197 protein-coding genes, 2 tRNA genes and 2 pseudogenes are annotated in these 230,686 nt (G+C 51.2%); 83 read left to right on the top strand and 118 right to left on the bottom strand.

Going from position 1 to position 230,686, the window contains the following annotated elements; genetic code table 11:
* Positions 1–343: 343 nt before the first annotated feature.
* Together JJD41_RS17525 and JJD41_RS17520 are read left to right on the top strand one after the other, a co-directional pair.
* A complete protein-coding gene (locus JJD41_RS17525) occupies positions 344–1,813 on the top strand; it encodes a DUF3370 domain-containing protein (protein WP_200668801.1) in 1,470 nt (489 codons plus the stop codon).
* A gap of 102 nt (positions 1,814–1,915) precedes the next feature.
* Complete coding sequence (locus JJD41_RS17520) at positions 1,916–2,440, top strand: DUF1499 domain-containing protein (RefSeq protein WP_200668800.1); 525 nt, start codon at positions 1,916–1,918, stop codon at positions 2,438–2,440.
* 468 nt (positions 2,441–2,908) lie between these two features.
* Here the strand turns inward: JJD41_RS17520 and JJD41_RS17515 are convergent, their stop codons facing one another.
* The gene (locus JJD41_RS17515; RefSeq protein ID WP_200668799.1) at positions 2,909–4,045 is read right to left on the bottom strand and encodes a radical SAM protein; all 1,137 of its coding nucleotides are present in this window, start codon (positions 4,043–4,045) and stop codon (positions 2,909–2,911) included.
* A 524-nt stretch (positions 4,046–4,569) separates the two neighbouring features.
* Between JJD41_RS17515 and JJD41_RS17510 the strand changes: the two genes are divergently transcribed.
* Entirely contained in the window at positions 4,570–5,937 is a 1,368-nt protein-coding gene (locus JJD41_RS17510) for an NB-ARC domain-containing protein (RefSeq protein ID WP_200668798.1), read from the top strand.
* A gap of 301 nt (positions 5,938–6,238) precedes the next feature.
* Here the strand turns inward: JJD41_RS17510 and psbA are convergent, their stop codons facing one another.
* Positions 6,239–7,321 carry a photosystem II q(b) protein gene (psbA, locus tag JJD41_RS17505; RefSeq protein ID WP_168568072.1) on the bottom strand — a complete coding sequence of 361 codons (1,083 nt, stop codon included), beginning with the start codon at positions 7,319–7,321 and terminating at the stop codon, positions 6,239–6,241.
* A 232-nt stretch (positions 7,322–7,553) separates the two neighbouring features.
* Here psbA and JJD41_RS17500 point away from each other — a divergent pair, with 232 nt between their 5' ends.
* Positions 7,554–9,287, top strand: a complete 1,734-nt coding sequence (locus tag JJD41_RS17500; protein ID WP_200668797.1) for a cation:proton antiporter — start codon at positions 7,554–7,556, stop codon at positions 9,285–9,287.
* 109 nt (positions 9,288–9,396) lie between these two features.
* Complete coding sequence (locus JJD41_RS17495) at positions 9,397–10,083, top strand: response regulator transcription factor (protein ID WP_200668796.1); 687 nt, start codon at positions 9,397–9,399, stop codon at positions 10,081–10,083.
* A gap of 183 nt (positions 10,084–10,266) precedes the next feature.
* Here JJD41_RS17495 and JJD41_RS17490 read toward each other — a convergent pair whose 3' ends face one another.
* The 12 genes from JJD41_RS17490 to rpmI form a co-directional block, all read right to left on the bottom strand.
* Positions 10,267–11,055, bottom strand: coding sequence for a peptidylprolyl isomerase (locus JJD41_RS17490; RefSeq protein WP_370583872.1), 789 nt, complete (start codon positions 11,053–11,055; stop codon positions 10,267–10,269).
* A gap of 148 nt (positions 11,056–11,203) precedes the next feature.
* Positions 11,204–12,691, bottom strand: coding sequence for a hypothetical protein (locus JJD41_RS17485; protein WP_200668795.1), 1,488 nt, complete (start codon positions 12,689–12,691; stop codon positions 11,204–11,206).
* Between the two features lie 328 nt (positions 12,692–13,019).
* Entirely contained in the window at positions 13,020–13,259 is a 240-nt protein-coding gene (locus JJD41_RS17480) for a hypothetical protein (protein WP_200668794.1), read from the bottom strand.
* Between the two features lie 214 nt (positions 13,260–13,473).
* Positions 13,474–13,731 carry a hypothetical protein gene (locus tag JJD41_RS17475; protein WP_200668793.1) on the bottom strand — a complete coding sequence of 86 codons (258 nt, stop codon included), beginning with the start codon at positions 13,729–13,731 and terminating at the stop codon, positions 13,474–13,476.
* Between the two features lie 170 nt (positions 13,732–13,901).
* Positions 13,902–14,159, bottom strand: a complete 258-nt coding sequence (locus tag JJD41_RS17470; RefSeq protein WP_200668792.1) for a hypothetical protein — start codon at positions 14,157–14,159, stop codon at positions 13,902–13,904.
* A 452-nt stretch (positions 14,160–14,611) separates the two neighbouring features.
* The gene (locus tag JJD41_RS17465; protein ID WP_200668791.1) at positions 14,612–15,028 is read right to left on the bottom strand and encodes a HetP family heterocyst commitment protein; all 417 of its coding nucleotides are present in this window, start codon (positions 15,026–15,028) and stop codon (positions 14,612–14,614) included.
* Positions 15,029–15,076: 48 nt separating this feature from the next.
* The gene (locus tag JJD41_RS17460) at positions 15,077–16,900 is read right to left on the bottom strand and encodes an HlyD family efflux transporter periplasmic adaptor subunit (RefSeq protein WP_234488889.1); all 1,824 of its coding nucleotides are present in this window, start codon (positions 16,898–16,900) and stop codon (positions 15,077–15,079) included.
* 346 nt (positions 16,901–17,246) lie between these two features.
* The gene (locus tag JJD41_RS17455) at positions 17,247–20,270 is read right to left on the bottom strand and encodes an ABC transporter transmembrane domain-containing protein (RefSeq protein WP_200668789.1); all 3,024 of its coding nucleotides are present in this window, start codon (positions 20,268–20,270) and stop codon (positions 17,247–17,249) included.
* Between the two features lie 685 nt (positions 20,271–20,955).
* Positions 20,956–21,492, bottom strand: coding sequence for a tetratricopeptide repeat protein (locus JJD41_RS17450; protein WP_168570811.1), 537 nt, complete (start codon positions 21,490–21,492; stop codon positions 20,956–20,958).
* A gap of 92 nt (positions 21,493–21,584) precedes the next feature.
* Complete coding sequence (locus JJD41_RS17445) at positions 21,585–22,514, bottom strand: transporter substrate-binding domain-containing protein (protein WP_200668788.1); 930 nt, start codon at positions 22,512–22,514, stop codon at positions 21,585–21,587.
* Between the two features lie 14 nt (positions 22,515–22,528).
* Complete coding sequence (gene rplT / locus JJD41_RS17440; RefSeq protein ID WP_168570813.1) at positions 22,529–22,879, bottom strand: 50S ribosomal protein L20; 351 nt, start codon at positions 22,877–22,879, stop codon at positions 22,529–22,531.
* Between the two features lie 129 nt (positions 22,880–23,008).
* Entirely contained in the window at positions 23,009–23,206 is a 198-nt protein-coding gene (rpmI, locus tag JJD41_RS17435; RefSeq protein ID WP_200668787.1) for a 50S ribosomal protein L35, read from the bottom strand.
* Positions 23,207–23,565: 359 nt separating this feature from the next.
* Between rpmI and JJD41_RS17430 the strand changes: the two genes are divergently transcribed.
* Entirely contained in the window at positions 23,566–24,684 is a 1,119-nt protein-coding gene (locus tag JJD41_RS17430) for a tetratricopeptide repeat protein (RefSeq protein WP_200668786.1), read from the top strand.
* Between the two features lie 212 nt (positions 24,685–24,896).
* Here the strand turns inward: JJD41_RS17430 and JJD41_RS17425 are convergent, their stop codons facing one another.
* The 6 genes from JJD41_RS17425 to pgl all read right to left on the bottom strand — a co-directional run bounded on the left by JJD41_RS17425 (position 24,897) and on the right by pgl (position 30,416).
* Positions 24,897–25,565, bottom strand: a complete 669-nt coding sequence (locus JJD41_RS17425) for an MAE_28990/MAE_18760 family HEPN-like nuclease (RefSeq protein WP_200668785.1) — start codon at positions 25,563–25,565, stop codon at positions 24,897–24,899.
* Positions 25,565–26,665, bottom strand: a complete 1,101-nt coding sequence (locus JJD41_RS17420; protein ID WP_200668784.1) for a DUF262 domain-containing protein — start codon at positions 26,663–26,665, stop codon at positions 25,565–25,567. Before JJD41_RS17420 ends, JJD41_RS17425 begins: the two co-directional genes overlap by 1 nt.
* A 261-nt stretch (positions 26,666–26,926) precedes the next feature.
* Positions 26,927–27,835 carry a PRC-barrel domain-containing protein gene (locus tag JJD41_RS17415; RefSeq protein WP_200668783.1) on the bottom strand — a complete coding sequence of 303 codons (909 nt, stop codon included), beginning with the start codon at positions 27,833–27,835 and terminating at the stop codon, positions 26,927–26,929.
* Between the two features lie 206 nt (positions 27,836–28,041).
* Positions 28,042–28,503 carry an FHA domain-containing protein gene (locus JJD41_RS17410; protein WP_200668782.1) on the bottom strand — a complete coding sequence of 154 codons (462 nt, stop codon included), beginning with the start codon at positions 28,501–28,503 and terminating at the stop codon, positions 28,042–28,044.
* A 259-nt stretch (positions 28,504–28,762) separates the two neighbouring features.
* Complete coding sequence (locus JJD41_RS17405; RefSeq protein WP_200668781.1) at positions 28,763–29,518, bottom strand: FHA domain-containing protein; 756 nt, start codon at positions 29,516–29,518, stop codon at positions 28,763–28,765.
* 166 nt (positions 29,519–29,684) lie between these two features.
* Positions 29,685–30,416, bottom strand: coding sequence for a 6-phosphogluconolactonase (pgl, locus tag JJD41_RS17400; RefSeq protein ID WP_200668780.1), 732 nt, complete (start codon positions 30,414–30,416; stop codon positions 29,685–29,687).
* 104 nt (positions 30,417–30,520) lie between these two features.
* On the opposite strand from pgl, the gene JJD41_RS25765 reads away from it, so the two are divergent.
* The 6 genes from JJD41_RS25765 (at position 30,521) to ftsY (ending at position 37,629) form a co-directional block, all read left to right on the top strand.
* On the top strand, positions 30,521–31,861 hold the full coding sequence (locus tag JJD41_RS25765) for a TIGR04283 family arsenosugar biosynthesis glycosyltransferase (RefSeq protein WP_200668779.1): 1,341 nt from the start codon (positions 30,521–30,523) through the stop codon (positions 31,859–31,861).
* Positions 31,862–32,026: 165 nt separating this feature from the next.
* Positions 32,027–32,848: a hormogonium polysaccharide biosynthesis protein HpsJ gene (gene hpsJ-B / locus JJD41_RS17390; protein WP_200668778.1), complete on the top strand. Its 822-nt coding sequence runs from the start codon at positions 32,027–32,029 to the stop codon at positions 32,846–32,848.
* A gap of 110 nt (positions 32,849–32,958) precedes the next feature.
* Positions 32,959–33,828 (top strand): glycosyltransferase family 2 protein, encoded by an 870-nt coding sequence (locus JJD41_RS17385; RefSeq protein ID WP_200668777.1) that lies wholly within the window; start codon positions 32,959–32,961, stop codon positions 33,826–33,828.
* Between the two features lie 382 nt (positions 33,829–34,210).
* On the top strand, positions 34,211–34,993 hold the full coding sequence (locus JJD41_RS17380) for a DUF502 domain-containing protein (RefSeq protein ID WP_200668776.1): 783 nt from the start codon (positions 34,211–34,213) through the stop codon (positions 34,991–34,993).
* A 27-nt stretch (positions 34,994–35,020) separates the two neighbouring features.
* Entirely contained in the window at positions 35,021–35,650 is a 630-nt protein-coding gene (gene nusB / locus JJD41_RS17375; RefSeq protein WP_200668775.1) for a transcription antitermination factor NusB, read from the top strand.
* Between the two features lie 392 nt (positions 35,651–36,042).
* Entirely contained in the window at positions 36,043–37,629 is a 1,587-nt protein-coding gene (gene ftsY, locus JJD41_RS17370) for a signal recognition particle-docking protein FtsY (protein ID WP_200668774.1), read from the top strand.
* Positions 37,630–37,860: 231 nt separating this feature from the next.
* Here the strand turns inward: ftsY and JJD41_RS17365 are convergent, their stop codons facing one another.
* The gene (locus JJD41_RS17365; protein WP_200668773.1) at positions 37,861–39,126 is read right to left on the bottom strand and encodes an RNA-guided endonuclease InsQ/TnpB family protein; all 1,266 of its coding nucleotides are present in this window, start codon (positions 39,124–39,126) and stop codon (positions 37,861–37,863) included.
* Positions 39,127–39,621: 495 nt separating this feature from the next.
* On the opposite strand from JJD41_RS17365, the gene JJD41_RS17360 reads away from it, so the two are divergent.
* From JJD41_RS17360 to argH, 3 genes are all read left to right on the top strand, one after another.
* Positions 39,622–41,109: a GAF domain-containing SpoIIE family protein phosphatase gene (locus JJD41_RS17360; protein WP_200668772.1), complete on the top strand. Its 1,488-nt coding sequence runs from the start codon at positions 39,622–39,624 to the stop codon at positions 41,107–41,109.
* A 72-nt stretch (positions 41,110–41,181) separates the two neighbouring features.
* Positions 41,182–41,427 (top strand): hypothetical protein, encoded by a 246-nt coding sequence (locus JJD41_RS17355; protein ID WP_200668771.1) that lies wholly within the window; start codon positions 41,182–41,184, stop codon positions 41,425–41,427.
* 167 nt (positions 41,428–41,594) lie between these two features.
* Positions 41,595–42,992, top strand: a complete 1,398-nt coding sequence (gene argH, locus JJD41_RS17350; RefSeq protein WP_200668770.1) for an argininosuccinate lyase — start codon at positions 41,595–41,597, stop codon at positions 42,990–42,992.
* Positions 42,993–43,411: 419 nt separating this feature from the next.
* Here the strand turns inward: argH and JJD41_RS17345 are convergent, their stop codons facing one another.
* The 3 genes from JJD41_RS17345 to JJD41_RS17335 all read right to left on the bottom strand — a co-directional run bounded on the left by JJD41_RS17345 (position 43,412) and on the right by JJD41_RS17335 (position 47,819).
* The gene (locus JJD41_RS17345) at positions 43,412–43,966 is read right to left on the bottom strand and encodes a hypothetical protein (protein WP_200668769.1); all 555 of its coding nucleotides are present in this window, start codon (positions 43,964–43,966) and stop codon (positions 43,412–43,414) included.
* A gap of 144 nt (positions 43,967–44,110) precedes the next feature.
* Complete coding sequence (locus tag JJD41_RS17340; protein WP_200668768.1) at positions 44,111–45,241, bottom strand: HEAT repeat domain-containing protein; 1,131 nt, start codon at positions 45,239–45,241, stop codon at positions 44,111–44,113.
* A gap of 283 nt (positions 45,242–45,524) precedes the next feature.
* Positions 45,525–47,819, bottom strand: a complete 2,295-nt coding sequence (locus JJD41_RS17335) for an O-linked N-acetylglucosamine transferase, SPINDLY family protein (RefSeq protein WP_200668767.1) — start codon at positions 47,817–47,819, stop codon at positions 45,525–45,527.
* A 243-nt stretch (positions 47,820–48,062) separates the two neighbouring features.
* Here JJD41_RS17335 and JJD41_RS17330 point away from each other — a divergent pair, with 243 nt between their 5' ends.
* The 3 genes from JJD41_RS17330 to JJD41_RS17320 all read left to right on the top strand — a co-directional run bounded on the left by JJD41_RS17330 (position 48,063) and on the right by JJD41_RS17320 (position 52,026).
* The gene (locus JJD41_RS17330; protein ID WP_200668766.1) at positions 48,063–48,773 is read left to right on the top strand and encodes a glycosyltransferase; all 711 of its coding nucleotides are present in this window, start codon (positions 48,063–48,065) and stop codon (positions 48,771–48,773) included.
* Between the two features lie 338 nt (positions 48,774–49,111).
* Positions 49,112–49,720 (top strand): thylakoid membrane photosystem I accumulation factor, encoded by a 609-nt coding sequence (locus tag JJD41_RS17325; protein WP_200668765.1) that lies wholly within the window; start codon positions 49,112–49,114, stop codon positions 49,718–49,720.
* An 881-nt stretch (positions 49,721–50,601) separates the two neighbouring features.
* Positions 50,602–52,026 (top strand): sugar transferase, encoded by a 1,425-nt coding sequence (locus JJD41_RS17320; protein ID WP_200668764.1) that lies wholly within the window; start codon positions 50,602–50,604, stop codon positions 52,024–52,026.
* A 125-nt stretch (positions 52,027–52,151) separates the two neighbouring features.
* Here the strand turns inward: JJD41_RS17320 and JJD41_RS17315 are convergent, their stop codons facing one another.
* Positions 52,152–53,153 carry a glycosyltransferase family 9 protein gene (locus JJD41_RS17315; protein WP_200668763.1) on the bottom strand — a complete coding sequence of 334 codons (1,002 nt, stop codon included), beginning with the start codon at positions 53,151–53,153 and terminating at the stop codon, positions 52,152–52,154.
* A gap of 172 nt (positions 53,154–53,325) precedes the next feature.
* Between JJD41_RS17315 and ispD the strand changes: the two genes are divergently transcribed.
* The 6 genes from ispD (at position 53,326) to JJD41_RS17285 (ending at position 57,475) form a co-directional block, all read left to right on the top strand.
* Entirely contained in the window at positions 53,326–54,015 is a 690-nt protein-coding gene (gene ispD / locus JJD41_RS17310) for a 2-C-methyl-D-erythritol 4-phosphate cytidylyltransferase (RefSeq protein ID WP_200668762.1), read from the top strand.
* Between the two features lie 425 nt (positions 54,016–54,440).
* Positions 54,441–54,617 (top strand): hypothetical protein, encoded by a 177-nt coding sequence (locus JJD41_RS17305; RefSeq protein ID WP_200668761.1) that lies wholly within the window; start codon positions 54,441–54,443, stop codon positions 54,615–54,617.
* Positions 54,618–54,625: 8 nt separating this feature from the next.
* Positions 54,626–55,303, top strand: a complete 678-nt coding sequence (locus tag JJD41_RS17300; protein ID WP_200668760.1) for a response regulator transcription factor — start codon at positions 54,626–54,628, stop codon at positions 55,301–55,303.
* Between the two features lie 263 nt (positions 55,304–55,566).
* Positions 55,567–56,418, top strand: coding sequence for a hypothetical protein (locus JJD41_RS17295; RefSeq protein ID WP_200668759.1), 852 nt, complete (start codon positions 55,567–55,569; stop codon positions 56,416–56,418).
* A 215-nt stretch (positions 56,419–56,633) separates the two neighbouring features.
* A complete protein-coding gene (locus tag JJD41_RS17290; RefSeq protein ID WP_200668758.1) occupies positions 56,634–56,888 on the top strand; it encodes a hypothetical protein in 255 nt (84 codons plus the stop codon).
* 14 nt (positions 56,889–56,902) lie between these two features.
* Entirely contained in the window at positions 56,903–57,475 is a 573-nt protein-coding gene (locus JJD41_RS17285; protein WP_200668757.1) for a PepSY domain-containing protein, read from the top strand.
* Between the two features lie 101 nt (positions 57,476–57,576).
* Here JJD41_RS17285 and JJD41_RS17280 read toward each other — a convergent pair whose 3' ends face one another.
* On the bottom strand, positions 57,577–57,963 hold the full coding sequence (locus JJD41_RS17280) for a DoxX family protein (protein WP_200668756.1): 387 nt from the start codon (positions 57,961–57,963) through the stop codon (positions 57,577–57,579).
* Between the two features lie 71 nt (positions 57,964–58,034).
* On the opposite strand from JJD41_RS17280, the gene JJD41_RS17275 reads away from it, so the two are divergent.
* Entirely contained in the window at positions 58,035–58,934 is a 900-nt protein-coding gene (locus tag JJD41_RS17275) for a LysM peptidoglycan-binding domain-containing M23 family metallopeptidase (protein WP_200668755.1), read from the top strand.
* A gap of 83 nt (positions 58,935–59,017) precedes the next feature.
* On the opposite strand, the gene glgA is transcribed toward JJD41_RS17275, so the two are convergent.
* From glgA to hemC, 3 genes are all read right to left on the bottom strand, one after another.
* Positions 59,018–60,421, bottom strand: a complete 1,404-nt coding sequence (gene glgA, locus JJD41_RS17270) for a glycogen synthase GlgA (RefSeq protein ID WP_200668754.1) — start codon at positions 60,419–60,421, stop codon at positions 59,018–59,020.
* Positions 60,422–60,559: 138 nt separating this feature from the next.
* On the bottom strand, positions 60,560–61,195 hold the full coding sequence (locus tag JJD41_RS17265) for a glycoside hydrolase family 108 protein (RefSeq protein ID WP_168570843.1): 636 nt from the start codon (positions 61,193–61,195) through the stop codon (positions 60,560–60,562).
* A gap of 162 nt (positions 61,196–61,357) precedes the next feature.
* Complete coding sequence (hemC, locus tag JJD41_RS17260) at positions 61,358–62,326, bottom strand: hydroxymethylbilane synthase (protein ID WP_200668753.1); 969 nt, start codon at positions 62,324–62,326, stop codon at positions 61,358–61,360.
* 207 nt (positions 62,327–62,533) lie between these two features.
* On the opposite strand from hemC, the gene JJD41_RS17255 reads away from it, so the two are divergent.
* A complete protein-coding gene (locus JJD41_RS17255; protein ID WP_200668752.1) occupies positions 62,534–63,715 on the top strand; it encodes a homocysteine biosynthesis protein in 1,182 nt (393 codons plus the stop codon).
* Positions 63,716–63,857: 142 nt separating this feature from the next.
* Here the strand turns inward: JJD41_RS17255 and JJD41_RS17250 are convergent, their stop codons facing one another.
* Entirely contained in the window at positions 63,858–65,024 is a 1,167-nt protein-coding gene (locus JJD41_RS17250; protein WP_200668751.1) for a hypothetical protein, read from the bottom strand.
* 406 nt (positions 65,025–65,430) lie between these two features.
* Positions 65,431–65,604 (bottom strand): hypothetical protein, encoded by a 174-nt coding sequence (locus tag JJD41_RS17245; RefSeq protein ID WP_200668750.1) that lies wholly within the window; start codon positions 65,602–65,604, stop codon positions 65,431–65,433.
* A 141-nt stretch (positions 65,605–65,745) separates the two neighbouring features.
* On the opposite strand from JJD41_RS17245, the gene JJD41_RS17240 reads away from it, so the two are divergent.
* On the top strand, positions 65,746–66,639 hold the full coding sequence (locus JJD41_RS17240; RefSeq protein ID WP_370583869.1) for a tetratricopeptide repeat protein: 894 nt from the start codon (positions 65,746–65,748) through the stop codon (positions 66,637–66,639).
* Positions 66,640–66,645: 6 nt separating this feature from the next.
* Here JJD41_RS17240 and JJD41_RS17235 read toward each other — a convergent pair whose 3' ends face one another.
* The 3 genes from JJD41_RS17235 to JJD41_RS17225 form a co-directional block, all read right to left on the bottom strand.
* Positions 66,646–67,266, bottom strand: coding sequence for a TMEM165/GDT1 family protein (locus JJD41_RS17235; RefSeq protein WP_168570849.1), 621 nt, complete (start codon positions 67,264–67,266; stop codon positions 66,646–66,648).
* Positions 67,267–67,699: 433 nt separating this feature from the next.
* Positions 67,700–69,445 carry a succinate dehydrogenase/fumarate reductase flavoprotein subunit gene (locus tag JJD41_RS17230; protein ID WP_200668749.1) on the bottom strand — a complete coding sequence of 582 codons (1,746 nt, stop codon included), beginning with the start codon at positions 69,443–69,445 and terminating at the stop codon, positions 67,700–67,702.
* A gap of 94 nt (positions 69,446–69,539) precedes the next feature.
* Positions 69,540–69,857, bottom strand: a complete 318-nt coding sequence (locus JJD41_RS17225) for a hypothetical protein (protein ID WP_200668748.1) — start codon at positions 69,855–69,857, stop codon at positions 69,540–69,542.
* A gap of 244 nt (positions 69,858–70,101) precedes the next feature.
* On the opposite strand from JJD41_RS17225, the gene JJD41_RS17220 reads away from it, so the two are divergent.
* A complete protein-coding gene (locus JJD41_RS17220; RefSeq protein ID WP_200668747.1) occupies positions 70,102–70,335 on the top strand; it encodes a hypothetical protein in 234 nt (77 codons plus the stop codon).
* Positions 70,336–70,623: 288 nt separating this feature from the next.
* The gene (locus tag JJD41_RS17215) at positions 70,624–71,346 is read left to right on the top strand and encodes a tetratricopeptide repeat protein (RefSeq protein WP_200668746.1); all 723 of its coding nucleotides are present in this window, start codon (positions 70,624–70,626) and stop codon (positions 71,344–71,346) included.
* A 152-nt stretch (positions 71,347–71,498) separates the two neighbouring features.
* Here the strand turns inward: JJD41_RS17215 and JJD41_RS17210 are convergent, their stop codons facing one another.
* Positions 71,499–71,699, bottom strand: a complete 201-nt coding sequence (locus tag JJD41_RS17210) for a hypothetical protein (RefSeq protein WP_200668745.1) — start codon at positions 71,697–71,699, stop codon at positions 71,499–71,501.
* Positions 71,700–71,777: 78 nt separating this feature from the next.
* Here JJD41_RS17210 and JJD41_RS17205 point away from each other — a divergent pair, with 78 nt between their 5' ends.
* Complete coding sequence (locus JJD41_RS17205; RefSeq protein ID WP_200668744.1) at positions 71,778–74,528, top strand: beta strand repeat-containing protein; 2,751 nt, start codon at positions 71,778–71,780, stop codon at positions 74,526–74,528.
* 88 nt (positions 74,529–74,616) lie between these two features.
* Here JJD41_RS17205 and JJD41_RS17200 read toward each other — a convergent pair whose 3' ends face one another.
* From JJD41_RS17200 to JJD41_RS17165, 8 genes are all read right to left on the bottom strand, one after another.
* Positions 74,617–75,789, bottom strand: a complete 1,173-nt coding sequence (locus tag JJD41_RS17200; RefSeq protein ID WP_200668743.1) for an RNA-guided endonuclease InsQ/TnpB family protein — start codon at positions 75,787–75,789, stop codon at positions 74,617–74,619.
* Positions 75,790–75,903: 114 nt separating this feature from the next.
* Positions 75,904–77,046 carry an AI-2E family transporter gene (locus JJD41_RS17195; RefSeq protein ID WP_200668742.1) on the bottom strand — a complete coding sequence of 381 codons (1,143 nt, stop codon included), beginning with the start codon at positions 77,044–77,046 and terminating at the stop codon, positions 75,904–75,906.
* Between the two features lie 151 nt (positions 77,047–77,197).
* Positions 77,198–77,389 (bottom strand): hypothetical protein, encoded by a 192-nt coding sequence (locus JJD41_RS17190; RefSeq protein ID WP_200668741.1) that lies wholly within the window; start codon positions 77,387–77,389, stop codon positions 77,198–77,200.
* A gap of 118 nt (positions 77,390–77,507) precedes the next feature.
* Positions 77,508–77,651 (bottom strand): DUF6760 family protein, encoded by a 144-nt coding sequence (locus JJD41_RS17185; RefSeq protein WP_200668740.1) that lies wholly within the window; start codon positions 77,649–77,651, stop codon positions 77,508–77,510.
* Complete coding sequence (locus JJD41_RS17180) at positions 77,645–78,013, bottom strand: hypothetical protein (protein WP_234488888.1); 369 nt, start codon at positions 78,011–78,013, stop codon at positions 77,645–77,647. Before JJD41_RS17180 ends, JJD41_RS17185 begins: the two co-directional genes overlap by 7 nt.
* Positions 78,014–78,128: 115 nt before the next feature.
* On the bottom strand, positions 78,129–79,220 hold the full coding sequence (gene ychF, locus JJD41_RS17175) for a redox-regulated ATPase YchF (RefSeq protein ID WP_200668738.1): 1,092 nt from the start codon (positions 79,218–79,220) through the stop codon (positions 78,129–78,131).
* 358 nt (positions 79,221–79,578) lie between these two features.
* Positions 79,579–80,940: a pentapeptide repeat-containing protein gene (locus JJD41_RS17170; RefSeq protein WP_200668737.1), complete on the bottom strand. Its 1,362-nt coding sequence runs from the start codon at positions 80,938–80,940 to the stop codon at positions 79,579–79,581.
* Positions 80,941–81,267: 327 nt separating this feature from the next.
* Complete coding sequence (locus JJD41_RS17165; protein ID WP_200668736.1) at positions 81,268–84,135, bottom strand: CBS domain-containing protein; 2,868 nt, start codon at positions 84,133–84,135, stop codon at positions 81,268–81,270.
* Positions 84,136–84,555: 420 nt separating this feature from the next.
* Between JJD41_RS17165 and psbZ the strand changes: the two genes are divergently transcribed.
* Positions 84,556–84,744 carry a photosystem II reaction center protein PsbZ gene (gene psbZ, locus JJD41_RS17160; RefSeq protein ID WP_200668735.1) on the top strand — a complete coding sequence of 63 codons (189 nt, stop codon included), beginning with the start codon at positions 84,556–84,558 and terminating at the stop codon, positions 84,742–84,744.
* On the opposite strand, the gene JJD41_RS17155 is transcribed toward psbZ, so the two are convergent.
* The gene (locus tag JJD41_RS17155; protein ID WP_200668734.1) at positions 84,712–84,969 is read right to left on the bottom strand and encodes a hypothetical protein; all 258 of its coding nucleotides are present in this window, start codon (positions 84,967–84,969) and stop codon (positions 84,712–84,714) included. The genes psbZ and JJD41_RS17155 overlap by 33 nt on opposite strands.
* A gap of 94 nt (positions 84,970–85,063) precedes the next feature.
* Between JJD41_RS17155 and ribH the strand changes: the two genes are divergently transcribed.
* Both ribH and JJD41_RS17145 read left to right on the top strand, forming a co-directional pair.
* The gene (gene ribH, locus JJD41_RS17150; RefSeq protein WP_200668733.1) at positions 85,064–85,675 is read left to right on the top strand and encodes a 6,7-dimethyl-8-ribityllumazine synthase; all 612 of its coding nucleotides are present in this window, start codon (positions 85,064–85,066) and stop codon (positions 85,673–85,675) included.
* A 128-nt stretch (positions 85,676–85,803) separates the two neighbouring features.
* Positions 85,804–85,875, top strand: a tRNA-Gly gene (locus tag JJD41_RS17145).
* Positions 85,876–86,094: 219 nt separating this feature from the next.
* On the opposite strand, the gene JJD41_RS17140 is transcribed toward JJD41_RS17145, so the two are convergent.
* Positions 86,095–86,925 carry a universal stress protein gene (locus JJD41_RS17140; protein WP_200668732.1) on the bottom strand — a complete coding sequence of 277 codons (831 nt, stop codon included), beginning with the start codon at positions 86,923–86,925 and terminating at the stop codon, positions 86,095–86,097.
* Positions 86,926–87,118: 193 nt separating this feature from the next.
* On the opposite strand from JJD41_RS17140, the gene JJD41_RS17135 reads away from it, so the two are divergent.
* The 4 genes and pseudogenes from JJD41_RS17135 (at position 87,119) to JJD41_RS17115 (ending at position 90,984) form a co-directional block, all read left to right on the top strand.
* Positions 87,119–87,610 (top strand): acyl-CoA thioesterase, encoded by a 492-nt coding sequence (locus JJD41_RS17135; protein ID WP_200668731.1) that lies wholly within the window; start codon positions 87,119–87,121, stop codon positions 87,608–87,610.
* 187 nt (positions 87,611–87,797) lie between these two features.
* Positions 87,798–88,178, top strand: a pseudogene (locus JJD41_RS17125) (response regulator); the annotation flags it as partial.
* Between the two features lie 353 nt (positions 88,179–88,531).
* On the top strand, positions 88,532–90,226 hold the full coding sequence (locus JJD41_RS17120; RefSeq protein WP_200668729.1) for an ABC-F family ATP-binding cassette domain-containing protein: 1,695 nt from the start codon (positions 88,532–88,534) through the stop codon (positions 90,224–90,226).
* Between the two features lie 302 nt (positions 90,227–90,528).
* Entirely contained in the window at positions 90,529–90,984 is a 456-nt protein-coding gene (locus tag JJD41_RS17115) for a pentapeptide repeat-containing protein (protein WP_168570869.1), read from the top strand.
* 55 nt (positions 90,985–91,039) lie between these two features.
* Here JJD41_RS17115 and JJD41_RS17110 read toward each other — a convergent pair whose 3' ends face one another.
* The gene (locus JJD41_RS17110; RefSeq protein WP_200668728.1) at positions 91,040–91,282 is read right to left on the bottom strand and encodes a hypothetical protein; all 243 of its coding nucleotides are present in this window, start codon (positions 91,280–91,282) and stop codon (positions 91,040–91,042) included.
* A 375-nt stretch (positions 91,283–91,657) separates the two neighbouring features.
* Entirely contained in the window at positions 91,658–92,431 is a 774-nt protein-coding gene (locus JJD41_RS17105) for an RNA polymerase sigma factor SigF (protein ID WP_168570871.1), read from the bottom strand.
* A gap of 631 nt (positions 92,432–93,062) precedes the next feature.
* Between JJD41_RS17105 and JJD41_RS17100 the strand changes: the two genes are divergently transcribed.
* The gene (locus JJD41_RS17100) at positions 93,063–93,620 is read left to right on the top strand and encodes an Npun_F5560 family protein (RefSeq protein WP_200668727.1); all 558 of its coding nucleotides are present in this window, start codon (positions 93,063–93,065) and stop codon (positions 93,618–93,620) included.
* 315 nt (positions 93,621–93,935) lie between these two features.
* On the opposite strand, the gene JJD41_RS17095 is transcribed toward JJD41_RS17100, so the two are convergent.
* Positions 93,936–94,310, bottom strand: a complete 375-nt coding sequence (locus JJD41_RS17095; RefSeq protein WP_200668726.1) for an STAS domain-containing protein — start codon at positions 94,308–94,310, stop codon at positions 93,936–93,938.
* 303 nt (positions 94,311–94,613) lie between these two features.
* On the opposite strand from JJD41_RS17095, the gene JJD41_RS17090 reads away from it, so the two are divergent.
* On the top strand, positions 94,614–95,243 hold the full coding sequence (locus tag JJD41_RS17090; protein ID WP_200668725.1) for a DedA family protein: 630 nt from the start codon (positions 94,614–94,616) through the stop codon (positions 95,241–95,243).
* A 145-nt stretch (positions 95,244–95,388) separates the two neighbouring features.
* Here the strand turns inward: JJD41_RS17090 and JJD41_RS17085 are convergent, their stop codons facing one another.
* Positions 95,389–96,591, bottom strand: coding sequence for an argininosuccinate synthase (locus tag JJD41_RS17085; RefSeq protein WP_200668724.1), 1,203 nt, complete (start codon positions 96,589–96,591; stop codon positions 95,389–95,391).
* A gap of 248 nt (positions 96,592–96,839) precedes the next feature.
* On the opposite strand from JJD41_RS17085, the gene JJD41_RS17080 reads away from it, so the two are divergent.
* From JJD41_RS17080 to msrA, 7 genes are all read left to right on the top strand, one after another.
* The gene (locus tag JJD41_RS17080; RefSeq protein ID WP_200668723.1) at positions 96,840–97,802 is read left to right on the top strand and encodes a glycosyltransferase family 2 protein; all 963 of its coding nucleotides are present in this window, start codon (positions 96,840–96,842) and stop codon (positions 97,800–97,802) included.
* Between the two features lie 238 nt (positions 97,803–98,040).
* Entirely contained in the window at positions 98,041–98,856 is an 816-nt protein-coding gene (gene rpsB / locus JJD41_RS17075) for a 30S ribosomal protein S2 (protein ID WP_200668722.1), read from the top strand.
* Positions 98,857–99,236: 380 nt separating this feature from the next.
* Positions 99,237–99,899 (top strand): translation elongation factor Ts, encoded by a 663-nt coding sequence (gene tsf / locus JJD41_RS17070; RefSeq protein WP_200668721.1) that lies wholly within the window; start codon positions 99,237–99,239, stop codon positions 99,897–99,899.
* A 180-nt stretch (positions 99,900–100,079) separates the two neighbouring features.
* A complete protein-coding gene (locus JJD41_RS17065; protein ID WP_200668720.1) occupies positions 100,080–101,078 on the top strand; it encodes a hypothetical protein in 999 nt (332 codons plus the stop codon).
* A 12-nt stretch (positions 101,079–101,090) separates the two neighbouring features.
* Positions 101,091–103,583: an ATP-dependent DNA helicase RecG gene (gene recG / locus JJD41_RS17060; RefSeq protein WP_200668719.1), complete on the top strand. Its 2,493-nt coding sequence runs from the start codon at positions 101,091–101,093 to the stop codon at positions 103,581–103,583.
* Between the two features lie 381 nt (positions 103,584–103,964).
* A complete protein-coding gene (gene mrdA, locus JJD41_RS17055; protein ID WP_200668718.1) occupies positions 103,965–105,743 on the top strand; it encodes a penicillin-binding protein 2 in 1,779 nt (592 codons plus the stop codon).
* 131 nt (positions 105,744–105,874) lie between these two features.
* Positions 105,875–106,531, top strand: a complete 657-nt coding sequence (gene msrA / locus JJD41_RS17050; protein ID WP_200669248.1) for a peptide-methionine (S)-S-oxide reductase MsrA — start codon at positions 105,875–105,877, stop codon at positions 106,529–106,531.
* 116 nt (positions 106,532–106,647) lie between these two features.
* On the opposite strand, the gene JJD41_RS17045 is transcribed toward msrA, so the two are convergent.
* Positions 106,648–106,875, bottom strand: a complete 228-nt coding sequence (locus JJD41_RS17045) for a hypothetical protein (protein WP_200668717.1) — start codon at positions 106,873–106,875, stop codon at positions 106,648–106,650.
* 251 nt (positions 106,876–107,126) lie between these two features.
* Complete coding sequence (locus JJD41_RS17040; protein WP_234488886.1) at positions 107,127–109,301, bottom strand: CHASE2 domain-containing protein; 2,175 nt, start codon at positions 109,299–109,301, stop codon at positions 107,127–107,129.
* Between the two features lie 265 nt (positions 109,302–109,566).
* Between JJD41_RS17040 and JJD41_RS17035 the strand changes: the two genes are divergently transcribed.
* Together JJD41_RS17035 and JJD41_RS17030 are read left to right on the top strand one after the other, a co-directional pair.
* Positions 109,567–111,237 carry a glycosyltransferase family 39 protein gene (locus JJD41_RS17035; protein ID WP_200668715.1) on the top strand — a complete coding sequence of 557 codons (1,671 nt, stop codon included), beginning with the start codon at positions 109,567–109,569 and terminating at the stop codon, positions 111,235–111,237.
* Positions 111,238–111,317: 80 nt separating this feature from the next.
* Entirely contained in the window at positions 111,318–112,529 is a 1,212-nt protein-coding gene (locus JJD41_RS17030; RefSeq protein ID WP_200668714.1) for a glycosyltransferase, read from the top strand.
* Here JJD41_RS17030 and JJD41_RS24930 read toward each other — a convergent pair.
* Both JJD41_RS24930 and JJD41_RS24925 read right to left on the bottom strand, forming a co-directional pair.
* Entirely contained in the window at positions 112,507–112,758 is a 252-nt protein-coding gene (locus tag JJD41_RS24930; protein ID WP_234488885.1) for a transposase, read from the bottom strand. The genes JJD41_RS17030 and JJD41_RS24930 overlap by 23 nt on opposite strands.
* A 44-nt stretch (positions 112,759–112,802) precedes the next feature.
* The gene (locus JJD41_RS24925) at positions 112,803–113,075 is read right to left on the bottom strand and encodes a transposase (RefSeq protein WP_234488884.1); all 273 of its coding nucleotides are present in this window, start codon (positions 113,073–113,075) and stop codon (positions 112,803–112,805) included.
* A gap of 364 nt (positions 113,076–113,439) precedes the next feature.
* On the opposite strand from JJD41_RS24925, the gene JJD41_RS17020 reads away from it, so the two are divergent.
* A complete protein-coding gene (locus JJD41_RS17020) occupies positions 113,440–113,847 on the top strand; it encodes a hypothetical protein (RefSeq protein WP_200668713.1) in 408 nt (135 codons plus the stop codon).
* A gap of 150 nt (positions 113,848–113,997) precedes the next feature.
* Here JJD41_RS17020 and JJD41_RS17015 read toward each other — a convergent pair whose 3' ends face one another.
* The 4 genes from JJD41_RS17015 to JJD41_RS17005 form a co-directional block, all read right to left on the bottom strand.
* Positions 113,998–114,822 carry a hypothetical protein gene (locus JJD41_RS17015; protein ID WP_200668712.1) on the bottom strand — a complete coding sequence of 275 codons (825 nt, stop codon included), beginning with the start codon at positions 114,820–114,822 and terminating at the stop codon, positions 113,998–114,000.
* Between the two features lie 18 nt (positions 114,823–114,840).
* Positions 114,841–117,513 carry a hypothetical protein gene (locus JJD41_RS17010; RefSeq protein ID WP_200668711.1) on the bottom strand — a complete coding sequence of 891 codons (2,673 nt, stop codon included), beginning with the start codon at positions 117,511–117,513 and terminating at the stop codon, positions 114,841–114,843.
* A gap of 74 nt (positions 117,514–117,587) precedes the next feature.
* Positions 117,588–117,761, bottom strand: a complete 174-nt coding sequence (locus tag JJD41_RS24920; RefSeq protein ID WP_234488883.1) for a hypothetical protein — start codon at positions 117,759–117,761, stop codon at positions 117,588–117,590.
* A gap of 91 nt (positions 117,762–117,852) precedes the next feature.
* Positions 117,853–118,302 (bottom strand): hypothetical protein, encoded by a 450-nt coding sequence (locus JJD41_RS17005; RefSeq protein WP_200668710.1) that lies wholly within the window; start codon positions 118,300–118,302, stop codon positions 117,853–117,855.
* Between the two features lie 211 nt (positions 118,303–118,513).
* Between JJD41_RS17005 and JJD41_RS17000 the strand changes: the two genes are divergently transcribed.
* A protein-coding gene (locus tag JJD41_RS17000) for an IS5 family transposase (protein ID WP_200664346.1) occupies positions 118,514–119,274 on the top strand; the annotation gives its coding sequence in 2 pieces (ribosomal slippage) (positions 118,514–118,940 and positions 118,940–119,274; 762 coding nt in all).
* Between the two features lie 368 nt (positions 119,275–119,642).
* Here the strand turns inward: JJD41_RS17000 and JJD41_RS16995 are convergent.
* The 3 genes from JJD41_RS16995 to JJD41_RS16985 form a co-directional block, all read right to left on the bottom strand.
* Positions 119,643–120,038: a hypothetical protein gene (locus JJD41_RS16995; RefSeq protein ID WP_200668709.1), complete on the bottom strand. Its 396-nt coding sequence runs from the start codon at positions 120,036–120,038 to the stop codon at positions 119,643–119,645.
* Complete coding sequence (locus tag JJD41_RS16990; RefSeq protein ID WP_200668708.1) at positions 120,031–120,324, bottom strand: ParA family protein; 294 nt, start codon at positions 120,322–120,324, stop codon at positions 120,031–120,033. The genes JJD41_RS16995 and JJD41_RS16990 overlap by 8 nt, the downstream gene beginning before the upstream one ends.
* Before the next feature lie 272 nt (positions 120,325–120,596).
* Positions 120,597–121,205 (bottom strand): DUF3318 domain-containing protein, encoded by a 609-nt coding sequence (locus tag JJD41_RS16985; RefSeq protein WP_200669247.1) that lies wholly within the window; start codon positions 121,203–121,205, stop codon positions 120,597–120,599.
* Positions 121,206–121,430: 225 nt separating this feature from the next.
* Between JJD41_RS16985 and JJD41_RS16980 the strand changes: the two genes are divergently transcribed.
* Positions 121,431–121,697, top strand: a complete 267-nt coding sequence (locus tag JJD41_RS16980; protein ID WP_200668707.1) for a hypothetical protein — start codon at positions 121,431–121,433, stop codon at positions 121,695–121,697.
* A gap of 64 nt (positions 121,698–121,761) precedes the next feature.
* On the opposite strand, the gene JJD41_RS16975 is transcribed toward JJD41_RS16980, so the two are convergent.
* Positions 121,762–125,415 carry an EAL domain-containing protein gene (locus JJD41_RS16975; protein WP_200668706.1) on the bottom strand — a complete coding sequence of 1,218 codons (3,654 nt, stop codon included), beginning with the start codon at positions 125,413–125,415 and terminating at the stop codon, positions 121,762–121,764.
* Between the two features lie 628 nt (positions 125,416–126,043).
* A complete protein-coding gene (locus JJD41_RS16970) occupies positions 126,044–127,240 on the bottom strand; it encodes a sensor histidine kinase (RefSeq protein WP_200668705.1) in 1,197 nt (398 codons plus the stop codon).
* A gap of 160 nt (positions 127,241–127,400) precedes the next feature.
* Here JJD41_RS16970 and JJD41_RS25415 point away from each other — a divergent pair, with 160 nt between their 5' ends.
* The gene (locus JJD41_RS25415) at positions 127,401–127,535 is read left to right on the top strand and encodes a hypothetical protein (protein WP_255547347.1); all 135 of its coding nucleotides are present in this window, start codon (positions 127,401–127,403) and stop codon (positions 127,533–127,535) included.
* A gap of 126 nt (positions 127,536–127,661) precedes the next feature.
* Positions 127,662–128,423 (top strand): DUF1350 family protein, encoded by a 762-nt coding sequence (locus JJD41_RS16965; RefSeq protein ID WP_200669246.1) that lies wholly within the window; start codon positions 127,662–127,664, stop codon positions 128,421–128,423.
* A gap of 50 nt (positions 128,424–128,473) precedes the next feature.
* On the opposite strand, the gene JJD41_RS16960 is transcribed toward JJD41_RS16965, so the two are convergent.
* The 4 genes from JJD41_RS16960 to JJD41_RS16945 form a co-directional block, all read right to left on the bottom strand.
* Positions 128,474–129,145: a helix-turn-helix domain-containing protein gene (locus JJD41_RS16960; protein ID WP_200668704.1), complete on the bottom strand. Its 672-nt coding sequence runs from the start codon at positions 129,143–129,145 to the stop codon at positions 128,474–128,476.
* Between the two features lie 60 nt (positions 129,146–129,205).
* Positions 129,206–129,874 carry a nitroreductase family protein gene (locus JJD41_RS16955; RefSeq protein WP_200668703.1) on the bottom strand — a complete coding sequence of 223 codons (669 nt, stop codon included), beginning with the start codon at positions 129,872–129,874 and terminating at the stop codon, positions 129,206–129,208.
* A gap of 141 nt (positions 129,875–130,015) precedes the next feature.
* The gene (locus JJD41_RS16950) at positions 130,016–130,528 is read right to left on the bottom strand and encodes a Dps family protein (protein WP_200668702.1); all 513 of its coding nucleotides are present in this window, start codon (positions 130,526–130,528) and stop codon (positions 130,016–130,018) included.
* Positions 130,529–130,698: 170 nt separating this feature from the next.
* On the bottom strand, positions 130,699–130,959 hold the full coding sequence (locus tag JJD41_RS16945; protein WP_168570894.1) for a ParB N-terminal domain-containing protein: 261 nt from the start codon (positions 130,957–130,959) through the stop codon (positions 130,699–130,701).
* Between the two features lie 263 nt (positions 130,960–131,222).
* On the opposite strand from JJD41_RS16945, the gene JJD41_RS16940 reads away from it, so the two are divergent.
* The 4 genes from JJD41_RS16940 to JJD41_RS25555 all read left to right on the top strand — a co-directional run bounded on the left by JJD41_RS16940 (position 131,223) and on the right by JJD41_RS25555 (position 137,306).
* Positions 131,223–132,662 (top strand): phosphoglucomutase/phosphomannomutase family protein, encoded by a 1,440-nt coding sequence (locus JJD41_RS16940; protein ID WP_200668701.1) that lies wholly within the window; start codon positions 131,223–131,225, stop codon positions 132,660–132,662.
* Between the two features lie 56 nt (positions 132,663–132,718).
* Positions 132,719–132,949, top strand: a complete 231-nt coding sequence (locus tag JJD41_RS16935) for a LapA family protein (protein WP_200668700.1) — start codon at positions 132,719–132,721, stop codon at positions 132,947–132,949.
* 260 nt (positions 132,950–133,209) lie between these two features.
* A complete protein-coding gene (locus tag JJD41_RS16930) occupies positions 133,210–134,772 on the top strand; it encodes an AMIN domain-containing protein (RefSeq protein ID WP_200668699.1) in 1,563 nt (520 codons plus the stop codon).
* A 317-nt stretch (positions 134,773–135,089) separates the two neighbouring features.
* Entirely contained in the window at positions 135,090–137,306 is a 2,217-nt protein-coding gene (locus JJD41_RS25555) for a putative bifunctional diguanylate cyclase/phosphodiesterase (protein WP_200668698.1), read from the top strand.
* Positions 137,307–137,373: 67 nt separating this feature from the next.
* Here JJD41_RS25555 and JJD41_RS16920 read toward each other — a convergent pair whose 3' ends face one another.
* Complete coding sequence (locus JJD41_RS16920; RefSeq protein WP_200668697.1) at positions 137,374–138,186, bottom strand: carbon-nitrogen hydrolase family protein; 813 nt, start codon at positions 138,184–138,186, stop codon at positions 137,374–137,376.
* 209 nt (positions 138,187–138,395) lie between these two features.
* On the opposite strand from JJD41_RS16920, the gene JJD41_RS16915 reads away from it, so the two are divergent.
* From JJD41_RS16915 to JJD41_RS16895, 5 genes are all read left to right on the top strand, one after another.
* Positions 138,396–138,469, top strand: a tRNA-Pro gene (locus JJD41_RS16915).
* 381 nt (positions 138,470–138,850) lie between these two features.
* Positions 138,851–139,627, top strand: a complete 777-nt coding sequence (locus tag JJD41_RS16910) for a Tic22 family protein (RefSeq protein ID WP_200668696.1) — start codon at positions 138,851–138,853, stop codon at positions 139,625–139,627.
* Between the two features lie 93 nt (positions 139,628–139,720).
* Complete coding sequence (gene prmC, locus JJD41_RS16905; RefSeq protein WP_200668695.1) at positions 139,721–140,620, top strand: peptide chain release factor N(5)-glutamine methyltransferase; 900 nt, start codon at positions 139,721–139,723, stop codon at positions 140,618–140,620.
* Positions 140,621–140,693: 73 nt separating this feature from the next.
* Complete coding sequence (locus JJD41_RS16900; RefSeq protein ID WP_200668694.1) at positions 140,694–141,290, top strand: L-threonylcarbamoyladenylate synthase; 597 nt, start codon at positions 140,694–140,696, stop codon at positions 141,288–141,290.
* Between the two features lie 29 nt (positions 141,291–141,319).
* Positions 141,320–142,297, top strand: coding sequence for a sensor histidine kinase (locus tag JJD41_RS16895; protein ID WP_200668693.1), 978 nt, complete (start codon positions 141,320–141,322; stop codon positions 142,295–142,297).
* On the opposite strand, the gene JJD41_RS16890 is transcribed toward JJD41_RS16895, so the two are convergent.
* From JJD41_RS16890 to rpsF, 5 genes are all read right to left on the bottom strand, one after another.
* The gene (locus JJD41_RS16890) at positions 142,239–142,724 is read right to left on the bottom strand and encodes a GNAT family N-acetyltransferase (protein ID WP_370583867.1); all 486 of its coding nucleotides are present in this window, start codon (positions 142,722–142,724) and stop codon (positions 142,239–142,241) included. The genes JJD41_RS16895 and JJD41_RS16890 overlap by 59 nt on opposite strands.
* A 563-nt stretch (positions 142,725–143,287) precedes the next feature.
* Positions 143,288–144,271: a porphobilinogen synthase gene (gene hemB, locus JJD41_RS16885; RefSeq protein ID WP_200668692.1), complete on the bottom strand. Its 984-nt coding sequence runs from the start codon at positions 144,269–144,271 to the stop codon at positions 143,288–143,290.
* Between the two features lie 219 nt (positions 144,272–144,490).
* Positions 144,491–144,751, bottom strand: coding sequence for a 50S ribosomal protein L27 (gene rpmA, locus JJD41_RS16880; protein ID WP_168570905.1), 261 nt, complete (start codon positions 144,749–144,751; stop codon positions 144,491–144,493).
* A gap of 157 nt (positions 144,752–144,908) precedes the next feature.
* Positions 144,909–145,289 (bottom strand): 50S ribosomal protein L21, encoded by a 381-nt coding sequence (gene rplU, locus JJD41_RS16875; RefSeq protein WP_200668691.1) that lies wholly within the window; start codon positions 145,287–145,289, stop codon positions 144,909–144,911.
* Positions 145,290–145,442: 153 nt separating this feature from the next.
* The gene (gene rpsF / locus JJD41_RS16870) at positions 145,443–145,778 is read right to left on the bottom strand and encodes a 30S ribosomal protein S6 (protein ID WP_200668690.1); all 336 of its coding nucleotides are present in this window, start codon (positions 145,776–145,778) and stop codon (positions 145,443–145,445) included.
* Positions 145,779–146,162: 384 nt separating this feature from the next.
* Between rpsF and JJD41_RS16865 the strand changes: the two genes are divergently transcribed.
* Entirely contained in the window at positions 146,163–146,942 is a 780-nt protein-coding gene (locus tag JJD41_RS16865; RefSeq protein WP_200668687.1) for a fumarylacetoacetate hydrolase family protein, read from the top strand.
* 16 nt (positions 146,943–146,958) lie between these two features.
* On the opposite strand, the gene JJD41_RS16860 is transcribed toward JJD41_RS16865, so the two are convergent.
* Together JJD41_RS16860 and JJD41_RS16855 are read right to left on the bottom strand one after the other, a co-directional pair.
* Positions 146,959–147,435, bottom strand: coding sequence for a Tic20 family protein (locus JJD41_RS16860; RefSeq protein ID WP_200668685.1), 477 nt, complete (start codon positions 147,433–147,435; stop codon positions 146,959–146,961).
* Positions 147,436–147,544: 109 nt separating this feature from the next.
* Positions 147,545–147,742: a hypothetical protein gene (locus JJD41_RS16855; RefSeq protein ID WP_200668683.1), complete on the bottom strand. Its 198-nt coding sequence runs from the start codon at positions 147,740–147,742 to the stop codon at positions 147,545–147,547.
* A gap of 363 nt (positions 147,743–148,105) precedes the next feature.
* Between JJD41_RS16855 and glyA the strand changes: the two genes are divergently transcribed.
* From glyA to aroQ, 5 genes are all read left to right on the top strand, one after another.
* Complete coding sequence (gene glyA, locus JJD41_RS16850) at positions 148,106–149,389, top strand: serine hydroxymethyltransferase (RefSeq protein ID WP_370583865.1); 1,284 nt, start codon at positions 148,106–148,108, stop codon at positions 149,387–149,389.
* Positions 149,332–149,520: a hypothetical protein gene (locus JJD41_RS16845; RefSeq protein ID WP_200668679.1), complete on the top strand. Its 189-nt coding sequence runs from the start codon at positions 149,332–149,334 to the stop codon at positions 149,518–149,520. Before glyA ends, JJD41_RS16845 begins: the two co-directional genes overlap by 58 nt.
* Positions 149,521–149,615: 95 nt before the next feature.
* On the top strand, positions 149,616–150,677 hold the full coding sequence (locus tag JJD41_RS16840; protein WP_200668677.1) for an MraY family glycosyltransferase: 1,062 nt from the start codon (positions 149,616–149,618) through the stop codon (positions 150,675–150,677).
* Between the two features lie 82 nt (positions 150,678–150,759).
* Entirely contained in the window at positions 150,760–152,010 is a 1,251-nt protein-coding gene (locus tag JJD41_RS16835) for a competence/damage-inducible protein A (protein WP_200668649.1), read from the top strand.
* Between the two features lie 429 nt (positions 152,011–152,439).
* Positions 152,440–152,883 carry a type II 3-dehydroquinate dehydratase gene (gene aroQ / locus JJD41_RS16825; protein WP_200668647.1) on the top strand — a complete coding sequence of 148 codons (444 nt, stop codon included), beginning with the start codon at positions 152,440–152,442 and terminating at the stop codon, positions 152,881–152,883.
* 124 nt (positions 152,884–153,007) lie between these two features.
* Here the strand turns inward: aroQ and JJD41_RS16820 are convergent, their stop codons facing one another.
* From JJD41_RS16820 to JJD41_RS16800, 5 genes are all read right to left on the bottom strand, one after another.
* Complete coding sequence (locus JJD41_RS16820) at positions 153,008–153,784, bottom strand: Rho termination factor N-terminal domain-containing protein (RefSeq protein WP_200668645.1); 777 nt, start codon at positions 153,782–153,784, stop codon at positions 153,008–153,010.
* Positions 153,781–155,220, bottom strand: a complete 1,440-nt coding sequence (locus tag JJD41_RS16815) for an AAA family ATPase (RefSeq protein ID WP_200668643.1) — start codon at positions 155,218–155,220, stop codon at positions 153,781–153,783. The genes JJD41_RS16820 and JJD41_RS16815 overlap by 4 nt, the downstream gene beginning before the upstream one ends.
* A gap of 270 nt (positions 155,221–155,490) precedes the next feature.
* Entirely contained in the window at positions 155,491–156,264 is a 774-nt protein-coding gene (locus JJD41_RS16810) for a cobalt-precorrin-6A reductase (RefSeq protein WP_200668640.1), read from the bottom strand.
* The gene (locus tag JJD41_RS16805; protein ID WP_200668638.1) at positions 156,261–156,986 is read right to left on the bottom strand and encodes a class I SAM-dependent methyltransferase; all 726 of its coding nucleotides are present in this window, start codon (positions 156,984–156,986) and stop codon (positions 156,261–156,263) included. The genes JJD41_RS16810 and JJD41_RS16805 overlap by 4 nt, the downstream gene beginning before the upstream one ends.
* A gap of 89 nt (positions 156,987–157,075) precedes the next feature.
* A complete protein-coding gene (locus JJD41_RS16800; protein WP_168570921.1) occupies positions 157,076–157,258 on the bottom strand; it encodes a hypothetical protein in 183 nt (60 codons plus the stop codon).
* Positions 157,259–157,795: 537 nt separating this feature from the next.
* Here JJD41_RS16800 and JJD41_RS16795 point away from each other — a divergent pair.
* Both JJD41_RS16795 and JJD41_RS16790 read left to right on the top strand, forming a co-directional pair.
* The gene (locus JJD41_RS16795; protein ID WP_200668636.1) at positions 157,796–160,330 is read left to right on the top strand and encodes a mannose-1-phosphate guanyltransferase; all 2,535 of its coding nucleotides are present in this window, start codon (positions 157,796–157,798) and stop codon (positions 160,328–160,330) included.
* A 129-nt stretch (positions 160,331–160,459) separates the two neighbouring features.
* On the top strand, positions 160,460–161,431 hold the full coding sequence (locus JJD41_RS16790; RefSeq protein ID WP_200668634.1) for an alpha/beta fold hydrolase: 972 nt from the start codon (positions 160,460–160,462) through the stop codon (positions 161,429–161,431).
* Here JJD41_RS16790 and JJD41_RS16785 read toward each other — a convergent pair.
* Positions 161,428–163,239, bottom strand: coding sequence for a sensor histidine kinase (locus JJD41_RS16785; RefSeq protein ID WP_200668632.1), 1,812 nt, complete (start codon positions 163,237–163,239; stop codon positions 161,428–161,430). The two genes, JJD41_RS16790 and JJD41_RS16785, sit on opposite strands and share 4 nt — an antisense overlap.
* Before the next feature lie 171 nt (positions 163,240–163,410).
* Complete coding sequence (locus JJD41_RS16780; protein WP_200668630.1) at positions 163,411–164,301, bottom strand: PhnD/SsuA/transferrin family substrate-binding protein; 891 nt, start codon at positions 164,299–164,301, stop codon at positions 163,411–163,413.
* A gap of 964 nt (positions 164,302–165,265) precedes the next feature.
* Between JJD41_RS16780 and JJD41_RS16775 the strand changes: the two genes are divergently transcribed.
* Entirely contained in the window at positions 165,266–167,089 is a 1,824-nt protein-coding gene (locus tag JJD41_RS16775; RefSeq protein WP_200668627.1) for a mechanosensitive ion channel family protein, read from the top strand.
* Here JJD41_RS16775 and JJD41_RS16770 read toward each other — a convergent pair.
* A complete protein-coding gene (locus tag JJD41_RS16770) occupies positions 167,083–171,354 on the bottom strand; it encodes a PAS domain-containing protein (protein WP_200668625.1) in 4,272 nt (1,423 codons plus the stop codon). The two genes, JJD41_RS16775 and JJD41_RS16770, sit on opposite strands and share 7 nt — an antisense overlap.
* A gap of 732 nt (positions 171,355–172,086) precedes the next feature.
* Between JJD41_RS16770 and JJD41_RS16765 the strand changes: the two genes are divergently transcribed.
* Both JJD41_RS16765 and JJD41_RS16760 read left to right on the top strand, forming a co-directional pair.
* Complete coding sequence (locus JJD41_RS16765) at positions 172,087–173,445, top strand: AAA-like domain-containing protein (RefSeq protein WP_200668616.1); 1,359 nt, start codon at positions 172,087–172,089, stop codon at positions 173,443–173,445.
* A 470-nt stretch (positions 173,446–173,915) separates the two neighbouring features.
* Positions 173,916–177,473, top strand: a complete 3,558-nt coding sequence (locus JJD41_RS16760) for an AAA-like domain-containing protein (protein WP_200668614.1) — start codon at positions 173,916–173,918, stop codon at positions 177,471–177,473.
* 336 nt (positions 177,474–177,809) lie between these two features.
* Here JJD41_RS16760 and JJD41_RS16755 read toward each other — a convergent pair whose 3' ends face one another.
* Together JJD41_RS16755 and JJD41_RS16750 are read right to left on the bottom strand one after the other, a co-directional pair.
* The gene (locus tag JJD41_RS16755; protein ID WP_200668612.1) at positions 177,810–180,053 is read right to left on the bottom strand and encodes a serine/threonine-protein kinase; all 2,244 of its coding nucleotides are present in this window, start codon (positions 180,051–180,053) and stop codon (positions 177,810–177,812) included.
* A gap of 240 nt (positions 180,054–180,293) precedes the next feature.
* Positions 180,294–180,929 (bottom strand): DUF2062 domain-containing protein, encoded by a 636-nt coding sequence (locus JJD41_RS16750; RefSeq protein WP_200668610.1) that lies wholly within the window; start codon positions 180,927–180,929, stop codon positions 180,294–180,296.
* Between the two features lie 172 nt (positions 180,930–181,101).
* On the opposite strand from JJD41_RS16750, the gene mnmE reads away from it, so the two are divergent.
* A complete protein-coding gene (mnmE, locus tag JJD41_RS16745; protein ID WP_200669244.1) occupies positions 181,102–182,487 on the top strand; it encodes a tRNA uridine-5-carboxymethylaminomethyl(34) synthesis GTPase MnmE in 1,386 nt (461 codons plus the stop codon).
* A gap of 256 nt (positions 182,488–182,743) precedes the next feature.
* Here mnmE and JJD41_RS16740 read toward each other — a convergent pair whose 3' ends face one another.
* On the bottom strand, positions 182,744–184,279 hold the full coding sequence (locus tag JJD41_RS16740) for a SagB/ThcOx family dehydrogenase (RefSeq protein ID WP_200668608.1): 1,536 nt from the start codon (positions 184,277–184,279) through the stop codon (positions 182,744–182,746).
* Between the two features lie 348 nt (positions 184,280–184,627).
* Here JJD41_RS16740 and JJD41_RS16735 point away from each other — a divergent pair, with 348 nt between their 5' ends.
* The 3 genes from JJD41_RS16735 (at position 184,628) to JJD41_RS16725 (ending at position 186,545) form a co-directional block, all read left to right on the top strand.
* Positions 184,628–185,167, top strand: a complete 540-nt coding sequence (locus JJD41_RS16735; RefSeq protein WP_200668606.1) for a pentapeptide repeat-containing protein — start codon at positions 184,628–184,630, stop codon at positions 185,165–185,167.
* 81 nt (positions 185,168–185,248) lie between these two features.
* Positions 185,249–185,674: a DUF2358 domain-containing protein gene (locus JJD41_RS16730; RefSeq protein WP_200668604.1), complete on the top strand. Its 426-nt coding sequence runs from the start codon at positions 185,249–185,251 to the stop codon at positions 185,672–185,674.
* Between the two features lie 334 nt (positions 185,675–186,008).
* A complete protein-coding gene (locus tag JJD41_RS16725) occupies positions 186,009–186,545 on the top strand; it encodes a Cif family virulence factor (RefSeq protein ID WP_200668601.1) in 537 nt (178 codons plus the stop codon).
* 20 nt (positions 186,546–186,565) lie between these two features.
* Here the strand turns inward: JJD41_RS16725 and JJD41_RS16720 are convergent, their stop codons facing one another.
* From JJD41_RS16720 to JJD41_RS24895, 15 genes are all read right to left on the bottom strand, one after another.
* Complete coding sequence (locus JJD41_RS16720; protein ID WP_200668599.1) at positions 186,566–187,555, bottom strand: phosphotransferase enzyme family protein; 990 nt, start codon at positions 187,553–187,555, stop codon at positions 186,566–186,568.
* Positions 187,556–187,767: 212 nt separating this feature from the next.
* On the bottom strand, positions 187,768–190,284 hold the full coding sequence (locus JJD41_RS16715; RefSeq protein ID WP_200668597.1) for an ATP-binding protein: 2,517 nt from the start codon (positions 190,282–190,284) through the stop codon (positions 187,768–187,770).
* 475 nt (positions 190,285–190,759) lie between these two features.
* Positions 190,760–193,750, bottom strand: coding sequence for an excinuclease ABC subunit UvrA (gene uvrA, locus JJD41_RS16710; RefSeq protein ID WP_200668586.1), 2,991 nt, complete (start codon positions 193,748–193,750; stop codon positions 190,760–190,762).
* 221 nt (positions 193,751–193,971) lie between these two features.
* On the bottom strand, positions 193,972–194,838 hold the full coding sequence (locus tag JJD41_RS16705) for a hypothetical protein (protein ID WP_200668576.1): 867 nt from the start codon (positions 194,836–194,838) through the stop codon (positions 193,972–193,974).
* 78 nt (positions 194,839–194,916) lie between these two features.
* Positions 194,917–195,819 carry a F0F1 ATP synthase subunit gamma gene (locus tag JJD41_RS16700; RefSeq protein ID WP_200668574.1) on the bottom strand — a complete coding sequence of 301 codons (903 nt, stop codon included), beginning with the start codon at positions 195,817–195,819 and terminating at the stop codon, positions 194,917–194,919.
* A 1-nt stretch (position 195,820) separates the two neighbouring features.
* Positions 195,821–197,380, bottom strand: coding sequence for an alternate F1F0 ATPase, F1 subunit alpha (locus JJD41_RS16695; protein ID WP_200668572.1), 1,560 nt, complete (start codon positions 197,378–197,380; stop codon positions 195,821–195,823).
* A gap of 58 nt (positions 197,381–197,438) precedes the next feature.
* Positions 197,439–198,674 (bottom strand): F0F1 ATP synthase subunit B family protein, encoded by a 1,236-nt coding sequence (locus JJD41_RS16690; protein WP_200668570.1) that lies wholly within the window; start codon positions 198,672–198,674, stop codon positions 197,439–197,441.
* Positions 198,675–198,677: 3 nt separating this feature from the next.
* On the bottom strand, positions 198,678–198,956 hold the full coding sequence (locus tag JJD41_RS16685; RefSeq protein WP_168570953.1) for a F0F1 ATP synthase subunit C: 279 nt from the start codon (positions 198,954–198,956) through the stop codon (positions 198,678–198,680).
* A 98-nt stretch (positions 198,957–199,054) separates the two neighbouring features.
* Positions 199,055–199,729: a F0F1 ATP synthase subunit A gene (locus tag JJD41_RS16680; protein WP_200668568.1), complete on the bottom strand. Its 675-nt coding sequence runs from the start codon at positions 199,727–199,729 to the stop codon at positions 199,055–199,057.
* Between the two features lie 215 nt (positions 199,730–199,944).
* The gene (locus JJD41_RS16675) at positions 199,945–200,268 is read right to left on the bottom strand and encodes an ATP synthase subunit I (protein WP_200668566.1); all 324 of its coding nucleotides are present in this window, start codon (positions 200,266–200,268) and stop codon (positions 199,945–199,947) included.
* A 111-nt stretch (positions 200,269–200,379) separates the two neighbouring features.
* Positions 200,380–200,700, bottom strand: a complete 321-nt coding sequence (locus JJD41_RS16670) for an AtpZ/AtpI family protein (protein WP_168570950.1) — start codon at positions 200,698–200,700, stop codon at positions 200,380–200,382.
* Complete coding sequence (locus JJD41_RS16665; RefSeq protein ID WP_200668564.1) at positions 200,684–201,094, bottom strand: F0F1 ATP synthase subunit epsilon; 411 nt, start codon at positions 201,092–201,094, stop codon at positions 200,684–200,686. The genes JJD41_RS16670 and JJD41_RS16665 overlap by 17 nt, the downstream gene beginning before the upstream one ends.
* Positions 201,095–201,167: 73 nt before the next feature.
* On the bottom strand, positions 201,168–202,586 hold the full coding sequence (atpD, locus tag JJD41_RS16660; RefSeq protein WP_200669243.1) for a F0F1 ATP synthase subunit beta: 1,419 nt from the start codon (positions 202,584–202,586) through the stop codon (positions 201,168–201,170).
* A gap of 183 nt (positions 202,587–202,769) precedes the next feature.
* Positions 202,770–203,243 carry a TrkA C-terminal domain-containing protein gene (locus JJD41_RS24900; RefSeq protein ID WP_234488880.1) on the bottom strand — a complete coding sequence of 158 codons (474 nt, stop codon included), beginning with the start codon at positions 203,241–203,243 and terminating at the stop codon, positions 202,770–202,772.
* A complete protein-coding gene (locus tag JJD41_RS24895) occupies positions 203,237–203,539 on the bottom strand; it encodes a hypothetical protein (RefSeq protein ID WP_234488879.1) in 303 nt (100 codons plus the stop codon). The genes JJD41_RS24900 and JJD41_RS24895 overlap by 7 nt, the downstream gene beginning before the upstream one ends.
* 227 nt (positions 203,540–203,766) lie before the next feature.
* Between JJD41_RS24895 and JJD41_RS16650 the strand changes: the two genes are divergently transcribed.
* Together JJD41_RS16650 and JJD41_RS16645 are read left to right on the top strand one after the other, a co-directional pair.
* Positions 203,767–204,297: a pentapeptide repeat-containing protein gene (locus JJD41_RS16650; RefSeq protein WP_200668560.1), complete on the top strand. Its 531-nt coding sequence runs from the start codon at positions 203,767–203,769 to the stop codon at positions 204,295–204,297.
* A 247-nt stretch (positions 204,298–204,544) separates the two neighbouring features.
* Positions 204,545–205,030, top strand: a complete 486-nt coding sequence (locus JJD41_RS16645) for a BON domain-containing protein (protein WP_200668558.1) — start codon at positions 204,545–204,547, stop codon at positions 205,028–205,030.
* 160 nt (positions 205,031–205,190) lie between these two features.
* Here the strand turns inward: JJD41_RS16645 and msrB are convergent, their stop codons facing one another.
* The 8 genes from msrB to JJD41_RS16605 form a co-directional block, all read right to left on the bottom strand.
* Positions 205,191–205,592 carry a peptide-methionine (R)-S-oxide reductase MsrB gene (msrB, locus tag JJD41_RS16640; protein ID WP_200668556.1) on the bottom strand — a complete coding sequence of 134 codons (402 nt, stop codon included), beginning with the start codon at positions 205,590–205,592 and terminating at the stop codon, positions 205,191–205,193.
* A gap of 122 nt (positions 205,593–205,714) precedes the next feature.
* Positions 205,715–206,404, bottom strand: coding sequence for a DUF928 domain-containing protein (locus JJD41_RS16635; protein ID WP_200668554.1), 690 nt, complete (start codon positions 206,402–206,404; stop codon positions 205,715–205,717).
* An 81-nt stretch (positions 206,405–206,485) separates the two neighbouring features.
* Positions 206,486–208,531 carry a WD40 repeat domain-containing protein gene (locus tag JJD41_RS16630; protein ID WP_200668552.1) on the bottom strand — a complete coding sequence of 682 codons (2,046 nt, stop codon included), beginning with the start codon at positions 208,529–208,531 and terminating at the stop codon, positions 206,486–206,488.
* Positions 208,532–208,686: 155 nt separating this feature from the next.
* Positions 208,687–210,471, bottom strand: a complete 1,785-nt coding sequence (locus tag JJD41_RS16625; protein WP_200668550.1) for a tetratricopeptide repeat protein — start codon at positions 210,469–210,471, stop codon at positions 208,687–208,689.
* A gap of 184 nt (positions 210,472–210,655) precedes the next feature.
* On the bottom strand, positions 210,656–211,153 hold the full coding sequence (locus JJD41_RS16620) for an orange carotenoid protein N-terminal domain-containing protein (protein WP_168570942.1): 498 nt from the start codon (positions 211,151–211,153) through the stop codon (positions 210,656–210,658).
* A 62-nt stretch (positions 211,154–211,215) separates the two neighbouring features.
* Positions 211,216–211,422 (bottom strand): chlorophyll a/b-binding protein, encoded by a 207-nt coding sequence (locus JJD41_RS16615; protein ID WP_200668548.1) that lies wholly within the window; start codon positions 211,420–211,422, stop codon positions 211,216–211,218.
* A gap of 335 nt (positions 211,423–211,757) precedes the next feature.
* Complete coding sequence (locus tag JJD41_RS16610) at positions 211,758–213,485, bottom strand: ATP-binding protein (protein ID WP_234488877.1); 1,728 nt, start codon at positions 213,483–213,485, stop codon at positions 211,758–211,760.
* Complete coding sequence (locus tag JJD41_RS16605) at positions 213,482–214,555, bottom strand: ABC transporter substrate-binding protein (RefSeq protein WP_200668546.1); 1,074 nt, start codon at positions 214,553–214,555, stop codon at positions 213,482–213,484. The genes JJD41_RS16610 and JJD41_RS16605 overlap by 4 nt, the downstream gene beginning before the upstream one ends.
* Positions 214,556–214,832: 277 nt before the next feature.
* Here JJD41_RS16605 and JJD41_RS16600 point away from each other — a divergent pair, with 277 nt between their 5' ends.
* Together JJD41_RS16600 and JJD41_RS16595 are read left to right on the top strand one after the other, a co-directional pair.
* Positions 214,833–215,681 carry a fatty acid desaturase family protein gene (locus JJD41_RS16600; protein WP_200668535.1) on the top strand — a complete coding sequence of 283 codons (849 nt, stop codon included), beginning with the start codon at positions 214,833–214,835 and terminating at the stop codon, positions 215,679–215,681.
* Positions 215,682–215,763: 82 nt separating this feature from the next.
* Positions 215,764–216,039: a DUF7219 family protein gene (locus JJD41_RS16595; RefSeq protein WP_200668533.1), complete on the top strand. Its 276-nt coding sequence runs from the start codon at positions 215,764–215,766 to the stop codon at positions 216,037–216,039.
* On the opposite strand, the gene JJD41_RS16590 is transcribed toward JJD41_RS16595, so the two are convergent.
* On the bottom strand, positions 216,036–216,995 hold the full coding sequence (locus tag JJD41_RS16590) for a fatty acid desaturase family protein (RefSeq protein WP_200668531.1): 960 nt from the start codon (positions 216,993–216,995) through the stop codon (positions 216,036–216,038). The two genes, JJD41_RS16595 and JJD41_RS16590, sit on opposite strands and share 4 nt — an antisense overlap.
* Positions 216,996–217,122: 127 nt before the next feature.
* Between JJD41_RS16590 and JJD41_RS16585 the strand changes: the two genes are divergently transcribed.
* A complete protein-coding gene (locus JJD41_RS16585) occupies positions 217,123–218,298 on the top strand; it encodes a glycosyltransferase (RefSeq protein WP_200668529.1) in 1,176 nt (391 codons plus the stop codon).
* Here JJD41_RS16585 and JJD41_RS16580 read toward each other — a convergent pair.
* The 8 genes and pseudogenes from JJD41_RS16580 to JJD41_RS16545 form a co-directional block, all read right to left on the bottom strand.
* Entirely contained in the window at positions 218,259–221,087 is a 2,829-nt protein-coding gene (locus JJD41_RS16580) for a GAF domain-containing sensor histidine kinase (RefSeq protein ID WP_200668517.1), read from the bottom strand. The two genes, JJD41_RS16585 and JJD41_RS16580, sit on opposite strands and share 40 nt — an antisense overlap.
* A 1,039-nt stretch (positions 221,088–222,126) precedes the next feature.
* Positions 222,127–223,143 (bottom strand): annotated as a pseudogene (locus tag JJD41_RS25760) (RNA-guided endonuclease InsQ/TnpB family protein).
* A 37-nt stretch (positions 223,144–223,180) separates the two neighbouring features.
* Positions 223,181–223,783, bottom strand: a complete 603-nt coding sequence (locus JJD41_RS16570) for an IS607 family transposase (protein ID WP_200668506.1) — start codon at positions 223,781–223,783, stop codon at positions 223,181–223,183.
* 73 nt (positions 223,784–223,856) lie between these two features.
* Positions 223,857–224,333, bottom strand: a complete 477-nt coding sequence (locus tag JJD41_RS16565; protein WP_200668504.1) for an NADAR family protein — start codon at positions 224,331–224,333, stop codon at positions 223,857–223,859.
* Positions 224,334–224,634: 301 nt separating this feature from the next.
* Entirely contained in the window at positions 224,635–225,765 is a 1,131-nt protein-coding gene (locus tag JJD41_RS16560; protein ID WP_200668502.1) for a geranylgeranyl reductase family protein, read from the bottom strand.
* A gap of 296 nt (positions 225,766–226,061) precedes the next feature.
* The gene (frr, locus tag JJD41_RS16555) at positions 226,062–226,610 is read right to left on the bottom strand and encodes a ribosome recycling factor (protein WP_200668500.1); all 549 of its coding nucleotides are present in this window, start codon (positions 226,608–226,610) and stop codon (positions 226,062–226,064) included.
* The gene (gene pyrH / locus JJD41_RS16550; protein ID WP_168570932.1) at positions 226,597–227,325 is read right to left on the bottom strand and encodes a UMP kinase; all 729 of its coding nucleotides are present in this window, start codon (positions 227,323–227,325) and stop codon (positions 226,597–226,599) included. Before pyrH ends, frr begins: the two co-directional genes overlap by 14 nt.
* A gap of 155 nt (positions 227,326–227,480) precedes the next feature.
* Positions 227,481–228,035 (bottom strand): thioredoxin family protein, encoded by a 555-nt coding sequence (locus tag JJD41_RS16545; RefSeq protein WP_200668498.1) that lies wholly within the window; start codon positions 228,033–228,035, stop codon positions 227,481–227,483.
* Positions 228,036–228,588: 553 nt separating this feature from the next.
* Here JJD41_RS16545 and JJD41_RS16540 point away from each other — a divergent pair.
* Positions 228,589–229,095 carry a single-stranded DNA-binding protein gene (locus tag JJD41_RS16540; RefSeq protein WP_168570930.1) on the top strand — a complete coding sequence of 169 codons (507 nt, stop codon included), beginning with the start codon at positions 228,589–228,591 and terminating at the stop codon, positions 229,093–229,095.
* A gap of 213 nt (positions 229,096–229,308) precedes the next feature.
* Here JJD41_RS16540 and JJD41_RS16535 read toward each other — a convergent pair.
* A partial coding sequence (locus tag JJD41_RS16535; RefSeq protein ID WP_200668496.1) for a tetratricopeptide repeat protein occupies positions 229,309–230,686 on the bottom strand: 1,378 nt, incomplete at its 5' end.

Genomic DNA, 230,686 nt, shown 5'->3' with positions numbered 1-230,686 from the left:
CCTTTCACCCTAATTTATAGCATTTTTCAGGAGAGCATTCCTCAAGTTCCTAAGATCCAAACTCTATCGGTCGTTCTTGTGGAAACACCGAATCGACCCACGGACTTCGGAAGTCAGCGACGATCGCATCGGGGTTAACGTCTATTCTCTGATTGTTCTCTCTTATTGTTTAAACCGATCGATCGCTCCTACAGACGATCGCCTGTCTTGAAAAGAAGATAAAACATTTCAAACTCTATTGAGGCAAGAAAAGCGTTGAAACGGCAATCGCTCCACCGTTCCAATTGTGAAACTTATGTCAGAATAAAACTAAATTCTTCCGATCCTATAACGAGTTACCTTTATGGCCGTTCCGAACCAGAAAGTTATCCCGATCTTTTGCCTATCTTTTCTCGCCGTCGCTACGTTCGGCACGGTCGGGATTTGGGTCGTCCAAAATCCATCGAGAGGTTTAAATCCTTTTTCAACGTCCAGCCAGCCTCCAGGCAGTCGCGATTCGGGTCAACTCCTTGCCCAGAAAGAACCAGAGGTCATCGTCAGACCGCATCCGGTGCGATCGCTCCCCGGTCAACTCGACAAGATCCCGATGTTTAATAGTAACAGTCCGGAATGGGTTAAAAAAGAGGGGATTTTACTCTCGACCTTTCCGCCGACTGGGAAGCAAGTAAAAGAGGCCCATCTTAATTTTCCATTTGAGGGAAAATTCGAGTTTTTTGCCCACCATTTTACTCACACTCCGCCGAACTTACAGACGCTTTATCTCGGGGCGATCGTTCACAATCCCGGAAGCGAACCCGTCACCTTAGAAATCGATCGCGCCGCAAGTTATTTGATGGAACCGGAAGCACCTTTTCAGCAAAAACCGCCGATGAGTGAAAATCCCGACGCCCAAGTTTATTCCGGTCCGGGAATTCGGGCGGTCGATAATGTTTTGCGTGGGGTCAGACAGCCCGATTTTCCCGCCCAACTGGTCGTTCCTCCCCGCGAAAGTCGGCTGTTAATGAATCATCCGATTCCGGTCAAAGGGTTAGAAAAACCGATTAACGGTCGTTCGACGTTTATGGAGTTAAAGAGTAACGGTAAAGTATATTTGGCAACTTTGGCGATGTATGCTAAACAAGGTGCCGACGGGGGCGATCGGTCGCCGACCTTAGCGGAATGGCAACAACTCCTCGATACGGGCGGCGTCGCCCAACCCCGCGACAAAACCCCCAGTCCGCCGGATCAAGTGGGCGGTCAGTTAATTTACAGTCGCGTCGCCGGGGTGCAGCAAGGATCGAAATGGCAGGGGCGATTAGTGGATGAAGGCAGCGAATTTCTCACGTTATCTCAATCGGAAGAGGGGGTTTCTTACGTTTTGAGTACGGTTCGGGCCGGAACCTTGGGAACCGGACAAGTGCAAGCGGCGAAATTATTGGTTCGCTATCCCGATACCGCCTACGAATCCCACGGGAATTACGGGGTGCATTATGATTTGACCGTCCCGATTCGCAATGGGAGCGATCGCGGGCAAACCGTAGCGATCGCCTTAGAAACACCGCAAAAAGAGGAAAGATTATCGCAAAATGGTTTAATTTTCCGCCAGCCTCCCTGGGATTTCCCCTTTTTCCGAGGAACCGTCCGCCTGCGATCCGCCGACGGCGAGGGTCGGGAAATAACGCGCTACGTGCATTTGTGGCACCGACGCGGGCAACTCCTCGATCCCTTGGTTACCCTAGATCTGAAGCCGAACGAAGTGCGATCGCTCCGTCTCGACTTCCGCTATCCTCCCGACGCCACCCCACCCCAAGTGCTCACGGTGAGGATGTTGTAATCCCGTTGGCGATGAGGCGATCGAAAAACAACTCGCTCCCAATTGAGCCACGGGGATAGCTTTCCCGGTAGAATAACTGGTGTATTCTCAACCGATGTGGCCATGCGGCAACCTTCCTCATTGAAGGCGATCGCGATCGCGCTTTCTCTGGTACTATCTTCTCTCATTTTTTTGACCCCCACCCCCCCAGTTCTTGCTGATACCGCTTTTCAACCCATGTTTATCGCCAGCATCTTCTCATTTTCCGGCAAACGCCCCACCAACTTAGGGGTAAAAGACGGCAAACTCGGAACCTGTCCGAGTTCTCCCAACTGCGTTTCTAGCAATAGCAGCGACGAACAGCATAAAATCGAACCCTTAACCTATCAAGGGGATGGCAAAGCAGCGTTTGAAAAACTCAAAAGCATCATCGCTTCTATCGAAAGTGCCAAAATGATTCAAGCAGAAACCCATTATCTCTATGCAGAATTCACCAGCAAACTCATGGGTTTTGTCGATGATGTCGAATTCTACTTAGACGAAAACGCCGGAATTATCCAGGTGCGATCGGCCTCCCGTTTAGGTCAATCCGACCTCGGCGTCAATCGCAAACGTATCGAAGACATCCGCACCAAATTCAACGCTTAACCCTCAATCTTTCCTGGAAAATTGGTTAGCAATTGCCATGCTACCCAATTTCAGTCCCCAAAAACAAAGCACTTTCAAAACATTTCCACCGTAGGGACACGGCAGTGCCGTGTCCTTTTTTATGCTATAGCCATCCTATTTGAGTTGTAAAATTTATTGATAACCAATATCCCCTATAAATCTTAGAGCCTCAATCCACCGATCTAACTTGTCATTCCCGTGAAAATGGCAATCCACCCACCGAAATCAGATTTAACCTCATTGAGAATTAGGTTGAAATTCTATCCCCTTATTGTTTCCAACTAATCTAGGATTGCTATATACCCTCAATGATTGAGTTTCTGGGGGAATTCATAAATACAATACTTTAAAATTTGCATCATTCATTTATTCATGTACTCCTAATTAACGATCGTTAAATCAATAACAAAAAAAGCTGCTTATTGCTTTCTTTAATTGATTTTCAATTTAGGAACTTACAGAAAGAAATTGAGCAAGTGCAATTGTTCGTTCACAATAAGCTGGATTAACTCGATAATTTCCTTGTTCATCACGGAGAGCTACTGCGGGACACATCTTACATATTGACCTTGCAGAACAATTCGGATTACATCCATTGATTACTAAATTCTCCTGTGATTGGATATTGCCAACTAACTGTTGCCAAGCATCAGCGAAGGAAAGTTGCATGAGATTAAAACGCCGATCCCGAATTGCTGCACATGGAGAAAGAGTAGCATCGTAGTTAATGTAAGCACCTACTTTACCAGCTCCACAGCTAAAAACTAGGGACGTATCTCTAGATTTTATATCTTTTAAATTCGTAGAGGAAACTAGGTCTTTAACTAACTGAAGTCTAAACTTTTCTGCTGAGTAATATTCTGCTCCTTGTAGGGAAAAGTGCGATAAATCATCACCGTCAAGACCATTGTCAATACTTGCAGATGCAAAATATTCCAGGTTATGAGTTTTACACCAGTTATATATCCATTCAATAGAATTCTGGGTCAGAGTAGTTATTGGAGTTTTACAAAGAAGATTAAAGCCATAGTCCCGAAGAATCTCTATATTGTGGAGTACCTGGTTAAAAGATCGCCGTCCAGTGACTCTTTCGTAACTCTCTTCATCGTGACCGTAAATGCTAACTTCAATCACATAAGGTGGATAACGCTTAAATATTTCGATCTGCTCGGCTGTTAGCTTTTCTAAATTAGAATAAACAGATACAATAATACCTGCCAAGCGGAGTTTTTCATAAATGGCTGTAAAACTTGGATGGATCAGGCACTCTCCGCCTGTTAATATGACTTGAACAACCCCCGCATCCGCAAATTCATCAATAAGTTCAAAAGCTCGCTCTGATGAGAATATCGTAGGTTCGGTATGTCCTACCATATAACAAAAGCGACATTTAAAGTTGCAGACTGAAAGCAACTCCCATTGAAGAGTAGCAGGGATTCTCGATCCAGCTAAAGCCCAATCAATAAAATCATTAACATTTATAAATTTTAAGTTATTAGTTTCAAATTTTTTTAAGCAAATCCCAACAGGTTGCGATGAATCGACCGCGAAATCTACCTTACCAACGTGCCGATGAACTAACATATATCTTCCCTCCATTGAGGACGCGATAGTATGTCGCGTCCTTTATTTTTGCAATTTTTAGCAATTTACTTTTAGGTTGCAATCTCCTTATTATAGTGTTTTGCTATGACACAACGTATTAGTGTTGCCGCAAGCCATAAAATTTGCTCGTTCTGTTCCTACCTCAATGGGATACCATTCAGTGTGGTTATTCGATCGCGTATCGATAAAGCTAGACTGAGAGATTGCAGCATTACTTTGCTGCTCATTGACTGGTGTTTCTTTGATGTTGCTTTGTAACATAGTAGTCATTCTACCTTATGGGAGATTGAAAGAAAGTACAAGTAAACCAGAAAGTCTGTTCCTTGTATTTCTACCGATTTTAATATAAAAAATGATATCTGCATAGCAATAAAAGTGCTATAAAGTGGTATTTTACGATTTTTTATATGATTGTTTTTGTAGGAAAAAGTGGGATTTTCGAGTTCAAGTGGGAACAAGTGTGATAAAGTGGGAATCATCGTTGAATTGCCCCTCTTTGAGCTATGGACATTCAGGAAGTTTTAAGTTGGACGGATGAGCAAGTCTTCGCTAAAACAGGAAAACATCTTGAATCTCTACAAAAATCTATACTAGAAGGAGTTTGGCGACATCAAGATTATCAAGAAATTGCGGATGAAAATCAGCGAAGTTACGATCATGTCAAAAAAGAGGCATGGAAGTTATGGAAAATTCTATCTGATGTGATTGGAGAAGATGTTAAAAAGTCGAATGTGTGTTCTTTGCTAGAACAAGCGGAAATATCTAATATTTCAAATTACGGTGATTGCTTACAAATAGGATTCGGTAATGGTAATATCAATATTTGTGGGGAACAACCCCGATTTCCCTCTTCTCTTAACTCTGGCACAAGCCAAAATCAGTCACCTATCATTAACTTAGCAGACGCACCGGAATTAACTAATTTTTACAACCGCACCACCGAACTTTCTACCCTCAAAGACTGGATATTCAAAGAGCAGACTCGCTTAATCAGCATTTACGGTTTAAGTGAAATTGGGAAAAGCGCCCTTACCCTTAAACTCATCGAACAAATCAATCGTGAATTTGACTATATTATTTGGCGAAGTTTAAGCAATACTCCCACCCTGTCTAGTCTAAAAACCGAACTGAAAGAATTTTTTGCTCAGTCTCAACTGACTCCCTTACCAACTCTGATTGATTATTTTCGTAATTCACATTGTTTGGTTATTTTGGATGACGTGGAGAATCTTTTTCAAAGTGACGCATTAGCGGGTCAATATCTCAAAATATATAAAGACTATGGCAAATTTTTTAAACAAATTGCGAGAAACCCTCATCACAGTTGTGTCATCCTTCTCAGTTGGGAAAAACCCAGGGAAATCGCGACATTAGAAGCAGAAAACCGACCTGCCAAAACTTTACACTTGAAAGGATTAGGATCTCAGGCTGAGGAAATTTGCCGACAAAAAGGATTAACTGATGAGGAAAAATGGCCTGAACTGATCGATCTGTATCAAGGTCATCCTGTCTGGTTAAATATCATCGCCTCAACCATTGTCGAACTCTTTGACGGTAGCGTTTCCTTATTTTTAGCCGATCGCAAAGACATCTTTGTAGGCGATTTAGAACCAATTATAGAATCTCAGTTAGAAAGGTTATCGGAACTAGAAAAACAGGCAAGTTCTTGGTTGGCTTCTCAAAATCAAGCAGTAGATCTTTCTCGGAAACTCGATCGTCGCGAATTTTCCAAATCTGAATTATGGGAAGCCATTCAATCTTTAGTTAGACGGGGCTTAGTAGAAAAAATTGCTGAAGAAGGTCGATCTCAGTTTCTACTCAATCCTGTATTTAAACAATATATTCAGCTTCACTCACGTTCCCTGGAATAAATTTACAATATTAAAACATTCAAAATTCAACTGATAACGTTGTGTTTTCTGTAATTCGGTTGTGAAAAATTACCCATAAGCTGTTTATTTTTTAAAATGCATAGTTACGAGGTGGGCAGGATGCCCGCACTACCAAATACTATTGTGTCCTGTAAGGGTTTGTGTCCAGCAGGGGTTTGGTTACCAAACCCCTGCTGGTTTGACTCATGCAGTTTAAATGTCTAACAGCTTACATTCCAAATCCCCAATAAAAAAGCGCCCCCTTTCGAGGACGCTTTTTATTGAATCTAGCTAAAAAGAATTAGCCGTTGATTTGAGGAGCGGTCAAAGCAACCGGAGTAGCATCGGTGCTCGCCAAATCTAAGGGGAAGTTGTGAGCGTTGCGCTCGTGCATGACTTCCATACCCAAGTTGGCACGGTTGATGACATCAGCCCAGGTACCAATCGCGCGACCTTGAGAGTCAACAATCGACTGGTTGAAGTTGAAGCCATTGAGGTTGAACGCCATCGTGGAAATACCCAAAGCGGTAAACCAGATGCCAACCACGGGCCAAGCCGCTAAGAAGAAGTGCAGAGAGCGGCTGTTGTTGAACGAGGCATATTGGAAGATCAAACGACCGAAGTAGCCGTGAGCCGCAACGATGTTGTAGGTTTCTTCCTCTTGACCGAATTTGTAACCGTAGTTTTGAGACTCGGTTTCGGTGGTTTCACGAACCAAGGAGCTGGTCACCAAGGAACCGTGCATGGCACTGAACAGCGCACCGCCGAAGACCCCGGCAACACCGAGTTGGTGGAAGGGGTGCATCAAAATGTTGTGTTCGGCTTGGAACACCAACATGAAGTTGAAGGTGCCACTGATGCCCAAGGGCATTCCGTCGGAGAAGCTGCCTTGACCCAAAGGATAGATCAAGAACACGGCGGTAGCGGCGGCGACGGGAGCGCTGTAAGCGACGCAGATCCAAGGACGCATCCCCAGACGGTAGCTCAGTTCCCATTCGCGACCCATGTAGCAGAACACGCCGATCAGGAAGTGGAAGATCACTAACTGATAGGGGCCGCCGTTGTAGAGCCATTCATCCAAGCTCGCCGCTTCCCAAATCGGGTAGAAGTGCAACCCGATCGCGTTGGAAGAAGGAACCACAGCACCGGAGATGATGTTGTTCCCGTAGAGCAAGGACCCGGCAACGGGTTCGCGGATGCCGTCGATGTCAACGGGAGGAGCCGCGATGAAGGCGATGATGAAGCAGGTCGTGGCGGTCAAGAGGGTGGGGATCATCAACACGCCGAACCAGCCGATGTAAAGGCGGTTTTCGGTGCTGGCAACCCACTCGCAGAACCGATCCCACAGGGAGGCGCTTTCGCGCTGCTGTAAGGTAGTCGTCATGTGTTTATGAGTGCTATTTGGTTTTCAAGGTGGTTTGTATGATGGTTCCCATCTTAACGGGATTGTTAAGCTTTGTAAAGGGTTTTAACAAAAATATTTATTAATCATTAATATAAGTTTCTCTTATAATGGCGGGGACGAGTCGGGGACGAACGGCGATCGCCCCGTCTTCTCATCTTCTTTATCTACAAACGCTTTAATTGTGAGTTGTTCACCTCTGCTTTAAATTGACATGGCCGCCGAACATCATTTCATTCTCGACCTGACGACCGTTTTGGGCGCGTCTGCCCTCGGAGGCTACACCAGCAAGCGTCTCGGACAACCTATACTGCTCGGTTATCTCGTCAGTGGTTTAGTTGTCGGGCCATTTGGGTTCAAATTATTGAGCGATACCGCCCAAATCAAAGCCTTGGCCGAAATTGGTGTCGCGTTCCTCTTATTCGCCCTCGGGGTTGAATTTTCCTTGACCGAACTCAAACGGGTCAAAGACATTGCCCTCAAAGGGAGTTTGTTGCAAATTGGCCTCACCATCGGCTTGGTCGCCCTCCTGGCGACCGGAGTCGGGTGGGTAGAAAACTTTACTCAAGGCATCTTTCTCGGGGCGATTCTCTCACTCTCATCGACGGCGGTAGTTCTCAAATCTTTGACCGAACGGGGAGAAACCAATACCCTTCACGGTCAAGTGATGTTAGCTATTTTAATCGCCCAGGATCTTGCCTTGGGGCTGATGTTGGCGATTTTACCCGCCCTCAACGAACCCGCCAATCTGACTGGCGCCCTGATCGCTGCCGTTCTTAAAGGTCTGCTCTTTTTAGTGGCGGCATTTGCGGCAGGTCGCTGGCTGGTACCACCTTTAATTAAAACTGTTGCCAATACCGAAAGTAGCGAATTGTTTCTGTTGACGACGATCGCCTTATGTTTGGGGGTCGCTTTGGTTACGGCTGCTCTAGGTTTATCGGTAGAAATGGGGGCTTTTGTCGCCGGATTGATGATGTCAGAAATCGATTACGCCGATCAAGCCCTGGCTAAAATTTTGCCCCTACGGGATACATTTGCCAGCTTATTTTTTGCATCGATCGGGATGTTGATCGACCCGGTGGTTTTGGCGAATAATTGGCATACAATTTTCAGTTTAGTCGTAGTCGTGATGCTCGGCAAGGCGATCGTGATTTTACCAATTGTTTTAAAATTCGGTTATTCTTTTAAAACCGCGATGACGGTGAGTTTAGGATTGAATCAAATTGGGGAATTTTCCTTTGTTTTAGCTTTGGTTGCTTTAGAGGAACAATTTATCGATCGCGAACAGTATTTATTACTGTTAGGGATTACGGCAATTACTTTAGTCCTCACTCCATTTTTTCTAAAATGGTCCCCCGTTTTAGCCGATCGCGTGGCCGAAATCCCCTTCTTAGAACCTTATTTGCAACAGTTTCGCAATGTCAAATCCCTTTCTATTCCCGATACGATTAACAATCACGTCGTCGTGGCGGGATACGGACGAGTCGGCCAAGTGTTGGTCAATATTCTGCACGATCGCGGCCACAAAATTTTAGTCATTGAAAATAGCGAAGCTGCCATTCAACGGCTGAGAATGAATCAGATTCCCTATATTTTTGGGGATGGAGATTCGGAATTAGTTTTGGAAAAAGCCCATTTAGAAAAAGCTAAAGCCTTGGCGATCGCCCTTCCCGATCCCGCTTCGACGCGCTTGTTGCTCAAACGGGCCTTGGCGATCGCCCCTCACCTCGATGTCGTCGCTCGCTGTCATTACAACAACGAAATCGACCTGCTCTCCCATCTCGGCGCCCGCGAAGTCGTGCAGCCGGAATTTGAAGCCGCCCTAGAAATGGGATCGCACTTATTGATTACCTTGGGAGAAACAAAAGTGAGTATTGAATCGGTAATGCGTTTAATTCGGGAAAATCGTTATTTGAGCGTTCGGATAGAAGAACTCAAACGGTCCTAAAATCGAGGGGAGTAAGCCGCAGCGAACGGTCACTCCCCTATCGCCCAAATCCCGTGCAGTTCGCTAGAGTGAGTGAAGAAAACAAAACCAGGAAAAAGGGTCAGGGAAAATGTCAGCACAGTTATTACTGGTCGATGACGAACCGGGTTTGCGCGAAGCGGTACAAGCCTATCTCGAAGATGAAGGATTTCAGGTAGAGGTCGCCAGCAATGCCGAACAGGGTTGGGAACTTTTGCAGCAGAAACTGCCGGAATTGGTCATTACCGATATTATGATGCCTCATGTCGATGGTTACGAGTTTCTCAAGCAACTGCGCGAAGATCCTCGATTTAAAGCGCTTCCCGTCGTCTTTTTAACCGCGCGCGGGATGACGGGCGATCGCATTCAAGGCTATCAAGCGGGGTGCGATGCCTATTTGTCGAAACCGTTCGATCCCGATGAATTGGTAGCCATCGTTAAAAACTTGCTCGACCGTCGCGCCGCCCAAACCCCGGAAACCGGGGAAACCCCCGATATTGCCTCGTTAGCGCGCGAAATTGGCGAAATTAAGTCCCTGCTGACCGGGCGCAGCGCGATCGCCCAAACACCGCCACCGATTAAGGTCGATCTGACCCCGAGAGAGCAAAGTGTTTTGGATTTAGTCGCCCAAGGTTTGATGAATAAAGAAATCGCTAAAACGTTAGAAACTAGCGTGCGAAATGTCGAAAAATACGTCAGTCGTTTGTTTAGTAAAACGGGAACGAATAGTCGAACGGAGTTAGTTCGTTATGCCTTAGAACATGGGCTGACGAAATAAAAATATAAAAGATTGCGGCGATCGCCTTTCCCAGCCCGTTTATTCAAAGACTGCTTCAAACTCATTCGCGATCGCCATAACTGCTATCAAAAATCAAGAACGAGATAGGGATCGATCCTCGGTCGAACGATGAAAAAGGGTAACTCTTAGATCTTAGAGTTGCCCTTTTTGCCGATCGTTCTCTTACGTTTGCCTCGATTCAGATTGTATTTCTTCAGTTTGCAAGTGATACGTTAATTCGTGCAGTAGCCATTGTTGAAACAGGCGATCGCGTAATTCCTGGCGCACTTGTGGGGTCAATTCAGCAGGAATAGAGGCTTCGACTAACAGCAAATGATACCCCCGTTCGGTATGCACCGGACCGAGAACTTCGCCGATGCGAGCGCCAAATACTGCCGATGCCAGAACGGGGGGCAAACTCGACCGGGTAACTTCTCCTTCAAAACCACAATAAAGCCGTCGTCGTTCGTCTATGTCATAAAGGTGTGCAGCTTGATAAAAACTGATTTCTTGTTCGTCAATTTGATAAAATAACTCGCGAGCAACTTTTTCGTAAGGAACGACAATTTGATAGAGTAAAACGCGATCGAACTGCGTTCGATTTTCGGTAAAAATCTTTTCGAGATCGTCGTCAAATAAAGCACGGGCTAATTTTTCTGCTAAGAGCCGATCGCGGATCCCCCGTTCCCAATCTTCAATAGAAATCCCGCGATCGCGCAACCATGCCAGCGTATCCGATGCTTTTTCCAGCCGATGTTGCAACCGAAATTCATCAGCTCGTGCTTGAATTTCTGCATCGCTGACTTCTAGCGATCGCTCCCGTGCCACCCGGTCAATAATTTTTTGAAACAAAATCCCCTGAGTGACTTCCTGAAAACGCATTTCTTTTTTCAGGAAGTCAATAATATCGTTGGGAATAATCGATCGTTCTACAACATTCACCTTGGCAACAGTTAGCGTATGAATTTGCACTTCGACCCGAAGAAAAATTGATACTCGTAAGACGATCGAAACCTAGATTTCGTTGACATTAAAACTTACAAGTATCTGAGAACCCCCGTTGGACTGTTGAGGATAGCTCGATCGCCGATCTCATCCTTCAATAAAAAGCGATCTTCTATTAACCTTTGGCTAAAATATCGTCGCTGACGACGATAAAATCGTCTAGACCCAGAGTGGTATTCCCAAAAGCATCGACCGTTCCCAAAACTACTCCTAAAATAGGTTCTTCACCACCACTCGATCCAATTTTAACGACCGTGGAATCGATCGCCCCGTCTCCATTAAAATCGACGGCTTCCAAAACAATATTTTCGAGAGACACGCCGTTATCTATCCCTATTTTATCGAAATTGTCGGCATTGAAATCAAGAATTACATCCGCTAAAGTGAGACTATCCGATGCCGTTACCGTTCTCAACACGAACCAGTCGGTGCCGCTTCCCCCAATCAGGGTATCGCTCCCATAATCGCCGATCAAAATATCGCCACCATTGTTACCCAATAAAAGATCGTCACCTTGTCCGCCACGAACGATATCGTCACCTTCGCCTCCGGCAACCGTATCGTTGCCTTTGTTCCCATTGAGAATATCGCTCCCTATACTTCCCGTAATGGCGTCGTCTCCTTCCATCGCCCGCATGTAGTCGTCATCGGCGCTTCCTAAAATATTGTCGTCACTCGCCGTCCCCAACGGGCTGCCGGGTTCTAGCACGTCTGGGGGTAGCTCGACCGGATCGATCTCGACGATGGGCGGTGGCGGTGAGATCGGCGGTGGGGGCGAGATGAGCGGTGGCGGTTCCGCGTTTGTGGTTGCGGCGATCGCGATCGGGGTCTCACTTTCGCTCGGAGGCGGTGGCGGTTCTGACGTGCTGTTAGTAGCACTGGCGATCGGGGCTTCTGTTGCCGAGGCGATCGCCGTCGCCGAGGTGGCGCTTTCCGTTTCTGTGGGCGTAAATACGCTTACAGTCTCCGTTTGCGCCTCTCCCGTCGTCGCGGTGACCGTCGCTTCGCTGCTAATTATCGTTCCCGTAGAATCGGCAACTGCCGTGCTACTTGCAGAGACTTCGGTAACGTTCGGTGCGGGTGTAGTACCCGTGTCGAGGACATTTTCCTCCCTGACGGGATTGAGGTCGGTGGGGCTGTCGGAAATAGCAGGTTCCTCGATGGGAGCTTCCGAGACTGAAGGTTCCGAGACTTCAGCCGATGCCGTCGCCGTTGGAGGTGCTTCGCTGGCAACGGTTGCCGTCGCCGCACTGTTGCTCGCTGTTCCTTCCGGAGAGAAAGCGGACTCGCTCTCACTTACGGTATCTCCAGTGGGGGACGTGGCGATCGCTTCGCTGCTGCTTCCGGCCCCCGTTTCATCGACAAACGCCGTACTCGTTGCAGACGCACTGCTAGTGGGACTGTCGGGATCGACCTCCGCTAAAGAATCGTCTCCTGGGATTTCTTCCCACGATCCAAGTATCGCCGAGTCGGGATCGGCGATCGCAATCAATTCTTCTAATTCTGGCATGGCGATCGAACTCCTGTATATAGCGTTGACAACCTCGTTTTCCTCGCTTTCCTCGTTTTCTTCGTGAATTTTGTTGTCGGTTGACTGTTGCATTAGGTCGGAAGATCGAGGGGCGATCGCGCCAATTCACGGATAAAATCAGTTGTAAAATGAGTTAAAATTGGGCGATCGCCCTTGGGTTTCCACTTCCATCAGTCGCCAAAACTACCAGTTTTACAACCCTCGAAATATGGTTAATCTATCTGGCGAGTCTCGCCAGATTTAGTGATAAGTTTTTTCGAGGAAATAGAGGTTAAAGTGAACTTCTAAATGAGAAAATTATTAAATGATTTCAATCGGCGATCGGAGAAAAGCGGAGCTGCAGCCCCTTTTTGGAAGAGAAATTTACATGAATTTGCAAAGTTCAAACCCCTTCGCATACTTACGGGATTGAAAATGAAGGAATATCCGGTAAATTAACAGCCACAGAAATACCTACCCCACCACTGAACGAGACCGATGCCCCATAGGGTAAAGAAACTGCAAAAGCCCTAGTTTCCAAAAACAGCTTTGTAAACTCACCGATCGCCAATCCAGAAATGGTAATTTCCGTGATGGCTCCTCCTTGAAGATCGTCGGTTAAATGAGTAACTTCACAATAATTCAAATCAGAAACAATCATGGTCGCTCTTCTCCTCGATGTAGATCGGTTTTACGATTATTTGAATTCAGACAACAATTGTGGTAGTAATGGCGGGCAAGACGCCCGCCTGACCAACTTTTCTCTTACTTCACTCGAAAAATACCCTCCTCCCCCCTTTCAAAAAGGAGGATATGTGATAGAAGCAAGATCTTTAAATGAAGGAGTTGACTGCCGATACTTCCGATTTTGCTGACTAGCTAATCGCTAAGCTATATGCTGAAGCACCAATGGTACCGCCCAGAACGAGACCTCCAGCTTGCGCCCCGGTAATACCATAGGAAACATGGCTGAAGAAATTACCGATACGACCCGCTTCAGAAAAAGTACCCATTTCGACCTGGACTAAGAGGCCAATACCGCTTGCACCAGCTTCACTTAAGGCGAATCCAGCACCGTCGATGCGATCGGTATTGTTAATAACTTCGAGATGATTGAGGTCAGTAAGTTTCATGGGATTGCTCCTCAAGAATTGGTAAAAAGTTTGTCAAAAATCAGGAAAAAGCAAGACTTGAAATTAACGATTGAGATCGTATATTTTGGGGTTATTAATCGAGTTATACGAACTCAAGAGGCGGGGAGAGTTGAAGCAATTTCGTAACCTTTCCCACTGCCGGAGTAGGACTAAGCGGACGCAATACTAGAACTAGAACCAAGAACCGATCCATACAGTGCTAAAGCACTCACGTAACCGCTCGTGCGTGCAGAACTGCGGTAACCGAACCAACTCAAACTTTCGTTAGCTTCAGCCGTGGTTCCAGTCATAACGCCAGCTAGCAACCCGCCTGCCAAAACATAGGTGGAACTAGATGCATCAGCCGCTCCGGTCACTTGATTGGCTTCGCTAACTTCTTCCAAGTAGTTGAGTTCTGAAACGATCATTTTTTTGTCCTCATTCGGATGAGTTTATTGCTAGAAGCATTGCTCTCCTCGTTTTGGGTGAAGGAGATTGATGCTTACAGTGATGTTCTCTTTTATTCGAGATAACTTATCTTAGAAAAGATTTCTGGATTTGTGTTGCCATTTTGGCAGATTTTTCCAATAAATAAAAATTTATGAAATCAAATAAATTACTAGTAAAAAACTATTTTCTCAGGCATGAGTGGTCATGAAAAACTTTAGAAATATACCTCATGTCGGGTGTATTTCCTCCAAAAAAATGATCGAAGTTAATGCTTTAAAGATGCTTTTAATGGTGATACCGATCGCCCCTCCCTACAGCAATATTTAGGAAGAAGCGATCGCCCCTGTTGTCTCCAAAATTCATACAATTTCTGACCAAAAATTATAGCAATTCTCATTATCATCGAGCATTGCTATAGCGTGTAAGTTAATTAAAACTTTCTGGAGAAAAAATCGCAGAAGTCGAGCGTCGAACGAACATCGAAATAGCTGCCTTTTCCTTCAACCTTATTCCCCCGATCGCTCACGACTTCGAGATAGGTTAAATCTTTAATCCGATTGTTGTTAGTGGGTGCAGACTTTTCGGCAACTTCCTCCTCTTCGCGATCGCTATGATTCAGGCGATGACCGCTTGCTTGAATGCCTAATTCGTTTTCTTTCACTAAGCGGTTGTAAGTTCGGTAAGGAATGTAGTGTAATGGGTTATAACCGCCAAAGCGTAAAATTAAAACGCAGGCCCAAGAATAGCGACCTGCTAAAATAGCTTCGACAACGCAGTCAAACTGATCTACAGTCATGATTTTATCGAGCTTTTTATGATGAGAATAGGAAAAATGATTGAAACTCATTATTAAAACTCCTAATTCTTGGTATGAAAAATGAAGAAATTAAAACAATTAAAAGGTGATGCCACTTTCTTTGATTTTACGGATCGGATCGAGTAATACATCGGCGATCTTGCGTTCTCGAATCACAATTTCGGCGATCGCAGTCTGACCGGGTTTGAAATAAATCGTTTTCCCTTCATGTTCGATCCCTGTTTTTGCCAAAGCAATCTCGACGCGGTAAATTTTTCCGAGTTCGCGATCTTCTTGGCTATCGGGGGCAATATACGTTACCGTCCCGGGAATAATGCCGTAAGTTTGATAGGGATAGGCGTCAAATTTCACTTGTACCGCCATTCCTTTCTTAACAAACCCCGCTTCGCGTTCGGGTAAGTGCGCCGATAAAATAAGCGGCAATTTTTCGGGGGCGATCGTAGCGATTTCCTGTCCGGGTTCGACGACTTCGCCGGGACGCTCCATCGCTAAAGAGAGGACGATTCCGGAAACGGGAGCCTTAATAAATTGCCGGGTGAGTTTGGCTTTGGCGGTGCCGAGCAGTTTTTCCGTTTCGCCGATTTTACCTTGAATTTCGGTCAGTTGAAGGGCGAGTTTTTCGAGTTGTTGTCGAGATTCAAGGCGATCGCGCTCGGCTTCGGCTTCAGTTTGGGAAAATTGGGCTGCGAGTCGTTCGAGTTCGGCGATCGCCTCGCTCAAATTTCCTTCAGTTTCAGCAATTTTCGCCTGACGGTCGCGCAAACTTTGTTCGATTTCAAATAACCGATCTTCCGTTAACATTTGCTCGCTCAACTGAGTTTTTAAAATGGCCGTGGCGCGATCGCGCAAATTTTGGGTCGCATCGTCGAGACGGTCGCGGGCGATCGTTTGCTCCGATAACTGCGCTCTGACAATCGCCTCCTCACTTTGGCGTAGGGCTTGTCGTGCTTGAAACAAAAATTCCTGAGAAATCGCCCCTTCTTCCACCAACGGTTCGAGGCGGGCGATCCGGGCCCGTTGAGCTTCGGCTTCCTCTTCCAACTGGGCAATTAAAACTTCAGTCTGACGGGCTAAGGGTTCGAGGCGATCGCGCCGTCGCTCCCAAGCCGCCACATCCCCTTCTAACTGCTCCAACAATTGCGTACTGGTCTCCTGCAAAGGTTCGAGGCGATCGCGCCGGGTTTCGAGCGCTCTCACTTCAGCGTGCAACTGCTCTAACAATTGCCCCACCGTCGCCACATGACTTTCCGCTTGGGCGATCGCCGCCCGTCCTTCGGCGATTTCGGCCCGGGCGATCGCCTCGCGGGTCTTCGCTTCCAACCCTTGAGAAGCGATTAACTCTCGGGTTTGCCGCTCCTGCAAGCGATAGGCCGTCCTTTGCTCTTCCAGTCGCTCGACTTCCAGGCGCGCCATTTCCGGATCCAACTCGACCAACACGGCTCCAGCTCGCACTCGTTCCCCCTCTGTCACTGCCAGACGGGTGACTTTCCCCATATCTGTCGGATGAATTTTATACACTTGCCCTTGAGGCACGAGGGAACCGGGGGCGCGCCCGACTTCCTCGACGGTTCCCACGGCGGCCCAGGTCAAAAACATCGCACAAAAAATAAGGCTGCCTGCGAGCCAGTAGCGGGTCAACCCGGCGGCGGGTTGGTCGAGCAAGTGCTGCACGGCGCCGGACCAGTCGGCCCGATCGCCCGCAGTCGCCGGGAACGCGGGCGCCGGGGTTTCCTGCCCCTCCCAGATGGCGGACGGCGATCGCGCGGACCCTGAAATAGCAATCCCTCCAACGATCTGACTCGCTTCTCTCTCGATCTTGTCTGGCGACCTCGCGACGAACTCGTCGCCGTCAGGGGGGTCGATGCCAGTGGTTCGGGGGATGGGGGAGTTCGCATTCATCATTAGAGCGATCCTCAACGTATATATTTAATGGCTCCACTTCACTACAACCTCTCGCTTTTCCTAGCACGATCGCGGCGCCGTTGGAGTTATTCGTAAGGGAATACCGATTGATTGAAGTGCTGATTTTCGATCGCCGACAGCATCCGTAAATATACTAAGATGCGATCGGCGATAACTCTGCCAAAATGGCAGATTTTGTAGCTATCTTTACAGTTATTTTATAACCAATCGATTTTGAACTGACTTTTTTAAAGATTTATCGAATCAATCACTGGGTAATTCAGTGGATACACGTAGATTTTACCCAAAAAATGCCATTTCCAATCACTCCCCTCAACTCTACACTTCAAAGATCGAGTTGTTGTTGGGCTAAGTGATAGTACAAACCGCGAGCGGCCATCAGGGTTTTGTGAGTTCCTCGTTCGACGAGGACGCCGCGATCGAGGACCAGAATGCAGTCCGCATGACGGACCGTGGACAGGCGGTGAGCGACGACGATCGTCGTGCGATCGCGGCTGATTCGAGTCAGGTTCTGCTGAAAGCGGCGCTCGGATTCCGTATCTAAAGAGCTGGTCGCTTCGTCGAGAATCAAAATCCTCGGATTGCCCAACAACGCCCGGGCGATCGCGATCCGTTGCCGTTGTCCGCCGGAAAGCGACGATCCGCGCTCTCCCACTTTCGTGTAATACCCCAACGGCAGATCTTGAACGAACCCGTGCGCCTCCGCCAATTTCGCCACGGCGATCGCCGCTTCCAGGGTCGCATCCTCCCGGTACAGGGTGATATTGTCCAAAATCGTCCCCGAAAATAAAAAACACTCCTGGGGAACCACCCCGATCTGTCGTCGCAACGAAGACGGCGAAACATGTCGGATATCGTGACCGTCGATGACAATCCGCCCGCTACTCGACCCGTACAACCCTTGCAATAAATTCATCAAAGTAGTTTTCCCCGACCCACTGCGACCCACAACCGCCACGGTCTGACCCGCTTCGATCTCAAAGGAAATATTCTCTAAAGTATTGCGCTCTTGGTCGTCGTCGTAGCGGAAGGTAAGCGCTTCGCACTTCACCGTCCCGCGTAAGGTCGGTAGGACGAGCAATTGCTGTTGGGGGGTTTCTTCCGGTCGCGCCCCAAACACGTCGTCGAGTCGTTCGAGGGAAATCCAGACTTCTTGCAGTTCGTCCCAGAGGTTGACCATTGCCAACACCGGGTTAATCACTTTCCCCAACATCATGTTAAAAGCGACCAACTGACCGATGGAGAGTCGATCTTGAATGACTAAGGTGGCGCCGTACCATAGCAGTACCGTACTGCCGACGGTATTGATCAATCCGCCGACGGATTGCAAGGTGTTGCCCAATTTTTGACCCCGAAATTGGGCGTTGAGAAATTGGGTGAGGTGGTCTTCCCAGCGCCAGCGCAAGTTGACTTCGGAGGCGGTGGCTTTGAGGGTCGCCACGCCGCTCATCATTTCGACGAGGGTGGAGTTTTGTTCGGCAGCGCTGTTGAAAACTTGCCGGGAAACGCGCCGCATGAAGGGGGTGGCGATCGCGGTAAACAGGGCGATCGGCGGAATCATGGCCAAGACTAAAAGGGTTAAATGCCAGTTGTAGTACGCCATCAGCCCCAGGTAAATAAATCCCATGAGAAAATCGAGCCATGCGAGGACGACTTGGCGGATCAGAAAGTGTTGGATTTTTTGGTTTTCTTGAACCCGGGTGATGATGTCGCCGACGCGCCGAGATTCAAAAAATTTGAGGGGCAAACTGAGGGCGTGACGGATAAATCCGGCGATCAGGGTCAGGTCGATCCGGTTGGAAAAGTAATCGAGCAGGTATTGGCGGACGGCGCCGAGGGCGATCGCGCCGACTCCGAACAGCAGTAAGCCGAGGGCGAAGATATTGAGGGCGTTGAGGCTTTTCGTGACGACGACGCGATCGAGGATGATTTGAGTAAATAAGGGGGTGATGACGCCGAAGATTTGCAGCAGCAGGGAGGCGAGGACGATTTGAACGGCGACGGAACGATAGGGCCACAGGACGGCCCCGAATTGAGTTAATGAGGTTTTGCCGCGATCGAGGTCTTGGAGACGATCGCCCGGATCGAGTACGAGGGCGTATCCGGTCCAACTGGCGAGAAAGTCCTCCCGCGAGATCGTGCGATTGCCGATCGCCGGATCGCCGATCCAGAGACGATCGCCGCGTACGCGATAGACGACGACGTAGTGCATTCCTTCCCAGTGGGCGATCCACGGATGGGCGATCGGTGCCAATCGACTGAAGGAGGCGCGCACGGGTCGGGCGTGAAATCCAAGCTGTTCGGCGGTTTTGGCTAAGTTTTTCAAGCCGATCCCCGATCGCCCCACTCCGGCTAATTCCCGCAAGGCGTTCAAACTCCAGCGTTTCCCCCAATATTGGCCGATGCTGGCAAGGCAGGCGGCGCCACAGTCGGACGAGGATTGTTGGCGCACGGTAGGATAGCGGGCGAACCAGTCTTGCAAGCGACGGCGTAAGGGTTTGGGAAAGGCGATCGCCCCTGGTTCCGGTTCGGATCGGTTCGGGACCTCGCGATCGGTCTCGGACTCGACGGCGACGGGAACGGTGAGGGAATGGGCGGCGGCTCGACCTCCACTGACTGGGGGCGCCTCGCCAGCGAGACCGACGATCGCCCCCCGTTCCCAGCGTTCTCGCGGCAAAACGTACAGCCACAGCTCGCTCGCGGCGATCGCGTCCTCTGGGGGATCGTCGGGATAGCCCCAACTGCTGCCGATCGCTTGCGGGGGTGACAGTTCCCCCCGTCGCAGCCAAAAGCGCCCGTCTCGTGCGGGGGTCAGCTCCCTCAATCTGGCTCCTGCGGGAAGGTGGAGCTCTTGGAGGTGGGGGACGAACCCGGCGAGGTCGTGGCTGGAGTGCGATCGCGTCTCGGAAACGCAGGTTTTGTAGAAGATTTGCCGTTGTCGTCGTCGGCTTCGTTCTTGTAAAGCGGTTGCCAGCCCTGGATTGGCGGCGATCCACTCCGGCAGGCGATCGCGTGCGAGGCGGTAAAGGATGCCGTCGCTGGCGGCGATCGCCCGGTAAGGGAGAGGGTCGGGATCGAAATAGTCGTCGGCGCCGAACAGATCTCCCGCTTGCAGAACCGCAGCGCAAACCTCTCGCTGGCGCTGGCGATCGATGGCGACTATTCGCACTCGTCCTCGTTCGATAATGTATAAATCCGGGTAAATGCAGGGTTCTCGATCGTCGTCGTTCGGGGTCACGGCCCATTCGTCGCCGAGCCCGAAGCTCATTTTTTCCGAGCATTGCACGAACCCATCCCGTCCCGAAGCACCTAGCTCCAGGTCGGATAAAATGCCGATTTGCGTATTCATGGCAATTTTAATGGCAATTTTAAAATGGCGATCGATTGAAAGGGCGAACTCATTGCCCGAGAAATGGCAACGAGAAAACCAAAACCGCCGATTTTTTCGCGTAATTGGCGGTTAAATTGACAACAAATTGAATCTCTTATGTTGACGGAGAGTCCCTAGGGTCTTGGTTTGAGGTCGCGTTCAAAGGGATTGAGATCGGGTTTAAACATCAATCTCAAATCGGATGCGATCGCGCGGGTCGAACCCTATCAAAATGGTCCGATTTTGGATCTTCAACGGGGTTAGGCATGGTTTTTAAAAAGGGTTTTGTTAAAAAAAGTGATGTTATTGCAAACGGCGAGAACATCGTCTCGACGCGATCGCCGTTGGTAGCCCCGGAGCCGACTCAAGCGATCGCCGATTACGTAAAAACACGGCGATCCCGCTCCCGATCGAGGCGATCGCCTCCACCCTTTCCGATCTTAATCAGTAAATGCACGCATAAACTTGGCCTGTAATAAAAATTTAACGACCGGAAAGGGAGAACGGGATCGAGCGGCGATCGATCTGTCAATTTCAGGAGAAGTTCGGAGGAAGCGATCTTGTGGGAACAGAGAGCAAACTATAGCAATCGCCCCCCTTCCCTGACAATTTTATCGGAGAACTTGAGGGCGATCGCCATCAGTAATTGTTGTGAGAGACGCCGTTAATTATTTGCGGGAGTGGCAATCCGCTTGCTGAGGGATTTGACTCGTTGTTTGGCCGTGCTATTATTCGGATCGAATTTGAGCGCTTCTTCGTAAGCTTCGATCGCCTGAGCGGTCAGTTTTTTCTTTTCGTAAGCAAAACCGAGGTTATTCCAGGCGATCGCGTAGTCGGGATAGAATTTCAACGCTTCTTTATACTGGCGGATCGCCACATCGTATTGTTCGAGTCCGACGTAAGCATATCCCAATGCATTATGAACGAGCGCTTTATTTTCTTCCTCTACTAAGTCTTTACATTTGAGGGCTTTTTGAAACTGTACCGTAGCTTGGGAAAAGAGTTTTTTATCCAGGTAAATACTGCCGAGTTCGTAATACTCTTGAGCAGAGGCTTTCTGTTGACTGACTTTTTGCTGGAGTTGAGACAAGTTTTTTTCGATTTTGCGGGTTTTAAACACTTGCCGGATGACAAACCAGCCGACGATGCTCAGCAAGAACAGTAACAGTGACAGGTAAGTAATGGGAAAATAGCTATCCATAAAGTTGAAAAGATCGATTCAGACTCGCTGCACTCTTTATTATGCCGGGAAGGGGGCATGGCGCGTCAATTTTAGAGTTGAGATTTCACACTTTAGAGTTTAGAGTTTAGATTTTCAACCATCTCCTGGGGCATTTGCAGGTTGCGCGATCGCCCCAACCCGGGGAAGCGGGAAACTAAAGCGGCAAACGGACGCGGGATCCATCGTTCGGCGTCGGTCTGGGTGGGGGGGAGTGCGCCGACGGGTAAACCCCAGAATTCGGCCCGTTCTTGCAGCCACCCGTCCCGTTGCCATCGGGCGATCGCCGCGTTGACCCGGGCGTGCAGTTCGCCGTATTGTTGACCTTTGGGCATGACCACGGCGAGGGGTTCCGCAGACAGTTGCACCGGAAGGCGGAAATAGTCGGCATGGTCTTGGGTCCACCCCGTCAACACGGTTAAATCCCCCGCAAAGGCATCCGCCTGACCTGTTTCGAGGAGGGACAGCGCCCCTTGGTAGGAGGAAACCCCGATGAGCGTGGCAGAGGGTAAATGGTAGCGAATGGTGGCGATGCTGCTCGATCCTTCTAAAACGGCGATCCGTCGATCCTGCAAATCGGCGAGTTGTTGGAAGCGGCGATCGCGCGCGACCAAACTGGTACCGTCGATCGAGTAAGGGAGGCTAAAGCGAACGACCCGCGATCGCGATTTCGTAGCGGTAACTTGGGCGATCGTCAGATCTACGGAACCGTCGAGAACCACAGCGAGGCGATCGCGGTTGCGGACGGGTCTGAGTTCTAGGTCATCTTCGCTACCCAACCATTCCTCGGCCAACTGTCGGGCCAGATCGATTTCAAAGCCTTGTAGAGTTCCGCGATCGTCTTGAAATCCCAGGGGGCGAACGTTGTCTTTCACGGCGACGATCAACTTACCCCGCTTCTCGATCTCCGAAAATTCTGCCGCTTCCGTCGTCGCGATTCCCGCCAGTAAGAGAAAGGCAAAAGAAACGGCCAATCCTAGTATTCTTTTGCCTTTGACGCTCATGACGGCACTCGCCTTTATGCTTTCGCCGCCAGTTCCACCACTTTCGCGAAGGCGTTGGGATCGACCGCCGCGAGTTGGGCGAGCATTTTGCGGTTTAAACCGATGTTGGCTTTTTTCAGTTTGCCGATCAATTGGCTGTAGCTCATCCCCTGTTGTCGGGCCGCCGCGTTAATCCGCGTAATCCACAGACGGCGAAAATCGCGTTTGCGCTTGCGGCGATCGCGATAGGCATTGCGCAGGGCCTTCATTACCTGCTGGTTGGCGGTACGGAAGAGTTTCGAGTGGGAGCCTCGATACCCTTTCGCCATCTTCAAAATCTTTTTACGACGCTTGCGCGCCACGTTGCCGCGTTTTACCCGGGTCATGACTCGTTTCCTTTGACGTTACAAATTCGATCGGGGAGGGGGTTGGGATCCCGGAGGATGGCGATCGCCCTTCGCTCAAGGTTAAAAGGCTTTGCCGTGCCATCCGAGGGAGAAGAATTTAGAGATTCGTTAGAGATTCGGCAGCATCAAGCGCACGTTTCCAGCATCGTTTTCATGAACGGGAGACGCTTTCGACAGGCGGCGCTTGCGAGTGGCGCTCTTGTGCTGCAGCAAGTGATTTTTGTAGGCTTTGCGACGCATCAACTTGCCGTTGCCGGAGACTCTAAAGCGCTTTGCAGCAGCTTTGCGGGTTTTGATTTTAGGCATCGACTTTACTATAAATTCGGCACGATCTACTAATTTACTATCTCCGGTTCCTTTTAGCAAGACAGGCGCCCTCGGTCGGACGACCTGCTCGAAACCGACTCGAAACCCGATCGGAAAAAACGGCGTTCGCGCCGTGCAGCGCGTTCCCGAGGGAAGTTCGACGGCGATCGTCCCGACGGACTGGAACTCAGCCCGGTTTCTGCGGAGGTTTCGACGCCAATTTGATGCAGGATCGATTTAAGCTTTGGAACCTTAAAATAGTAGCATTCGGGACAGAGTTTGAACAGCCTCGACCTTGCAAGTGCTAATTGAAACCTTTCCCCTCTCTCATTTAACTTTAAACCCCGACGAGCGATCGCATGATTTCTATTGAAGATATTGCAGACGCTTTAGAACGTAAAAACTATCGCCATGCTGCACGATTGTTGAAAACCTTACAGCAAGAATCGCCCCGTCATCCTTGGCTGAAGTTTTATATCGGGCGTTATTATGAAGAAACCGGAAAATTAGAAGCTGCCGAAAAAGCCTATAGATTGGTTTTGCGTCAAGCAAGTCAACCGAAAATACTCGGTCAAGCTCGCAGTGCTTTGCAACGGGTCGAAGCCATCCCCCAACAGCGTCGAAAAGACGAAATCGCCAGAGCGAAAGCCGATCCGAGATTACGCGAACCCGGCATTTTAATTTTAGAGCCGATCGATCCCGCCATTCGCAAAGAAGCCGCCCAAGCTTTTGCGAAAGTCATGCAAATTCAAGCCTACTCGGCGCGGCTGATTTTACCCACGCGAACTTGGCGATTCTACCGCGCTGGGGCGATCGGCGAATTGCAAATTTTAGTGCGAGAATTAGCTCGAGTCGGTATTGATTCATTTTGCGTCACCCTGGCTCAAATTCAACAAGTCCGCGTGTTTAGAGTCAGTTATATTCAGTCCGTTTCTCCTCAGATCGTTTTAGTCTGTCAGGACGAAAGCGATCGCGCCGGACAGTTGAGTTTGAATTGGAGCGAAATTAGCGCGCAAGTTCTGGGAAATTTACCCATTTTTAAAGAAGTCGCCGTCGAAAATCATCGTAAAACTCAGGTGAAATACAAGCAAAAAACTCACGAATATATGGGAGTTTACGACTGGCATATTCCCGGGCGATCGTGCATTGTTCGTTTATGTCAAGACAGCTATCAATTCGATCGCGCCATTCCCCTCAAGCCCGCATCAAACTCCGGATTGCAGCCGGGTAAAGTGATGCCGAATCTCGATAACTTGAGTACGCATTTAAAATGGCAAAATCTTCTGAAATTTCTCCAATCTCATCTCGGCGACGTGAAAAGTTGGAGTGATTTTACTCCTTTTGCAGAAACGGCGATCGACGAAGCCGATTTACTGGATCGCATCCCGCATTATGTCGATATCTTTCGCTTTCGTCCCAGTGTTTGGGATCCGGCTTTTCATGTATACAGTAGTCTCGCTTTTATTAAAGCTCATTAGGCGATTGAATAGACGTGAGGCGATCGCTCTCGCTCTTATTGGAGATAGCTATTCTCAATTCTATCAGGTACAATTCTATCAGGTGAAAAATGGGTTGGTAGAGTCCCTTGCTCAAGAGTATGACAGCTTGAGTGTCTGTACCTCATTACTGTAATGGCTGTAAGAATTGCTATCAGTTATTTTATATGACTATATTCGTTAGCAATTCTCAACTAGATCGATCGATGCTTTTTGAAATTTTCTTGGGTTGCTGCATTGTCAATCTCATTCTTAAATGTATTCATCATCACAATTATTTCTTGGTGTAATTCCATATATTCATCTCGATCGAATATTAAATATTCACCATGAGCAATTGTATTTCTTGTTTTTAATAACTTTTCATCAATTAATTTGCATTTAGTTGAAAACAGAGAAAATTTCAGTCCTAAAATATCTGTTATGTCTTTTAAAACATCAGAAGATAAATTGGATAGAGTTGAAATCTCATCTTTAGGAAAAGAACATCTCTGGTTTAATTCAGAAATAAAAAACTCACAAATAGGTACGTACAATGATGGCTTGTTTGTTATATTGGCCTGATTTAATTTAGCTTTCATTACCCAAGCCAAAAAATTAGTGGAAAGCTCTTGAGATTTTAGCTTGTTTATGTTGACATATTCTCGAACATATTTCAAATAGCTATTAGCTGCTAACTTAACAAAACCCTCCCAATGAGAATACAAAATACAAACAGCACTTCGTACAAATAATATATGTCTTTGTTCGGATATATCTTTTCTTGCTTCTACTGTTTTTTTTATTTCTGAAAGCTCTTTTTTTCGCCAAGCTAGATCGTTATCTAGCCGATCGATTAATTGTTCAAGAGTTCTAATTCTCATCAACGAGAAAAAACCTCTCTACCTAGAGGAATCAGATATGGTAAACGTCTGGCTGCATTTACACCAGCTCCCGACCATTTTTGATAAATTTGATGAGACCAAATACTTTTAACACAATTGGGTATATCCACCAATGGTAGTGGATTTTTGTAGTTATATCCAATACCCAAAGCAATTACTTCATAAGCGGATAAGAGAAAACCTCCTAAAAACCGATCCTCTTCTTGTCTATATCGCTTGAAACTATTATCTCCTAAGCTTTCATTAAGAGTGTCAAAGGTAAGATCGAATGCTCGTTCAATATGACGATTGTCTAAATCATCTTTAATAGCCATTTCACGCATTCTAGTAGTCAAAAATTCACTGACATCTCCTCCCAGTTGTTTGAGACTGTCATCATCTCGATCGAACAGTAGAATAAAACGTAAGACTAATTCCATATCATATTGTTCTTCAAACAATCTATCGCTTAGAGCAATACAACTCTTAAATGACTCTCGATCGGCTAAAGAACGCATTAAATTATACAACCCTGGATTTAACATCAGTAGAATACAATTTCTTACTTCTTGAGGTGTTGCAATAGATCCTCCTGTATTTAATCTTTGAAACAACTCATACTTAATCATTTTATCGCTTTCTTTTTCTATGATATTTAGAGTCATTTTTCCCCTTTTTATCAACAGTCTTTGTGACATTGTTAAAGAATTGTAAGGATCTTGGGAATCGTTCCATTTTTTATCTTTTAAAGAAGGCAAATATGTTGTTGCTTGTAAGGCGAAATAACTTTCTTGTTCGGAGTTTTTCTGTTTTACACCAACAAATTCATAAATAGTTGAAAGCCTTTGAAGCCCATCAATAACATCCCAAACTCCATCATCTCTTTGGCTAACAAAAATGGGTGGTATTGGTATTCCTAAAAGGATCGATTCTATGAAGGCAGATTTTTGATAATCTGACCATCTAAAAAATCGTTGAAACTCTGGATAAATATTAATTTCATTATTTTCATACAGACTAATTAACTCCCCTATAGACATAGAATATCCATCGGTTCTAATTTCTTGCCTGGTTTTATCAATTTCTTCTTGCAAACCCATAATTTCTTCTTGTCGATGTGTTTGTTCTTTACAATAAAGTAGATGTTTCAGGAGTCAGCACTTATTAATTTAGAATGCTGATAGCGTTGTAATATTCATTGCATCTGAATAAGACTCGTAATCTATTCTTGTTTTCACAAAAAACAGCTAATTAAATACTTATCGTCTTAGCGATCGGGGATGTCGCATTCGGGTTTAAGGTCAAAAACTCTATTCTCAAATCTCTCCCCCGCCGTCCATCCCCTCGATTCGTTCAACCTATCAATTTTGAGCGCCCGGGGGCGTTTCCGCATCGGTAGAAGGCGAGTTTTCTGTAGTTTGCGCTTCCTCTGAGGGGCGATTCTCCTGGGGAGACCCTGCGTTGTCGCGGCGATCGGTCATTTCGGAGAACTTTTCCTGTGCTTGTTTCGCCCGTTCTCTGGCTTCTGCGCTCAACTGTTCCATCCCTTCGCGCGCCGTTTCTCCGACCTGTCCGGCGCGATCGCGGGCTTGTTCTGCAAAAGATTGTGCGCCTTCTTGCGCCTGTCCCGCCACTTCTTGCACCTTACCTTTGGCTTGTTCGGACAGATTTTGAGCGCCTTTAATTAACCCTCTTAAATCGACGAGTGTTTTATCGTAATCTTCCTGAAAGAGTTCGCCGACTTTATTGAGTTTTTTACTCATTCCTTCGGTGTATTCTTGAGGGGTTTGCACCGCACTATCGGCTACAATTACTCGCTTCGACCCCATACTGACGATATCTTCAGGGGAGAGCAAATACGTATCGCCGACCATCCCGCGCCAACCGCTCGACTTAAATAAATAGCCCACCACGATACCTGTTTGAGTGGCAAATAGATAATCCACTAACTGACCGACTTTATTCCCGGCATCGGTCCAGACTTCCTGACCGACGAGGGTATCTGACGGTTGGGGACTGTCCGGTTCGACGCGGTTTTCGTCGAGACTGACCATCAAACTATCGGCGCCGATCGTTTGAATTTCACCCCACGTGAAAAAATGTTTTTGGCGACCGAGAAAGCCAGATTTACAGGTGAAGCCGATGACTTGATTGGCTTTAGAATCGAGCCAGAGTGCTTCGACTCGCCCGACTTCCTCGGCGGTGGCGCGATCGAGGACGAGACGGTTGAGTAGTTTGGTGCGTTCGACGATTTGTTGTTCTGTATTCACAATATATATTCCTCAATTTCAGAAACTACAACGAGCGGACGATCGCCGCGAGCCAATCCAAGATGAAACGACCTGAGTCCGAAGATCCATCGCTGTCAATGGAGGGCGATCGCGCGGGGTTGAATTTGACAGAGAGGAATGTTTGGTGACGAGAATTGCGATCGCCGAGTCACCCGCCGACAATTTCCATCGGACGCGATCGCCTCCTAGCCTTCTCTCGGAGAAGGAATGACTGTCGAAGGCGTTTGGATCGGAGTTTTACTCGGTTTGGTAATTTCATCCTCGTGAGTGGAATCGGTTTCGAGAAGGGGATGGGTATCCATCCACTCCTGTACCACATCTTTTTCGGGATGCACTTTCGGCGCGCACCGTCCCAAATGAATTTGCAATCGAGGACCCGAGCGAGCAAGGCGAACTACCACCCCGTCTTCTACAGGAATATGACTAATACTCGTCCCCTCTAGGTAAGTCCCATTGGTTCCGAGATTGATCAATTCCCATCGATCGCCGTAACGCCGTAACTCCACGTGATGTCTGGAGACTACCGCACTGTAAAGTACGACATTGTTCTGACGCGATCGCCCGATCCGAATCATCGATTCATTCTCAAAACTCCAACTTTTGATCGGAGTCGCTTGATGTGGATGCAGCAAAGTGAGTGTAATCACAGGAGCCTCACTGTTGACGTAGGTACACCATTGACGGCTTTAGCCCGGAGAATCCGTTCCGATTCTCAATTTCTCAAGGAAATCTGTTGCTCGACTGGCACCTATCCTAACCCAATAAGCTTACTCCTTGATTGTGGCTCAGACACCCCGTCCGGAGAGGTTAGATCCCCGAGAACCCACCTCTCCTTCGATTCTAGATGGGTGCGGCGCCATCGAACGAACCGGGCGATCCGACTTGGAGCGTGGCGACGGCGATCGATCAAGAAAGTTGGAAAATCAACGAAACCAGATCCCCTTTTCCGAGGGAAATACGATCGCCCGCCCGCAAGCGATGGCGATTCCCTTGGGGCAAAGGCAAATTATTAATGTAAGTGCCGTTAGAACTCCCTACATCCTCAATATAAAACGCATCCCCTTCCGTGCGGATATCCGCGTGAACCCGAGAGACAATCTCCGAATTGGGGAATCCCGAAACATCGATATCCGGCGGAATCATATCGTTCGGCTTCCCAATATGAATGACGCTCAATTGCGAGGGCAATTCTATCAACGTATTGGTCTGCACGTGCAGCAAGCGAGCCGTTTGCGGCTGCTGCAACTGAGTCGCCGAACTGGCGGGCGCCGGAGTCGGTGTCGGGGCGGGCGTCGGCGTCGGAGCGGGCGTCGGTGCGGGGGCTGGCGCTGCGGCTTCCGAGGTCATGGCGATCGGTTCCGCTTCCACTAAAGGTTCCGGTGCTTCCAGATCCGGAACACTCACCCCGGGGTCAGATTCGGGAGCTGCACCCGGAACAGAAACCGCCGTCGGGGGAACCTCTGCCGCCTCCGCCGCCGTTCCTTCCGTACCCGCCGATTCTTCTTGAAGATTGTGACCGCATTGACCGCAAAAGGCCGCATCAGTTTGAACCGTGGCGCCGCAGTTGGGACAGCTCGTGGTGGCGGGTAAAGGCGTGTAGCAAGCCTCGCACTGGGTAGCGCCTTCGGGGTTTTGGTGGTTGCAATTTGGACAGACGATCATGGCAGTGTTTCCTTTATCTCCACACAATCCTAGAAGAGGTTGATTCGATCGCGCGACATTAGCGCTTAGATTTTTAGATTACAAAGGCGATCGCCGCCCGGGCCGTACGGAAAATTATACTCGCCGCAATTCGCCGCAACTCCCGGCAGCCTCGATCTCGCGCCCGTCAGCCTAAACCGAGGTGCCCTCCGGCAGCGTCGTCCAACAACCACCACAATTGACCCTCACCCGGTTGCACGAAACGGGCGGGATAAACGAAGGGATTGGCTTCCGGCGCAAAAATGCGATCGAGGGCCTCTTGCTTCCCGGCGCCAGAAACGAGGAACAGTACGCAACGGGCCGCATTGATCGACGGCACTGTAAACGTCAGACGCGGCTGACCGTCCTTGTTGCCGACAGTCACGAGGCGATCGCGCACCTGGAGCGCCTCCGTCCCGGGAAATAAAGACGCCGTATGAGCATCGTCGCCAATACCGAGCAAAATCAGGTCAAATTCAGGGAAAGTCCCGGATTCGAGTTCAAAAAAGGCTTGTAACTCTTGCTCGTGGGTGCGGGCATCGATGGCGGGATCTGCCGCTCCCGTGGGCATCGGATGGATATTCTCCGGCGGCAAAGGGACGCGATCGAGCCACGCTTCGCGAGCCATGCGTTGGTTGCTGTCGGGGTGATCCGGGGGGACATAGCGCTCGTCTCCCCAAAAAATATGGATCTTTTCCCAGGGTAGGTCTTCCTTGGCTAAGGCTTCGTAAAGGGGTTTGGGGGTGCCGCCTCCCGCGAGGGCGATCGTCGCGCGATCGCTCCGTGCGATCGCCGTTCGGATTTCACTGAGAACCCGCTCGCGCCCCCGTTCGATCAATGCTGTTTTATCGGGCAGAACTTCCACGTGCTTATTGTTCATGGCAACTGCTGCTTGCTACCGTTGTTTAATAGCAATTGTAGAGGGGCATTTGCGATCGCCCCGGTAATCTTCCTTTCTCTTCAACCGATCCCCTTGTCTTTGTCATGACTTCGTCCCCCGTTCGTCGCGATCGCCTCGTCATCTTTACCCGCTATCCCCAACCGGGACAGACGAAAACCCGTCTGATTCCCGCCCTCGGACCCGAAGGCGCCGCCCGCCTCCAACGCCAGATGACCGAACTGACCTGCGATCGCGCCCGCCAACTGCGCGCCGCCGGAGTTGGAGACCGACGCGACCTCGACATCGAGATCCGCTTTACGGGAGGCGATCGCCAAGGGATGCAACAATGGCTCGGCGACGATCTGCTCTACGAAACGCAAGGAGACGGCGATCTCGGCGATCGCCTCGCCCGCGCCGTCGATCGCGCCTTCGGCAGTGGAGCCAAGCGCGTCGTCGTCGTCGGGATCGACTGTCCCCACTTAGAAACCCCGATCCTCCAGCAAGCCTTTAGCGCCCTCGATCGCGCCCCCGTCGTCCTCGGCCCGGCCCTCGATGGCGGCTACTACGCGATCGCCGTACGCCGTCCCTATCCCCAACTCTTTGAAGGCATCCCCTGGGGAACCGAAAAAGTTTTTCAGCAAACCATTGACAAATGTTCTAATTCATGGATTAGACCCGCCTTGCTGCCCCCCTTGGCGGACATCGATCGCCCGGAAGACCTCGATCGCCTGCCCGACCCCCTGCGACGGACCCTCCTGCCGAAAATTTCTACCATTATCCCCGTTCTCAACGAAGCCGAGCGCGTCCGCGAGACCCTCGCCAGCGTCACCCGTGGAGCCAACATCGAGGCGATCGTCGTCGATGGAGGCAGCCGAGACGACACCCCGGCGATCGTCGAAAGCTTGGGCGTGCGACTGCTGCACTCTCCCCCCGGGCGCGCCCTCCAGATGAACGCAGGCGCCCGCGCCGCCACCGGGTCGATCTTGCTGTTTCTCCACGGCGATACTCGCTTACCCTCCGGCTTCGAGACCGCCATCCGCGAAATTTTAACCCGTCCCGGCGTCGTCGGCGGAGCCTTTCCTTTAGCCATCGACAGCCAGCAACCGAGTTTGAAACTGCTAGCAACGGCGGCAAACTGGCGATCGCACTTCTGGCAGATGCCTTACGGCGATCAAGGCTTATTTGTCCCTCGGGAGATCTTTTGGGATCTGGGCGGATTTCCCGAACTCCCGATTATGGAAGATTACGAATTCGTGCGGCAATTGCAACGGCGCGGGCGGATCGCGATCGCCCCTACCCCAGTGCAAACCTCCGCGCGACGGTGGCAACAACTCGGGGCTTTCAAAACCACGGCGATCAATCAGGCGATCGTTCTCGGCTATACCTTGGGGGTTTCGCCGGAGCGATTGGCGCGCTGGTACCGACAATCCCGCGATCGCGCCTAAATCAGGATCTTGAGCGGTGACACCGTTAGATCTTAGACTTGAGATCTGCAACTGAAAACAGCCATCGAACAGGGGACACTCGATTTCCGATCGCGGCGATCGGGAAAGAGGACGACCAAAAGCGAGCTAGGATAGGCTATTTATCGGAAAACATTTTAGAAAATCATGACTCCACAATCTTCGATCGCGGCGATCGCCCTTAAAGTCGTTGGTGTAGTTTTAATCCTGTCTTCGATTATCGACTACATCACCCTCGCCATACCCGTACAACTGCTCGAACGACAGTGGCAACTCGGCTATACGACGCAGATAGTCGATCGCGGCGTCATTCCCCTCGTCGCCTTAGTGTTTATTTTTACGGGATATTGGATTAGTAGCAACGAAGGCGGCGATCGCTCTTCCCCGGCTTCAATCGCCGACCTGCGCTTCTGGGCTTTATTATTTTCTACCGTCTTAGGGGTCGTCTATTTATTGCTATTTCCCCTGCACTTAAACAACGTCCGACTGGAACGGTCGGCGACCCTTACGGAAATCGCCCAACAAGCCAATCAAGCGGAAGAACAGTTGCGAGGACAACTCGAAAATCCCCAATTTCAACAAGAAATCGGTCAGCGACGCGAAGCGCTCAAAGGACAGTTGAGCCAACTGCTCCAAGATCAAGGGCGACTCGACCAAGCCCTGGAAAATCCCGACGTCCCGGACGACGAGAAACAACTGCTCCAAGAGTTTAAAGACAATCCCGGACAAATCGATGCTTTTCTCGACGAACGCCTCAGTACCGAAGGATTCCGCGATCGCCGTCTGACCGAAATTCGCACTCGCCGTCAAGACCTCGAATCGGAAGCGAAAACCCGATTTGCCAAATTAGCCGTACAAACTGGGATTAGTAGCTTGTTGTTATCCGTCGCTTACAGCGCTATTGGCTGGAGCGGGTTAAAAAATATGGGGTATCTCCAAGGGGGACGGCGCAAGCGCGCTGGTCGGTAGTTTGGTCTTCTCCAGGCGGGTGTTACTCGCCAATTGCAGCTAGTCGCTCGGATTTGGCGAGTCAACCCCTGTTAAAGTTTGAAACCCTTTGCCCCAATGGCCTCGGCTGAATGTTTTCAATTTATATCCTCACGCATAACGAAGAAATTGATATTGCGGCTTGTGTCGAGTCGGCGATGCTCTCCGATGACATTATTGTGGTCGATTCGGTCAGTAGCGATCGCACCGTCGAAATCGCCCGTCAATATCCCGTGCGCGTCGTCGAGCATCCTTTTGAAAGTCACGGTAAACAACGGACCTGGATGCTGCGTTCTCTCGAAACGAAATATGAGTGGGTTTACATCCTCGAAGCTGACGAACGGATGACCCCCGAGCTTTTTAAGGAATGCGTGCAAGCGATCGAGAGATCGGACGCGATCGGCTATTACGTCGCCGAACGAGTGATATTCATGGATCGTTGGATCAAACACTGCACCCAATATCCTCGCTATCAAATGCGATTATTTCGCAAAGACAAGGTTTGGTTTACCGATTACGGTCATACGGAACGGGAAGTGTGCGACGGATCGACGGGGTTTCTTAAGGAGACTTACCCTCACTACACCTGTTCTAAAGGGTTCAGTCGCTGGATCGAGAAACACAACCGCTATTCCACCGATGAAGCGGCGGAAACGATCGCCCAACTCGATCGAGGTCAGGTGTCTTGGCGCGATCTGTTCGGCGGCAAATCGGAAGTCGAACGGCGCCGCGCCCTCAAAGACCTATCCTTGCGCTTGCCTTGGCGTCCCTTTTTGCGGTTTATTTACATGTATATCCTGCTCGGGGGCTTCCTGGACGGAAAACCGGGCTTCGCGTGGTGTACCTTGCAAACTTTCTACGAATATTTAATTTTGCTCAAAGTTTGGGAACGGCGACATCAGCCCCCGCAACCGGAAGCGATTGCCTCGTCCGAGGAAGAATCGGTTCGTCCTTCTCCTTAACGAAGCTAAAACTAACGCTCTATTTCGAGGCGATCGCTTCCCCCCGACTGTAACAACGGGCGATCGCGATCCCGGCTTGGCAGGGGTTGCGATCCCCGTTCTTGATAAAATGACGTCTATATCAATGTCACCAACCCTGCCAATTGTGCAACAATTCTTTACAATTAAGTTAAATCCGTGAAAATAAATTAGTGAACAAAGCCAATGGGGAGATCGGCAACTAGACGCCCAACCCAAACCCTGACCGTCTCAGTAGGTGAGTCAGTACGTCGATAAGGTGCGGCGGGGGCAGACAGATCGACCCCATATCGAGCAGGAAATCAAGTAGAACGAGACGCGATCGCGCGACGGAACGGGCCATCAGAAGGAGAGTGGGCGAGCTGTGATCCAACGCTTCAAGCAAGACTTAAAAAACGACCTGATAGCAGGGCTGCTAGTGATCATTCCACTAGCAACGACCATCTGGCTAACCATTACGATCGCCCGATGGGTGATCGACTTTTTGACGAGCATTCCCAAACAACTCAATCCCTTCGACGGACTCGATCCCTTACTCGTTTACTTCCTCAACTTAGGGGTGGGACTGGCCGTTCCCCTGTTTAGCATTCTCCTGATCGGCTTAATGGCGCGCAACATAGCCGGACGCTGGCTGCTAGACTTAGGAGAGCGCCTCCTGCAAGCGATTCCCCTCGCCGGATCGGTCTACAAAACCCTCAAACAACTACTCGAAACCCTCCTCAAAGATTCCAACGAGAAGTTTCGACGGGTCGTTTTGGTCGAGTATCCCCGACGGGGAATTTGGACGATGGCCTTCGTCACCGGAGCGCTGGGAGCCTCGGTACAACAAGAACTCAACTCCCACGTCCCCAACGGTCCGATGCTCAGTATTTTTATTCCCACCACCCCCAACCCGACCAGTGGATGGTACGCGATCGTTCCCGAACGAGACGTGATTAACTTGCCGATGTCCGTCGAAGATGCATTTAAGGCGATCGTCTCGGGAGGGATCGTCAGCCCCAATACCAGCTCGCCCTTACCCTTACCGCCATCGAAACAGAAAAAATTAGACCCCTTACACGCCGAACAGAAAGCACAGGAGATCGCGACTTCCGACGTACCATCGGAGTTGGAAGACTACTCGCCAGAGCAAGAAGAATATATTTAATTACTAGAGGTTCAAGCTAAACCCACCATGCAAGCCCGCCGAATTGCCCGCGAACTGGCTCTTTTGAGCATGAGTCAGCTCAGTAACCGCCCTGAAAAACTCTCCGCTCAAGAACTCGAAGATCTCCTCCTCGCTGCCGTTCGGGCGTTGACGAACGAAGTCCACGACATCCTCGAAAATGCCGCAGCCGAACTCAAGCGAGGCAGCGATCGCCTGCTCAATAGCGAACTGCAAGCCACGGGGGTTCAAAGCTCGCGCACCATGGTTTACGACGCGATCGAACTGACCCAAAGCGCCGTCAATCGCTTGGGGATGGCGATGGAGTTGCCCGAGTTTATCCAACTGACCAACCGTCAAGAAGTCCGCGCCTACGCCCTCGAAATCCTTTCCGTGATTCGCGACAACCGCGATCGCATCGACGAGACGATCGCCGCTTCTTTGGTCAACTGGCAGTTAAATCGCCTACCGCGCATCGATCGCGATATCCTGCGCGTCGCCGTCGCCGAAATGTTTTATATCGGTACTCCCGATCGCGTCGCCATTAACGAAGCGGTAGAATTAGCCAAACGCTATAGCGGCGATGACGGTCATAAATTCGTCAACGGCGTTTTGCGCCGGGTCAGCGATCGCGCTAAAGAATTGAGTCATAAAGGTTAACTCATGGGGGGATCGGGGGGCGATCGATACCGCGCTCTAAACTCAAAGGTGATGCGTCGAGATCCATGGTTCCCCCGCCCTTGTCGATTCCCCACCCGGCGGCAAGGGCAAAAGCCCCACAATGAGGGCGATGAGACCGGCAACCCGCAGCCATCGCTTGTGGTAATCTAAACAGAATAGAGGAGCATCGGGGATTCTGGGGAAAGGAAAGAGCCTGTCAAGTCGGTCTGTCGGGGTTCGATGACCTAGACAAGTGGCGTGGGACAGGAATACCCAATCGCGAGGTGGGGAAGCCCGCGCTATACCCACTGTAGGCGTCGGGATCGTGCCACTATTTCTGTACCTAGACCTTCTGTACCTAGACCTCGACAATCGGCATTCAGGACAGTGTAATGGTTTTCAATTGGTTTCGCCGTCAGTTCGACGATCGCGCTCAAAAGTCTGAAGCAAAAACAACGGAATCAGAGCCAGCTCAACCCGAAGAAACAACCCCCTCGGCGGAGGCAGAATCCACCGATGAGGAAGAGGTCGATTATTTGACCTGGGCCAAAGCTGCCTATCAGAATATTCAGAAACAAAAAGGCGTCTCGACCGAACCGGAAGCGGAAGCCGTCGAAGCGCAACCGGAACCGGAAACGGAACCGGAACCGGAAGCTGTTGAAGTACAACCGGAACCGGAAGCGGAAGCTGTCGAAGCACAACCGGAACCGGAACCGGAACCAGAAACTGCCGAAGCACAACCGGAACCGGAACCGGAACCGGAACCGGAAGCGGAAGCTGTCGAAGCAGAAGCGCAACCGGAACCGGAACCGGAACCCGCACCCACCTCATTTTTGGCGCGGGCCGAAGCCGAACGCCAAAGCCGCCTGCAACGAGTGGCAGAAAGTGCGGTGGAAGTGGTCGAGGAAGAGGAAGAATTTGAGGAATCGGCAGCCGCCCGAGAAATTTGGCCGACTCGTCATCCAGAATTGGTCTTTGACGAGGGCTTTTTATGGTCTGCTGAAGTGTTGGCGGCGCAAGGACGGCGCCCGGACGAGATTTCTGTCGAAGAGATTACCTGGTTGCAGAAATTGCGCCAGGGACTGGATAAGACCCGACGCAGTTTGATCAACCAACTGCGGGCGATCGTCGGTCAAGGCCCACTCAACCGCGATGCGGTGATCGAAATCGAGGCGGCGTTGTTGCAAGCGGATGTGGGGATTGCGGCGACGGACTATATTATCGAAGCGCTGCAGGAGAAAATGCGGGAGGAAGCGCTACCGCCGGATCTGGCGATCGCCTATCTCAAACGGATTATCGGCGACTTGCTCGATCGCCCGACCCAGGAATTAGAAAAACCGTTTTTAGTCCCGGAAAAAGACCGTCTCAACATTTGGTTAGTGACCGGGGTCAACGGTGCCGGAAAAACGACGACGATCGGCAAAATTGCCCATTTAGCGAAGAAATCGGACTATAAATGCTTGATTGCGGCGGCGGATACCTTCCGGGCGGCAGCCGTCGAGCAGATGAAAGTATGGGGTCAACGCAGTGGGGTGGAAGTGATTGCCAACCCAGGTAAGAATACGGATCCGGCTGCGGTGGTGTTCGACGCGATCGCCGCCGCCCAATCCCGAGGGACCGAACTGCTGATCGTCGATACGGCAGGACGGTTGCAAAACAAGAAAAACTTGATGGACGAACTGTCCAAGATCCGCCGGATTATTAATAAAAAAGCCCCGGATGCGATCGTCGAATCTTTGTTAGTTCTCGATGCCACCCTCGGACAGAACGGCTTGAATCAAGCGCAAGTCTTTTCCGAAGCGGTTAACCTCAGTGGGGCGATCTTGACAAAACTTGATGGAACTGCTAAAGGTGGGATCGCGCTCGCTGTAGTGCAGCAGATGAATTTGCCCATCCGCTTTATCGGTGCTGGGGAAGGAATAGAAGACTTACGGCCTTTTTCGAGCTATGAATTTGTCGAAGCTTTGATTAGTGGCTAATAGGGCATTCTAACTTCAATCCAAACCCATTTAAACGGGGGCTAGGCTCGCCTTGATTGCCTTTTTAGAACCGGGTAGGCGAGCGATCGCCCCCCTTCGATTATTCCTCTCTCCACAGGGGCGATCGTCTATCCTATGGGAGCTTGGAAAGTTGGCGATCGTGTGGGATTGCAAAATGGCAGATTTCCCAACGCCATTCGGGGTGACATCCTCCCGAAGCTGAATCAAAGATTACAGCGCGGGCTTCCCAGTCTCACGATTGGGTATTCCTGCCCCACGCCACTTATCTAGGTCATCGACCCCCGACAGACCGACTTGACAGGCGGTTTCCGTTCCCCAGAGTCCCTGGGTTACTACGTTTTCTAGTCCACGATCCAAAACCATCTCTGCTGCAGCATGGTCACGATGAGTCCGATATCCACACTCAGGACAATGATGCTCTCTGACTTCCAACCCCTTGCTCACCGTAGCAAGGCAGTTGGGACAGGTTTGACTGGTGCCGTTGGGGTTGACTTTAGCAAAGTAGACTCCCCGTTTCCAGCAAACCCATTCCGTCAGAGACAAGAACTGCCCGAAAGCAGCATCTACACAATCTTTTCGCAACATCCCTCGCGTCAAGCCTTTAACGTTGAGGTCTTCTGCAAAGATGGTTTGCGCCCGGTCGCAAAGCTGATGAGCCGTCTTCAGATGGAAATCTTTACGACGATTGGCAATGCGATGGTGCATTCTAGCCACTTCGACTTGTGCCTTCTCCCAGTTTTGAGAACCCTTCTGTTTTCGTGCCGCTCTGCGTTGCAGCAATTTCAGCTGGCGTTGCATGGACTTGAAAAACTTGGGTCGCTCTTGGAAAGAGCCATCGGAAGCGGTCAAGAATCGCTCCAATCCCAGGTCAATCCCAATCGCCCGACCATGAACCGGGGCATCGGGAATCGATATATCCGATTCAATCGTGACGACGACATACCATTGTGTTCCTCGCACCCTCGACAATACCCTTACCTGTTTTACCTTGAACCCGTCAGGGATGGGGCGATGCAGGTTGATAGGCACTTCCCCGATCTTTGGCAACTTGATGGTGAAGCCATTGATGGGATTGTCCTTGAATTGGGGAAACACAAAGGATTTGAATTGACCAAACTTTTTGAAACGCGGGAATCCATGTCCCCGTTTCACAAATGCCTCCCAGGTATCGTGCAGTCTGCGAATTGTGGTCTGCAACACCTGAGAATGTACTTTACCCAGATGCGGGAATTGCTTCTTCGCTTTGGGCAGGTTGTTCTGCTGACGATGGTAAGACGGGAATGGCTCATCGGCGGGAATGATGTATTCCTTTTCCAGCGAGCATCGGTCTACCGAACACTTACGCGAAGCAATCCAGTCTTTGAGTTCGCGCAAAGCGTAGTTATATACGCCTCGGCACGTCTCAAGCCACGACCGCAGTTCAGTCTGCTGCAAGGCATCTGGATAGATTCGGTAAGTGTAGTTCATGGTCAGCATAGCCGGAGTTTACCAAAGGCTATAGCTGCCTGTAAATGCTGGTCTCATCCCCATCGTAGGGCTTGGCCCTTCCCGCAGGGTGGGGATGAGACCAGCTCGGGGAGTCCATGGATCCCGACGCTGATGCGAAGCATACAGCGCGGGACTTATAGCTCCCCTAACCCCTCAAAAGTTAAATTGCTAGAATTAAACCCAATTGTGCGTAGGAGGATCGCCACGATCGCCAAAAAGGGCGTTCGCATGTTCGTGGTGAAATCAATCCGCTCTCCCTCAAACCTAACTCTCAAGGGAAAGGAAGGTATGGCATTTGCGATCGTCATGAGGTACACCCTAAAACCGTACATTCCGGCGTCAACTCCGAATCTACTAGATTGTCATTTACCTGAAAGAATTGACAATTACTAGAAAGGTTACGGGTAAAAAGACTCCGGTAAAACTTTCCACCTTCGATTTGCTATGTTTTGATTTTCGATAACTGACAAAGAGCTTATTTGAATGACTGCTGTGCCGTTTCCAAGACAGCCTTTTGGGTCTGCTGATAGCAGTGCCAATCCGAACGGTTCCCCTACCGAAGTTACCCCAGTTGTAGCCCTCAAAGAACTGGTGGCGAGTTTACATCGCGAACAAAATAAGGTTCAAGATTTACTCTCATCTCTGGGATTTGCACTTCGCAGTTTTAACAACCTCAATCAGTTTTTAGAATTGATTCCCCTCGTCGCCAGCCGCGTCACCGATGCCGACGGTGGGGCCTTGGTGCTGTTCAAACCGAACGGACAACTGAGATTGCAACGGCTGCACTGTCAGGAAGGGCAGGAATGTCAGGATATCCGACAGGCGATCGAAACGGCGACCCGACAGATGAGCACCCCCGGGGGACAAAACGGATCCCCGACCTTGCCGACCGCCACCCTCGACTATCAACTGAGTAACTATCTCGGATCGGACGTTCACCTGTTCGGAACGGCGATTTTAGTCAAAAATAGCGAACGCGGGCGCCTCTACGTATTCAGCCGAGATCCGGACTATACCTGGACCACCACCCGTCAAAAATTGGTGCGCTTGGTGGCGGATCAAACGGCGGTGGCGATCGAAAATGACGAACTTTCCGTCGAGTTACGCAAGAAAGAACGCTTAGACCGCGAGTTAGAAATCGGCGCCGAAATCCAACTACGCTTACTCCCGCGCCAGTGTCCCCACATTGAAGGGATCGAACTCGCCGCCACCTGCAAAACCGCGAATCGCGTCGGCGGCGACTACTACGACTTCATCCCCGCGAGTCACGATTTAGTCGGGCCGAAACACAATGGCGGTAACCCGGCGGAACGCTGGAGTATCGCCATCGGCGATGTCATGGGGAAAGGGGTTCCCGCCGGATTGATCATGACCATGACCCGAGGTATGTTGCGCGCGGAAGTGCTCAACGGTCACTCTCCCGGACGGATTTTGCAGCACCTCAACCGGGTCATGTATAACGATTTGGAGAATTCCAATCGCTTCGTCACCCTGTTTTATTCGGAATACGACCCGAAAACGCGAACCCTGGCGTATAGCAATGCGGCCCACAATCCGCCGTTATTGTGGCAGGCGTCTACGGGTCAGATCGATCGCCTCGATACCCTGGGGATGCTGATCGGTTTGGATGCGGACACGCAGTATCAGGAAGCACAAGTCCAACTCAATCCCGGCGATACGATTATGTACTACACCGATGGGTTTACCGATGCGGTGAACCAACACGGCCATCGGTTCGACGAGGAGAACTTGGTCGCGGCGTTTGAATGGGCCTGCAAGCATTGCCACGGTCCGCAAGCGATTTTAGACTATCTCTTCGATCGCGTCGGCGAGTTTATCGGTCCGCACAACAGCAATACGGATGACATGACGTTAATCGTGATGCAGGTGCGATCGCCCTCGGAAATCCCCGAGGAGGAAGGCGTCAATCCGCAAACGGTGGAGATCGACCCGAGTAGCGCCGAAGAATAACTTTTCAGTGGGGACAGTTGCGATCCATACTGCTATGCAGATGCAAATTTTTGCCAAGATGGGGAAAAAATCATGATCTTGCTGCTGCACGGACTCGCGAGCGATCTCGCTAGCACCATTCACTGGGGAGAGTGGCTCTCTGTGTTGAATGCGTACCACTTTCCAGACCCGTCGCTGCTGGCCCAACAGGTGAACGATCCGGATATGCTCGGTCGGATTCAACGCGCCTGGACGACGTTTGTCAAAACCGGACAAATTTGGGCGTTGATTATCGGCGCGATCCTCGGCTACGTCTTCCGAGGGATTACGGGAACTTGAACGCTTGGGAGAGATGGACAACTGAGGGTTGACGATGGCAACAGGTGCGAACCGAACCCCGTTTTTCACACCCGTTTTCTCCAGAGGAAGCGGGTTTTTGCCTATTTTGGGGGGCGATCGCCTCTGAGCGAACAAAAAAAACTCTAAACATTATTTTTGGTGGGAGCATGAGCGAACAAAAAACCTGGAGTCAGCGATTTGAATCGGCCTTACATCCGGCGATCGCCCGTTTTAATGCGAGTATTGGCTTCGATATCGAACTGATCGAATACGATATCACCGGATCCGAAGCCCATGCCAAAATGCTAGCGAAAACGGGCATTATTTCCCCGGAAGAAGGGGAAAAACTCATTCAGGGGTTGGAGCAAATTCGCCGGGAATACCGCCAAGGGTTGTTTAAACCCGGCGTCGATGATGAAGACGTTCATTTTGCCGTCGAACGGCGTCTGACGGAAATTGCCGGAGATGTCGGTAAAAAGCTGCATACGGCGCGATCGCGCAACGATCAAGTGGGAACGGATACCCGGCTTTACCTGCGCGAACAAGTCCGCCACGTTCGCACTCAATTGGTCGAGTTTCAACAAGTCTTGCTCGATCTCGCCGAAGCTAACATCGAAACCCTCATTCCCGGTTACACCCACTTACAACGGGCCCAACCCCTCAGTTTGGCCCATCACTTACTCGCTTATGTGGAAATGAGCGCTCGCGATTGGGAACGCTTGGGAGACGTCTACCGACGCATCGATATTTCTCCCCTCGGTTGTGGCGCTTTAGCCGGAACCACGTTTCCCATCGATCGCCACTATACGGCGAATCAACTCGGGTTTAGTCGCATTTACGCCAACAGTCTCGACGGGGTGAGCGATCGCGATTTTGCGATCGAGTTTCTGACCGCCGCCAGCTTGATTATGGTCCACCTGTCGCGCCTGTCGGAAGAAGTGATTTTATGGGCCTCGGAAGAGTTTAATTTCGTGACGCTCAAAGATAGTTGTTCCACGGGTTCGAGCATTATGCCGCAGAAGAAAAACCCGGACGTTCCCGAATTGGTACGCGGTAAAACTGGGCGCGTTTTCGGCCATTTGCAAGGCTTGCTCGTGTTGATGAAAGGGTTACCTCTGGCCTATAACAAAGACTTGCAAGAAGATAAAGAAGCCTTATTCGATGCGGTCAAAACCGTGCGAGGCTGTCTGGAAGCGATGACGATTTTGTTCCGAGAAGGGTTGGAGTTTAAAGGCGATCGCCTCGCCGAAGCCGTCGCCTCGGATTTTGCCAATGCGACCGATGTCGCCGACTATTTGGCCGCGAAAGGGGTTCCTTTCCGCGAAGCTTATAATCTAGTCGGTAAAGTCGTGAAAACGTCCCTCGCCGCCGGGAAATTATTAAAAGATTTGACCCTCGACGAATGGCAGCAGTTGCATCCGGCGTTTGAGGAGGATATTTACGCGGCGATCGCCCCCAAACAAGTCGTCGCCGCGCGCAACAGCTACGGGGGAACGGGTTTCGAGCAAGTCCGGCAGGCACTCGTTCGGGCTCGAGATCGCCTCAATTCCGCCTCGATCGAATAGAGGAATCTAGAGCGGATTCGCCGCCGCGATCGCCCGTTTGAAAGGGCAAAAAAGGCGAAAAAATAAGAAGGTGCGAGCCTGTGACCATCGCACCTTCTTTATTATTAAAAAAGTTTTCAAAAAAGAGAATTAAACCAGGCGAGGGCGATCGGCCCGCACGACGATCCAGCGTCCACTGACCGGATCGCGATAGGTTAAAAACGGGTTAGAACGAAGTTTTTTATCTATCTGGCTCATCTCAAACACCTCAATCGATCTATGTATTTCTATCGTATGAAAGCTTTTTCAAAACGAACGCGATCGCAACACAAAACTGAGGGCGATCGAGATCGCTACCCATCGGCGATCGCGATCGCATCCTCTTAAATCTTGGTAACAACAAATACCCTTTCGCCAATCTCAACCCTAAACTCTAAACCCTAAACTCTAAAATCCAAACCGCCCTTTTTTTTAAAATAACTCGCCGCATAATTGCGCTGAATCGGCGTTCCATTCAACAGATAATCCTTGAGACGATTTTGTCCTTGGATCGTTTCGACTAAATCGAGAGATTCCTCGATCGCTTTTCCCGTAGCGTGATTGGAATCGTTTTCCAACGCCAACATCATCGTATCGACATGATCGACCCCTCCCAAACGACCCATCGATCGCCACGTCTGCCAGCAATTATTATAAGAATCGTAGCGGCGTAACGCTTGTCTCGCTTGGGTTTCCGTGCGTTTTTCCAAAATTGAATAAGCCGCCTGACGGACTTTCCACGAGCGATCGTGCAAGCGTTCGATAATTAAATCCAACCCGTCCGTCCCGCAATTGAGCGCTTCGTAAAGGGCCGCAATTCGATGTTCGACCCGGGGACTCGATAACCGTCGCCGGACTCCTTCAACGCCGCCGAGAACCATCGCACCTCGCGGGACGCGATTTTGACCGCCGAGGACCGCGTCCGAGGGACTGGGGCGTTCGTGGCTGTCTCTCATTACTCTTCGATCGTGGTTTTTTCAATTATACCGAGTCACTTCGATTGAGAAAACGGGCGATCGCCCCGATGACCCGATCGAACCCACCTCACTTCACTGCGAAGACGGAATCGAACAGGCGATCGCCTCCCTTCTCCAACTGAACTACAACAAGCCTTTGAGCCCTTTTCCCGGCGTCTCACACGATCGCGGCGACACCTCGCACGGATTCGGCGAATCGTCCAAATTCGGATCGAGCTGGCAAATTCCCGGCGACACCTCGCACGGATTCGGCTGCATTTCCTCATCCGGAAGCGGTTTCGTCGGCGGCGTCAGGCGCAAATCTTCCAGACTCGGCAATCCCCGGCAAATTTCCGGCAATTCCCCTTCCTTCATTGTTTCGGGAGCTAACTGACAAATTTCGGGATGCATCCGCTCCGGATCGCTAATTTCATCGCAACTACGCGGAAAACAGCCCTCAATCTCTTCTTTATTCTCCTCTTTACTCCGCTCGTTTTGGCCCCGTTGCGCCAAACTTTCCCAAGCAAAGCCGACTTTTTGGCGCAGTTGGATCTCGGTGAGGGTTTCACTCAAAGGAATCACGTGCGGCGATCCGACTTTTCCCAGAGCAAAGGCGGCCCCGCGACGGACGCGCTCGCTCTTATCTTGCAAAGCTTTCATTAATTCAACCTCGGCAGGTTGGCCGATCGCCCGCAAGGCGATCGCCGCGTGGAAGCGCGCGCGCTCGTCCTCGTCGTCGAGTTGCGCCAACAGCGCCGGGATCGCCTCAACCGCCGAATTCCCTATCCCCGCAAGGGCAAAAGCCGCGCAACGGCGCACCTCAACCCGCTCGTCGGCGAGGGCCGCCGTCAACGGCGCGATCGCCGCTTCTCCCACGCGCCGCAGTGCCGCCGCCGCATCTTCTCGCACAAATTTATTTTTATCATGCAAGGTATTGACCAGCTCCGGAATCGCCGCCACCGCTTCCGAACCGAAGGAACCGAGGACAAACGCCGCACTACTGCGGATCGTGGCGTCCTCGTGGCGTAACGCTTCCACCAGTTGCGCGATCGCTGGGGACCCCATTGCGCGCAAGGTGGCGATCGCCTGTTGTCGTTTAACCCCTTTTTCCCGTTGAATCGTCTGCAATTGCGCGGTGAAATCCCCATTTTCCGCCGCGTCTAAACGCACTTGTCCGAATAATAATAAAATTGCCGACAGACACAACCACCCCAATTGAGGCGGAATTCTCCATTTAGATTGCAAGTGATTCGATTGCGAGTTAGTTTCCATCATTCTCATCAATTCAACTAAAAGTAAACGATTTCCCTAAGAACAATTGGGACGTCAGAACGGTCAACTTATAACAATTGTAAATACATCAAGCCTGAGAAGGTAGGGGTGAAAATTTTTCACCCCTACTCCACTGTCTTTTTCCGATGTACTTTTAGAAATGCCATAACTATCAGAAGTCTTAACTCGTCATCGAGTTTCTGACTGAGTAGAAAATAGCATAAATTCCATCAATTGCATTTATTAATAACAATCCCTTGAAAGATTTACGATTCGATTCCGACCTCTATTGTACCCATTTTTCTCGAACTGTATCGCGATAAAATTGTTCCAATCCCGCCACTCCGGCGCGATCGCCGAATACGTGAGCGCCGTTGCGTTTTATTTTTTCAGTTAGAGAATTTCGCCAATCCGAATTTAATCCCAAACGAACCGCAATTTCTACATACTCTTGTTCGTCGGCGGCGATCGTTTCCGGACAGTCCAATCTCTTCAAAATACCCGCCGATTGGCGCGATCGCATAAACGACCCCGATCGCGTTACAATTGGCAATCCTAAAGCTACTGCATCTAGGGTAGTTAAAAACCCGGTAAACCCAAACGTATCTAAAACAACATCGGAAATAGACAGTAAATTCCAATAGTTAACTTGACTTTGACGGGGTAAAATCTTCCCAAAATTTGCAAACTTTAATCCGACGCGATCGAAGGTGCGATCGAGGCGATCGCGAAACTGTTGCGAAATCGCCGAACTCGGATGTCCGAAAAAGATAAAGTGCGCGCGCTCAACTTGTCGTGCAGTTTCCGCAAAAATCCAGTCATATTGCGGCAAATACTTAAATAAAGATTGACAAGAAATATAAACGATCGCCTCTTCTTCGACCCCAAACTCCGACCGCGATCGCCTCAACGGTGGAATCGTCGGTTTTGGATAACAGATTCCGATATTGGGTAAACGAATTAACGTTTCCGTATAATGTTGTTGCGCGTCTTCCGGTTCGAGCAGATCCGCCGAAATAAAATAGTCCATTGTCGGCGAACCTGATGTTACTGGATGTCCCCAAGCTGCACATTGAATTGGCGCCAGTCGTAACCCCGCTAATTGCGTCATCGGCGCATACATACCGATATCGAGAAACACTAAAATATGCAGACAATCTTGGGTGATTTTTGTGGCGATCGCCTCTAAATTATTCGGAATTTGGTAGAAGCGATCGCTGTACAGTCGAAATAATTCATTAAATTTATCGGTTTTTCGTCCGATATCGTAACAAGCGATCTCAAATCGATCGCGACTGGCTTCTCTTAACCAACCCAAAAACACCATTCCCACAGTATGCCATTGCAGACAAGACGATAAGTAACCGATTTTTATTTTACCTTCTGGAGTCAGTGGCGGTAGCGATCGCTCTTCCACCCATTGAGGATGATTGGCTTTCATAATGTGATGGACAAGTTGACCGTATTTACTTTGCACTTCTGTATCGTCTTGTCCTTGATATTGTAAATAAAAATTGGTGCCGCTTCCTATCGCCTGCAAAGCTTCTTGAGTGTTTAACTCGGAAATTGTTTGAATTTCAAAGAAGATTTGATTGAGATTTCGATTGAAGCGGTTTCTACAAGTTTCAATCTCTTTCTGAGATCGATACAGAATCGGTAAAAGTCTGATTTTTTGCAGTTTTAAAATCAGCGAATCGGCAAAATAACGATCCGCCTGTTCGATCGCCGCGATCGCGCGCTCGCTTTGCCCGAAATATTGCAAGCTTAACAAGTAACTCAAGTAAAGATCGAGAGAATGGGGATAGAGATCGATCGCCGTTTGATACAGATTCAAACAATCGTCAATCCGATTTAACGCTTGATAGCAATTAGCGAGAGCTTGATAAGATTCAATCTCTCCAGTTTGGGTATCTAAATACTGACAAAAATAGGCGATCGCTTCGTTATATTGTTGACGGCGATAAACGGCAAAAGCAAAATACAGAATAGACTCATTTGTTCGACCCGTCGCACTCAAAGCGAGGGCGAGATTGTAAATAATATCCGGATCTCTCGGTTTTAATTGTAATGCTTTTTGGTAAAGGGCGATCGCCTCGTCGGTGCGTTCTCGAATGAGATAAAGATGTCCTAAATTTAAATAAGTTTGATAATGCTGCGGTGCGATCGCGATCGCGCGGCGATAAATATGCTCCGATCGTTCAAATTCTCCCGTTTCTAATAACAGATATCCTAAATGTAGATAAGTTTCTATGGATTGCGAGTTTAAACGGAGCGCTTCCCAACCCGCCGCGATCGCATCTTGCAGGTAGCTGAGTTGACTTAAACTCACAGAAAGCTGATAATAAGCATTGGCATTGTTAGGAGAAAGCTTTAGGGATGTTTCGATCGCTTCTAAGGCGCGATCGTGGTGTTGCAAACGTTGGTACAATCGCCCTAACTCCAACCACAGATCGGCTGAGTTGGGATAAAGCTCGACTAATTCTCGATACCCTTTGAGGGCTATCTGTTCATATCCGGCGCGATCGGCAGCTAAGACTTTAAGATATAAAGGATCTCTATAAAAATTTAGAGATTGATTCATGGTTTGTGGAGTGATAATATATATTTGTTCTCAACGATCGCAAGACAGCTAGGGACGGGAATTCAATCGGAAGTTTGAATCGGCTAACCTCTTTAGTTGGCGGATTCTCAGGGTCGGGAGCATGACCGATCGCCCTATACAATCAGCAGGGGAAGACTGGTTATCAATCTATTTTACAACTTGGATCTGATAGTGATAGCCTTCCGATTCGAGAATCATTCAATGTAATTTTCTTCAATCAAAATGGAAGATCTTATCGATGTATCGGCGATCGTGCCTTGTTTTAATCAAGGGGAATTTATTCTAGATGCGATCGCCAGTATTGAAGCCTCGGTCGAGGTGAATTGGGAATTAATTATTATTAATGACGGTTCGACCGAACCCCTCACTTTAGAGGTTTTGCAATATCTAGAACGTCACGGATATTGGGTGATTAATCAAAGAAATCGAGGTTTAGCTGCTGCGAGAAATCGCGGAATTCGGGAGGCGAGTGGTCGCTATATTCTCCCGGTCGATGCGGACAATAGAATTAGACCGGATTACATGCGTTTGGCGCGCGATATTCTCGATGCTTCCCCAGAAATTGGCGTAGTTTATGGGAACGTTCAGTTTTTCGGCGATCGCCAAGCTCTTTGGCACGTTCCGGCGTTCGATCGCGATCGCCTTTTACAGAGCAATTATATCGATGCTTGTGCCGTTTTTCGCAAGCAATTGTGGGAAGGCTGCGGCGGTTACGATACGGCGATTCCCAATCGACTCGGATTTGAAGATTGGGATTTATGGTTGACGGCGTTAGGTCGGGGATGGCAGTTTTATCGCCTTCCCGAAATTGTCTTTGACTATCGGGTACGACCGCGTTCGATGGTGACTCGATGTTTGCAACAGGAAAATCACGAAAAAATTCTTGAATATCTCCGAAAGAAACATCCCGATCTCATGGGAGGGACGCAATAGTTTTTCAAGGTTTCAACTTTTATATTTCCACGGTTCGCACCCACGAAAGAACCGAGCGCCTTGCTAATTTCTTAGCAAGAATCGCTCGGAAAGTCTACCCAGTTGATGAAAGCTACGAGTTAGAACGCGCAAGCTCAGTGTAACTCAAGTTGAAGATAAAGTCAACACCAAAACAAGGGGGGTCGATCCGACGTGGCGATCGCCTTCGGGGGGGAAATCGTGGCGGTCGAGATCCACAGCTCGGCAAAACTTGATACAGTCAGTCTTAACAGTCCTGCTAGTCTTCGATTTCGAGTTTTATGATCTTTTCTCGGTTGCGTGGCGCGTGCCTCAGTTGGATGCAGAGCCTCAATCGCCTGCAAAATCAGGGTTTCCAGTGGTGGAGACGACCCCGATGGCGAGCCAGTCGTCTGTCGGCGGCGATCGCGATCGCGCTTTTGCTGTGGTTTGCGGGCGCCCCATCAGCTCGTGCGAGTCTCAATGACGATCGCTTCGACGGCAATATCTACGCGCTTTACGGTGGGAATGGCTCCCTAGTTCCGCCTAAAGTCACTTTTCCTCAAGCGCTCAAACGGGACGATAAGGCAACCATCATCGTGTTTTACCTGGATGACAGCCGGGATTGCAAACAGTTTGCCAGCGTCGTTTCTCAGTTGCAAGCCTATTACGGTCGCGCTGCAGATATTTTGCCCTTAAACGTGGATGCGATTACGACTGAAGCGAGTTTTACTCCCAATGATGCGGGGTATTACTATGAAGGGGTGGTTCCACAAACCGTGGTTTTTGACCAATCGGGGAAAAAGGTTTATAGCGGTCTCGGACAGGTTGATTTTGGGGAAGTCGATCGGGTTTTACGTAAACTTTACAATTTAGTTCCGAGAGACGCATCTCAGGAATTGAAAAAGCGATCGTTCAACGAATTTAACAGTGAATTAGCTCCCGACTAAGGGTTTTCCAGCCAGTCCCCGGGGTCGCTCTCTATCGGACTGGCTGACGCGATAAAATGTGCGAGCATCGGGGCGATCGCGCCGTAACCCACTCGCTTTGGTCGAGAACTTAGGGAGAAATAGATAATTATCGATTGTCGAAGGAAAACGGTAAACTTTTCGATCGCTACGAACTGAATGCGATCGCTTTAGCAAAGGGCAGAGCAAAAGGGATAGATCGCAACGATTCCCTCTAAAAAAATACAATCTGGCTAGGGTTAAAAGAACGATGGGGCGACAGGGAAGGCGATCGTCGAAGTTCGATCGATCGAACGCGCTTGCGCCATCCACGGGGGCGAACTTCACTCAGAATTGAGCGAACAAAGGGCATTCGCGATCGAGCGATCGCCTGGAAAGTTTAAAAATTTGAATTTCTCGTGAAGTTTTCACCCTCAGTCTATGGACAATTCACTTAAAAATGTGAAAATATTATCGGGGGAATTTCTATGCGGAGCTAGATGGCTTGTCTCAGAACGATCGCCATCCCCTCGTCCGTTCAATAAAGAGACACGGATCGACCGCGATCGGCGTCGGCGAGGCTGGATTTAGCCGGGTGCAATCGCCAAGTTTCAAACCCCGTCAATCCGAACGACCTGGCCACGATCGACCGGAATTCTCCTTGACTTTGAACACTTAACGATTGGCGAAAGTCTGAAATTCCCTTGGACTATACTAGGGCTGGATTGGAATTTAACTTTCCGGCGAGAACGGGGAGCCTTATGTGTCAGGATGGGGAGAGTTGTCTTAGACAGTGGGTTGCATCTATATCGGACACTCTTAAATTCATTAATTATTGACGACCAGGTGGGGTTTCCTCTCTACTTGGTGCATACGGCAAGACCATGCACAAACAAAAGCTCGACATACGCGCTCCGATCATTGCCCAACTCAGTCGCGGGACGGGAATTGGCTGGTTAAGAGTCGCCGTCCTGGCGATCGTCGATAGCTTGACGATCGCCGCCGCTTGGTATTTAGCCGATCTGTGGGGAACGCCAGTAGGGGGCTTTAGCCTGCTGTGGAACTTAGACGGCAAACCGGGATTTTTAGTACCGATTATGGTCATCACGATCGGTATTTTATGGGCCTCCGGGCTGTACGGAACCGACGATCGCCGTCGGGATTTTTTCAGTTTGATTAAATCTTTGACGTTAGCTCAAGGCGTGTTACTCATTGTCGGCTACCTCTACGAACCGGAAGCCGTAGCGTCTCGCTCCACCTTTTTACTCGCGTGGATTTTTAACTTACTTTTCGTATTTAGCGAGCGCTTAATTATTCATCTAACTATTATTAATTTACGCCACAAAGGAGCGATCCGGCAACGAATCAGCTTGGTAGGGCAAGCCCCCGACATTGAAGAAGCCCAAAAATTAATCCAAAAAACCAAGCAATATGTCATTTGCGATGCTGAAGACATCGGGCTTCGCCAAGAGGAAGATTGGAGTTCTTTAATCGACAAACTGCGCCTCAAACAAGTTAGTGAAGTCTTTGTTTGTTCTCATCTTTCCGTCAAACAGCAGGTTTCTCTCTACTGGGAACTAAAAACGGCGGGCATCCATCTAAGAATTTTACCAATGGGTTTGGAATTGCCGATCCAATGGTCTGAAATTAAGATGGTTAATGGCTTACCCACCATGAGATTTAGATCGCCACCGATTATCGGTGGAGACTTTTGGATCAAACGCGGATTCGATTTGGTCGCGGGCAGTTTAATTTTATTGGCGACCAGCCCGATTTTAACGGCGATCGCCCTCGCGATTAAAATTGATTCTCCCGGTCCGATCTTCTACAAACAGACGCGAATTGGTGTCAAAGGACGGGAATTCAAAGTCTGGAAATTTCGGACGATGGTGGTCGATGCCGAGCGCTTGCAAAAACAACTCGAAGAGATGAACGAAATGAAAGGCGGGATCATGTTCAAAATGAAAGAAGATCCTCGCATTACCAAAGTCGGACGGTTTTTGCGGCGCTACAGTCTCGACGAACTGCCCCAAATTATTAACGTTTTGATCGGCGAAATGAGTTTAGTCGGTCCGCGTCCGTTTCCCTTGCGCGACGTCGAACGCTTTTCCGAACACCATCACATGCGTCACGAAGTTTTACCCGGAATTACGGGATTGTGGCAAGTTTCGGGACGTTCGGACATTATCGATTTTGAAGATGTCTTTCGTTTGGACATGACTTACATTCAAAATTGGTCTGTCTCTTTGGACTTTCAAATCTTGTTCCAAACGATTAAAGTCGTACTCGGGAAAGAAGGGGCGTATTAATCCCCCAGATGGCGAGCTGTCCCCCCAAGCGGACAACTCGCGATCGCATCGGGGGTGTCGGACAACTCGCAGCGATCGCGCGCAGAACCCTCCGGCACCAAGGACAGGCGATCGCCCTCGAATCGTCAAGACCCCCAAACTTTGTCCAAAACCGTTTCTGGTGAAATATCCGCCACTTTTCCCGTCGGCGATTGAATGCTGAGAAAACGCACTTCCGCGTCGGAACCTCGGTCTGTAGGACTGGGAAGCCGTTTTTTAGCCGTCGTCGGGCCGAGCAGGGCGATCGTGTAAGTTTGCAAGGCTACCGCCAAATGCAGGGGAACGCTATCCGTACACAGCATCAAGTTCGCGGCGGCGACTATCCCGGCTAACTTACCGATATCCGGAGCTGAGGTCACCTTCAAACCCGGACAGGCCGCCGCCAACTGCTGGGAAAACTCGCGGTCTTCCGGTTCTTCGATCCAGACGATCGGGAGTTGGGGTTGTCGCTGCTGGATTTGCTCGACGATCTGCTGCCATTGTTCGACCGGGTAAATCCCGTCACGACCCTGAGTTTCGCACAGGGCGCCCGAACCGCCATAGGCGAGAATATAGCCGCTATTTTTAACGCCGAGTCGGTCTTGTTCCGCTTCGGCCCAATTGAGATCCTCTTTGAGCAAGGTCACCGAGAGGTCGGGGCAGGGAGTATCGATCGCCAAACCTTGCAAGAGGTCGTGATTGACGAGGGGAAGATACTGCTCGGTTTTTAGTTCGACCGCAGCGTTGAGAAACCAGTCGTCAACACTAAGATCGCGATAGCCGACCCGGGTAGGAATCCCCGAGAGCCACAGTAAGACCTTGAACAGGGGACGCCGTTCGAGGGATAAAACCGCATCGTACTCGCGATCGCGAACGACACCCAACAAGTTGCCCCAATCTGCCAAGCCATTGCGATCGACAAAATCAAAGGGCAGGACCTGGAGTGACTTGTCGTGGAGGAACTTGCACACTCGATAGGCATCCTTCGCCCGAGGCTCTACAATGACATCGATTCGAGCGTTGGGGTAAGACCGCTTGAGGTCTTCTAAAGTGGGAAAGAATAAAATTTGGTCGCCAATTCCGCCTGGGACAAGGGCCAGTATTCGCATCTCAGTTAAGTGAGCTTACTGAACAGCTTCACTGTACAACATTTAAGCCGACGAACTACCACTGTTCCATCAAAAATTGTCAGAACGCCGGACCGTTGGCAAAGCGCCCCCGTCCGGTTCTCCCGTGCAAAATCGGCTAAAATCGCAAAGGCCAAATTGAAGAGGAACCGCCGTGCATTTATTGATTCCAGCCGCCGGGATGGGGCGACGGATGGGCAGCGATCGCAACAAACTCCTGCTGCAGTTGAGCAACCGACCGCTCCTCGCCTGGACCCTACAGGCGGCCAATGCTGCCGAGCAAATTAGTTGGATCGGCATTATCGGTCAGCCTACAGATTGGCCCGACTTCAAAGCCATTTTAGCCGCCGAACCCCCTTCCAAACCCGTCGAATTCATTCGCGGGGGAGACACCCGCCAAGAATCGGTTTACAACGGCTTACAAGCCCTCCCCGACGGCGCCGAACGGGTTCTCATTCACGACGGCGCCCGTGCCTTAGCCACTCCCCACCTCTTCGATCGCTGCGCCGAGAGTCTGCGTCACTGCCGTGGCATCGTCGCCGCCGTTCCCGTCAAAGACACCATTAAAATCGTCGATCCGACCGACGAACTGATCCGCGAAACTCCCGATCGCCGTAACTTGTGGGCGGCGCAAACCCCGCAAGGCTTCGAGGTCGCCGCCCTCAAAAACTGTCACGATCGCGGACGCCGGGAAGGATGGCAAGTCACCGACGACGCCGCCTTATTTGAAAAAAACGGCTTGCCCGTCAAAATCGTCCCCGGGGAAGAAACCAACCTCAAAATCACCACCCCCGTAGATTTGGCGATCGCCGAACTCATCTTGCAACAGCGCCTCGGATCCTAAAAGCTTCGCAGGCGTTTTCCCGCGCGATCGCCAATCAAAGAACAAAATAATGGGGAAGCGTACTGTGCTTTTGAACTTGGCCGTATCTACCGTGATGCCTTGCCCCTCATCAGCCGATCGCAGAGGAGCTTATTCGAGGTGAGTGGGGTTCGGGAAACTCCGTGCGATCGCCCCGGAAAACCGGGAAAAAAACTCGTGTCGCGAGAGGGGAGTTTCCTGTCGGCTTCCCTAGGAGGGCTTCCGAAAGGGCGATCGCCTTCAATCCCCGTCATTTCTAGGGTTGGTGGCGCTGGAGCGATCGCGGAATCCTTGAAAATTGCTGGAATTAGATACAACTATCGCAATCTAAAACAAACTACCACATCCCGAGCCAATTTCAAAATTTTCACTACACATGTAATGACACAAATTCGTAAAAATTGTCTGTGTTTTGTTTTTATTTTGTCAGTATTTTGTACTGCACTCTTACTGTAATTTGGCGATCGCCTCCGGGGCGATCGCGAACCCTCGATCCAAATTTCAGTTATTCTAAAAAAGAGATAAAAACGGGGTTAGAGTCGCCGGGGAAATTACACCGTCAAGTGGCGAACCGTTCGCCTTGAAACACCCGATGAAAATCCTGTTAGTTGAAGACGACAATCGCATCGCCGAAACCTTAGCATCGATCCTACGCGATCGCTATTACACCGTAGAAATAGCCGGGGATGGCGAAAGAGCGTGGAGCCTTGCCAGTGCTTTTACTTATGACTTAATCCTGCTCGATGTCATGTTGCCTAAAATTGATGGCATCACCCTCACCCAACGCTGGAGAGCCGCCGGAAAAAGCACGCCTATTTTAATCTTGACCGCCAAAAATACAAGTCGAGATAAAGTATTAGGTTTAGACGTCGGCGCCGACGATTACGTCGTTAAACCCTTCGATTTACCCGAATTACTCGCCCGCATTCGAGCCTTATTGCGACGGGGCGATCGCGACCCTTCCCTCATTCTCAAATGGGGCTTGTTACAACTCGATCCCAACCGTTGCGAAAGCGAATATAACGGGGTCGCCTTACCCCTGACTCCCAAAGAATATAGCTTGCTCGAATTATTTTTACGCCATCCTCGGCGCTTATTCAGTCGCCCTGCAATTTTAGATCGATTGTGGTCTTTTGAAGATCCTCCCGGCGAAGAAACCGTAAAAGTTCACATCAGGAGTTTGCGAAAAAAATTGCAAGCCGCAGGCGCACCTTCTAATTTTATTCAAACCGTCTATGGTTTGGGATATCGGCTCAACCAACATCTTTAAACCGTGCGCCGCGATCGTCGCTCCACCTTCGACCCCTTTCGATGAAGTCGCCAGCCTGTCCCGCGATCGCCGAGCGATCGTGGCATCTTTCCGATTTCTTTACGTTTTTTCGATATCGTCAAACCATTCCCCCCGATCGGGGATTGTTATCGAGTTTTAGCGACAAGAAAATAACAATGTCGGAATCTAACTTTCCATCCCCAACTTTTACCCTTTCATCTTTCAATTCATCCGTCCCCGAACCTTCAACCACAACCGCACCATTGGACGATGATTTTTTTGACGACGACGATTTTTTTGAAAACGACTTTGACGATAATTTATTTGACGATGACTTCGACGACGATGACTTCGACGACGATGACTTCGACGACGATTTCTTCGATCGCATCGACGGCTTTATCGATCGCCTCGTCCAACCCCGGTTTTACTTCACCACTTATCCCGATGTCGCCGAAGCCATTCGTAACGGAAGCTTTCGTGGCGATGCCGACGATCACTTTGAAGAATTTGGCGGACGCGAAGGACGAGATCCTTCCATTTTTTATAGCGAACAATTCTATTTAACCAACAATCCCGATGTCGCCGCAGCCGTCAATCGCGGGCAGTTTCTGAGTGGCTTCGAGCATTTCTTCTCCTTCGGAGCTCGCGAAGGACGCAATCCGAGTCCGAACTTTAACAGTAATTTTTATCTTGAAAATAATCCCGATGTCGCCGCAGCCGTCAATCGGGGCACCTTCAACAGTGGCTTTTTCCACTTTATTGCCTTCGGACAATTTGAAAATCGTCAGCCCCGTCCGGCCAATCCTCCCGCCCCAGTTGCCAACGACCCCCTCATCGGTTCGACGACCAACCCAGCTCAATTCGCCAGCGACAACGCCGACCCCCTGACCACGGGCGGTACGACGATCGCCAGCGAGGCCATGCCGATCGCCCCTGCCGTCCCCGGCGATCGCCTTCCAGACCTCGCCGCCGCGTCTAGTGGCAGTTCGCCGGAGGATCTGTCCCTGTTTCTGCCCAATGGAGTCGAAGGGTTCGCCGCTTCCACCCCCGCACTTGCGACGCTCTCGGACATTGAAGCGAACGGCGATCGTCTCCCCCTCGATCTGTTTTAGCAATAGATAAACTCTCGAACAGCCAAATCTTCTTGACTGGGGAAAAACACAGTGTTCTTCCCCAGTTCTTTTTTTTGAGCTATAATCTCGCCAATTCAAGAAATTCTAGAGAACCCTTTCAACTGCAAAATCAGGGTGTTCGCGTGTCTTGTTTTAACTTCTCAGAATTTTAAGAGCTATCCACAGTTTCTTTGAGTTACATTGGCACAACAATGATGAATAATCATCGTGGACTTTGGCGTTCGCTAGTTGTTTTATGTTTGGCGATCGCCGGATTCTTATTCCCCGTTAGCATCTTTAACCCCGCGTCTGCTAACGCTTATTCTCCCGCCGATCTCGATCTTTACGCCAGTTCTGACGACGAAGATGACGGCGAAGACTTCGACGACGAAGATGACGGGTCCGACGACGAAGATGACGGCGAAGACTTCGACGACGAAGATGACGGGTCCGACGACGAAGAGAGTTAAACCGATCTGAAATTATGAATAAAGCAGCTTTTCGCAAACTCCACCGAACCATTGCCCCGATCGTTTTTGTTCCCTTATTGCTCAGTGCTTTAACCGGAATCGGTTATCGCATCGGTAGAAGTTGGTTTGCAATACCGAGAAGGGCGGGTCATTTGCTCATGGCCGTCCATCAAGGCGAATATCTCGGCCATGCCCTCACCCCCGTTTACGTGTTATTCGTGGGGTTGGGATTACTCGGGGCGATCGCCACCGGGTTGACCCTGACCGGATGGTTTCGGGGAAATCGAAGCGCAAAAGCTGCTAACTCTCTCAATTTCCGTCAAATTCACCGCCGTCTCGCCCCCCTATTTTTCATCCCCTTAGCCTTAGTGGCGATCTCAGGAATTGGCTATTGTTTGGGAGAAAGTTGGTTGGGACTTCCAGAAGGAATCGCGGATCGATTGATGGATATTCACCAAGGATCGTTTCTAGGAAATCGGTTAAGACCGATTTATGTTTTAGTTATCGGGATGGGATTGCTTTCCTTATTGATTACCGGAATTGAAATGACGGGAATGTTTCGCAAAAAACGGCAGTCTTCGATGTAAGCGTCCCGCTTGGATTTGAGAACCGGGCGATCGCCCGCCGGAGAACAATCCCCGATCGCCCTTCCCGCTTATTTATTTGGGAGTTACAATCAGTACGAACCCTAGAGGCGATCGTCCAAACTGAACGGTCCCGACCCGTAACTCGAAACCATCAGCAACCCTCCCATCAATCCCAGGTTTTTAAAAAACTGAATTTGTTGGCTAGAATCGCTAAAATTTGTGTGGAAAATCAGGGTTGTCGGGATTAAAAAGCCGACGAGCAATAACGCCCCCCATTTTGCGCGATAACCGCACAAGACCGATAAACCTCCGGCCAATAAAACGGCGATCGTCGGCCACAGCAAGATCCCCGGAACGCCGTTGCTTTGCATATAGGTTTGGGTCGCCGTGGGGTCGAGTAGTTTCTCGATCCCGGACTTGAGAAAGATCGAGGCGAGCAGAAGCCGCGACAAGAGCGGAATAAATGATTGTAATCGGTTAAAATTCACAAAATATGTCCTGCAAAAGGGGCCGATCCTTGCAGCAAACTGCAAAGTCTGTTTGTTTTCAAATTACTGTTATGAGTTTATTCCATCGCTTAATTTTAGGCACGAGCGTGCTGCTGTTGGCCGAGCCGATCGCCCCCATCGCGGCCAATCCCAACGAGTCGGCGACCCCCTCCGCCTGTCCGGCTCCCGCCCTCGATCGCATCCAACGCCATACCGTCGCCGCCGGAGAAAGCCTCGAAGCGATCGCCGAACAATATAACCTGATTCCAGCCACGTTGATCGGCTTCAACCCCCAACTGCGCGGCGGTCGAGTGCAACCGGGGATGGAACTGAAAATCCCCCCCTACAACGGCATTACCGTCAACGTCACACCGGGACAAACCTGGCCCGAACTGGCCTCGACATACAATGTTAGAGCGGACGTGTTGTTTGAAGTCAACGGCTGCCAAGCGCCGCAAGCCGTCGCCTTCATTCCCGGCGTCAACTGGTCGCCGACGAGTTCCCCGGAAACCGGATTGCCGGAAGCGGCGACCGACGCCGACGCCACCCTCGACGGCTATCCCCTCCCCCAACCTGGCCAAACCTTGCTCGCTTACGGCTGGCGGGTCGCCGGAGAGGACAGTAAGGTGGTGTTTCACAGTGGGATCGACTTGCAAGCGGACGCGGGAACCCCGGTGTTAGCCGTAGAAGAAGGCATCGTCGCCTACGCCAGCGATCGTGGCGCTTACGGAAACTTAGTCGTGATCAACCATCCCGGCGGCAAGCAAACGCGATACGCTCATCTACAAAATATAGAAGTCAGCTTGCGACAGAAAGTGAGACGCGGCGATCGCCTCGGCAGCGTCGGCACGAGCGGCAGTCCCGACGTCGGCGAACCCCACCTGCACTTTGAAGTGCGTTCCAACTCCGATCTCGGTTGGGTCGCCGAAGACCCCGCACTATACTTGCGATCGCAAGTCAGCGAACGGTGAAACCGGACTGAAAAAAGGCAAAAGCCCGAGCGATCGAACTTTTGCCCTTTTGCTGACCTGTAGCGAGACCGTCGCGCCGTCGCCTATCCCGCGTCATCGGCAGAGTCGGACTCGGACATCCCCAGAACCGAACGGTACATGTCCACGTACCGCTTCGCCGAAGTTTCCCAGCTAAAGTCCGACATCATGCCGCGCTGCTGTAGTTTTTGCCAAGCATCCTTGTAGCGGAAGCCTTCCCAGGCTCGAATCAAGCAGGTGAACAAATCCAACGGTTCGTAGCGATCGAAACAATAACCCGTTCCCTCTTCGAGCATCGGTTCGTGGTGGCCGACCGTATCGACCAACCCCCCCGTGCGGCGCACGATCGGCACGCAACCGTAACGCATCGCCATCATCTGACTGATCCCGCACGGTTCAAAGCGACTCGGCATCAAAAATGCATCGCTTCCGGCATAAATCCGGCGCGCCAGAGAATCGTTATACAACAAATACGTCGCCATCCGTCCCGGATAACGTCCCGCCAGTTGCCACATTTGCGTCTCGTAATAGCGCTCTCCCGTCCCCAATAAAATAAATTGGGCGTCGGTGTACGCCATAAAGCGATCGAGAATTTGTAACACCAAATCGATGCCCTTTTGTTCGACCAAGCGGGTCACCATACCGATTAAAAAGGCATTTTTATTGACTTCTAAGCCGACTTCTTCTTGAATGGCGACCTTATTCGCCGCCCGTTTCTCCAGATCCGTCGCGCTGAAATTGGCGGCGAGATACTTATCCGTTTCCGGATTGTAAGAGTCCACGTCAATGCCGTTGAGAATCCCGACCAACTTGCCACTGATAAACGAGAGCAAACCGTGCATTTTTTCACCGTAAGACTCCGTTTGAATTTGTTGGGCGTAAGTCGGCGAAACCGTATTGACGATATTGGCATACTGAACCGCCGCCGCCATCGTATTGTCCCCTTGCATGTACCAGGGACACCAGGTCATTTGTTCCAAACGCCAACGCCCCGGGCCTTGATAGGCTAAGTTATGAATCGTAAACACCGTGGCGATATCCGGGTCTTGGTGCATCCACACCGGAATCATCCCCGTGTGCCAGTCGTGACAGTGGATGATGTTGGGTTTCCAGTAATTCCAGGCAAATTCCGCCGCACCGTTGGAAAATAGGGTAAAGCGCCAGTCTTCATCGTCCCCGAAGTAAATCCGACGGGGTGAAAATGCCGGATGACCGAAAAGATACAAGGGAACGTCCGTCCCGGGTAAGACGGTTTCGTAGACAGAAAAGTCCTGAAACATGGCAAACCCCTTCCAGATCGGTTCGCTCGGGATTTTCATTTTGTCTGGAAGGAAGCCGTAATAGGGCATGAAGATCCGCACGTCATGTCCCATTTGTCGCAGCACTTTTGGCAGGGAACCGACGACATCGCCCATTCCCCCGACTTTAGCCAGTGGGGCCGCTTCTGCGGCGACAAATAATATTCGCATGTTGCTCTTTGCGTTCCCTGAAATGGTCAGTACCGCCATCATACCCGGATGCGGGATCCGACTGTAGCTTCCGGGGGAAGGATATGAGCATTTGGCAACACGCTAGCGCCACCGGGAGACTTTTGGAGATCGCCCCCCTTACGATCGCCCCTTCAACTCGGCGACGATTTCTTCGAGCAAGCCGATCGCTTGCTCCAAGCGCGCCACGATCGCCGCGTCCTCGCGATCGCCCTTTCCGGGATTTTCCAAATCCTCGATATACTTCGACAGGGCCTTATCCCGTCGCAGCCAACCGTCGAGAAACACCTGTTGGCTGGGATTGGCTTTAACGCGCTGGTGGCGGTAGTCGATCCGGCGTTTGACGTATTCCCGGGCCGTGGCGATCGTATTGTGAGCGGCGAGAGCGGCGCTGGTTTTCGAGCCGAAATCGCCATCGACGACCAAACCGCCGATCGCCTCCTGAAGAAATTCCACACTGCCGCGCAAGCCGAAATTTACCGCCGTATCGAAATGAACCACCGCTAACGGCAAACACATCGAATCGGCTTTCGACGGTTGCCAGTAATAGCGAAAGTAGATTTCTTCAACTTCCGCCTCCGTGAGTTGGGAAACCCGTTGGGGGGGTAACTTCTTATGCTGGCGGTAAGTGTCGTAGGTGGCTTGACTGATACCTCTATTGACGGCTCCGGCGGGATCTTGCGGGTGTCCGACCCCGCCTTCCCACTTCAAGGTGAACTGGAGGGCTCGGGCAAATGCATCGTTCGTTTGGGTCATAACCTTGCTCGCTTGCGATTTGAACGCCAATATCGGGGGGGCGCGATCGCCCGTACCCCTTGTATTCCAGCGATCTCCACCCCCACCCGCACATCTTCACCGGGTCGGCTAAAGATTGCAAGTGGCGGGTCTGTTACCGAGGGCAGACCCGCACCGATCCGGTTAATCCCGTTCGATCTGAGCGAAGATTTCCGCCAGGATCTCTCCGGCGCCTCGTTCGCGCAGTTTTTGGGCTAACTCCACCCCCAACGCTGCCGCCGTGTCCGCCGGACCGACCACCGTATCCTTGACCAAGGTTTGACCGTCGAGACTGGCGACCATTCCCGTTAAGGTTAACTGACCGTCGGCGATCGCCGTATTGACGCCGATCGGAACCTGACAGCCCCCTTCGAGTTCGCGCAAGAACGCCCGTTCCGCATCACAGCGTCGAGCCGTTTCCCGGTGTTCGAGCGCTTTAATTAAATTGAGAATTTGCGGGTCTTCCGTACGACACTCGATCCCGAGCGCCCCTTGTCCGACCGCGTGCAAGGAAATTTCCGGGGGGACGATCTGGTGGACGCGATCGCCCATTCCCAAACGCTGCAAGCCAGCCACGGCTAAAATCAGGGCGTCGTATTCCCCCGCATCCAATTTCGCCAAGCGGGTGTTGAGATTGCCCCGAATATCTTTAAACGTCAAATGGGGGAAATGATGGCGCAGTTGAGCCAAACGCCGCAGGGAAGACGTTCCCACCACCGCCCCTTCCGGTAGGGTGTCGATCTGCTTGTCTCGATGTTTGGCGTGGACCACTAAGGCATCTGCCGGGTTTTCTCGCTCGGTGACGCAGCCGAGCATCAACCCGTCGGGGAGATTGGTTGGCAAGTCTTTGAGGGAATGCACCGCCATATCGGTATCGCCGTTGAGCATTCCGACTTCCAGTTCTTTAGTAAACAGTCCCTTATCCCCGATTTTCGCCAAGGCCACATCGAGAATCTTGTCCCCTTGGGTAGACATGGTGTGGACTTCAAAGGCGATCTCTGGATAGTGTTTTTGTAGTTCGTCGCGCACCCAGTGGGTTTGCACGAGGGCCAGTTGGCTTTTGCGAGAAGCAATACGCACGGTTCGAGGGGGACTGGAAACGCTAGAAGTCATAGATCGATTGTGTCGAAGGTTCGGATATAATAACTCGATCTAGACTACCGTAGGGAAGACAACCATTTTTCGCATTTTTGATTTTAAAGATTTCGGCATCCCGTCGTGAGGGGCGATCGCCTGTTGAGAAGTCCTTCGGCTCGAACCCCCCACGACGATCGCATTTTAACTGCTGATTTGTCCTGACATTCCAACCTACATTCAACTATGCGAACGATCGCCGAAATCAATGACAAAATCGAACGCAAACAGGCCGTCGTCTGGACCGTCGAAGAAGTCAAAACCCGAGTGGAAGAAACCAGCGTCGCCGAAGTCGCCCGGGAAGTAGACGTGGTGACCACGGGGATGTTCGAGCCGATGGAATCGTCCGGGGCGCTGTTCAATCTCGGCCATACGGACCCGCCGATTAAAATTCGTCGCTGCTGGGTCGATGGGGTTCCCGTCTACTCCGGTTTGGGCGCTGTAGACCTGTATCTCGGTGCCAGCGAAATGGTTGAAGGGGTCGAAGGGGAAGAAACCCGCGAACGCGGCGGCGGTCAGGCGATCGAAGATTTGATCGCGGGCAAAGGGTTGCCGTTGCGAGCCGTCGGACAGGTGACGGACTGCTACCCTCGGGCCTCGTTCGAGACCACGATTACTCGGGAAACGATCAACCAGTTTTATCTGTTTAACCCGCGCAATCTCTATCAAAATTTTATCGTCGGGGTCAACGGCGGCGATCGCCTCCTCTACACCTATCTCGGTCCACTTCAACCCCAACTCGGTAATGCCGTCTACGCCTGTAGCGGCGAATTGTCCCCCCTGCTCAACGACCCGGAATTGAGGACCATCGGGATCGGGAGTCGCATTTTCCTCGGCGGTAGTATCGGCTATATCGTCGGCGAAGGAACCCAACATTTTCCCTTGCAAAAACGCCTCCCCAACAAAACCCCCATCGGTCCGGCGGCGACCTTGGCGGTCGTCGGCGACGCCAAGCAAATGTCGCGCCGTTGGGTACGCGGTTGTTATTTTAAAAACTACGGTCCGTCTTTAATGATCGGCATCGGCGTCCCCCTTCCCGTTCTCGACGAAGAGGTCGTCGCCTGTTGTGCGGTGCGCGATCGCGACCTGGTCGCCCCGGTGATCGATTTGTCGATCCCCCGTCGGATCCGGCCTACCTTCGGCTTGGTCAGCTACGCCCAACTCAAAAGCGGGCGCATTTCGATCGAGGGGAAATCCGTGCGAACCGCGCCCCTCTCCAGCATTCGGCGATCGCGCGAAATCGCCCTCGAACTCAAACAACGCATCGATTCCGGTGAATTTACCCTCACCGAACCCACCGCCCCGATTCCCATGGATCGTTCGTTTCTCCCTCAAAATGTCTGGGGATCGCGCATGACCTTCGACTAAGTTCTCGATTCAACCCGAAGTCGCCTGTCGGGAGTTCGTGGCGCCGCGATCGCCTCCCCGGAACTCCTGACGTCCCGAAGTTACGACCGCTTGTATTCTCGTTCGACATACAACAAGACCCCACTCCCGACACGGCGAACGGCTACTCGCTTTTACTCGGTGGATTTTTCTTAGACGGTTTGCTCGACGAGGGCGCCGATCCCGCACGCTTGCCACCTTTCGTCACCGGGCGCGCATTGCCTCTGTGGCGACCCGGCCCCTTGCCTCGGGGACGACCGGAAAACGGTTTTTTGCGTTTGGCACCGACAAACCCCATGTGGTTGCCGCCGTCAATTTCCAACTGTTCTCCAACTCGGTGAACGTGTAAGTCCCAAAAATGACCCACCGCTTTAGGATTGGATAACAAACCTTTCAGTTTTAATTTAAAAAACTTCGGTTTCTCCGAATCTTTGCGAGCGGTTTGTCTGATCTTGATGATGATGTACTGATGCGGTTGGGATTGAAAAATGACCTCCCCGCGAATCGAGAAATATCCATCTTCGAGATGGGATTGCAGGGTCGGAGCCGGGGCGATCGCCTCCTGCGACTCCTCGGATGACTCCGCACCCTCGGTGGCCGTTCCTTCGCCCCGTTCGTCGGGAGTTTCGGTCGCCAGTTTTTCCGGCTCCCAAACCCCCATAATTTGCGCGTGCAGGTTATCCGTATTTTGTCGGGTTCGAGGATAAACCACCCAAAGATGTTCTTGTTCTAAGTCCAGGTGATTTTTGACCAAACTCATCACCCGTCCCAACAACACCGCATCGATCTCGGTGCCGTCGCTCGTCAGGAGAATACCGCGCGTAAACTGCTCCTCGGACGGCTGATAACGACCGCGAATTAAACCGACCGCTCGATATTGTTTCGGTTCGCTCGGAGGTGGAATCGGCTGTTTGTGAAAATCTGTGAGATCGTTGTGAGAACTCACTTCGCTAGCGCTCTGTTCCGAGCTGCGATCGCTGGAATCGTCAGATTGACCTTCAGCTTCAGTTTCCGGCGCTTCGGCTTCGGCGGGCGACGGTTCCACGGCAGTTTCCGGCGCTTGCGCTTCAGTTTCCGGCGCTTCGGCTTCGGCGGGCGACGGTTCCACGGCAGTTTCCGGCGCTTGCGCTTCAGTTTCCGGCGCTTCTACAGTCGGTTCCGAGGGGGTAGCTTCAGCTTCCGGTGGTTTCGCCGGAGGAGTCGGAGGCTTAGCCGGAGGAATCGGCGGTTGGGACTGGTCGGACTCGGGGGGTTGCGGAGAATTAGACAACTGGTTAGAAGAGGAATTCATAAAACCTCCTTGCTGCGGAGACACATCCGATGAGGACTAGGTTACAAATTGGAAGACGCGATGAGAAATCAAAAGGCTGAGTGGAACAAGCCCTCTCGCCCGAACTGAGGCATCCTGATTCACCATACATGGATTTGGAAGCTCCGAGTCAAAACGGGGTTGACCGAGTAAAATCGTGTCGAATCGCGGCTCGTGCGGGCGACTCCCCCGCCAAAAATGGCTGGCGAGCGGCGGTTGATACGAGCCGACCCCACGTTTGAGACAATCTACACGGATAGATCGTCGAGGCCAGTAAGGGTGAATTCAGGAGTGACTCGGTATCAGTCTGCTTATTGTACAGAATGCAACGATCCTAGAGTAAAATCCGCATGGTTTGGAGAAACCAGCGAAGTGGAAATAACGAGATTCAGGCAAATTTAGGGATTTTGGCAATCGATCGCCGCTCTATGAACTCTGGCTCGATCGCGCTGCTGGAATCTCGGTAGTAGGAATTTTTCTCGAATCGTCGGTATTGTTGAAGCCGATGCGCCGGAGGTTGGCCGTTGTCGGACGAGAGCGGCGCATCGCTGGAGCTACTCATTTTACACGCTCTCGGGCGATCGCCCTTCGTCGGGTTTTCCCGATGGCGACCTCGGACTCGCGCGGCTCGCTTCTCAGTTGCGGGTCATCTTTGTCTAGAATAGCGTTAAACCGATCTCGCTCAAAATTCAAGGGAAATACTGTGTCTGAAAAACGCGATCGCTGGATCTTTAAAGTGGTAATGGCCATTGGCTTAATTGCCTTTCTCGGGATTGGAATTGCCCCTCTGGTCAATGGGGTCTTACAAGCCAATAACCCCACCACGCAGACGGCTCCGACTGCTTCGCCGAACAGTGACCCTCAAAATACAGCACAAGCCGATTTAGAAGCCCAAGCTCGCGGTTACGAATTGGTTTTACAACGGGAACCGGACAACGAAACTGCATTGCGAGGTTTGCTGGAAGTGCGCTTGCAAATGCAAGATATTCCCGGGGCGATCGCGGCGTTAGAAAAGTTGGTCGAACTCAAGCCGGAACAGAGCAATTATGCGGTGTTGCTCGCCCAAGCGAAGGAACAACAGAACGATCGCGAGGGAGCGGCTCAAATTTATCGCCAACTGCTCGAAACCCAACCGGGCAATCTCAACGCCTTGCAAGGTTACGTCAATCTGTTGCTGGCTCAAGACCGCCCGGAAGCGGCGATCGGCTTGCTCCAGGAAACCCTCGAAAAAGCCCCCCAAGCCAATCAAATCGAAGCCAACAGTGTCGATGTGGTCTCGGTTCAGGTCATTCTCGGGCAGGTCTACGCCGATCGCGATCGCTATGACGAAGCCCTCGCGGTCTTTGACGAAGCCATTAAAACCGATCCGGAGGATTTTCGCCCCATTCTCGCCAAAGCCCTCGTTTTTCAACGTCAGGGTAAAAATGAAGACGCTCAACCCCTATTCAATACAGCATCGGAATTAGCCCCGGCTCAATACAAGGATCAAATTAACCAGTTGGCGCAAATGCCCGTCCCGACTCAGGGCGCCGCTCCAGCCCCGGCCCCGGCTCCCTCTCCGGCGGAATCGAACCCCGAGGAAACGTCGCCGGAGTAAGCGTCCCTAGGCGACTTCTAAGGCGGCGACGATGCCGAAAAGCAGAAATAAACCGCCGCCGATCGCCGTCACGGTCCGTTCGGAAATCTTTCCGGCAATTAATCGACCTCCAATCACCGCGATCGCCGCGCAGATACTGTGACCCTGAATCGCTCCGACGGTCACCCCCAAGGGGTTGTTCGCCGCCGCTAGGGCGATCGTGGTGATTTGGGTGCGATCGCCCCATTCCGCTAAAAAGGTCAGCAAGAACGCTTCGGCTAAAATTCCCCATTGGGCCGACTGGCTCAACCATCGCGAAAATTTCGACTCCTCAACGGCGATCGCCGCCGATTTTACTTCCTCCTCGTCCGGTTGGCTACTCATCTGGGACGCATCGTAAAGCAACTTCAAACCGAAGCCCACAAACAAAGCAATTTCGCCAAAATCAAGATAATGTTTCGGCAAAAATGACACCGCCTGACCGATTAACACCGAGAGTACGGTCATCGCCGCCAGAGCCAACACGACCCCGCCAAACACCCACCTGCGCGTGTGGCGCATGGCTAAAATGACGGCAATAAAAAAGGTTTTATCTCCTAACTCGGAAATCGTCGTCAGTAACAACCCTGCCGTATATGCTTTTAACATGAACTGTCGCTCCTCGGAAAAGACTGTAGGGCGATCCGAGCGAGCTGGTTAAAAGCGAAAACACTTCACCAAGCTCGCTCGAATGCGAACTTAGTGAAGGTCTCGCTGCCAAGTTCTCTAAAACCTTAAAATTTCCTCTTTCTTATCGAGGAAAATCGGAAAACTTGTTATCCGAACCAGGCGTTTGAGCCAGTATGTTGATTCGGATAGATCGACGCTTTGGTGAGTCGATAGCTACTCCCCTTCAGAAGTTAATTCTAGTGTAAACGCTTCAAAAATACAAGCATTTTCGATCGCTTTTCTCCCTTTTTTCAATCGAAGAGTTTCTCATTTCACAAATGAATCACTTTGCTTTTAAAAATGATTCATTTGTGAAATCAAATTCCCTCGATCGAGCGCTGGCCAAACGGGAAAACCCCTCTTTTTGAGCGCTCTAATACTTGCGTTCCTTCGGCTCGAAGCGAGTAATAGTGACGGGTCGATAACGAATGTCAATTCCCGTCGGGGAATAATAGGCCAGAGTATGTTTTAAAAAATTGGCATCGTCGCGATCGGGATAATCTTCGCGGGCGTGGGCGCCGCGACTTTCCCGACGCTCTAGGGCGGAGGAGAGAATCATCTGACCGACCCGCATGAGATTCTTCAATTCGAGTGCTTCGATCAGTTCCGTATTCCACACCGTCCCCTTATCGTCCAAATACACCTGTTCGGCTTGAGCGATCGCCCGTTCGACTTGTTCCAAGCCTTCGCGCATGAGCGATTCGGTCCGAAAGACGCCGCAATGTTGGCTCATGCAGTCTTGAAAGGCTTGGCGAACTTCGCCGATGCGATAGGAGCCACGGGCGTCGAGGAGGGATTGGAGGGTATCGCGGGCATCTTCGAGATAGGGGGCGGGGTCGAAATCGGGTTGTTTGCGATCGTCGAGGTAGCGGGCGATCGCCGCCCCGGTCAACTTACCGTACACCACGCATTCGAGCAGGGAATTGCTGCCGAGACGGTTGGCGCCGTGAACCGACACGCACGCCGTTTCTCCCGCCGCAAATAAACCTTCGATAAAACCTTCCGGACCCTTGCGAACGCGCCCTTGAGTATCCACGGGAATCCCGCCCATCGAGTAGTGAGCCGTGGGCCGCACGGGCATCGGTTCGATCGCCGCATCGATCGCCAGCAAACGATGGGCTTCTTCCCAACAAAAGGGAATCCGACTCATAATTTTTTCCCGTCCCATGTGGCGCAAGTCCAGGTAAACAAACGGACCGCCGGGACTGCCGTCGGCGTGGATGCCCCGTCCGGCGCGAATTTCGAGGGAGATCGCCCGCGAGGTGATATCTCGGGGCGCCAATTCCATCCGCGAAGGGGCGTAATTCGCCATGAACCGATCGCCTTCGGCATTAATCAGATACGCCCCTTCGCCGCGTACTGCTTCCGAAATCAACACCCCCACCGGATAGAGTCCCGTGGGGTGAAACTGGACGAACTCCATATCCTGCAAGGGAACTCCGGCGATCGCCGCCATCGCCAAACCGTCCCCAGTCGAAGCAAAATCGTTCGAGGTCGTATTAAAAACCCGTCCGTAACCGCCCGTGGCTAACATCACCACCTTTGCCCGGACTGCCCGCAGTTCGCCGTCGAGAATGTGGTACATCACCACGCCCTTCGCTTCTCCGTCCTCGACAATCGGGCGCATCACGTACCATTCGTCATATACTCGCACCCCGTAACGGCGCAAATTATTAACCAACTCGTGCAGGATCGCGTGACCTGTCTTGTCCGCCGCATAACAGGTGCGTTTGTGACTGTGACCGCCGAACGCCCGTTGGGCGATCCGTCCGTCGGGCAGTCGCGAGAAGAGAACCCCCATGTGTTCGAGGTCGATGACCACATTGGGGGCTTCCCGGGCGAGCAGTTCGACGGCATCTTGGTCGGCGAGGTAGTCGGATCCTTTGACTGTATCGAAGGCGTGAGCTTCCCAGGAGTCGAGGTCGTCTACGTTTTTGAGGGTGGCGGCGATCCCCCCTTGGGCCGCGACGGAGTGCGATCGGATCGGGTGAGTTTTAGCGACTACCGCCACGTCCGCATCCGGCTTGAGGCGGCTGATTTCGACGGCAGCCCGACAACCTGCGAGTCCTCCACCGACGATAATGACGTCGTGTTCGATCGTATCTGCTATCTTGGGCATTTTCTATACTTCGCTCTCAAAAAAGATTCCCCACCTTCGGGCAGGGAAATTCTGACAGGGGTTGGCGCGATCGGCCATTGCGGGAGATGGGGTCTCAACGGGTAGCGCCTGCGGTTCCCTCCCGAGGGGAGGTGCTCGAAGCCGTTCCCAGTTCGGGGGAGGTATTATCGACCGGATTGAATTCGATGTGATTGAGTAAGGTCGTGACGAAGGCAAACAGCAGGAACGGTAAGGATAAGACGACAATTAGCCCGACCGTGGCGAGGGCGTAAATCTGCCGTTCGGCACTCCACAAGGCCAACGCCGACGCCAAACTGAGGAAAATGACGATCAACCAAATGATGATTTGTCCGTAAATATCACCAAAGGTCAGAGTGCAAACTAGCCGATATTTGGGCAGTTCGTTATCCACGATTGAGATCCTCCTAACTTCTGATTAAAGGTCTAAAGTGAACGACCCACGCCGATTCAAAGAATACAGCCTGGGCAATAAGCCAATAGATGGCCTCCAAGCGAACTTATTGGTCTTACATCTAGGCGATTGGCGCTATCTTAGTTCCTAAGTTTTATAGAAAGCACAGGTTGTACAAAAAAACTTGTATGGATTTAGCTTGGTTTTCGCTATTTCAAACCCGTTCGGGCAGTAGGATTTTACCATGTTTGGGGAGTCCATCTCTTCCAACGCTCAATTGAAAAATTTTGAGGGGGACTTATTGCTGCGCCAACCCCTTAAAACATTAAAAGGATTGCCAGATCGTGCAATATTAATTTACACGATCGCCCCGGGATCCCTTTTCCCGCCCTGCGAGTACGAGGATCCGTGGGGCGGTCGGCGGCGATTTCGCGATCGCATCGTGACACGCGATCGCGCGTTCGCCCGGGAATCTTGACTGCGGACTCGTCTGTACGAGTCGATGCTCAAACAAAATAGTTTTGTCATTATTTATTTACTTTGCAAGTCGCCCCGCAGTGAGTTTAACTCACAAAGATGGCTCTCTTGGTTATCTGAGTTACGGAATCAATGGGAACGTAGATTATATAATTTTATTTGCGTTGTATTAAGTTTGTTGTGAATCCCGTTACTCAAAGTCTAAAGTTTTCACGAAGAGAACCCAGTCTTTGGGATTTTTCCGGATATCTTAAGCACATCACCCAATCGCTTGACTCGGAGGAATCAGATGGAATTCTTGCTTGTTATTTTGGCCTCGATCGCGATCGCCTATGGGTTGCTCAAGATGCCAGTAAAAATTAAAATTATCGATCGCGGTCGCGCGGCGAGTTCGACCCCGGAACCTCCCCGGGAATCTGCCGTTATTGAAGAATCGCGCTCTCCGGATCCGCCGTCGATCCGTGTCGATCGGTTTTTGGAAAAAACAACGGCCAACGATTTAGGATCCCCGAGTAAAGATTCTAGTTACGAAGATTGGAAAAATCGAGGCGATCGCTATCTGGTTTGTGGGGCTTATCCAGAAGCCCTCGAAGCTTACGATCGCGCCTTAGAATTGCAGCCAAAAGCTTCTTATCTTTGGCAGCAACGGGGGGAAACCTTAAAACGATTGAGGCGCTATCAAGACGCGATCGCCTCCTACGACCGGGCGATCGAAGTGAGTATGAATCCGATCGGTCGCTATCAAGCCTGGAATGGAAAAGGTTCCTTACTTTTTGCCTTGCAGCGCTATGAAGAATCGATCGCCGCTTACCACCAAGCCTTAGCCATTTGTCCCAACGGGATCGGATCGTCCCATATTTTAGGATTGGAAGGGATGGCCTGGTCGAAATTAAAACATTATGAAAAAGCAGGAGATTGCTATCGGCAAGCCTATCACAAAGCGATTGAAGTCTCGGAACAAACTCGCTTCCACTTGAACGATTGGCGGGTTCGATCTGCCGAGCAGATTTAACTTTGGAACAGAGAAATATAGAAGTTGTCGATCGCGTCAGTAATAGAGGAAATTGCAGATGTTGACGACAACTTGGAATAATTGTTGCAGCATCGATCGCAACCCATCGAGTAAAAACCATCGAGAAATTAGGGTCAACCGGATCGATACCTTCAATCGATCGCGCGAATTAACCCTCGATGTAAATCTTCATAAATGCGATCCACCCAAAGTTTTTCTTGCGAACTCAAACAATGTCCCGAGAGTAAAGTCATTAACGTGCGTTGGTCTTGACGGCTGATTTGACGAGAGGAGAGGATGCGATCGACGGCCCGGCGAATGGCATTTCGATCGGTAGATGCAATAGTATCCATAGGATCTCGGAGAAATTTAAACCCTTCCATCTTCTAGTATCCGTGAAATTACGGTTGTCGCCGCGATCGAGATCGGCTATGGCTGAGATCGCGATCGCAACGATCGCCGAGCGTCCCTCAACAGCACGAACCATGACCCAGACTCGGGGAATAAAACCCACCCGCGCCCTCCGATGCCTCGCCGTGGCGATCGCCGCCCTATCCCCAATCGCCGCACGGGCGCAAGTGATACCCGATGGCAGCCTCCCAGAAAACTCCCTCGTCATCCCCGAAGGCAACCTCACTCAAATCCGGGGAGGCACCCAAGCCGGAAACAATCTCTTCCACAGCTTTAAAGAATTTTCAGTGGGCGCCGAGGGCGTGGTCTGGTTCGACCATGCCGCCGGAATTACCAATATTTTGACCCGGGTCACCGGAGGCAAACTCTCGCAAATCGACGGCACGATCCGCGCCAACCCGGGGGCGAACCTATTTCTACTCAACCCGTCCGGGATCGTCTTCGGCGCCAACGCCCGCTTGGAGATCGGCGGCTCCTTTCTCGCCACCACGGGCGATCGGCTCCTGTTCGACGACGGCAGCAGCTTTAGCGCCACGGACACCTCAACCCCCGCCCTGCTCACCGTCGCCGTACCGACGGGGATCCAATTTGTCAACGACGGGCAATCCCCAGCCAGTTTGACGGTCCTCGGACCGGGCAATCGATTCGGGTTCGGTCCGCTCCTCGAAACCGTGCGCGACGATCGCCCCACCGGATTCGCCGTCCCCCCCGGACAAACCTTAGCCCTGCTCGGCGATCGCATCGACATTGCCGGGGGCAACCTCACCGCCGAAGACGGCCAGATCGAATTGGGAAGCGTCAGAACGGGAACGGTCACCTTTGGCAACGAAAACGCAGCCTTTGGCTATAACGTCCGAGAATGGGGAGATACGCGCCTGAGTGGAGCCGCCTCCGTCGATGCCAGTGGCGATCGCGGCGGCAAGATCCAAGTGAGAGCGCGCCACTTAGCCGTCCTCGAAGGCTCTTCGATCTTGGCCGATACCTTGGGCGACGGGCCCGGTCAAACCGTCAAACTGCAAACCAGCGAATCGATCGAATTTTCCGGCTTGACCCCCGGCGACGGCACCTTTTCGAGTAGCGCCTTCGCCTCCGTGGCTCCCGGCGCCTCCGGGAACGGCGGTCAATTACTGATTGAAACCGATCGCCTGCGAGTCCTCGACGGCAGTATCGTCGGCGTCGATACCTTCGGCGCCGGGAACGGCGGCTTGATGTCGGTCAAAGCCCGCGACGTCGAAACCCGAACCAGTTTTTGGTCCGGTTCGAGCTTTGTAAGCGCCACGGGAACGGGCGGCACGATCGCCATCGAAAGCGATCGCCTGCGGGTTTTAGAAGGGGCCCAAATTCTCTCGTTTACTCGGGGAGAGGGCAATGCTGGAGAAGTCATTTTGCGCGCCCGCGAGTCGATCGAAGTAAGCGGCGCGGGGGTCTCCTTCGGCAGTCTATTTGCGAGTGTCGTCGTCACCACCGTCGAAGTCGGAAGTACGGGTAGAGGGGGCAATCTCACCGTAGAAACCGGACGTTTGATCGTCGCCGACGGGGGAGCCATTTCGACGGAAACCAACGGCACCGATCCGAGCAGCGCCGCCGGAGTGCTATCCATCACTGCGACCGAATCGATCGACGTTTTCGGCCAGAATGAAGAAGGATTGCCCTCCGCCATTTCGACCAATGCCAATTTCGACGCCCCGGGCGCCGATTTGACCATCGAAACCGGGCGCTTGCGGGTCGCCGATGGCGGTCAGATCGGCTCCGGCAGCTTTGGGGCGGGCAATGGCGGCACCCTCACCATTCGCGTCAACGGCCCGATCGCGCTCAGTGGCTCTGCCGCAGAGTTGGAATTTCGCGATCGCCTGTTTTTCACCGACGACACGGGAACTCGTTTCCCCAGTGGCTTATTTGCGTCCTCCCAAGGTGCGGGCAATGCGGGAAACTTAACCATTGAAGCCCAATCGTTCTCGGCGGATAACCGTGCTGAAGTCACCGTCAGCAGTTCGAGTACCGGGGAAGCGGGGAGTCTAGAATTAATCGCGGAAACGGTCGATTTAGACAATCAGGCGCTCCTGCGAGCCGATAACAGTGCCGGGTTGGGTAATATTAGTCTGTCCACTGGCGATTTACGCTTGCGTGGGAACAGCCAAATTTCGACCAATGCCCGAGGGATAGACGACGGGGGAAATTTGACGATCGCCACCCAGAATTTAGTCGCCCTCGACAATAGCGATATTACCGCCAACGCGGTCAATAGTGCCGGAGGACGCATCAGTATTAGTGCCGAGGGCATTTTCGGGACCGAACTGCGATCGCAACCGACGGCGGCGAGTGATATTACCGCTTCTTCCGAACTCGGCGCCAACTTTAGCGGCGAAGTACGTTTAGAAACCCCGGAATTCGATCCGAGGACGGGATTTTTAAAAACGTCGCCGCAATTGCTGTCTGCCTATCGGTTGCAACTGGCCGGTTGTGCCGCCCCGGAGCAAAATCAATTTACGATTACTGGAAGTGGAGGACTGCCGGAAAATCCGATCGCGCCGATCCGCGCTCAAAGCTTATGGGACGACCTGCGCGACATTCCCGAAGAGTCGAACGCCTCGCCATTGACCCATGAAAGCGATCGACCTGTTCGTACGACGTCTGCGCCTCCAACCCTTGAGGCAACCGGGTGGGTCACCGATGACACCGGACGGGTAGAACTCGTCGCTTCGGGTTCCAATCGCGTCAATTTTTCCCGCTTGAGACCTCAAATTGCGGATATCGTGCCTGCTTGTCCTTGAAGTGAACCATCCCCAGTCCGCAGCCCGAGGATCTTCCTCCCTGAAGGTGAACTACCGCTATTGAATCGGAGATTGCAATAGCGGCTTCCTACCCAACAGATTGCCCAATCGTAGATTTCTTGCGTCCTCTACGGTTCGGTCTTACATCCCGACAGTAGGCTTGGCCCCGCGTCCCGCAGGTCAAGAGTCGTAGCCCCTCTTCTCTGAGATTGATAGCTGCATTGAGATCGCGATCGTGACTCGTCCCACAGCTAGAACAAGTCCAATTTCTGACATCTAGTGGCAGGCTATCGATTTGATTCAAGCAAACGTTGCAGGTTTTAGAAGAGGGGAAGAATCTATCAACTTCAATATAGACTTTCCCTTCCTGTTCGGCTTTGTACTTCAGCATCGTCAAAAACATTCCCCAACCGACTTGGCCGATCGCCTTAGCCAGGTTCGGGTTTTTGAGCATGCCTTTGACATTGAGGTTTTCCACACAGATGACTTGGTTTTCGTCAACTATCCTACGCGATAGCTTGTGTAGGAAATCCTCCCGGCAACGTGCTACCTTGTTATGTACCTTAGCGACTTTCTTTCGTGCTTTATTTCGGTTGTTAGAGCCTTTCTGTTTTCTCGATAAGTCTTGCTGCTTGCGTTTCAGGTTACGCTCATGTTTAGCAATCCATCTTGGGTTGTTAAACTTAGACCCATCGGAAGTTACAGCAAAATGATTTAATCCAAGGTCTACACCGACCGCTTTTCCCTCAGTGGATGAGTCTGGATTGGGTTTCCCATCTTCAAAGAGAATGGAAGCAAAATACTGGTCGCAGCGATTTTTGGTAACTGTGACGGTTTTGAGTTTGCCTTCTATTGGTCGATGAACAACCGCTTTAATTTCCCCAATCTTCGGTAGCTTCAAGGCGTTCTCCAACACCTTGACATTTTGGGGATACTGGATGGATTGTTTGCCGTGTTTGGACTTAACTCGCGGATACCTAGCCCGCTTCTCAAAGAAGTTGTTAAAAGCGGTTCCCAGGTTAATGCAAACCTGTTGAAGGCATTGTGAATATGTCAGCTTTAACCACTCATGCTCTTGTTTGAGGCTGGGAATCTTTTTCTTGATGTCGTAACTAGATAGTCCTTTTCCAGTCTCCTGGTAGGTTTGGTTCATCAAGTTCAGACCATAGTTCCACAGCCATCTGCAATTGCCGAAGGATTGCTCCAGCGATTGCTTCTGCTGCTCATTTGGGTATAATCTGACCTTGACAGCTTTAAGCATTAGGGTCAACTGAATTCACCATAAATACTCTACCATAAGTTACTGCCGCCATTCATCTCACGCTTCAATCATAGATTTGAAGCGGAGGATTCTTGCGGATTTGGCTAAAATCTTTCATCCTTCGATCGCCTCGTCGCCGATTGTTTCGCCGGGCGATCTCGCGGGTGAAGTCTCTGGATGGGAGCGATCTGGGGATTCTCCATCGGTATCGACCATTCCTTTGATAAATTGAGGGGGTTTGTTCCAGCGATCGAGGACGTCTTTAATTAAAACTTCTTGCAACCAGACTTGAGCGACTACGGTGAGGGGTAGGGCTAAAAATAAACCTAAAAAGCCGAAAAAGGTCACGAAAAAGACTTGCGCCAGCAAGGTGACGGCGGGTAACAGAGAAACTTGTTCCGCCATCACGTAAGGAGTAAGAAAATTGCTCTCTGCTTGTTGGATAAAAATGTAGAGAATTAAAACGGCGAGGGTTTTCCAAGGGGCATCGAGGAGGGCGATCGCCATTGGCGGAATGACGCTCAATCCCGGACCGATATTCGGAATAAAGGTAAGAATGCCCGCTAAAATACCGTTAGCTAAAGACAGACGCACTCCGAGAATGGTCAATCCCAGCCAGCTAAACGTAGCAATCACGAGCATATTAAATAAAATCCCCACCAGCCAACCGCCGAGGGCGACCTCGCAACGATCTAAAATGCCCTCCACTCGGCGTCTGTAGAAGGAAGGAAATAAGCGCACGAAGGCGCGACGGTAGGCGTCGGGATTGACTAAAAACATCAGCGACAGGACGACAACTAACAGAGAACTGAGCATGACGCCCAAGGTGCCACTGACGACATTTCCCGCCCGTTCAAATAATTGGTTAATTAAGGCGGGAAATTGTCCGGTAATTGTATCGAGATCGGGCAGATATTGTTTTAAATCGCGGGGAACCCGGGTACGAAAACGATCGAGCCAGTCGTTGAGTTCTTCAATTCCTAATTGAAGCAGTTGGATTAATTGTTGGAATTGTTCGGCGAAAGGCGGCACGATCAACCAGAAAAATGCTGTCAAAATGACGAACAATAAACTGATGGAAATCAGAACAGCCCAACCCCGTTTGATATGGAATTTTTGTAAGTAGCGCGAGAGTCGATTGAGGGCAGTTGCCAGGACGACGGCAGCAAAGACAAGAAGTAAAACTTGGCGAATTTGCCAGAGAATGTAAAGGGAAATAATTAAGCTTAAAAAGCCGATCCATTGACCTAGATTCACGGGCGATCGCTCCTGACACCGATTCGATAAGGATTTGATAAAGAGGGGGGAGATGGCGATCGCGCAGTTGCGACCGTCAACGCATGAATGAGTGATAAGAAGTTATGAAAATACCGGATTGAGACTATACCGGATTGACGAAAAGATCGGTCTACTCTCCTCGTTGTTGCCACATGCGCCAACCGAGGGCAAGGGCTACAATGGCGGGCGGGGTAAAAACACCGATCGCCGCGATCGTCGCCGTTGCAGGAAGCGCAAACTGTGGGCCGACCCATTTAATCGCCACGGAGAGAACCGCCGAGGCGACGATCACTTTTAGAATAAATCCCACTGTACTATCCATTGGCAAGCTATCCTGATTTTCCTGATATTTTATTCAGATTTGATTGAAAATTTGATTCAAATGTGATGGGGATTCTCTGAAAATTCTCTGAGGTTTGCCGAACGTCCCTCTCGCCGTTTCAGGGAAGTAGTTTCTCGATTTCTTCGACCCATCGGCGTCGTTCGCCGTGTTCTAATTTTAAAATGTCCTCTAACGACCAGTGAAAATAAAAGGCGATCGCGGCTACCTCCTCGTAGAGGAGATCCAAGGGGTAGCCTACCATTCCCCCAGTTCGGAAAACCTCACTAATTCTTGATTGAGTTCGTTAAACTGTTCTTGCAGGTAAATAAAGTCTGCTAAAAACAATTCTTCTAACTGTTGGGGAGTGATTCGATCGAGGGTTCCCAACTCGACGATCGCCCGCGAAAGCATTACGAAAGTCGCATAAGCGGGCTCCTCCCGAACCCGGCGATCGCGGGTCACATAGAGTTCGTCTTCTCCAGTTATCGGACGCATTTTCCCGTGACGGTGAAGGCGACCGCTTGCATCAATAGCACCTTTAGGAAGGGTAAACTCAATTTCTCGATCGAGCATCGTTTTGTTGCCCTTGAGTTTTATAACAATCAGACCATTAAGATCGGACAAGTAGCGAGGTTTTCGGGTTCGGCGATCGCCTCCGATAGCCACCCGGCGTATCCCGAAGCGATCGCCTTTCCCTTAACCCATTAAGGCGCGATCGTCGCGCGATCGAACGATTCGATCAAACATTAAATCGAAATAACATAACATCGCCTTCTTGGACGATATATTCTTTTCCTTCGCTACGAACTAACCCTTTTTCTTTCGCCGCACTCATCGACCCACTCGCGACTAAATCCGCATAGGCGATCGTTTCCGCCCGAATAAAACCGCGCTCGAAATCGGTATGAATCGTCCCCGCCGCTTGGGGGGCAGACATCCCTTCTCGAATCGTCCACGCCCGGGTTTCTTTCGGTCCGGTGGTCAAAAATGTCCGCAATCCTAATAACTTATACGTCGCGTGAATTAGAGATTGCAGCCCGCCTTCTTCCACACCTAAAGATTCGAGGAAATCTGCCCGTTCTTCTGCCGACAAATCGACTAATTCCGATTCGACTTGCGCCGAAACTACAACCGTTTGAGCATTTTCGCGATCGGCGTGTTCGCGAACTTGTTCCACCCACTGATTGCCAGTCGCTAAATCTTCTTCCGATACGTTAGCCGCGTAAATAATCGGTTTGAGCGTTAACAATTCCAACTGTTTGACTAACTCTAATTCTTCCTCGTTCAATTCCGTTTGACGAGCCGATTTTCCTTCATTGAGAACGGCAGCAATTTTTTCGAGAACGGCGAGTTCGGCTTGGGCGTCTTTATTGGCGCGGGCTTGTTTGCGAGTGCGTTCGATCCGGCGTTCGATTTGAGCCAAATCTGCTAATGCTAATTCTAAATTAATGACTTCAATATCTCGAAGGGGATCGATCCCTCCAGAAACGTGAATGATATCGTCATTTTCAAAACAGCGAACCACCTGAACGATCGCGTCAACTTGGCGAATATGAGAGAGAAATTGGTTACCCAAACCTTCCCCTTGACTCGCTCCTTTGACCAATCCCGCAATATCGACAAACTCAATTCGCGTCGGGACAATTTGCTCGGAATGAGAAATTTCGGCGAGCACTTGGAGGCGTTCGTCAGGAACGGCGACCACCCCTACATTCGGCTCGATCGTGCAGAAGGGAAAATTAGCCGCTTGGGCTTTCGCATTAGCCACGAGGGCATTAAATAACGTAGATTTACCGACGTTAGGGAGTCCGACAATTCCAGCTCTTAACATATTGACCTACAAAAATAACAAAAACAAAGGATCGACGGTGAGTTTTGCAGCTCAATTTTACAGCGTAATTTTACAACTTAATTTCACGGCGCAATTTCACACCTTTAATCGTTGAGAGCGATCGTCAAACGATTGGCAAAACTACAGATTTTTCAGCTTAACACGATCGCCAATCGTCCGTAAAACTGAGGGTCGATTCAATGATTGTCGATCGCGTGGAATCAAGAACGGCCAAAGGCGAATGAAAGCGTGAAACCGCACTATTAGCGGTTATTTTAGCCCGCAGCATCGACGGGGAAATTGAGGCGGATGGCGTGACTCTCGGCGATCGAACGCACCGCAAACCCTCGATTCTTGCCTAGGGTTGGGTTGGGCGATTCCCCGCTTTGGGAACCGATTTCGGGGCGATCGAACCGTCGGGCATCACCGTTCCGGTCAGATTGGTATTTTCGAGGTGAACGCCGCTCAAATTGGCGCCGTAAAGGGTAATACCGCTTAAATTAGCCTGACGTAGGTCCGCTTGAGTTAAATCGGCTTGAATCAGACAACTCGGCTGAATCGAGGTGCCATCGACTTCAACCTGTAAGTCTTCCCCTTTTAAAACTAAAACAAACGGACCGATTTTAATCGTCGCGCCGTCCGACAGGACCACCGGGCCTTCGAGTTGTTGGTCGTTGACAAAGACGCCATTGGTGCTGTTGTGGTCGCGCAAGACATATTCCCCTTGAGAATTGACGTGAATCACCGCATGACGGCGGGATACGAAGGGGGAATATAATTGGATACTAGCTTTGGGCGATCGCCCCAACCAAATCGTCCCTTGATTTTTCAGAGAAAACGCCCGCGCCTTACTCCCTTCCCCCACCGGGGTCGAAAAATCCGCTCCGACTAAAATCGCGCGCGCCAAATTAGCCCGACTCAAATTGACTTCCGTTAACTTCGCCTCGGTTAAATTGGCACGGGTTAATGTCGTTTCACTTAAATTGCAATAACTCAAATTCGTGCGGCTCAAATTGGCCTCGTTCAAATTGGCCCGACTTAAATTACTCCCGGACAAGTCGCTGCGCGCTAAATTGGCCTTACTTAAATTCACTTCGCATAACTTGGCGTGACGCAAATCGACATCGGATAAATTCGCCCCCGGCAACTTGGCGCCGAACAATTGGGCATTTCTCAAATCCCCTTTTTCGACTTTCGCATTCGTTAAGTCCGCATCGTACAAGTCCGCCTCGCTCAAATTGGCGCCGTTGAGTTTCGCTCCCTTAAAGTTCGCCCCGACGAGATTGGCAGAGGATAAATTCGCCTCGCTCAAGTTGGCATTGGTTAAATTCGCTTTGCTTAAATTAGCCCGACTCAAATCGGCCCCACTCAAATCGGCGCGGCAGAGGTTAGCGCCGGACAAGTCCGCCAAGGTTAAATTAGCCCGAAATAAATCGGCCCGCCCCAAATCGGCGCGAGAGAGGTTGGCGCGAGAGAGATTGGCGCCGAAAAATTTCGTCTGAGCCAAGTTCGCCCGACCCAGATGGGCTTTTTCTAAATTGGCTCCACTTAATTTCGCCTGAGTGAGATTGGCATCGTAAAAATCGACGCCACTGAGTTCGGCATCGTACAAGTCAATCCCCATGAGTTGAGCAAACATCAGATTCGCCCGACTCAGTTGTATCCCGCGAAAATCCCTTTCTCCTGCTGCATACCGTTTGAGCAGTTCGTGAGCGTTCATGAGTCCCCATCCTAAATAATTCGACGATCTTAAAACTTGGGGGCAGATTTGAGAATTTAGCAGGACTTGCGAGAAGCCTCCGCTTCAAATCTTCGATGGAAGCCAGAGATGAATCGCGAGCCAATTCTCGTGCTACAATATGAAATTTTTTTTTGGAACACCAACTCCAAGGGCGAAAACCGAGGGTTTAAAAATTTAAGAACCCTGGAGAAGACGGAGTTAGACCGATGGAGGGCGAGTCAGACCCATAGAAAACTTATTTTCTGGAGGCTTCGGCGGTAGAAATAGGAAGCCGCGACGGTCATGTTCGATTCAATCGGCGGTACTTCACGGGAAATGTTCTTGAATAAAGGCTTCCGCTTCGGCACGAGTGACGATCGCGCGATCGAGGGTCGCCGCCAGCACGGCATCTAAAATTTTCTTATAACGCGGACCGGGTTTGTAGCCGAGGGTTTTGAGGTCGTGGCCGTCGAGGAGGGGCTTCGTTTCGATCCATTCGGTTAAATATTGCCAAATTTTGCGGCGAATGGGACGGGGGGCGCGCACGGCGACGAGCATTAAGGTTAACACGTCGTAACGGCGCAACAGCCGCACGATCGCGCTCGGACGAGTTAACTCGCTCACCGGGGACACCGCCTCGGACGCCTCGGCCAAACCGTCGAGGCGATCGATACTTTCGACGCTCATTTGTAAGTTCGTGGCAACTTGGCGGCGATCGCCCGGGGCCAAATGAGCCAAAATGACCTCTAAGCGAATTTGCCAATATTCCGGCAGTTGGGAGAAACACGGGGGCAGATCGCCCCCGATTCGAGCGGGTCGCCGCGAGATCGCCTGCAAGCCGCGATCGACTAAACACAACTCTCGCCACAACGCCCCATTCAATTTCAAACTCGGATGGATGCAGCGCAACGCCCCTAAATCCCCGAGCAATTCCAAGGCACTTTTCCAATAAGGCGCCTGCAAAATATATTTCAACTCACTTTTGAGGCGCGTTTCCAACGCCGGGGCGCGTCGGTTGCCCGAGGCGGGGTCGAGGGCGTTTTTCTGCATCCGTTCGTAAATCCCACTTTCGAGGGCGTGGCGGATGTAGCGTTCGGTTTGTGCTTCGATCTCGAAACCGAGACGCACCGCAAAGCGCACGGCCCGATAAATTCGCGTCGGATCTTCGATAAAGCTGTTGGCGTGCAACACCCGAATCCGACGGTCTTGCAAGTCCAGCCAACCGCCGAAAAAGTCTAAAATCTGTCCGGCGCGATCGCCCCCGGTCAGGCGCAGTGCCAGGGCGTTGATCGTAAAATCCCGGCGGTAGAGGTCTTGACGGATCGAACTGGCTTCTACTTCCGGATTGGCGGCGGGATAGGGATAAAATTCCGTGCGCGCCGTGGCAATATCGACCCAAAGCGAATCTAAAACCGGGTCTTTGTGCCAGAGTAAGGCGGCGGTTTGAAATTGACCGTGAATGTCGAGGCGGGCGGCGGGATACAGTTGGCGCAAGGCTTTGGCCAGTTCCATTCCCGCTCCGACATCGGCGGTTTTGTGGAAGCCATCGACGACGAGATCGATATCGCCGAGCATCAACGGTTCCTTGCACGGATGGAGACCCGAGGTCTCGTCCTCGTCGCTTTCCGAGCTTGAGGAGGGGGAGGAAACGGCGAGCAGGAGGTCGCGGACGCCGCCGCCGACGAGATATAAGTGCCAGCCCCGCTCTTCGGCTAACTGGGCGGCGCGATCGAGCACTCGGGCGAGGGGTGGAACCAAACTCCGAGCCAGTAAAGGTTTGACCGACGGCGGTAGGGGACAGTAGGGGTGAATGCGATCGATCGGATCGCGCGACTGTCCGATCGCCTTGTCTTGATGGAGTTGGCGCAGCAGGTCGGTGCGGGTGACGATGCCGATCAGTTCGTCGTTTTCGAGGACGGGCAGCCGTCCGATATCGTAAGTGACCATCAACGCTTCGATCGCTTGAAGGGTGGTATCCGGGGCGATCGTTTTGAGGTTGGTGGTCATGTAGCCTTTAACCGGGGCGTGGGAAAAGCCGTGGTGTAAGGCAATATCGAGGTCGCGCCGGGAAATTACGCCGACGAGTTGCCCCCGGGAATCGACCACGGATAAGCCGGAGTGACCGTAACGCAGTAGGATGCGATGGGCTTCGTGGATGGTGGTGTCCGGTCGGATCGTCCGCACCGGGGAGGACATCAGTTCGCGGGCGAGGGGCGGATGGGGGATTTGCCGTTTGAGGCGATCGAGCAGATCCGGCAGGAGGCGATCGCGATCGGCGTTGCGTAAGGCGGCGGAGGCGGCACGGGGGTGACCGCCGCCCCCCAAGGGTTTGAACAGTTCGTGCAGGTTGGTTTGGGGGATGCGCGATCGCCCGATCAGGGTCAGCCGTTCGTCGTTGCCACTTTTGACGGGATAGTAATGGGCCAACAGCACCACATCGCTTTCGGTCAGTTCGAGTAAGTGAGAGGCCAATCCCGCCAGTCCGGGCACGTAAGCGTCACTTTCGAGTACGACCCAAGACACTGTATTGCCTTGAATCGTTTCGGACTGTAGCTCCCTGAGCCCTACGGCGAGCAAGTCTTGCAGTTGGGGGGACAATCCCGGCTCGATATATTCGGCGATCGCCCGCACGCTGGCCCCGCGTTCCATCAACCAGGCTAATGCTGCCGCATCCCTGGCGGTGGCGTGGTCGAAGGTCAGCGACCCGGTATCCACGTGGATGCCCAAGGCCATGACCGTGGCTTCGGCGGGGGTCAGATGGCGTCTGTTGTCTGCGGGAGCGCTGTCCCCTTGGCGATCGATCGCGGCGATCTGTTTCTGCAATTGTTCGACAATCAGGGTGGTGGTGGCTCCGACGGCTTCAATTTGCGTTTGAGTTGCCGGAATGTCACTTTCCACGTCGAGATGGTGGTCCCAAATTTGAATCGGGACGGGCAAATCCAACCATTCCGCCGTTTTGCCGAGGCGATCGCGCTGTTGAGTATCGACCACGATTAAGGAGCGAATTTTCTGCGGATCCACCGATCGCCGTTCGATCAATGCATACTCGTCGCGATGTAACGCCAGAAACTCCCGAACTCCCGGATGACACCCCCCCGCTAAAACAATCCGCGCCCCCGGTTGTAAGCAGGTCAAGCCGACCGCAGCCCCGAGGGCGTCGAAGTCGGCAGTGGTATGGCACAGAATTAGATCCATAGGGAGTTCAGGAGTCAGGAGTCAGAAGGCAACAGGAACGGGTCCAAGTCTCTCAGGCGGGCATCTTGCTGCTGGCGCAGGTCTCTTGCCCGCTTCTTCGACTAACCCGCCGAGGGGAAATGGGGTTCTCTATCAATTCTAGAGGGGATCTTTAGGAGAGTAGAGAAATTCGTGCAATTGATGATTAAATAAGGGTTTAGATCGGAAAATCGATCGATATTGACGGCGTTTTTTGCACAAAATCTCTAAAAAATGTTCTCCTTGACGAGCTTGCCGATCGCCGCTTCATTCTTCGAGGGTCGAGCGCGATCGGGTGCGGCGAAGGGGGCAATTTTTGATAGGGTACTAGACAGGACTGATACGGCTGCTCGTTCGGGCGCCGCAATCGTTCACTCGATCGCTGTGTTGGGAGAAAAAACCATGACAATTATCTTTCAGTTAGCACTCGCCGCTTTAGTTCTGATGTCTTTTGCGATGGTCGTCGGCGTTCCCGTCGCCTACGCCTCGCCCCAGAATTGGGATCAATCCAAAACCCTGCTCTATTTGGGCTCGGGAATTTGGGTGGCTCTGGTGATCTTAGTCGGCGTCCTCAACTTTTTGGTGGCTTAAACGGGCGATCGCCCCGTCGGTCACCCCCTTTTTGGGAAGCCAATCTCTGGAGGGAGAATTTTCATTCGATCGTCGATCGCCGAACGGTCGCCGTGCGATCGCGGCGGCGAAGATTCTCGAAGGATTCTCCCTCACCCTCCAGAACCGATCGCCCCTCAAGCGGGTTCGAGGGTTCTCAATGGTTCTAACTTCTAACAATCCGTTGTAAGTGCCGTTCGGCGACATCTCGAGGCAGACTGTCGCGAACGCTTCTGTTTCATTTTTGGGAGCGAGTTGTTCGACTGCGCTCCTCTCTTTCCATTCTATCTTTTGTATCTCAATGGCAGTTTTCGAGGGAAATTTTACTCAAACCGAACACTTGCGGTTTGCGATCGTCATCGGTCGGTTCAACGACTTAATTACCAACAAACTTCTGGAAGGATGCCAAGACGGTCTCAAACGTCACGGCGTCGATATCGACCCCGAAGGAACTCAAGTCGATTACGTCTGGGTTCCGGGGAGTTTTGAAGTGGCCCTCGTTTCCCGGCAGTTGGCCTTAAGTCAGCGCTACGATGCCATTATCTGCCTCGGAGCCGTCATCCGAGGACAAACCCCTCATTTCGATTACGTGGCCAACGAAGCCGCTAAAGGGATTGCCGCCGCCGGATTTCAAACGGGGGTTCCGGTGATTTTTGGGATCCTGACTGCCGATACCATGCAGCAGGCCCTGGAACGGTCGGGAATTAAAAGCAATAAGGGCTGGGAATACGCCCTCAATGCTTTGGAAATGGCCAATTTGATGCGACAAGTCAAAAATTTACCCGAATTGGGTATGGCTTACGGTTCGCCGACGGCTTTGGCGGAACGCGACAATCCCAGTCTTCCCGCTTCGACCGCGCGCGGCGATCGCCCTTGGGAAGCGCAGACCCAAGAGGATCGAGAGCGCTCCTAGACCGGAATCGAGGGGCGATCGAGACGGCGATCGCCACCCCAGGTTTAAAAATTTTCCGGTAGTGGTTGACAGAATCTAAATTTACTGGAATACTAATATTTACTGACGGCCTCGCGGCTGGAAGTCTCGCGGGTATAGCTCAGTGGTAGAGCGTCACCTTGCCAAGGTGAATGTCGCGCGTTCGAATCGCGTTACCCGCTCTTGAAAAAATCAACCATCGAAAGTCCCTGCCATCGGCGGGGTCTTTTTGTTTGAGGGGCGACGGTTGTAGCCGGGTCGCCCTTTCGAATCGAACGGGGAGGTTGCAGCGAACGAACCCGAGGGCTGCAACCTCCGATTTGAATGAAGGAGGCGATCGGCGGCCATCCTCAAGCGATCGAGACTGACCGACCTCACGCCGTCCCCAACGGGCGATCGCCTCAGTCGGAAGTTCGGCTAATCAAGACCGGACAGTTGGCGTAAACGCGCACGTAGTCGGACAGAGAATTACCGAGCAGGCGGTCGAGATCCACTAAACTCTTGGCAATCGACGGGCGGCGATCGGGCGAACCGATCGTCAACAAGTCGATGTTATTTTCCTCGACCAAATTACAAATCACCTCGCCGGGTTTGCCTTCTTGGAGAATGCAGCGATAGTCTACCCCATATTTTTTCGCTTCGGCGACGGCTTCGCTTAACACCGGATCGTCCTGTTCGCTGGTAATCCCTTTATCGGGATTGGCGCGCACTAAGAACAATTGACCCCCCTTGACCTCGCGCAGCAGGAATAGGGCTAAATCCAAGCATTGACGGGCGGACTTGGACTTATCCATCGCCACCATCACCCGCTTGATTTTTTTGACGTAAACGTCATCTTTGACCAACAGCATCGGACGCGAGGCGAGTTGGAAGACGTATTGACTGACCGATCCTTCCAAAATGGCTTGCAAGCGACCTAACGCCCGCGATCCCATGATAATCAGATCGACATCTTCTTCCTCGGCGACTTCGCAGACGATCGTTTTCGCATCCCCTTGTTTGAGACGCGGATTGACTTTTTCCGGAGCAATATTGAGGGACTTGACCGCTTCGGCTAGAATTTTCCCCCCTTCTTCCAGTTTGGCGGCCATGTCATCGGCGACAATTTGCTGCGGAACCACGTGCAGAACCGTCACCGATGCCTGTTGGATCGCCGGAATATCCAGCAACATGTTGAGCATCTCTTCGCACAGTCCCCGTCCGGCAACCGCTACTAAAATTTTTTTAATCACGATCGTTCTCCTGGTTACAACAGCTTTTGTGTTTTTGATGGGGGAGCCAAACTCCCTTAGGGTTTAAGGTGTTAGTTGCATTGGTCTGTTTGGCGGATCGGGGGCGATCGCTTGCGCCCCTTAAGATTTAAGGATAAGACTGATTACTTACTGAAAATTTGTAGAAATGTAGCGTTTTGGCACAATTTGTAACATGACAGAGCAACGCAACCCGCAAGCCAAACTGCCACCGACGGAGGCGATCGAGACCTTATCGGCTCTTCCGGGCGGAACGTGGTTTGAATACCCGGTGCGAGCGCACCCCCACCATACCGATTATGCCGGGATTGTCTGGCACGGAACCTATTTAACCTGGATGGAAGAAGCGCGGGTGGAGTCGTTACGGGCGATCGGAATTAATTTCGCCGATTTGGTCAACCTCGGTTGCGATTTGCCCGTGGTCGAACTCTCCGTGCGCTACCACAAGCCGATGCAGATGGGTATGGATGCGGTGGTCCGAACCCGCATGACCCAGATGGACGGGGTACGCTTGAATTGGGAATATCAGATTCAGTCCGTCGCCACTGGAGAGCTGTTCCTCACCGGGTTGGTGACCTTGGTCGCCGTCGATCGCGATAAGGGAAAAATCATGCGGCGCCTGCCTCCCGCTTTCAAAGATGCCCTCGTCAAGCTCTCGCGTGAGTGAGGCGATCGCCGGAAAACCCTTTGGGATCGAGGATTGTCCCCCTCGGATCCCTCGGATTCGGGAATGGCGATCGCCGCTCCCCCTTGGGGAGATTCGCGGACAACAAACCCGGCGATCGCTACCTTCGATTCCCCTTCCGCGCCTAAAATGGGGAACCAAGTAGAGATTGGCAAGGTAGGGAACTTAAATGTCAAAAAAATTAAAGCTCTTAGTCGTCGATGACGAGGTAGAAAACCTAGATTTGCTCTATCGGACTTTTCGCCGCGAGTTCCAGGTGATTAAAGCGGAAAGTCCTTTAGATGCTCTGGAAATCTTAGACGGAGAAGCGGAAGTCGCCGTGATTATTTCCGATCAGAGTATGCCCGAAATGAGTGGGGTGGAATTATTCGGCAAAACCACCGATCGCTTTCCCGACACCATTCGCATTTTACTGACCGGATATACCGAAGATTCTCTCGATGAAGGGGCCGAGGCGATCGAGGGAGCGCGTATTTTTAAATGCATCACCAAACCCTTCGACACGGAAGAACTTAAAGCCGTGGTGCAACAAGGGGTAGAAGTCTACCAAACCGCCCGCGCCAACAACTAGATTCAGGGCTTCCCATCCGGGCGTTGAGCGCCTCGCGCTCGCCCCGTTCGCCCCTTCCGTAGAATGGGGAGCGCAGCTCGACATCGGCGCTGCGGCGATCGCCCCCGTTTCCCACGCTCGGGGAGTCGAGCAGATCCGGACTGAACCGAGAAATCGCCCAAGATATCGTTACTTTTTGTTAAGATCGACACGACCCTCGCAAAAGCCATCCCGTGGCCGTTACTCGTGCCGCGTCGCTGCCGACTGTTCCGGCAATTATACCGAACTGGCGCCGCCGTCGGTTGGAGGAGTCGCCAAACTTGCCCTACTCAGCCTTGGAGAATTTTCGATCGATGTTAAGACTCGAACACGTTAGTAAAATATACCCCACTGGTGAAGTTCTCAAGGATATTAACTGGGAAGTCAAGCCCGGCGATCGCATCGGCTTAGTCGGCGTAAACGGCGCCGGAAAATCCACCCAACTCAAAATCATTGCCGGAGAAATCGAACCGACCGCCGGAGAAATTATCCGCCCCGCCAACTTGCACCTCGCCTACCTCACCCAAGAATTCGAGGTAGACCCCGGACGCACGGTTCGCGAGGAATTTTGGACCGTCTTTAAAGACGCCAACGAGATCCAACATCGCTTGCTTGAAGTCCAGCGCGACATGGAGCGGGCCACCCCGGACGAGTTAGACCGCCTCATCAAAAAACTCGACAAACTCCAGCGCCAATTTGAAGCCTTGGACGGTTATACGTTAGACGCCCAAATCGAGAAAATCTTGCCGGAAATGGGCTTTACTCTCGAAGACGGCGATCGCCTCGTGAGCGCCTTCAGTGGCGGCTGGCAAATGCGGATGAGTTTGGGTAAAATCCTCCTCCAAAATCCCGACCTCCTGCTCCTCGACGAACCGACCAACCACCTCGACCTCGAAACGATCGAATGGTTGGAAACCTACCTCAAAGGCTTGTCCACGCCGATGGTCATCGTCTCCCACGACCGGGAATTTCTCGATCGCCTCTGCACCCAAATCGTCGAAACCGAACGCGGCGTTTCCACCACCTATCTCGGCAATTATTCCGCCTATCTCGCCCAAAAAGAGCTCGATCGCGAAGCCCAATCCGTCGCCTACGAACGGCAACAAAAAGAACTCGAAAAACAACAGGCATTTATTGAAAAATTCCGCGCCAGTGCGACCCGCAGCACCCAAGCCAAAAGCCGCGAAAAACAACTCGACAAAATCGAACGCCGGGAAGCTCCCACCGGGTCGCTCAAGAGTTTGCGCTTTCAATTCCCCCCGGCCCCGCGAAGCGGTCGCGAAGTCGTCAAGATTAACAACTTAGTCCATACTTACGACGACAAAATTCTATTTCTCGACGCTAATTTAGAGATCGAACGCGGCGATCGCATCGCCTTTCTCGGCCCCAACGGCTGCGGTAAATCTACCCTCCTTCACATGATGGTCGGCTTGGAAACCCCCACCGAAGGAACGGTCAAACTCGGCGATCATAACGTCATTCCCGGTTACTTCGAGCAGAACCAAGCCGAAGCTTTAGACCTGGAAAAAACGGTCATGGAAACCATCCACGACGAAGTCCCCGACTGGAAAAACGAGGAAGTCCGCACCCTGCTCGGGCGTTTTTTGTTTAGCGGCGAAACCGTCTTTAAAAAGGTCGTCGCTCTCAGTGGAGGGGAAAAGGCACGTTTGGCCCTGGCGCGAATGCTCCTGCGTCCCGCTAATTTATTGATTTTGGACGAACCGACCAATCACCTCGACATTCCCGCGAAGGAAATGCTCGAAGAAGCCCTCAGTCAATACGACGGCACCGTGATTATTGTCTCTCACGACCGCTATTTTATCTCCAAGGTTGCCAATAAAATTGTCGAGATCCGCGATGGCGAATTCCGCACTTATTTAGGCGACTATCACTATTACTTAGATAAAATCGCCGAGGAGAAGGAAGCGGCACGAATTGCCAAATTAGAGGCAGAAAAAGCGGCCAAGAAAGCGGCGAAGAAGTCTAAGACGGCGTCGAAGCGCAAGTAAATCCCCTCGACCCCGCCGCCAGTCGAAGCGCGATCGCACCCCGGTTCTGGGAGATTGCCCTCGGGGGGGTGACCCCGCATCGGTCATGTTGCTGTCGTGGCTTCGCTGGCGATCGTTGCAGATTTTCGGCGCGATCGCTGCGATCGCGATCGCACGAATTGTCCGATTTTAGTTACAAAGTTGTAACGATCGCGATCGTTTGTTTATCCGATGGCGATCGCATATTTCATAATATTAAAATCACGAAGTCTATCGAGGAAGTGAATTAAAATGGAACTATAGAAAGTTAGGAGGACGAGCAAATGAAAACCGGGTTTTTCTCTGCCGTCGCAGTTCCTGTAATCGTCTTTTTCGCGGCTCCTGCCGTCGCCGAAAATCCCGCTCACCTCGAACAGTTGCTAGAAACGAATCTCTGTCAGGGATGCGATCTCAGTGGCGCGGATTTGAGTAACGCTCACTTGATCGGAGCGGATTTGCGAGGGGCCGACCTGAGTGGAACCAACCTGTCAGCCGCAAACCTCGAAGGGGCGGATCTCACGGGCGCTAATTTGGCAGGTTCCAATCTCAGCAATGCCTTTTTAAATAGTGCAAGTTTGCGAGAATCGAATTTAGAAGATGTCAATTTCAGCGATGCGAATTTATCCTTCGCCGATTTGACGGACGCCGATTTAACCGATGCCATTCTGCTCAATGCGAATTTGAATGGAGCTGATTTAAAACAAGCCAATATGCCGAGTGAAATTCTCGGACGGCAATAATAACGGCAAGCATCAACGAACGTCAGTTAATCTTTGGAAGAAGTATACACTCGGTTCAGTTGGCCTCGAACTGCTGTTCGAGCATCAGTCTCAACAGCAGGGATTCGAGTGACTGGAGGTTATGAGGATCTTCGGAACTCTTGCAGCGTTGTAGTTTTTGGTGCAGTTCGTGGGGAGAGTAGCGAGCGGCGGCAGCTCGAATCTGAGGTTTCATTGCTTCGAGGGTTTCCCCACTCAAATGCGCGGAAAGCTTAAGAAATTCAGTTTCTAAATCGGCGATCGCGTCGTCTAAATCCATAAACATCACCCGTCAAATACGATTAATTAGTTCCTCTTTAAACGTCAGGGGAATCCGGAACTTCACAAAGATTTAAAAATTTTTTCAAAACGCCAAAAAGCGCGTGCAGTCTAAAACTGCCGCGCTTTTGTCGGTGAATCAATTTAGGGATCCTTCGAGCCAACTCGGGCGATCGCCCGCTATTTTACAAGAATTGAAACTAGCTATTGTGAACTACTTCTCCCTCTCTTAGCGAGGAAGGAGCTTCCTACCCAAAGAATTGCTGTCTACCCTAAGCAGTACCGAGTCTTACATTCTGGCGATCGGCGGAAAACCCTCCTTCCGACTTCCATCCCCTCTGTGTAAGCGAGGAAGGGAAATTCACGCTCGTGTTAGTCACAGGTTTGTCCCCATCATCTGCTTGAGGGCGTCGAGTCCTTTTTTCACCCGGCGGGAAACGGTCACCGCACTGATTCCGAGGCGTTCGGCGGTTTCCTTTTGAGTCAAATCGTAGAGAAACACGAACTCTAACACGTGACGGGTGCGTTCTTCCAAATTGGCTAAAGCCTGTTGCAAGCGGATGCGGTCTTCCTGGGCCAATTGAAAACTGCGATATCCCGGATCGGGAACCAACTCGCCGAGAGAGGCGGCGCCTTCTTCTTCATCGACCACGGGAGCATCTAAACTCAGAGGCGCGCGGTTGCGACAGGCGAGCTTGATCTCGTGCCATTCGTTTAACGGAATCCCCAATCCTTCGGCGATTTCCGCATCGGAAGGATGGCGGTTGAGTTCGACTTGCAGCTTTTGAACGACTTTTGCCGCCTGACGTTGGAGGGTCAGCCAGTTGCGCGGAATGCGAACCGAAGGGCTTTTATCGCGCAGGTAGTGCTGGATTTCCCCACGAATGTAAGGAACGGCAAACGAACTGAAGGCATGACCTTTAGACAGGTCGAAGCGTTCGATCGCCCGAATCAGTCCCAAACAGCCGACCTGAAGGAGATCGTCGTAGTTTTCGGGACATTGCTGCATCCAGTGATGCACTTCTTTTCTTACCAAACCGAAGTTGAGCTGTACGAGTTCGTTGCGAACCTCGGTTGAAGGAGACTGCTCGTATTGACGCAGCAGCTCTAAACTTTCGCGTTTGACTTCTTTGGAGACTGTTGTCAGCATTTAGACACCCCAGTTGGTAGAATCCCCTAGTCTAGTGTGGTCCAATATCGTCGAAGGAGCTGTGATCCTCGGCACAGAGAAAAAACAAAGGCTTTGGCGATCGCCCGAGTAGCTCGCTCGATAGCTCGCTTGCGAACTCGATCCTCCGATGGGGTGGGTTCGCTGGCGCGCGGCAGGCGATCGCCTCCGTACTCAGGCGCTTTGCAGTTGAAATTTGCAGTTGGAATAATGATTTAACAATTTTAGCCCGATTGGGGGACGACAGCGCGCCCCACCGCCCACATTAGCAATTGAATGCAATTTATATTCAGAAAAATTTATAAAGATTTTTGAGCAATTCCCGGTTATTTTGTCCGCAAAGACAGTCTGTGTGAGGGATTGACCGGGCGATCGCCCGACGGCGATCGATATGAAGCGATGTTAAGAATTCCGCAGATCCCGCAATCCTGGCGGGGGAGGCGATCGGCAAAAAATCCCCCCCGAGTCCGCCAAAGGGATGCCAACTACAGTTGCAAATGGTAAATTAGCTGGATAAAGTCGCCAAGTTAAGGAACGTTCAACACTAAAGCCTTGAATTTGGACGAAAATGATTTTGGGATAGACTTATAGCAAATTGGAGCTGCCAACGATCGTGAGCCAATCTGAAACGCCAACCGTCCAATCCTTGCAAGCAGAAGTCGCTCGCCTGCGCGAAGACTTACAAATGAAAGACCAACTCGTACAGCAACTGTCTCAAGAACTGTTTCGCTTGGTCAAAAGCAACGCCAACCCGATTCTCAACCAGCAGGTTCCCGAAGAATATCTCGAACAAATGCGCCTGCTGCGCGAACAGATGCAAGGGTTTGAAGAACAAGTCGATTTCTACCAAGAACAAATCGCCAATCGCGACGGCGAGATCTACCAACTGCGCCAGTCCGTTCAGGAACTGACCGACCGTTCCCGGATGCTCGAACAAGTCGTCCAAGAACTCCCCGAAATCTATCGGGCCAAATTTGCCGAACGGATGGCCCCGGTCAAAGAAAAAGTCGAAAAACTCCAGCGAGAAAATCGCCAACTCCACGCCGAACTGCAAAGCGTCAGCTACCGTTTGGCGCTCAGAAGTCGGCGCCAGTCCGGCAATCTGGAATTGCCGAAATTGTCTGGAGGTCAAGGACCCGATATCAGTTTGCCCTCGATGGGGAACGCTTAAACGGGTTTTCACCAGTTTTCGGGGTAGAAGCACGCGAGAGTTGACCGTCGCCGAACCTACCCCTTTTTCTTGCCCGCGTGGCGGGTAGGTGTTTTAGTGTGTTGACCGATCGCCCGGAACGATCGCCCGTAGCAAGGATCCGGTTGAGGCTCAGATGAAGAGAAGAAGCCAACCGGAAGCACGAGGCGTATTCAACTGTTCAAATTTTGTGAATCTTATTCGAGATCGTTGGAAGTTCTGACGGGAGGGCGAGCGATCGCCTTCGGCTTACTTTTCCCGTAACGTAGCACCCCGATAGCATGGAGAAAAGTAGATTCAAGCGGCGATTAAATCTCGCTTGGCTTTGAGTAAGATCCCTTCTGAGTGTAGAAAGTCAACCATCGCTTCGTAACTGTCAAAAATCTCGAAGACGAGATCGAGTTGACTGATTTCAAAAATGACCCGCACGCTGGCTTTGAGATTGAATAAAATGAGACGAGAACCGCGATCGCGCGCCGTTCTCAGGGTCCCGACCAACGCAAACAACCCCGAACTATCCGCAAAGGAGACATCGTTCATGTCGATGGCGAATAAACGGACGCGCTCCGGACAATTTTGTAGCACTTGTTGGTGCAATTGATTTCCCGTCTGAGAGTCCAAGCGCTCGGACAAATGAAGCACGACGGGTTCAATCGATTTTTGAGACGCCACAGTTACACCTCAAACGGTATGATTAAAGAGAGTGCTATTGCTGCTCGACGCAAACAGCAACTAAATACACACCTCTATAGCATGAAAGGTTTTTAAAAAAACTGGGTTGCCAGTTATCACATCGCCGTTGTGTTTTCGATCGCGGCGATCGCCTCAAGCCTTGCGGTAAAACCCCTCGAACTGTCGAGGCGATCGCCCCGGCTTTGCAGATACGGTAAACCGCGCTACCGACAAGATTGACAGGATTGCCTGATTTGCGCCAAGATGTTAAAGAATCGTCAAGCTTTGTAAAGGCTGTGTTGCATGTCGGTTGAGCTTTTTTCGCTAGAAACCCTCAAAGAAATCGCGCATCAATACGGCTACTGGGCAGTTTTTCTAGGGATAACATTAGAGAATGCAGGCATTCCTCTTCCCGGAGAAACCATTACGCTCGTGGGAGGTTTCCTCGCCGGAAGTGGGGAATTAAATTACTGGTTCGTCCTCCTTAGCGCGATCGCCGGAGCCGTTTTAGGAGATAACTTCGGTTATTGGATTGGCAAAACAGGAGGGTGGCCCCTTCTGGTCAGTCTTTCTCGTTTATTTCGTATTTCAGAAGATAAATTACTTTCCGTTAAAGATCGCTTTAGCGAGAATGCAGCGCAAGCCGTATTTTTAGGAAGATTTGTTGCCCTCCTGCGTATTTTTGCAGGACCGCTAGCGGGAATTTCCCAAATGCCCTATCAGCAATTTTTTCTATGTAACATGGCAGGGGCGAGCGTATGGGCAACTGTTATGGTCAGTTTGTCATTTTTTATTGGCGAACTGATTCCCTTAGATCAGTTGGTCACCAGCGTTGCTAAATTTGCGGTTTTTGCTTTAGTCGTCGTTTTAGCATGGTTCGTCATTCCGCCGTTATTAGAGGCACGCAGTGCCGCAGAAGAACTCGATCCCTAATCGAGGCAGCATCTACAGAATTTTCCCAACCCTTATTTAATTCCAAAAGAAAAAGGCAAAATCTTAAGGTTGAATCGAGTCAATCGAACCGATGAGATTTTGCCTTTTATATCGATCGTGTCGAGGGCGATCGCCCGACTTTAACTTAACCGCGCAACTTTTGCGACCAAACCCGCGTGGGGAGACCCCACACGTAAATAAACCCTTCTGCGGCTTTGTGATCGAACTGGTCCTCGGCGCCGTAAGTCGCCAAATCCGGCGTATACAAAGATTGTTCCGACTGACGGCCCACAATCGTCGCATTGCCCTTAAACAACTTGACCCGCACCGTTCCCGAGACTTGCTCCTGCGTCTTGAGAATGAAGGCATCGAGGGCATCTTTGAGCGGGTGATACCACAAGCCGTTATAAATTAACTGGCTGTAAGTTTCCTCTATCCCGCGCTTGTAGAGAGTCACGTCTTTCGTCAACGTGAGACTTTCGAGATCGCGGTGGGCGTGAATGAGTAACAACAAGGCTGGTGTTTCGTAAATTTCACGAGATTTAATCCCCACCAGACGGTTTTCGACCATATCGATGCGCCCGATGCCATGACGACCCGCCAAGGTGTTGAGTTCGCTCACCAACGCCACCGGATCCAATGCTTTACCGTTGACGGCGGCGGGCAGCCCTTGAGTAAAGGTGATTTCGACATATTCCGGTTCGTCCGGAGTGTCGGAGATCGCCTTTGTCATGACAAAAATTTCTTCCAGAGGTTCGGTCCACGGATCCTCCAACGGCCCGGCTTCAATACTGCGACCGAGCAAGTTGCGATCGATACTGTACGGCGACGACTTCTTGACCGGGGCCGGAATCCCAAAGCGTTCGCCGTATTCGATCGTCTGCTCCCGACTCATCCCCCATTCCCGGGCGGGCGCGAGGACTTTCAAATCCGGATTGAGCGCCGCAATCGACACGTCAAACCGCACCTGGTCGTTGCCTTTCCCGGTACAGCCGTGGGCGACCGCATCGGCGCCGTATTTATCTGCGGCATCGACTAAGAGTTTGGCAATCAACGGTCTGGCTAAAGCGGTCGAAAGGGGATAGCGATTTTCGTAGAGTGCATTGGCTTGAATCGCTGGAAATGCGTAGTTCTTGACAAAAACTTCGGTTGCATCGGCCACCAGAGATTCACTCGCCCCATATTTGAGGGCTTTTTCTTTAATCGGTCCGAGTTCTTCCCCTTGCCCGAGATCGGCGGCTAAGGTAATGACTTCTTCAACGCCCCATTCGTTTTTGAGGTAAGGAATGCAAACGGTCGTATCGACACCGCCCGAATAGGCTAATACAACTTTGGTAGCGCGACCCATAGTTTCTTGTTGTCCTCAAAGCACCAGTCCTCTATTATCGGGTAATTTTTGGCGATTGATGTCAGGAGTTATGTAGATTGTTGATTTTGGCGTCGGTTGCGGCCAAATTTTGCCAGGGCGCGAGGGAATCAAAGATCCTGGGACAATGAGTTGAGGGGGCAATCGGTGTATTTTGCCTGCGGGCGTTCGCGAAGCGTCTCCCCAGGACAATCGCTCCTGTCAGTCGTTCACAAATTAGGGATGAAACTGTGTTGGTCAGCGTAATTATTCCAACGTTCGATCGCCGCCCGATTTTAGCAAAATGTCTCGCGGCTTTGGAAGCTCAAACCGTTTCCGAGTCGGGGGTTGCCGATTATGAAGTCATCGTCGTAGACGACGGGTCCACAGACGACACGATCGCCTATTTAGAAACCAACCGCGAGCGCTATCCTCACGTTCGCTGTTTTTCTCAATCCCATCGCGGTCCGGCTGCCGCCCGGAATTTAGGCTTAGAAAAGGCCACCGGAGAGACGATCGTATTTATCGATAGCGATTTGGTCGTCACCGAGCATTTTTTGCAAGCCCACCTCGATGCACTCCACGCCGCCTCAGTTCGCTCGGGCAGCGATCGCCTGTTTACTTACGGGCGTGTTATTAATACGAATAACTTTGACAATCCCACGGCAGAATCTTATAAAATTACGGATTTTTCGGCGGCTTATTTTGCCACGGGAAACGTGGCGATCGCCCGTAAATGGTTGGATGCCGTCGGCGGATTCGATCCTCGGTTTCAACAGTACGGCTGGGAAGATTTAGAACTCGGCGTCCGCCTCAAACAACAATTGGGATTGAAATTAGTTAAATGTCCGCAAGCCGTCGGCTACCACTGGCATCCGCCCTTTTGTCTCGACGATTTACCTCGGGCGATCGACCGCGAAATCGAACGCGGCAGGATGGGGGTTTTATTCTATCAAAAACATCCCACCTGGGACGTCAAAATGATGATTCAAATGACTTGGTTGCATCGGGTACTGTGGGGAGTGCTGTCCTTGGGAGGACGCTTGAACGAGCGATCGATGGCCGGACTGTTGCAATGGGCGATCGATCGCGGTCACGCTCAAATCGCTTTAGAAGTCTCTCGAATTTTTTTAAATTGGTATAACGTCCAAGCGGTTTATGCTGCGTACAATGCCACCTTTGCCCGCCAACGGGCCACCAACAAGCGGAAATGAGCCGGGGAGGGGCGATCGCCCCCTCCCGTGCCAACCGTTGCGAACTCCTCAAACGCCTCCAACTCAAACAGCTCAAAAAATTTAAACGGTAAATTTAAACAGTAAACTTGCCATTTCGTGTTACCCTAGGAAAGTTGTCTAATCTCGCACATCCGGGACTTCGGGTGTTTCCGGCGCTGGTGACTGGAAATCCGCTCGGATGGAGGATTAACCCGAACTTGAAGGAGTTACTAACCTTATGGCAGTCGTCTCTTTAGCCCAGCTATTAGAGTCCGGGGTTCACTTCGGCCACCAAACGCGCCGTTGGAATCCGAAAATGTCGCCGTACATCTTCACCGAACGTAACGGCGTCCACATCATCGACCTAGTCCAAACCGCCCAGTTAATCGAAGAAGCTTACGATTACATGCGGACGGCGGCGGAAAAAGGTCAAAAAGTGCTGTTCGTGGGTACCAAGCGGCAAGCGGCGGGGATTATTGCCCAAGAAGCTGCCCGTTGCGGGGCCTACTACGTCAACCAACGCTGGTTGGGGGGAATGCTCACCAACTGGACGACGATCAAAACCCGGGTTGACCGACTCAAAGAATTAGAACGACTGGAAGAAACGGGCGCGATGGACTTGCGTCCGAAGAAAGAGCGCTCGATGTTGCGTCGGGAGTTAGCCAAACTCCAAAAATATTTAGGCGGCATCAAGTTGATGCGTAAAGTTCCCGATATCGTGGTCGTGGTCGATTTGCGCCGGGAATATAACGCGGTGCAGGAATGTCAAAAGCTCGATATTCCGATCGTGTCGCTATTGGATACCAACTGCGATCCGGACGTGGCGGATATTCCGATTCCGGCGAACGACGATGCCATTCGTTCGATTAAGTTGATTATCGGCAAACTCGCCGATGCGATCTACGAAGGGCGTCACGGCGTACCGGATTCGTCTGACGAGGACGACCAATTCGACGACGTAGATTATGAAGACTACGACGACGAAGACCAGGACGAGGATCGGGACGAAGACGACGACGAGGACGAGGACGAAGACGACAACAGCGACGATTAAGTGCGCCGAACGTCTTTTTTGCTCGAGCGGACGATAAATCGACCTGTGAAAATTGAGTGAGATTTGTTGTGCCGTCGGCGATCGCCTGTAGGGGGCGATCGCCCTACCGCAAGCCATTGACGCGGCTTTCTCACGGGCGGACTTCCAACCAGACAAGTTTCGCCGATTCGCGAGGGGCCGCAGCTTGTTGGTAAAATAGCCCTCGGTTAGCGATCTCCCCGGTAAGCATCGAGGGATTCAAAGAGGGGCAACCCTCGACCACCGCACCCGAATCCTCGAGAATTCGGCATCGGTAACCTTTGACGATGATGGAGACCCAAGACTCGCGCTCCGGATCGTTCAGTCTGGAAAACTGTCAATAGAGTGGGAATACAGGCAAGATGGCGGACATATCTGCAAAAGTTGTCAAAGAACTACGCGAAAAAACTGGCGCCGGAATGATGGACTGCAAAAAGGCGCTCAAAGAAAACGACGGCGACATGGCTAAGGCGATGGAGTGGTTGCGCCAGAAAGGGATCGCCTCGGCAGATAAAAAAGCGGGTCGGGTAGCAGCCGAAGGACTCGTAGACAGCTACATCCACACCGGAGGTCGCATTGGCGTTCTCGTCGAGGTCAACTGCGAAACCGACTTCGTAGCTCGTCGTGAAGAATTCCAAAGCCTCGTTCGCAATATTGCCATGCAAATTGCGGCTTGTCCCAACGTCGAATACGTCAGCGTCGAGGACATTCCTGCCGAATTCGCCGAAAACGAGAAAAAAATTGAAATGGGTCGCGAAGACCTCGCCAACAAACCCGAAAATATTCGGGAAAAAATTGTGGTCGGTCGGATCGAAAAGCGCCTCAAAGAACTGTCTTTGTTAGATCAACCCTATATCAAAGACCAGAACATCACGGTTGCCGAGCTGATCAAGCAAACGATCGCCCAACTCGGTGAAAACATTAAAATCCGCCGTTTCGTTCGTTTTGTTTTAGGCGAAGGCATCGAAAAAGAAGAAAGCAACTTTGCCGATGAAGTCGCCGCTCAAACGGGTGGCAAAGCTTAGACGCGACGAAGGCGCGAGTAGCTCTCTAGCGGAATCCACGCCGAACGGAGAGTAAAGCACGGGTCGGCAAAAGACAGGTCAACTTCAAAAATCTGGCCTGTCTTTTGCTGTCTCAAGCGCTAAGCTGAACAAGAGACCCGATCGCCCTTCGCGCAGCATTGATACAATTGTGGAACGTTTATGGTCAGACCTCTCGATCGCATCGAGCGAGATATTGAAAAATTAGAGAGTTCTTCGCAAGAGATCGCCGAAGAATTACAGCAAACCTACGAAGGATATTTAAAAGTTCTCGGCGAAGCGGTGCGGGGACAGGCGATCGTGGCGACCTATCACATCTGCACCCACGGCAATCCCGAAGCCTTTCTCGAATTATCCCTCGATCGCCGCCAACAATTGCAAGCTAAAATCCGAACCATTGCCTCGGAAGCGCGCAGTCGGCTCGCCGTAGTTCCCGACCTCCTGCTCGCCACGCGCTTGCTCTCCCAACTGCCCGATCCGAGCGAACTGCTCGAAGCCTTGAGTAACGCGAAATCTCTCGAAGATCTCGAAGCCGAGTGGCCCGATGCCGCACGGGCGGACAACTTCGACTTAGAGGAAGCTGAGGAGTCAGAAAGCGCCCTAAGTACGGAAGAAGAACGAGAACGGGCCGAGGCAGAACGGGCCGAGGTAGAACGGGCCGAGGAAACCCCAAACTATCAGTTCGAGCAACCGGAAAGCGTCGCCCGATGGCAAGAAGACCTCGAAGGGGCGATCGCCCAACAAGTGCAGGACGCCTCGCGCCAAATCAATCGGGCATTACAGGAATTTGGCATCTTGCCGCCCAAATTACCGCCGATGTTGCTCGAAGCTGCCGCCAAAGTTCCCGGTGGCGATAATGGTGTAGGAGTTCCCAACCTTTTAAATCTGACCGTCGAAGCGGAAACGCCAGAAGAAATGCAGCAGTTGCGAGGGAAGAAGCGCAAGCGTTCCCAAGCTTTGCAACTCGTGGCCATTCAACTGAGACTGTCCGAAATCGAATTAGGCGACGCCCAAGTGATGGCGGCGCGACATCAAATTCGCCATCTCATCCATCGCCTCAACACCCTCAAACGAGAATACCGCACCCGCGATCGCGAGCGGGCCGTTGCCCGAGCAGAGGCGGCATGGCGGGCGAGCTGGTTCGACGAGGGAGCCGATTAGGAGGGGGATGCCGTGGCTGTAGAACTGCCGGATTGGGGAAGACTGCAAAAAGCACTGTCCATCGAAGCCTCGCGTGGCTTTGTCAACCTGATGGGCAAAGAATATCGCTTTAGCGAGTTCCTCCACGCCAGTTTGAGCGAACCGCCCCAGGACAAGCTGATGGGGGCAGAAATTCGGCGCTGGCAGGGCTTGGCGGCCCAGTTCGGGCGCTACGGCGAGCTGAGCCGGGAAAGTCGGGCGCAATTGGTGGAAGAAACCCGTAAATTTCTGCTCGATATGGAACGGATCTGCACGCGAACCCCTTCGGCAGCCGTGACCTCTCCGGGGCAGAGGGTGGCGCCCGCTCCGGCGGCGAGTCGTTCCGTCGCCGCTCGCCGTGCGCCGCGTGGTGCGCTCGCGCCCGATCGCGGCTTGACCCAAGTCCCGGGAATCGGAGCGAAGACGGGCGATCGCCTCGCCAAATTGGGACTCTACACCGTCGCCGACTTACTGTATTACTATCCGCGCGACCATATCGACTACGCCCGCCAGGTGAATATCGCCGAACTCGAACCGGGGGAAACGGTGACCGCCATCGGTACGGTCAAACGCTGCAACTGCTTTGCGAGCCCGCGTAATAGCAAACTGACAATTTTTGAATTAGTGCTCAAAGACGCGACGGGACAGATCAAAATCAGTCGCTTCTTTCCCGGCTACCGATCGCGATCGCGCGGCTGGCAAGAAATGCAAAAACGCGCTTTTCCTCTCGGGGCCGTCGTCGCCGCCTCCGGACGGGTGAAAAAAAGTAAATACGGTATTACCTTAGACAACCCGCAACTCGAAGTGCTCGACGGGGAAGGCGGGGCGATCGAATCGCTCAACGTGGGGCGAGTCGTCCCCGTGTATCCGCTCACCGAAGGGGTGGGAGCCGATGTGGTCCGCAAAGCGGTCAACGCGGTCCTGCCCGCGATCGCCCACCTGAACGATCCCTTACCGGGAGGGCTGCGTAAAAAATACGGCTTGATGGAATTGGGCGAGGCGATCGCCAATATCCACTTTCCGCGCGATCGCGACATCCTCGATGCCGCCCGCCAGCGCCTGGTCTTCGACGAATTCTTTTACCTCCAACTCGGACTGCTGCACCGCCGTCAGAGCGCCAAAACCAATCAAAAGAGCGTCGTTCTGCCCCGTCAGGGCCAACTGATCGAAAAATTTTACTCCCTGCTTCCCTTCCACCTCACCGGAGCCCAGGAGCGCGTTATCGGCGAAATCCTCAACGATTTAGAAAAGCCCGAACCGATGAACCGCCTGGTTCAAGGGGATGTCGGTTCCGGTAAAACCGTGGTCGCCGTCGTCGCCATTTTAGCGGCGATTCAAGCGGGATATCAGGCGGCGTTGATGGCCCCGACGGAAGTTTTAGCCGAACAGCATTATCGAAAGTTAGTCAACTGGCTCAACTTGCTGCATCTCCCGGTCGAACTGCTCACGGGTTCGACCAAAACCAGCAAACGCCGCCAGATTCACGCCCAACTGGAAACGGGAGAATTGCCCGTGTTGGTGGGAACTCACGCTTTGATTCAAGAAAAAGTGACCTTTCATCGCTTGGGGCTGATCGCGATCGACGAACAACACCGCTTCGGGGTCGGTCAACGGGCGAAACTGCGTCAGAAAGGGGTAGACGGCGTCCCCCACGTGTTGAGCATGACCGCCACGCCGATTCCGCGCACGTTGGCGCTGACTTTACACGGGGATTTAGATGTGAGTCAGATCGACGAGTTGCCCCCCGGTCGGCAGGCGATTCAAACGACGGTGTTGGGATCGAAAGACCGCCCGGACGCCTACGAGTTAATTCGTCGGGAATTGGCCCAAGGGCGTCAGGCTTACGTGGTGTTGCCGTTGGTGGAAGAATCGGAAAAGTTGGATTTGAAATCGGCGATCGAAGAATACGAGCGCTTGCAGGAATCTGTTTTTCCTTACTTTCAGGTGGGATTGCTGCACGGACGGCTGACTTCGGCGCAAAAAGAAGAGGCGATCGGGTTATTTCGGGAAGGTCGCACCCAGATTTTAGTGTCTACCACGGTGGTCGAAGTCGGGGTGGACGTTCCCAACGCCACGGTGATGTTAATTGAAAATGCCGAACGCTTCGGATTGTCGCAGTTGCACCAGTTGCGCGGTCGGGTCGGACGGGGGGCCGATCGCTCCTACTGTTTGTTGATGACCCATCCGAAAGCAACTGCAGAAGCGCGTCAGCGTTTGAACGTGATGGCGCAGTCGCAAGATGGGTTTTTAATTGCGGAAATGGACATGCAGTTGCGCGGACCGGGGGAAGTGTTGGGAACCCGTCAGTCCGGGTTGCCGGATTTTGCCTTGGCGAGTTTGACCCAAGACCAAGAAGTGCTGGTTTTGGCGCGGGATGCGGCGGGACGGGCGATCGCCAAAGACCCGACCTTAGAACGCTGGCCGTTATTAAAAGTGAAGTTAGAACAAACGTTAAAACGGTTGATGGAAGGGGCGATTCTAACCTGAACGGTCGGGAAAAGTAGCCGCTTTCAGGGAAGGGATCGCTCTGAGTCGCGCTGCGATCGCGTTTGGAGACAAGCGGGGGCGATCGCAGCGCCTTGCTAAAATTACTAACAGCACTGACTCGAAAAACTGAAAACTTTTCAAAATGACCCTCGGCGCGATCGCGGCGATCTCTAACTTTTTTTCGGGAAAAATACCAAGAACGGCTAAAATTTTAAAGTCTCAGAATTGTATCGGACAGCTTTGTAATAACATCTCTCTCTCAAGTGACCCCCGCGATCGCCCAGGCTGATTCTGGGAGGTGACATTCGAGCCGAAGAGAGCGGCTCGAACTCGGCCAGATTTGCCACACCCATCGTTCAAAATTAGGGATTGCGCCGTTCTATGACTTTAACGCCATTTTCCTCTGCCTCTTCTCGCTCGGTTACTCGCAACGTCGGGAAAAGTTCGCAAGCTTTAGTCGTGATGGGTATCGTTACCCTGATGATGTTGCTTGGAATTGGTTCGCGCTTGGCCTACTTGCAGTTATATCAAACCGAACAGAGCCGACAAGAGGCTGACAACAACCGAGTGCGGCTGTTACCCAAACAACCCGGACGGGGCAATATTTTCGATCGCAACGGCAAACTGCTCGCCAGTTCGCGCCTCTCGCGCGCCGTCTTTCTCTGGCCATTAGAACAACAACCCCACGAGTGGCCCGCCACCCTCAAACGACTCTCAAAACTGCTCAACATTCCCGAAGCCGAATTAAAAGAGCGCCTCGAAAAAGTCGGTTACGAATCTCCCCTCCCGGTGCGCGTCGCCCGAGGATTGGGCGCCGAACACGCCACCGCCTTAGAAGAATACGCCGTGGAACTCAAAGGGGTGAAAGTCGATGTCGAAGCCATTCGCTACTATCCCCACAATAAAACCGCCGCTCACATCCTCGGTTACACCGGAGAAACCAACGATCGCGACTTGACCACCCTCAAGGAACGGGGTTATCGACTCGGAGATATTATCGGTCAAATGGGCGTCGAAGCCGCCTTTGAAAAGAAATTGCGCGGGGAATGGGGCGGTCAAGAAGTCGAAGTCGATAGCACGGGTCAAATTCTGCGAACCCTCGGCGAAAAAGCGGCCAAAGCCGGACAGGACGTTCACCTCACCATCGATTTAGAGTTGCAGAAAGCCGCAGAAAAAGCCCTCGGCAATTACAAAGGGGCCGTGGTGGCGATGGATCCCAACAATGGCGCAGTGTTTGCGATGGCGAGCTATCCGGCGTTCGATCCGAACGTGTTTTCCGGACGCATCAGCGATGAAAGTTGGGCTCAATTGCAAGGAGAAGACCATCCCTTCGTCAATCGCGCGATTCAGGGATTTCCCCCGGCGAGTACGTTTAAAATTGTGACGACGACGGCGGCGATCGAATCCGGCAAATATTCTCCCTACACGGTTTTACCCACCTATCCTTACGTGCAGGCAGGCGGGATTAAGTTTTGGGACTGGAACCGCGCCGGATTCGGGCCGTTGGGTTTTGTCGGCGCTTTGGCGTGGAGTAGCGACACGTTTTTCTATCAAATTGCCATGGGGATTGGCGGCGAAATCCTGATCGATTGGACTCGCCGCTTTGGTTTCGGCTCGAAAACAGGCATCGAATTAGCCTCGGAAGAAGCGGCGGGGTTGGTGGCGGACGATCGCTGGAAACGCGAAGAAATTGGCGAAGAATGGCTCTTGGGCGATACGATTAACATGTCCATCGGTCAGGGCTTTTTGTTGGCCAGTCCCCTGCAAGTGGCGATCATGACCGCCGTTCCCGCTAATGGCGGCTACAAGGTCAAACCCCACTTACTCAAAGACGACGAAGAGAGTAAGAGTTGGCGCGAGTCGTTGGAGTTGCAACCGGAAACTGTGGAAATTTTACGCACTGGATTGCGCGACGTGGTGATCGCCGGGACGGGAGGCGCCCTCAACGTGACGACCTTGCCCCCCAATGCCGGGAAAACGGGAACCGCAGAAGATCCGCCGCGCCTGTCTCATGCCTGGTATGGCGGTTACGCGCCGTTTGACAAGCCGGAAATTGTCGTCGTGGCCTTTGGCGAAAATACGGGAGGCGGTGGCGGTTCGTTCGCCGCACCGATCGCCCGTCAAGTCATGGAAGCTTATTTTAAGAATAAGAAAAAATAAGCAAAAATAAGCCCCGCTAACGGCTCGTTTTTCCGGGAAGTTTCGGTCGTCCCCACTGCGACAGCGCGATCGCCCCTTCATAATAGTTAAGGAATATGAAGTTAGCGATCGCCTTCGTGGCGCGAATGATTATGGGATTATTTGGATTTGGTAAAAAGCTCACCCTACCGAAACCCGGAGAAGCTTTGAGCGGGCGATCGGAAAAAATGCCCGTTCCCGACCGTCATTTTGTCAACGGCAATCCCCTCGAACCGCCGTTCCCAGAAGGCTTACAATTGGCCTTATTCGGTCTCGGCTGCTTTTGGGGCGCCGAACGCAAATTTTGGCAATTAGACGGCGTATACAGCACGTCAGTGGGCTATGCTGCCGGATTGACCCCCAACCCTACCTACCAAGAAGTCTGTAGTGGGATGACCGGACATAATGAAGTGGTTCGCGTCGTTTTCGACCCCAACGCAGTCAGTTACGAAACCTTGCTTAAAGTCTTCTGGGAAAGTCACGATCCGACCCAAGGAATGCGTCAGGGAAACGACGTGGGAACTCAATATCGCTCCGGAATTTACACCTATTCCGACGAACAGAAAACACTGGCTGAAGCCTCGCGCAATGCTTACCAAACTGCGCTTTCGGCTGCCGGATACGGTGAGATTACCACGGAAATTATCGACGCCCCGGACTTTTATTACGCCGAAGCTTATCACCAGCAATATTTGGCGAAAAACCCGAATGGCTATTGTGGTTTAGGGGGAACTCGCGTGGAATTTCCCGAAATGAGTGCGGCGACTTAATCGCTTAAATGGACATGAAAAAGGCGATCGCCATTAGCAGCGATCGCCCGATATTTTAAACCGACAGCACGGACGGACTCGAAACTTTTGAAACGTTTAAATTTAGATTGAAAAACTTATAAAAGCGGCCAATTTTGGGGTCGGTCTTCACTCCATCTCGCCCCCCCGGGTTTGGTTCCTCTGGGCGGTTCTTCGTCGATTTCTGGATAATATCCTTTCGCTAAAGTTACGCCAGTTTCAACCTCCAAATTTCCTCGGGCGATCGCCCCTGCTACCATCCCTAAATTCAAGACAAGTCCGAGGGAAAAGGCAATGTAGACTGTAGTTTTTAGTTGACTCAGCATAACACCCAAATGGCTCAAGTAAATCGTCACGGAAGCGATCGCGCTCGTCGTATGCTTCTGACGTTTGACATGAGCGATTTACTCCTATGGCTTCCCGCTTTCCGGAAAAAAAGCAGATGTTTTGAGAAGTTAATTGGGTATTTTTTTAGCAGGAAGATTCGTATTATTTTGTCTGTAAAATGACGAAATACCTTTCAATACTTTATATGACTTTTTAAGCCAGAAACTATTTTAGTTATCTACAGCTATTCTTAAACATCAAATTGCAAAGAATAAAAACAATAGCAATTTTTGCCCGACTGCTTGGCACGATACATCGCCATGTCGGCAGTTTTGACCAACTCATCTACCGCTTCTCCGTGAAAGGGATATAAACTAATCCCAATACTCACTCCAACCTGAATATTGCAATTTTCGATCGCGAACGTCTCGCCAACCGCCGCAATCATTTTAGTCGCCACTTGAGCGACATTTTTAGGATGGTGAATCGCGGGGATGATTACTGTAAACTCATCGCCTCCCAGACGAGAAACGGTATCTTGACTCCGCAAACAGCCTTTTAAACGGGCGGCAACCCCTTGCAGGAGGCGATCGCCGATATCGTGACCGTGACCGTCGTTAACTTGTTTAAACCCATCTAAATCGAGAAACATTAAAGCCACGATCTGATTGTGCATCGCCGCCAGATCTAAAGCCTGGGAAAGACAATCGTAAAAACGCTTGCGATTGGGCAGTCCAGTAAGCGGATCGCAATACACCGATTGTTTTAACTCTTCATTAAAGATCGCGAGTCGGTCGGCGGTTAATTTCAACTCATCTTCCCGGCGTTTGCGTTCGGTAATTTCGCGAATAATGCCGACGAGTAAATAATTTCCGCCGGGGTCTCGGTGGAGGGAACGTTTCGTAGAAATCCAGTGAACGACATTGCGAGAATCGGTCAAGGTTTCTTCTGTTTCGTAAGCATCGCCCGTGAGAAAAACGTGCTCGTCTTGCTGCCAAAATTGCTCGGCTTCGTGGAAGGGAAGAAATTCACGATCGCGGCGATCGATTAATTGTTCTAACGGATAACCGATTAGTTCGGCAAAGGCTGGATTTAAAATAATCCAGCGATGCTGTCGGTCTTTGACAAAGATAGGGTCGGGAATACTTAAGAGAATTTTGTCTAAAAAATCCTTGGTTTTTTTAAGTTCGATTTCGCGGTAGAGACGATAGCCGATCGTCAAAAAAGTGGAACTCAACCAACTCAGAGTGAGAGGAAATAAAGGTAACCACCAACTATAAAGAAAAGCGAGATAACAAATCAGTGCGATCGCGACTTGAACGATGCCAAAATAGCGCAGCGATCGCCCGAAAGAGCGATGGCGGGAAGCTAAGGTCGTCCCCAAACCCGCGATCGCCCAAATGGCGAGTCCTTCGACCCAATTGGGCAAGATCGAGAGCGTCGGCGATCGCCCGTCGAGGGCCGCAGCGAGCAGTTGAGCGATAAAATTGGCTTGCAGTTCGACCCCGTAAAGCTCCGCCGGATAACGGTGCAAAGGGGAACCGTTGTGGGGAAGTTGAAACAAGTCTTTGATACTGCGCGCCGTAAATCCGATCGCCACGACGCGATTGCGTATCCAGTCGGCGGGAACGCGATCCTCCAGCACGTCGGAGAGGGAAACGATGGTAAAACGGTCTGGGGGATAAAAGTTAGCTAAAACTTGATATCCGCCGCGATCGTCCGCGCGATAAATGCGATTGTCCGGGATAAAAGGGTGCAACACGGTGCGTCCCCATCGAATCGCCTTCGGATCCGACGGGTGGCGTTTGGCTTCGATTCCTTCACCGTGTAAGTAGATCTGGGCTAAATAAATGGCAAAACTTTCGTGAGTTTTGCCATGATTGCGCCAAAAGAGCAGATTGCGGCGCACTTTACCGTCCGGATCGACTAAAACATTATTAAAGCCGACGCGATCGCCCAAACCGTTGGGGGGATCGACCGAGGAGTTTTCGCCATCGGGCAAACTTTCGACGCCGATTAAATTGGGGATATTTTCAAAAGCGCGTTGTAATTGCTCCGAACCGGGTTCGACAGGGAGATCGCGAAACAAATTCAAGCCGATGGCGCGCGGCGATCGCCCTTGCAGTTTCCACAACGCCTCGGCTAAAACGCGATCGGGAATGGGCCATCGGGCGATCGCGCGTAAATCCTCTTCGTCAATCCCGACGACGAGAATGCGCGGGTCTTTCGCCGTCGTCGGTCGCAGTTGAAACCCCAAATCCAACATCGCCAGTTCTCCCCCTTGTAAGGCGCCCCCCCAGCGCAACAAGACGATCGATCCGGCAATCAAACTGGCGCCAATCCAGCTTCTACGCTGTCGGGTCATCCACGGTTGAATCGAACTCAAACGGAATCGAAATTGAGGCAAAATAGACAGCCGAGTCATTTCCCTGATGGTCATTTAAGCCGTCCGATCGCGGAGGGGGCCAGAGAAACGCCAACGCTCCCCTCTGGTGTGAATGGCGTCCCCCTCTACTATAGGCTCCGGTAACGGGTCGTATCGACCCCGAGACTGCACGGTGCATCTATACAGCCCCCCGTTCCCTGGAGTATTCCAGGGGGGCATCCTGGAACCATTGAGGGCAAATATAGGATCGCCCGACGATCGCACTCCACCGCCACCCCCGACCGATTTGCTATCTCCATCTGTTATGAATCAGCGTTTTCTCACTTTCAAATGGCCAAAGCCGTTTTCGATCGAGTTTTGGGCCTGTTTGGGCATCGCGATCGCGGTGTTGCTCCGCATCGTCCATCTCGATACCCGTGAATTTTGGTATGACGAAGTGTTATCGGTCCTGCTCTCCTCCGGTCAAAAAATTGCCTTCGTCAAACCGCCAGACGTTCCGGTTCCCCTCGCCGACTATACCCAACTGCTTTCGATCCCGGTAGAAAATAGCCTCGACGACACCCTCAAGACCGTCGCCGACCTGCTGCGCGGGATTGTCGGCGGCGAGCCCCATCCTCCCTTGTTTTATCTGAGTCAGCATCTGTGGTTGCGCTGGTTCGGGAATGGGGTCGCTGCGGTTCGCAGTTTAAATGCCTTATTCGGGATCGGGGCGATCGCCGCCGCTTACGGATTCGGTCGCCGTTTGCTCGGTCACCGTCCCGGCTTGCTATTTGCGGCCCTGTTAGGACTCAACCCCTTTTATCTCAATCACTCCCTCAACGTCCGCATGTACGCCCCCTTAGTCTTCTGGGGCCTTCTGAGCGCCTGGGCCTTGCTCGAAATTATCGGCTGGAGTGCCCCGGAAACGGAGAAAACCCCGCGCCGCTTTCCATGGGGGTGGCACCTGGTCTTAATCGGCTCCGTATGCGCCGGATGTATGACCTTTTATCTGTTTGCCTATTGGGTTCTGGCCCTGGCGGCCCTGTGTCTGTATCTCGACCGCCGACAGTGGTGGCAACACGGGATCCGCTTGGGGGCGGGGGTTGCACTAACCGCGCCTTGGATGTGGTGGGGGATTCCCCAACAGTTGAGAAATGCGGATTTCGGGCGCTTCGACGCACCGCCGGGATGGTGGGCCGCGACAGTCCGTCACGCCCAGGACGTAGCGGTTTGTCTGGGGTCGCAATTGGTTCTCGGCGATTGGACCACCAGCGTTCCCCTCGGGGCGACGGTGGCGGCGGGGATGGCGGCGATCGCCGTCGTCGGCGTGGCTCTGGTGCAGTTATGGCAACGGGAACGCGGCGACCGCCGTCGATTCGGGGTTATCTTACTGTTGAGTGTCTTCATCCTCTTTGTAGCGTTGAGTGTAGATGCGATCGGCGGCAAGTTCACCCTCGGCTTTGGTTGGGGGCGATCGACGATCTACATGTTGCCCGGATTTTTATTGGTCGTCGCCTTGTGGCTGGAACGACTCGGCCCCCGGTGGCGCAGCGCGATCGCCACGGTTATACTCGCGGTGTATCTACTCTTGAGTGTGGGGGATTATGCCGCGCGATCGCGCCGTTCCTTTCACCCAATCGCCGATCTGACGGTGACCGGAACCGACGCCACTACCGCGATCGCCCTCAATTCCCGGGCGTGGGGCCACGTGATGCGTCTGGCGTACTACATTCCCCCCAGGGAGTCGGTGCTGTTGCTCGCCCGCGATGCTGCCGACCTGCCGGAGGCGTTGGCCCGGGCGATCGAGGCGGACCCGTCTCGCTTCGATCGCGTCTTGTGGCTCGACAGTGCCGCCCCGGTGTGGTCGCCCCCGAGTACCCCGGAACAAAATGCCCAAATCTCCGCCACCCTCAGTCGTCATTACGGCTTGCAAACCCGCCAAACGGTTACTGGAACGATGGAGATGGATAACTTCACCCTGTCGCTGTACGATTGAGCCGTTGCCGCCGTGCCCTGCGTCCTCCCTCCCTTAAGCAACCTGACGGGGGCTTGTAGACTAATTGTGAGATATTTAGCATGAATGAATCTTCCCCTACTCCCCTCGTTCCCGTCCCCACGGGAGCCGCGATCGTTCCCCCTCTGCCTAAAGCAACCGAAGGCGAACGGCCCTTGCGCCTGTCCCTGATCCTGCCGACTTATACGGAAAGTGAGAATATCGAAGCGATCGTCGGCAAACTCACCGCACTGCTCGATCCGACCCTTCCGAACGCCTACGAACTGATCGTCGTCGATGACGACAGCCCCGATAAAACTTGGGAAGTCGCCCTCGCTTTGAGCGATCGCTATCCCCAACTGCGCGTCATGCGTCGCCAAAGCGAACGGGGACTGTCTACGGCGGTGATTCGCGGTTGGCAAGTGGCTCGCGGCGAAGTCCTCGGGGTCATCGATGCCGATTTACAGCACCCGCCAGAGGTCCTGTTGAAAATGATCGCCGAGATCGAAGAGGGGGCCGATTTAGTCGTCGCCAGTCGTCATATCGAAGGCGGCGGCGTCAGCGATTGGAGCTTTATCCGGCGCTTTTTATCCCGTGGCGCTCAAGTGTTGGGCTTAATTTTGCTGCCGGGAGTGGTCGGTCGCGTTTCCGATCCGATGAGCGGTTATTTTATGGTGCGCCGCAGCGCGATCGCCGATCGGGAAATGAACCCGATCGGCTATAAAATCCTGATCGAAGTCCTCGGTCGCGGCGAGATCGGCGACGTGGCGGAAGTCGGTTACGTGTTTCAAGAACGGCAGGAAGGAGAAAGTAAAGTTACCTGGCGGCAGTATGTGGATTATATCGGTCATTTAATCCGCTTGCGGACTTCCCGTTGGCCGATCGTGCGTTTTTTTTGCTTTTGCGCCGTCGGCTTTAGTGGGGTATTTGTCGATATGGCGGTTTTATATTTATTGAGCGATCCGAGTACGTTGGGATGGGGACTGACCCGCAGTAAGGCGATCGCCGCCGAAATTGCCATTATTAATAATTTTTTGTGGAACGATGCTTGGACCTTCGCCGATATGTCCCAAAAACAAAAAGGTTGGCGCAAGCGTTTCAAACGGCTGTTGAAATTTAATAGCGTTTGCTTGCTCGGTTTGGTCTTGAATATTTTGTTATTAAATCTGTTATTTAATCAGTTCGGAATCAACCGTTACCTGGCCAATCTGATCGCGATCGCCGCCGTCACGTTATGGAATTTTTGGTTGAATCTCAAGTTGAGTTGGCGGGTCACGGAAGTCGAGCCGGATTGACATCCTCACCGCCGAAGGAAGGACGCTGATTCCCAAACCTCACGATTTGGGTTCCTGTTTTTGCCCCTGACGAGTTTTTCGCCGTAGGGGTGGTTCGCGAACCACCCCTACTCGTTCCACAGGCTGTAACGGTGTGTCCCACCGCCAAAAGATTCTGTGCGGCGTTGAGATCGAGATCGTGAACCGTCCCACATTTAGAACAGGTCCACTCTCTGGCACTCAACGCCATCGAATCAACTTTGTGTCCGCAACATCCCCCCTTTAGTTCCCCCCTTATTCTTTAGTTCCCCCCTTATTAAGGGGGATTAGGGGGGATTCCACGACTAGGGTTTGGTTTTCACGCACCAAGCGGGTTGTCAGTTTGTGCAGGCAGTCACTCCGAGCATCTTTAATTTGTTCGTGAATTTTAAAATGGGGATACTTGGCTCTTCCAGCGACAAAGTTGGAATATCCCTTTTCGAGGTGACGCAATCTTTGTTGGAGGGCAACCGCAGAGACTTCTGTGAGCAACTGCAACGCCTCTTCTTGTTTCCATTGCGTCAACATCTTCGAGGTTTCGCGATACCCCAACTTTTCCTGTCGCTCTTTCCAGGCTTTCGCTCTCGCTCCTTCCTTCCTCCTTCCTCCCTCCCTTTTCCTTTTCCATAATGTATTATCTCGGGACACTTCTCAAATCCATCTCGAATATACATCGAGATGTCAAGGTTTTATGTGTAAAAAAATATGAAGTAAAAGTGTTTTATCAAAAAAATGCTTTACCATTAAACGAAGTTTGCTAAAAATTTAAAGCTTGATTTTACAATCAACAGGTGCTTGGCGACTTTTAAGGTTGATCCAAAATTCTAGTGATTTAAAATTATAGTGTGTTGAAATTTTAGCTCCTTAGTATTTTCAAAAAATCGAGAACATCATGAATAATAATTATTCCCAACAAGGAAATTTTGGAATTGGACAAGTTAATGGAGGTGTTTTAAACAACAAAAGTACTATTGCTGGAGTCAATAAACAAGAACAAAAGCAATCTTTAAGTGAAGTTGCTCAAGAAATTCAAGATTTGCTTAATCAACTGGCAATAACTAATTCTTTTGAAACTAAAACTAAAGCAGAAAAAGAGGATGTAGCTCGACAAGTTATTAATGAAATTCAGGAAAACCCTACTTTATTTGATAATATCTTACAAGTTTTACGTGTTAGTGGTGCTGCAGCATTAAAACAATCAATAAATCATCCTATTGCTACATTTTTGGTAACAGTTATTGATGAAGCTGTAAAGATTCAAAAAAAACAAACAGAATCTGATTCATTCCCAAGACCTTAAAAGTTTAAAGTTTTGGTAAATAAAAGGTTCTTCTTAACTAATTGTATTAGCCAACAATGTTTTAAAATTTTTGAATAAATGCATTGCATAGCTTTTCAAAAAAAATACATCGTTAGTTTGGAAGAACTCATCTAAATTGCTAAAGGCTGACTATGGAGAATTAATTATTGTAGGATTGCCTATTTCCCACAGAGCTTGTGGAACTTGCTCGTTCATAAATTGTTGAAATAGTTCCGATCTCTGCCGTCCGACAAAAGAAGCCACTTGGATTCCAATTTGACCGTTATCTCTAGTAATAGGTCCGTATGCATCTGTACAATAGTAATCCTGTATTATTGATAAGTTCCTTTCAGAATAACTTGCGAATACTGGATAAAAAGTTATTGGATACTCTTCTGGGTTTTGCGGGAGAGGATCTCCACAAGAGCTTTGTGGAAATCTTTCTTGGTAAAATGGATTAGGTATCTGCCTCTCTAGCGCTCTCTGTGAACTTTCCAGTTCATTTCCTTCTTCTAATGGAATAATATTTTCTTCTTGACTTTGTAGTTGTTCTTTTTCTATCTGTGCAGTTTCAAATTTTCCCTTTAAGTTATGAATTCCAAATACTGTTGTACTTGTAACAATTAAAAAAAGAGTAATAATTAGGCCAATATTTTCTAACAAAAAAACATTTTTTTCTAAAGATTCTGACAGGGATTTTATTTCGGTATCTGGATTTTCAGATATTTTTTCTATAACTCTATTGATTGCATCTGTATCTGTTTTTATAACCTCATATAGCCTTGGCATAAAATGACAAATAAACGAGCGATGTAGAACGATTTTATTTTTTAGTTTTGAAATTATTAAAAATGAAAATACTAATCTAACTAGATAGAACAATAAGATTTTTATTGAATCTTGATTTTGATTGTTTGCCAGATTATTTGTTGAATTCTTTATTTTGTCTGCTTGGTTTAAAGATGTATTATTCATTTTTTAGTTCTTCTCCTTTTAAAAAATATTTCTTTTTTTAGAAAACAAAATCAATGAATAAAGTGCTAATTCTTTTGTGGCTAATTTATCACTTCTTTTTAACCATTGAATTAAATAATTTTCAATTGAAGTCAAAGGTCTCTTGCCTTTTTTCCAAATAGGGTATTCGCAATTTTCAAATTTGATAAATTCGGTACTAGAATTTGGTGCAAGTGAAGATCTTTGATCTAAATAAATTTCTAGTAGTCCTCCGGCCAAAAAATTTATTATAGTATCGGAACTTCGATCGAAAATATTTTCGCTTTCTATTAGCTTACTATCAATTGAATTCATTAATATTTCAAATGCACTGGCTCCAGCTATTTGTAATGCTAATAATTCAATTTTCCATATATTACTTTTACTTGCATTATTCTGTCTTACATTTATATTTAGAATGATTTGTTTTACTAAAGAATTGACAGCCTGAGTTTGCTTTAAGATTTTGCGATCTTTATCTAATTTGATTTCTTGAGCTAAGGCAATTAGCCTGAAAAATATAAAATATTCTTCAGGGTCTATTTTTTCGTCATTCGATAGAATCAAGTTGATATTCTCTTCATTAGCATTTTTCAAAATAATTTCAATAATATTGCCTTTTATGCTGTCAATTCTAGATTTAGGTAAGTTTTCGATAAGAGCATCAAGGTATTTTTTGAATTTTTCTTGATTTTTGTTGATCGTGAATAATGTTGAAGTTAAAATATTTTTTCTAACTCTAGAATCAGAATTTAATATTAAAAGTTGAAACAGGTTTTCCAAGCAAGAAACAAAGTTAATATTAAAAACACCATCAAAAATTTCATAATCGATAAATGAATAAGTAAAAGCGATAACCAAGGCTTTTTCATCTACATTAACTTCGTCATTATTTGCATCGATATTATTTTTAGACTTTTTATTTTTTTGTGGTAATTTTGCTTGACAATAGTCTTCGTACCATTGATTGATTATGAGGTGTACTGTTTGGTATTGATTTTTATAGAATGATTTAGCAATTCCCGATCCTATAAAAAAGGAAAAATATAATCCTTGGTTTAAAAGTTTGTGTATGATCTTGTTTTCATAAAGCTGTTTTAAATGAAAAGCAGTAGCTGTTACTATGGTCTTATTAAGTAAAGTATTTAACACAGTCAAGTTTTTTGAAGTGGATAGTTCTAGGATCCAATCAATTAGTTCTGTATTAAGGCAATTAGCTTCCGCATATTCTACTGCGTAATATATGCTCAAGGCAATTGTAGCACCGAGATTATCTTTGTATAGTGTTTTGTTTTGATTTGAATTGTTGTTTCTAGCCTGTTCTAAATAATGTTTTTTTAAAGAAGACGATAAGCTATAAAAACTCTCTAAAGTTCTGAAAAATTTAGATTTGTGTTCAGGATAAGCGTACCAAGTGGCAATTGCTCGTGCTGCTACATCTCGAATATTCTCATCATCATTCATACCTAGTTGTGCTAAAGCCGATTGCATAGCTTCTATGGCACTAATAGAAACTTTGCCCAAATCAGAAAGCGATCTAGCAATAGCATTTCTTAGATTCTGGCTTTTTTCTTCATCTCCATATAATTCCCAGTTAAAATTACTTTTAGTTACTGATTCTTTAACTAACACAACTAACACTGAAATAGCTGCTATGACTTGTCGTCTCAAGCTATATTTACTATCTCTTTTCCAGGCCGCTTCAAATAATGCAATACGTAATTCTGAATTGCCAATATCGACACTAGAGACATCGATTCTATGAATTTGAGGTTTAATAACTTTGAATGGAGCAATATATTGAATTTGTTCTTGTTTATCAGAAAAATTAAAATATTCTTTGTACAAGTTTTGAATATCACAATAGTCAAGAGCTTTTAATGAAGGATCTCTTTTTTGCCAAGCACGAGCGACTACTTCTTCTAGCGCTGCAAAAAATTGATCTTCAGCCAAGCCATCAAACAATGTTAAACCTAAACATATTAATTTTTCTCTATATTCTAATTTTTTATTGTAAAACTGTATAAAGTTTTCTTTTGAAATCAATTCTGGCGAAATTCTATCGTTTGTATTTAACAAATAGTTTTTAAATGATTTTTCTCCCCAATCTGATTTAATAGATTCCTTTGTAATACATAATAAAAACAAATTCTCTTTCTTTTGTATTTTTTGAAAAAATGATATCTCCTTAAGAGGCAAAATCTCTTGTAAGGTAATGTTCTCTATAATAAAAAGCAATTTGTCTGATGTATTGCTAGCTTTCCGTAAAATCTTAATGTCTAAAGAATTTAGTCGATCTTTTTTACATTTTAATATTTTGAATTTATGTTTTGAAAACATTATTTTTGCTAATCTGTCTGCAAACCAAGTTAAGCTCGTATAATCACCAATCTCTCTGTCTAATAAAAGAACTCGTTGCGATAAAATATGTTTAACTGATAGTTCTTCTGCTGTTTCTTCGTGTTTGTAATATTCTGGATATATATAATCAAGTGAAGTTTTAAAGTCTTTTTCATCTAATTCTATAAAGTCTTCTTTTTCATTATGAGCGTAAATAGTATTAGTAATTTGACTATTCTCGATAACTCCAGCCAAAGTACCTAAATTCTCAAAAGAACCTCCATGCATTCCTCCCATTCCAAAATTTCCTTTTTGGGAATAATCATTACTCATGACTTTCTCAACTTTCTGGAAAATAACAATAAGCTAGAAATTTAACATGCTTAGCATGTATTTTACCTTTCTAATTAATCTATTTGAATAATCAGAAATTGACTACCGTTCGCAACCAATCCCATCGCGATCGCCGTCAAATCCATGAGGATCCGAACCGACGACTCGAAACCGTCGCTCGCTAATCTCGCCACAATCCAAATCGGGCGGATATGCTGGAATGCATACATCGGGATAAGACGGGTCACAATTCTCATCTCTCGCCGTCTCAGCCGCGCATTGTCCTGCTCGAAAATCCCACGGCATACACGCAGGCAAGCTACTCCACAAGAGCATAATTTAATATCCACGATGTAACGGACGAACGGGCTGCACATATCGCGAGTTGGCTCGAACGTAACAAATCTCCGTGGTGGCCGACGTTCCTATCCACAACCAAGGCAAACCGCGATTGTCTAATTGAATCATGGCCGATTTGATTAGCTCTCCTTCTTGGAAGGTTGTACCAACCGGATATTCATAGATATCTCGACCGTTGGGACCTCTTCGACGGTTGTAATATCGACAATTTAATCCATTCGGATCGGGATCTACTACTTGCCATTCGTAAGCGAGCCGAGGGCCTGTTCCTGCACTGTAGTAATCTCCATTCTCATCCATTACTAACCGTCTTTCCGCGATCGCCACCTCGACGTTGTCCGATGACAATCCTTGCGGAATGACCGTAAATCCTAAGTGACTCCCGACTAACGCCGCCACCGCGATCGCAATTCCTTTGACTTTCAGCATGATGATTCACCGCGAACGCTCCAAACCAACCACCATTGGCTACCCTTTGATTGATTGGCAATTTCTTTTCCCTACGGACAAAACCCTAAAGTTATCGCACCCAAACGATAACGTCATCTATCTAGGGTCTGTCATCAATTAAGAAAATTGACAAAAATAGTGAAATGTGTGTAGCCTGCTACCCGTTCACTCAAGATAGCTCAAAACCGGGATGAAACGGCGTTACGCTTTACGAGACGACCAATGGCAACGCATTGAACACCTGCTTCCGGGTCGTCCGGGTACAGTTGGGGTCACAGCTAAAGATAACCGTTTATTCGTCGAAGCCGTGTTGTATCGCTTTCGAGCAGGGATTCCTTGGCGAGATCTTCCCGAACGCTTTGGGGATTTTCGAGTCGTCCACACACGCTTCACTCGCTGGTCAAAAACTGGGGTGTGGGAGCGCGTTTTCCAAGTCCTCTGCGAGGAAGCCGATAACGAATATGCTGCCATCGATTCCACCATTGTGCGAGCGCATCAGCACAGTGCTGGAGCATCAGGGAGTTCAGCCGAAGAGGAAAATATCGGTCGTAGCCGAGGCGGGTTGAGTACGAAAATTCATGCGGTGGTGGATGCTTTGGGGAATCCCATATCTTTTTTTTAACTCCCGGTCAGGCCAGCGATCTAGTCGGTGCCGAGCGGTTGCTACCATCAGTGGAAGTCCAGGCACTGCTAGCGGATAAAGCTTACGATGCCGACGAACGAGTCAGACAACCGTTGCACGAGCGAGGGATTGAAGTCGTCATTCCCTCGAAAAAGAATCGAAAACAAGCCCACGATTACGATCGATTCTTGTATCAAACCCGACATCTGGTGGAAAACTTCTTTGCCAAGCTCAAACAGTATCGAGGGATTGCCACTCGTTATGACAAGCGCTCGGTGAACTTCCTGGGTGGCATTTACCTGGCTGCATCCGTGATTTGGCTGGCTTAAATGTCCGCAGGCGCTTTCCTCCACATTTGGTCACTTTTGTCAACCTACATAATTGATGACACGCCCTAGGTTGTTCTATCAGTCAACAACTCAATTGTAGTGAGATTATGGAAGTGAAACTCTAGGTTGATTGAACGTTTCACTCAATTTAGCACAACTTTTTTCTCGTGCAATCCTTAATTTTTTGTTGGCAACAATTTGTAATTTTTCCTTCAGCTCTCTGGCTTCTCTTTTTCTTAAAGGCTTAAACACTTTAATTCATTAAGCTATAAATATTTAAACAACTAAAGGTTTAATATCTTTAAAATATGCTGTAATTAGGTCAGAGAATGACTTTGAGGGAGATAAAGATCCTCAAAGTCATTGGGTTAGAGGTCGAGGAGTTGGCGTAATTGTTGGATATTGCGAACGTCATCCCAATCGATATCGGCAGACTTGAGGTAATCGATCGCCACGCCGATGAGATGTTGGGGATAGACGCGGTCGGCGGGTGCCACCGGTTCGAGGTTATTATCGCGGATCGTTTGGGCGGTAGAGGTCAGCCAATCTTTTTGAGATCGGGGGATTTTGATATTCACGTTAACCAGTTTCTCTTGCTTACGAGGGCGCCGTTTCATTTTATCTTGAGTTTTGGGAGGTTCGGAATCGTTCGTTTCCGGCACGTTCTTTTCCGGGAATTTAGGTGCTGAATCCGACCCCTGGCGCTGAATGCCGGAGAATGACGATAATTTACCCATGCCTCCCATCTTTTTGTTGTCAGCCATTCGATAAAACCTCTATATATTCTTGAGCTAGAGTGCGATAGGCTTTCGCCCCCGCCGAGCGCTTCGCATAATTGGTGACGGGTTGTTGGTGCGCGATCTCTTCAGCCACCGCGATATTGTCCGGAATCGTCGTCTTCAGTAATCGAAATCCCAACTCCGGCGCCGCCTCGAAGAGCAATAAATCGGCCTCCGCCGTTAGGGTCAGTCGTTTGCGATAGCGACAGCGCAATACGTCGATCGGTAAGTCGGGGCGATCGCCGCGAATCAATTCGACCGCTTCCGACAATCCTTTGAGGGCGGCAGATTCGCTGACGACGGGGACTCTGCGTTGTTTAAGTCACGGCGGTTAAAACCGCCGTTCGTCTTTCCTCCCCGCGTTAAAACGACAGGGATTCCAGACTCTCGATTACTTTTCTTGAGTACCGTAGGGCATACGGTAAGTTGGGTCGATCGCCCGAAGGCTTCTGGAGGTTTGACCACTACTTTGACGGGGGCAAGCCTGTCAGAGCAAGTCGGATCGTTGAAGGAAGAATTCCCACGGCTTTAGGCTGGGGAGTGTCAATCCGCAATGCCGTCTCGGGGTAAGCCGACCGCCGACAGTCCGGCGATCGCGCGCAGGTTTTGAGTGCGAATCAGTTCGTCAAAGCTCAACTGGGGACGACCTTCGATCCGGGCGACCGCTTCGATCGCCTCGGCCAGGTAACGAGCCGCTTCTCGTCGGCTGTACCCCCTTCGGGCAGCGACGTTCAACGCTCCCTCGTCGGCCTCGATTTCCCGTTGGGAGCGCTTTTGCAACCGCCAAATTTGGGCGATCGCCACCCCGGTCAGTCCTCCCGCCGTCACGGCGCCGATCGCGTCGGCTTGAGCGAGTTCGACCACGGTGGCGATCGTGCCGCCGAGAGCCAATCCCTGATAGAGATCCGGCTTAAACCAGCGCACGTCCAACAGCCAACTGACCGTCCGCAGCAACAGCAAATCCCGTTGGGGCTGACTCAAACGGAACCATAAATCGAAATTGAGATAAATCGGTCGTTCGCGCGCCCACGGCATCGGAAACGAAGTCTGGATGACCGTAGCTTGCTGGGGACGGCTGATGAGTTGGGTCTTCATCCGACCGCTCGCGCTCATCAAATCGAACAAGCGGATGATTTCGGTCTGGGGGTCGATCATGCCAGAATGGGTTGATGGAGTAGTTGCCGCGCGTCACCCACCGACGGGCAACGGCGAACTATTCTACAATTTTTCTACATTTTTTATAGAATACGACAACAGCAGCCAATTTTTCTGATGAAACAGGCTCGACACGATCGCCCGTCCTCGGCGATCGCCGTGCTGGGGTCTGCGATTTACAGGCTATACTTCCGTTCACTTTTTCTCAGGTGAAATTGAAATATGGATGCGTTCGAGCCAATCGCGCCAGAATGGACCGCGAAAGCCATTCACGCCCATCAATTCTGCTGTCCGACTTGTCAGGCGAGCTCGATGGAAGCCAAACGGGTTTGGATTAACCGCCGATCGCCCGTCTATGGGGAAGATCGCAGCCGCAAATGGCAGGAATTCTACGAATGCGAATGTTCCACGGTATGGTGGGCTTGGAGCAGCGATCGCCCGCCCTCTCCCTGGGGCGATCGCGAACGAGGTCTAGACGATTTGTTCTAAGAGCGCGATCGTGCTTCGCAGACCCGATCCCGTTCGCGAAGCGACTCCCTTGGAGCATCGCCCCTCACCAACGGGGATTGCGTTCGAGCAGCGCTTCGGCGGCTTGGCGGTCTAAGGCGGGGGAGAATAAAATCCCCTGGGCGTAATCCGATTGCAAGGCCCACAGTTGCACTAAATTTTCCTCAGTTTCCACCCCTTCGGCGGTGATGTACATGCCGAGATTGCGTCCGAGCATGACGATCGCCCGCACGATTTCTTGATTTTCCGGGCTTTCTTCCATTCCCATCACAAAAGACTTATCAATTTTGAGGGTATTAATCGGAAATTGAGCCAAGTGGGATAAGGAAGAATATCCGGTGCCGAAATCGTCGATACACAGGTGAATGTGGCGCGATCGCAACTGCTCTAACAGTTCTGCCGCCGATGCCGCATTTTCCATCAGCACGCTTTCGGTAATTTCGAGTTTTAAATCCTTCGGATCGATGCCCGTTTCTTCTAAAATGCGATCGATCTGCTCGATTAAATCCGGTTGCGCCAACTGCTGACCCGAGAGATTGACGCTCATCGTCAAGTTCGCATATTTGGGAAATTGACGTTGCCACTGGCACAATTGCCAGCAGGCTTGGCGCAGGACCCACGCCCCCAACGGCACGATCAATCCCGTTTCTTCGGCGATCTCGATAAATTCTCCGGGCCAAATTAAACCTCGTTGGGGATGTTGCCAGCGTATGAGGGCCTCGAACCCTTCCACGGATCCGGTATCGAGGGCGACGATCGGCTGATAGTGCAGGACGAAGGCATCTTCGCGGGCAATCGCCCCGGACTCGGCGGCGTCGGCGTCGCGGTTTTGCTGGTAAATACTGCGGCGCAAGTCATTTTCCAAGCTCAGCAAAGCGACGGCGCGATCGAGCATGGTGCGATCGAACAGGGCGTAGCGCGCTTTACCCGCCGCTTTCGCCCGGTAGAGGGCGAGGTCGGCGTCGCGGATCAACTCTTCGGGACAGTGGTATTCAAAGCAACTCGGGGCGATGCCAATACTGGCGGTGACAAAGACTTCGTGACCCGCGAGGTTAAACGGTTGGGTCAGTTCGTCGTCAATCCGGCGGGCGACGGCGATCGCCTCGTCAATATCGCCGAGATGTTCCAACAGCAGGGTAAACTCGTCCCCGCCAAAGCGAGCCAAAATATCGCTGGGACGGATGCAGCGTTGCACTCGTTCGGCGAGGGAGACCAGCAAGCAATCGCCCATCGAGTGGCCCAAGCTGTCGTTGACGACTTTAAAACGGTCTAAGTCGAGAAAGAGAACGGCAAATAAGGGGCGCGCCGGGGATTTGGACTGTTCTAAGGCGTGGGTGAGCCGTTGGAAAAATAAGGCCCGATTGGGCAATCCGGTGAGGGAGTCGTGGAGAGCTTCGTGGCGCAGTCGTTCTTCGGCCCGGGAGCGATCGGTAATGTCGATCGCGTGGAGGTGAACGAGTTGCAAATTCGGGATCGGATGGTAAATCCAGGAAAAGACCCGGTCTTGAATCCAGCGCTCGACTTGAATGCTACGGTTGCCGTGTTGCAAGCAGGTTTCGACGATTTGACGGTGGTTGACGGGTAAAAAGCCCGTGGCCAATCCCACCCGCAATTCGTCGAGAACCCGTTCGGTGGCGGGATTGACGTAGGTGGCTTCGCCGTTGGCGTCGCAAGCGAGAACCGGATTGGGGTTGTAGGTGGGAAAGGCGGCGAGATAGAGGTTTTGGGCTTCTGCGGCTTTGCGATCGCTGATGTCGGTATGGGATCCGGCCATGCGGTAGGCTTTGCCGTCGCCGTCGCGGACGGCTAATCCCCGACAGAGCATCCAGCGATAGTGACCGTCGGCGTCGAGCATTCGATATTCGCCGATCAGGTGTTTGCTCTTTCCGGCGAGGTGGGTGGCGATTTGTTCTAGGATTCGTTCGCGATCGTCTTCGTGGATCAGGTCGAACCATTCCTGGGGCTGGTTGCCGATTTCGGCTTCTTCGTAACCTAACAGGGATTTCCACCGGGGGGAAAAGTAAATGGTGTCCTCGTTTAAGTTCCAGTCCCACAGCCCGTCATTGGCTCCGGCGACGGCGAGGGCGTATTGTTCTTCACGATCGCGCAACATCCGGTCGTGGCGCTGTCGTTCGATCGCCGTGGCGAGGACGTTGGCGATCGCCTGTAAAAAATACACTTCGTGAGACCCAAATTGACGTTTTTTCGTCGTCTCCGCACTCAAGACCCCGAAGGGGCGATCGTTGCCGTAAATGACCGTGCTGACGCTGCTGACGATCCCGAGGGCGATCGCGCTCGGACTCGGGGTAAAGCGCATTTCTGCGCCCAGATCTTCGACAATTACCGCTTCTTTGACCAACAGCGTATATCCCGCCTGCGATTCGGTCCCCCGTCCGCCGACGGTGCTGGCGAGGGTTTCCGAGGGCCACCCGGCTCCCGTTCGCAAGCACAGGTGACCGTTATCTTGCAATTCCCACACGGAACAATATTCGACGCCGAGGATTTGATTGACTAAATTAGAGGTTTCTTCAATCAGGGTACGCACGTCCATTCCGGCTAAGGCCCACTGGCCCAAACCCGCCACTAAGGCACTGGCGCGGGCGTGACTGGCTAACTGGGTTTCGACGTGCTGGCGTTCGCGTTGTTGTTGTTCGAGGTGCGCTCGATTTTCTAACAAGAGTTTTTCCAATTGGTTGCTGTGCAGCAAGGCTCGACCCGCTACCAAATGCAAACAGACGACCGTTCCCCCGATCCCGAAGACGATCGCTACCAGGGTCGCGGGAACGAGGATCGAAAGCTGCCGCCTGACGGGGGCGTAGAGTTGGCGCGTGGGAACGGCGAGGGCTAAAATGGCCGCATTTTCGGCGATCGGCGTGTAAGCGACGGTCATCGGCGAGGGCAAGTCCCGCCCGAGTTCGAGCAATCCCTCGCGATTGCGGACGAATTGTGTCAGGGTTTCAAGTTCGGCCCACTCCTCCCGCGCCAGCGATCGCGCCGTGTCGGAACTCAAGGGGACGAGGTTCTCCAAATGGCCATTGTCGATCGCGACGAGCAGGTACTCTTTTTGCTTTTTAAAATACGGATGGCGGTTGATTCGTTGTTTGAGCGCTTCTAAATCGAACCAAACCAGATCGATCCCCACTTGGCGCCATTGGCGATACTCCTTGGGAGTCGCTTCGCGAACGAGAATCGGACTGCTGACCGCGAGTAAGGAGGAATCGACGATCTCCACCGACGCTTCCAACTCGTTTTGTCGGGCTTGTTCTTCCAACACCCTCGTCAATACCCCTCCCCCAGCGATCCCCACAGTCCCGACGGGCCGTCCGAGGCGATCGATTCGCGTAATTCCGACAATTTCGGGGGATGCTTCGAGGGCGTCTTGCAGGATCTCCCGGTTGAATCGAACTAGATCGGCTTGGGAAATTTCGGCGCGGTCGTAGGCGGCTAATTGTTGACGCGCTTCGCTCCGACTCGATACCTGCAAGGCGATCCCTTTGGCCCGTGAAAAATAGTCTCCTAATGCCTGGGCCGTCCCTTGCGCCGCCAATAACAAGTTTTCTTCCTCGCGGCGCTTGAGCGCTTCGTAAACGGGGACGATCCCGAGCGCCGAGATCGCCGACGAGAGTGCAAACGCCCCGAGTAGGACGTAGACGATCGTAGAACGGCGCAATTGCCGCGTTACTCTGCGCTTAACTACCATTGACGCTGGGCATCAGGTTTAACAATCCTTGTGAACGCTCTCGGTTGCCTCCCCTAGACGGACTGACCGCGAACCATGACCCCCGATTACACTCCCGACGGCCTGGAGTCTCACTCCCGAACCCCGCGACCCCGGAATCGCGGCTGAGAATCCCACTCCTCGTCTGCTGGCGATCGCGCCTCCGAACCTGCGAACGAAGGACAGCCCCCGTCGCGATCTTCGTTGCGCGATCGATGGAAAATGGCAACCGTTAAATTTAAGGGTCGTTGGGCTCCCGCGACCTGTTCCCTTTTAAGCTTGCCCCTGCGATCGAGCGATTTCCCACGAGGTCATCGAGACAGTCCATCGGATTTCTGTCTTGGGTTGGAGTAGATTCAATCGGTCGCTGGGCTGCTGGCTGGCGGCGATTCTGCTTCGCAGACGCTTCGCGATCGCCGTGAGCTGGTGTTTGTCCGCGAGACGGCGCTCTGCGTGCAATTCTTCCCCTCATTTTTCCCGCGATCGCTCAAATTAGTATATCGCGAGTTTCTCTTACGATCCGAATTCGACACCGGAGAACCTTGTGACTCTCTCCCACACCCACCATCGATCGCCCCACGACCCCCGCGCCACTCCCTCAGCGCCTTTTTTAGACCGTCCTCCCCTCAATTTTTAAAGGAAAAACGACCGTAAAGGTCGAACCTTTTCCTAATTCCGATTCCACGCGAATCTCCCCTTGTAATAATTTCACCAATTGTTTGACGATCGTCAATCCCAACCCCGTACTCTCTACTCGATCCGCCTTGGTATTTCCCTTAACTCGCGCGAACGGTTGGAAAATGGCTTCTAAATTTTCTGCCGCAATTCCTATCCCCGTATCCTTGACCTTTACGAACCATTCCTCGTCCGAAAGGGTCGCACAGGCAATCTCGACCGATCCCATTTCCGTATAGCGAACCGCATTCCCTAACAAGTTAATTAACACTTGCTGCAAGCGCGAAATATCGGTTTCGATCCGACCCGGACCGCGATCGCAATCTATCCGCAAGGTCAGCCCTTTTTCGTCCGCCAAGGGTTGAATCGTTTCGGCGGCGGCTTTCACCACCGAACTTACCTCTATCTCCATCAGTTGCAGTTGCTTCGTCCCCGATTGAATTCGAGAGATTTCTAAAGAATTATTCACTAATTGTAATAATTGTTTAGAGGATCGCAAAACTCGGCTGATATGCTCGATGCTAATTGGATCGGAATCGGATTTAGCTTGTTGTTCTCGCAATAAAATTTGCGAATAAGCCATGATTGAATTCAAAGGAGTTTTAAACTCGTGCGCCAGATGAAAAAAACTATCTTGACTCAAGGTTAATAGTCGATTTAACTCTTGATTATTTTTCATTAATTGTTCGTGCAAGCCATCCAGTTTGGAGGTACGTTCTGCCACAAACTGGGTGAAGCATTGGGAGGTCGCGCGATCGATGACGGCATCTACGGTTATAAAAATTTGATAGCATTCCCGAGCCGTGAGTTCTATAAGTTGTTCTTCTAATATTTCAAAAATAGTTTGTCGGAGTAAGTGATATTCTCTGGCAATTTCGGCGGCGTCGAACCCTTGTTCTTCCCTTTCGGTACCGTGTTCTAAACTCGCTATTTCGATTTGCTGTTTGTTGGCGATGTCACCCTGTAAAAAAGCAACACACATCGCATCCAACACTTGAGGAATCAAGTTTTCTAAAGCGGGTTCGGAAAGTCCGTTAGAACTTGGAATTTTTCGATCTTCTCGAACTTTTTCTTTCCAAATTTCAAAAATTCGATCTAAGTTTTCGTTGAAAAAACGATCGATTTTAATCATGGTTATTCAATATCGCTTTAAAAAAGACTGTATAGAAGATCTCTATTCACTCGCGGACAAAAACAGTTATCCATTCCTGCCAGACGGAGAATGACTGATTGAGTTGCTAGAGTTCATGGCTTTAAGAAATGCTATGATAGCAGATTTTCACCGATTCAAAATGAGGGGAAACTCCCTTAAGGACGATCGCGCCATTCCCGTAGCCTCTAACGATCGCGCGATCGCCTTCTCTCCCCGGTCAGCCCTCTCGACGGCGGCGGTCGGCAATTCCCTCCATAGAGGCTCAATCGAGTAGTTTATGTGGATCGTGTCTCTTCAGCCTTTCCCTTGTCGATCGCGATCGCGATCGCCGATCCGCGCCAGAGTTGGCGATCGAGTAAAATTGTCAGGAGTGGAGTTTATGCGATCGCGCCAGTTGGATATGGAGTGGAGAGAAGTTTCCGGGAACTGGGTTTATCTTCCCCCCAGACCGAAAGGCATCATTCATTTTTTAGGGGGAGCATTTGTCGCCACAGCGCCACAAGTAACCTATCGATGGTTACTCGAACAACTCGGACGCAACGGTTACGCCACGATCGCCACGCCGTTTATCAATACCCTCGATCATACCGAGATCGCCCGTAACGTTATCGAACGCTTCGAGTGGGGCGTGGAACAATTGCAAATGTCGGGAAAGTTACCGAAACGTTACTTGCCGATTTACGGGATCGGACATAGTATGGGCAGCAAACTGCATTTACTCGCAGGCAGTTTATTCGATCTCGATCGCGCGGGCAATATCCTGATTTCCTTTAACAATTACCCGGCGAGTCGTTCTATTCCCTTAGTCGAACAATTTCCCAGCGCTTTTGCGGTTGAATTTACCCCTTCTCCCGAAGAAACCAACGCGATCGTTTTGAAACGCTACGCGGTTCGGCGCAATCTTATTGTCAAATTCAATAACGACGAAATCGATCAAAGTCTCGACCTCACTCCCTTATTACAAAAACGGTTTGCCAATCTGGTGACGTTATTGCAATTACCGGGAAATCACCTGACGCCGTTAAGTCAGGAAATCCCCTGGAAAGCCGGATCGGAGTTTTCTCCTTTAGATGCGATCGCGCAATGGTTCAAGCAAGAAATGTATCGCGAACCGCAACAATTACATCGGGAAATTTATCGCTGGTTGAATCCTCTGGGATAGGTGAAAAAGACCTGTTTACCGAGGATCGCACAGCTCAAAAGATCGATCTCTTACGGGGCGATCGGACTGACTTTGGCGCGATAGAGTAAGGTTTCTTCCTGTTTGTAGCCGACGTAGCGGACCCGGACGCGATCGCCCGGTTCGGCGGTTCCGTCCATGAGTTGGTGTTGTTGGGGGTCGTAGGGAATCTCGGCGCCGACTTCGGCGATCGCCTCGATTCCCCATTGTCGCACTAACGCTTCTACGGGACTGACCAGGGGTAACAGCCGTCCGGCGGGGATTTGGGGGTTTTCGCGGGCGGCGCGGGCGGCGGTGGGCCACTGTAGCAACCACGATTCTAAGACGTCCAGACTGGCGCGCTGAAATTCCCGTTCGAGGGTCGGTCGTTGGGCGTCCATTTGCGCTTGCAAGCGGGCGTATTCTTCCTGGAGGGCGGCGATCGCCTTTGCATCTCGTGGGTTGCGCTCTCCCGATCGCGCGATCGCCTCCCGTTCCGGACTTGACGGCGAAAACTGCTCGATTAACTCACTTAAGGAGACTTGTAAGGTCTCGGCGATCGCCAGCAAGGAGCGCGATCTCAGTTCCAGTGCTTTTCCCTGTCGCAACTGTCGCACGGGCCACAGGGAGACTCCCGCTTGGCGGGCGAGGGACCGAAAACTCGACAAGCCCACGGCTCCCATCTTTTGCTGCAATCGTTCGGTATAATTTGGTGTCTGGCTCATGGTCGATTGTATCGTCAGCAAAGGGCGATCCATCTGAACTGAGATGTATCCCCAATCTCCTTAAATGGTGAAGGGGCTGCCAAACTCTTCTTGATAACACACTTGCTCCATGCCAAAACGCCCGCCGTAGCGCTTATACGGTTCGTCGGCAAAGCCGAGGGCGAGCAAGCAGCAAACATCGACGGCTTCGGGAATCTTAAAGGCTTCTTTGACTTTGGCGCTGTCGAACCCTTCCATCGGACAGCTATCGACTCCAAAACTTTTAGCGACGATCGTCATGTAGGCGACGGCTAACATGGTGTGGCGGTTGGTCCAGGTTTCCTCGGACTCGAAACAGGGTTTGTTCTCGAACAGGGCGGGAATTTGCGATCGCATCACGTCGGCGTAGGTGTCGTTAACGGCGTCGTGTTCCCGTCCCAAGGCGATCGTCGATTCGATATATTCCGCCTCTTTCACCCGGCGATCGCCGCAGCAAATCAAGACCACGGGCGCCTCGCCTACTTGTCTTTGGTCGAACGCACAGGCTTTGAGTTTGGCCCGATTTTCGGCATCTCGGACGACGATAAAGCGCCAGGGTTGCAAATTATATCCCGACGGCGCGCGCAATCCCAGGCGCAAGATCTCTTCGAGCAACACTGCCGGAATTACGTTTGGCAGAAAAGAACGGACGGCCCGACGTTGTTCGATCGCCTCTTTCAAGCCAAAGGTCGGTTTCATCTCAATGGCCATTGAGCGTTCCTCTATCACGACAAGTCGAACCCAGCATAGCGCGATCGCCATCGCTTTCGCGAATTGAAGTCCCGGATGCACGGTAGGGCTGTTCGGGGACTCCGGGCGATCGCGTCGGGGGCGATCGCCGCACAATGACCTTTACTCTTCTAACAGGCTTCTGAGCATCCAAGCCGTTTTTTCGTGAACTTGCATACGCTGGGTCAGCAAATCTGCCGTCGGTTCGTCGTTGACCTTCTCCACCGAGGCGAAAATCGATCGCGCGGTGCGAACCACCGCTTCCTGACCTTCGACCAGCAGTTGAATCATCTCTTTCGCACTCGGAACCCCCGCCGTTTCTTCAATCGAGGTCAGTTCGGCGAAATCGGCGTAGCTTCCCGGCGCTGGAAATCCGAGGGAACGAATGCGTTCGGCAATTTGATCCACGGCGAGCGCCAGTTCGTTATACTGTTGCTCGAACATTAAATGTAACGTCTGGAACATCGGCCCGGTCACGTTCCAGTGAAAGTTATGGGTTTTCAAATAAAGGGTGTAGGTATCGGCGAGCAGTCTCGATAAGCCATCGGCAATTTCTTGGCGATCGCCGTGTTCGATACCGATGTCCATTTTGACCTCTTTTCCTTTCGATTTGTTTTTTTCTTTATCTTTACCCATGACAATTTCCTCAACGTAAGGGTAGTGAATCAATGTCTTCGCACGAGTGGCCTCCAGTGACGTTCCCCCGGTCGTCTTCCCGGCGCGATCGCCCGTGCGAGCTTCTTTACAAGCCTATCAAGTTGGCGACCCCTCGGCGCGATCGTCTGTCGTCTCGGATACAGTCACTTTCAGGCTAAATGCCGTTGCAAGACCGCGCGCGGCGCCCGCCGAACCCGACAGCGAATCGTTTCGTGTCCGAGACGCTGGCACGCTTCGTAACGGTGACAGCCAGAAAATCCATAATACTGCCCCTCGACTTCGAGAACGTCGATCGGTTCTTGCAAGCCGATCTCTTGAATCGACGCCATCAACGCCTTTACCTTCTCCGGGTCGTTTTGTCGCGGGAGGGGGCGGCGAATCGCCTCAATGGGAATATCTTCGATCTTCATCGTCTCGCAGTTCTCCTTGCCAACGCTCCCTATATCATACTCATAATGAGTATGACTTGCAACAAAGAGCCGGAAAACGAAAAATGGGGATGGCGAGATCCCGCGATTGGGAAAGGGCGAACTCAATAAAACGGCTGTTCGATGTCAGTAATCTGCTGTAACCTAAAGCCTAGCAGCCTTTAAATGCCGTCGCCCCCACCGGGCGATCGTCGGCAAAGGTTGAGATTCGGACTAACGTCAACTACCCATAGGGAGTAGCCAATATGAGTGCAGGCAGTACCTCTGACGAAATTAAATTTGGAACTGACGGATGGCGGGGAATTATTGCCCGAGACTTTACCTTCGCCAACGTGCGAAAAGTGACGCGAGCGATCGCCGCTTATTTAGAAACAGCATATAGCAAAGATCGTCCCGTCCTCATCGGTTACGACCCGCGCTTCCTCGCCGAAGACTTCGCCCGAACCTCAGCAGAAGTGTTGGTAGACTTGGGGTGGACCGTCAAAATGGTAGACCGCGACTGTCCCACCCCGGTGATTGCCTATAACGCCCGTCACCTCAACAGTGCGGGGGCATTAATGTTCACCGCTTCTCACAACCCCGCGCCCTATTGCGGCATTAAGTATATCCCCGATTATGCCGGACCCGCGACCCCGGAAATTACCGATACGATCGTCGCCAATATCGCCAGTGCCTCCGACGCCCCCGCTTCCGGGCAGCATCTGGATAAAATTAGTAGCTTCGACCCGCAACCGGACTACTTGCAATTCCTCTACACCTTGCTCGACGTCGAAACCTTGCGTAAAGCCAAACTCAAGGTCAAATACGATGCCCTCTATTCCACCTCGCGGGGCTATTTAGATAAAGTTCTAGAATACTGCGGTTGTGAGGTAGAATCTTTTCACACCTGGCGAGATGTGCTGTTTGGTGGCGGAATGCCCGAACCCAAAGGAGAAATGCTCGTCGGCTTGGTCGAGTCGGTCAAAAAAGATAACGCCGATTTAGGATTGGCGACCGACGGGGACAGCGATCGCTTTGGGATCGTAGACGAACGGGGGAACGTGTTGACCCCGAATACGATTCTGCTCTTGTTGGCGCGCCACCTGATTAAAAATAAGGGCAAGAAAGGGGCGATCGTCCGCACCGTGGCGACGACCCACTTACTCGATACCCTGGCGGAAAAATACGGACTGACCCTCTACGAAACCGCCGTCGGGTTTAAGTATGTCGGCGAGAAAATGCGCGAAACCGAAGTGTTGATCGGGGGAGAAGAATCCGGCGGTTTGAGTATTATCGGTCATATTCCCGAGAAAGATGGGATTTTGGCGGATATGCTCGTCGCCGAAGCGATCGCCTACGAGGGGAAACCCCTAAGTCAGCTCGTCGAAGAAGCGATCGCCGAAGCAGGCGGACCGTTGTACAATACCCGTCTCGACCTGCACCTGACCGAAGCGCACAAAGCCGCCGTTTTGGCAGAATTTCCGCAAAAGCCGCCGTCTGAAGTCGCCGGGATTGCGGTCAAAGAAGTCGGGCGCAAAGATGGGATCAAACTGTATCTTGAAGATGGCGGCTGGATTTTGCTGCGTCCCTCCGGAACCGAACCCTTGATCCGGGTGTACGTGGAAACCGATTCTGAAGAGAAACTCAGTAAAATTGCCGCCGAAATGGATGAGGCGATCCAAAAATTCGCACCCGTAACCGCTTAATCGGGCGATCGCCGCGCCATCATTCCCCGTTTGACCGCCATCGTGAGGGTTAAATCATGCCTGCTCTGATTGCTAGCGCGATCGCCGCCGCTTGGATCGTCGCGATCGCCATTATTTCGGTTCAAAATGCCACTTTAGTGTCCTTACAATTCCTGGGGTTTCAGTCCATTCAACTCCCCCTCGGGATCGTTTTGGCCTTGAGTGCGGCAACTGGGGCGATCGGGGGTGCGATCGGGTTGAGCGTGGCGGGAAATACCTCCGACCGGGGCGATCGTCGGCTGCGTTGACCTGTAGCGGGTCGCCAACGGGTAACCCCATTAACTTCTTAAGAACACCCGGCAGAAGAAAAACTTAAACGGGTTACAAAACTTGTTACATAAGTTTTTCTTTTTGCCCTTTTTTTACTTTAGGATAACGGCTAGAGATCGCGCATTCGATCGGGCGGCATGGCGATCGCGTGGCGGCTCCTTGGGAGCATCGCCAAGGGTCCGTGCAAGAGAATCGCTCTTGTCGGTCGAGAAGTTTAGCTACAATCCACCACAGCTCGATGGCTCAGAAAACCGCCACCATTAGTGTTTCTTATTGCGGCTTACAAGTAGTGATGCTCATGAAGAACGAACGACGGTCAGGGTTATTGCGGTGGCGCTTGCTGGCTCCACTGTTACCGGGGTTGCTCGGGATCTCGACGATCGCCACGATCGCCGAACTGAGCCATCCGCCGAGCGCGATCGCCAATTCCGCCAACCTGCGATCGTGGGAATTCGATCCCTACACCCAGCAACTGCAAGTCACCGTACCCGCAGGCAGTACCCCCCGCTATCTCGTGCTGGAAGATCCGCCCCGGATCGCCATCGATATTCCCAACAGCGATCTGGGACGGCAACCCGTGAGAGAAACTTATCCCGGACTCGTGCGCGAAATCCGCATCGGTCAATTTGAACCGGGAATCGCGCGGGTCGTGGTCGAACTGGCGCCGGGAATGGCGATCGCCCCGTCTCAAGTCGAACTGCAACCCCTGGGACAGTCCAATCGGTGGGTCTTGAACCTGAAAACCGACTTATCCCAAGCCCTGCCGGATTTGGAAACCACCGCCGATCGCGGCGATACCCTGCCCCAACTGCCTCCCGCCGCCAGTGGGGCGAACTTCGACCCGCCGCCACCACCGCCGACCTTCGAGAATCTCGGCGAGAACGGAGGGGATCCGCCGCCGCCGCCGATGTTGTCTGTAGAGGTGCCGTCCCCAGAGTCGAACGGCATCGACCGGGCCGAGTCTGGGGTTCAATTCGACTTACCGATCGCCGAAGAAACGCAAACGTCACCGACGCCGACCGTGAGCGTTCCCGAGCCGGAAGCGGGCGATTCCGAGCCGATCGCGATCGCCGAAAACGAGGCGGAGAGCCAGTCGGAAAGCCAGTCGGAGGCGATCGAGATCGAGGTGCCGCAATTACTGCCCGAATCGGAAACAGAAGCAGAAAGCGAACCGGAAGCCGCGCGATCGCCCGTCGCCGAGTCCGAAGAGCGAGCCGTTCTCGAAGCGACGCCAGAGGCGTCTCGCCCGTCGAGTCCCCAACGCAACGGACCGCCGACCGAGGCGATCGTTTTCGGACAACCGCTTCCGGGATCCCGGACGATTGCCGCGATCTCCACCCGTGCGGAACCGTCAGAGATTGGAGGCTCCCTCCGGTGGGGAGACCGTTTATCGGCGCCGAAGAGCGAAGAACGACCTACGGAATCCGCCCCCGCCGCGATCGCCTCAGCTCCCTCCGAACGGGCGATCGCCGCCGGAACCTTTTTGATTTTGAGCTATCCCGGTGCGGCGCCGTTTACCCTGGACGCCGAGTATCCGCGCCAAGAAGTGTTAGTCGTGCAGGCGGATCTTTACGATCGTGCCGGAAACTTGAGCATTCCTTTAGGAACGCCAGTTATCGGTAAATTTATGAGCGATGGGGGTACCCCTCACTTTGTAGTCGAGGCGATCGTCCTCGACGGACGGACCGTTCCCCTCGCGGCCCAATCCGACGCCTTGCGATCGGCCAATCCGCACACCATCCAACCGGGGCAAGTGTTACCCGTGCGTCTCACCGAACATTGGCAACCGCAAGGGCGTTAATGCTCGGGTGCGATACGCCGTTTTTTCTCCACCACGGGGGCAAATCTACCGGGAGAACGAAGCAAAAACTGGGCAAGATCTATTAAAATCAATGCTTAACCAAAAACGGTAACGGCTCCGAACCTCACCCACTGAATTGAGCTCAGTAGAGTGGATTAGAATTTATTTTAAGTCTTTGAATGTTGACCTTTTAACGCTCGCAGGCGATTTCCGCACGGGCGATCGCCGAGCTAAACTTCGAGGGTTCAGACCGATTCAATCGTTATTCCATTTTGCTTTAAAACTTTTTTTGAATCTACTCTGGAATATCAATTTTTATGAATTTGCCATTGCGTTTACACTCCGATATTTCCGCGATCGTCCCTCCTTCCTTCAGCCTATCTCCCGAACTGTTCGCCAAAGTCTTTCCCTTTCATTTAGCCTTTAATGGCGAGGGAAAGATCGTCCAGATGGGAGAAGCCCTCGCCCGAGTTCACCCCCGACTGAGTGTCGGGGCGACGATCGAGCGGCACTTTCGGATTGCCCGCCCGCAAGTAAGCTGGGATTACGCTCAGATTTGCCGCGCGACCCACGCCCTCTACGTACTCGAAAGCATCGAGAACAAGATGAGATTAAAAGGGCAAATGGTTTGCGTCGAGTCAGAACAGATTGCCTTTTTTCTCGGTACTCCCGCGATCGCCGACTTCAAAGCTCTCAAAGGCTTGGGCTTGCGCTTGAGCGATTTTGCCCTGCACGATCCCGTCACCGACTTTCTCTTATTGCTGCAAGGCCAAAAACTCGCCTTATTTAGTGCCAAAAAACGCAGTCAAGAACTCAGTCAAAGGCACCGAGTCTTAGAAGAATCCCTTTCTAAATTAAAAGCAACCTTTGAAGCGACCGCCGACGGCATTTTAGTGACCGATCTCAAAGGGAATATTTTAGATTTCAACCAGCAGTTTATTAAAATGTGGCAGATCTCGCCAGCGACGATCGCCCCCAACGGCGAGAACGATCGCGAGTTGGCCTTCGCGCGGCGAAAACTGCAGCATCCAGAAGTATTTTTAACCAAAATCCGGCAATTGTACGGCGAGCGCGAGCGCGAGAGTTACGACATTCTCGAACTCGACGACGGACGCATTTTTGAATGTCACTCCCGACCACAGTGGATGGGTTCGGATATTCACGGTCGTGTTTGGAGTTTTCGTGACATTACCGACCGCCAACGAGTCGAAGCCGAAATGCGCTACCAAGCCTCTCACGATCGCCTCACCGGGTTGCCGAATCGGCGATTGTTTGAAGAACGACTGGCGGCGGACCTCGCCGATGCGGAAGTGGAAGCGGAAATGCTCGCCGTCGGGTTTCTCGACTTAGATCGGTTCAAAGCGATCAACGACACCCTCGGTCACGCCGTCGGCGATCGCCTCTTGGAAAGTGTCGCCCGACGGCTGCGATCGCAAGTGAGAACCGGGGACACCGTCGCCCGTTGGGGGGGAGACGAATTCGTGATCTTGCTGCCGAAACTGTCTTGTTCTCGGGATGCGCTGCAAATCGCCCAAAGATTGCTCGATGCCTTCGGCGAGCCTTACGTCCTCGAAGATCGAGAATATCAGATCGATTGCAGCATCGGTATCGCCCTTTATCCCACCCACGGAACCGACAGCCACAGTCTGATTCACCATGCGGATACGGCTCTCTATCGCGTCAAACAACAAGGTCGCAACGGCTACCAAATTTACAACCGGGCCATGAGTACGGAAGCCTCGCAACGGTTGGCCCTCGAAAATCGGCTGTACCGCGCCTTGGAACGGCGGGAATTGCTGGTACACTACCAACCGCAAATCGACGTGCGCCGCGATCGCGTCGTCCAGATGGAAACCCTGCTCCGGTGGCAGCATCCCGACGGTCACCTGATTTCTCCTAAAGATTTTATTCCCCTCGCCGAAGAAAACGGCTTGCTCGCCAATATCGATCGCTGGGTTCTCGGCGAAGCCTGTCGCCAAACCAAGCAATGGCAAAATGCAGGATTTGAAGACTTGGGAATCGGTGTCAATCTCTCCAAACGACTGTTTCGACAACCGGATTTCGTACAGATTTTAGACGACCTCCTCGCCGAACACCATCTCGACCCCCGCTATTTGGAATTAGAGATTAAAGAAAGTCTGATTCACGAAGATTTAGAACTCACCAGCCGTCACTTACAGCAATTAAAAGAATTGGGCGTGCGCTTGTGTTTGGATAATTTTGGTACGGGATATTCGGCCCTCGCCGATTTAAAACAAGTCCGATTTAATGCCTTAAAAATCGATCGCTCCTTAATTGGGGATTTAATTGCCAGTCAGAATAACGCCGCGATCGCCAAAGCGACGATCGCCTTGGCGAAAGGCTTGAATTTAACCGCGATCGCCCAAGGGGTCGAAACTCCCGAACAGCAAGCCTTATTGCAAAGTTGGAACTGCGATTTGATGCAGGGAAATTGGTTTGCGCCGCCGTTAGCGTGCGACGCCGCCACCGCCTTTTTAGAGCGGCGAATGCCCGCGTCCCGTTCGGGAACTTAGCCCGCGCGTTCGCGTAGCGTCGCCTCCGGCGGAGCGCCCCTTCCCGTCGGTTTCACGTCGCCCCAGTTCAAGCAAACACGCGATGTTCCAACGAAGGCATTTGGCGGCGCACTTGTTCCAATCGCGAAGGATTGATTTCCGCGATCGCCACCCCCGGCTTATCCCCGGCATCCGCTAAAATCATCCCCCACGGATCGACGATCGCCGCGTGTCCGTGAGATTGGCGGCGTCCGTAGTGGCGCCCCGTTTGCGCCGGAGCCACCACGTAACAGGTATTTTCGATCGCCCGCGCTTGTAAGAGAATTTGCCAGTGGTCTTTTCCGGTATAGGCGGTAAAGGCGGCGGGAACGAACAGCACGTGCGCCCCCTGGCGAGAAAGATGGCGGTAAAGTTCGGGAAAACGAACGTCGTAACACACCGACAACCCCAGATTTCCCCAACTTTCAGATGGGTAAACTGTAGGCAGGCGATCGCCCGCTTCCACCGTACTCGACTCTTGATAAGTATTGCCGTCGGGTAAATTAACGTCGAATAAATGGACCTTGTTATAGCGCGCTACTTCCACGCCACTCGGTTCGACAATCACCGCCGTATTCGACACTTTCCCCGTGTCTACCGGGACGGGAAAACCGCCGCCGAGTAAAGCGACTTGATAGCGTTGCGCCATCGTTTTGAGAAACTTTTGGCTGGCGCTCGAAATTTCTTCGGCGCGAGCAACTTTTTCTTCTTCTTCTCCCAAAAACGGGAAATTTTCTGGCAAAGCGACTAACTCGGCCCCCTGACGAACCGCCAAGTCGATCAGTTCTTCCGCCTCGGCTAGGTTTTTCGCCAAGTCAGGCACGCTCGTCATTTGAATCGCGGCAGCTAGATAGGGTTTCATCGATGCAGCTCGAATAATGAATCGGACAATAGAAGTACAGATCTTTATTTTTGCCTGGAATGCCGCCGCAATGCCAAAAAAATCGATCGATTTGGCGATCGCCGAACCGTCAATCCCTCGCACGATAGCCCTTTCGCTCCCCGAGTGAATCTCGTCCGGGGCGATCGCGATTTTACCGACAATCTAGGTTATAATGAAAAACGACTTCACGGGATGTAGCGCAGCTTGGTAGCGCGCCTGCTTTGGGAGCAGGATGTCGCAGGTTCAAATCCTGTCATCCCGATCTAAATCCATAACTAGATAAGAGGGGAGAGGCGATCGGCTCCATCCCTTGTTTTTACCGAGCGGATGGCGCTCCGTTCTTCCCTCCACGCAAGCCATAACTTGAGCGCGGTGTTAAGATAGCGTTCTAGCTTGCGGTTAGGAAACTTTAACACCATCGATGGAGTCCTCTGGGTTATTCAGTAGAACGCGATCGCCACAAACTCAGATCGATTCCCACCCCAGACGCGCCACAACTGCAAACATTTTGCCGTCACTCGTTAGACTTCGCGGAGTCGAACCGATCGCCCTTGTATAGAAATCTAAACCCCTGTCCGTTCAAATCCATTCATATTTGGATCCGACCGACTGATTGCCGTTAGTATTGAAATTAGGTGGAACTATGAACTTATTACTGCGTTGGGGCGCGATCTTAGGAGTTGTCAGTACGGTCATCTTAGGACCGTCCCCCTTCTTAAATCATCGGATGGCCTTGGCCCTGCCACAAGATCAAATTGTTAGAAAATTACTCCCAGTTCCTGTCTTTACAGTGACCGACGCCGAAGGTTCGCCCTTGGTCGCTTCCGACCCCAACCGCGAAGGTCAAAGCTCCGTTGCTGGGGTGTTTATCTCCCGAGAAGACGCCCAAGCGTTTGTCGAACGACTCAAACAAGAAGACCCCCAACTCGGCGCCAACGTGCGCGTAGTTCCCGTGTCTCTGGCGGAAGTCTACGAATTAGCCCTGCAAAGCGAACAAAACCCGGAAAATCTAGAATTTACCTTCGTTCCCGTCCAGGAGCAAGTCCAATCGGCCCTGGCGGTGTTGCGCGAAGAAGATAGTAGCGTCCAACAATTCAACGGCGTTCCCCTCTTTTTAGCTACCGGAGGACCCGATAACGGCTATTTGACCATCCAACGGGGCAACGAGCAGGTGATTCCCCTGTTTTTCAACAAAGAAGAACTGCAAGGAATGCTCAGCCGTTTCCAAGAAAAACAACCGGATTTAACCGCTTCTGTGGATATTGAAGTGGTGAACTTGGAAGGGGTGATCGACTTGTTAGAAACCAGCGACGACCCGCAAGTGAATAAAATTATTTTCGTTCCCCCGCGCGAGTCGATCGAATTTTTGCGATCGCTCCCCCAAACCGCACCGGGGAATGGAGCCACTCCCGGACAGTAATCGAGATCCGGGATAAGGGACGATTGTGTTTCGCTGCTGCGACCCCGTACAATCAGAACTCACGAGGTCGAACCGGGTTGAGAGGGAGGGCGCATGGTGATTTCGGGGATCGAATTGTGGCAGTGGCGAGAGAGCGCGCGCGCCCAAGCGATTCGGGCGGGGGTTCCGCCGGAAGAACTCGACTGGCTGTTACAGGAGGTTGCGGGTTTGGATCCCTTGGCGTTGCGTTTGGGCAGTTACAAAACGCGATCGCAGCTTCCCATCGACTACTCTCTCGCCCAATTGAACGAACTGTGGCGCGCTCGTTTGGAAGAACACCGTCCGGTACAGTACCTCGTCGGCGTCACCCCCTGGCGTAATTTTTCTGTGCGCGTCTCCCCGGAAGTCTTGATTCCCCGTCCGGAAACGGAATATTCGATCGATTTGGTAGCGCGGGCGATCGCCCATTCCCCGCGACCGCAGGAGGAGTTAGCCGCAGGACATTGGGCCGATCTCGGCACGGGAAGCGGCGCGATCGCCTTGGGGATGGCCGATCTCTTGACACATGCCACGATTCATGCAGTCGATGTCAGCGAGTCGGCTTTGGCGATCGCCCGGGACAATGCCCGCCGTGCGGGATTGGGCGATCGCATTCTCTTTTATTGTGGTTCTTGGTTCGAGCCCCTCACCTCGGTGCGCGGTCAACTCAGTGGCATCGTGTCCAATCCCCCCTACATTCCCAGCGCGCAAATCGCCGAACTGCAGCCGGAAGTCGCCGAACACGAGCCGCGACAGGCTCTCGATGGCGGTGCCGACGGTTTGGATTGCATTCGGGCGATCGTCGCTGGCGCCCCGGCGTACCTGGTTCCCGGCGGCATTCTCCTGTTTGAGATGATGGCCGGACAAGCGTCGTCCGCGCGCCATTTACTCGAAAGCGAGGGAAGTTATACCGGAATTGAGATATTCTCGGATTTAGCGGGAATCGAGCGGTTTGCTCTGGCCTATCGCCGCTAATTGTCGATCCCGATTCCGACTGCGAGGCGATCGCTTGCGATCGCCCCTTGTCCGAGACTCTCTGCCAACAGCGATGACCCTAGTTTCCCCCGACACCTTAATTTCAGGCGCCCGCGCCGGACAACTCGTCAGTTTTCCCACTGATACCGTTCCGGCCCTCGCGGCCCGCAGCGATCGCGCCGAGCTGATTTTTACCGCCAAACAGCGCAGCCCGGACAAGCCCCTCATTTTAATGGGCGCCAGCCTCGAAGACTTGATGCCTTACGTCCTCGGATCGGCGATCGAATTAGAAGCGTGGCGCGCCCTCGCCCGTCGATACTGGCCCGGGGCGCTGACCTTAGTGCTGCCCGCCTCGGCGGCAGTTCCCCCGGCGATGAACCCCCTCGATCCGTCTACCATCGGTCTGAGGGTTCCCGATTGCGCGATCGCCTGCGAAATCCTCGCCCAAACTGGACCGTTAGCCACCACCAGCGCTAATTTAAGCGGTCAGCCGCCCTTACAACGGCTTGCGGACATCGATCGCGCCTTTGAGGGCGTACTGACCTTGGATCCCGAGGCGATCGGCCCTTTACCCCCCGCCAGTGGCTTGCCCTCTACCGTCGCCAAATGGGCTGGCGATCGGTGGGAAATCCTGCGTCAAGGATCGGTTAACTTACAACTGCCAAGTTAATTCAAAAATTTTTTAACTCAAAAGCGCTTATGAACTGGAGTAATTGGCTGTATCTCGCCACGGGTCTAGGCATCGGTTTGGCTTTACATCGGTGGGTCCCGTCGCGCCCGCAGGCGACGGAAAGCGACACGAGTGCAGATGGTCCTGCGCCCGAGGACGAAGCGGATCGGGCCTCGTTGGTGCGACAACTCGAACACCTGCAATTGCAATATCAAATGGCCGTGCAGATGTGCCAATTTCGTGCCGGATTCCTCTCGCGGGTTTCCCATGAATTGCGCGCGCCGATTAACGGTCTGATCGGTTCCCACCAACTGATTCTCGAAGGGTTGTGCGACAATCCCGAAGAAGAACGGGAGTTTTTGGGCAAAGCCAACACCTCGGCCCTCAAAATTATCGAAATTCTCGATCGCATTCTCGATGTCGCCCGCACCCAAGAGGGTCGTACCCCCATGACCCTCAAAGTGGTTCCCCTAGGGGAAATTCTGGCTAAAGTACGGGAGTTAACGACAATTCAAGCGGCTAACCGTAACATCGGCCTCAAAATTGGCGAAAGTGACCCGAATTGGTACGTTCGCGCCGATCGCCACTGGCTGACCCAAGTGTTGGTCAACGCGATCGATATGGCGATTACCCCGGTCACCCCGGGAGATATCCGGGTCAGTGTCGAGGAGGTGCCTGCGAGGGACGATCGCCCTCAAGCGCCTCACGGGGATCTGAAAATCGCGATCGATACCTATTTGCCGTTGGAATATTGGAGCGAGCCGATCGACTTCCTGCACCGAGAACAAACGGCGGACTGTTCGTTAATGGAAGATCCGGAACTGTCTGCCGGGATGAACTTGTGGCTCGACATCACCCTGTTGGAATTGATGTCAGGAAAGCTGGAAATTTTACCCCTGCCAGCGTCCGCCGCCCCCAATTCCGGGGATGCGAGCCTCACACCGGGAGCTACCCGGCTTCAATGCTTAATTCCACGGGCGATTCCGACGGCAGGGACGGACTCGTGAGCGGTTCGTTGTATAACACCATCGTCGTGGTTGAATTCGGCTCGAAGCCGATGCGCTCGTAAAAACGCTGTTGGTAAGTGGTGGTGAGGTAGACTCGTTCGACGCGGTTGAGGTGCGGGTGACTGACGAGGGTTTCGACTAATTTGCTGCCGAGTCCGACGCCGCGATACTCCGGATGAATGACGACATCCCAGATGGTGGCGCGGTAAATGCCGTCCGAAGTGGCGCGTGCGAAGCCGATCAAGCGGTCTCGATCCCAAACGGAAATCACGGGATGGCTGTGGGTAATCGCGACGGCCAGATCTTCGATTTGGCGATCGCGTGCCCAAAATGCAGTAATCTCGAACAGGGATTTGAGGGCGTGCAAGTCGATCTCGCTTTTGCGATCGCTGAAGCGAATATGACGGCAATCCATCGTGCTATTCATGCTCAATTAACCTTGGAGTAGATTGAAATGGCGGATCGAATGGAGAAAAGTCGAGACCTGTCGAGCTCAAAATAGGAAAGGCGATACTCCTTTCTCCTTTGGAGACGCTCGGCACAAGGCGCACGCTCCGCGAACGGAGTCGCGTTGCGATCGCCTGCAGTTCGATGGCTTCAAACTGCACGAGCGAGAAACATGCTCGTTCGATTTCGGATCGCACAACTGTGTCAAAAATACTTTAAATTTGGCCGCTCAACACAGCTCGAACCCCGAGGGCTAGATCGCAATCGGGTATCGTCTAACCGTCTCGATCTTGTGAGTGGGACTACTTCTCAAATTTCGATCGCTCCGAGTTGAATGGATCGTTTTATCTTAGAGATCACTACTTTACTTTTATAATAAAACGGCTGGAATGACCAGCGTTATTTTTGTTTTTATCGGTTTTTCTTGACATGGACGAGGGCAATTCTCCGCCCATTTTTTTGATGGGTTGTAGAAGGTTTCGAGGGGCGATCGCCCGTGAATTGGGAGCGGCGATCGCCCGATTCTCTAGGACGTGAAGCGGTTTAATTCGCCAACCAACGCGCCGCATCTTTGGCGTGATAGGTCAAAATCAAATCGGCTCCGGAACGCTTGAACGCCGTCAGCGTCTCCATCACCACTTTTTCCTCGTCGATCCAGCCGTTGAGCGCTGCCGCCTTCACCATCGAATACTCTCCGGAAACGTTATAAGCGGCCACGGGTAAGTGAGTCGCTTCCTTAACGCGCCAAATAATATCCATATACGCCAAAGCAGGCTTGACCATCAACATGTCCGCGCCTTCGGCAATATCGAGTTCGATTTCTTTGAGCGCTTCGCGACCGTTCGCCGGGTCCATCTGATAGGTCCGGCGATCGCCAAATTGGGGCGCCGACTCTGCCGCATCCCGGAACGGTCCGTAGTACGCCGAGGCATATTTCGCCGCATAAGACATAATCGGCAAATCTTGATAACCCGCCTTATCCAACGCCGCCCGAATCGCCTGCACGAAGCCGTCCATCATCCCGGAAGGGGCGATAATATCGGCTCCAGCTTTCGCTTGGGAAACGGCGGTTTTGCCGAGCAGTTCTAAAGTCGGATCGTTGAGAACCCGTCCGGTCAGATCGCCAACTTCTAAATAACCGCAATGACCGTGAGCGGTGTATTCGCACAAGCAGGTATCGACCATGACGATTAAATCGGGAACGGCTTCTTTCACCGCCGTGGTCGCTTTTTGGACGATCCCGCAGTCGTGCCACGCGCCCGTAGCTTCCCCGTCTTTGTCGTCGGGAATCCCGAATAAGATAATCGACGGGATGCCCAAGTCGTAGACTTCTTTTGCTTCTTCGACAATTTTATCGATCGAGAGTTGGTAGACTCCCGGCATCGATTTGACTTCTTGGGCGATGCCTTCTCCCGGTACCGCAAACAGGGGATAAATTAAATCGTTGGTGGTGACGATATTTTCGCGAACCATCCGACGAAGCTGGGGATGGCTACGCAAGCGGCGAGGGCGATGAATTGGAAACATGGTGTTTTGTTAAGGATTGAAAATCTCAAATTTTAGTCTAAAACTTGGGCGCGCCCCCGGTTCGCCGATAACGTTACGTTCTGTTACACGAACCGGGGGCATGGCCTGTCCGAACGGGGCGCTTTGAAAGCAGAAAGGCTCGCCGGGTGGCGGGCCTCTCTCGGGATCCGTACAATCGGAGGGAACGACGAGTCGTTTGAACCCCGCCGATCGCGTCAATTAAGCTTCTAAAGGATAGACGCTTACTTTTTTGCGGCTTTTGCCTTTTCTTTCAAAAGTGACGATGCCGTCAACCAGAGCAAACAGGGTATCGTCGCTGCCCCGTCCGACATTATTGCCGGGGTGAACTTTGGTTCCCCGTTGGCGGATGAGGATGTTTCCGGCTTTGACGACTTGACCGCCGTAGCGCTTGACGCCCAAGCGCTGGGCGTTAGAGTCGCGACCGTTGCGAGTGCTACCCGTTCCTTTCTTATGAGCCATAGTTCTTTCTCGTTTTTGTCTGGGGATAGTTCACCGACGTTGCCAGCTTTCCTGGGCGGGCAACGGGAGGCAGAGGCTAGGGAAAGCGTGCCTCCCTCGGGATGGTCTGGAGTATTGTCTATTGTGCCGCAATCGGAGTCGCGATCGCTACTGCCGACTAGGCAACGGGAGCAGATTCTTGAGAGTCGGCGGTATCGGTCGCGTCGCTCGCGAGAACTTGACCGTTCATCGAGATCGATTTAATCATGAAGCGGGTCAGTTCTTGACGGTGACCGCGTTTTTTGCGGGTTTTCTTCTTCGGCTTCATCTTGTAGACGATCACCTTCGGACCGCGCAGGTGTCGGAGGACTTCCCCTTCGACGCTGGCCCCTTCGATGTAGGGTTGACCGACAGTTACGGTGTCGTCGTGGCTGATGAGGAGAACTTTTTCGATCGCGATCGTTTCTTCGGGATCCACGGGAAGCAGTTCGATGTCGTAGAACCGACCGGGTTCCACGCGCAGTTGCTTGCCGCCAGTTTCGATAATTGCGTAGGTCATAGGATGGTGATGGGAATTGCCGTACGGGTAGCTGGTTGAGAGCGTTTACTTACACAAGAGCCAGCATTTGCCGAGATCGAACCCGATCCGAGCAACAGTCACGGCGCCGGGAGGCGGGGGTGACTGACAAGTCGCTGCCTTGTCGAGGGCGTTTTACGCTTGAGCGGGAGCCGCTTCCTCTTCCGGTTCGCTTTCGCGCACTTCTTGTTTGACGGTCAGGTAACGAATGACTTCTTCACTCAGACGCATCATCCGTTCTAAGGTCGCCACGGGAGAGCCATCGCATTCGTAATTCATCTGGACGTAGATGCCTTCGCGATGGTTGTCGATCTCGTAGGCGAGACGGCGTTTGCCGCGATGTTGGGTTTCCACGTTGGTCGCCCCGTGTTCGCGCAGCAACTCTTGGTATTTCGCGATCGCCCGGTCGGTGAGTTCTTCGCCGAGGTCGGGGCGCAAGATGTACATCGTTTCGTAGATGAATTGTTTCATCGAAGTTGGCTCCTTGTGGACTGCATGGCTCCTTCTCACCCTTGGCTGTGACGCGGGGGGACGCCGTACTCTCGATTCCGGCGAGCGCTCCCCCCACCAAAGAAGAAGCAAGGGATTACAATAGTTGGGATTTAATTGACCGTTGCCAGCCAATTTTCCGCACAAACAACAATTGTATCAGTTCGCCGCCGATTTTTATCCGATCGCGTTCGAGATCGATTAACTTTAGGATCGATACTCGACAGAAGCAAATCGGCTTCGATCGCGGCGAGGGATCGGTCGGTCGCAAGGGGACGACAGAGATCGACCCTTGGCGTTCCTGCTGCCGAGGCTCTACAACTAGCGACCTACTGAATTATCAACAAGAGGGCAAAAGTCAACGTTATGGCACAGCGCTATGTCCGCATCCAAACTCCTGAAGGACGGATTTACTACGGTTTATTGCAATTGAGCCGCAGCGTTCAGTTGCTCGACGCCCCTCCCTGGTTAAAAGGGCAACCGACCGAGCGATCGCTTCCTCCGGACAGTTACAAGCTGCTGGCGCCTTGCGCGCCCTCGAAAATTGTGGCGGTGGGCAAAAACTATACCGATCACGCCGCCGAAATGGGAACTCCGGTTCCTTCCGAACCCTTGCTGTTTCTCAAACCGCCGAGTGCGGCGATCGCCCACGGCGACGCGATCGCCTATCCACCGCAATCGCAACAGGTGGAATACGAAGGCGAATTAGCCCTAGTGATCGGCGATCGCTGCGTCCAGTGCGGCCCGGAAGAAGCGGGCGCCAAAATCTGGGGCTACACGATCGCCAACGACGTCACCGCCAGAGATTTGCAAAAACGGGACGGACAGTGGACGCGGGCCAAGGGGTTCGATACCTTCTGCCCCCTCGGCCCGTGGATCGTGCGCGAACTGAGTCCCGGGTCGCGCTTGCAGACCTTTCTCAACGACGACCCCCAACCCGTTCAGTCGGCCCTAGTCGATGAAATGGTCTTTCCGCCGGACCTGTTAGTGTCGTATATTTCCCAAGTGATGACCTTGCTCCCCGGGGATGTGGTGTTGACGGGAACGCCGCGCGGGGTCGGTCCGCTCGCGATCGGCGATCGCACCCGCGTTTCCATCGAAGGAATCGGCGTTTTAGAAAATACGGTCAAACAACGCTTACCTTAATCAGTTCTAGAATCGGCTAAGAGCGCACTTGCATGTGAACCGCATCGGAAATGGCCGGAATTTCGGCGTAGCGACCCATCAGCGACTGCGCCACGGCATAAATGAAAGCGACCCAAATCCCTAAAAAGACCGTATTAAAGAGCGCTTCGATCGCCAAAGCCCCTAACATGTTGCCCAAAATCGGCAGAATCAACCCGCATAAGAGCAGAACGATGTCTAATAAAATTGCCTGCATCGTGTTAAAGCGAATAAAATGACTGATATTTTCATTTCTAACTACGGCAAACAGCAGCACGAAGAAAATAATCAGTCCGGCAAAGGGAATGCTCTCGTACAGTTGGATAACAGGTAAGAGGGGAATAAAAATAATTTGCAACTGCGGAAACTGCTCGAATAAAAACCGACCGAAGCGCAGCCCTTCGATCGCCGGAAGTAAGTAAGGTAAACAGGCAAAAATACGGTCGGAAATGGGTGTAGTCCCGCGCCAAGTCATGTTAAATTCTCCTGAGTGAACGGGTTAACAGTTTATAAGCTCAGGATAGCGCAGTTGGGAAAGGGAACGGATCGACCGCGATCGCCCAACCCGCGATTATTCCAATCAACTATTCGATATGAGCGACGGTAAAGCCCATTTCGCACTGATAACATTCTGCCTGTCGGTCGCCGGATTTGCGGATCGCGTGGCCGCAGCAGAGCTGACCGGGGCGCCAGCGCGGCTGACCCGTGCGGTCGGCGAGCAAGCACGTCTGACAAACTTGCCGGGAAGGGAGTACGCGATCGTCCATTAAAATCACCAGCATTTGAAACCTCCTCGGGATCCCCAACACCCTCAAAGACATTCTATGACACGAATTTAGGAACGCCTCCCAAATTGCAATAGAAGGTTATATTGTTGGCGGCGATCGCTGCCGTATCGTGAGTCTCATTTTGCGCGAATTTTCTCGGGGCGGGCGATCGCGCCGACGACCAAAGCCCGAACGCTCCCCCTTCAATCCGACCCCGCGATCGCGTTATGATGGATGGCCTGGGGTTATTGGGGTTTTGTCAAAACCGATTTCTTTTTCAACGCTGCCGATTCCTCCCCACATTTGTTTTCAATTGTACCCGTCGCCCCTGCCACAGCAGGTTGCGCGGGTTTGATGTCTCCGTTAGAGGTTCGATCTGTGACTTCAAGTAACTTAGACTTTTTGGCCGAAACCGATCCGACCGTTGCCGGACTCATCGGACAAGAACTCCAACGCCAACGGGATCACTTAGAGCTCATTGCCAGTGAAAACTTCACCTCAGCCGCCGTTTTGGCCGCTCAGGGTTCGGTGCTGACCAATAAGTACGCCGAAGGACTGCCCCGCAAACGCTACTACGGCGGGTGCGAGTACATCGACGGAATCGAACAGTTGGCGATCGATCGCGCCAAAGAACTGTTTGGGGCCGCTTGGGCCAACGTCCAACCGCACTCTGGGGCTCAAGCGAACTTTGCGGTCTTCCTGGCTTTGCTCCAACCCGGCGATACGATTATGGGAATGGACTTGTCCCACGGGGGTCATTTAACCCACGGTTCCCCAGTGAACGTGTCTGGCAAATGGTTTAAAGTCGAGCATTACGGGGTCAGTCCCGAAACGGAGCAACTCGATTACGATCGCATCCGCGAATTGGCCAAACAACACCAGCCGAAATTAATCATCTGCGGTTACTCCGCTTATCCGCGCGTCATCGACTTCGAGAAATTCCGGGCGATCGCCGACGAAGTGGGCGCCTACTTGATGGCCGATATCGCCCACATTGCCGGATTGGTGGCCACCGGACACCACCCCAATCCCCTACCCCACTGCCACGTGGTCACCACCACCACCCACAAAACCCTACGCGGGCCGCGCGGTGGGTTAATCCTGACCGACGACGCCGAACTGGGTAAAAAATTGGATAAAGCCGTATTTCCCGGCAGCCAAGGCGGTCCCCTCGAACACGTGATTGCCGCCAAAGCCGTCGCCTTCGGCGAAGCCCTCAAGCCGGAATTTAAAGCCTATAGCGGCCAAGTGATTGAAAACGCCAAAGCCTTAGCGGCAGCCCTGCAACAGCGCGGTTTCAAACTCGTTTCCGACGGGACCGACAATCACCTGATGTTGGTGGATCTGCGATCGATTTCGATGACCGGAAAACAGGCCGATCGCCGCGTCAGCCAGGTCAACATTACCGCCAATAAAAACACCGTTCCCTTCGATCCCGAATCGCCCTTTGTCACCAGTGGCTTGCGCCTGGGATCTCCCGCAATGACCAGCCGGGGCATGGGAACCGAGGAATTCACCGAAATTGGCAATATCATCGCCGATTGCCTCTTAAATCCCGAAGACGAGGCGATCGCCGCCGATTGTCGCCGTCGGGTCGCCCAGTTGTGCGAGAAATTCCCGCTTTACCCGCACCTGAACGTACCCGTCGCCGCGATCGCCTAGAACGAGAGCGCCGGGCGATCGCCCCCGGAAGCCGCAAGGGTCATCCGGCAAATTTGGCCAACTTGAGATTGTCCAAACGGGCTGCACTCAAAGATTCCAACGGCGATCGCCCCGCCGCCAGCCCATTTTAATTCCAATTTCCTTGCTGAGTTCGTTCTGAAATGTAGTAAATGTAGGTAGACGTTGTTCGAGACGTTCTGTCTGTCTTGCACTCTATCTCGTTCAGATGCCTTACCAGCCGTTCGATCTGGTCTCCCTTTACCATCTGGTTGCCTTCGTTGTCTCAGCCGTGGTGGTTTTGTGTACGACCCCTTGGGTCAAAAAAATTGCCCTCAAAAGCGGTCGCGTAGACCTGCCCGGAGGTCGCAAAGTCCACAGCCAACCGATGGTACGCTTGGGAGGAGTGTCCATCTTCTTAGGCGCCTTGAGCGCTCTTTTAATTGTATGGTGGACTGGAGGCTTCGGCATCCTACCCCCAGACAAAGAATATGAAATTTGGGGCGTGACCATTGGCGGACTCGCCTTTTTTCTGATTGGCTTAGCCGACGACTTGTTCGGTCTGTCCCCCTTTATGCGCTTGTTCCTCCAAGGGATCGTAGCCGGGGCCGCCTGGAACGTCGGCGTTCAAATCGAATTTATCAGTATTCCCTTCGCCGGATTGGTCACCTTACCCGATTGGATCGGCTTTCCCATCACGATCGTCTGGCTGGTCGGGATGACCAACGCCATTAACTGGATCGACGGCTTAGATGGGTTGGCGGCGGGGGTCTCGGGGATTGCCGCCGTGGTCATGCTGACCGTGAGCTTATTCATGCACCAACCTGCGGCGGCCCTGATTGCCGCAGCCCTCGCCGGAGGAACCCTCGGATTTTTGCGATACAACTTCAACCCGGCTCAAATCTTTATGGGCGATGGCGGCTCTTACTATATCGGTTTTACCCTGGCGGGGGTCGGGGTGATCGGCTTAGTCAAAACGACTGCAGTCACCGCAGTCGTTTTACCGTATATCATTCTCGCCGTCCCCATATTGGATATGTCCGCCGTGATCGTCGATCGCCTCCGCAACGGCAAATCCCCCTTCAGCGCCGACAAACGTCACTTACACCACCGTTTACTCGCGGCGGGACTCTCCCACCGTCTGACCGTCTTGTTCATTTACTCCCTAACCTTGTGGGTCGGCAGCATTGCCCTCGCTTTCGCCGGAATTCCCAGTGGGATCGCCTATGCACTGGGGGCGACGGCCCTGTTGAGCTATACCAGTTGGAAAGTGATGAAACACGCCCGCTAACGGTTCGCTAACCGTCTTCAATGGCAGCAAAGCTCGCTTTTGCTGTCCGAACTCGATCGCCAATTCTCGAACGGATGAGTGCATGAGTGCTGAAATTATTTGTGTGGGTACCGAGTTGCTGTTGGGCGATATTCTCAACAGCAACGCTCGATTTTTAGCCGGGGAACTCGCCAGTCTGGGCATTCCCCATTACTTTCAAACCGTTGTCGGAGATAACCCGCAACGGATTCAACAGGTCTTGCAAGTCGCGCGCGATCGCGGCTCCCAATTGCTCATTTTTACAGGGGGCTTGGGCCCGACTCCGGACGACCTGACCCACGAAACCCTCGCCCAATTTTTCGGGGTGTCTTTAGTCGAAAAACCGGAAATTCTCGAAGATATCGCGGCTAAATATGCCGCACGCGGGCGCAAAATGGCGTCGAGTAACCGCAAACAAGCCTCAATTCCCGACGGGGCGGACATTTTACCGAATCGGGCCGGAACCGCACCCGGTATTATTTGGCAGCCGGAACCGGGATTGACTTTGCTGACGTTTCCCGGCGTTCCCGGCGAAATGCACCGGATGTGGCAGGAAACGGCGGTTCCCTACCTCAAAGGTCGCGGATGGGGACGGGAAATTATTTACAGTCGGGTGTTGAAGTTTTGGGGGATTTCGGAATCGGAACTCGCCGAGAAGGTCAGCCACTTTTTCGAGCAAAGTCATCCGACGGTGGCCCCTTACGCCAGCAATGGCGAGGTGAAATTGCGACTTTCGGCCCGGGCCCGATCGCCTCAAGAGGCCCAAACCGCGATCGCCCCCGTTATCGAACAGATTAAAGCAATTGCCGGATCGGACTGTTTCGGTAGCGACGAGGATACCCTCGCTTCCGTGGTCGGTCGCTTACTCCTGGAGTCCGGCCAGACGATCGCCGTGGCGGAGTCCTGTACGGGAGGCGGCTTAGGCCAGCTTATTACCGCCGTAGCGGGCAGTTCGAGCTATTTTATGGGGGGAGTCATTTCTTACGATAACCAAGTCAAGATCGCCCTGCTAGGGGTCGATCCGGCGGTGTTAGAGCGCGAGGGCGCGGTGAGTGCGACGGTGGCCGAGCAAATGGCGCGCGGGGTGCGCGATCGCTTGGGGACCGATTGGGGGGTCAGTATTACCGGAATTGCCGGACCGGGGGGCGGGAGTGAAGCGAAACCCGTCGGTTTGGTCTATATCGGTTTGGCGGGATCGGATGGCAGTGCGGACAGTTTTAAATATCAGTTTGGGGCGTTGCGAGATCGCGATTTAATTCGCCATTTCAGCGCCTGTTGTGCGCTCGATCGCCTGCGCCGAAAATTGTTAAGATGAAGTTAACATTTAACGGCGATCCCGAAATTTATCCTATATTTGGCTTTGTCAAAGGGATCCAGCCTCGATCGAGACCGCAAAGACGCGCGATCTCCGGCGATCTCCAGACTCGAAAACGCGATCGATCCCCTCAGTAGACTTGCTCATTTCCGAGGATTTGGTTACGATCGAGTTAAACGAATAACCCCTGCGCTGGACAACGCAATGCGTCGTCGGGACAGCAGCCGCAGTAACGGTTGGACTGAAGGAGCTAGTTTATTCAATGGACTATATCGATAAAGTTATCGAAAAGCTTAGAGAGTGGGCGCAGAAAATTATCGATGCCCTTCTCGGTCCAGAACCCGAACCGGAACCCGAACTGATTCCCATCCCCGTTCGCGAACCGAGAAGGCGTGGTTAATTTGTAGCCATCAACTGGAGTGGGTCTAATTGTTGAATATTTTGGTCTTGCACGGACCAAACCTGAATCTCCTGGGTCGTCGAGAACCAGGAGTTTATGGTTTGGCGACTTTAGATGATATCACGGCTTTACTAGAACGAGAAGCCCAAACCCTAGAGGCAAAAATCGAAACCTTGCAATCGAATCACGAGGGGGTTTTGATTGACGCGATTCACGACGCCTTGGGGAAACACGACGGCATTTTGATCAATCCGGGGGCGTATACTCATACCAGTGTAGCCCTTCGAGATGCGATCGCCGGAGTCAATTTACCGACGGTAGAGGTTCATTTGAGCAATATTCACCGTCGCGAACCATTTCGCCACCATTCTTATATTGCCCCGGTTGCTGTGGGACAAATTAGCGGTTTCGGACCGGACAGTTATCGATTGGGATTATATGCGTTGGTGAATTACTTGAAGCAGAAGAGTTGAGGGAGAGTTTAGAGACTGTTTATAAAATAAACATTTCTATTGTGTCCTGTAGGGGTTTGGTAACCAAACCCCTACGAGATTTTTTGATATTTTCTTTATAAACAGTGTCTGAGAATCGGCGGTCTCAATTAGACTCCGACTGTTCGAGTAAAGCAATGAGTTGGGCTTTTCTCAATCTGGAATAACCAGAGTAACGTCGTTCTCGGGCGAGTTTTTTTAATTCAGGAACTGTTAATTTAGAATACTTTGAATTGGAAGAAATGGCAACCGATCGCCTGGGTTGGGGGTTCAATTCGTGACGAAACTTATCAAATTCCCGGGCGATTAATACTTCGATCGCCTTCAAATTCCCTTGACTTTCCAATTTTTCCAAACGGCGATCGCACATTTCCAGTTTCTGGCTAAATTTGAGGTCGAAAGTACGAAGTAACTGACCCAATTCGGCGAGATGGCGATCGAGGGTTTCAATCGAACTAGAAATTTCGACAGATTCAGTGATTTGATGGGATTCGATCGCTCTATCTTCGATCGCCGTATCTTTTGTTGAATTGAGGGCGATCGTGGGATTGTTTGGGTTAGTTTCTGCGCGATATTCTTGAAAAACTTTAACCTGTTCGAGTAACGCTTCTTCGTTCTCCGGTTCGATTACAAAAGCACCGACCATTTCCCCTTGACGGGGGTCGATTTCTTTTGCTCTTACAGCTATATAATACTGAAAGTGTCCGTCAATGACTTCAAAGGATTTTAACCCCGTTCGACGCACGACAAAAGGGGCGATCGAACCTTTTGCAGCTAAGCTGAGATGGGCTGCATAATCTATTTTATCGGCGGGGAAACGATCGCGATCCACAGTAGAGGTGATTTTGTTAACGCCAATCAAGGAAGGTAACAGCTTTTTCATGAAGCTAATCCAGTTTTATTTAAGACTTCTAAGGCGAGAATTTCAAATTCTTGGGCGGCGGTCGAATCGGGTTTAAAATCGAGAACCGATCGCGGACAAGCAATTTCTAAATCGCCGACGAGTTGGACTTGTTCGGAACATTTAGCGAGGTCGTCGCGATCGTAAATGGTACTGTCGAGAAGTTCCAGTCCGTAACGAGTGGGAATCAGTTCCCGGCGTTTTTGAAAGGTTGATTGGATGAACCGTGCGTTGGTCGAGATTTTACAGGGTAAGATCCCTAAGATTTCGACCGGGCCACGTCTGAGTTGCTTGCGAAATCCATTGACATTTTTAATCAAGTCTTTAACGTTATTTAACCCTTGATTAGAAAAGGGTTTGAGATCGGAGGGAATCATCACATAATCGGCGGTAATTAAAGCAATTCTGGCGTAAAGATTGAGGGAAGGTGGCGTATCGATTAAAACGATATCGTAGCGATCGCGCACGGAGTCGAGCTTATCTAGCAGACTCAAGCGGCTGTAGTCGAGTTGATTTAATTCACTTTCATATTGCATTAAATCGATATGGGCGGGAATCACATCAATTTCTGGACTACAAAATTCGGAAGATCTGGCTACTTCATCGATGGGATGATATTCTTCAGACTGTAAAACATGTAAGATATTACTATCTCGAATGTCGTCGAACTCTTCATCGTCAAATTTGATTAATCCAGTGGCAAAGGTGGTGTTCGCTTGACTGTCGATATCGATAACTAAAACTCGTTTACCTTGTTTTCTTAAGGCTGCCGCTAAATTGACGACAACGGTAGTTTTTCCGACGCCACCTTTGTTATGATAAACGGCAATAACTTTCATCGATAATGTCCTCTCGGGAATAGGTGAGCGATCGCGGTTTTCTCGAACAGGGGTTGTTTCTAAATTGGATAATTCCGTTGATAAACTACGATCGATGGAATGAGACGAGATCGGAGGGGGACGATCGCCACTTTTGGGGTCAAGTTCTTGTTGGAGGCGATCGCGACCGATTAAACCTTCTATTATAGAGAAATTCTCATCAATTTTATCTCCAGAACATTGAAAAACTAGTTTAATTTGAGTACCGTCCCGTCGATAAATTCTGAGTTGTTTTCCATTTGTTAGCAATCCGTATTTAACGTGAAGTTGGGTTAAATATCGCCGGAATTTGCGGACGTGGCGATCGAGTTTTTGCCGGGGATGTTTGGCTTCCATGACTACAGTCAGAGGGGAATCCGCACTTAAGACAAAGGGAATGGCTTGAGTGGCGAAGGCTAAGAAGTCGAGGCGAATGCTGCTGAAGGTTACTTCTTGATGCCAACTTTCGGGAGGATAACCTAATTTTGGCAATAAGTAACTGACAATCAGTTTACTTTCAACTTCGCTTTCATTGCGGCAAAAATTGGGATTAAACCTCAAGGGTGGGAGACTCCTTTGGGATTTTAGAGGCTTTTTTGGGAGTTTTTTATAGAATCGAGCTTATTGTATGGCACGATCTCGCCGCGCTACTTCCCCCGATCGCTTGCGATCGTTCAATGGGTAATTGCATGAGATGTTAAATGACCCCTATTGATAGTCTCACGATTTTTGAAAAGAAGGTCGTATATTCACAATCTTTTACATTTTTGGAGGCGATCGCGGTCCTGGGGGAGGAAAAGGTATATAGAAATCGGATAAGGGCGAACGATGTTAGCGATAGTGGTGGCAAAAGGCGATCGCGCGATCGATCGTCTGAGTTTGCTGGGGATAGTCGAGTTGGGGGCGTCGGATCGCGAGCAGGTCGATGCCCAATTCGGCGGCCAGTTGGCGCTTGATATGCTCGCCGCCAGGGGATCCGGAGGCTTTGGTGACGACGGCGGTAAGCTGCCACTGCTGCCAGAGGGCGCGCTCTAATGGGAGGGAGATCGGCGGACGCAGGGCGATGAGGCGATCGCCTGTAAATCCGGCATCGAGGGCGGCTTGCAAGGCGGTTTGTGAGGGTAAAATCCGGGCGAATAAGGTCGATCGCCGTTGCCAGGGACGAAATAACGATAAATAACGATAGCCGATTGTGAGTAAAACCCGGTGTCCGGCGAGGGTTTCTCCGGCGACGAGGGCGGCGAAAGAATCGAAGTATTGGACGCGATCGCCCTCCCGATCTGGGATTTCCGGGCGTTCGTAGCGCAGGTAGGGGAGGGCAAACTCCCGGGAGGCGGCGATCGCCAGTTGTGAGATTTCGACGGCGTGAGGATGGGAGGCATCGACGATCGCGCGGATCCGGCGATCGCCGAGAAACTGCGGCAGGCGGTCGCGGTCCAGTTTGCCGACCCAGACGGACAGGGCGGGATCTGGAGGATAGAGCGATCGCGCCGATTCCGTGGTTACCGAGACGATCGCCGCGATCCCTTGCTCCAGGAGGGTGCGGGCGAGTTCGGCACTGTCGCGGGTGCCGCCGACGAGCCAGATATACCCGGACGAGTTCACGAGGGAAACTTAATTTTGTATAAATTAAATAACTCGCCGGGTTGGCGTTTGAGGATTTTGGCGCCGGAGGATTTAATCAATTGCTCCCAGGCGGCGATCGGTTCGAGGAAGACCTCGGCGCCGAGATAGGTTTCTAGGATCGCCCAGTTTTCGGCGAGGGGGGAAGCGGGATCGACGACGTCGAACACAAAGTGCGCTCCCGGTTTGAGGACGCGGCGGACTTCGGAGAGGACTTCGACCCAATAATCGAGAGGATAGTAACAGCTAAATCCGGTGGCGATCGCCAGGTCGAAAGATTCCTCGCCGTAGTCGAGGCGATCGGCAGATCCCAATTGGACGCCTTTAAATAGTTTGGAATTAAGCTGGGGACCGCGAGCGTTGAGTGCGTCGCGAGCGACGCTGCTAATTTCGCGACCGTAAAAATAAGCGCCCCAATCGCGCCAGGGATAGATTAAAAAGCCGACGCCGCAACCGAGATCGAGACAGTGTTGGTTTTTTTTCGGTTTGACCAGTTCCCAGAACGGCGAGGTAATTTTAGCTTGCAGTTGACCCGAGGCGCGCTCGTGAAAGATCGGCATCGCTTCGACTTCTTCGGGGAGGTCGAACGGTTCGCCGCGATACTCGCGATTGTAGCGCAAGGCGACGGGGGCGATCGCCGTTTCCCAGGGACTGGCGCCCGCGCGATCGCGGTGGGGAGAGGGAAAAGCAGAAGGTACAGACATGAGCAATCCATTAAATTTGCGCCACGAAGTGCGATCGCGGGGTAGACAAGGGCGCGGAAGCCTTTGAGAAGGGCGATCGCCGCCAAGGGTTAACGACCTTTGAGCGCCTTGTTAAAATTCTTGCGATAGGACTTATTGACGATCAACATCGGCCATAACAGGGTCAGATAGAGGCGTCCTTCACTAAAGTTGGTGCGGTTGAAGCCTTTCCAGAACTTCCAGCCCCCAACGGCATAAACGCCCAATAAAATTAGTGCAACCAGAGAACTCATAATGATGCGGCCTTTATAAAAGCTGATTTTGCTTTAAATTTTAGATGATTTTTTCGCCTTGCGGCGGTTGGGCGATCGCCGAGGCCCAGGCAAAAAGGGGCTCGGTCTCGTACGAAACACCTTAGCATTCGGCCAACACGGTAAACTGTTCTAGAGATTGCTTTTGTAGGGTTCTCAGATGGGCAAGTCTTTTCTCCGGGGCAGTTTCCCCATTGTCAGGAAGTGCCGAGTGCAGGAAATGTGCGATCGCCCAATTCCCAATAGAGATCGAGATCCACGAAATCTGAGTGATGAATTGCCAAGCTCTAGGGTCAGTCAGTTCCCTACCTACGGACTCGTGCGAACCGCGCGACTCTCCCGGGTTGTCGCTATGCGATCGCCCCTTTCCCGTCTGCCTTCCCTTAAGCGAGGGGAACGAACTCCGGTAAAAGACCCGAGAACACCCCCGTGTTCTGTACCCTAGAGAATACAATCCAAAATTAACGAAAGCATCTACAAAGATCGCAACGCGCGCGCGAAGACACCCAAGGAGGAAATATGCGAGCAGTGCTAATGGCAGGCGGTTCGGGAACGCGACTCAGACCGCTTACCTGCGATTTGCCCAAACCGATGGTTCCGATCTTAAACCGACCGATCGCCGAACACATCGTCAATCTCCTCAAACGCCACGACATCACGGAAATCATCGCTACCCTGCACTATCTGCCGGACGTGATGCGCGACTATTTCCAAGACGGCAGCGATTTTGGGGTTCAGATGACCTATGCGGTGGAAGAAGATCAACCCCTCGGAACTGCCGGATGTGTCAAGAATATTGCCGAACTTCTCGACGATACGTTTTTAGTCATCAGTGGCGACAGCGTCACCGATTTTAACCTCAAAGACGCCATTGAATTTCACAAGCAACGTCAATCCAAAGCCACCCTGGTTCTCACCCGAGTTCCCAACCCGATCGAATTTGGGGTGGTGATTACCGATAAAGAACATCGCATCAAGCGCTTTTTAGAAAAACCCTCAACTAGCGAAATCTTTTCCGATACGGTCAACACGGGCACTTACATTCTCGAACCGGAAGTCCTCGACTACCTGCCTACGAATCAGGAATGCGACTTTTCTAAAGACTTATTCCCCCTCCTACTCGAAAAAGGCGAGCCGATGTACGGCTACGTCGCCGAGGGCTACTGGTGCGATGTCGGTCACCTCGACGCTTACCGAGAAGCGCAATACGACGCCCTCGACCAAAAAGTCCTCGTTGATTTTGCCTACGAAGAACACTCCCCGGGGTGCTGGATCGGCCAGAATACTTATATCGACCCGACGGCTCATTTGGAAGCCCCGCTTTTGATCGGGGATAACTGCCGCATCGGCCCGCGCGTGGAAATCGAAGCGGGAACGGTGATCGGCGATAACGTGACCATCGGCGCCGATGCCGATCTCAAACGTCCGATTATTTGGAACGGGGCGATCGTCGGCGACGAAGCGCACTTGCGGGCCTGCGCGATCGCCCGTGGCGTGCGGGTAGACCGTCGCGCTCACGTACTCGAAGGGGCCGTAGTCGGTTCCCTCTCCAGCGTCGGCGAAGAAGCCCAAATCAATACCAGCGTCCGGGTCTGGCCGAGTAAAAAAATCGAATCCGGCGCCATGCTCAATATTAACCTGATTTGGGGCAATACGGCGCAACGCAACTTGTTCGGACAACGGGGCGTCTCCGGATTGGCCAATATCGACATCACCCCGGAATTTGCGGTGAAATTAGGCGCCGCCTACGGTTCGACCCTCAAACCCGGGGCCAGCGTCACCGTCTCGCGCGACCAGCGCAGTATCTCGCGGATGGTGTCGCGATCGCTCATTGCCGGATTGATGTCCGTCGGTACCAACGTGCAGAACTTAGAAGCGACCGCGATTCCGGTAGCGCGATCGATCGTGCCGACCCTTTCCGTCGAAGGCGGGATCCACGTGCGAGTCCACCCGGACCGTTCCGATTCGCTGCTGATCGAATTTTTTGACGAAAAAGGGATCAATATCTCCAAAGCTCGCGAGAAAAAGATCGAAGGCGCCTATTTTAAAGAAGATTTCCGACGGGCCCAAATTAACGAAATCGGCAACATGGCTTATCCGAGTCAAGTGCTCGATATCTACAGTCGCGGCTTCGAGGAGCATTTAAACGTCCAATCGATCCGCTACAGCAACTCCAAAGTGGTCATCGATTACGCTTATGCCGTTTCCGGTGCCGTTTTGCCGCAACTGCTCGGTAAATTCGGCAGCGATGCGGTAGTCCTCAATGCCAGCTTGAGCCAAACGGCCCCGTCTAACGACGAACGGGAAAATCTGCTGCAGCAACTCGGTCAAGTCGTCGAAGCGCTCAAAGCTACCTTTGGGGTCCAGGTGTCGGCGAACGGCGAGCAGTTAATCTTAGTCGATGAAACCGGATCGCCGATTCGCGGGGAACTGCTCACGGCGCTGATGACGAACATGATTCTGACCACCAACCCGCGCGGGACGGTCGTGGTTCCCGTGCATACGTCGTCCGCCGTCGAACAAATCGCCCGCCGCCACGACGGTAAGGTGATTCGCACTAAAGCCAATCCAACGGCGTTGATGGAAGCGTGCCATACGAATGCCAACGTCGTGTTGGGAGGCAGTGGGGAAATGGGCTTTATTTTCCCGCAGTTGCATCCCGGCTTCGATGCGATGTTCTGCATTGCCAAGACGATCGAAATGCTGATGTTGCAAGAGCGATCGCTCGGTCAAATTCGCTCCGAACTGCCGCGAGTATGCCATAAGAGTTACACTTTGCGCTGTCCCTGGACCGTCAAAGGCGCCCTGATGCGCCATTTGGTAGAAACTCACCCCTCGGAAATCTTGGAATTGGTCGATGGGGTCAAGATCCTCGATCCGCCGGAAGAAAGCTGGGTGTTAATTCTGCCCGATGCGGGAGAACCCTTGGTGCATATTTTCGCCAACAGCAACGATCGCGAATGGGTCGATAACAGCTTGATGGAATACCGCAAGCGGGTTCAAGAGTTTGTGGAAGAACGGGAAACCGGAGAAATGAATTCTTTCGAGAATTGAGTTGCACTTCGGTGACGCAAGTTCCCTTGAGGTTCTCGGCGATCTAGAGGCACGCGATCGCGTGCCTCTAGATCGCCGAGATGTATCTTAAATATATTTCAATCGACGGTTTGAGGCTTCGACCTTTCCATGACCTTTCCGACTTCTCCCCCCTCCGCGACCGCTTCCCCGATCCGAGACCGTTGGATCTGGCGCGGTTTTAAGATCAACTACCAACACCTCGGCGATCGCGGTCCGGCGGTCGTACTCGTCCACGGATTCGGTGCCTCGTGCGGTCACTGGCGCAAAAATCTCCCCGAATTAGCCAAAACATGCCGGGTGTACGCGATCGACCTGCTCGGTTTCGGCGCTTCCGCCAAACCTGCCCCACGGATCGAAGCCGACTATACCTTTGAAACCTGGGCCGCCCAAATCGCCGATTTTTGCCGCGAAGTCATCGGAACTAGCGCCGTTTTGGTCGGCAACTCGATCGGTTGCGTCGCCATCTTGCAAGCTGCCGTAGACTTTCCCCAATGGGCCGAGGGGGTGGTCCTCATTAACTGCTCCCTGCGACTGCTCCACGATCGCAAACGAGCCGAAATGCCCTGGTACCGACGGATCGGAGCGCCGATCGCCCAAAAAATCTTACAACAAAAACTCGTCAGTCAATTCTTTTTCTCGCAGTTAGCCCGACCGAAAACCGTTCGCAACATCCTCTTACAAGCGTACCGACGCAGTGAAGCGGTCACCGACGAATTAATCGAGCTGATTCTCGAACCGTCGCGCGATCGCGGCGCCGTTGACGTTTTCGTAGCCTTTACCGCCTACTCTCAAGGCCCCTTACCCGAGGATCTACTCCCCCGCTTGTCCTGTCGCGCCCTGATTCTCTGGGGAACCGAGGATCCCTGGGAACCGTTCGCCCTCGGTCGCCAATTGGCCGAATTCGCCACCGTCGATCGCCTGATTCCCTTAGAAGGCGTCGGTCACTGTCCTCAAGACGAAGCGCCAGAATTAGTCAACCCGATTTTATCCGAGTGGATCGCGCAGGTATCGGCGGCGCGCGGCGATTCTCCGTTGGAGACCCTACGCGATCGCGATTCCCCGTCTTCGCAACCGTTCTAAACGGGCAACGTAATCACAAACTCGCTGCCTCGTCCTTCCTCCGAACTCACCTCGATCGTACCTCGGTGTTTTTGGATAATTTGATAACAAATCGACAATCCCAAGCCCGTTCCTTTCCCGACGGGCTTGGTGGTAAAAAAGGGATCGAAAATTTTCTCGCGGATCTGCGGGGGAATCCCCGGTCCGGTATCTCGAATCGTTACGCGAACCCGATCCTCAACGGCTTCGGTGGCGATCGCGAGCTGCTTTACCTCACTGTTCGCCCCCAACATCGCATCGATCGCATTGGCCAACAAATTGACAAATACCTGATTCAATTGTGCCGGATAGCAGGAGATAAGCGGTATATCCCCATACTCCTTAACCACCTCGATCCCCTGTTTGAGTTGAGACCCCAGAATCAAAAGGGTACTGTCGATCCCTTCGTGCAACGAAGCTTCTTTCATCTGGGCCTCGTCGAGGCGAGAGAAATTGCGTAACGACACCACGATCGCCTTGATGCGATCGGTACCCATTTTCATCGACGCCAGCAGTCGCGGAAAATCTTCTCGCAGATAATCCGGTTCGATTTCGTCGAGACGCGCTCGGGTTTGAGGGGAAAGCTCCAAACCTTCCGCCTCGTAGAGATCGACCACCTCTTGCAAATCTCGCGCATATTCCTCGGCGTGAACCAGATTGCCGTAGATAAAACTGACTGGATTGTTGATTTCGTGGGCGACTCCGGCGACGAGTTGCCCCAAACTCGACATTTTTTCCGTTTGAATCAGTTGGGCTTGGGTTTGCTGAAGCTCGGCGAGGGCGGCGCGCAGATCTTGGGTGCGCTCTTCGACTCGCCGTTCCAGAGTTTGACGGGCGTTCTCCAATTCCTCGGTATATTCTCCAACCCAGGCGATCAGTTGATTGAGGGAAACGGCGAGTACGCCGACCTCGTCCGCCGTACTGACCGGGGCTTTCAGCTCGAAATTCGATTCCTGAGTGACCTGGCGAGCGACCTCCGTCAAAGCTTGGATCGGGCGGGCAATGCCGCGACTGGTATAAATCGCCAGGGCGGCGGCGATCGCCGCCGACAGTGCCATACTGGCCATAATCACTTGGAAGCGTAGGGTATCCGCGCGGATCGATCCGGCTTGAGCTTGTTGGTATTGGACTTCTGCCGCGTGCAGGATACGGATGAGGCTTTCCGAGAGGCGCTCGAACTGGACGTCGAGGGCGAGCAGTTCGCGATCGCGGATCGTATTGACGATCTGTTGCTGGGCGGCGCTTTCGTCCGCGCTCGCGTTGACTTGCTCGATGCGATCCCAAAGCGACTGGACGATCTGCTCGTAAGCGTCGATCGTCGTGGCATAGTCCGTTAAAATCTTCCTCAACTGGCTCGATTCGGTGACCACTTCGGGATTGCGATCGCCGAACTCGTGGAGTTCGGAAAGGAGCGCCTCGACCCGAGCGATATTCCCTAAAAACTCGCTCGTTTCGTACTCGAACCAAATCGAATCGCCGACGACGGCAAATAGCTGTTGCGGGTGAGACCGTATCTTCAGCACCCCATTTTCTAATTGATTGAGTAAATTTTGCTGTCTGTCGGCAACGACGAGCAGGTGTTCCGCCTGGTTTTGATAGTAATTGCCGACGATCGAACCGATCGCGGTCCCGGACACGGCAATGCCAATCGCAAACCCATAGCCATAGCCGATTTTTTTGGCGATCCCGAGGTGGGCGATCGCCCGGGTGACCCAACTCCAAACGCCTTTGTTTTGGGCGATCGAGGGTCTGGGCATTTCGAGATCGCTCTCCCACTTTGCATTTACCATCGGTTTTCCCCCACGACTGGCTCTCTCCTCGCAGTGTCAAGGCTCCCGACGATCGCGATCGCCCTGGCGGCGATCGGGGCACTGTAGCAGAGAGAAGAAGACCACAATAGCGTTGTTTGTTTCATCAGAACCGTTTCGAGACAAGTGGGCGATCGCACGACGTCAATCGAGCTAGAGGTAATCGTCTTGTCCGATCGCGCGATAGGCTTCGCGGATCGGGTCGTAATCGCTATTTTTGGCTGCTACCATTTCGGAGTTGGCATACTTTGCATTCGCCGCCGACGCTAAAATCCCTTGCAGTAATTGGTCTTGAGCGGCGAGCATCAGCGATCGCATCTCCTCCAAACAGGCGGGATCGAGTTGGGAATTGGCTGCAAATACGTCGCTCGGTAAATCGGGACCCCGGGCGACGATCGGAACCGCGCTCTCGGATAAACCCGCCTCCCGGAGGAATTGAGTGCGCCGGAGATTGGAATCGGCCCACGCATCCACTTCGCCTTTTTGGAGGGCTTCCAAGCCGCGATCGCCTGTCATCACTGTTTTAAAATCGGACTGGGGATTTAAGCCCACATCCACGAGCAGCTTGGTCGAACCGAGGTGACCTGCGGTTGACCCGGCAGTTCGCATGGCGATCGTTTTGCCTTTCAACTGTTTCAACGAGGTAATGGCACTGTCGGCCCGCACCGAGATGACCGAGTAATAGTTGGGTCGGGTCAGGGCAATCAAAGGGATGGCCTGCGCTCTGGCATGGAGCAGCACGTATTCCGACGGTCCGGCGAGGACCAGATCGACCCGACCGGACAGCAGGGCAGGACTGGCGGCGACGTGGTTCTCTACCGAGAAAAATTCTACGTTTCTCCCCAATACGTCTGCCAATGCCGATTTAAAGGCGCCGAATTCGGCTTGTAACTGTTCGAGTCCTTTGATATCCGTTATCGCTAATCGCAGGGTGTCCGGGCAGTTCGCTGCGGTTTGAGAACGATTGCGCTGAGGCTGGCGGGTGGCTGTGGTGCAACCTGCGATAAACAAGAGAGACGACCACAGAAATTGACGCCGTTTCATGGTGGTCGATCCTGTTCGGCGGTCAATAGCCAGAGCGATTTTAGACGGGCGATCGAATAACATTGTTATAACAATTATCGGGTCTGTTATCGAGACCCTCTTGAGAGGGGCTACGGGGTATGAAGATCGACGATCTAGCCACTCGGGCGTCGGCTTTGTGCAGTCCCAAAGGATTAGATCGGAGAGGAAATAGCGATCGCCCTGATGACAACTAACAACGGCTCACCTCGATTTTAAGCGATCCTGCTAACGGTTTTAGAGCGTTTTTAGGTTTAATTTTGTTTTCCTTAAAATTACGAAATAAATACGAACAAACTAAAAACGATAAAAGCCGGGTTAATACAGCATTTTCCTCTGCTATGCAAGACATTTAGATCCCCCTAAATCCTCCTCGCCAGGTAGGGGTTTGGTGACCAAATCCCTACTTTCCTCGTTCCCCCCTGTAGCTCATCAGACGCCCGAGTGCTGTAGAGGCGACTATCTATTTTTCCTCAAAAATGTATCCGAGACTCAATAACAAACCTGGCAATATACTTGATTTCTTTAAAGAATAGATGGAATTCATTTCAGATGACAGGTTCTTGAAACAATGATTCGGCAGTAAATGTGAAGAATAAATCTCAAAAATAGGGCGTTGAGAATCGGCGAGAGTGGGCGATCGAACGCTTTTAATTCTAAGGATAGTGAGTGATTTTATTTCCAGTCTACGCACTCTCCCTCGGGATTGGCAGTCGTAAATGTACAGAATTGGACGTGCGTAAATTCTTCTACGATCCATCTCAGTAATTTCATCTAGATGGATGTTGGCAATGGCTTGGGAGATTTGTATCGAAAAGCGCGTCGAATTCAGCAATCCGAATGACTGGGAACCGATTTAGTGTAAAATGCTACATTTTGCTCGGGTCCCGTTCGATCGCCGTGTGCGGGCGATCGTCTGGGATGTTGAAGTTACGGGGTTTTCGCCATGAGCATTCATAACGCACGTAGGGGTCGATCGTCGGCTGGCGATCGCCCCCGGGTCATCCGACGATCGCGGCGGCGATCGATCGCCGTTGCGATCGCGATCTTCAGCTTTATTTTCGGGGCGATCGTCGGCATCGAGCGCGCGGCGATCGCCCAATCCGCAGCCGGAGCAGCTCAAATCCAGTCCCTGTTCCCGCCGACGTCGATTGTTTCCGAAAACCGCATCGGAAATTTAGTCTACGCTCCCGTCATCCTCGACGGTCGCAAGTTGTTTCGCGTAGCGGCGGCGGCAGTCAGCGACGCCGACCCGACCCGGGGAGAAACCTCCCTGTTGAACGAGCGCGTCGATCGCATCGAAAACGAACTTTACGGTTTGATCGCCACGGGATTCAATCCCGAAACGCTACAAATCAACGTCGCCATTCTCAACGGCGAAACCGCGATCGTGGCCTCGGACGGCGATCGCGTCAACAATCAGCCGATCGTCACGGTCACCGACCTCGACGCTCGTATTTACGGCTTTTCAGTCAGTCAGTGGGCGCGGGAGTTGGCCGAGATTATCCACCAGGGAACGATCCGCGCCTATCGAGAACGCCAACTCCCTTATCTGTTGCGTCACGGCCAAATTGCCGCCGCGATCGCCGTTGCCGTCGCCGTGCTGAGCCTAGGGCTGCAATCCCTCGAAAAACGCTTGAAAGCTAAAACGGTCGAACTTCCCGGTCCGACACCTTCCCTGGAAGCCGTAGACTCGCTCCCGTCTGCTTTTGGGTCGCTTTCTCCCGAAGAAGTGCGCGCTGCGGATCGCTCCCGCGCGATCGCCCGACGCCAGGAAGTCATCAACCGCGATCGTCATCGAAATTTGACGTCTCTCAAACAGTGGCTGTTGCAAATTGCCAAATTGCTGCTCTGGATCGGCGGGATCGCGACGATCGCCGGACTGTTTCCCTGGACGCGATGGCTGCAATCGTGGTTAGTGAGCAAGCCGATCGTTTTGGTGGCGATCGTTCTATTCACGAAATTAGCTATTGATGTGAGTTGCGTTCTCGTCGATGTTTTTCTCAATACCTTAGTTCAACGAACGACTTTGAACGCCAATGGCTCACAACGGCAAGCCTTGCGCTTTTCCACCTTTTCCGTGGTTCTCAAAAGCGTCGCCTTCTTTGTTTGTGCTACTGTCGGCACCGTCGTAGCACTCGAACGCCTCGACATTCCCCTCGGTCCGATTTTAGCCGGGGCCGGAATCCTCGGTTTTGCGATTTCCCTCAGTTCGCAAAACTTTATTAAAGATGTCGTTAACGGTTGTTTGATTTTGATCGAAGACCAATATGCGATCGGCGATTTTATCGCGATCGATCCGGTCATGGGATTTGTCGAAAATATGAACTTGCGCGTCACCCAATTACGCGACGGAGACGGACATTTAATTACCATTCCCAACGGCACCATTGCGATCGTCCGCAATATGTCCAAAAATTGGTCTCGCGTCAACTTTACCATTCAAGTTGCTTACGACAACGACATCGAAAAAGTCATGCAAATTCTCGAACAAGTCGGCCAACAATTGTACGACGATCCCCAATGGAGCGATCGCATTATCGAAGTACCCCTATTATTAGGAATTGACGAATTAGCGCATCAGGGAATTACCTTGCGGGTTTGGATTAAAACCGCACCCCTGCAACAATGGGCCGTCGGTCGCGAATACCGCCGCCGTCTCAAACTGACCTTCGATCGCCTCGGAATTTCTATCGGTATTCCCCAACAATATATCTCCTTCAAATCCGACAGCAATGGAGAAGTACCCTTTCCGAGATCGTCTCAATGACCGATATATCTCATCGGAATCTCGATCGTAAATTCTGTACCCTGTTTGACCTGGGAATGACATGAAATTTGACCGCGATGTTTTTCCACCACAATTTGATAGCTAATTGACAACCCCAACCCCGTCCCCGAACCGACCTCCTTCGTCGTGAAAAAGGGATTAAAAATATGCGATTGAACTTGGGGAGTAATGCCATTGCCATTATCCGCAATGCGAATGACGACCGATGGCACGGTCTGCGAGCGATCGTCAGACGCTGTTAACTCCCCGAGTTTAGTTTGAATGCAAATTCTCGGCTTTAAATGGCGATCGCTTTTCATCCTTTCTTCTAGTGCATCGATCGCATTCGTCAGCACATTCATCAACACTTGATTGAGCTGTCCGGGATAACACTCGACTAACGGTAAATCGCCATACTCTTGAATCACTTTAATTTCGGGTCGCTCCAGTTGCTTTTTCAAACGGTGATGCAGAATCATCAACGTACTATCAATCCCGCTATGAATGTCCGCTTCTTTCCTTTCCGCTTCGTCAAGACGGGAGAAGTTTCGCAAAGACATGACAATTCCCTTAATTCGATTCGCTCCCTCTCTCATCGAGTTTAATAAATTCGGAAAATCTTCTTTCAAAAAATCTAATTCGATCGCCTCGATCGCTTCTAAAATATCGACGCCGGGATTCGGACAAGACTCTCGATACAGTTCGACGAGATTTAGTAAATCGTGGGTGTAATCCGTGGCGTGGCTGAGGTTCCCGTAGATAAAATTAACCGGATTGTTGATTTCGTGAGCAATTCCCGCGACCATTTGACCCAATCCGGCCATTTTTTCTTGTTGGACCAGTTGAGCTTGGGTATTTTTTAACTGATGCACGAGTTGTTCGAGTTCGATCGCCTTAGCACGTTCCCTCGCTTCCGATTTTCTCAACGCATATTCAGCCGCTTTCCGTTCGACTAATTCGCTTTTGGCTTGTTTAAATAACGTCGATTGTTGAATCCCGATCGCTACTTGATTGGCGAGCTGTTTGCATAAACTAATTTCCCAGGTTTGCCATTCTCGGGGTTGAGAACAGTCATGAGCGATTAGCAATCCCCAGAGGGTTTGATGTTGAACGATCGGGACGACTAATTTCGCTCGCACCCCAATTTCTACCATAAAATCGGCCAAACACGGTACAATTCCTCCCGCATCCCGATCGCTCACCGCACAGATCCGTCCTTGTAAGTAATTCGCATAAATTTCCCGAGGAAATACTTCTTCTGGGAAGACGCGATCGAGTAATTTTTCAATTCCCCGTGCGGTCATTTCCGCGATCGCGCAACCCGTTTCATCGGGGAAAATTCGATACACTAAAACTCGGTCGGCTTGTAGCACTTTTTGCAATTCCACAACCGTCGTATTGAGAATTGCATCTAAATCTAAAGTTTGGCGAATTTTATTGGCGATCGCCCCGTTCAATTGTTCCCGAATAAATTGTTGTTTTAGGGATTCTTCCGCTTGTTTGCGTTCGGTAATATCGATGCTCGTCCCCATTAACTTGATGGCTTTTCCAGAGTTATCTAAAAGGGTTTCTCCTCTAGAATTAATATAGCCAATATTGCCATCGTTGCGAATAATCCGGCTGTCAATATTGTAACAAGTTCCCCTGGCGATCGCCTGTTCCATCGCTGCCAATAACGCGGGGCGATCGTCTGGATGAATCCGAGTATTAATAATATCGTCAAAGGATACAGCAGAAGCGGGTTCTAAACCAAAAATCCGAAATAACTCGTCCGACCAGATCATCTCCGAACTAGCAACATCTAACTCCCAATTGCCAATATGAGCGATCCGTTGAGCGTCTTGTAAATGTCGGGTTGTTTTTTGCAGCGATTGGATTAATTCCGTTTTTTCTTCTTCGACTCGTTTGCGTTCCGTAATATCTGTATTAATACCAATCAAGCCGACAATATTTCCCTGTTTATCTTTAATCGGGTTAGCCCGCAACAGAATTTGCATTTTGCGACCGTCTCGTGCAATCTGCTCGACTTCGCCAACCCAGGGATGACCACTTGAAATGGTTTGAATCACCTGTTTGCCAATTTTGCGATCGACAAAGGCAATTGGAGGTCCTCCGGCTGCATTAAATTCCGCCGCCGTCGGATAAGCGTAGAGCTCGCTAAAGGCTTGATTGTGATAGTAATGATTGCCTTCAATATCCGCCATCCCGATCGCGTCGCTGCTACTTTCTACAGCTAACTGAAATTTGATTAATTCCAATTCTGCGAGTTTGCGATCGGTAATATCTTGATGAGTTCCAGTCATGCGAATGGCTTTACCATTTTTATCCCGATCGAAAACTTTTCCATGACAGGAAATCCAGCGCCATTCGCCGGATTTATGTTGCATACGAAATTCAACATGATAACTCGGTAAGCGATTTTCCAAATAATCCATCAAGCAGACTCGGACCGTCAGTAAATCGTCAGGATGAACTAATTTTTCCCAAGTTTCAAAGGAATTTGTGAGTTCTTCAACTTCATAGCCGAGCATTTTTTTCCAATAGGGATCGAAATAAACCTCTTGAGTGCTAAGATTCCAATCCCACAAGCCCAAGCTACTGCCTTCTAAGGCTAACTGTAAGCGATTGCCTGCAATTTGTAACTGTTCGGCTTGTTGTTTGAGTTCGGTGATATTGGTTGCCGTTCCTAAAATCTGTTTGGGGGTTCCATCCGGCGTGCGCGCAAAAATGACTTCCCGACTGTTTAACCAATACCACGTCCCACTTTTCGATCGCATCCGATATTCGATTTCAAAAAATTCCCCATCGGAACCTTTGCTAATTTTCTCAAGATAGCTCGGATAACGAGCAAAATCATCCGGATGCATTAAGGTCGGTAAAACCGTGTTTCCCATTGCGGCAATCTCGGCTTTATTGTAGCCAAGCATCGCGGCGATGTTGCGATTAATAAATACATTTCGTCGTTCTTCGAGGTCGTAAATATAGATAATATTTGGATTCGCTTCTGCGACTTGTTCGATAAAGTGCTGACTGGCGCGCAATTCTTCTTCAGCTTGTTTGCGATCGCTGATATTAAAACTGGTCGAGATAATGCGATCGATGCGATTTTGAGCGTCAAATAAGGGAGTTAAGTTGGTAAGCCACCAGGTTTGTTGACCTTCAAATAAAAGCGATTCTTCATAAACAATCTGGTCGATCGATCGCAAACAACTTTTATACCGCTCGCAAACCGTTTTAGCAACCTCCGGCGAGAACAACTCTTCGGGGGACTTTCCCTCGACTTCGCGCGCTCGCAACCCCAAGAGTTTCTCCTGCATTCGGTTGATTCCTAAAAAGCGAAACTCGCCCTTTTCTTCGACATTAACGACGGCGATCGCCGCTTCAATACCGTTGTAAATTGACTGTAAAAACTGCTCTCGTTCGACGAGCATTTCTTCCGATCGCAGGCGATCGCTAATATTCACTAAAGTTGCAGTTAACTGCTCGATTTCGCCACGGTCGCCGCGAGTGCAAGAAAGACAGACGCGAGTATGGACAACTTCTCCATTTTTCCCCAACCAGCGCTTGTTAAAAATAGCGATATTTTGTTCGCCATTATAAATTTTGCTCAGATATTCTAACTCCTGGTTGACATCCTCTGAATGCGTAAATTCATCCCAAGATTTAAACATCAAGTCACCGAGAGAATAATTGAGCCAGTGACAGAAGCTAGGATTGAGATCTAACCACGGCTCTCCCCCTGGGATTCGTCCTAAATTCGGTCTAATTTTGTAAAAACCGACTAAAGGATTCTTAAAATAACTTTGCCAAAAAATTTTGTTGTTACTTTCTCGTGAAGTTTGATTCTCCAACTGATGGTAAGATAAAGCCCAGCGAATCAAGCGAACCAATAACTCGCGATCGTATCGACCTTTAACGATATACTCGTCGAGCCAGGACTCGGATAAAGAGATCGCCCATTCTTCTTGACTCCCATCGGCGATCGCGACCAGGGGAATGCCTTGATTTTTGCAATTACACTGGCTGAATGCTTCAATTTCTGTTTCGGAAATACCAGATAAGTCAACAAAAATAATGTCAAACTGTTCTACAGTAATAATAAAACTGGCTTCGCTAATGGTCAGGCATTTCCAAAGAGTAAATTGACAATTTTTATAAGGGCGATCGAGCATGGTGGCGATCGCCTCCTGCTCGCTGTAATCTTCGTCAATCAAGAGAACGTTGACATTGATTGTCTCCTTGGAGGTTTCTCTAGAACTCGTCATTTTTCCCAAATCAAATATTGGATTAATCAAATTGACCATAATAGTTTTCTTCTAAAAATTGGTTTTACATGAGAGATAAGCTATTCTCTAAGGCAATCGACTCGTCGCCTTTGAGGGAGATTTGACTGCTTGTCCCCTCACCGATTAAAATCGGCGTGCCGTCACCTCATCGATGCTCGATCGCGGGGTAGGCTACCGTTTCCGTACAAGTTGGATTCCCTCTAGCCTAACTCTTGTTCAGATCTTAAAAGAGGCTATACCAGTACAGTCAATTGAAAAAAGTTGTTGAAATTCGCATTCGCAGTTGACAGGCTAACAAAAATCCTGACTTCTACGGAGGAAGTCCTCTGGTTGAGTGGAATGCTCTAAATATAGATGCTATAATAAAAGGTTGCAATATTTCTCAAAAAGCACTATACGATCGCGGCTCAGCGCCGATCCCCTCAAAACAAGTTTCGATCTGTGCGCGGCGTCGCCATTCCCCAAAACTCCTGAAATAACGGTGCTACTGTGTTATGTAGGGCAAGACGTCTTGCCGTTTGGGGTCCTGGGTTAGAGTTAAAGGAATTAATGCATAAATCCTTGTTTTTGTCAATACTAAAAAGTAGGTGATTTAGAGTGCAATGGGAAAAGTCCGGGAGAAAAGAGTCTACATTTTAGTAATTGACCTCGGTCGAAGGAGAACTTTATCCGCTCAAAAGCTTGATATAGCTCGCTTTAGGAACCCTTGAGATGACCATAGACCAAATCGTACAACTGTTAAACGCGAGCTTGCCACGACCCTTGAGCGAATTACAAGAATGGCTGTTGCGGTGTTCTTGGGAGGGGCAAACTTATGCGGATATGGCTGCTCAACTGAACTATTCGGCGCAATACCTACGGAGCCAAGCCGCATCGGAACTCTGGCCGATTTTAAGCGAATTTTGGGGGGAACCGATTTCTAAGCCGAATTTGCGATCGCGGTTGGAATTGCGCCCCCTCAATCGCCAACAACAACAATTGCTCGAAGCGCTTAACTGTACTCATCTTTACGAACTGCCGAATTTTCCCAGTGGTCCGGTTCCGCTCGATTCGCCTTTGTATATCGAACGCCCTCCTATCGAAGAACTCGCCTATCAAGAACTCACCCGTCCGGGAGCGGTCATCCGCATCAAGGCGCCCCGGTTGATGGGAAAAAGTTCGCTGATGTTGCGAATGGCCGATCGCGCAGGCCAGCTTAACTATCATACCGTCAAACTCGATTTTCAAGAAGCCGATGCCAGTATTTTTAACAATAGCGATCGCTTTTTGCGCTGGTTGAGTGCCAATGTCACCCGACAGTTACAACTCGACCTCCACCTCGATGATTACTGGTTTGAAGAAATCGGGAGTAAAGTCAGTTGTACGAGTTATTTTGAAGGATATTTACTCTCTCAAATCGATAGCCCTCTGCTGTTCGTTCTCAATGAAGTAAATATCGTTTTTGAATATCCGGAAATTGCCCGAGATTTCCTCCCTCTTTTGCGTTTTTGGCACGAGCAAGCCAAACAGAGAGAGATGTGGAAAAAACTGCGATTGGTTGTGGTTTATTCGACAGAAGTGTATATTCCACTTAACGTCAATCAATCTCCTTTTAATGTGGGATTGCCCCTAACTTTACCGCCGTTTAGTCTCGCTCAAACTCAGGAATTAGCTCGCCGTCACGGACTCGATTGGTCTAACTCGAAAGAAGCTAAAGAATTGAGGGATTTTGTGGGGGGACATCCTTATTTAATCCGGATCGCGCTTTATTATCTCTGTCAGTCCGGTCAATCGGTAACTCTAAAGCAACTTTTAGCAGAAGCTCCTAGCGATAGTGGCATCTACGGCGATCGCTTGAGAAACTTGCTCCTCACTCTCAAAGAAAATCCCCAACTTTACGATGCATTTGGAAAAGTGATTTCCAGCGATCGCCCCGTCATTTTAGAACCGATCGCCACCTATAAATTAGATCGTTTGGGGTTAGTTCGTTGTTCGACGGAGGGGTGTGTAGTCTCCTGTGAATTGTACCGTCGCTATTTTAATTTTTACTTCGGAAATTCTGAAGAATTTGGAGGCGATCGTTTTCAGTAATAGCGCTTTTTTCAAAGATGCGATAATTTTTGGGGAGGGGTGAGAGCTTCTAGCTCGTAATCCGGGATCCATTCTTATCTATCTACCTCAGCCATCTGAGAAACGCTATAAAAAGATAAGTCCGTCTGAGTTTACGGTCGGTTAATTCTATTAATAGTATTTTCTGCCAACATGGGGTACGCCGACTCAAACGGTCATTCGCGCTTATATAGCGCTCCTCAATCAATTGGAAAAATAAACCAATAGAATTTGACCCCGATTCGACCCTCGGTTCACTCCGATTTCTGTGGGTGGATTCAGTGTTTTCACGGAAATGACAGGTTAAATCGGTGGATTGAGAAAAAATCGGTACGGGATCTTTACTGTTCAATAAATGTTACAACTCAGATAGGATTGCTACAGTTCTCCGGACATGACTTTGCTGATGCAGGAATGAAAAGTTGATTAAATAAATTTCATGACGATGAAAAATGCTAGATTTTTATCAAGTAGGGGGAAGCTTAGATGCCAATTCCCCTTATTATGTGATTCGTTCCGCAGATGACCGACTCTACGAGGAGTTAAAACAAGGCAATTTTTGTTATTTGCTTAATTGCCGACAGATGGGCAAATCTTCACTATTGGTGAGGACATTTCATCGCCTGCAAGCCGAAGGATATCGCTGTACGAGCATCGATATGAGTGCGATCGGTAGCGAATTGATTACGGCAGAACAGTGGTATAAAGGGATCGTCGCCGATTTATGGCGCAGTTTTGAATTATTTAGAAAAGTTAATTTAAAACAATGGTGGCAAGACAAAAGAGATTTATCTCCAGTCCAGCAATTTAAAGATTTTATTGAAGAGATTGTATTGGGTTCATTTAAAGACAAAAATATTGTCATTTTTATTGATGAAATTGATAGTCTTCTTTCTCTAGGTTTTTGCGTCGATGATTTTTTTGCGCTCATTCGCTTTTTTTACAATCAACGTGCGGTCAATCCCGAGTACAAACGGCTGAGTTTTGCTCTGTTTGGAGTGGCGACACCGAGCGATCTGATCGGCGATCGCCAACGAACACCCTTCAATATCGGTCGGGCGATCGCCCTCGATGGATTTACACTGGAGCAAGCGCGACATTTAGCTTTGGGATTCCAGGGAAAAGTCACCCATCCCGAAGCCATCTTAAAAGAAATTCTAGGGTGGACTGGCGGACAACCGTTTTTAACTCAAAAACTCTGTTATTTAGCCCGACTTGCCCTAGAACACCCGGCGGACGGCGGGGATCCTCGTGCCTTACCGTTGCTTCCGATCGCCGGAAAAGAACGAGAGTGGATCGAGTTGTTGGTGCGCGATCGCCTCATTCAAAATTGGGAAGAACAAGACGAACCCGAACATTTAAAAACCATTCGCAATCGCCTGCTCGCCAATTCTCAAGTTGCTGCGTGCAACCTCAGCTTGTACCAACAAATTTTAGAAAACAACGATCTTGAAGCCAACGATTCTCGCGAACAAATCGAATTGTTGCTGTCCGGGATAGCCGCCAAACAAAATGGACGGTTGACCGTTAAAAATCGTATTTATCGCGAAGTTTTCGATCGCGCCTGGGTCAAAGCCCAACTGGATCGTTTACGTCCCTATGCTTCCGCCTTAGACGCTTGGCTGGCTGCGAACCGAGAAGATCGTTCCCGTTTATTACGGGGTCGGGCTCTCGCCGACGCGCGCCTTTGGGCGCAAGACAAGCGGTTGAGCGATGCGGACTATCAATTCCTCGCCGCTTCCGAACAGTTCGATCGCGAAATCGTCCAGCAAGCCTTGGAAGCGCAACGAGTGCGCGAAGTCGAAGGGCGACTGAAGGAACAGCACAAACGCTTGGCGTTAGAACGGCAAAATGCGCGGCGACAACGAACCTTTATTATCGTATTGAGTGGGATCCTAGTGGTGGCGGTGGCTTTAGGTATTTGCGCGCTGTGGCAGTACCGACAGGCGATCGCCAGCGAACGGCGATCGCGCATCAGTGCGATCGAAGCGCTGGTATCGTCTTCTCAAGCCTTGTTCGCGTCAGAGCGCAATTTAGATGCCCTCGTCGAGGCGATCGCGGCGCACCAAGCTCTAGAGCGCCTCCCGTCGGCCCCGAACCCCTTACAAACCGAGGTACAGGGGGTTTTGCAACAGGCGCTCTACAGCGCGACGGAAGTTAACCGTTTTTCGGGACATCGCGGCTGGGTGTTGGCGGTGGAAAGCTCTCCCGATGGCCAACGGGTTGCTACGGGCAGCAACGATCGCACCGTGAGACTCTGGAAACCCGATGGGACCCTCTTATCCACCCTTCCCCACGGTCACACCGTTCACGCCCTGGCATTCAGTTCGGACAGTCGATACTTGGTTACCTCAAACTTAAATGGGATGATCTATACATGGGATCGCGATGGCAGGGCGATCGGCCATTTTCGCGCTCACGATAGCGCCATTTGGGACGTGGCCGTCAGTCCGGACGGGGAACGGATTGCGACCGCCAGCGAAGACGGGACGATCGCCCTGTGGAGCTTCCAAGGACAACCCCTCGGGACGCTCAAGGGACATCAGGGAGCGGTTTGGGGGGTCGCGTTCAGTCCCGATGGCAAGTTGATTGCCTCCGGCAGTGAAGACCGCACCCTTCGGATTTGGACCGCAGACGGCAAGGCGGCGACCACCATTGACGCCCACGAGGCGGCGGTCTGGGATGTCGAGTTTGCTTTGTTAGAGTTGGATGGAGGCGAAAAAAAGCCGACGGTCATTTCGGCGAGTGCCGATCGCACGATCGGCGTGTGGAACCCTGACGGAACGGCGATCGCCACCGCCAAGGGCCATGAATCGGAAGTGTTTGAAATCGCAGTCAGTACCGATGGCAAGCAGATCGTCTCTGCGAGTGCGGATAAAACGGTTCGCCTCTGGACGCCCCAGGGAATGCCGCTCACAGTCTTCAAAGGTCATCAAAGTAGTATTCGCGGGGTTACGCTACTGGGCAGTCGGGGGACGATTATTTCCGCCAGCGATGACACTACGGTACGACTTTGGAAGCCGAACGATCGTTTTTTACAGAAAATCGTCGCCCATCGAGGGACGATTTGGGATGTGGATTACAGTCCCGACGGAGAGATGCTCGGGACAGGCAGCACCGATGGCACTCTGAAACTGTGGACGAGACAGGGGAGGTTAGTGCGATCGTTAACGGCCTCTGAGGCGACCGTTCAAGGGATAGGATTTCTTCCAAAGATGAGTGCTTCTGGAGAAATCTGGATTGCCTCCGCCAACAGCGATCGCACCATTAAACTGTGGCAACTCGACGGGACTTTACTAAAAACGATCGCCGGACACGATGCAGGGGTTTGGGATATTACCCCTTCTCCCAGAGGGGATCTGTTAGCCTCTGCCAGCGACGATAAAACGATCAAACTCTGGACTCGTGAAGGTCAGTTACTCAAAACCCTGGTCGGACATCAGACCAGAGTCTACGATGTCGATTTTACGCCGGATGCGCGACGGTTGGTTTCAGCGAGTGCAGATGGCACGATTCGGGTCTGGAGTGCTGACGGTGAATTATTAAAAACCATCGACGCCCATCAAAACGGTATTTGGCAAGTGGCTCTCAGTCCCGACGGGCAGAAGATTGCCAGTGCCAGTCTCGACGATACGATCGCACTGTGGACGATTGACGGTGAATTAGTCAAAACCCTTGAAGGGTCCGATATCGGCATCACTTCGATCGATTGGAGTGCGGACGGTCGGATGCTGGTGAATGGCGGCGCTTCGGGGGTCGTGCAACTGCGCGACGCCGAGGGCAACACGATCGCGGTGTTGAAGGGTCATCAAGGCAATGTTTGGGGAGTGGCGTTCAGTCCCGACGGCAAGCAAATCGCATCGGTCGGGGACGATCTCGCGCTCATCCTTTGGGATGTGGAGCGCATTGTCAATCTCGATCCGGTGGTTTACGGTTGCGATCTGATTCGCGATTACTTGCGCACGAATTCGCAACTGAAAGAGGAACAACGGCAGTTGTGCGATCGATAGTTGTGCTTTTGTCGAGCGGATTCGATTTAATAAGAATTCTCACTGTTTTAGGGAGCTACTATAGGTTTTTGATACTAAGATTACCATATAGGTATTTCAATTCAGCTCGATCCAATCACAAGCGTTAGCGTAGCGACGCCGTTAGCGTATAGCCTGCGCTATCGCCATAGCCTGAGCCATGGCTTCGCGCTTTGCGCTGAGCGACTCCAAAGGAGTTATACTTTTTTCAAAAATAATGAGAGAGAGCGAGGGTCGGGACACGGCAATGCCGTGTCTCTACGGGTGAGCTTCATAAGAGGCGATTGGAGGATAGGGCTGGAGACAGGCAGTGAGAGGTTAACGCAGTTGACGGATTTGCGCTTGGGCGTCGTTGTAGCAACTGGCTTGACCGCGATCGAGGCAGAGGGTGGCGGCTTTTTGGAGGTCTTCGATCGCCCCGGGTTTGTCGCCGAGTTGGGCGCGCAGTAAGGCGCGATCGTAGTAGGCGCGGTCGAAATCGGGCTTGAGGCGGATCGCTTGGCTGTAGTCGGCGATCGCCGCACTGGTGTTCCCCGTATCCGCATAAGCTGCCGCCCGATTGCTGTAGGCGACCGCGTCGCTGGGTACCAACTGGATCGCTTTAGTATAATCGGCGATCGCCCCGGGTTTGTCCCCGGACGCCGATCGCGCCAAACCGCGATTGCTATAAAACTTCGCATAATCGGGATGGATCTGAATCGCTTCCGTACAATCGACTACCGCTTGTGCGGCATTGCCGAGATTGACGTGAGCGATACAGCGATTGCCGTAAGCCGTTCCATCTTTAGGATCGAGTTCGATCCCCTTCGTACAGTCGGCGATCGCCTTGTCGTATTGCGACAAATTCAAATAGGTCGCACAACGATTGGTATAGTAAGCCGGATTGCCCGGATTGAGGCGGATCGCCTCGCTGTAGTCCTCCATCGCCCCTTGATAATCCGCCAGGAAGAAGCGATCGCGCCCGCGACTGTAGAACGCATCGGCATTGTTGCGATCGGAACGAATCACCTCGGTGAAATCCGCGATCGCCCCTTGTTTGTCCCCGGACGCGGACCGAGACAAGCCCCGATTCAAAAGCGCCAGATTCGCCTGTTGGGGGTCGAGACGGATCGCCTCGGTATAATCGGCGATCGCCTTCTCGTAATCGAGCAACTCGTAATATACTAAACCCCGCTTGTAATACGCATCCGCATCGTTGGGATTATCTTCGATCGCCCGGGTAAAATCGGCGATCGCCTCGGGATAATTTTCCAACTCGTAATGAGTCAAACCGCGATTGTAAAACGCATTAATCTTATTCGGCGATAACTCCAGAGTGCGATCGTAATCCTCCAGGGCCGCCTGATAATTCCCCAAATCGTAATAGACATTGCCTCGGTTGTAGTGCGCTTCCGGATTGTCCGGTTCCAATTCCACCGCCTGATTGAACTCTTCGAGGGCTGCCTGGGGGTCGCCCCGCTTGACCAAATCTAACCCCGTCGTTTTCAACTGATCCACCCGATGGCGGGCCGACTGGGCCAAAAATAACCACAACACCACCACCACCCCGACGGCGCCGAGAATGCCGATCGCACTCCACAACAGGGACACCGAACTGACAGGCGATCGCCATCGCGACGACGACCCCTTCAGTGCGGGGCGCGGGCGTTCTTCCGGGGTCTGTGCAGGGGGACTTGTCACCGGAGGTGGTGGCGGCGCGATCGCCGCGAACACCCCTTCCGGACGAGTGTTGAGCTTTCTCAAATCCGCCAGCACCTCCGTCGCCGACAAATAGCGATCGCCGGGATTGGCGTGTACCATTTTTTCCAAAATCCGGGCGAACTCCCCAGAGACTTTCAAATTTTGTCGCCAGGGTGCCACCTCCCCTTTCGTGCCATTCGACGACGATAACGGCGGTAATTCCCGGGCCGACAACCCCGAAACCGCCTGAATGGCGATCGCCCCCACCGCATAAAGATCGTCCCCATAAGGGGCGTGTAATTGAGCCGACTCCAAAGGTACGTAGGTATTGACTTCCCCCGATCCATTCAACGAAGATTGCCCTTGAGTTTTCATTAACTGATAACTAATTTCTTTAATCGGTCCGAAGTTAATCAAAACCAATTGATTATCGAGTTGGCGTCGGATCAGATTGTCGGGATTAATATCCCGATGAACGATTCCGTGACCGTGGACGAACACTAAAATTTCTAAAATTTCTTGTAATAACGACACCACCACCGCTTCTTCCAGGGGATTTCCCTGGCCGATGTCCGCCGAAAGTGGCCGTCCGGCAATAAATTCTTCAACCAGGAAAAATTCTTTATCTTCTTCAAAAAAAGCAAGCAGTTGGGGGATTTGGTCGTGTTTTCCGAGTTTTTCTAAAGATTCTGCCTTTTTTTTAAAAATCAGTTCTATAATTTGCAAAGTTCTCGGATTATTACTCGGCGGTCGCAATTGCTTGACGACGCATTGAGGATAGCCCGGACGGTGGGTATCTGCCGCTAAATAGGTCTGTCCGAATTCCCCTGTTCCCAGAACTTTGATAATTCGATAACGCCTGTCTAAAAGTTTGCCGATCATGAGCGCCCTAGAGCCATAGTTGGTCTTGATTATGCCATGAATGTTCGCGAGGCTCGGTATCGCAGTTTATTTCTAGGGAAAATTTGAAAACCTGTTTAGATCGCCACGATAATGCCGATCGAAACATGCAAATTTTCCCGGCGAACTGTCCATTTTCAACCTTCGATCGATCGCCAATCTTCAACAAGATGCACCCCGATCGCCATCGATCCGCCTCAAGGGAATCAGAGGTGGCGCCCTTCAATAGAGCTTGCGATGGCGATCGCGTCGGCGGGCCTGACGAAATTGGCCGATCGCCCACAACCCGATAAAATAGCTGGCACTGGCGGCGATCGTGCCGACGATCGCGCAACCGACCAACAAGGTCGTCACGAACTCCGTCCCCAACAGCAACAACGCCGATGCCGATTCTAAAAACTCGCTGGCGAAGACTTCCCCAGACCCCAACACCCACTGACCGACCTCAAAATTGAGCCAAAAGATCGGTCCGTAGGTCAGGGGATTGCTCACCCAGGTTCCGGCGGCAGCCATCAGCTTGTGACCGCGACAGGGAATCGCCAAACCGATGCCGATTAAAGTTTGCAAGCCAAATAAGGGAAAAAACCCGGCAAAAACCCCGATCGCCAACCCTCGCGCTAAATATTGGGGGCTACCTTTAATTCGCAAAAAGCGATAGTAAAAATAACGCAGCCGTCGCTTCCAATCCGGTCGCCGTTCTAGGGAACAAGGCAAGGGATTGACCCAATCCTTGAATCTCTCCCACCGCGATCGCCCCCGAGGGGCCGACCCTTGCACCGAATCTCGACGGGAATCGTGGTTTTCGTCCAATGGTTTATCGCACTGGGGCTTGACCTTGGGATAGGACAGTTGGTTCATAAGACAATAGCAAACTATTTTAAAGACGGGTTAATTATTCGTCGGTTCGTGTCAGAATTGAGGGATTTTCAGTCAGTCGGTTCCCTCGCGTTTATGAGTAGGTTCGTCGTTTGACGACCGTTCCTGTATGAATATTGTACTAGCGAGCATCGAAGGGAAAAAGGAAGGCAAGATGGCGCCAGAATATGCGGCAGCAGAAACGATCGCGGCAATTGCGACGGCGATCGTTCCCCAACAGGGGAGTATCGGCATTGTGAGAATGTCCGGGTCGGAGGCGATCGCGATCGCCGAAGGCCTGTTCGACGCCCCGGGACGGCAACCGTGGGACAGCCACCGGGTCTTGTACGGCTACGTCCGCCATCCCCAAACCCGGCAAGTCGTCGATGAAGCCTTGTTACTGCTGATGAAAGCCCCCCGGTCTTACACCCGCGAAGACGTGGTGGAATTTCACTGTCACGGCGGCATCATGCCCGTCCAGCAAGTGTTACAACTGTGTTTGGAAGCCGGGGCGCGTTTGGCCCAACCGGGAGAATTTACCTTGCGCGCCTTCTTAAACGGGCGACTGGACTTAACCCAGGCGCAAAGTGTGGCCGATTTGGTCGGCGCCCAATCCGCCGCCGCCGCCCAAGCCGCTTTAGCCGGGATTCGGGGCAAATTAAGCCAGCCGATCCGCCAGTGGCGCGCCGACTGTCTCGACTTACTCGCCGAGATCGAAGCGCGGATCGATTTTGAAGAAGACTTGCCGCCTTTAGACGAACCGGAGATCGTGCGGCAGATCGATCGCCTCGTCGGCGAAATGAGCGAGATTTTAGGGACGGCGCAACAGGGGGAACTGTTGCGGATGGGCTTGAAGGTGGCGATCGTCGGTCGTCCCAACGTGGGCAAATCGAGCTTGTTAAATGCCTGGAGTCGCAGCGATCGCGCGATCGTGACCGACTTACCCGGGACGACCCGCGACGTGGTGGAATCCCAGTTAGTCGTACGGGGAATTCCGGTACAAATCCTCGATACGGCAGGGATTCGCGAAACCGAGGATCGGGTCGAACAAATCGGCGTGGAGCGATCGCGGTTGGCGGCGGAATCGGCGGATGTGGTCTTGCTGACTGTCGATGCTGCACTCGGGTGGACGCCGGGCGATCGTGAAATTTACGATCGCGTCAAACACCGCCCCCTGATTCTGGTCATCAACAAAATCGATCGCGCGGACACCCTACCGGAAATCCCCGTCGGCGAGTCGATTCGGGCGACGGTCAAAACCTGCGCCGTCCGCAACGAAGGCATTGAAGACCTCGAAACTGCCCTTTTAGAAGCGGTGGGCGCGGGTTCGGTAGAAGCCGCCAACCTGGAAATCGCGATCGATCGCCGCCAAGCTGCCGCCCTCACCCGCGCCAAAACTTGTCTCGAACAAGTTCAAAAAACGATCGCCGACCACCTCCCCCTCGACTTTTGGACGATCGACTTACGCGGCGCCATCCAAGCCCTCGGCGAGATTTCGGGAGAAGAGGTCACCGAGTCGATCCTCGATCGCATCTTCAGCCGTTTTTGCATCGGTAAGTAGGGGGCGATCGGATTTGAGTCGAGTTCAAGCAAATTTTTGGATGAGGGCAAAGATAAAGTTAGCACTTAAAACGCCGAGGGCGACGGAGAGAAGGATAAATAAACCGATGCTGAAGATCGAGCGAATTCGAGATTTCATAGAGAGGTTAGAGGTTAGATTGTAGATTGTAGATCGAGGGAAGGAGCGGCGGGCAAGATGCCCGCACCACAGGCTTTGAGATCGGCGCGAGTCTCGATTTCCTCCTCCCTAGATCCGGCTAACGGGGTCTGCCCAAGGTGGTAATATAAATGACCGCTTCATCTTCGGGAATGCCGAGAACTTCGTTGACGCGATCGTCGAAAAAGCCGCCGATCCCACTGACGCCCAATCCCATGTAAATTGCAGCTAAATTGAGCCGTTGACCGAGATGTCCGGCGTCCATGTGCAGGTAGCGGTAAACGCGATCGCCGTATTTGGCGATCGCCTTTTTCAAATCTGCCGTATGGAAGACCAAGGCGGCAGCATCCCGCCCTAAATCTTGTCCCAAACACAAGAAATGCAGTTCGCGACGGAAGTTTTTAAACCGCACTTGGCGTAACTCTTCCGCTTTGGGGGCGTAATAATAACAGCCTTCGTCCAACCCTTCCACGGAAGAGACGGCGACAAAGGTTTCGAGTAAGGTCAGGTCGAAAAAGTCCGGTTGTCCGTCCAATCCTTGATAGAGATAATGTTCTGGATGGTAGGTAAAATCGAGAATGGCATTGAGTTCTTCTAAAGTAATCGAGGCGCCGTTATAGCTGCGGGTAGAACGGCGGCGCAGGATCGTATTTTCCAATCCTTGGAGATTTTCACCCCAATCGATGGGGGGCGTTCGGGTGGAGACTTTAGAACAAAAGGGCAAATTATATTTATCTTCCCGTTCTTCCGGTTCGCTGTCTCGGGTCCAGCCTCCGGTACCACTGGTATCGGTATCGATCTCGGTGGCGTGGTGGAAGTAGGTGAGTAAGTCCCCGTCGGCGACCTCGGGATAGGTGGTTTGGGTGGCAGAGGGTAAAGCGGTACGATAGGGGGGCAGGTTCTGATCGACTGCCAGCAAGTCGGCGAGGGGAATTACGGCGATCGCTGCTTCTCGGTCGGGATCGAGATAAAACAGCTTGTTGAGGGAGGCATCCAGAAAGCCGCCGATAGCGTGAGGTCGGTAGTCGGTTAAGGCGCTGGCGAGTTCGAGGTTGCCGAGTAAGTGGCCCGTATCGAGAAAAATACGACGGTAGGCGCGGTCTTCGTAACGCCAAGCGGAGCGGTAAAATACGGCGGTGGTGGCGATCGCCAGTCTCGTACTTTCTAAGACGGGATGCCAAAAACACGAGCCTTTCAAGGTGGGCCAGGCGTCTGCATCCCAGAAGCGGATCAGGGAGTGAGTTTTGGTTTGGTAGTTGTAAAGTCCGGGAGGCAGAAAGGGAGTGCCTTGAGAGATTAGGTACACTTCCGCCGGGTATAAGCCTCCGGCGGAAGGTGCGGCCCGAAAATAGAGGGGATTTCCGGTACTCGTCGGCACTTTGGCGGTCAGTCCGTAAGTGCAGAATAACAGCCGCGACAGTCGCTTCAAGCCGAGAACCCCTCGGTCTTTGCGCTCTTCTTCGGACAGTTTTTTCAGATACGGTTTGAGGTCGATCGTCTTGCCGATCTTGTATTCTTTAAACGGGATCGGTTGATTTTCCCAATCCAACTTTCGCGCTTTCGCGGCGAGGGTGTCGGGGTCGTATTTGGTGCGATCGTGATAGTGTTGGGCGATCGAAATTGGCAGATCTGGCATAGGGGGAGTGCGTCACTATTTTTGTTGAACATTCTTTCCGATCTTGACATTAGTGAGGCGGAAAAGGCGAAGTTTCTAAGTAAAAATACTAAGTCTTTACCCGGGCGCTTCCGTAATTGCGGCAGAAAAGGCGATCGCCTCGCGCAAGGTCGCGGCGATCGGGATTAAGTATTAAAAAAATTTAAAGAAAAATGAGATTGTTGTTACATTCCGTTAACCTCAAAAAAGACTAAGTATTAATGCTCAAAAACTTTTTGAGATCGATACTCAAACCATCTACTCTCGGTCGTTATTATAGTCAGCAGACGTGCAGCCAATGGAAGGGGTTGACGAAGAAAACACATTGTTATGCAGAAACTCAGTGCCAAAGAGGTATTAGCTCAATATGGAGCAGGTCGTCGCGATTTTGCCGAAACAGATCTGGCGGCTATCGATTTATTTGAAGCAGATTTGCAAGAAATCAATCTGGTTAGTAGTAATTTAACTGAAGCCTACTTACCTTATGCCAATTTATCTTACGCAAAGGTAGCACTAGCTCAAGCCATCGCGATCGAGTTAAGTGATGCAAAATTATATCAAACCGATTTATCGAATGCGAATTTAGCAGGCGCTAATTTATCGCGCGTTAATTTACGGGGCGCTAATTTAAGCGGTGCAAATTTGTCCGGCGCCAATCTTCAAAATGCCGACCTTTCTAATGCCGATTTAAGTAATGCCGATCTGTCAAAAGCTAATTTAAGCCGCGCAATTTTGGAACGCACCCGATTGAGTGGAACAAAATTATATGGATGCAATTTGTTTCGCGTCCAGCAGTGCGATTTATCGGAAGCTTATCTCGATCGCCTGACGGTTTATCCCGATGGCTATCGCCGCTATCACGATCGCTGAACCCTTGGCGGTTGGCGATCGCTAGTCAGACTCGGAAAAAGCCGATAAAATAACGATCGCCCGTCCCTTAATACAATTACCATGAACGAGGTTGTCATCGACGTCGATCGCGCGATCGCCACGCTAAAACAGGATTTACCGACCCTTTTTAAACGGGATATTTCTTACGATATTTACCGAGACGATATCTTTTTTCAAGACCCGGTCAATACGTTCAAAGGAAAATTCAACTATCGGATTATTTTTTGGACCCTACGTTTCCACGGTCAACTCTTTTTTACTGAACTTGATTTTGACGTTGCCGACGTGCGCCAAGCGAGCGAAAATACCCTTTTCGTAGAATGGACCGTGCGCGGTACCTTACGGGTACCGTGGAAAGCTCGTATTTTCTTCAATGGCAACTCAACTTATAAATTTGACGAACGAGGATTCATTTACGAACATATCGATCGCTGGGATCGCAAGCCGAGCGAAATTTTAAAACAGTTTTTCCGTCGGGGAGATTAAATTAAAAAGTTCGAACGGGCGATCGGTTTTCTCGATCGCTTAACAAAGAGTTGAAGCCAATTCGGGTTACTTTTTATTAAAAAGAAGGAGAGGACGTGAAGGGAAGAAAAGAGCAGTAACATTTCCTTACCAAGGATGCCTCTCTCCTACTTTTAGAGCCATATAGCGAGCCTAAATTTCTTGGAACAAAACTGGCGATCGGGATGCTCGCACTCCCAAGGGTTTCAGGTAGGGAACTCCGATCCAATTGATTGAGGAAGGCTATAGTATAACTATTGACGATCGCCTTTTTTTTTGCTAGGCATAAGAGGTAATTTGATTGATTCTAAAACTTATGTCAGCTTTTAATTTTCAACTATTAAGAAAAGTTGGGGTGACGGTGGCTCTTTCCGCGATCGCCGCGATCGCCAATCCTGCCAGTGCCGCGCCGGGACCAAGCCAGCAGAACGCAGAAGGGATGACTCGTGCAAGCCATCCGGTCACCCGCGTAGCTCAACTGCAACAAGGAGGAAATGCCGCACAAAAACAGGCGATCGAAGCGGCAGTTCGTGAAAATTTGCGCGCCTTAAACAACGAAGATATCGACGCTTACATGGCGACCATCGATGAAAATTCACCGGTTTACGACTTTACCCGCAGTTTCACCCAACAGTTAATCGACAATTACAACCTCAGATACGAAATTAACAGCTTGGAAGTGATCTCGCAATCGAGTAACGAAGCACAAGTTCAAGTCACCCAAACCACGACCAAAATTAGCGGTCCTGAATTTAGAAATAACCGCATTCAAGCGGTACATATCCTCAAAAAATCTAATGGAGAATGGAAAATTTTCGCTACGGAAGTTCGTAACGTCGAATATTTAGATTAGCGCGATCGCCCCTCGAAAGATCAAAATAATTGCCACGAGGAAGACCGTAACAATTTGAGGTGTTCGAGACGTTGAGTAAAATAGCTCTCGTCTAAGCGACTGTAGTTGTAAAGACGGGCATTGTGGAGATTGATCGACCACATCCAGAGATGGGCCATTTGAGTGAGGGATTGCAAACCGTCGAGTTCTCGTTGGCTGAGGGGTTCGACACCTTGATACCCTTCGAGAAAAGCCTGACGGACGGCTTTACTCGTCCCGGCGCGTAAGGAAACTTGCCAGAACTTGGCGATATCAAAGGCCCGCCAACCATAAGCGCATTGATCGAAATCGAATAAGGTCATCTGTCCGGAGGGGGTAAAGTGGACGTTCCCACTATGGGGGTCGCCCCAGCAGACGGTCCAAAAGGGGCTGTGTTGGGGCAGTTCGGCGAGTCGGGCTTCGATCGCGCCGATTGCCTCTCGTAGCTGTTGGAGGTCGTGGGGGCGGTGTTTGAGGAAAGGCGCGATCGCCTCTAGGGCATCTTCGAGTAAGTAATCGGGGGTTAACGACTGGCGAACCCCCCGAGGACGAAATTTCTGGCAAATTTGATGGATTTTGGCCAGAGTTTCGCCGATCGCAAAACTTTGGGTCGGGTTGAAGTCCCCCACCGGAACCGTTCCCGGGGCGTAAGGAAACAGGGCCGCGTAGCGATCGCCCTCCGGCGCCGCGATCGTTACCGAGAGGTCTCCGGCGATCGTGGTCAACGGGGCCGCAACCGGGAGGTGGTGGCGATCGAGAAAATCGAGCAATTCCAATTCAAAATCAATTTCTGACTTCGATCGCCAGTGGTAGTGGGAAACCCTCAAAACATACATCTGCCGTGACGTTTCTACCACGTAAACGTCACTCAAGCCGCGATGCCAAAACTGACAACGACGAACCGGGTCGAGAGGGTAGCAGGCGAGAACGCGATCGACCAATGCCTCGGCGTTCAGGGTCGAGTAGATAACCGGAAAGACCTCGTGAATCATAAGATTTTGCCGCGCAGGAACGAATCGATCGATGGATTGATGAGGCGAACGGCATTCAACGGTTGACGACAATTTCTACTGCCACTGCACCCACCAAAACCATCACCGTCTCAAGGGTATAAAGTCTGCGTTCCTGCAATCGTTATTTGTGTAACAGTACACAAAAAAAATGGGTCTGCCGACCCCAAAATCGAGAAATTCGCGATCGCCGCCTACATCCGTTCCGAGGTTTTCTTGGGGGCGGCGGATGTCTGAATCGGTTGGCGTTGGGGAATTTCAATCACAAATTCCGCCCCGCGTTTCTTTTGCGAAACACAGTACAATTTGCCGCCATGTTTTTCGGTAATAATCTGATAGCCGATCGCCAAGCCCAAACCCGTCCCTTTTCCGGTCGGTTTCGTGGTAAAGAACGGATCGAACAACCGCGCCAAGACCGATTCTTCAATCCCCGGACCGTTATCGGCAATTCGGATCGAGACCCAATCGCGATCTTTAATTGCAGTTCTAATCCAAATTTTCGGCGATTTCTCCGCGTGGGTTTTTCCTTTCCCTTTATTCCCGTCGAGGGCGTCGATCGCGTTGCTGATGATATTCATGAATACTTGATTGAGTTGACCCGCATAGCACTCCACTAACGGCAACTCTTCGTATTCTCTAATAATTTCAATCCCGCCTTTCTGCTCTGGATTGAGACGATATTGCAAAATCATTAATGTATTTTCAATGCCTTCGTGAATATCGACGGGTTTCATGTCGGCTTCGTCGAGACGGGAAAAACTTCGCAAACTCCGCACGATTTCTCGCACTCGTTCCGCCCCGACTTTCATCGATTGTAAAACTTTCGGCAAATCTTCAATCAGAAACTCTAAATCGACTTCCTCCGCTTGGGCTTCGATATCTGGCGGCGCCACGGGATAATGATTGCGGTAGAGATAGAGTAAATTAATTAAATCTTGAGTGTAGTTATCCGCATGGGTGAGATTGCCGTAAATGAAGTTAATCGGATTGTTAATTTCATGGGCAATTCCAGCGACTAACTGACCCAAACTCGACATTTTTTCAGTTTGAATCAGTTGGGTTTGAGTGCGTTTGAGTCGTTCTAAGGCTTCGGCTAGTTTACTGGCTTGCTGCCGAGAATGCGCTTCGGAATGTTGTAAGGCTTCATTGAGCCGTTGCAGTTCTTCGGCTTTTCGCAAAACAATATGAATCAGTGCGGTTCTCAACTCTAAAGCCGCATCGACTTCGCACGCTTTCCACGGTAGCGATCGCCCGTAAACAGTTTCTTTCCACAAATCGAACGAGTGACGCGGCGTTAACGATTCGCTGCCATCTTCTTCTACTTCTACGGGTTTGTTGGGGTTTCCTGCCCATTTCACCGTTTGCACGACTTCCGGTCGGAACCAGAGAACGTATTTCCTCGGATGGCGGGCGATCGGAATTGCTAATAAGCCGCTCGCCGTCTGTTTGAATTGCTCCGCTTCTTTATAAAATTTGGACAGACAATCGGTTTGAAATACGGGTTCGTCGCCGATCGCACTTTCGATCCAGTCGATTAATTTATCGAGTCGTTCTTTGTCGGGAGTTTTGCCGATCGCTCGGAAGCGATCGTCAAAATAAATCGCCGCTCCCGAAGCTCCAACCAACTCTAAAACATTGGGTTGTCGCCCGACTAACCCATCGATAAAGTTGTCCTCAACGGACATATATTCAATTAAGCGAGTGACGATAGATTTTAATTCGATTTTGTAATCGTAATCTTGATTGTTTTCTTTGGAATCAATTTCCAAAGACATAATTTGTCCGAGAAATTCGCAGGTTTTCCGGACTTCGTAAGCGATATATTTTGGCGAATAGTGATGGCAGGCGATCAATCCCCACAAGCGATCTTTGTGAATCAGGGAGATTGACATCGAGGCGCGTACCCCCATATTTTCTAAATATTGAATGTGAATGGGGGAGACACTGCGCAATACTGAAAAACTCAAGTCTAAGGGGCGATCGGTGAAGGGATTGAGTTCGGGAACAATCGGACTCGGTTGATAGCGAATGTCGGGAATAATTCGCAACCAATTTGAGTAATACAGTTGGCGCGCTTGTTTGGGAATGTCCGACGCGGGATAGCGCAATCCTAAATAAGGCTCTAACTGCGGTGCTTTACATTCGGCGATCACGGTTCCGTAACCTTCCACCGGATCGAGCTGGTACATCATCACGCGATCGAATCCCGTGAGTTTGCCAATTTCCCGAACCATTTTTTCGCAGAGTTCCTGCAAGGTCGCGGTGTTTTGGATCTTGGAAATTGAATTTCTCAGTAAGTCGTAAACGTTTAAAAAGGAAAGGTTCGATCGCGTGCGCGCGGGTTCTAACTCTAAAAGGACCAATCCATCGTTTCGGTGGATAATTCCGTCAAATAATAACTTTCTCCCTTCCGCTTCTACGGATAGGGGAATCGGATTCCTGCCGCTAATATCTTGGTGTCTGAGATGCTGGGACAGCAGTTCGAGATCCGTAGGATCTAATAATAGGCTGAGAGATTGACCGATTAATTCACGGACTTGGCATTGAAAAATGGTAGCGATATTGGTGCTGGCTTGTACGATCTCGAAGGTATGCTCTTTGAAAGCCAACAGCAATCCGTGCGGTTGAATGGAACCGGGGATATGTATGGGTTCCCGGTCGCAATTTGTCAGATCGACTTCGGGATATGTGGAGTGGAGGTTGCTATTCATTGACGTGCAGTCGCGCGATCGCCCAAACCTGAATTGAGTTGTTTAATATTATAGAAATCCAATTTATTTCTTGACTCGAATTTATAAAATCGTTACATTCTTAAACATTTTAACCCAATTGAGGATAAGGCGATCGCCTCGTGGCCAAATTAGAAAGCCATCGTTCCCCGATCGCGCCTACCCAATAGGGATCGAGAAGTTGCGGGAGAGAAACTTTATTCTAACCGGGACGATCGCCGGGGAAGTACGAGGATATTTTAAAGGACAATCGTGCAAATTCTCTTGTTTCGGTTCAGTTTGAACCCATGAAAAAGATGCCGCTAAACTATTCACAAACCCGTATAATTTACGAAAATTAAACCATTTTCTAAATTTCTATTCGTCTGAAGAGACGAGGCTCTAGATCGAGCCTGTTACCGTCGTAGCAAAGGCGGGAATCCTCAGCCCAGCCGAAGGATTCCCCCCCTGGAGACTCTTACTTTTTCGCTTTTCCCTTTTCGCTTTTCCCTTTTCCCTTTTCCCTTATCTCTTTCCCCTTCAACACTTCCTTCAGATATTTGCCTGTATAAGAAAGGGGATGTTCGGCAATTTGCTCGGGGGTGCCGATCGCGATCGCCTCGCCCCCTTTATTTCCCCCTTCCGGACCGAGATCGATAATCCAATCCGCACAACGAATCACGTCCAAATTGTGTTCGATAATTAGAACGGAATTGCCTTTATCGACTAATCGTTGCAAAACATTTAACAGTTGGTGAACGTCGTAAAATGACAGTCCCGTAGTCGGTTCGTCGATTAAATAAAGGGTTTTTCCCGTGGCCCGGCGCGATAATTCCGTGGCGAGTTTGACCCGTTGGGCTTCGCCGCCGGACAGGGTAGGGGCGGGTTGTCCTAAATGAATGTAACCGAGACCGACATCGACCAAGGTTTGCAGGCGGGTGGCGGCGCGGGGGATATTTTCAAATAGAGCGCACGCTTCCTCGACGGTCATGTTGAGGACGTCGGCGATCGATTTTCCTTTGTATTTGACTTGCAAGGTTTCGCGGTTGTAGCGCGCTCCTTTGCACACGTCGCACTGAACGTAAACGTCGGGGAGGAAGTTCATCGAAATGACGTTGACGCCTTGACCGCCACAGGCTTCGCAGCGTCCGCCTTTGACGTTGAAAGAGAAGCGACCGGGTTTGTAGCCCCGGGCTTTAGCTTCGATGGTTTCGGCGAAGAGGGCGCGGATGACGTCGAACACTCCGGTATAGGTGGCGGGGTTCGATCGCGGGGTTCTGCCGATCGGCGATTGGTCGATGACGATGGTTTTATCGACGACATCTTTAATGGTTTTCGTACCCGGGGTTTCGAGGGCGTCGAGGTCTTCGGGAAGGGGGACTTTGCGGGTGAGGTGGTGTTGCAGCGCCGGATAGAGCAGTTCTTCGACGAGGGTGGATTTCCCGGAACCGGAGACCCCGGTGACGCACACGAGTTTGCCGAGGGGAAGGGTCACGTCGATGTTTTTGAGGTTGTTGCGCCGACAGTTTTTGAGGACGAGCGATCGCCCGTTTCCCGGTCGTCTCTCGGTGGGGGTGGCGATCGCGCGGCGCCCGGACAAATAAGCCCCGGTGAGGGACTCTTCTGCATTGAGGAGGGTTTCGAGAGACCCTTGGGCGACGATCGCCCCGCCGTGAACCCCGGCCCCGGGACCGATATCGACGATGCGATCGGCAGCGCGGATCGTGTCTTCGTCGTGTTCGACCACAATTAAGGTATTGCCGAGGTTTCGGAGTTTGGTGAGGGTGTCGAGGAGACGACTGTTATCCCGTTGGTGCAGTCCGATGCTGGGTTCGTCGAGGACGTAAAGCACCCCGGTGAGTCCGCTTCCGATCTGGGTGGCGAGGCGAATGCGTTGGGCTTCGCCGCCGGAAAGGGTCATGGCGGGGCGATCGAGGGTGAGGTAGTCCAAGCCGACATCGAGGAGAAATTGGAGGCGCGATCGCACTTCCCGCAAAACCAGTTCGGCAATTTGAGCTTGGCGATCGCTCAATTCCAAGTCATTGACGCGATCGAGGGCTTCGGCGATCGAAACTCCGGTCAGGTCGAGAATGCCGTACTGTCCGACGCGAACGGCGAGGGCTTCGGGTTTGAGCCGTTTTCCGCCGCACTGTTCGCAGGGGAGATCGACGAGATAGACTTCGAGTTTTTGCTTTTGGGTTTCCGAACTGCTTTCCTCGTACTGGCGTTGCAGCATTCCCAACACCCCGGGGAAATGGCGGTAATAGCCTTTGGTGTCTCGATAGCGCGATTCGGTTTCGATCCAGATCGGTTCGGGGGATCCGTTGAGTAACGCCGCTTCTTGGGTCGGGGTGAGGTCTTTCCAGCGCGTGTTGATGTCGAACCCGAACGCCTGTCCGACGCTGTGGAGGACGCTGAGGTAATAGGTGCTGTCTTTTTCCGACCACGGGGCGATCGCGCTGTAAACGGGGGCTTGGCGATCGGGAATCACCAGATCTGGGGAAAAGGCGCGCCAACTGCCCAATCCGTGGCATTGGGGGCAGGCGCCGTAAGGGGAGTTGAAGGAAAATAGGCGCGGCGAGAGTTCTTCCATCACGGCCCCGTGTTCGGGACAGGCGAAGTTTTCGGAAAAGACGATTTCGCGCGGCGGTTGGTCGTCGCTATCCGGCTGGATGAGGACGATCGCGACGCCTTCGGCATTTTGCAAGGCGGTGGAGAGGGAATCGGCGAGACGTTCTTGGATACCGTCTTTTTTGACGAGGCGATCGACGACAATTTCGATCGTGTGACTTTGGTTTTTATCGAGGGCGATCGCGTCGGACAGGTCGCGGATTTCGCCGTCGATCCGAACCCGGACGAAGCCATTGCTGGCGAGGCTGGAGAGCAGTTTTTTGTGGGTGCCTTTTTTCCCGCGCACCACCGGGGCGAGAATTTGGAATTTCGTGCGATCGCTCAACTCCATGACCCGATCGCACATTCGATCGATCGTTTGCGGCGCGATCGAGCGATCGCAGTGCGGACAGTGCGGTTCTCCGGCGCGTCCGAACAGCAAGCGCAAATAGTCGTAAATTTCGGTGACCGTCCCCACGGTGGAACGCGGGTTGTGGGAGGTGGATTTTTGATCGATCGAAATCGCCGGGGATAACCCCTCGATCGCCTCCACGTCCGGCTTGTCCAGTTGTCCCAAAAACTGCCTGGCGTAAGCACTCAGGGATTCGACGTAGCGACGCTGACCCTCGGCAAAAATCGTATCGAAGGCGAGGGAAGATTTCCCGGAACCGGACACCCCAGTAAACACGATCAGGCGATCGCGCGGCAGTTCGAGGTTGAGATTTTTGAGGTTGTGCTGCCGCGCCCCCCGAATCCGAATGCAGTTCGGATTACCTGTCGTCGGCGCGACAGAGGGGGGGACTGACTTGCCGTTCTCGGTTTCGGCAGGTTGGTTGTCAGAGACAGCAGAGTTAGGCATGGGGTAGTCTGCGATACATTCCTTAACAATTTTAGCGGGTTTCGAGCCATCGATTTTCGATCCGGGCGATCGCTTCGTGTCCCGGTCGTCCCGTTCCCCATGGGATCGGGGATGACCGATCGATCCTTCCCGACGATCGCTCGGTGTTTTTCCTGTTTCCTCAATCGGCGATCGCTCGCACGAGAACTAAGCGGTAGGGATGCAAACTTTTGCATTCCTACTTATTGCGGATTGCTTGTAAAAGAATTAGCAATTTCCGCCACCACCGGATCGAATTGCGATTGCAGCGATCGACGGTAACGAAGTTCTAAAACCTTGAAAACGCCCCCCTCTTCCCGTTCTTCTACGACCTTTTGATAAAAAACAAATCCGTCATCGTATCCCGAAACTACAAACCAATTATCTCGACGAACTTTATACGTTACTTCTCGACGATCGCTCCTCCGCGTCGCTTCGCGATACCAACCGTCCAAACTGCCATGGAGAGTATGGTGAGTCCCGTAAACACTCATCACGATCTGATTGTCCTCAGAAATAAACGATTGACCGTCTCCGTTTTGAGCTTCCCCTTGGGGAACGAGCAGATCCCTCGGATATTTCACCGCATAATTAAATCGGGAATTGTAATAAGTTTCGTAGGCGATTTCCTCCGGTGGCGGGACGGCGATCGAATCGCCCACTCGTTCGCAAACTGCGCGATTGGCTTCGTAATAAACTTGATTGGGATCGTTCGGTCGTACCGTGATTTTACGATCGCGCTGTTCGGTGCGATCGACTTCGCCATTTTCGTTATAAAAGCGAGCTTGTTTCAGTTCTACTCGTCGAAGATCGCTACAATTAACGATCGCTTCCGATTCAAATTCTCGCCGATTCGATCCGACAACGATCGTATATTGAAACGTATTGTCGCTCAGTTTCGTTAGGGTTTTAAGATCGACATGGCGATCGCTATTTTTACCCTCAGAACTGCTCAAATGGATATAGCGATCGTTTTCAGCTTGTCCCGGAAACGTACAGGCGGCGAGGGGCGTTACAACGGCGATCGCGCCGAGGAGGGCGATCGATTTCCAGCAGATCTTTTCAATCACGAACATGGATCGAGACGGGGAAGATTGAGCAAAGGCGGATATAAAAGAATTTTAATCGATAAAATCATCCTTGTCGATTTAGCGGTCAGTTAATGCTTCAAATCCGGCAGCAATATCGAGAAGTTCTCCGGTAATCGAGCTTTGGCGCTGGCGCCGATATTGACCCGTCAGATCTTCGAGACGTTCGTTAATATTTTTTTCCGCCGCTTGCATCGAAGACAGACGGCTGGCGTTTTCACTCGCTAAAGATTCGGCAAAAGCGCGATAGAGAGAAACAAAAAGATATTGCCGAATTAATGCCGAAAAGAGAACTTGCCAATCCATGGTAAAGGTGGGCATTACGTTACTCGGCCACTGTTTATTTTGTAGGTTAGATAACCATTGGCGATCGACGGGTAAGAGAGGAAACACCCGAGATTCGTAACTAGAACCGGAAACGGAATGATTGTAAAAGAGAACCACGCGATCGATTTCGCCCTGTTCTCGCCACCGTTCGATATTGAGAATAAGTTCTTGCACCATGGGGGTAATTTCTTTTGCCGAACTGGGGACGGAAAAGAGGGCGTCAATTTCGTATTTTGAGGCTTGAATGGGCAGGACAACCCGCGCACCGACGGCGGCGATTGAGAGGCGATCGATCGTTTCGTTGTGTTCGTGGAAATAGGCGATCGCCCGTTCGGCAATTTGTTCGTTAAATTGACCGCACAGTCCTTGGTCGGAACCGAAAACGATCGCCCCCAAGCGAGCAGTTTTGGGATTGAAATTGCCCAAAAATTCGCCAAAATCATCGCCCTCAAAATACTGGTGTTTGAGCGCAATTTGCAAGCCCATTTCTACACTACGGTTGTAATCGGCGAGAGATTGGACGGCTTTTTGATATTGGCGAATGCTGACCGCCGCTAACGCTTTCATTGTTTTAACTACGGATTGCAAATCTTCAACCCGAGTAATGGTAGATTTTAAGGCTTCTGGAGTTGTCATATCAGTCGTTATCTGCGCTATTTTCTACTTCGTTATCGTCTAAAAAAGGCGCGATCGCATCCCCGGCGACTTCCACGAGGGACTGGCGATCGTCATCGCTCAATTTTTCGCTGTTTTCGATGCGATCGCACAAGTCCGGGTGGCGATCGATCGTCCGTTCTCTGACCGCATTTTCTGCATCTTCAATGCGATCTAAAGGGATGTCGTCGAAAATCCCCTCGTTCGCCGCCATCAACACCGCAATTTGTTCCGCCACGGGTATCGGTTGTGACTCCGGTTGTTTGAAAATTTCTCGCACTCTTCGCCCCCGTTGTAACGTTTGTCGGGTATCTTCATCGAGTTGAGTTCCGAAACGGGCGAAAACTTCTACTTCTTGGAATTGGGAATAAGAGAGGCGCAGATCGCCGGAAACATGGCTGTAAGCGGCGAGTTGAGTCTTTCCGCCGACGCGAGAGACCGATTTACCGACATCTACCGCAGGTAATACAGCTTTTTGGAACAAATCCGGGGATAAATAAATTTGACCGTCGGTAATCGAGATTAAATTGGTAGGGATGTAAGCGGAAATATTTTGCGCTTGAGTTTCGACAATCGGCAACGCCGTGAGAGAACCGCCACCGAGTTCGTCCCTTAAGTGAGTCGATCGCTCTAACATGCGAGAGTGGATGTAAAAAATATCGCCGGGATACGCTTCGCGACCGGGGGGACGACGCAACAACAACGACAGTTCGCGATACGCCCACGCATGGCGGGTTAAATCGTCGTAAACGACTAAAACGTCGTGTCCCCGTTCCATAAAATATTCGCCCATTGTCGTCGCGGCGTAGGGGGTAATGTATTGCAATCCCGGGGGATCTTCGCCACCCGCGACTACGGCGATCGTGTAGTCCATCGCGCCGCTCTCATGTAATTTGGAAACGGCTTTGGCGACGGCTGAGTTACGTTGAGCGATCGCGCAATAGATACAAATTGCGTTTTTGTCTCGTTGGTTGACGATCGTATCGAGGGCGATCGCGGTTTTTCCCGTTTGGCGATCGCCGACGATCAATTCTCGCTGTCCCCGTCCCACGGGAATCAGCGCATCGACCACTTTTAAGCCCGTTTGTAGGGGAACGGTGACCGGAGCCCGATCCATAATCGCCGGGGCTTCCCGTTCGATCGATCGCCGTTCTTCTACTTGAATCGGTTCGCCGCCATCGAGCGATCGTCCCGTCGCATCGATCGCGCGACCGAGTAGGGATTCGCCGACGGGAACTTTAAGCTCGTTTCCGGTACGATACACTTCATCTCCCGCTTCCAGACGATCGCTATCTCCTAATAAAATTACGCCGATTTCATCCGGATCTAAATTGAATGCAATCCCGAATAAATTCCCGGGAAATTTGAGTAATTCATCGATCTTAAGATTCGGCAATCCCGAGACCCTGGCAATTCCTTCACCAACGGATTTTACGCGACCGATTTCTCGCACTTGAAGGCGCGGTCGATATTCGTGTAATACCGAATTAAAAGTAGATTGAGTGGCTTCTAAAACTCTTTCTAATACGCGATCGCTCGTCATTCACTTCGTCCTCTGGCTGAAAATATGTTGAATATAAAAATAACTAGATTGTCTCTCTTTACTGAATTGCTTGTAGCTCTTTTTCGATCCCCATCAACTCCGTTTCTAAATTTTGGAAATATCCGTCTAATGTCCACCCAATTTCGCGATCGCCCAGCTTTAACTGGATGCCACAATCGAGATCCGAGGATTCTACAAATTCGACCGATTCCAAATCGAGTAAGCTGCACTCTTGTAACCGATCGATTAACTGCTGTCGGGTTGATTGGGAGAGCTTAAAACTGGTACGAATTGCGATCGCCTGTCCGGAATTTCGGATCGATCTCGCGATCTCGTCTCGGTCTCGTTCGTCCAATTGTTTTAATTGTCGTAGGAAAACATCGATCGCGCGGTTTTGTAATTCTTCATCGGCGAAATCTTTTAAAACTCGACGGGCGATCGTATAACTTTGGCGGACGAGTTCGACCTGCAAGGCTTTTTCCCGATTTTCCTCGGACTCGACCCGATCGCTTTCCTCTCGATCTAGGGGAACCGTCACGCGATCGATCGCGTCTCGGAAGCGATCGCGAACCCCTTGCAAATAAGATTCGATCGTCCATGCAATTTGATATCCGCCTATATTCAGCGTAATTCCGCCAATTACTCGGTCTGATGTTTTAAAATTGACATCTACCCCGTCAATCTTTAATTCTCGCCCCATTACATTGAGGAATTCCTCGCGAGTTTCCGGCGACAGCGCGAAGCGAGTGCGAATTAAAATCGGCGCGTCAGACGAGTTGAGTGCTTCGCGAATTTGCTCGCGATCGCGATCGCTCAAGTGATGGAGGCGATCGATCAGTTGGGCGATCTCGCGCTCTTCGAGATCGATATCGGCGAGATCCCGCAAAACCCGCCGGGTCAAACTGTCCGTTTCTTCGACGAGTTGATTTTGCAAGTTTTCTACAAAATGATGGCGATCTCGCCGTAACTTAGAATGCCACTGGGCGCGCATTCGATCGACTTGCGATCGCGCTTCTTCCACTAAAGACTTGCGGCATTTTTCCGCTTCTTCCCGGGCTTCGGCGAGCCAGCGATCTCGCTGTTGCTCTAACTGTTCTTGTTGCTGGCGGTACGATTTAGCTTCGCGGTCGGCGACTTCGCGCGATCGATGCGCCTCATTCCACTGTTGCTCGATCTGTCGATCGCGATCGGCGATCGTCTTGACAATGGGTTTGTATAAAAAACGCTGCAACAAATAAACGAGAATTAAGAAATTGATAAGTTGGGCAATAACGGTAAACCAATCAATTAACACGAATTACCCTCCACTTCGATCTAAAACATAATTCCAAAATGGATTGGCAAAAATTAAAATCATCGAGACGACAAAACAGTAAATTGCCGTGGATTCAATCAACGCCATCCCCACAAATAAAGTACGAGTAATCGTATTCGCTTTATCCGGTTGTTGCGCCAAAGCTCGCATCGCATTTGCTAACGCCAATCCTTCACCGATCGCCGGACCGATCGCTCCTAAACCAATCGATAGTCCTGCGGTAAAAATTGACATCATCCCAATTAAACTAATGTCGCTCATCGATCTTTTTTACTCCTATTTTTTGGACGATATTTCTTCCGATAGTTCTTTTGTACTGAAACCAAAATTAACGCTCTAGATTCGATGGCTTTCGATCGTTAACTGCTCTTCTGAGCGCGCATTCCCGAAGCAATGTAAACCATTGCCAAAATTGCAAATACATAAGCTTGAATCACGCCAATTAACAAGCCAAAAGCTCGCATGACCATTGGAAACAATAACGGCACGATCGAAAGCAAAATTGCCACCAACATACTGCCACTCATGATGTTTCCAAATAAGCGAACGGCGAGGGATAAAGTCCGCGAAACTTCGCTGATGAGTTGAAACGGTAACATGAAGGGGGACGGTTGCAAAAAATGCTTTAAATAGCCTCCTACTCCTCGATTTTTAATCCCGTATAAAGGAACGGCAACAAAGACGCATAAAGCTAATGCGGTTGTTGTCGATAACGACCCCGCCGGAGATTCGTAAATTGGAAATAAGGTCAGTAAATTACAAGTGGCAACAAAGATAAATAAAGTACCGATAAAGGGCAAAAATTGGCTGGGTTCTTGACGACTGGCATCGCGAATTTGGTCGGCGATCGCATCTACAATGATTTCCAAGATATGTTGCCGTCGAGAAAGTTTAGGTTGAACCGATAACTGGCGAGTCACTACCCACGATCCGCCAACTAAAATTATCATCACAAGCCAAGTGTAGAGAATCGTTGCATTTAGTTTGACGATTCCCGATTGCCATAAAATAATATTGTCCGGGCTAATTTCCATCGGGTCTAAATTGGAGAATTATTAATGATACAAGTCAGACATTAATGAGATATTAATGAGACATTTTTAGATGTTCCAACTTTTCGATCGCACCACAGCTATTATCAAAAATAAACCAATCAAAAATAAGCCAAGAAATGGATCGAAAAATGGGCGATCGAACGAAATTCATGCAGAATTTACAGAAAGAAACGATTTTTGATAGGGGCGATCGCTTATTTCTGGATCGAAAAGTTAGCATTTTGGGGAAGTTTCAAGCTTTTCGTTAAGATGAAACGAGCTAAAATAAAGCCGAGTAATCCCAGTAAGGCGCGTTGCCATTGCCCGTCTATAATTAGATAAAACCCTAATAAAGCAATCGTCAAGCGACCGATTAAACTACTGATAATTAAGCGAATTGGCCATTGTGTTGTTGGCAGTTGACGCACGGTCACCCAAAGACTACCAAAGTAAAATAGTCCTAAAGCAAATCCTCCAAGAATTGCTGTAAGGAGAGGTAAATATTCTGCGAAATATTCTGCGAAATATTCTAAGTTCATGAATTTAACCTTAAGTTCTAGGCTTTGTACGTACAATATTTTAAAATGATTTTAAAATAAGCGATCGCTCTTTTAAATCAAGTCATTTTAACAGAATTAAGATTGTTTAGCTTATCGTTCTATTCGTTCTCGCTGAATCCAATACCAAGCATTAAAACAGCCGAGAATGACGCCAAATAATAACATCATTAATGTCCAGGAATATTGACTTTCCCAGGTGCGATCGAGCCAAATTCCGATCGCCGTTCCGATGAGGGTGGGAATGGCGATCGCCCAACCGACGAGACCGAAGGTTCCCACCCAAAACCACAAATTTTCATCCTCATCGCGGCGTGCTTTTAATTTGCGTCGGGATTTTTGACGGATTTCTTGCTGAAAGCGATCGCGTTTTTTTCGGTATTTTTTTAAACCGAATTTATTGGGGCGTTTCACCAGTTTCTCCTGTAAGTTCGACAAAGCCCCGAACGAAGCCAACTTGCAATTTTGCTAAAGCCGAACGGGTTTGTTTTTCGCGATCGTCGGAGCGTTTAAACTGTTCTTCGACGGTGCGATCTAAATGTTCTAAATCTCGATCGCCGATCGCCGCTCCAGTAGAAATTAAAACCTCGCGATCGCATTTGACTAAAATTCCTTCATCGACGGCGATAAAGCTTTCGTCGCCGCTTCGATCTTCGTAAGCTAAAATACCGGGAACGAGGGCGGTGACGAAATCAATATGATTCGGCAAGATGCCAAAGGAACCGTTGTCTGCTTCTGCATTAATTTTAGTTACGCTTCGATCTAAAAAGACTTCGTTCGGGAGTAGAATTTTTAAATTAATCGTCATTTTATAGAGAACTCAACTGACTCGAAAATCGAGATCGTGAGGGGAAAAGACAAAATAAATAATAAGTTGGTTTTTAGTTGTCTGTCTTCCCCGGTTCGTCCGATTTTTTGACCTCGTCGATCGCGCCAATCATGTAAAGACGGCGTTCGGGGCGAGCGGAAAATTCGTCATCTAAAATGCGATCGCATCCGGCTAAAGTTTCTTCTAAGGAAACTAACTTACCCGCTTTGCCTGTAAACTGTTCGGTGGCAAAAAAGGGCTGAGTTAAAAACCGTTCTAAGCGTCGGGCGCGCTCGACCACTTGGCGATCGCTCTGGGAAAGTTCCTCGATGCCCAACATGGCGATAATATCTTTCAATTCTTGATAATTAGCTAGGGTTTGTTTGACCGCTTGAGCTGTTTGATAGTGACGTTTTCCGGCGATCGTGGGGGTGAGCATTTTCGAGCCGGACTGGAGGGGATCGACGGCGGGATAAAGCCCCTGACTGGCTCGTTTGCGCGACAGGACGATCGAAGAAGAGAGATGTCCGAAGGTGTGGACGGCGGCGGGATCGGTGAAATCGTCGGCGGGTACGTAAACCGCCTGCACCGAGGTAATGGCGGCGCTGGTGCTGTTGCTGATGCGTTCTTCCAACTCGGACAGTTCGGTGCCGAGGGTCGGTTGGTAGCCGACGCGGGAGGGGAGGCGGCCCATCAGTCCCGAGACTTCTTGTCCCGCTTGGATGAACCGAAAAATGTTATCCATCAATAACAAAACGTCTTGTTGGGCGTCGTCGCGGAAATATTCGGCCATGGTCAGGGCCGCGTGACCGACGCGGAAGCGGGCGCCGGGGGGTTCGTTCATCTGCCCGAAAATGAGAACGGTATTGTCGAGAACCCCCGCCTCTTTCATATCGCGATAGAGTTCTTCAGCTTCGCGATTGCGTTCGCCGATGCCACAAAACAGGCTGATGCCTTCGTGGTGAGATACCATGTTATTAATCATTTCGGTGATTAAAACGGTTTTGCCGACTCCCGCACCGCCAAACAGTCCGGCTTTGCCACCCCGTTCGAGGGGAGCGAGTAGGTCGATCGCTTTGATCCCGGTTTCGAGAATTTCGGAGGTGGTGGCCCGATCGCGCATGGGGATCGGTTTTTGATGGATCGATCGCCATTCCCCCTCGACGATCGGGGTTTTGCGATCGACGGATTCGCCAAAAACGTTGAAAACGCGACCGAGCAATCGCCGACCGACGGGGACTTGTAGGGGTTTGCCCGTGTCGGTGACCGTCGAGGAGCGACCCAAGCCGGAAATGGAGTTGAGGGCGATCCCGCGCACGGTGCGATCGTCGAGATGACCGATCGTTTCGATCGCGATCTCGTCGTTTTCCCCCGCACTCAAGCGATGGTACAGTTCGGGGAGGCGATCGTTAAAACGCACGTCGATGACGCTGCCGCGAATGGAGATAACTTCGCCTCGGTTGGCTGGCAATGCTTGAGATTCACTCACGATCGCTCCGGGTCTAGCTACACCAGAAGCGATCGCCTCCGGGTTGCAATTCACTCTCGCCTCGGTCGGTTCGCTTCTGTTATGCTTTACCTCTACCAAAATATATTGATTCGGTACATCTTCCCAAGGACAGAGACTCGATATCCATAAGGGGGATTTGCGATCGCCGAGTCATGGCTTTGAAGGTTAAAAATTTTCTTGTTTTTCTTGGCAATCCTGCTGTTTGACCCGCCGTTCTTGTTCGGCGATCGCCCGGTGATGGGAGGCTTCTCCCGCCAGATCCGCACAGCGATCGTCGAGTTCGGCTAACACCGGAAGGCGCCCGTAAAGCACCAGGGTATCCCCGGGATAGATGCGCGTGTCGCTCTGGGGTGCGCCGACGTAACGCCCGTTGGAGCGGTGAATTCCCAAAACGGTGACCCCTTCACGGGTCAGGTTTAACCCTTGTAAGTCGTCGTTAGCGAGCCAATCTTGCGGTTGTACCCTCAATTGCGTGACGGTATATTCTCCAGACAAGTTGAGAAGGCGCACGTAATCTCTCACCTCTAGCCGCGTACACCGTCGCAACGCCGATTCGATCGCCCGGGACAGATGGCGATCGATCCACTGACTGGTGGCTCCCCGCCACAACAGGAACAGTCCCACCCCTAAAATCAGCAAGCGGACGATCCACTGTCGCGGATCGACATGAGAAACGTTAACAATAATGAAGAAATCGTCGTCACAATCCCGACATTTCCGAGCAACATCAACACCGAGATCGTCTCTCGACGAACCCGATGGCGGACGATTTGCTCGGATTCGCGGGTCGTAAAGCCGACCCCAGTTAAGGCCGATCGCGCTTGAAAACGGGCGGACTCGCGGGATAATCCAGTTAAAGTCAGTACCACCGTCGCAATACGGTTGATAAGTAATGATAAAGTCAAAACAACGAACACCGAAGCTAAAGCAGCCAAATGCAATTTCCTCCAATATTCTTCTAGTTTGGGTTGCCTTCCGTCCTCGATTGTGAGCCAAAAAAAGGGCGCTCGTAAAGGCAGCAGGGGAGACTTTTACGGCAAAAAACACGGTATCTTGTGAGTAGGGGATCTCGATGCAACAAGGGATCGGCGATCGCCCTCGTTTGCATCGATTTATACATTTCTCCTTTTTAAAATGGCCAAAAATTAGGAGGTGTCCATTCGTGAACGTCATTCAAGTGAAAGCTCGATTAAAACAGGGAGTCCGGGATTTCCAACAACAGGATTTAACCGGAATTGATTTAACTGGATTTGACCTGAGTTACAGCAATCTCGCCGGGGTCAATCTCAGTTATGCCATCCTCAAACATGCGAATTTAGAAGGTGCCAACCTGGAAAAAGCAAACTTTAAATGCGCCGATTTAACCTATGGAAATTTAACGGCAATTCGTTCGGCTGCCGCGATTTTTGTTCGAGCCAATTTGAGTTACGCCAACTTAAGCGGCGCCGATCTCAACGCTTGTAACTTCAAAAAAGCGAACTTAATTCGTGCCAATCTCTATCGTGCTCTTTTGACCAATACCGATTTCACGCAAGCAAATTTAACGGAAACTAACCTCGCCGAAGCCGATTTGAATCACACCATTCTCTACGACACCAATTTAACTCGCTCTGACCTCGAACGGGTCGATTTAAGCCAAGCCATCCTCGATAAAGTTGTTTTAGCTGATGGTACGATGCCGAGAGAGGATTAATGATGCGATCGCCACTAGCAGGGTGTTTATTTCTCGTCGATCGCCATTCCATCTGCCTCAAGCGAATCTCTACCCAAAGGTAGAGGTCTGTTTTTAAAGGGGCAATCTATTGATAGATGTCAGTTGGGGGTCAAAATCGATAGGCTTGAATCGTGCTGGTCAAAGAGTTGGCTTAAAACTTCATCGAGATTTACCGACCGTTTGGCAAGCCATTGATTTTCAACCCAACTGAGGAGATTTTTTGCCTATGAATATCATCTTAACTTTAGGAATCGCGGCTCTCACGCTCGCCAGTTTATTTGCTCTCAATCGGCGATCGCTCAAAACTCCATTCGCCTTGCTATCCGTGGTAGTTCTGATGGCAACGAGCGCTTTCCCGGCGATCGCGCACACTCAAGTCGCCGCATTAGGTGCCTCGGACTCGGCTCTCAATAGTCGTCAAAAACAAGCCGAAGAAACCCTCAAACTCAGTCCCGAAAAAACGCAATATAAAGGGATCGAGTACGTCCGACGCAATACCGGGGGTCAACCTCTGAACGATCGCGAAATTCAAAATAAAATTGCATCGGATATTTCTGAAAACTTGGTCGCCAACGTCTCCAGTGGTGCGGTCATTTTATCGGGAACCGTCCAAGATCGCCAAACCGCTAAAGATATCGTTCGAGAAATTAAAAATATTCCCGGCGTCCATCAAGTGACCTTTGAATTGGGATTGCAAGAAGTCGCCTCATAACTGACGAATTGAGCGATTCTCAATAATTCTCAATAATTCTTAATAAGATTATTGGGGTATAACCTTTTTAGTCAAACCCGCACGTCTCCCACTTTTTTTCCGGGATCTCGTGCGGGTTTTGACCGTGGAAGGGATGCGGATCGTCTGCCTCCCTCGGGGTTTATTCTTCTTGGCGATCGAAGTCGAGAGAAACCGAGTTAATGCAGTAGCGCAAACCCGTCGGTTTCGGTCCGTCATTGAAGACATGACCTAAATGCGCGCCACAGTTAGAACAATGCACTTCAGTGCGTCGCATAAACAAACTGCGGTCTTCCTCTTCCCCTACATTTTCTGAGGCGATCGGCGCCCAAAAAGAAGGCCATCCCGTACCCGAATTAAATTTTGTTTCCGAACTAAATAATTCGGTTCCGCAACAAATACACTTATAAACCCCTTTTTCCTTATGGTCGTGATAAACTCCGGTAAAGGCTCTTTCCGTACCTTTTTTGCGCGTTACTTGGAATTGCTCCGGGGTGAGCTGTTCTTTCCATTCTGCATCAGTTTTTTCGACGTTGTAACCCATTGGTGATTTCCTTTAAGATTGCGCGTTCGACTCAGTGGCGATCGCGAAAAACTACGCCACTTCTCTTTTCATTGTATCGCTCTTTTTAGATGCGATCGCGCCGTATTTGCTCGGCGAGACTCTTATTCCGAACTCTCGGACTCCGTTAAAGAAATTAACGGTTCTTCGGCAAATTCTCCCAAGCCGACTAATTTTAATAATTTCCCTGCTTGACCGAGTTCGTAAGACGCCTCTAAGGCATCGTACCAAATGCGCGCGAGGCGAAAGTGGGGGGTTTTCTCGCGCGATAATTCGGCAGGAGTTAACCGTTGAATTTCGCCGCGAACGGCGATCGCACGGCTGGGATCTTCCCAATCACAAACCACCACAAACGACCATTGATAACGCCGACCGACTTGCAAAGAAACCGATTCCGGTAAGACAACGCGAACCACACCACCGCCATCGGGAACCTCAAAAATAAGCGGCGTTCCGACCACATTTTCCGATTCTTGCCGCTCATTTTCGGTAACGATCTCGAACTTTAATTCCCAAGCTTGATTGGGGGGAATGTAGACGAAAAAAGAGGGCCGTTCCGAGAGGGTTCCGAGATTGTTAAATTCTTCAGAATTAACGGGAATTAAAGGGGTCAATTGTTTGTCACCGAGCAGACAAGTCCCACCCCGTTCGGGTTGGTACAGTCGCAAGTCAGAATCCGTGTTTTGTTCGTTGGCGATCGCGGGTGAAGTGAATGTCGGCAATACCCCGGCGGCGATCGCCCCTACCATCAGCCCGCAGACTCGTTGGATCGATAAATATAAATCGTTATTCATTATTTTACACCCCCTTTTCAGAAAAATCTATGGCGATCGCTTGCACGGATGCAGGCAATCGTAATCCTATTTCAAACATCACTAATGAACGATATCAATATGGGGTGAAATTTGCCAAAATTTAATCGTTCCATCATCACTTCCCGTGGCGATCGTCGTGCCATCGGGACTAAAACTCACGCTATTAATGGCCGACGCATGACCTGTAAGAGAACTTAATTTTTCTGCGGTTTGTACATTCCAAAAACTCAGTAAATTATGGCGATCGCCCGTCACTAGCAGCCGACCGTCCGGGCTAAAAGTTAAAGATGAAATAATCCCACGAGTCCCATTTAAAACCTTGAGTTCCGTCCAGTCTTTGGTATTCCATAATTTGATCTGTCCGTCGCGAGTGGCCGTGGCCAACATGTCCCCGTCGGGACTAAAAGTAACGGCGATCGCCTCAGTCGTTTGTGGCGCAAGTCGATCGATTTGCTCGCCTTTTTGCCAATCCCACAAACCGATCGTTTGGTCGAAACTCGCCGTTGCTAAAATAGGTTCTTTGGGATGAAAGGCGATCGCGTAAATCGTATCCTGATGACCCTTTAACTCAGTCAGTAACTCGCCGTTTTCTACATTCCACAACTGCACGTGCGGTTCGTCGCCTTCACCGCTACAGGAGGCTAAAACTTGACCGTCGGGACTGAAGGAAATATCTAAAACTTCACTAAAATCGCGATCGATCGTCCAAAGTTTACGCCCTTCTTGCCAATTCCACAACGTAATTTTACCACTGCCATAACTGCTCGCTAATAAGGGGGAAGATTGCCAATTGGAAGCCTGATTGAAGGCGATCGCCCTAACAAAATCACCGTTTCCTAAGAGGGTGGCGATCGCTCCCGACTCCCCGACCTGCCAAAACTTAATTTGATGGTCTAAACTCCCACTGGCGACCCACTGACTGTCCGGACTGAAGGCGATCGCGCTAATTGAGCCGTTATGACGGCGCCAGGTTTGTAATAATTCACCGCTTTCAACTTTCCAAAGATTGACGGTCATATCTTCACTCGCCGTCGCCAAAAACTGCCCGTTCGGACTCAAGACTACGTCGGTAATCCGTTCCGAATGCCCCCGTAAAATATGCAGAAGTTTTCCAGTTTTTACATTCCACAGTCGGACGGTGTAATCGTCGCTACCACTGGCTAAAATCGTTCCATCGGAACTGAAATCAATACTATTAATTCGCTGTTCGTGACCCTCGAAGGAACGAACGACCTCGGTGCGATCGCGATTCCATAACAAGATATTATTATTCAGGGTTCCAGTCGCGAGTTGAAACTCGGAACGTTCGGATTTTTTGTTCCCCGTTTCTTGCAAGGCGATCGCGCTGACCGAGCGAACTTCTAATAATTGAGAACGCGACTCCCTTGGAGCATCGTCCGTTACCTCCCAAAAAAACACCCCATCCCAGGTATTCGCACCGATTAACATCTGGCGATCGGGGGTAAAACGGAGGGAGTGAATCGGTTTCGCTAAAATGTCCTGCCAATCGCTGAAATCTTCGACCATTTCCCCCGTTTCGAGATTCCACAAGCGAATAGTTTTATCTCGACTGCTACTCGCTAAATATTTGCCATCGCTACGATAGGCGATCGCCCAAACAGCATCTTGATGGGCGATAATACTCTTTTGTAAGCGAGCTTTATTGACCCCTTCACTGATATCCCACAATGCAATTATTCCACTACGATCGCCGACAGCCAACTGTCGCCCGTCCGGGCTGTAAGCTAAGGTTTCAATTTCAGAAAAATAGTCCGGTTCTAACGTTTTTTGTAACGTCCCATCTCGATTCCAAAGTCTGAGTAAGTGACCGCCCCCTCCACTCGCTAAAACTTCTCCATCCGGGCTAAAAGCGATTGTTTTGACCGAACCTTGATGGCTCAAACGCGGAAAAATTGGGACTTCTTGCAGTTTGGCAATACTATTTGGTTCGATCTCAATATTGTGGGGTGAAACGAGATCGGAATTGTTCCGTTCTTTTAGTTTAAAAAGCAGTCCCGAGATCGCCGTTGCCGCGATCGCCGCGATCGTCCCGGCAACGATCCATTTTTTTAAATCAGTTTTTGAATTAAATTCTATAGGGTGCATTAGATTTTAGATTTTAGATTTTAGATTTAAAATTTTATAAGCTATCGAGCATTTGAATTGGGCGATCGGGAGCGATCGAGATGCTCGCATTCCCCGCAGGCTGAAATTCCTTTCCCCATCTCAATATCTATGGATGGACTTTTGCCTTTTTTCCTTCACTCCGGACTTTTCAAATTCACTTCGATCGCCGCATCCATTAATTCAAGATCGTGAATAAAATCAGAACGATATAAAGCATTGATGCGATCGTAACAAGCTTGATGGGGTGGAACGCCGCGATAGTTGACTTGGAGATTGTGGAAGCGATCGAGCAAATATCCGGCAATCTCTAAATAACATTTCGCCCGTCCTCCGTCGGCGGTGGTCGGTAAGAGTTGCTCGACTTGAAAGGCTTCTTGAAAGTTACCGTAAGCTTGTAATAAGAAGATTAAATCTTCCGGTTTGGGTTGCGCTAAATCGACCTGCGCCCAACGCAAAATCCCTTTATTTAAAGCAACCTGATAGTGTAGTTGTTCGGAGTAGAAATCATCGTGCTGGCTGAGTTGATGTTCGACTAACTCGAAATAAAATTCAGCTTGGCGCACGTCGGCTTCGGGAAGTTTGCCCGTCCAGCCGACTTGTTGTAAGCCTTCTAGGAGAATAACGCGACCGAGGGCGTTTGCGGATCGGGCATTATTTAAAAACTTTTCATAAATTGATTTTGCGAGATCGAGTTGTCCTCGATCTTCGTAATGACGGGCTAAACCGACCATTAAATCGGCTTGTCGATCGCGATCGCCGATTAACTGATATTGTTCTTGAGCTTTTTCGAGTTCGCCCCGTGCTTCGTAAGCTTCACCCAAGCTGGCAATTAACTGTTGTTCGAGATTCCGTTGGAGCGGGAATTTTTGAGCTTGGCGGTATTGAGCGATCGCCTGGGAAAACTGCCCGATTTGTGCCAAATTTTCCCCTTTATTAAAGTAGTCTATCCCCCACTTGGGCAAGTTGGCATAAATCCCCCAAGAAATCAACAGCAATCCGCTCGAAATCATCAAAGTCCCGGCGCCTTGCCATCGGGGGGGAATGCGAGCGCTAATTAAAATATTTTCGACGATTTTTTGACCTTGTTTGGTGACGGCACCTCCGGTGACTAAGACCAACCCTCCCGCTTGGGCGATCGTGGCGAGATGTTGGGCGAGATCGCGACCGATTTGTTGGTTGGATTTAAACACTTCATAGGTGCTGACGGTAAAGCTGGCAGCGATCGCCAGACAACCGATCGAAATTCCGGTACACAACCAATCCCACAAGGAGGCGGGTTCTTCTTCGGAACCGATCAGGGTCGGGTTCAAATACCACCACCAGCGATCGGCGGGCGGTTTGAGGGTGTTGCGCCATCCGATCAGTTGATTCCCCCGGGCGATCGTCAATCGCTGTTGTTTCAAGCGGCGATCGAGTTCGACGATCGCGGCGATCTGAGCTTTGGGAAGGCGATCGCGCACGCTCTCGACGCGATCGCGGGCGGCGAGTAATTCTAAAATGGCTTCGGAACTGGGACGGCGATCGGTTTCGATCGCGCTCAGAGTCCGTTCGTAATGCTCGATCGCGCGCAAGCTGTCGCGTACCGGATCGCTCAACTGCCACCACCAAAAGCTTTCCGGCGGATTCAGGCTCTGTTTCCAATGCTTCAATTCTCTATGGTTGGCGATCGCGGCGCTCTGTTGTCGCAGGCGGTTGTCGAGTTCGACAATGCGTTTGGCACTGCGATCGCCGAGTTGAGAGCGACTCCAAGCCTCGTGCAGTCGATCGCGAGCGAGCAGCAGCTCTAAAATCACCTCCCCGGTGGCGCCTTCCTCGCGATCGACGCTTTCATCGACTCGGTCGAGGGCGATTTCGTAGCGGGCGATCGCGCTATCTATCTGAGTGCGCTCGGCACTTTTACTCTCTTGAATCTTATCCATCGATCGTGCACCCTACCCCCTTCGGCGATCTGGGCGATCGCTGTCTCCCCCCACTATAACTAGCCCAATCCTCTCAAAAAAGCAAAAAAAAGCGAGCCCGTTACGGCCCGCTCGTTCGCGTCTTAATTCTGTTGGGAGGAGGAGGAAGTATCAACTATGCGATCTGAACTGATCGAATCCAAACTTATGCAAACGGATCGATTCCCATGTCCGTAGCGGCTTTACGCAAAACGGTGATTTGTTGGTTGAAGTCGAGCAGGGTAATCCGATTGAAGACCGCAGACGCACGCGGCGATAAGCTGTAGTTCGCGGGAACCGGAATCACTTCCCCGGACTTCATCCATTCCGCCAGTTGGAACCAAAAAGCCAGTTTGTTGTTATTACTCAGGACGCCGTAGGCGCGCGAAATCGGATTGTTGACTTTCTCTACCAAGTCGCGCATCGCTTGCAGTTGCGCCTCGAAGGGCATTTCTCGGATTTGATTTAACAGACCTTCGGCAAACTGCATCCGGGCGGCGCCGGGAGCGGCAGGCGTAATTGCACCGCCGAGATTTTCGTAAATCACCCACAGCAAGCCGAGTTTGTCGTCGGTACTCAAGCGCTCGTACTCGGCGAGGGTCGCGGGAACGGCTTCGAGTTGGGGATTGAAAATCGCGGTATTAAATTCGGTGGTAACAGCCATGTGTAGAACCTCTGTTGAATGTGGTTTACGGTCGTCTGTTGTTAAAGAAATGATTTGTTAGGTTAGAGATTGCTCAACCAGGAGATTAAACCCTGTCCGGTCAAGGCTTCCATCACGAGCATGGAGACGAAACCGAGCATCGCCAAACGTCCGTTGAGTTTTTCGGCATATTCGGTAAACCCGGTGCGCGATTGCTCTTGAACGTACATCTTGGGCTCGACGGCAAAGTTATTCATCAGTCCTTGTTCGTTGACGGTGTAGCCGTTCATGGGTAGTCGCTCCTGTTTGCGCTGTCTCTGTTATTAAGAAATGTAACGCATTGTAAATTTATATTGTTGTGACTTGACTCACGGCAACTGGCGATCTCGATCGCTCAAAAAGCTGAAAGGCTTGATATTAAAAGATTTCAGAGAGTAGAAAAAATTTTTTAATCGCCCGAATTTCTTCGCGATCGCCTGTCTCGGGGGTTCGCAGCGATCGCATAACTTTATAAAACTCAATTTATGGCAATTAATAGAAACTAATCTTTATAAATCGCAATAAAGCTCAAGATATCTCAATAAATCTCTAGAAATCGGCTACCCGCGATCGAGGGGAGTCGATTTCAGCTTCTGGGGATTTGAGTGGGAATCTCGATAACGAACTCGGTCCCTTCCCCCGGCTTAGAGATGCACTCCAAGCGTCCCTTATGTTGCTCGACGATAATTTGATAGCTAATCGAAAGACCCAAACCCGTTCCCTTGCCGATCTCCTTGGTGGTGAAAAACGGATCGAATGCCTTTTCGCGGACTTCTGGAGGCATTCCCGGCCCGTTGTCGCGGACGCGAACGGCGATCGTCTTCTTATTTAACGCCTCAGTGCGAATCCAAATCGTCGCCGGGACGGGCAGTTCCCGACCTTGGCGGTAGCGTTGGTCAGACTCCAACGCATCGATCGCATTGCTGAGTAAATTAAGAAACACCTGATTGATCTGACTCGCATAGCACTCCACCAAAGGCAGATCGCCAAACTCCTCCACGGTGACAATTTCGATGGGCGATCCGCCTTGCAAACGCGGTTGCAGAATCAATAACGTATTTCTCAAGCCCTCCTCAATCTTGACTGACTTGAGTTCGGCTTCGTCAAAGCGGGAGAAATTGCGTAAAGACAGCACGATATCTCGAATCCGCTCGGCGCCGACTTTCATCGAAGCGAACAGTTTCTCGGTATCGTCGATTAAAAACTCCAGTTCGACCTCGTCGAGTCGTCGAGCGATCTGTGGAGTCGGTTGGGGATAACTCTGTTGGTACAGTTCGATCAACTCCACCAACTGCTCGAAATACTCCTGAGCAAACGTCAAATTGCCAAAAATAAAACTCACCGGATTGTTGATCTCGTGGGCCACACCGCCGACCATGCGCCCCAAACTCGACATTTTCTCGGTTTGTACTAACTGCGCTTGAGTTTGTTTCAATTCGCGCACTAACTTACCGAGTTCGTGAGATTTGGCCCGTTCTCGCGCCTCGCTTTTGCGTAGGGCCGCTTCGACTTGCTTGCGCTGTTCGATTTCCTTGTGCAGTTGGTCGTAAGCTTCTAACTGCTTGACAACCCGCTCGAAATTACGGGCGAGAAATTTAATTTCATTGCGAGGAAGGTTCGCAGGCATGGTAAAGACCCCGGTACGATCGCTCTCGGCGACCGCCTGATTGACCAGGGTGAGGGGTTTGAGAACGACGCGATGAATCGAGACCCACATTAAGATTAAAATCGCCACAATCCCGATCGCGATCGCCCCGGTCAAGGTCAAGAACATTTGTAAGGTGGCGGCTTGCAGTTGGCGCAGATCGAGAATGGCGATCGCCAAACCCCGCCGTCCCGAGGTGCCGAATAAGGTATTGTGAAACGGCAAAATTTCCACTAAAACGGGTTTGCCGTCTAATTCGAGTTCGAGAAAGCGTTCCTCTCCGCTACGAGCACTGTCTTCCATCGCCGCCGCCAGTTGGGGACGCACCAAAGCGTAAGGGCGATCCTTTTTAAACGCGCCGCTACGGGTAATCGTCTCGCCATCGGGAGCCACGATCGCAATTTCTCGCACCGCAGGTAAGGTCACGTAATTTTGCACCACCCGTCTTAACATCCACAGGCGTTCGGCTTCGAGGGTGCTTTCCGTGGAAAATTCCAAACTTTGGACGATCGAGCGCGCTTGTTGGCGCACTTGGGTTTGTAAGTGCGACTCCAATAAGGTATAGCTGAACGATAAAGTGAATAACCCTGCGGTAAATAGAGCGGTTCCGAAACCCGTCAGCAGTTCCCCGGACAATCCTTTTTTGATGAAAGAAGATTTTTTACTCAAGATTCCCACGCCTCAATTGCTGCATTCACCGAGGTTGAATTGAGTTGGATGTCTTCGCGAACCGACTTCCCGTGACGCGGATCGGCTTTTAACAACTCGGCAATTTTGACGACGGCTTCTTGTAACCGACCGTTGGTCGCAAACATGCGCCGATTGAGGTCGCGATCGCCTTTTTGCAATCCGCTATAATCTTCGCCGAAGGATGCGCCCGTTTGCCCCAATTGTTCGCCGACCACCTCAAACACGCGATCGGGTTGAGTTTCCACCGCGTTCATGATGTCGAACCAGGCTAAAATAAACTGTTGCAAGGTTCGTTCTCGTTCGGCGACAAAGCTAGAACGGGCGATAACTCCATCGATCACGAGACTGTCTACTTCGGCAGTGGTAAAGACGACTTTTCCTTGAATTTCCCGGGCGATCGCCGTCAAATCCGGTTCCCACAAGACCGCCGCATCGATGGTTCCTTCTTTCAGTTGTCTCGCCGCCACTTCGTTCGGTAAGTCGGCAATCTCGACCGCGTTCGGTTCGATCCCGTTCGACTGTAGCGCTTCGAGCAAAATTAGGTGGTTGACCGTTCCTAACTTGCAACCGATCTTTTTGCCACGCAGTTGTTTCGCCGATTCGATTCCCGGTTTCGCGACGACGCCATCGGCCCCTTGGGAAACGTTGGTGACCATGACGAACTCGGGGCGATCGCTCGTCGGATCGACTTGCATCACGTCCCACAAGGACGCAAACGCCAGATCTAACTGGTTTCGCATGACGGCCCGGGAAGAGTCTTGTTGATTGTCAAAGCGAACGAATTCGACATCGAGACCCCGTTGTTGAAACAATCCCGCGTCTTTCCCGTAAATCGCGATATCGAATCCGGGCCACGGCGTAATCCCAATTCGCAACGGCGTCAGTTCTCCTTGGGGCAAACCCAAGCAAGCATTGAGTGCGATGACGCAAAATAGAGTCAAAATCGATAGCAATAGGGGAAATTTGCGCCGTTTAACGGGCAGTTTAAAGTTAAAATTTCTTAAAAAAGCCCAACTCGACCCGAAACGATCGCGATTGAATTTTGGCATGAGAAAATCCTCCCCAGACAATGAGAGTTAAAACGAATGTTGATGCTCCCGATAACTTTGCTAAAAAACTCAATAGCGGTTGACATCTATCGAGCGCTATTGCCCCCGAATGCTTAGTTTAGCTTCAATCGAAGCTGAGTTTCCACAGTAAAAATGTGAGCCAAAATGTGAGCCAGTTTAAAACAAAGTTTAAGAACGCGCGGATCGCTCCTATTTTGCCGTGAAGCGCGATCGCCGATCTATTAGCCGATCTATGATTTGATCTTGACACCGATTCATGATTGATAGTTTGCGATCGCCGCGCGACGGGCGTAGTTTGATCTTTGTCGCGATCGCGTATCTCTTATTATTAGTGCCGTTCGCGATCGATCTCCCGGTCGGATGCTGGGGATTTTGGTTAATTGGCAGTAGTTTATTTTGTTTTTGTGCCTGTGTCATCAACCACAATCACCAACATTTGCCGATCTTTGTCAGACCCTGGATGAACCAAGTTTTTAACGTCATTTTAACCCCAATTCGCGGCCATACCGCGACTCAAATCGCGATTCCCCACAATTACAACCACCATATTTATCATGGCGATCGCCGGGATTGGATGAGTCCTGAATTGGCGGGAGAAGGCTGCGGTTGCGTGCGGTGGTTGCGCTATTTAGTGAGGGCTTCTCTCCATACCGCCCACCAAAGAAAACAACCGGACGCGCCGCAATTGTCCCGGGAACAACAACAAAGTTTACAACGGGAACGAGTCGTTTTATGGCTGTTTGTCGGCGCGATCGCGATCGCCAATCCCGTAAAAGCACTGTGGTTTGTCGGGATTCCCTGGGGGATGGCCGTCATTGCTTTACTCAGTGTCAATTTTATTCAGCACGACGGTTGCAATCCGGGCGATCGCTACAATTGCTCCCGTAATTTTACCAGTTCTTTGGGGAATTGGTTATTTTTTAATAACGGCTATCATACCATCCATCATTTGCGTCCGACCCTGCACTGGAGCGAGCTTCCCGAGGCCCACGATCGCCTCGTCAAACCCCATCTCAACCCCGATCTGGACGTGCGATCGATTCTCGGTTTCTTCCTATCGTCCTATTTATTGGCGTGGCGATCGCCGAAAATTAAAAATCCTTAATAATCCCTCGATCCCCGATATCTGGAATATTGTATCTTAAGAATATCGTCAGAATATCGTCTCGATCGAGGATGAGCGAACCATGACCACCGAGTCCGAATTTCTCTATCCGCACAGCCACTTTCACGGAGAACTTACCCCGGAAAATATCGAATTTCACAACAAAATGGAAGATTTCGTACAACGATCTTCTATTCTTTCTAATTTGGCGAGTAACGGTAAAATTTCTTTAGAGCAAGCGTTTACAGAGATCGGAGACCTTTGGGAAGAGCTTTGTCAGAAAAAAGAACAATTAAACATTGGCACGTCTTCCGATGTTAGCAAGAACGAACCCTCAGAAAAGCAGGAGCGATCTTAACTCGTAATTTCCTTCCCTATTTTTGGCAGCGCGATCGCCTTCGGTTCCGGTTCTTGACAAGGTTGGGGACCCGCCCAAAATCGAATAAATGCCGTCAAATATCCCGGGCGATCGCGGTCGGTATCGTCAAATTGCGGTAAATAAATCCAGGGAACATTTGGATATTGATGGTGGGCTAAATGCCAGTTAAAATTTAACAGCAAGCCTTGATACAACCCGTGCGCTTTTAAGTTGTGCGCCCCGTTTAAAACATGTCGGGGAGAATGGGCATGATTGATATATTGTTGCGACGACCAATTTAATCCATAACAGGCATAAAGGAGTAAATACCATTGCAGTTGTAAGTCGAGCCAGAAAAACAAGCTCACTTGAATGGCAATGACCGCCAAACATTCCAGGCGGATTTTTAGTAAATAATGGGCAGGCAATCCGTTAATCATCGCCGAGGCAGACGGGGCATCTTGCAGTAATTGATTTTGTAATAATTTCGGATAAATCAGTAAGGCGATCGTCGCGACGGGAACCGCCAACCAAAATAAGCCTAAATAAAGACTGTAAAAATAAAGCCGTTTCATCCCTAAGTTATCGGTGGGATAGTAGAGATCGAACATTTCCGCATCGGTACGATTGCGGCGGTGATGACCCAAGTGACAAGAACGCAAAAAGGTAAAGGAACCCGGGAAAAAAGCAGCGAGGAGAAAGCCAAATGTATTATTGATTTTTGGATGCCGATGAAACAGGTTATGTTCGGCTTCGTGCAGGAGGGAATAGAGGGGTAAAAACAGGAAGGAAAAGGCGATCGCGAAGCCGAAAGCAAGGCCAGCATGACCGACGTGAGAAGCGCCCCATTGCAGGCCCAATCCGGCGAAAACGATCGCGCAACTCAAACCGATATTGAGCCGTTCCGGTGGCGTTAAATCGAGGTGAGCCGGGGGAGGGAGTGGGGTGGGGTTCATAGGGAGTAGGAAGTCGGTAGGGTTGTCGTGGTTTGGAACATCTCGATGTTTGAACTTCTCCAATCTAAAATCTAAAATCTCAAATCTAAAATATACTTTAACCGAACTCGATTCAAACGCCAAAAACATGCTATTTAATGGGATTGGAATCGCGATCGCCGTGTTGGCGTCGGTCACGGCTTGGGCGATGGTTGTAGCGACCTTATATTTTCTGCGATCGCGCAGCATCGACCGAGGAGAATCGCCCGCCCCGCCAGGGGTGGAGTCGTCGGTGAGGGTGAGTATTCTCAAACCGATTAAGGGACTCGACGATCGCCTCGAACGCAATTTAGAGGCGTTTCTCAACTTACAGAGTATATCTTATGAAGTATTAATCGGCATCGGCGATCGCCGCGATCCGGCGTGGCCCGCGATCGATCGTTTTCTCGCGGCCCATCCGGAAGCGCCGATGCGGGTCATTTTCACCGACGCCCCGCCGGACGCCCACCCGAAAATGAGTAATTTGGCGGGGTTGGAAGCCCAGGCGCGCGGCGAGATTCTCCTGGTCAGCGATGGCAATACCTGCCCTCCACCGGACGCCCTGGAACGGTTGGTCGCCAGCTTTGCAGACCCGCAAATCGGCTTGGTGGCGGCGCCGTTTTTAGTGCGATCGCCGCTCACTTTGGGGGCGCGCTTGCGATCGCTGCGGATCGGGACGGCGATCGTCTGTTCGATTTGCGGCAGTTATACTTTATTCAAAACCCCGTTTGTGGTCGGTAAATGGATGGCGGTACGCCAACAAGCTTTGGCGGATATGGGGGGCTTTGCGGCGTTGACCGGGGTGATGTGCGCCGACGGTTTAATTTATCCGAAATTGCGCGCCCTCGGCTGGCGGGGGGCGATCGTTCCCCAGGCGATCGACGTATACTTAGGGCCGTGGAGTTGGCGTCAAGCCTGGAGCCAGCAGCTCCGGTGGTCCCGTCACGTGCGCTTCGTGGCGCCGATCGAAACGGCGGTCGAGTTTTTGTGGAATGGCCTATTTTTAGGCAGTTTGGCGATCGCCTTCGGCTGGGGAGGGGCGACGATCGCCGCTTGCGCGTTGGGGGCCGCCGGGTTGGGGATCTGGTGCGCTTACACGATCGCCTACGTGAGTTTGGGAGGCGCGGCGACCGACGTACTCCTGTTGCCGATCGTCGATCTGCAAATGCTGGCGATCGCCGTCTGGGCTTACGCCAGTAACGAAATCCAATGGCGGGGACGTCGGTTTTACATCGGGCCGGGAGGTCAGCTCGAACGCTCGGAAAGCCTCGATCCGACCGGGTGAGTCGGCTCGGGTGACGGTCGGGGGGCGGCGATCGGAATCACGATCCGAAAGGTCGTCCCGTTCCCGGGTTCGGACTCGCACTCGAACTGACCGCCGTGTTTTTCGACCACGATCTGATGGCTGATCGACAGGCCCATCCCGGTACCCTTGCCGATGTCCTTAGTCGTGAAGAAGGGGTCGAAAATGCGATTTTTGAGGTGTTCGGGAATTCCCGGCCCGTTGTCGCGAATTTCGATGGCGATCGTGTGATTTTTATGGCGTTCGGTGCTAATCCGAATGGAGGGCGTCGGCTCGGGGGGTTTATCTTGGTCGGAGTTGGCGACCCACGTTTCTTCGAGGGCGTCGATCGCGTTACCCAGAATATTCATAAACACCTGATTGAGCTGTCCGGCGTAGCATTCCACCGAGGGGAGGTCGCCGTAGTTTTTGACGATCTCGATCGCCGGGCGATCGCCCTTAGCTTTGATCCGGTGATGCAAGATCATCAAGGTACTGTCGATCCCGTCGTGAATGTTGACGGGTTTCATTTCCGATTGATCCAACCGGGAGAAGTTACGCAAACTCAGCACGATCTGACGGATGCGATCGGCGCCGACTTTCATCGAGGCGAGCATTTGCGGCAGGTCTTCGACTAAGAACTCGAAATCGATATCTTCCATCAAATCGACGATCTCGACATCCGGTTCGGGCAGGTGTTGTTGGTAGAGGTCGAGCAGTTCGAGCAAGTCGTGAGCGTACTCGGTGGCGTGGGCGAGGTTACCGTAGATGAAGTTAACGGGATTGTTGATTTCGTGGGCGACTCCGGCGACCAGTTGACCCAAACTCGACATTTTCTCGCTTTGGACGAGTTGACCTTGGGCGTGTTGCAAGTCTTCCAAAGCGACGGTCAGTTCCCGGGCTTTGGCTTCGGCGGTGGCGGCAGCTTGCTGGCTTTTGCGGTAGAGTTCGGCTTGGGAAATGGCGATCGCCGCTTGATCGCCGAGTTGTTGCACCAGTTCGATTTCGTCTTTACTCCACACTCTCGGCCCTTGACATTCGTGGGCGATCGTCAGTCCCCACAAGTCGGAACCCATGCGGATCGGTACGATCAAATTGGCTTTGACTTGCAAGCTTTCTAAAAATTCCCGGTGACAGGGGGTTAGATCTTCCATCGCGATATCGTCGATCGCCCGCACCCGCCCGCGCAGGTAGAGGTTACCGTAAGCTTGGGGAAAGCAATCCCCCGGACAACGGGTACCCAGAACGGATTTCCAGTTGCCGCGCACGTCTTCGACGGTGACTTCTCCGGTTCCGTCCCCTCGAAATTGGTAGATGACGACGCGATCGGTGTTGAGTAAATTACGGACGCGCCCGACGATCGTCTGCAAGATTTCGTCGAGGTCGAGGGTGCTGCGGATGCGATCGCTGACTTGCTTGAGAATGCGGGTAAATTTGAGGGTGTTTTGCAGTTGGGCGGTTCGTTGTTGGACTTGATATTCTAAGTTGGCGTTGAGGGCTGTGACTTCTTTGTAGAGCAGGTATTGGCCGATCGCCATCGAAAATTGATCGCCGAGGGCTTTCGCCATTTTGATTTCTTCGTCGGTCCACTCTCGGGCTTGGTTTTTTTTGAGTTCCCGCCACGCTTCAAAAGACTGTCGGGGCATCAGTTGGCGGACGTTACTGTTGAAGCGTCCGGCCCACAAGGTTTCGGTATCGACTTCTTGGCGGAAGATGCTCAGGTAACCGAGGAATTTTTGGCGGTAGTACAGGGGAACGACCAGAAGACCGCGAATTTGGGTGTTTTTGAAGGCGGGGGCGATCGCCGCCAAACTGGGGTCTTTGTACAGGTCGGCGATCGCGTCGGCGGGTTCGTAAACCTGGCTGCTATTGTGGCTGGGGCTTCGCCGCCGTTCTCGCCACTGGCGCCATTGGGGATGTTCTTCTAAAATGCGCGTCTCGGTCGCGTCGGGAAAGGTCGGGCGATCGCCCCACGCGAAAATTTCCGGCAGACGCCCCCCGCGAACGTCGTCGCCCCCGTCAGTGGGGGCAATGTACACCCGCCCCCCGCAACCGTCTAAGGATCGCACCGTCGCTTCTAGGGCCCCTTGCAGTTCGATCTCGGGACTGCCGTGCAGTAAGGTGGCGATCCGGTTGATCGTCGCCTCCCGCGCTTGTCGTTCTCGGGTTTTGGCGAGTAAGGTGGCTTGGGCGATCGCGATCGATACCTGGTCGGTAACGAGTTGTACCAGTTGTAAGTCTTCTTCGGAGATGTCCCGTTCTTCGGCGTGGTGGGAGACGATCAAACCCCACAGGTCGCCGTTGGCAATAATCGGGACGACCAGCGAACAGTAAACCCCCATCGCTTTGAGGTAGGTCATGTGACACGAATCGAGGGGGCGATAGGAGATTTCGACTCGTTCGCGATCGCCGGGATCTTCTCTGCCGTTGCAGTTAAACGGACTCAAGCCGATTTGTTGGGATCGAACTTTGACAATCGATCGCACTCGTTGTTGCAAAAAGCGCTCTCGCGCTTCCAGTGGGATGTCGTCCGGGGGAAAGTTGAGTCCTTTGAGGGAGCACAAGCTCCCTTCGTCAATCGACTCGGCAATCACTTCGCCACTACTATCGGGGTTGAAGCGATAGACCATCACGCGATCGGTTTCTAGGAACGAGCGGATCTCTGCCGCCGTTGCCGTGAGAATTTCTTCTAATTCGAGCGATTGTCGGATGCGATCGATCGTTCGGTGAAGTAAAACTTCCCGATCGAGTTTCTGTTGGAGCGATCGCACGTGATTTTCTGTGTGTTTCATTTTCTAAACTTAGACCGTACCAACGCCAAGGGAACCCCGTTTTTAACTTTTCCCCCCTTCCCCTCTTGAAAATTTCGGCGATTTTCCCCTTGCCACGAGCGTTCTTCCTGTTCTAGGAGAGGTTGGCAACATCAAAATGACACTCCCGAGTTTCAATCTTTTTAGATATTTTTGGAGATCGCCCGTCGATCGCGGCTTCACTCTTTTTGGAGCGAATTTTACCGGAGAGTTTATCCCCCTTCATTTAAGAGATACTGAGAGTTTGTTGGTGTTTCCTCCTGAATTTGGAAGAGGCGACGCTTGATGACGGAGTTATCCAAAAATTAGTTTTTTATTTGTTAAACTGAATTTTTCTCAAAATTTTTCCGAGAAAAAAGCAAATCGATTCCGATCGTTACAATCGGGTCTTGAACCGCGACGATCGCGGAGCTATCCAAATCGAACCAGATTCGACCGCAGAACTGCGTTCTTCAACTTTATATTTCAAAGCATGGCGATGTCGAGCGGGTTTTCACCCATTCGCGATCGAAATAAATCGAGATCGAGCCGCTTCAATCCACGAAGCACCTTCCGGATTGGCGATCGCCTCCTTTAGCGCTGAAATCGAGCGATATCGACCCTTTCAACTCGTTCTCAATTGGCCTTTTTATCCCAGCTCGGCAACGGGACACTCTAGAACCTAGACACTTTTGAGCCAAGCAGTCTTAGCCGAAATCAAGAGAAATTTCGACCTTCAACTCCGATGGAAAATCGACCCGAGCTTGATGGATATTTTCGATCCCCGATTTTTGAGTTTGTCAATTATGATAACAAGAAAATCGTGAAAATCTTGGGTTTGTATTGCTTAACACGGCGATCGCCCCCTCGCCGACGATCTCGGGGAGGGATCGCCGTCGAAATCGAGGTTTTGAGGCGATCGCCCTCGATCTCCACCGTCCGAACTGCTCTCGTTTTTCCGCTCTCTAAAACTTACTCAAACTTAATCATTTGATGTTTAGCTCCTAGCTTGGATCTTCCGAGACCTTTCCATCACGCTTGCTTACACGGCTGAGCTCTCCGCATTTTCTACATTAATTGCCGCATTTAAGTCACGATAAGAGTGAGACGTGACAGTCCGGACAGTCATACTGTCTTCGGTCCAGGGGCATTTTTCGTTGGTGTCCGCAGTTGGAACAGATCTGCCAACTGGGATACTACGGGTCAATCAGCGTTAATTGGCTCCCATACCACTCGCATTTATCCTCAAGCTGACGACGGAACTCATCAAACCCACCATCCACAATCGCACCAGCCAGCTTGTGATCTTTGAGCATCCCCGACACATTTAAGTCTTCGATTTTTACTTCACCGTGGTTCTTGGCTAAGTAAGTTGTTAACTTGTGTAAATGGTCCGCTCTCATATCGGCGATGCGTCGGTGGGCTTTAGCTAACTTAACTTGAGTTTTTTCTCGGTTTTTACCTCCTGTTTGACGGCGGCTTAGTTCTTTCTGGAGTTGGGCTAGTTTTTTCTGAGCCTGGCGATCGGCTTTTGGGTTGGCATAGGTTGTACCATCGCTCAGGGTCGCTTTTTAATTCCTACGTCTACCCCAATCCGCTCTCTTCCTTTTAAAGTGGCCTGGGGTTCAAAATCAATTTTGAAGGCAATATACCAGTCCCCTTCTCGTTTACTCATCGTGACGTTTTTGGGATGGACTGGCGGTAACTGTTCGTGGCTTTTTACCCAACCGATCCGAGGTAGCTTCACCCAATTACCGGAAACTTTAATGCTTCCTTCCAGGTAAAAACTCTCTTTGACCTTCTTTTTCTTAAACTTGGGGAAACCTGTTCCTTTGACTTGCCCAACTCGCTTAAACGCTTGATTGAGGTGACGCAACGCTTCTTGAGGGCTACATTTGGAGACTTCATAGTACCAAGGATTCTGGCTTTTTACCTCGGCGACTAATCTCTTGTGTAAGTCTATGGCGGTTGGCAGTTTACCTCCGGCTTCTAATGTTTCCTGACAGGTAGCGAGTCCCCAATTCCAAGCGGGTCGAGCGACTCCTGCGTGTTTCGCCATCAGCGTTCGTTGTCGGTTATTTAAGTCTAGCTTGGTCTTAAAGCCTTTCACTGACTTTTTTTAACTCCTCAACAATCTTTTTGTTCTTGCCATTTCGGCTACCATAAAGACGAGCCGAAAACACGGTAATGATTTCCAACACATCGTTGGCTAAGTCTTCCTCAAAACTGGCATCCTCAGTCCGATTTATAATCACAATCTCTACACCAAACTGCTCACAGATGCTGAACACTAGTTCAGCCCCGAATCTAAGTAACCTATCCTTATGGGTAAGAACCAGTCTGTCGATTTCACCCGATGTGATTAACCTCAGAAGACGCTTTAACCCACGCTTACTGTAATTCACCCCAGACCCTAAGTCTTGGATAATTTCATGCTCCCAACCATTTTGAGCGCAGAACAATTCAATAATTTCCTTTTGACGTTCTAGGTCTTGTTTCTGGTCGTGGCTACTGACTCGTGCATAACCGATTGTGTACGCTCTATGAGATTCAACACCGAGCAATTGAGACATAGAGTATCTTCGGTGTCCCGACGCTGTGCGCTCAGGGATTAATTTCCCTTCTGATTCCCAACGTCTTAATGTCGATGGTGATACTCCTTTGATTTTTGCGGCTTCGGAAATACTAAACTTACTCATAATCTTATTATAGCTTAAAAAATGAGTAATTTTAAAAAATTTTAGTGAGAAATTTAAACCCTATCTCCAGCCCTCACCCGCCCACCATTCTTTCAGTGAAAACAGCGCGATCGCGAAGCTGCGATCGCACCTCCATCAAGATTTTGCCCAGATGGTTCGCTCCCGTTTTTTCGGCGCCACACCCCCAGTAATAATCCGTGGGCGAATCTTCGACGATCGCCTCGTCTCCCGTCTCCAACAACACCTTTTGAATGTCCCTATGGGTGAGAAACTTCGTCAACACCGCTTCGTGCATGATCTCTCGTTTGACCCCTTCCCAATCCGAACGAACCTCGTATCCGCGATCGCGCCCCAACGCCGCCGCCTCTTCCGGCGTCTTCACCCCCCGGATTTTCTCTATCAACCCTTCGTCCCGAGTTCCGACAAACTTATGCGCTTGGTAATAATGTTCTACCGTCGGCCAGTCCCGATCGTTCAAATGAATCGAGTGAGGAGAAAAGTTAGAAAAACAGCCATAGGGATCCGGAACTTTATAAAAGTAAATGGTCATAGGATTGGAGTGGGAAGGGGAGAATCGGAATCGGTAGGGCGGGCATTTTGCCCACTTTCAAGCAAAAAAGGACACTATATCCATCCTAAATCAAAATCTGTAGGGCGGGCATCTTGCCCGCTTTCGACCCAGAAAGCCTCCTAGATCGAGGTCACAACTCCAATCGGATCGCTCTCAAACATTATCGATCTTAGATTTAAACTCTAAAATCCCAAATCTAAAATCCCAAATCTAAAATCTAAAAGATCGAATCCGGGTACAACCACTGCACCCGGATTGAATACCGATCGCCCTGCTTCCTTTACCGACCGCGACCGGGAATTAAGCTCCCTTTAATATGTTTGATCGCTTTACTCGCAATTTCGCCGTAGCGCAATTCGCCGCAGAGAATTTGACCCATGCGATAAGTCGCCGCAGGTTGCTTGATGACCACTTTATAAGCCAAACCGGGAAACTGATAGAAGACCCCCGCCAGTCTTCCCGCCCAAGTCATATCGCTTCCCCACTCCTCATTCATGACTTGAGTGTAGGCTTCTAAAGCCTTAGCGTCGCCGCCGAGGGCGCCATCGATCGCCTCAGCCGCTTTCATCCCGCTATACATCGACGGACGAATCCCTTCCGCCGTGAGCGGATCGACCATACAAGCCGCTTCCCCAGCTAACAGCGCATTTTGGGTATGTAATTTCTGCTCGCCGTCCCACAAACACAACCCATGTTCGTAATGTTTGGCGCCGTCGAGGTTCAACCCGAGTTGACCCGCATAAGTCTGCATGGTCTTATCCAGGTTATCTTTACTGCGCCCTTGCAACGCCGCCGCGCCAATCGAGTAGCCGTCAGCTTTCGGGAAGTTCCAGATAAACCCTTTTTTGACTTGTCCGAGGTCGAACTGAATCCGCGCCGAGTCGTCGGTTTCGCTTCCGGAAACTTCGATCGCCCATGCGCTATGGGGTTTGCGTTCTTTAAACCCGAGCAATTTCGGCATCGGTCCTTTGGCGCCATCCGCCGCAATCAGATAGCGTCCTTCCACGGGTTCGCCGTTGGTGGTGACGGTCCAGCGATCGCCCGCGAACTTGACCCCGGTCACTTCGGTACGGTCGCGCACTTCGGCCCCTAGGGCTTTGGCTTGGTCGATCAAGAAATTGTCGAACACGTCCCGGCGAACCATCCACATCGGTTCCGGGGTTTCAATTTCGGCATCGATCGGATCGCCACCTTGCCAGGTATAACGCAGTTGTTTGACTTTCAAAGAAATAGCCGGAGAAAAATCGAAGTCAAACCATTGGGCGATCGCCGGAGAAACACCGCCCCCACAGGGTTTGTAGCGCGGTAGGGCTTCTTTTTCGAGAACCAAGACCGAACGCCCCCGTTTGGCCAAGTGATAGGCTGCCGTGCCCCCTGCCGGGCCACCACCGACGATAATGCAGTCAAACATCATGCGTAAACTTTCACTCCTCAATAAACTTTTTAGATTGAGTCACGCCACTGGCGATCTCATACATCCCTCGCGCCCAGGGTTCGGGATGGTAGATTTTAGAATTTAGATATTTTTAGATTTTAGATTTTCGATGGGAAAGATTGGCAAGTTTTAACGAGTGTGGGTTCTACAAATCAATTTTTGCGCTCGTGCGACCCACCCTTTAGAACCCTTATCCATCGACCATTTCCCCTAGGGGGAAACAGCTAGCCCGTGTACCAAACTCCGGCTAGCTGTCAGCAATTTTTAGGGCTTCAAACGGTCTTGATGTCTTCTTCTTTAGCCGCGAGCAATTCGTCAATTTTGGCGGTATATTTATCCGTCAACTTTTGGATGCGATCTTGTAAATCCCGAGATTCATCTTCGGAAATATCGCTATTTTTTTCCTGTTTGCGAATGCTGTCGATCGCGTCGCGGCGGATATTGCGAATGGCGACTCTGCCTTCTTCGGCATATTTTCCGGCCAATTTCACAAATTCGTTGCGGCGATCGCTCGTCAACGGCGGAATGTTCAAGCGAACGATACTCCCGTCATTGTTCGGCGTCAAGCCGATGTCGGACATCGAAATCGCTTTTTCGATCGCCGCCAAACTAGAGCGATCGTAGGGCTGAATGGCGATCGTGCTGGCATCTGGAGTGCTGATATTGGCCAGAGATTTGAGCGGGGTGGGAGAACCGTAATATTCCACCATCACCCGGTCGAGTAAAGCGGCGTTCGCGCGACCCGTGCGAATGGTGTTAAAAGAGCGCTGAGTCGCCTCAACCGCCTTACTCATATGACTTTCAACTTCAGATAACTTCACAGTAACCTCCCACTATGGTTCCGACTTTTTCTCCCATGACGGCTCGACAAATATTATTTTTAACCGTAAGGTCAAACACCACGATCGGGATATTGTTCTCTTTGCACAGCGCGATCGCGGTACTGTCCATCACGCGCAAGTCGTTCGCCAGGACGTGACCGTAGGTCAAGCTTTCGTAGCGTCGAGCTTCAGGGTTTTGATGGGGATCGCAATCGTACACCCCATCGACTTTCGTAGCTTTAAAAATCACCTCTGCATCGATTTCTGCCGCTCTCAGAGCAGCCGTAGTATCGGTGGTAAAGAAAGGATTGCCCGATCCGGCGCCGAAAATCACCACCCGTTTTTTCTCCAAATGGCGCATGGCGCGACGGCGAATGTAGGGCTCGGCGACTTCCTGCATCGAAATCGCGGTTTGAACTCGGGTGGGTACCCCAATTTGTTCGAGGGCATCTTGCAAGGTCATGGCGTTCATGACCGTGGCAATCATGCCGATATAATCCGCCGTGGCCCGATCCATCCCTGCCGCAGCGCCCTTGACGCCGCGAAAGATATTGCCGCCACCGACGACGATCGCGACTTCTACCCCTTTAGAGGTGACTTCCGCGACTTGTTCGGCGATGCCTTGAACGACCCCCGGATCGATGCCGTAGGCAAGATCGCCCATTAGGGCTTCACCGCTTAGTTTGAGCAAAACCCGACGGTAAACTATCCCCATGCACTCACTCTTTTCCCAACTCTAATTGCCTCCACCATAAGATAGCAGCACGAAGCCATTTTGCCACCACCTGATTTGAACGCGGGCGGCACAGTGGCGAGATCTCGAAGGCTCGGAGGCTGCCCCAAAGGTGGCGCGCAAGGACGCGCGGACGTTTACGATGGGGACTGGCGCCACTTCAGGGAACAGCCGACAGGTTGAGACGATGGGATCCGAATGGTTTCGCCGTCGAGCAGTTGGGCGATCGCGTCGCGCAAGTAATGCACTCCCACGGCTTCGGGGTCGTCGGGACTGTCATCGATCGCGCCACTGTAGCCGACAACACCACTTTGGTCGAGTAAAAACACTTGAGGAGTCAGGTGCGCCCCAAAACTGGCGGCAACATCTTGATTCGCATCTCGCAAATACGGAAAATTCAACCCGTGTTCCCGGGCGAAACTTTTCATTTTCTCAAACCCATCTTCGGGGTATTGAACCGCATCGTTGGAGTTGATCCCGATTAGGGTAAAGTCTCGCCCCTCGAACTGGCTTTGAATTTGCTTGAGCCGTTCTAAATAGCCTCGCACGTAAGGACAGTGATTGCACATGAAAACGGTGCAAACGGCACGATACCTGTCGAGGTAGCGGGCGAGATGGTGCACTTGGTCGTCAATCCCCGGTAACTCGAAATCTGGGGCGTGGATGCCGATGCTTTTCCCGGTATTTTCCATAAGAAAACACTCTATCTACAGTGGACGGTTTAATCAATGAGGGGCGATCTAGGGGGGCGAAGGTTGACCTTGACTCCGATTCCCTCCAGGGCAGGTTCGATTCTTATTTTTCCTTTACTTTAGTCTTTGACGCTCCTTAGCGATCGCGGCGTGGGGATTCTTCCTTCAACGATCCGATTTACCCTGACAGGTTGGCTCCCGTCAAAGTAGCGGTCGAATCTCCAGAAGCATTTGGGTCATCGACCCGAGTTCCGGTATGCCCTACCGCACTCAAGGCAGTCTTCAGACTATTAATGGCGGCGTTGTGGTCTCTGTCGAGTTCCCACCCGCACCGACAAATCGTTGAGGACTGCTATAGCAATCCTAAATGATTTGGAACCTCTGTAGGGAGCAAAATGCTCCTACTCCCAAGGGATTGAGGTGGGCCACGCCGACGATTGCCATGGCCCGATCGCCTCTAAGACAAAAGCGCCGATCGCCCTTTAAAATAATCCCTAAACGCTCGATCCCTGTTTTGCGCGATCGCCCACAGAAAAGTACGGACAGATAGCCGATGAATAGTTGTATTTTAATGGCGGAAATTATTGAAGCGCCGCAATTGCGATATACAAATGACAACCTGGCGATCGCCGAGATGTTGGTGCAATTCCCCGCACTGCGCTCCGACGACCCCCCGGAAACGCTCAAAGTTGTCGGCTGGGGCAATCGTGCCGAGGAAATCCACAACGACTTCAAACTCGGCGATCGCGTCGTCCTCGAAGGGCGCCTCAAAATGGAAACCCGGGAAATGCCCCAGGGCTATAAAGAGAAACGCGCCGAACTCACGGTGCAACGGGTTCATCGCCTCGACGGTAGCGCCTCCCAAACCGCCCCCGCTCCCACCGCCGCGCGATCGCCCGCGCCGAGTAACTTAGTGAGCATGGAATCGCGCCGCCCGGAACCCCCGGTGGAGCGTTCGCAGCCCTCCCGTCCGGCAGCACCGCCGCCCCCCACCCCCCGTCCGACAGCTCCCAGTTTCAACGACAGTGACGACGACATGGACGACGAAATCCCGTTTTAAGCGGAAAATGCTACTGGGGTGCTGGCTAGCGCCCCTGCGCGATCTGGCGATCGTGCAGAAGTTCCGCGATTCGCCTAACTCCTAATACAGTCAATTTGAAACCACAATATTTTCTAAACCTGTCTCCAGCCCTCGATCGAGATGGATCGCCTCGAGGGACACGGTAGTGCCCTATCCCCAATGCCGTGCCCCCAACGGGATGTCCCCACCAAATCATTCACCCAACAAGCGTTTAATCTCCTCCTCGGTCAACGGATTTTCCCCGGCGCGCAAGGTATCGATATATCCCTGCACGATTTCTTGAGCTCCTTCATCCTCACTTAATTCGATGAAGCTTTCAAACGCTTGAATCGCGCCTTCCGTATCTCCCGTGAGGGCTTTGGCGATGCCCAGATTGCCTCGCTCGCCCGCATCGTTCGGTGCTAACTTGACGGCGTTTTCGCAGGCTGCCAGCGCCGCCTCGGCCTCACCGCGCAAGCTGCCATACCAACAGAGATTATTCCAAGTTAGGGCAGAAATTTCCAAAGTTGAATCGATTTTCTGGGCGGCAGTATAAGCCTCAATCGCCGCTTTATACTTTCGGTCTGCCGCGAATTGCTTCGCCTGGTCCACCCAAGCAGCAGCCGCAAGTTTTCTTGCTTCCGCTTCCGGGTTCAGGTCGAGAGAGTCGTCCAGTTTCAACGCTTGTTGGAATTTCTCTCTCGCTACCTCCACCCGACCCTCGCGGGCGAGTTGTTTCCCTTGTTCCACTAATGCAGATACGGCAATTTGGATGGCTTCCGATTCCGGGTCCAGTTCCAGAGTCTCGTCCCATTTCAACGCTTCTTGGAATTTTTCCGCAGCTTCGTCAACTTTACCCTCACTGGCGAGTTTTTTGCCTTGTGCCACCAAAGCCGGGACGCCGAGTTCCGTGGCTTTCGCTTCCGGGTCGAGGTCGAGAGTCTCGTCCAGACTCACCGCTTGTTGGAATTTCGCAATGGCTTCGTCAATTTCACCCGCCTTGGCGAGTTCTTCCCCTTGTTTCACTAACGTGGAAGTGGCAATTTCGATGGCTTTCGCTTCCGGGTCGAGGTCGAGGGTCTCGTCCAGTTTCACCGCTTGTTGGAATTTCGCTCTCGCTTCCTCCACTTGGGCTTCCCGGGCCAACTCTTCCCCTTGTGCCACCAAAGCGGGAACGGCAAGGCGTTTGGCTTCCGCTTCCGGGTCGAGGTCGAGAGAGTCGTCCAGTTTCAAGGCGCGTTTGAACTGAGTCACGGCCCCCGAGAAATCGCCATCCCGGGCGATAGCCTTGCCGTGACGCACCAGAAAATCTGCCGACTCGGTGGGACTCCAGGCATACTTCTGACAGGTTTTGCCAGCATCGCGGGCGATGTCGGTTTGCGGGTGAACGAGGACCGGATGATACTGCAACTGATTGCAGGCCATTTGCAGCCAATGTTTCCAATCACCCGCGTGCCACAAGCGCACGGTGTTGTCCGTACTGCCACTGACGATCGTCTGTCCGTCGGGGCTGAAGGCGACGGCTAAGACCGAACTCTGATGGCCGCGCCAGGGTTCGCCGATCGCTTCCCCCTGGCGGGTCCACAAGCGC

The sequence above is a fragment of the Oxynema mangrovii CENA135 genome, from assembly GCF_016632315.1.
In the GTDB taxonomy this organism is placed as follows: Bacteria; Cyanobacteriota; Cyanobacteriia; order Cyanobacteriales; family Laspinemataceae; genus Oxynema; species Oxynema aestuarii.
Note: the sequence above shows the minus strand (reverse complement) of the source record. Positions and strands in the feature narration are given on the sequence as shown.

Bases quoted from the DNA above. Each gene is read 5' to 3' on its own strand.
- JJD41_RS17405 (WP_200668781.1), bottom strand. From the start codon at position 29,518: ATGATCGTCTGTCCAAATTGCAACCACCAAAACCCCGAAGGCGCTACC.
- msrA (WP_200669248.1), top strand. From the start codon at position 105,875: ATGGGATTATTTGGATTTGGTAAAAAGCTCACCCTACCGAAACCCGGA.
- JJD41_RS17315 (WP_200668763.1), bottom strand. From the start codon at position 53,153: ATGCGAATACTGGCCCTTGTCCCAGGCGGAATTGGCGACCAAATTTTA.
- JJD41_RS17045 (WP_200668717.1), bottom strand. From the start codon at position 106,875: ATGCTGAGTCAACTAAAAACTACAGTCTACATTGCCTTTTCCCTCGGA.
- JJD41_RS16545 (WP_200668498.1), bottom strand. From the start codon at position 228,035: ATGGAAAATACCGGGAAAAGCATCGGCATCCACGCCCCAGATTTCGAG.
- JJD41_RS16835 (WP_200668649.1), top strand. From the start codon at position 150,760: ATGAGTGCTGAAATTATTTGTGTGGGTACCGAGTTGCTGTTGGGCGAT.
- JJD41_RS16630 (WP_200668552.1), bottom strand. From the start codon at position 208,531: ATGCACCCTATAGAATTTAATTCAAAAACTGATTTAAAAAAATGGATC.
- JJD41_RS16755 (WP_200668612.1), bottom strand. From the start codon at position 180,053: ATGATCGGCAAACTTTTAGACAGGCGTTATCGAATTATCAAAGTTCTG.
- uvrA (WP_200668586.1), bottom strand. From the start codon at position 193,750: ATGCCTAACTCTGCTGTCTCTGACAACCAACCTGCCGAAACCGAGAAC.
- ribH (WP_200668733.1), top strand. From the start codon at position 85,064: ATGGCAGTTTTCGAGGGAAATTTTACTCAAACCGAACACTTGCGGTTT.
- JJD41_RS16910 (WP_200668696.1), top strand. From the start codon at position 138,851: ATGAACTTATTACTGCGTTGGGGCGCGATCTTAGGAGTTGTCAGTACG.
- JJD41_RS17275 (WP_200668755.1), top strand. From the start codon at position 58,035: ATGAGTTTATTCCATCGCTTAATTTTAGGCACGAGCGTGCTGCTGTTG.
- JJD41_RS16795 (WP_200668636.1), top strand. From the start codon at position 157,796: ATGCGAGCAGTGCTAATGGCAGGCGGTTCGGGAACGCGACTCAGACCG.
- JJD41_RS17255 (WP_200668752.1), top strand. From the start codon at position 62,534: ATGCGAACGATCGCCGAAATCAATGACAAAATCGAACGCAAACAGGCC.
- JJD41_RS17445 (WP_200668788.1), bottom strand. From the start codon at position 22,514: ATGAGCGTCAAAGGCAAAAGAATACTAGGATTGGCCGTTTCTTTTGCC.
- JJD41_RS17190 (WP_200668741.1), bottom strand. From the start codon at position 77,389: ATGGATAGTACAGTGGGATTTATTCTAAAAGTGATCGTCGCCTCGGCG.
- JJD41_RS16635 (WP_200668554.1), bottom strand. From the start codon at position 206,404: ATGAATAACGATTTATATTTATCGATCCAACGAGTCTGCGGGCTGATG.
- JJD41_RS16765 (WP_200668616.1), top strand. From the start codon at position 172,087: ATGACCATAGACCAAATCGTACAACTGTTAAACGCGAGCTTGCCACGA.
- JJD41_RS16780 (WP_200668630.1), bottom strand. From the start codon at position 164,301: ATGAAACGGCGTCAATTTCTGTGGTCGTCTCTCTTGTTTATCGCAGGT.
- JJD41_RS16975 (WP_200668706.1), bottom strand. From the start codon at position 125,415: ATGGTAGTTAAGCGCAGAGTAACGCGGCAATTGCGCCGTTCTACGATC.
- JJD41_RS16665 (WP_200668564.1), bottom strand. From the start codon at position 201,094: ATGACGATTAATTTAAAAATTCTACTCCCGAACGAAGTCTTTTTAGAT.
- glgA (WP_200668754.1), bottom strand. From the start codon at position 60,421: ATGCGAATATTATTTGTCGCCGCAGAAGCGGCCCCACTGGCTAAAGTC.
- JJD41_RS17250 (WP_200668751.1), bottom strand. From the start codon at position 65,024: ATGAATTCCTCTTCTAACCAGTTGTCTAATTCTCCGCAACCCCCCGAG.
- JJD41_RS17015 (WP_200668712.1), bottom strand. From the start codon at position 114,822: ATGAATAATACATCTTTAAACCAAGCAGACAAAATAAAGAATTCAACA.
- JJD41_RS16560 (WP_200668502.1), bottom strand. From the start codon at position 225,765: ATGTTTGACTGCATTATCGTCGGTGGTGGCCCGGCAGGGGGCACGGCA.
- pgl (WP_200668780.1), bottom strand. From the start codon at position 30,416: ATGAACAATAAGCACGTGGAAGTTCTGCCCGATAAAACAGCATTGATC.
- msrB (WP_200668556.1), bottom strand. From the start codon at position 205,592: ATGGGTTACAACGTCGAAAAAACTGATGCAGAATGGAAAGAACAGCTC.
- JJD41_RS16890 (WP_370583867.1), bottom strand. From the start codon at position 142,724: ATGAATAGCACGATGGATTGCCGTCATATTCGCTTCAGCGATCGCAAA.
- JJD41_RS17110 (WP_200668728.1), bottom strand. From the start codon at position 91,282: ATGGATTTAGACGACGCGATCGCCGATTTAGAAACTGAATTTCTTAAG.
- JJD41_RS16590 (WP_200668531.1), bottom strand. From the start codon at position 216,995: ATGAACCCCACCCCACTCCCTCCCCCGGCTCACCTCGATTTAACGCCA.
- JJD41_RS25765 (WP_200668779.1), top strand. From the start codon at position 30,521: ATGACTTCGTCCCCCGTTCGTCGCGATCGCCTCGTCATCTTTACCCGC.
- JJD41_RS24930 (WP_234488885.1), bottom strand. From the start codon at position 112,758: ATGGCGTTGAGTGCCAGAGAGTGGACCTGTTCTAAATGTGGGACGGTT.
- rplT (WP_168570813.1), bottom strand. From the start codon at position 22,879: ATGACCCGGGTAAAACGCGGCAACGTGGCGCGCAAGCGTCGTAAAAAG.
- JJD41_RS16770 (WP_200668625.1), bottom strand. From the start codon at position 171,354: ATGACGAGTTCTAGAGAAACCTCCAAGGAGACAATCAATGTCAACGTT.
- JJD41_RS16800 (WP_168570921.1), bottom strand. From the start codon at position 157,258: ATGAGTTCTCTGGTTGCACTAATTTTATTGGGCGTTTATGCCGTTGGG.
- JJD41_RS17215 (WP_200668746.1), top strand. From the start codon at position 70,624: ATGGAATTCTTGCTTGTTATTTTGGCCTCGATCGCGATCGCCTATGGG.
- JJD41_RS17430 (WP_200668786.1), top strand. From the start codon at position 23,566: ATGATTTCTATTGAAGATATTGCAGACGCTTTAGAACGTAAAAACTAT.
- argH (WP_200668770.1), top strand. From the start codon at position 41,595: ATGAGCGAACAAAAAACCTGGAGTCAGCGATTTGAATCGGCCTTACAT.
- JJD41_RS17105 (WP_168570871.1), bottom strand. From the start codon at position 92,431: ATGCTGACAACAGTCTCCAAAGAAGTCAAACGCGAAAGTTTAGAGCTG.
- JJD41_RS16540 (WP_168570930.1), top strand. From the start codon at position 228,589: ATGAATAGTTGTATTTTAATGGCGGAAATTATTGAAGCGCCGCAATTG.
- JJD41_RS17165 (WP_200668736.1), bottom strand. From the start codon at position 84,135: ATGGATCTAATTCTGTGCCATACCACTGCCGACTTCGACGCCCTCGGG.
- JJD41_RS16895 (WP_200668693.1), top strand. From the start codon at position 141,320: ATGAACTGGAGTAATTGGCTGTATCTCGCCACGGGTCTAGGCATCGGT.
- JJD41_RS17155 (WP_200668734.1), bottom strand. From the start codon at position 84,969: ATGTCGCCGAACGGCACTTACAACGGATTGTTAGAAGTTAGAACCATT.
- JJD41_RS16580 (WP_200668517.1), bottom strand. From the start codon at position 221,087: ATGAAACACACAGAAAATCACGTGCGATCGCTCCAACAGAAACTCGAT.
- JJD41_RS16935 (WP_200668700.1), top strand. From the start codon at position 132,719: ATGCCTGCTCTGATTGCTAGCGCGATCGCCGCCGCTTGGATCGTCGCG.
- JJD41_RS17265 (WP_168570843.1), bottom strand. From the start codon at position 61,195: ATGACCCAAACGAACGATGCATTTGCCCGAGCCCTCCAGTTCACCTTG.
- JJD41_RS17325 (WP_200668765.1), top strand. From the start codon at position 49,112: ATGCAGAGCCTCAATCGCCTGCAAAATCAGGGTTTCCAGTGGTGGAGA.
- JJD41_RS16790 (WP_200668634.1), top strand. From the start codon at position 160,460: ATGACCTTTCCGACTTCTCCCCCCTCCGCGACCGCTTCCCCGATCCGA.
- JJD41_RS17210 (WP_200668745.1), bottom strand. From the start codon at position 71,699: ATGGATACTATTGCATCTACCGATCGAAATGCCATTCGCCGGGCCGTC.
- JJD41_RS16840 (WP_200668677.1), top strand. From the start codon at position 149,616: ATGCCTTACCAGCCGTTCGATCTGGTCTCCCTTTACCATCTGGTTGCC.
- JJD41_RS25415 (WP_255547347.1), top strand. From the start codon at position 127,401: ATGAGGGGAAACTCCCTTAAGGACGATCGCGCCATTCCCGTAGCCTCT.
- JJD41_RS17495 (WP_200668796.1), top strand. From the start codon at position 9,397: ATGTCAGCACAGTTATTACTGGTCGATGACGAACCGGGTTTGCGCGAA.
- mrdA (WP_200668718.1), top strand. From the start codon at position 103,965: ATGACTTTAACGCCATTTTCCTCTGCCTCTTCTCGCTCGGTTACTCGC.
- JJD41_RS16750 (WP_200668610.1), bottom strand. From the start codon at position 180,929: ATGAACCAACTGTCCTATCCCAAGGTCAAGCCCCAGTGCGATAAACCA.
- JJD41_RS16735 (WP_200668606.1), top strand. From the start codon at position 184,628: ATGCAGAAACTCAGTGCCAAAGAGGTATTAGCTCAATATGGAGCAGGT.
- JJD41_RS17460 (WP_234488889.1), bottom strand. From the start codon at position 16,900: ATGATGAATGCGAACTCCCCCATCCCCCGAACCACTGGCATCGACCCC.
- rpmI (WP_200668787.1), bottom strand. From the start codon at position 23,206: ATGCCTAAAATCAAAACCCGCAAAGCTGCTGCAAAGCGCTTTAGAGTC.
- JJD41_RS17030 (WP_200668714.1), top strand. From the start codon at position 111,318: ATGAATGAATCTTCCCCTACTCCCCTCGTTCCCGTCCCCACGGGAGCC.
- JJD41_RS17085 (WP_200668724.1), bottom strand. From the start codon at position 96,591: ATGGGTCGCGCTACCAAAGTTGTATTAGCCTATTCGGGCGGTGTCGAT.
- JJD41_RS16805 (WP_200668638.1), bottom strand. From the start codon at position 156,986: ATGTCTGTACCTTCTGCTTTTCCCTCTCCCCACCGCGATCGCGCGGGC.
- JJD41_RS16785 (WP_200668632.1), bottom strand. From the start codon at position 163,239: ATGGTAAATGCAAAGTGGGAGAGCGATCTCGAAATGCCCAGACCCTCG.
- ftsY (WP_200668774.1), top strand. From the start codon at position 36,043: ATGGTTTTCAATTGGTTTCGCCGTCAGTTCGACGATCGCGCTCAAAAG.
- JJD41_RS16900 (WP_200668694.1), top strand. From the start codon at position 140,694: ATGACCCTAGTTTCCCCCGACACCTTAATTTCAGGCGCCCGCGCCGGA.
- JJD41_RS25555 (WP_200668698.1), top strand. From the start codon at position 135,090: ATGAATTTGCCATTGCGTTTACACTCCGATATTTCCGCGATCGTCCCT.
- JJD41_RS24925 (WP_234488884.1), bottom strand. From the start codon at position 113,075: ATGTTGACGCAATGGAAACAAGAAGAGGCGTTGCAGTTGCTCACAGAA.
- JJD41_RS17090 (WP_200668725.1), top strand. From the start codon at position 94,614: ATGTCGGTTGAGCTTTTTTCGCTAGAAACCCTCAAAGAAATCGCGCAT.
- JJD41_RS17465 (WP_200668791.1), bottom strand. From the start codon at position 15,028: ATGAGTTTCAATCATTTTTCCTATTCTCATCATAAAAAGCTCGATAAA.
- hemC (WP_200668753.1), bottom strand. From the start codon at position 62,326: ATGACTTCTAGCGTTTCCAGTCCCCCTCGAACCGTGCGTATTGCTTCT.
- JJD41_RS17420 (WP_200668784.1), bottom strand. From the start codon at position 26,665: ATGGGTTTGCAAGAAGAAATTGATAAAACCAGGCAAGAAATTAGAACC.
- JJD41_RS16860 (WP_200668685.1), bottom strand. From the start codon at position 147,435: ATGACTTGGCGCGGGACTACACCCATTTCCGACCGTATTTTTGCCTGT.
- JJD41_RS16680 (WP_200668568.1), bottom strand. From the start codon at position 199,729: ATGGAAATTAGCCCGGACAATATTATTTTATGGCAATCGGGAATCGTC.
- JJD41_RS17385 (WP_200668777.1), top strand. From the start codon at position 32,959: ATGTTTTCAATTTATATCCTCACGCATAACGAAGAAATTGATATTGCG.
- JJD41_RS16570 (WP_200668506.1), bottom strand. From the start codon at position 223,783: ATGAGTAAGTTTAGTATTTCCGAAGCCGCAAAAATCAAAGGAGTATCA.
- JJD41_RS17230 (WP_200668749.1), bottom strand. From the start codon at position 69,445: ATGCCCAAGATAGCAGATACGATCGAACACGACGTCATTATCGTCGGT.
- JJD41_RS16945 (WP_168570894.1), bottom strand. From the start codon at position 130,959: ATGAAGATCGAAGATATTCCCATTGAGGCGATTCGCCGCCCCCTCCCG.
- JJD41_RS16595 (WP_200668533.1), top strand. From the start codon at position 215,764: ATGACCACCGAGTCCGAATTTCTCTATCCGCACAGCCACTTTCACGGA.
- JJD41_RS17500 (WP_200668797.1), top strand. From the start codon at position 7,554: ATGGCCGCCGAACATCATTTCATTCTCGACCTGACGACCGTTTTGGGC.
- JJD41_RS16930 (WP_200668699.1), top strand. From the start codon at position 133,210: ATGGCTCAGAAAACCGCCACCATTAGTGTTTCTTATTGCGGCTTACAA.
- JJD41_RS16730 (WP_200668604.1), top strand. From the start codon at position 185,249: ATGAACGAGGTTGTCATCGACGTCGATCGCGCGATCGCCACGCTAAAA.
- JJD41_RS16685 (WP_168570953.1), bottom strand. From the start codon at position 198,956: ATGAGCGACATTAGTTTAATTGGGATGATGTCAATTTTTACCGCAGGA.
- JJD41_RS17235 (WP_168570849.1), bottom strand. From the start codon at position 67,266: ATGTTAAAAGCATATACGGCAGGGTTGTTACTGACGACGATTTCCGAG.
- JJD41_RS16565 (WP_200668504.1), bottom strand. From the start codon at position 224,333: ATGACCATTTACTTTTATAAAGTTCCGGATCCCTATGGCTGTTTTTCT.
- JJD41_RS16605 (WP_200668546.1), bottom strand. From the start codon at position 214,555: ATGCCAAAATTCAATCGCGATCGTTTCGGGTCGAGTTGGGCTTTTTTA.
- JJD41_RS17005 (WP_200668710.1), bottom strand. From the start codon at position 118,302: ATGCTGAAAGTCAAAGGAATTGCGATCGCGGTGGCGGCGTTAGTCGGG.
- prmC (WP_200668695.1), top strand. From the start codon at position 139,721: ATGGTGATTTCGGGGATCGAATTGTGGCAGTGGCGAGAGAGCGCGCGC.
- JJD41_RS17355 (WP_200668771.1), top strand. From the start codon at position 41,182: ATGATCTTGCTGCTGCACGGACTCGCGAGCGATCTCGCTAGCACCATT.
- ychF (WP_200668738.1), bottom strand. From the start codon at position 79,220: ATGTTAAGAGCTGGAATTGTCGGACTCCCTAACGTCGGTAAATCTACG.
- JJD41_RS16675 (WP_200668566.1), bottom strand. From the start codon at position 200,268: ATGAACTTAGAATATTTCGCAGAATATTTCGCAGAATATTTACCTCTC.
- hpsJ-B (WP_200668778.1), top strand. From the start codon at position 32,027: ATGACTCCACAATCTTCGATCGCGGCGATCGCCCTTAAAGTCGTTGGT.
- JJD41_RS17035 (WP_200668715.1), top strand. From the start codon at position 109,567: ATGAATCAGCGTTTTCTCACTTTCAAATGGCCAAAGCCGTTTTCGATC.
- JJD41_RS17320 (WP_200668764.1), top strand. From the start codon at position 50,602: ATGCACAAACAAAAGCTCGACATACGCGCTCCGATCATTGCCCAACTC.
- JJD41_RS17425 (WP_200668785.1), bottom strand. From the start codon at position 25,565: ATGAGAATTAGAACTCTTGAACAATTAATCGATCGGCTAGATAACGAT.
- JJD41_RS17515 (WP_200668799.1), bottom strand. From the start codon at position 4,045: ATGTTAGTTCATCGGCACGTTGGTAAGGTAGATTTCGCGGTCGATTCA.
- JJD41_RS17510 (WP_200668798.1), top strand. From the start codon at position 4,570: ATGGACATTCAGGAAGTTTTAAGTTGGACGGATGAGCAAGTCTTCGCT.
- rpmA (WP_168570905.1), bottom strand. From the start codon at position 144,751: ATGGCTCATAAGAAAGGAACGGGTAGCACTCGCAACGGTCGCGACTCT.
- JJD41_RS17345 (WP_200668769.1), bottom strand. From the start codon at position 43,966: ATGAGAGACAGCCACGAACGCCCCAGTCCCTCGGACGCGGTCCTCGGC.
- JJD41_RS16600 (WP_200668535.1), top strand. From the start codon at position 214,833: ATGATTGATAGTTTGCGATCGCCGCGCGACGGGCGTAGTTTGATCTTT.
- JJD41_RS17360 (WP_200668772.1), top strand. From the start codon at position 39,622: ATGACTGCTGTGCCGTTTCCAAGACAGCCTTTTGGGTCTGCTGATAGC.
- mnmE (WP_200669244.1), top strand. From the start codon at position 181,102: ATGGCGCCAGAATATGCGGCAGCAGAAACGATCGCGGCAATTGCGACG.
- JJD41_RS17335 (WP_200668767.1), bottom strand. From the start codon at position 47,819: ATGAATCAATCTCTAAATTTTTATAGAGATCCTTTATATCTTAAAGTC.
- JJD41_RS16760 (WP_200668614.1), top strand. From the start codon at position 173,916: ATGCTAGATTTTTATCAAGTAGGGGGAAGCTTAGATGCCAATTCCCCT.
- nusB (WP_200668775.1), top strand. From the start codon at position 35,021: ATGCAAGCCCGCCGAATTGCCCGCGAACTGGCTCTTTTGAGCATGAGT.
- JJD41_RS16820 (WP_200668645.1), bottom strand. From the start codon at position 153,784: ATGAAAAAGCTGTTACCTTCCTTGATTGGCGTTAACAAAATCACCTCT.
- JJD41_RS17485 (WP_200668795.1), bottom strand. From the start codon at position 12,691: ATGCAACAGTCAACCGACAACAAAATTCACGAAGAAAACGAGGAAAGC.
- JJD41_RS16980 (WP_200668707.1), top strand. From the start codon at position 121,431: ATGGATGCGTTCGAGCCAATCGCGCCAGAATGGACCGCGAAAGCCATT.
- rplU (WP_200668691.1), bottom strand. From the start codon at position 145,289: ATGACCTACGCAATTATCGAAACTGGCGGCAAGCAACTGCGCGTGGAA.
- JJD41_RS16920 (WP_200668697.1), bottom strand. From the start codon at position 138,186: ATGAAACCCTATCTAGCTGCCGCGATTCAAATGACGAGCGTGCCTGAC.
- JJD41_RS16995 (WP_200668709.1), bottom strand. From the start codon at position 120,038: ATGGCTGACAACAAAAAGATGGGAGGCATGGGTAAATTATCGTCATTC.
- JJD41_RS17480 (WP_200668794.1), bottom strand. From the start codon at position 13,259: ATGATTGTTTCTGATTTGAATTATTGTGAAGTTACTCATTTAACCGAC.
- pyrH (WP_168570932.1), bottom strand. From the start codon at position 227,325: ATGGGGATAGTTTACCGTCGGGTTTTGCTCAAACTAAGCGGTGAAGCC.
- psbA (WP_168568072.1), bottom strand. From the start codon at position 7,321: ATGACGACTACCTTACAGCAGCGCGAAAGCGCCTCCCTGTGGGATCGG.
- JJD41_RS17455 (WP_200668789.1), bottom strand. From the start codon at position 20,270: ATGAATACGCAAATCGGCATTTTATCCGACCTGGAGCTAGGTGCTTCG.
- JJD41_RS16865 (WP_200668687.1), top strand. From the start codon at position 146,163: ATGGCACAGCGCTATGTCCGCATCCAAACTCCTGAAGGACGGATTTAC.
- JJD41_RS16700 (WP_200668574.1), bottom strand. From the start codon at position 195,819: ATGACAACTCCAGAAGCCTTAAAATCTACCATTACTCGGGTTGAAGAT.
- JJD41_RS17470 (WP_200668792.1), bottom strand. From the start codon at position 14,159: ATGATCGTTTCAGAACTCAACTACTTGGAAGAAGTTAGCGAAGCCAAT.
- JJD41_RS17285 (WP_200668757.1), top strand. From the start codon at position 56,903: ATGAATAAAGCAGCTTTTCGCAAACTCCACCGAACCATTGCCCCGATC.
- JJD41_RS16775 (WP_200668627.1), top strand. From the start codon at position 165,266: ATGAGCATTCATAACGCACGTAGGGGTCGATCGTCGGCTGGCGATCGC.
- tsf (WP_200668721.1), top strand. From the start codon at position 99,237: ATGGCGGACATATCTGCAAAAGTTGTCAAAGAACTACGCGAAAAAACT.
- JJD41_RS17170 (WP_200668737.1), bottom strand. From the start codon at position 80,940: ATGAACGCTCACGAACTGCTCAAACGGTATGCAGCAGGAGAAAGGGAT.
- JJD41_RS16940 (WP_200668701.1), top strand. From the start codon at position 131,223: ATGAGTGCAGGCAGTACCTCTGACGAAATTAAATTTGGAACTGACGGA.
- JJD41_RS17245 (WP_200668750.1), bottom strand. From the start codon at position 65,604: ATGAGTAGCTCCAGCGATGCGCCGCTCTCGTCCGACAACGGCCAACCT.
- hemB (WP_200668692.1), bottom strand. From the start codon at position 144,271: ATGTTTCCAATTCATCGCCCTCGCCGCTTGCGTAGCCATCCCCAGCTT.
- JJD41_RS16715 (WP_200668597.1), bottom strand. From the start codon at position 190,284: ATGAATAGCAACCTCCACTCCACATATCCCGAAGTCGATCTGACAAAT.
- JJD41_RS16965 (WP_200669246.1), top strand. From the start codon at position 127,662: ATGGAGTGGAGAGAAGTTTCCGGGAACTGGGTTTATCTTCCCCCCAGA.
- JJD41_RS16725 (WP_200668601.1), top strand. From the start codon at position 186,009: ATGTCAGCTTTTAATTTTCAACTATTAAGAAAAGTTGGGGTGACGGTG.
- rpsF (WP_200668690.1), bottom strand. From the start codon at position 145,778: ATGAAACAATTCATCTACGAAACGATGTACATCTTGCGCCCCGACCTC.
- JJD41_RS16620 (WP_168570942.1), bottom strand. From the start codon at position 211,153: ATGGCTGTTACCACCGAATTTAATACCGCGATTTTCAATCCCCAACTC.
- JJD41_RS17115 (WP_168570869.1), top strand. From the start codon at position 90,529: ATGAAAACCGGGTTTTTCTCTGCCGTCGCAGTTCCTGTAATCGTCTTT.
- JJD41_RS17020 (WP_200668713.1), top strand. From the start codon at position 113,440: ATGAATAATAATTATTCCCAACAAGGAAATTTTGGAATTGGACAAGTT.
- JJD41_RS17220 (WP_200668747.1), top strand. From the start codon at position 70,102: ATGTTTGGGGAGTCCATCTCTTCCAACGCTCAATTGAAAAATTTTGAG.
- JJD41_RS17040 (WP_234488886.1), bottom strand. From the start codon at position 109,301: ATGACTCGGCTGTCTATTTTGCCTCAATTTCGATTCCGTTTGAGTTCG.
- JJD41_RS17520 (WP_200668800.1), top strand. From the start codon at position 1,916: ATGCGGCAACCTTCCTCATTGAAGGCGATCGCGATCGCGCTTTCTCTG.
- JJD41_RS16955 (WP_200668703.1), bottom strand. From the start codon at position 129,874: ATGGCCATTGAGATGAAACCGACCTTTGGCTTGAAAGAGGCGATCGAA.
- JJD41_RS17365 (WP_200668773.1), bottom strand. From the start codon at position 39,126: ATGCTGACCATGAACTACACTTACCGAATCTATCCAGATGCCTTGCAG.
- JJD41_RS16855 (WP_200668683.1), bottom strand. From the start codon at position 147,742: ATGCTGGTGATTTTAATGGACGATCGCGTACTCCCTTCCCGGCAAGTT.
- JJD41_RS17300 (WP_200668760.1), top strand. From the start codon at position 54,626: ATGAAAATCCTGTTAGTTGAAGACGACAATCGCATCGCCGAAACCTTA.
- JJD41_RS17330 (WP_200668766.1), top strand. From the start codon at position 48,063: ATGGAAGATCTTATCGATGTATCGGCGATCGTGCCTTGTTTTAATCAA.
- JJD41_RS16720 (WP_200668599.1), bottom strand. From the start codon at position 187,555: ATGATTCACGAGGTCTTTCCGGTTATCTACTCGACCCTGAACGCCGAG.
- JJD41_RS17450 (WP_168570811.1), bottom strand. From the start codon at position 21,492: ATGGATAGCTATTTTCCCATTACTTACCTGTCACTGTTACTGTTCTTG.
- JJD41_RS16615 (WP_200668548.1), bottom strand. From the start codon at position 211,422: ATGAACGGCTACACCGTCAACGAACAAGGACTGATGAATAACTTTGCC.
- psbZ (WP_200668735.1), top strand. From the start codon at position 84,556: ATGACAATTATCTTTCAGTTAGCACTCGCCGCTTTAGTTCTGATGTCT.
- JJD41_RS17205 (WP_200668744.1), top strand. From the start codon at position 71,778: ATGGCTGAGATCGCGATCGCAACGATCGCCGAGCGTCCCTCAACAGCA.
- JJD41_RS17200 (WP_200668743.1), bottom strand. From the start codon at position 75,789: ATGCTTAAAGCTGTCAAGGTCAGATTATACCCAAATGAGCAGCAGAAG.
- JJD41_RS16645 (WP_200668558.1), top strand. From the start codon at position 204,545: ATGAATATCATCTTAACTTTAGGAATCGCGGCTCTCACGCTCGCCAGT.
- JJD41_RS16970 (WP_200668705.1), bottom strand. From the start codon at position 127,240: ATGATTAAAATCGATCGTTTTTTCAACGAAAACTTAGATCGAATTTTT.
- JJD41_RS17340 (WP_200668768.1), bottom strand. From the start codon at position 45,241: ATGATGGAAACTAACTCGCAATCGAATCACTTGCAATCTAAATGGAGA.
- JJD41_RS17525 (WP_200668801.1), top strand. From the start codon at position 344: ATGGCCGTTCCGAACCAGAAAGTTATCCCGATCTTTTGCCTATCTTTT.
- JJD41_RS17290 (WP_200668758.1), top strand. From the start codon at position 56,634: ATGAATAATCATCGTGGACTTTGGCGTTCGCTAGTTGTTTTATGTTTG.
- rpsB (WP_200668722.1), top strand. From the start codon at position 98,041: ATGGCAGTCGTCTCTTTAGCCCAGCTATTAGAGTCCGGGGTTCACTTC.
- JJD41_RS16695 (WP_200668572.1), bottom strand. From the start codon at position 197,380: ATGACGAGCGATCGCGTATTAGAAAGAGTTTTAGAAGCCACTCAATCT.
- JJD41_RS16740 (WP_200668608.1), bottom strand. From the start codon at position 184,279: ATGCCAGATCTGCCAATTTCGATCGCCCAACACTATCACGATCGCACC.
- JJD41_RS17120 (WP_200668729.1), top strand. From the start codon at position 88,532: ATGTTAAGACTCGAACACGTTAGTAAAATATACCCCACTGGTGAAGTT.
- JJD41_RS16585 (WP_200668529.1), top strand. From the start codon at position 217,123: ATGCTATTTAATGGGATTGGAATCGCGATCGCCGTGTTGGCGTCGGTC.
- JJD41_RS16950 (WP_200668702.1), bottom strand. From the start codon at position 130,528: ATGGGTAAAGATAAAGAAAAAAACAAATCGAAAGGAAAAGAGGTCAAA.
- JJD41_RS17185 (WP_200668740.1), bottom strand. From the start codon at position 77,651: ATGGTAGGCTACCCCTTGGATCTCCTCTACGAGGAGGTAGCCGCGATC.
- JJD41_RS17475 (WP_200668793.1), bottom strand. From the start codon at position 13,731: ATGAAACTTACTGACCTCAATCATCTCGAAGTTATTAACAATACCGAT.
- JJD41_RS17010 (WP_200668711.1), bottom strand. From the start codon at position 117,513: ATGAGTAATGATTATTCCCAAAAAGGAAATTTTGGAATGGGAGGAATG.
- JJD41_RS17065 (WP_200668720.1), top strand. From the start codon at position 100,080: ATGGTCAGACCTCTCGATCGCATCGAGCGAGATATTGAAAAATTAGAG.
- JJD41_RS16625 (WP_200668550.1), bottom strand. From the start codon at position 210,471: ATGGATAAGATTCAAGAGAGTAAAAGTGCCGAGCGCACTCAGATAGAT.
- JJD41_RS16960 (WP_200668704.1), bottom strand. From the start codon at position 129,145: ATGAGCCAGACACCAAATTATACCGAACGATTGCAGCAAAAGATGGGA.
- JJD41_RS17135 (WP_200668731.1), top strand. From the start codon at position 87,119: ATGACAGAGCAACGCAACCCGCAAGCCAAACTGCCACCGACGGAGGCG.